The 230,686-nt window shown below is 44.0% G+C and carries 163 protein-coding genes, 1 pseudogene, 3 riboswitches and 1 other annotated feature (2 of these 168 running past the window's edge); of the genes and pseudogenes, 102 read left to right on the plus strand and 62 right to left on the minus strand.

Annotated elements, in window-relative coordinates:
* The 5 genes from ACSYTE_RS01950 to ACSYTE_RS01970 all read left to right on the plus strand — a co-directional run.
* Positions 1-134, plus strand: partial view of a DUF5776 domain-containing protein gene (locus tag ACSYTE_RS01950; protein WP_491717041.1) — the 3' end only. It extends 26,836 nt beyond the left edge of the window; 134 of the gene's 26,970 nt are visible here — the last part of the coding sequence; its start codon lies off the left edge, out of view; it ends in the stop codon at positions 132-134.
* Positions 135-339: 205 nt separating this feature from the next.
* Positions 340-27,153 carry a DUF5776 domain-containing protein gene (locus ACSYTE_RS01955; RefSeq protein WP_491717042.1) on the plus strand — a complete coding sequence of 8,938 codons (26,814 nt, stop codon included), beginning with the start codon at positions 340-342 and terminating at the stop codon, positions 27,151-27,153.
* A 163-nt stretch (positions 27,154-27,316) separates the two neighbouring features.
* Positions 27,317-43,846 carry a DUF5776 domain-containing protein gene (locus tag ACSYTE_RS01960; protein ID WP_491717043.1) on the plus strand — a complete coding sequence of 5,510 codons (16,530 nt, stop codon included), beginning with the start codon at positions 27,317-27,319 and terminating at the stop codon, positions 43,844-43,846.
* A gap of 125 nt (positions 43,847-43,971) precedes the next feature.
* Entirely contained in the window at positions 43,972-45,207 is a 1,236-nt protein-coding gene (locus tag ACSYTE_RS01965; RefSeq protein ID WP_491717044.1) for an MFS transporter, read from the plus strand.
* Positions 45,207-45,626, plus strand: coding sequence for a hypothetical protein (locus ACSYTE_RS01970; RefSeq protein ID WP_491717045.1), 420 nt, complete (start codon positions 45,207-45,209; stop codon positions 45,624-45,626). The genes ACSYTE_RS01965 and ACSYTE_RS01970 overlap by 1 nt, the downstream gene beginning before the upstream one ends.
* A gap of 45 nt (positions 45,627-45,671) precedes the next feature.
* Here the strand turns inward: ACSYTE_RS01970 and ACSYTE_RS01975 are convergent, their stop codons facing one another.
* From ACSYTE_RS01975 to ACSYTE_RS02000, 6 genes are all read right to left on the minus strand, one after another.
* Positions 45,672-47,030, minus strand: coding sequence for an amino acid permease (locus ACSYTE_RS01975; protein ID WP_491717274.1), 1,359 nt, complete (start codon positions 47,028-47,030; stop codon positions 45,672-45,674).
* 162 nt (positions 47,031-47,192) lie between these two features.
* The gene (locus ACSYTE_RS01980) at positions 47,193-48,560 is read right to left on the minus strand and encodes an amino acid permease (RefSeq protein WP_491717275.1); all 1,368 of its coding nucleotides are present in this window, start codon (positions 48,558-48,560) and stop codon (positions 47,193-47,195) included.
* Between the two features lie 258 nt (positions 48,561-48,818).
* Positions 48,819-49,265, minus strand: coding sequence for a MarR family winged helix-turn-helix transcriptional regulator (locus ACSYTE_RS01985; RefSeq protein ID WP_491717046.1), 447 nt, complete (start codon positions 49,263-49,265; stop codon positions 48,819-48,821).
* A gap of 68 nt (positions 49,266-49,333) precedes the next feature.
* Positions 49,334-50,089 carry a hypothetical protein gene (locus ACSYTE_RS01990; RefSeq protein WP_491717047.1) on the minus strand — a complete coding sequence of 252 codons (756 nt, stop codon included), beginning with the start codon at positions 50,087-50,089 and terminating at the stop codon, positions 49,334-49,336.
* Positions 50,090-50,231: 142 nt separating this feature from the next.
* Positions 50,232-50,981 carry a DUF2705 family protein gene (locus ACSYTE_RS01995; RefSeq protein ID WP_491717048.1) on the minus strand — a complete coding sequence of 250 codons (750 nt, stop codon included), beginning with the start codon at positions 50,979-50,981 and terminating at the stop codon, positions 50,232-50,234.
* Positions 50,981-51,889, minus strand: coding sequence for an ABC transporter ATP-binding protein (locus ACSYTE_RS02000; RefSeq protein WP_491717049.1), 909 nt, complete (start codon positions 51,887-51,889; stop codon positions 50,981-50,983). The genes ACSYTE_RS01995 and ACSYTE_RS02000 overlap by 1 nt, the downstream gene beginning before the upstream one ends.
* A gap of 210 nt (positions 51,890-52,099) precedes the next feature.
* Here ACSYTE_RS02000 and ACSYTE_RS02005 point away from each other — a divergent pair, with 210 nt between their 5' ends.
* Positions 52,100-52,444: an aggregation-promoting factor C-terminal-like domain-containing protein gene (locus tag ACSYTE_RS02005; protein ID WP_491717050.1), complete on the plus strand. Its 345-nt coding sequence runs from the start codon at positions 52,100-52,102 to the stop codon at positions 52,442-52,444.
* A 115-nt stretch (positions 52,445-52,559) separates the two neighbouring features.
* Positions 52,560-53,204, plus strand: a complete 645-nt coding sequence (gene trhA / locus ACSYTE_RS02010; protein ID WP_491717276.1) for a PAQR family membrane homeostasis protein TrhA — start codon at positions 52,560-52,562, stop codon at positions 53,202-53,204.
* A gap of 47 nt (positions 53,205-53,251) precedes the next feature.
* Here trhA and ACSYTE_RS02015 read toward each other — a convergent pair whose 3' ends face one another.
* The gene (locus ACSYTE_RS02015; RefSeq protein ID WP_491717051.1) at positions 53,252-53,575 is read right to left on the minus strand and encodes a DMT family transporter; all 324 of its coding nucleotides are present in this window, start codon (positions 53,573-53,575) and stop codon (positions 53,252-53,254) included.
* 162 nt (positions 53,576-53,737) lie between these two features.
* Here ACSYTE_RS02015 and ACSYTE_RS02020 point away from each other — a divergent pair, with 162 nt between their 5' ends.
* The 3 genes from ACSYTE_RS02020 (at position 53,738) to ACSYTE_RS02030 (ending at position 56,679) form a co-directional block, all read left to right on the plus strand.
* Positions 53,738-54,343: a nitroreductase family protein gene (locus ACSYTE_RS02020; protein ID WP_491717052.1), complete on the plus strand. Its 606-nt coding sequence runs from the start codon at positions 53,738-53,740 to the stop codon at positions 54,341-54,343.
* 154 nt (positions 54,344-54,497) lie between these two features.
* On the plus strand, positions 54,498-55,688 hold the full coding sequence (locus tag ACSYTE_RS02025; RefSeq protein ID WP_491717053.1) for an aminotransferase-like domain-containing protein: 1,191 nt from the start codon (positions 54,498-54,500) through the stop codon (positions 55,686-55,688).
* A 118-nt stretch (positions 55,689-55,806) separates the two neighbouring features.
* Positions 55,807-56,679, plus strand: a complete 873-nt coding sequence (locus tag ACSYTE_RS02030) for a tyrosine-protein phosphatase (protein WP_491717054.1) — start codon at positions 55,807-55,809, stop codon at positions 56,677-56,679.
* Positions 56,680-56,722: 43 nt separating this feature from the next.
* On the opposite strand, the gene ACSYTE_RS02035 is transcribed toward ACSYTE_RS02030, so the two are convergent.
* Positions 56,723-57,874: a DUF3290 family protein gene (locus ACSYTE_RS02035; RefSeq protein WP_491717055.1), complete on the minus strand. Its 1,152-nt coding sequence runs from the start codon at positions 57,872-57,874 to the stop codon at positions 56,723-56,725.
* 233 nt (positions 57,875-58,107) lie between these two features.
* On the opposite strand from ACSYTE_RS02035, the gene ACSYTE_RS02040 reads away from it, so the two are divergent.
* The 9 genes and pseudogenes from ACSYTE_RS02040 to ACSYTE_RS02080 all read left to right on the plus strand — a co-directional run bounded on the left by ACSYTE_RS02040 (position 58,108) and on the right by ACSYTE_RS02080 (position 65,345).
* Positions 58,108-58,578, plus strand: a complete 471-nt coding sequence (locus ACSYTE_RS02040) for a C40 family peptidase (protein ID WP_491717056.1) — start codon at positions 58,108-58,110, stop codon at positions 58,576-58,578.
* Positions 58,579-58,716: 138 nt separating this feature from the next.
* Positions 58,717-59,232 carry a methylated-DNA--[protein]-cysteine S-methyltransferase gene (locus tag ACSYTE_RS02045; RefSeq protein ID WP_491717057.1) on the plus strand — a complete coding sequence of 172 codons (516 nt, stop codon included), beginning with the start codon at positions 58,717-58,719 and terminating at the stop codon, positions 59,230-59,232.
* A 13-nt stretch (positions 59,233-59,245) separates the two neighbouring features.
* Positions 59,246-60,001, plus strand: a pseudogene (locus ACSYTE_RS02050) (DNA/RNA non-specific endonuclease); the annotation flags it as partial.
* Between the two features lie 271 nt (positions 60,002-60,272).
* On the plus strand, positions 60,273-60,626 hold the full coding sequence (locus tag ACSYTE_RS02055; protein ID WP_491717058.1) for an iron-sulfur cluster biosynthesis family protein: 354 nt from the start codon (positions 60,273-60,275) through the stop codon (positions 60,624-60,626).
* A 123-nt stretch (positions 60,627-60,749) separates the two neighbouring features.
* Positions 60,750-61,409, plus strand: coding sequence for an SDR family oxidoreductase (locus tag ACSYTE_RS02060; protein ID WP_491717059.1), 660 nt, complete (start codon positions 60,750-60,752; stop codon positions 61,407-61,409).
* A gap of 118 nt (positions 61,410-61,527) precedes the next feature.
* Entirely contained in the window at positions 61,528-63,150 is a 1,623-nt protein-coding gene (locus ACSYTE_RS02065; protein ID WP_491717060.1) for an ABC-F family ATP-binding cassette domain-containing protein, read from the plus strand.
* Positions 63,151-63,220: 70 nt separating this feature from the next.
* Positions 63,221-63,922 (plus strand): class A sortase, encoded by a 702-nt coding sequence (locus ACSYTE_RS02070; RefSeq protein WP_491717061.1) that lies wholly within the window; start codon positions 63,221-63,223, stop codon positions 63,920-63,922.
* Positions 63,923-64,000: 78 nt separating this feature from the next.
* On the plus strand, positions 64,001-64,723 hold the full coding sequence (locus ACSYTE_RS02075) for a hypothetical protein (protein ID WP_491717062.1): 723 nt from the start codon (positions 64,001-64,003) through the stop codon (positions 64,721-64,723).
* 94 nt (positions 64,724-64,817) lie between these two features.
* The gene (locus ACSYTE_RS02080; protein WP_491717063.1) at positions 64,818-65,345 is read left to right on the plus strand and encodes a DUF5776 domain-containing protein; all 528 of its coding nucleotides are present in this window, start codon (positions 64,818-64,820) and stop codon (positions 65,343-65,345) included.
* A gap of 101 nt (positions 65,346-65,446) precedes the next feature.
* On the opposite strand, the gene ACSYTE_RS02085 is transcribed toward ACSYTE_RS02080, so the two are convergent.
* A complete protein-coding gene (locus ACSYTE_RS02085) occupies positions 65,447-66,688 on the minus strand; it encodes a DUF5776 domain-containing protein (RefSeq protein WP_491717064.1) in 1,242 nt (413 codons plus the stop codon).
* A gap of 217 nt (positions 66,689-66,905) precedes the next feature.
* On the opposite strand from ACSYTE_RS02085, the gene ACSYTE_RS02090 reads away from it, so the two are divergent.
* Both ACSYTE_RS02090 and ACSYTE_RS02095 read left to right on the plus strand, forming a co-directional pair.
* Positions 66,906-67,454 carry a TetR/AcrR family transcriptional regulator gene (locus ACSYTE_RS02090; RefSeq protein WP_491717065.1) on the plus strand — a complete coding sequence of 183 codons (549 nt, stop codon included), beginning with the start codon at positions 66,906-66,908 and terminating at the stop codon, positions 67,452-67,454.
* A gap of 17 nt (positions 67,455-67,471) precedes the next feature.
* The gene (locus ACSYTE_RS02095; protein ID WP_491717066.1) at positions 67,472-68,017 is read left to right on the plus strand and encodes a TetR/AcrR family transcriptional regulator; all 546 of its coding nucleotides are present in this window, start codon (positions 67,472-67,474) and stop codon (positions 68,015-68,017) included.
* Positions 68,018-68,051: 34 nt separating this feature from the next.
* Here the strand turns inward: ACSYTE_RS02095 and ACSYTE_RS02100 are convergent, their stop codons facing one another.
* Both ACSYTE_RS02100 and ACSYTE_RS02105 read right to left on the minus strand, forming a co-directional pair.
* A complete protein-coding gene (locus tag ACSYTE_RS02100; protein WP_491717067.1) occupies positions 68,052-68,276 on the minus strand; it encodes a hypothetical protein in 225 nt (74 codons plus the stop codon).
* 2 nt (positions 68,277-68,278) lie between these two features.
* A complete protein-coding gene (locus ACSYTE_RS02105) occupies positions 68,279-69,499 on the minus strand; it encodes a DUF2075 domain-containing protein (RefSeq protein ID WP_491717068.1) in 1,221 nt (406 codons plus the stop codon).
* Between the two features lie 98 nt (positions 69,500-69,597).
* On the opposite strand from ACSYTE_RS02105, the gene ACSYTE_RS02110 reads away from it, so the two are divergent.
* From ACSYTE_RS02110 to ACSYTE_RS02130, 5 genes are all read left to right on the plus strand, one after another.
* Positions 69,598-71,679: a KxYKxGKxW signal peptide domain-containing protein gene (locus ACSYTE_RS02110; protein WP_491717069.1), complete on the plus strand. Its 2,082-nt coding sequence runs from the start codon at positions 69,598-69,600 to the stop codon at positions 71,677-71,679.
* A 147-nt stretch (positions 71,680-71,826) separates the two neighbouring features.
* Positions 71,827-73,812 (plus strand): KxYKxGKxW signal peptide domain-containing protein, encoded by a 1,986-nt coding sequence (locus ACSYTE_RS02115; RefSeq protein ID WP_491717070.1) that lies wholly within the window; start codon positions 71,827-71,829, stop codon positions 73,810-73,812.
* A gap of 227 nt (positions 73,813-74,039) precedes the next feature.
* Positions 74,040-75,266, plus strand: coding sequence for a KxYKxGKxW signal peptide domain-containing protein (locus tag ACSYTE_RS02120; RefSeq protein WP_491717071.1), 1,227 nt, complete (start codon positions 74,040-74,042; stop codon positions 75,264-75,266).
* 206 nt (positions 75,267-75,472) lie between these two features.
* A complete protein-coding gene (locus ACSYTE_RS02125; protein ID WP_491717072.1) occupies positions 75,473-76,288 on the plus strand; it encodes a KxYKxGKxW signal peptide domain-containing protein in 816 nt (271 codons plus the stop codon).
* Between the two features lie 117 nt (positions 76,289-76,405).
* Positions 76,406-77,245 carry a CAP domain-containing protein gene (locus ACSYTE_RS02130; RefSeq protein ID WP_491717073.1) on the plus strand — a complete coding sequence of 280 codons (840 nt, stop codon included), beginning with the start codon at positions 76,406-76,408 and terminating at the stop codon, positions 77,243-77,245.
* A 41-nt stretch (positions 77,246-77,286) separates the two neighbouring features.
* On the opposite strand, the gene ACSYTE_RS02135 is transcribed toward ACSYTE_RS02130, so the two are convergent.
* On the minus strand, positions 77,287-78,003 hold the full coding sequence (locus tag ACSYTE_RS02135) for a hypothetical protein (protein ID WP_491717074.1): 717 nt from the start codon (positions 78,001-78,003) through the stop codon (positions 77,287-77,289).
* 106 nt (positions 78,004-78,109) lie between these two features.
* On the minus strand, positions 78,110-79,852 hold the full coding sequence (locus tag ACSYTE_RS02140; RefSeq protein WP_491717075.1) for a phospho-sugar mutase: 1,743 nt from the start codon (positions 79,850-79,852) through the stop codon (positions 78,110-78,112).
* Positions 79,853-80,223: 371 nt separating this feature from the next.
* Between ACSYTE_RS02140 and ACSYTE_RS02145 the strand changes: the two genes are divergently transcribed.
* From ACSYTE_RS02145 to ACSYTE_RS02215, 15 genes are all read left to right on the plus strand, one after another.
* Positions 80,224-81,207, plus strand: coding sequence for a beta-ketoacyl-ACP synthase III (locus ACSYTE_RS02145; RefSeq protein WP_491717076.1), 984 nt, complete (start codon positions 80,224-80,226; stop codon positions 81,205-81,207).
* Between the two features lie 30 nt (positions 81,208-81,237).
* On the plus strand, positions 81,238-81,486 hold the full coding sequence (locus tag ACSYTE_RS02150; RefSeq protein ID WP_219054050.1) for an acyl carrier protein: 249 nt from the start codon (positions 81,238-81,240) through the stop codon (positions 81,484-81,486).
* A 30-nt stretch (positions 81,487-81,516) separates the two neighbouring features.
* Positions 81,517-82,419 carry an ACP S-malonyltransferase gene (locus ACSYTE_RS02155; protein WP_491717077.1) on the plus strand — a complete coding sequence of 301 codons (903 nt, stop codon included), beginning with the start codon at positions 81,517-81,519 and terminating at the stop codon, positions 82,417-82,419.
* Position 82,420: 1 nt separating this feature from the next.
* On the plus strand, positions 82,421-83,155 hold the full coding sequence (fabG, locus tag ACSYTE_RS02160; RefSeq protein ID WP_491717078.1) for a 3-oxoacyl-ACP reductase FabG: 735 nt from the start codon (positions 82,421-82,423) through the stop codon (positions 83,153-83,155).
* A 23-nt stretch (positions 83,156-83,178) separates the two neighbouring features.
* Complete coding sequence (locus ACSYTE_RS02165; protein ID WP_491717079.1) at positions 83,179-83,604, plus strand: acetyl-CoA carboxylase biotin carboxyl carrier protein; 426 nt, start codon at positions 83,179-83,181, stop codon at positions 83,602-83,604.
* Positions 83,605-83,607: 3 nt separating this feature from the next.
* Positions 83,608-84,018, plus strand: a complete 411-nt coding sequence (locus ACSYTE_RS02170) for a 3-hydroxyacyl-ACP dehydratase FabZ family protein (protein ID WP_491717080.1) — start codon at positions 83,608-83,610, stop codon at positions 84,016-84,018.
* Positions 84,019-84,033: 15 nt separating this feature from the next.
* Positions 84,034-85,413 (plus strand): acetyl-CoA carboxylase biotin carboxylase subunit, encoded by a 1,380-nt coding sequence (locus ACSYTE_RS02175; protein WP_491717081.1) that lies wholly within the window; start codon positions 84,034-84,036, stop codon positions 85,411-85,413.
* Positions 85,397-86,221 carry an acetyl-CoA carboxylase, carboxyltransferase subunit beta gene (accD, locus tag ACSYTE_RS02180; protein ID WP_491717082.1) on the plus strand — a complete coding sequence of 275 codons (825 nt, stop codon included), beginning with the start codon at positions 85,397-85,399 and terminating at the stop codon, positions 86,219-86,221. The genes ACSYTE_RS02175 and accD overlap by 17 nt, the downstream gene beginning before the upstream one ends.
* A gap of 16 nt (positions 86,222-86,237) precedes the next feature.
* Positions 86,238-87,011 (plus strand): carboxyltransferase subunit alpha, encoded by a 774-nt coding sequence (gene accA, locus ACSYTE_RS02185; protein WP_491717083.1) that lies wholly within the window; start codon positions 86,238-86,240, stop codon positions 87,009-87,011.
* Between the two features lie 20 nt (positions 87,012-87,031).
* Positions 87,032-87,799 (plus strand): enoyl-ACP reductase FabI, encoded by a 768-nt coding sequence (fabI, locus tag ACSYTE_RS02190; protein WP_491717084.1) that lies wholly within the window; start codon positions 87,032-87,034, stop codon positions 87,797-87,799.
* Between the two features lies 1 nt (position 87,800).
* Positions 87,801-88,379, plus strand: a complete 579-nt coding sequence (locus ACSYTE_RS02195; protein ID WP_491717085.1) for a 4'-phosphopantetheinyl transferase family protein — start codon at positions 87,801-87,803, stop codon at positions 88,377-88,379.
* A 20-nt stretch (positions 88,380-88,399) separates the two neighbouring features.
* The gene (gene fabZ, locus ACSYTE_RS02200) at positions 88,400-88,852 is read left to right on the plus strand and encodes a 3-hydroxyacyl-ACP dehydratase FabZ (protein WP_491717086.1); all 453 of its coding nucleotides are present in this window, start codon (positions 88,400-88,402) and stop codon (positions 88,850-88,852) included.
* An 11-nt stretch (positions 88,853-88,863) separates the two neighbouring features.
* Positions 88,864-90,099 carry a beta-ketoacyl-ACP synthase II gene (gene fabF / locus ACSYTE_RS02205; RefSeq protein WP_491717087.1) on the plus strand — a complete coding sequence of 412 codons (1,236 nt, stop codon included), beginning with the start codon at positions 88,864-88,866 and terminating at the stop codon, positions 90,097-90,099.
* A gap of 377 nt (positions 90,100-90,476) precedes the next feature.
* Positions 90,477-93,773: a beta strand repeat-containing protein gene (locus ACSYTE_RS02210; RefSeq protein WP_491717088.1), complete on the plus strand. Its 3,297-nt coding sequence runs from the start codon at positions 90,477-90,479 to the stop codon at positions 93,771-93,773.
* Positions 93,774-93,932: 159 nt separating this feature from the next.
* Positions 93,933-97,190 carry a KxYKxGKxW signal peptide domain-containing protein gene (locus ACSYTE_RS02215; RefSeq protein ID WP_491717089.1) on the plus strand — a complete coding sequence of 1,086 codons (3,258 nt, stop codon included), beginning with the start codon at positions 93,933-93,935 and terminating at the stop codon, positions 97,188-97,190.
* Between the two features lie 43 nt (positions 97,191-97,233).
* On the opposite strand, the gene ACSYTE_RS02220 is transcribed toward ACSYTE_RS02215, so the two are convergent.
* Positions 97,234-97,815: a TetR/AcrR family transcriptional regulator gene (locus tag ACSYTE_RS02220; RefSeq protein ID WP_491717090.1), complete on the minus strand. Its 582-nt coding sequence runs from the start codon at positions 97,813-97,815 to the stop codon at positions 97,234-97,236.
* Positions 97,816-98,492: 677 nt separating this feature from the next.
* On the opposite strand from ACSYTE_RS02220, the gene ACSYTE_RS02225 reads away from it, so the two are divergent.
* A complete protein-coding gene (locus ACSYTE_RS02225) occupies positions 98,493-100,331 on the plus strand; it encodes a hypothetical protein (protein WP_491717091.1) in 1,839 nt (612 codons plus the stop codon).
* Positions 100,332-100,369: 38 nt separating this feature from the next.
* Here the strand turns inward: ACSYTE_RS02225 and ACSYTE_RS02230 are convergent, their stop codons facing one another.
* The 3 genes from ACSYTE_RS02230 to ACSYTE_RS02240 all read right to left on the minus strand — a co-directional run bounded on the left by ACSYTE_RS02230 (position 100,370) and on the right by ACSYTE_RS02240 (position 102,431).
* Entirely contained in the window at positions 100,370-100,882 is a 513-nt protein-coding gene (locus ACSYTE_RS02230; protein ID WP_491717092.1) for a hypothetical protein, read from the minus strand.
* Positions 100,883-100,962: 80 nt separating this feature from the next.
* Positions 100,963-101,358 (minus strand): hypothetical protein, encoded by a 396-nt coding sequence (locus tag ACSYTE_RS02235; RefSeq protein WP_491717093.1) that lies wholly within the window; start codon positions 101,356-101,358, stop codon positions 100,963-100,965.
* An 80-nt stretch (positions 101,359-101,438) separates the two neighbouring features.
* The gene (locus ACSYTE_RS02240; RefSeq protein ID WP_491717277.1) at positions 101,439-102,431 is read right to left on the minus strand and encodes a D-2-hydroxyacid dehydrogenase; all 993 of its coding nucleotides are present in this window, start codon (positions 102,429-102,431) and stop codon (positions 101,439-101,441) included.
* Between the two features lie 376 nt (positions 102,432-102,807).
* On the opposite strand from ACSYTE_RS02240, the gene galE reads away from it, so the two are divergent.
* The 10 genes from galE (at position 102,808) to ACSYTE_RS02290 (ending at position 130,755) form a co-directional block, all read left to right on the plus strand.
* Positions 102,808-103,800 carry a UDP-glucose 4-epimerase GalE gene (gene galE / locus ACSYTE_RS02245; RefSeq protein WP_491717278.1) on the plus strand — a complete coding sequence of 331 codons (993 nt, stop codon included), beginning with the start codon at positions 102,808-102,810 and terminating at the stop codon, positions 103,798-103,800.
* Positions 103,801-103,874: 74 nt separating this feature from the next.
* Complete coding sequence (locus ACSYTE_RS02250; protein WP_491717094.1) at positions 103,875-104,774, plus strand: aldo/keto reductase; 900 nt, start codon at positions 103,875-103,877, stop codon at positions 104,772-104,774.
* A gap of 81 nt (positions 104,775-104,855) precedes the next feature.
* A complete protein-coding gene (locus tag ACSYTE_RS02255; RefSeq protein ID WP_491717095.1) occupies positions 104,856-105,002 on the plus strand; it encodes a hypothetical protein in 147 nt (48 codons plus the stop codon).
* Positions 105,003-105,183: 181 nt separating this feature from the next.
* Positions 105,184-105,447 (plus strand): hypothetical protein, encoded by a 264-nt coding sequence (locus ACSYTE_RS02260; RefSeq protein ID WP_491717096.1) that lies wholly within the window; start codon positions 105,184-105,186, stop codon positions 105,445-105,447.
* Positions 105,448-105,508: 61 nt separating this feature from the next.
* Positions 105,509-124,702 carry a hypothetical protein gene (locus ACSYTE_RS02265; protein ID WP_491717097.1) on the plus strand — a complete coding sequence of 6,398 codons (19,194 nt, stop codon included), beginning with the start codon at positions 105,509-105,511 and terminating at the stop codon, positions 124,700-124,702.
* A 101-nt stretch (positions 124,703-124,803) separates the two neighbouring features.
* Positions 124,804-125,706: a DMT family transporter gene (locus ACSYTE_RS02270; protein ID WP_491717279.1), complete on the plus strand. Its 903-nt coding sequence runs from the start codon at positions 124,804-124,806 to the stop codon at positions 125,704-125,706.
* 278 nt (positions 125,707-125,984) lie between these two features.
* Positions 125,985-127,373 (plus strand): APC family permease, encoded by a 1,389-nt coding sequence (locus ACSYTE_RS02275; RefSeq protein WP_491717098.1) that lies wholly within the window; start codon positions 125,985-125,987, stop codon positions 127,371-127,373.
* A 79-nt stretch (positions 127,374-127,452) separates the two neighbouring features.
* Entirely contained in the window at positions 127,453-128,448 is a 996-nt protein-coding gene (locus ACSYTE_RS02280; RefSeq protein ID WP_491717099.1) for a DMT family transporter, read from the plus strand.
* A gap of 187 nt (positions 128,449-128,635) precedes the next feature.
* Positions 128,636-130,354, plus strand: coding sequence for a hypothetical protein (locus ACSYTE_RS02285; protein ID WP_491717100.1), 1,719 nt, complete (start codon positions 128,636-128,638; stop codon positions 130,352-130,354).
* A gap of 86 nt (positions 130,355-130,440) precedes the next feature.
* Complete coding sequence (locus ACSYTE_RS02290; RefSeq protein WP_491717101.1) at positions 130,441-130,755, plus strand: DUF7671 family protein; 315 nt, start codon at positions 130,441-130,443, stop codon at positions 130,753-130,755.
* Between the two features lie 47 nt (positions 130,756-130,802).
* On the opposite strand, the gene ACSYTE_RS02295 is transcribed toward ACSYTE_RS02290, so the two are convergent.
* Positions 130,803-131,015, minus strand: coding sequence for a P8 family protein (locus ACSYTE_RS02295; protein ID WP_491717102.1), 213 nt, complete (start codon positions 131,013-131,015; stop codon positions 130,803-130,805).
* 154 nt (positions 131,016-131,169) lie between these two features.
* Between ACSYTE_RS02295 and ACSYTE_RS02300 the strand changes: the two genes are divergently transcribed.
* Entirely contained in the window at positions 131,170-131,691 is a 522-nt protein-coding gene (locus ACSYTE_RS02300) for a TetR/AcrR family transcriptional regulator (RefSeq protein WP_491717103.1), read from the plus strand.
* A 58-nt stretch (positions 131,692-131,749) separates the two neighbouring features.
* On the opposite strand, the gene ACSYTE_RS02305 is transcribed toward ACSYTE_RS02300, so the two are convergent.
* A complete protein-coding gene (locus ACSYTE_RS02305) occupies positions 131,750-131,953 on the minus strand; it encodes a cold-shock protein (protein WP_219054080.1) in 204 nt (67 codons plus the stop codon).
* A 211-nt stretch (positions 131,954-132,164) separates the two neighbouring features.
* On the opposite strand from ACSYTE_RS02305, the gene ACSYTE_RS02310 reads away from it, so the two are divergent.
* The 3 genes from ACSYTE_RS02310 (at position 132,165) to ACSYTE_RS02320 (ending at position 133,293) form a co-directional block, all read left to right on the plus strand.
* Positions 132,165-132,872: an NAD(P)H-dependent oxidoreductase gene (locus ACSYTE_RS02310; protein WP_491717104.1), complete on the plus strand. Its 708-nt coding sequence runs from the start codon at positions 132,165-132,167 to the stop codon at positions 132,870-132,872.
* Positions 132,872-133,048 (plus strand): hypothetical protein, encoded by a 177-nt coding sequence (locus ACSYTE_RS02315; protein ID WP_491717105.1) that lies wholly within the window; start codon positions 132,872-132,874, stop codon positions 133,046-133,048. The genes ACSYTE_RS02310 and ACSYTE_RS02315 overlap by 1 nt, the downstream gene beginning before the upstream one ends.
* Positions 133,049-133,170: 122 nt before the next feature.
* Positions 133,171-133,293: a hypothetical protein gene (locus ACSYTE_RS02320; RefSeq protein WP_255552537.1), complete on the plus strand. Its 123-nt coding sequence runs from the start codon at positions 133,171-133,173 to the stop codon at positions 133,291-133,293.
* Positions 133,294-133,334: 41 nt separating this feature from the next.
* On the opposite strand, the gene ACSYTE_RS02325 is transcribed toward ACSYTE_RS02320, so the two are convergent.
* On the minus strand, positions 133,335-133,769 hold the full coding sequence (locus ACSYTE_RS02325; RefSeq protein WP_491717106.1) for a hypothetical protein: 435 nt from the start codon (positions 133,767-133,769) through the stop codon (positions 133,335-133,337).
* A 78-nt stretch (positions 133,770-133,847) separates the two neighbouring features.
* On the opposite strand from ACSYTE_RS02325, the gene ACSYTE_RS02330 reads away from it, so the two are divergent.
* From ACSYTE_RS02330 to ACSYTE_RS02340, 3 genes are all read left to right on the plus strand, one after another.
* The gene (locus ACSYTE_RS02330; RefSeq protein ID WP_491717107.1) at positions 133,848-134,768 is read left to right on the plus strand and encodes a ribonuclease H family protein; all 921 of its coding nucleotides are present in this window, start codon (positions 133,848-133,850) and stop codon (positions 134,766-134,768) included.
* 36 nt (positions 134,769-134,804) lie between these two features.
* On the plus strand, positions 134,805-135,356 hold the full coding sequence (locus ACSYTE_RS02335; protein WP_491717108.1) for a sugar O-acetyltransferase: 552 nt from the start codon (positions 134,805-134,807) through the stop codon (positions 135,354-135,356).
* Positions 135,357-135,502: 146 nt separating this feature from the next.
* On the plus strand, positions 135,503-136,870 hold the full coding sequence (locus ACSYTE_RS02340) for an MFS transporter (protein WP_491717109.1): 1,368 nt from the start codon (positions 135,503-135,505) through the stop codon (positions 136,868-136,870).
* A 110-nt stretch (positions 136,871-136,980) separates the two neighbouring features.
* Here ACSYTE_RS02340 and ACSYTE_RS02345 read toward each other — a convergent pair whose 3' ends face one another.
* The 3 genes from ACSYTE_RS02345 to ACSYTE_RS02355 all read right to left on the minus strand — a co-directional run bounded on the left by ACSYTE_RS02345 (position 136,981) and on the right by ACSYTE_RS02355 (position 138,754).
* Complete coding sequence (locus ACSYTE_RS02345; protein ID WP_491717110.1) at positions 136,981-137,403, minus strand: hypothetical protein; 423 nt, start codon at positions 137,401-137,403, stop codon at positions 136,981-136,983.
* 254 nt (positions 137,404-137,657) lie between these two features.
* A complete protein-coding gene (locus ACSYTE_RS02350; RefSeq protein WP_491717111.1) occupies positions 137,658-138,083 on the minus strand; it encodes a hypothetical protein in 426 nt (141 codons plus the stop codon).
* Between the two features lie 143 nt (positions 138,084-138,226).
* Positions 138,227-138,754, minus strand: coding sequence for a hypothetical protein (locus tag ACSYTE_RS02355; RefSeq protein ID WP_491717112.1), 528 nt, complete (start codon positions 138,752-138,754; stop codon positions 138,227-138,229).
* A gap of 166 nt (positions 138,755-138,920) precedes the next feature.
* Here ACSYTE_RS02355 and ACSYTE_RS02360 point away from each other — a divergent pair, with 166 nt between their 5' ends.
* Positions 138,921-140,153, plus strand: coding sequence for an MFS transporter (locus tag ACSYTE_RS02360; RefSeq protein ID WP_491717113.1), 1,233 nt, complete (start codon positions 138,921-138,923; stop codon positions 140,151-140,153).
* 42 nt (positions 140,154-140,195) lie between these two features.
* On the opposite strand, the gene ACSYTE_RS02365 is transcribed toward ACSYTE_RS02360, so the two are convergent.
* Positions 140,196-140,516, minus strand: coding sequence for an HXXEE domain-containing protein (locus ACSYTE_RS02365; protein ID WP_491717280.1), 321 nt, complete (start codon positions 140,514-140,516; stop codon positions 140,196-140,198).
* Positions 140,517-140,919: 403 nt separating this feature from the next.
* Between ACSYTE_RS02365 and ACSYTE_RS02370 the strand changes: the two genes are divergently transcribed.
* From ACSYTE_RS02370 to ACSYTE_RS02380, 3 genes are all read left to right on the plus strand, one after another.
* Positions 140,920-142,533 (plus strand): BCCT family transporter, encoded by a 1,614-nt coding sequence (locus ACSYTE_RS02370; protein WP_491717281.1) that lies wholly within the window; start codon positions 140,920-140,922, stop codon positions 142,531-142,533.
* 119 nt (positions 142,534-142,652) lie between these two features.
* Complete coding sequence (locus ACSYTE_RS02375; protein WP_491717114.1) at positions 142,653-143,840, plus strand: glycoside hydrolase family 3 protein; 1,188 nt, start codon at positions 142,653-142,655, stop codon at positions 143,838-143,840.
* Positions 143,841-143,896: 56 nt separating this feature from the next.
* Positions 143,897-145,246 (plus strand): MFS transporter, encoded by a 1,350-nt coding sequence (locus ACSYTE_RS02380; RefSeq protein WP_491717115.1) that lies wholly within the window; start codon positions 143,897-143,899, stop codon positions 145,244-145,246.
* A gap of 34 nt (positions 145,247-145,280) precedes the next feature.
* On the opposite strand, the gene map is transcribed toward ACSYTE_RS02380, so the two are convergent.
* Entirely contained in the window at positions 145,281-146,075 is a 795-nt protein-coding gene (gene map / locus ACSYTE_RS02385) for a type I methionyl aminopeptidase (protein WP_491717116.1), read from the minus strand.
* A gap of 158 nt (positions 146,076-146,233) precedes the next feature.
* Here map and ACSYTE_RS02390 point away from each other — a divergent pair, with 158 nt between their 5' ends.
* The 3 genes from ACSYTE_RS02390 to ACSYTE_RS02400 all read left to right on the plus strand — a co-directional run bounded on the left by ACSYTE_RS02390 (position 146,234) and on the right by ACSYTE_RS02400 (position 148,803).
* A complete protein-coding gene (locus tag ACSYTE_RS02390; protein ID WP_491717117.1) occupies positions 146,234-147,097 on the plus strand; it encodes an alpha/beta hydrolase in 864 nt (287 codons plus the stop codon).
* 79 nt (positions 147,098-147,176) lie between these two features.
* A complete protein-coding gene (locus ACSYTE_RS02395) occupies positions 147,177-148,607 on the plus strand; it encodes an MFS transporter (RefSeq protein WP_491717118.1) in 1,431 nt (476 codons plus the stop codon).
* A gap of 13 nt (positions 148,608-148,620) precedes the next feature.
* On the plus strand, positions 148,621-148,803 hold the full coding sequence (locus ACSYTE_RS02400; RefSeq protein ID WP_491717119.1) for a hypothetical protein: 183 nt from the start codon (positions 148,621-148,623) through the stop codon (positions 148,801-148,803).
* Positions 148,804-148,846: 43 nt separating this feature from the next.
* Here the strand turns inward: ACSYTE_RS02400 and ACSYTE_RS02405 are convergent, their stop codons facing one another.
* The 5 genes from ACSYTE_RS02405 to ACSYTE_RS02425 all read right to left on the minus strand — a co-directional run bounded on the left by ACSYTE_RS02405 (position 148,847) and on the right by ACSYTE_RS02425 (position 155,892).
* Positions 148,847-150,838: a S9 family peptidase gene (locus ACSYTE_RS02405; RefSeq protein ID WP_491717120.1), complete on the minus strand. Its 1,992-nt coding sequence runs from the start codon at positions 150,836-150,838 to the stop codon at positions 148,847-148,849.
* Positions 150,839-150,906: 68 nt separating this feature from the next.
* The gene (locus ACSYTE_RS02410; protein WP_491717121.1) at positions 150,907-152,826 is read right to left on the minus strand and encodes a M13 family metallopeptidase; all 1,920 of its coding nucleotides are present in this window, start codon (positions 152,824-152,826) and stop codon (positions 150,907-150,909) included.
* A 99-nt stretch (positions 152,827-152,925) separates the two neighbouring features.
* A complete protein-coding gene (locus ACSYTE_RS02415) occupies positions 152,926-153,825 on the minus strand; it encodes a glycine betaine ABC transporter substrate-binding protein (protein ID WP_491717122.1) in 900 nt (299 codons plus the stop codon).
* Positions 153,826-153,835: 10 nt separating this feature from the next.
* Positions 153,836-154,699 (minus strand): ABC transporter permease, encoded by an 864-nt coding sequence (locus tag ACSYTE_RS02420; RefSeq protein ID WP_491717123.1) that lies wholly within the window; start codon positions 154,697-154,699, stop codon positions 153,836-153,838.
* A complete protein-coding gene (locus tag ACSYTE_RS02425; protein ID WP_491717124.1) occupies positions 154,699-155,892 on the minus strand; it encodes a quaternary amine ABC transporter ATP-binding protein in 1,194 nt (397 codons plus the stop codon). Before ACSYTE_RS02425 ends, ACSYTE_RS02420 begins: the two co-directional genes overlap by 1 nt.
* 255 nt (positions 155,893-156,147) lie before the next feature.
* On the opposite strand from ACSYTE_RS02425, the gene ACSYTE_RS02430 reads away from it, so the two are divergent.
* The 4 genes from ACSYTE_RS02430 (at position 156,148) to ACSYTE_RS02445 (ending at position 161,296) form a co-directional block, all read left to right on the plus strand.
* Entirely contained in the window at positions 156,148-157,263 is a 1,116-nt protein-coding gene (locus ACSYTE_RS02430) for a YibE/F family protein (protein WP_491717125.1), read from the plus strand.
* Entirely contained in the window at positions 157,260-158,042 is a 783-nt protein-coding gene (locus ACSYTE_RS02435) for a YibE/F family protein (RefSeq protein ID WP_491717126.1), read from the plus strand. The genes ACSYTE_RS02430 and ACSYTE_RS02435 overlap by 4 nt, the downstream gene beginning before the upstream one ends.
* Entirely contained in the window at positions 158,035-160,026 is a 1,992-nt protein-coding gene (locus tag ACSYTE_RS02440; protein WP_491717127.1) for a S9 family peptidase, read from the plus strand. The genes ACSYTE_RS02435 and ACSYTE_RS02440 overlap by 8 nt, the downstream gene beginning before the upstream one ends.
* A 157-nt stretch (positions 160,027-160,183) precedes the next feature.
* Positions 160,184-161,296 carry a PTS sugar transporter subunit IIC gene (locus ACSYTE_RS02445; protein ID WP_491717128.1) on the plus strand — a complete coding sequence of 371 codons (1,113 nt, stop codon included), beginning with the start codon at positions 160,184-160,186 and terminating at the stop codon, positions 161,294-161,296.
* 164 nt (positions 161,297-161,460) lie between these two features.
* On the opposite strand, the gene ACSYTE_RS02450 is transcribed toward ACSYTE_RS02445, so the two are convergent.
* The 5 genes from ACSYTE_RS02450 to ACSYTE_RS02470 form a co-directional block, all read right to left on the minus strand.
* On the minus strand, positions 161,461-162,729 hold the full coding sequence (locus ACSYTE_RS02450) for a M20/M25/M40 family metallo-hydrolase (RefSeq protein ID WP_491717129.1): 1,269 nt from the start codon (positions 162,727-162,729) through the stop codon (positions 161,461-161,463).
* 124 nt (positions 162,730-162,853) lie between these two features.
* The gene (locus tag ACSYTE_RS02455; protein WP_491717130.1) at positions 162,854-163,552 is read right to left on the minus strand and encodes a VIT1/CCC1 transporter family protein; all 699 of its coding nucleotides are present in this window, start codon (positions 163,550-163,552) and stop codon (positions 162,854-162,856) included.
* An 18-nt stretch (positions 163,553-163,570) separates the two neighbouring features.
* Positions 163,571-164,251 (minus strand): VIT1/CCC1 transporter family protein, encoded by a 681-nt coding sequence (locus ACSYTE_RS02460; RefSeq protein ID WP_491717131.1) that lies wholly within the window; start codon positions 164,249-164,251, stop codon positions 163,571-163,573.
* 206 nt (positions 164,252-164,457) lie between these two features.
* Positions 164,458-165,444, minus strand: a complete 987-nt coding sequence (dapF, locus tag ACSYTE_RS02465) for a diaminopimelate epimerase (RefSeq protein WP_491717132.1) — start codon at positions 165,442-165,444, stop codon at positions 164,458-164,460.
* A 5-nt stretch (positions 165,445-165,449) separates the two neighbouring features.
* Positions 165,450-166,817 (minus strand): aspartate kinase, encoded by a 1,368-nt coding sequence (locus tag ACSYTE_RS02470; protein ID WP_491717133.1) that lies wholly within the window; start codon positions 166,815-166,817, stop codon positions 165,450-165,452.
* A gap of 179 nt (positions 166,818-166,996) precedes the next feature.
* A riboswitch (Lysine riboswitch) is annotated at positions 166,997-167,179 on the plus strand.
* Between the two features lie 130 nt (positions 167,180-167,309).
* Here ACSYTE_RS02470 and lysA point away from each other — a divergent pair.
* From lysA to ppcA, 8 genes are all read left to right on the plus strand, one after another.
* Positions 167,310-168,623 (plus strand): diaminopimelate decarboxylase, encoded by a 1,314-nt coding sequence (lysA, locus tag ACSYTE_RS02475; protein ID WP_491717134.1) that lies wholly within the window; start codon positions 167,310-167,312, stop codon positions 168,621-168,623.
* Between the two features lie 46 nt (positions 168,624-168,669).
* The gene (gene dapD / locus ACSYTE_RS02480) at positions 168,670-169,374 is read left to right on the plus strand and encodes a 2,3,4,5-tetrahydropyridine-2,6-dicarboxylate N-acetyltransferase (protein ID WP_491717135.1); all 705 of its coding nucleotides are present in this window, start codon (positions 168,670-168,672) and stop codon (positions 169,372-169,374) included.
* A 4-nt stretch (positions 169,375-169,378) separates the two neighbouring features.
* Entirely contained in the window at positions 169,379-170,533 is a 1,155-nt protein-coding gene (locus ACSYTE_RS02485; protein WP_491717136.1) for an N-acetyldiaminopimelate deacetylase, read from the plus strand.
* A gap of 12 nt (positions 170,534-170,545) precedes the next feature.
* Complete coding sequence (gene dapA / locus ACSYTE_RS02490; RefSeq protein WP_491717137.1) at positions 170,546-171,454, plus strand: 4-hydroxy-tetrahydrodipicolinate synthase; 909 nt, start codon at positions 170,546-170,548, stop codon at positions 171,452-171,454.
* Positions 171,454-172,224 carry a 4-hydroxy-tetrahydrodipicolinate reductase gene (gene dapB / locus ACSYTE_RS02495; protein ID WP_491717138.1) on the plus strand — a complete coding sequence of 257 codons (771 nt, stop codon included), beginning with the start codon at positions 171,454-171,456 and terminating at the stop codon, positions 172,222-172,224. The genes dapA and dapB overlap by 1 nt, the downstream gene beginning before the upstream one ends.
* A gap of 75 nt (positions 172,225-172,299) precedes the next feature.
* Positions 172,300-173,484: an aminotransferase class I/II-fold pyridoxal phosphate-dependent enzyme gene (locus ACSYTE_RS02500; protein WP_491717139.1), complete on the plus strand. Its 1,185-nt coding sequence runs from the start codon at positions 172,300-172,302 to the stop codon at positions 173,482-173,484.
* Between the two features lie 18 nt (positions 173,485-173,502).
* Positions 173,503-174,582 (plus strand): aspartate-semialdehyde dehydrogenase, encoded by a 1,080-nt coding sequence (locus ACSYTE_RS02505; RefSeq protein WP_491717140.1) that lies wholly within the window; start codon positions 173,503-173,505, stop codon positions 174,580-174,582.
* A 58-nt stretch (positions 174,583-174,640) separates the two neighbouring features.
* On the plus strand, positions 174,641-176,122 hold the full coding sequence (ppcA, locus tag ACSYTE_RS02510) for a phosphoenolpyruvate carboxylase (protein WP_491717282.1): 1,482 nt from the start codon (positions 174,641-174,643) through the stop codon (positions 176,120-176,122).
* A gap of 49 nt (positions 176,123-176,171) precedes the next feature.
* On the opposite strand, the gene ACSYTE_RS02515 is transcribed toward ppcA, so the two are convergent.
* From ACSYTE_RS02515 to ACSYTE_RS02530, 4 genes are all read right to left on the minus strand, one after another.
* The gene (locus tag ACSYTE_RS02515) at positions 176,172-176,627 is read right to left on the minus strand and encodes a Fur family transcriptional regulator (protein ID WP_491717141.1); all 456 of its coding nucleotides are present in this window, start codon (positions 176,625-176,627) and stop codon (positions 176,172-176,174) included.
* A 184-nt stretch (positions 176,628-176,811) separates the two neighbouring features.
* The gene (locus tag ACSYTE_RS02520) at positions 176,812-177,099 is read right to left on the minus strand and encodes a hypothetical protein (RefSeq protein ID WP_491717142.1); all 288 of its coding nucleotides are present in this window, start codon (positions 177,097-177,099) and stop codon (positions 176,812-176,814) included.
* Positions 177,100-177,219: 120 nt separating this feature from the next.
* Positions 177,220-178,158, minus strand: coding sequence for a homocysteine S-methyltransferase (gene mmuM / locus ACSYTE_RS02525; RefSeq protein ID WP_491717143.1), 939 nt, complete (start codon positions 178,156-178,158; stop codon positions 177,220-177,222).
* Positions 178,145-179,545 (minus strand): amino acid permease, encoded by a 1,401-nt coding sequence (locus ACSYTE_RS02530; protein ID WP_491717144.1) that lies wholly within the window; start codon positions 179,543-179,545, stop codon positions 178,145-178,147. The genes mmuM and ACSYTE_RS02530 overlap by 14 nt, the downstream gene beginning before the upstream one ends.
* A gap of 40 nt (positions 179,546-179,585) precedes the next feature.
* Positions 179,586-179,816, minus strand: a binding site (T-box leader).
* A 141-nt stretch (positions 179,817-179,957) separates the two neighbouring features.
* Between ACSYTE_RS02530 and ACSYTE_RS02535 the strand changes: the two genes are divergently transcribed.
* Positions 179,958-181,013, plus strand: a complete 1,056-nt coding sequence (locus ACSYTE_RS02535; protein WP_491717145.1) for a lactonase family protein — start codon at positions 179,958-179,960, stop codon at positions 181,011-181,013.
* 47 nt (positions 181,014-181,060) lie between these two features.
* Here the strand turns inward: ACSYTE_RS02535 and ACSYTE_RS02540 are convergent, their stop codons facing one another.
* Positions 181,061-183,430 (minus strand): ATP-dependent DNA helicase, encoded by a 2,370-nt coding sequence (locus ACSYTE_RS02540; RefSeq protein WP_491717146.1) that lies wholly within the window; start codon positions 183,428-183,430, stop codon positions 181,061-181,063.
* A gap of 130 nt (positions 183,431-183,560) precedes the next feature.
* Between ACSYTE_RS02540 and ACSYTE_RS02545 the strand changes: the two genes are divergently transcribed.
* Complete coding sequence (locus ACSYTE_RS02545; protein ID WP_491717147.1) at positions 183,561-184,406, plus strand: DegV family protein; 846 nt, start codon at positions 183,561-183,563, stop codon at positions 184,404-184,406.
* Here the strand turns inward: ACSYTE_RS02545 and ACSYTE_RS02550 are convergent.
* On the minus strand, positions 184,403-185,101 hold the full coding sequence (locus tag ACSYTE_RS02550; protein ID WP_491717148.1) for an aquaporin: 699 nt from the start codon (positions 185,099-185,101) through the stop codon (positions 184,403-184,405). The genes ACSYTE_RS02545 and ACSYTE_RS02550 overlap by 4 nt on opposite strands.
* Before the next feature lie 267 nt (positions 185,102-185,368).
* Between ACSYTE_RS02550 and ACSYTE_RS02555 the strand changes: the two genes are divergently transcribed.
* Positions 185,369-186,655 carry an argininosuccinate synthase gene (locus ACSYTE_RS02555; protein ID WP_491717149.1) on the plus strand — a complete coding sequence of 429 codons (1,287 nt, stop codon included), beginning with the start codon at positions 185,369-185,371 and terminating at the stop codon, positions 186,653-186,655.
* Complete coding sequence (argH, locus tag ACSYTE_RS02560) at positions 186,645-188,027, plus strand: argininosuccinate lyase (protein ID WP_491717150.1); 1,383 nt, start codon at positions 186,645-186,647, stop codon at positions 188,025-188,027. Before ACSYTE_RS02555 ends, argH begins: the two co-directional genes overlap by 11 nt.
* Before the next feature lie 30 nt (positions 188,028-188,057).
* Here argH and ACSYTE_RS02565 read toward each other — a convergent pair whose 3' ends face one another.
* Positions 188,058-188,399, minus strand: a complete 342-nt coding sequence (locus ACSYTE_RS02565; RefSeq protein ID WP_491717151.1) for a hypothetical protein — start codon at positions 188,397-188,399, stop codon at positions 188,058-188,060.
* 54 nt (positions 188,400-188,453) lie between these two features.
* A complete protein-coding gene (locus ACSYTE_RS02570) occupies positions 188,454-188,816 on the minus strand; it encodes a hypothetical protein (protein WP_491717152.1) in 363 nt (120 codons plus the stop codon).
* 172 nt (positions 188,817-188,988) lie between these two features.
* Between ACSYTE_RS02570 and ACSYTE_RS02575 the strand changes: the two genes are divergently transcribed.
* Positions 188,989-190,479: an ABC transporter substrate-binding protein/permease gene (locus ACSYTE_RS02575; RefSeq protein WP_491717153.1), complete on the plus strand. Its 1,491-nt coding sequence runs from the start codon at positions 188,989-188,991 to the stop codon at positions 190,477-190,479.
* Entirely contained in the window at positions 190,472-191,209 is a 738-nt protein-coding gene (locus tag ACSYTE_RS02580) for an amino acid ABC transporter ATP-binding protein (protein WP_491717154.1), read from the plus strand. Before ACSYTE_RS02575 ends, ACSYTE_RS02580 begins: the two co-directional genes overlap by 8 nt.
* Before the next feature lie 53 nt (positions 191,210-191,262).
* Here the strand turns inward: ACSYTE_RS02580 and ACSYTE_RS02585 are convergent, their stop codons facing one another.
* The gene (locus ACSYTE_RS02585) at positions 191,263-191,688 is read right to left on the minus strand and encodes a MerR family transcriptional regulator (RefSeq protein WP_491717155.1); all 426 of its coding nucleotides are present in this window, start codon (positions 191,686-191,688) and stop codon (positions 191,263-191,265) included.
* A 90-nt stretch (positions 191,689-191,778) separates the two neighbouring features.
* Between ACSYTE_RS02585 and ACSYTE_RS02590 the strand changes: the two genes are divergently transcribed.
* Positions 191,779-192,519: an SDR family oxidoreductase gene (locus ACSYTE_RS02590; protein ID WP_491717283.1), complete on the plus strand. Its 741-nt coding sequence runs from the start codon at positions 191,779-191,781 to the stop codon at positions 192,517-192,519.
* Positions 192,520-192,578: 59 nt separating this feature from the next.
* On the opposite strand, the gene ACSYTE_RS02595 is transcribed toward ACSYTE_RS02590, so the two are convergent.
* A complete protein-coding gene (locus ACSYTE_RS02595; RefSeq protein WP_491717156.1) occupies positions 192,579-193,874 on the minus strand; it encodes a nucleobase:cation symporter-2 family protein in 1,296 nt (431 codons plus the stop codon).
* Between the two features lie 64 nt (positions 193,875-193,938).
* Positions 193,939-194,037: riboswitch (purine riboswitch) on the minus strand.
* A gap of 105 nt (positions 194,038-194,142) precedes the next feature.
* Here ACSYTE_RS02595 and ACSYTE_RS02600 point away from each other — a divergent pair.
* Both ACSYTE_RS02600 and ACSYTE_RS02605 read left to right on the plus strand, forming a co-directional pair.
* Positions 194,143-195,117 (plus strand): asparaginase, encoded by a 975-nt coding sequence (locus tag ACSYTE_RS02600; RefSeq protein WP_491717157.1) that lies wholly within the window; start codon positions 194,143-194,145, stop codon positions 195,115-195,117.
* 17 nt (positions 195,118-195,134) lie between these two features.
* Complete coding sequence (locus ACSYTE_RS02605) at positions 195,135-196,325, plus strand: hypothetical protein (protein ID WP_491717158.1); 1,191 nt, start codon at positions 195,135-195,137, stop codon at positions 196,323-196,325.
* Positions 196,326-196,355: 30 nt separating this feature from the next.
* Here the strand turns inward: ACSYTE_RS02605 and ACSYTE_RS02610 are convergent, their stop codons facing one another.
* The 4 genes from ACSYTE_RS02610 to ACSYTE_RS02625 all read right to left on the minus strand — a co-directional run bounded on the left by ACSYTE_RS02610 (position 196,356) and on the right by ACSYTE_RS02625 (position 199,371).
* Complete coding sequence (locus ACSYTE_RS02610) at positions 196,356-196,562, minus strand: LBP_cg2779 family protein (RefSeq protein WP_491717159.1); 207 nt, start codon at positions 196,560-196,562, stop codon at positions 196,356-196,358.
* Between the two features lie 76 nt (positions 196,563-196,638).
* Positions 196,639-197,286, minus strand: a complete 648-nt coding sequence (locus ACSYTE_RS02615) for an energy-coupling factor transporter transmembrane component T family protein (RefSeq protein WP_491717160.1) — start codon at positions 197,284-197,286, stop codon at positions 196,639-196,641.
* Positions 197,283-198,713, minus strand: coding sequence for an ABC transporter ATP-binding protein (locus ACSYTE_RS02620; RefSeq protein ID WP_491717161.1), 1,431 nt, complete (start codon positions 198,711-198,713; stop codon positions 197,283-197,285). Before ACSYTE_RS02620 ends, ACSYTE_RS02615 begins: the two co-directional genes overlap by 4 nt.
* Before the next feature lie 103 nt (positions 198,714-198,816).
* Complete coding sequence (locus ACSYTE_RS02625) at positions 198,817-199,371, minus strand: ECF transporter S component (protein ID WP_491717162.1); 555 nt, start codon at positions 199,369-199,371, stop codon at positions 198,817-198,819.
* 92 nt (positions 199,372-199,463) lie between these two features.
* A riboswitch (TPP riboswitch) is annotated at positions 199,464-199,555 on the minus strand.
* A gap of 174 nt (positions 199,556-199,729) precedes the next feature.
* Here ACSYTE_RS02625 and ACSYTE_RS02630 point away from each other — a divergent pair.
* The 3 genes from ACSYTE_RS02630 (at position 199,730) to ACSYTE_RS02640 (ending at position 202,271) form a co-directional block, all read left to right on the plus strand.
* Entirely contained in the window at positions 199,730-200,746 is a 1,017-nt protein-coding gene (locus tag ACSYTE_RS02630) for a D-alanyl-D-alanine carboxypeptidase family protein (RefSeq protein ID WP_491717163.1), read from the plus strand.
* 92 nt (positions 200,747-200,838) lie between these two features.
* Positions 200,839-201,573, plus strand: a complete 735-nt coding sequence (locus ACSYTE_RS02635; RefSeq protein WP_491717164.1) for an HAD family hydrolase — start codon at positions 200,839-200,841, stop codon at positions 201,571-201,573.
* A gap of 83 nt (positions 201,574-201,656) precedes the next feature.
* Entirely contained in the window at positions 201,657-202,271 is a 615-nt protein-coding gene (locus ACSYTE_RS02640; RefSeq protein ID WP_491717165.1) for an LVIS_2131 family protein, read from the plus strand.
* A 54-nt stretch (positions 202,272-202,325) separates the two neighbouring features.
* Here ACSYTE_RS02640 and ACSYTE_RS02645 read toward each other — a convergent pair whose 3' ends face one another.
* Positions 202,326-204,164, minus strand: coding sequence for an FAD/NAD(P)-binding protein (locus ACSYTE_RS02645; RefSeq protein WP_491717166.1), 1,839 nt, complete (start codon positions 204,162-204,164; stop codon positions 202,326-202,328).
* Positions 204,165-204,175: 11 nt separating this feature from the next.
* Entirely contained in the window at positions 204,176-204,814 is a 639-nt protein-coding gene (locus ACSYTE_RS02650; protein ID WP_491717167.1) for an NAD(P)H-hydrate epimerase, read from the minus strand.
* Between the two features lie 116 nt (positions 204,815-204,930).
* On the opposite strand from ACSYTE_RS02650, the gene ACSYTE_RS02655 reads away from it, so the two are divergent.
* On the plus strand, positions 204,931-205,257 hold the full coding sequence (locus ACSYTE_RS02655; RefSeq protein ID WP_491717168.1) for a hypothetical protein: 327 nt from the start codon (positions 204,931-204,933) through the stop codon (positions 205,255-205,257).
* Between the two features lie 40 nt (positions 205,258-205,297).
* Here ACSYTE_RS02655 and ACSYTE_RS02660 read toward each other — a convergent pair whose 3' ends face one another.
* A complete protein-coding gene (locus tag ACSYTE_RS02660; RefSeq protein WP_491717169.1) occupies positions 205,298-205,807 on the minus strand; it encodes a YbhB/YbcL family Raf kinase inhibitor-like protein in 510 nt (169 codons plus the stop codon).
* A gap of 190 nt (positions 205,808-205,997) precedes the next feature.
* Between ACSYTE_RS02660 and ACSYTE_RS02665 the strand changes: the two genes are divergently transcribed.
* Positions 205,998-207,617 (plus strand): glycosyltransferase, encoded by a 1,620-nt coding sequence (locus tag ACSYTE_RS02665; protein ID WP_491717170.1) that lies wholly within the window; start codon positions 205,998-206,000, stop codon positions 207,615-207,617.
* 17 nt (positions 207,618-207,634) lie between these two features.
* Complete coding sequence (locus ACSYTE_RS02670) at positions 207,635-209,161, plus strand: glycosyltransferase (protein WP_491717171.1); 1,527 nt, start codon at positions 207,635-207,637, stop codon at positions 209,159-209,161.
* Between the two features lie 51 nt (positions 209,162-209,212).
* Here the strand turns inward: ACSYTE_RS02670 and ACSYTE_RS02675 are convergent, their stop codons facing one another.
* The 7 genes from ACSYTE_RS02675 to ACSYTE_RS02705 form a co-directional block, all read right to left on the minus strand.
* Positions 209,213-209,737 carry a hypothetical protein gene (locus tag ACSYTE_RS02675; protein ID WP_491717172.1) on the minus strand — a complete coding sequence of 175 codons (525 nt, stop codon included), beginning with the start codon at positions 209,735-209,737 and terminating at the stop codon, positions 209,213-209,215.
* Positions 209,738-209,838: 101 nt separating this feature from the next.
* On the minus strand, positions 209,839-210,609 hold the full coding sequence (locus ACSYTE_RS02680) for an ABC transporter ATP-binding protein (protein ID WP_491717173.1): 771 nt from the start codon (positions 210,607-210,609) through the stop codon (positions 209,839-209,841).
* Positions 210,602-211,501, minus strand: a complete 900-nt coding sequence (locus tag ACSYTE_RS02685) for an ABC transporter permease (protein ID WP_491717174.1) — start codon at positions 211,499-211,501, stop codon at positions 210,602-210,604. The genes ACSYTE_RS02680 and ACSYTE_RS02685 overlap by 8 nt, the downstream gene beginning before the upstream one ends.
* The gene (gene trpX, locus ACSYTE_RS02690; protein ID WP_491717175.1) at positions 211,498-212,493 is read right to left on the minus strand and encodes a tryptophan ABC transporter substrate-binding protein; all 996 of its coding nucleotides are present in this window, start codon (positions 212,491-212,493) and stop codon (positions 211,498-211,500) included. Before trpX ends, ACSYTE_RS02685 begins: the two co-directional genes overlap by 4 nt.
* Positions 212,494-212,880: 387 nt before the next feature.
* Positions 212,881-214,497 (minus strand): APC family permease, encoded by a 1,617-nt coding sequence (locus tag ACSYTE_RS02695; protein ID WP_491717176.1) that lies wholly within the window; start codon positions 214,495-214,497, stop codon positions 212,881-212,883.
* A 122-nt stretch (positions 214,498-214,619) separates the two neighbouring features.
* On the minus strand, positions 214,620-215,291 hold the full coding sequence (locus ACSYTE_RS02700) for a CPBP family intramembrane glutamic endopeptidase (protein WP_491717177.1): 672 nt from the start codon (positions 215,289-215,291) through the stop codon (positions 214,620-214,622).
* A 20-nt stretch (positions 215,292-215,311) separates the two neighbouring features.
* Positions 215,312-215,692, minus strand: a complete 381-nt coding sequence (locus ACSYTE_RS02705) for a VOC family protein (RefSeq protein ID WP_491717178.1) — start codon at positions 215,690-215,692, stop codon at positions 215,312-215,314.
* Positions 215,693-215,836: 144 nt separating this feature from the next.
* Between ACSYTE_RS02705 and ACSYTE_RS02710 the strand changes: the two genes are divergently transcribed.
* Both ACSYTE_RS02710 and ACSYTE_RS02715 read left to right on the plus strand, forming a co-directional pair.
* On the plus strand, positions 215,837-217,390 hold the full coding sequence (locus tag ACSYTE_RS02710; protein ID WP_491717179.1) for an ABC-F family ATP-binding cassette domain-containing protein: 1,554 nt from the start codon (positions 215,837-215,839) through the stop codon (positions 217,388-217,390).
* Positions 217,391-217,429: 39 nt separating this feature from the next.
* Positions 217,430-219,733 carry a glycoside hydrolase family protein gene (locus ACSYTE_RS02715; RefSeq protein WP_491717180.1) on the plus strand — a complete coding sequence of 768 codons (2,304 nt, stop codon included), beginning with the start codon at positions 217,430-217,432 and terminating at the stop codon, positions 219,731-219,733.
* Between the two features lie 30 nt (positions 219,734-219,763).
* On the opposite strand, the gene ACSYTE_RS02720 is transcribed toward ACSYTE_RS02715, so the two are convergent.
* Both ACSYTE_RS02720 and ACSYTE_RS02725 read right to left on the minus strand, forming a co-directional pair.
* Positions 219,764-220,675 carry a proline iminopeptidase-family hydrolase gene (locus tag ACSYTE_RS02720; RefSeq protein ID WP_491717181.1) on the minus strand — a complete coding sequence of 304 codons (912 nt, stop codon included), beginning with the start codon at positions 220,673-220,675 and terminating at the stop codon, positions 219,764-219,766.
* A gap of 45 nt (positions 220,676-220,720) precedes the next feature.
* Complete coding sequence (locus ACSYTE_RS02725; protein WP_491717182.1) at positions 220,721-223,165, minus strand: Xaa-Pro dipeptidyl-peptidase; 2,445 nt, start codon at positions 223,163-223,165, stop codon at positions 220,721-220,723.
* Between the two features lie 95 nt (positions 223,166-223,260).
* Here ACSYTE_RS02725 and ACSYTE_RS02730 point away from each other — a divergent pair, with 95 nt between their 5' ends.
* The 4 genes from ACSYTE_RS02730 (at position 223,261) to ACSYTE_RS02745 (ending at position 225,647) form a co-directional block, all read left to right on the plus strand.
* Positions 223,261-223,671, plus strand: coding sequence for a bis(5'-nucleosyl)-tetraphosphatase (locus ACSYTE_RS02730; protein ID WP_491717183.1), 411 nt, complete (start codon positions 223,261-223,263; stop codon positions 223,669-223,671).
* Positions 223,672-223,684: 13 nt separating this feature from the next.
* Positions 223,685-224,269, plus strand: coding sequence for a guanylate kinase (locus ACSYTE_RS02735; protein WP_491717184.1), 585 nt, complete (start codon positions 223,685-223,687; stop codon positions 224,267-224,269).
* An 85-nt stretch (positions 224,270-224,354) separates the two neighbouring features.
* Positions 224,355-224,813, plus strand: coding sequence for a hypothetical protein (locus ACSYTE_RS02740; RefSeq protein WP_491717185.1), 459 nt, complete (start codon positions 224,355-224,357; stop codon positions 224,811-224,813).
* Between the two features lie 12 nt (positions 224,814-224,825).
* Entirely contained in the window at positions 224,826-225,647 is an 822-nt protein-coding gene (locus tag ACSYTE_RS02745) for a DUF6681 family protein (protein WP_491717186.1), read from the plus strand.
* Between the two features lie 41 nt (positions 225,648-225,688).
* Here ACSYTE_RS02745 and hflX read toward each other — a convergent pair whose 3' ends face one another.
* Positions 225,689-226,960: a GTPase HflX gene (gene hflX / locus ACSYTE_RS02750; RefSeq protein WP_491717187.1), complete on the minus strand. Its 1,272-nt coding sequence runs from the start codon at positions 226,958-226,960 to the stop codon at positions 225,689-225,691.
* Between the two features lie 162 nt (positions 226,961-227,122).
* Between hflX and ACSYTE_RS02755 the strand changes: the two genes are divergently transcribed.
* The 3 genes from ACSYTE_RS02755 to ACSYTE_RS02765 all read left to right on the plus strand — a co-directional run.
* A complete protein-coding gene (locus ACSYTE_RS02755) occupies positions 227,123-228,193 on the plus strand; it encodes a M24 family metallopeptidase (RefSeq protein ID WP_491717188.1) in 1,071 nt (356 codons plus the stop codon).
* 212 nt (positions 228,194-228,405) lie between these two features.
* Positions 228,406-230,046 carry a peptide ABC transporter substrate-binding protein gene (locus tag ACSYTE_RS02760; protein ID WP_491717189.1) on the plus strand — a complete coding sequence of 547 codons (1,641 nt, stop codon included), beginning with the start codon at positions 228,406-228,408 and terminating at the stop codon, positions 230,044-230,046.
* A gap of 235 nt (positions 230,047-230,281) precedes the next feature.
* Positions 230,282-230,686, plus strand: partial view of a peptide ABC transporter substrate-binding protein gene (locus tag ACSYTE_RS02765; protein WP_491717190.1) — the 5' portion only. It continues 1,236 nt past the right edge of the window; 405 of the gene's 1,641 nt are visible here — the first part of the coding sequence; its start codon is at positions 230,282-230,284; its stop codon lies off the right edge, out of view.

Consider the following 230,686-nt stretch of genomic DNA (forward strand, 5'->3'; position numbering starts at 1 on the left):
AAAGTGGTAAGTACTACAAGCGTGGCAAAGAACTTCATGTTAATCGGGTTGTAAACTACAGAGGTTTGACTCGTTTCTACATCGGTCACGGTAAGTACATTACTAGTAACAAGAAATTTGTTAAGTTCGTTTAATACAAATTTTTAAGTAATTGAAAATAGGTTTCCAAAATCGTTTTAACCGATTTTGGGAACCTATTTTTTTTTGAATAAATTTAACGAAACTAAATAGAATTAAATGAATTATTTGTCTATTAGTGATAGAATGACTGTATGTAGTTGTGTACTAAATTATTCTTTCTAACGTTCGTAATCTTTAAGCAAATGAGGGGGATACTTTATGCTTTATAATAAGTTCAAATTCAATAAAGTGAATGATAAAAAAGTTCTCCGTAAAGTAAAAAAGCAGTGGGTAGTTGTTTCATTATCCATGCTTGCTTTACTTGGTGGAGGATCAGTATTTGAACATTCCGTGTCTGCTCATGCAGATACAACCAGCGCTAACGCTAATGTCAGTGCGACTACTAGTGGTACATATGGTAGTGATGATAGTTCAAACGTAGCCACGTCTAGTGCTACAAATTCTTCTGCAGATAATAGTTCTACTGCTAGCCAAACTAGTGCAAGTAGTACAGCTGATAGCACTAGTGCTAGTTCAGATGCTAAATCGACGACTAGTTCCAGTGCGGATGCTAGTCAGACAAGTAGCTCTAGCAGTACTAATTCAAGTTCATCTTCAAACAGTGAAGATGCTAGCTCAGCAGTTAGTGCTGGTTTTTCTGCTGCATCTTCAGCTGCAAAAGCTCATACTTCAGTGCCAAGTAGCGCTGATTCTAATTTTAACAAGGGTGTTTCTGAATACAATTCTTCAGTAGCTGCTGCATCATCATCATCTGATGCCAAGAGCAGTGCTGCTAAGTCTGGTAGTTCTGCTAATCAATCCAGTAGCGATGACGGTTTAAGTGATCGGAATGGAACTGATGGCGATAGTAATGGCGATTCTGATGATTCTAGCGCAGCTAGCTCAGCATTTAGTGCTGGCTTTTCAGCTGCATCTGTAGCTGCGAAGGAAGGCAAGAGTGCTTCTGATACTTCAGACGCTAATTACAATAGCGGAATTGCTAGCTTTGCATCTTCAGCTTCTAGTGCCTTTAGTGCTGGGGTTGCCGCTGCCGAATCAGCTGCAAAGGCTGGGAAAACGGTTTCCAGTTCTGACGATACTTACTTTAATAGTGGGGTTGCTAGCTACGCCTCATCTGCATCCGCAGCTAGTTCATCCGCATTTAGTGCTGGGTACTCAGCTGCTGCTTCCGCAGCTGCTAATGGTAGTACCGCTGATAGCAGTTCAGACGATGCATACAATAGTGGAATTGCTAGTTACCAATCCTCCGCATTTAGCGCTGGATTTGCTGCTGGTTCATCCGCCCAAGCTGCTGGAACGTACGTTTCCAACAGTAGCGACCCTTACTTTGAAAGTGGGGTTGATAGCTTTAATAACTCCTATTCATCTTCAGCATCCAGTGCATTTAGTGCTGGGGTCTCTGCAGCTGCTTCAGCACAATCCGCTGGGACGTCTGTTGCTAGCTCTAGTGATTCCTACTTTGAAAGTGGGGTTCAAAGCTATACGGCCTCTGCATCCAGCGCATTTAGTGCTGGGGTCTCCGCAGCCGCATCAGCACAATCCGCTGGGACTTCCGTTGCCAGCAGCTCTGATGCTAACTTCAATAGTGGGGTTACCAGTTACGTTAATTCATATAATTCAGTTGCTTACAGTATTGGTTACTCCGATGCTTATTCAGCAGCTTCTAATGGATCATCGTTTGCCACTTCTAACACGAACTCCAACTACAAGAGTGGGGTTAGTTCCGCCCAAAGCGCATACTCTGCTTATAGCTCTGCCTTTACCAGTGGACTATCAGCAGCATCTTCCGCTGCGTTCGCTGGGACCAGTGTCAGCGCCCAAAGCGTCAGTGGCTTCTCAGATGGGGTCCAAGCTTATTACGCCGCTAATGCTGGGGCAGTAGCCGCTTGGAACTCATTGCATCCAGATGATCTGAAGTCCGCTGATTCAGCTGGCACGTTCAATTCAAGCAATGCATTCTACGTCCAAGGTTACAATGCGACCATCGATGCTTACAATACTTATAGTAGCTTAAACTCCGGTGTCGGGACCCAGTCTGGCTCCGCAATTTATGGTTCTGGTGGAGTTGGTCAACAAACCAGCGTTACTAGTGGATCTGTAAACAAGTCCAAGGCTGCCCAAGTGGTTAATTCACCTAGTGATAGTGCTGAAGCTACTTCTGGTAACAACGTAACTTCCGGAACTGCTGGTAATATTGTGGGAACCGGAATTAATACCGCAGCTCCTACCCAAGCATTAGCCTACAACTATGCGATCGACTACTTCTTAAGTCGGCAGGGGACTTATGATGCCGCTAATGGTCGTTGGAACGGAGCAACTGCAAGTACCGGGGCCTACACGGTCTTGGATACGACTAAGAACACTAATAATCCATATATCCAAGCCTACAACGGGGCTCAAGCTGCCATTAACAACGAACAAACTGGTAGTTTTACTGCGGTTACTAATTTAACGACCGCCCAAAAGCAATCCCTAAGTCAAAATTACCAATACGGTTACAACTACGTCGCTAACTTGGTAAATAGCCAAAGCGTCTTCTTTGTCACCTATAACACGTCTAACGCAAACATCACTAACTTCTTCTCTGGGACCTTTGGTTCTGGGACCCATGAACTGCGGTTTACGTCAGACTATAATGCTAATTCTGCTGATACCACTGCTACGCTAAATGGGACCAGTGCCGATGTTATCGTTAATGGTGCTAACCATACCGTTGATATGCAAAAGTGGCACTACAATCCATATAACTTGAAGAGTTTGACGATTGAAAACATGTACAAGATGTACGGTTATAACATTTATGGGCCAATTAACCTATGGAACTCAACTTCTGGTAGTTTGACCTACCGTAACGTTAACTACGAAGGATCACAATTATTCTACGGGACTAGCTTACCAAACCTCTATATTGATGGTGGTGTTAGTGCAATTAGTGAAGGTAGTTATACTAGTGCCTTTAACGTTGGCTTTGCCACTCAAAACAATAATCAACAAAACATTCAAGTTACCAACATGGAATTACTCCCTAATTCCTATTACTATGGTCAAACTGAAAAGGGGAACAACATTGAATTAGGTGGAAACCTGGTCTTAGACCAAGGTTCTAACATGTACCTGGTTCCTCGTGGTTCTGGTGGTGAAAATGCCGGATCCGGTGGGGACCGTGGATTGGTCGTTAATGGTAACGTTACCATTAACCAAAACGCTAATTTAACTTCCGTTCCTGGCGATAACCAAGCTGACGCCCTAGTTGTTAACCGTGGTGGGACTGTTAACATCAATGGTGGGTCCATGAACTCCATTTATAACTACAACCCAACCGATTCGAACCCAACCTGGATTCAAGGTAGTGTGAACGTGCAAAATGGTGGTCAAATCACTGCCCACGCTACTAATGGGATGACTAACTTCGGTGGGGACCTCTTTACCATTTCCAATGGTGGTACCTTAACCGTTCAAAACCGTGGGAGTTTCCAAATTTATTCTGACGGTACCAACACTAACGGTAACCTAACTTTACTTAACAACTCCGGGACCGTTACCATCAATAACCCTGGTAAAGATACGATCTTAAGTAAGCGGGGGTTAAATAACGATACCTCATCTACCAGTGCCGGGAAGTTCTTTAACACCGCCCCAATCAATGCTTATTCCGTCTTGGGTCAAGTTGATAGCCAAAAGGATTCCACTCCTCAATACCTGGTTCAAATTAACGGGAATAGTGGGAACGTTATTAAGGTCTACAACCAAAATGGGCAAACTGTTCAAGATCCAACCATTAGTAGCTTTGATAACAACAATTCCGGCTTCTTGGCCTTTAGAGCCATCCCAACCGTTTACATCAACGGGAACGCCGCTCTATCACAGAACTCAAGTGCAACCTCTAAGTACAACATTAATGCGAACCTTCAATTGACGAACATTAACAGTACCGATGGGTATGTTTACGTGCGGGTTCAAACCAACGGGACCGATGAAAAGCCAGCAACTGGTGATAATGCATCTAACGCCACGACCAATAGTAGTGGGATGCTGACTGATCCTGACCAAGCCGTTGGGAACGGGCAAGATTCCGACTATCGGAACGCCTACACCACCGCCATCCCAGTAACTGCATTCACTAAGACCGGTGATGGGACTTACACTTACAATTATGCCCACCCAATCAACGCAGTTTCCGCTGCGCCAACCGACGTGATCGTAACTGCGCAATACCAAGTTACTAACAATAGTGTTGAAATTAAGAATAATGGTAGCAATACCGTTATTACCAACGTTACGCATAACCCGGCTGCTGCGCCAGTCCAAAATAATTCTAATACCGTCAGTGGGAAGATTACCGATAACGTGATCGTTCCTGATAGTACCGGAACTTACAATAGCTCTGCGCAATCAGCTAATTCGTCCGCCGCTTCATACGCAAGTAACGCTGCGAACGTTTCTAACGTGGCCACTTCTTACTCAAGTGTGGCTTCATCCGCTTCGTCTGTAGTGAATGATTACAATAGTTCAGCCCGTTCATTAGCAAACGACAGAAATACCATGAGCCGTGACAATAGCTACGCCTCTGCCGTTATTTCCGCATCGAGTGCCATTAGTTCATACAGTGCTGACGCTAAGAGTCAATCATCAATTGCTAGTTCCGCTAGTTCCGCAGTTAGCGTTGCGATTTCGAACGCCCTTGCTCAATCCAAGGCCGCTTCTTCCTACGCTGCTGCTGCATCGAATGCCATTACGCAATTTAGTAGTGCCGCTAGCCTAACGCCACAATCATCAGTAGCCAGTGCACAAACTTCGATCAACAACGCTGCCTCGACTGCCGCATCGAATGCGCAATCTGCTGCTTCCGCTGCGTTATCATACTCAGCTGCAGTAACTTCGATCAATGCTGATGGGGTGAAGGCCGCTTCCCAAGCGGTTGCCGATGAACAATCCGCTGCCATCCAAGGCTTCGTATTGAACTCATTCTCCGCTAGTTTAGCAGCTTCTAACACCGGTTCGATCGCAAAAAATGCTGATTCATTAGCTGCCAAGGCTAGTTCAGAAAATGATCAAATCACTACTAACAGTAAACAAACTGCTTCCGATGTTTCTAGCGTAAACAGTATTGCTAGCGTTTACCCATCCAATGCTGATATTCAAAGCGCCCAATCAGCCGCTAGTTCTGCAGCTTCACTAATGAGCTCCGCTTCTTCAGTTGGTTCATCAGCAAACAGTGTTGCTCAATTCGCTAAGAGTACAGTAGATAATGCGATTACGAGTGCTAAGAACGCATTTACTAATGCTAGTTCGTATGCTTCAGATGCCCAAAGCTACGCTACTTTAGCCCAAAGCTACGCTAGTTCTGGCGACTTAACTGACGCCCAAACTGCATTGTCTAATGCTGTTATCGCAAGTTCTAATGCCACAACTGCTCGGGCTAGTTTACAATCATATAATTCAGTTGCTTCTGGAGCCGCTAATACCGTTTCATCAGCCGAATCGGTTGTTTATGCTAACTTGAAGTCCGCTAGTGTTTACGCAAGTAGTGCTGCTGACGCCGCATCGAGTGCTAATTCGATTGCCACTAGCATTGCTAACAGTACTGGAAACAGTGCTTCTTCCAACGCTGCCAATGCATCGAAGGCCGCTTCGACTGCTGCGAGCGGGGCTTCTAACGGCTCTTCTGACGCATCGAACGCTGCTTCGCGTGCTAACTCAACTAGTGCTGATGCATCGGGTGCTGCAACTAACAACCAAGCTGCTAATAGTGCTGCCCAAGCCGCTAATGGCGCTAATAGCCAAGCCCAATCCATGGCTGCTAAGAATTCTGGCAATAGTTCCGTGACCAGCGCCGCTGCAGTGGTGAGCTCTGCTGCCAAAGTGGCTAGTGATGCCGCTAGTGATGCTAACAGTGCCAATACCTCTGCCCAAGCTGCTAAGAGTAGCGCTGACGCTGCATCCACAGCTGCATCTACTGCTAATTCTATCGCTAGTTCTGCTAACCAGGCGGCCTCTTCCGCTTCTGCTGCCGCTAGTTCTGCTGCTGCAAAGGGTGATCAAGCTGGTGCGGCCAGTGCTGCTGCCTCCGCTGCCTCCGCTGCCCAAGTGGCTAGTGATGCGGCAAATAGTGCTAATAATGCCAACTCATCAGCCGAAGCTGCATCGACCGCTGCTTCCAATGCTAGTTCAGCCGCAGCCAGTGCTAACAGTGCTGCCCAATCTGCCAACAACGCTGCCCAATCTGCCAACAGCATTATTAACAGCATTGCCGGTGGGGCCCAAAGTGCTGCCAACCAAGCTGCTAGTTATGCTAGTCAGGCCTCTAACGATGCTAGTGCAGCTGGTCAATCTGCTACTAACAGTAATAATGGTGCCGATAGTGCTTCATCTGTTGCTTCTAAGGCTTCTTCTGAAGCCAGTGCCACTTCAAGTGCTGCTAAGGATTCAATGGGTTCAGTTACTTCTGCCCAAAATGCAATCAATAGCTTAAATAGTGATGCCTCTGGCAACCCAACCGTAAATAGTGCTGCCGGTACGATCTCCAGTGCTGCTTCGACTGCTAACTCTGCATCTGGTGATGCCACTGACGCATCGAGTGCTGCTAACTCAGCAAGTGCTGCTGCTAGTTCACACGCATCTGACGCTAATTCGTTCGCGAGTGCCGCAAGTGCTCAAGCATCAGCTGCTTCAGCCGCTGCATCCGCAGCCGCTAGTGCTGCTAGTGCTGGGAACACTGATGCTGCTAAGTCGGCCGACTCAGATGCTGCTTCAGCCGCAGCCGAAGCCGCTACCCTTAATTCTTCCGCTGAATCTGCTCGTTCTGCTGCTGAAAATGAAGCTTCACAAGCCGTTTCGGCTAATTCTAAGGCCTCAAGTGCCTCTGCAGTAATTGAAAGTGCTGCTAAAGATGCCGCTAGCGCTGCTTCCGCTGCTAGTGCTGCGGTCGTTACCTCTAACGATAATAGCGCTGCTAATAGTGCTGCTAAGGCTGCTTCAATTGCTGCATCAAAGGCAGACGATGCTGCATCAAATGCCTCCAGTGGTGCCGATAGCGTTGCCTCTGCAACCAGCAAGTACTCTAGTGAAGCCAGTGCAGCATCGAGTGCTGCTAAGGACTCTATGGGTTCAGTTACTTCTGCCCAAAGTGCAATCAACAGCTTGAACAGTAGTTACTCCAGTAACCCAACCGTAAGTAGTGCTGCTGGGACCATTTCCAGTGCTGCATCCACTGCTGCCCAAGCATCCAGTGATGCCACTGATGCTTCCAGTGCCGCTAATTCAGCTAGTTCTGCCGCTAGTTCGTACGCATCCACTGCCAATTCCGCTGCCAGTGCTGCTAACCAGGAATCTTCAATTGCCTCCTCAGCTTCGGTAGCTGCTAGTTCCGCTGCCGCTAATGGTGACACCAGTGCTGCTAGTTCTGCTGCCTCTGTAGCTAAGGATGCACAATCCAGTGCTGAGTCTTACCAAAGCGCTGCTGAAGATGCAAGTAAGGCTGCTGATGCTCAAGCCACCGCCGGTTCAAATGCCGCATCTAAGGCTGCTAGTGCATCTAGTGCTATTTCAAATGCCGCCGATGCCGCATCTAAGGCTGCCGCTAGTGCTGAATCCGCTGCCAGTGCTGCTGATGCTAACAGTAAGACCAACGGTGATGCTAGCACGGCTGCTGCTAATGCAGATAAGGCCGCAAGTATTGCTTCGAGTGCCGCTAGTGGTTCGGCTGAGGGATCTTCCGATGCCTCCAACGCCGCTTCACACGCTAACTCAGTGAGCGTCGTGGCATCTAGTGCTGCCAACAACAATTCACAAACCGCTCAAAGTGCTACATCCGCAAATTCATATTCAAGTGCTGTTAAGTCATTAGCATCTAATGATCCAAGTAATGCGGTAATTTCCAGTGCTAACAGCGTGGTTAGTTCTGCTGCATCCACGGCAAATTCAGCATCGAACGATGCATGGAATGCTAACTCTGCTGCTCAATCAGCCAAGAGTCGGGCGGATAAGGATAGCTCCGCCGCTTCGGTCGCTAATTCAGTTGCAAGTTCTGCCGCATCCGTTGCGCGTTCAGCATCGACCGCTGCTAGTGAAGCCGCTAACTCCGGAGACTCATCAGCTGCTTCTGCCGCCGTTAAATCTGCTCAAGATGCCGCTTCCACGGCCTCATCTGCTGCTTCAGATGCATCAAACGCCAACGCTGATGCCTCATCTGCTGCCTCAGACGCTAATTCCGCTTCCGCTAAGGCTGCAACCGCTTCTTCAGTGGCATCGAGTGCTAACGATGCTGCTGCTGCCGCTGCTAGTGATGCATTCTCAGCTGCCAATGCCGGTTATGCTTCCGCAGCCCAAAGTGCTGCTGACAAGGCTAAGGCCGATAGTTCTGCTGCCGATGGTGCCAACGGTTCCGCTGCTAATAATGGGACTGATGCTTCACTCAAGTCCAGCCAAGCTAGCGTTTCGTCTAACCAAGCCAGTGATGCTGCGCAAACTGCTAGTTCAGCTACCAGCTTCGTTAACAGCTTGAACAGTAATAACAGTGCCAACCCAGTTGTTTCTAGCGCTTCCGTAGTCGTATCCAGTGCGAACTCCGTTGCGCAATCTGCATCTGTTGACGCCACAAGTGCATCTAGTGATGCTTCCAGTGCTAAGTCCGCAGCTGATAGTGCCACTGCTTCGGCTGCTAAGGCTTCGACCGCTGCTTCCAACGCTGCTTCGGCTGCCCAATCGTACGCTAATGCTGCTAAGAGTGCCGATCCAGCTTCCGCATCCAGCATTGCTAGCCAGGCTGCTTCCGCTGCTTCTGATGCTGATTCAGCATTATCCAGTGCCAATGCCGCTTCTAACGCTGCCAACTCCGCTGCTCAAAAAGCCACCAGTGCCGCTCAACGGGCTGCTTCTGATCAAGCCGTAGCCTCCAGTGCTGCCCAAGTTGCTTCTAACGCTGCTGCCCAAGCATCCAGTGCGATTGCATCCGGAATTTCCAGTGCCAACAGCACCGTTAGTTCCGCCGGTTCGGTAGTCCCATCTGCATCCAGCACCGCTGCGAGTGCCGCTAAGGACGCTAACGACGATAGTTCTGCAACTAATGCAGACTCATCACAAGCCAGTGCCCTGAGCTCCGCTACTAGCTCTGCCGCTAATAGTGCTGACATCGATGGTCAAGATGCTGCTTCAATCGCATCTGCCAACCCAAGCAACGCTTCGATTGCATCCGCTGCGAGCCAAGCCCAAAGTGCTGCTAGCGTTGCCAAGTCTGCTGCCAGTGACGCGAACTCAGCTTCACAGGACGCATCAAGTGCATCCGTGACCGCATCGAGTGCTAACTCCGTGGCATCCAGTGCTAACGCTGACGTTAGTTCCGCTAACAACGACTACTCATCAGCCTCCGCCGCTGAATCATCAGCTGCTAAGGCTAACGATAGTTCCGCTGCTTCCAGTGCCGCCAGTGCTGCTTCATCCGCCGCTGCGCGGGCTAAGTCCGGTGCCGACACCGCCAGTTCAGCTGCTTCCCAAGCCGACGCTGCTAAGTCAGCAGGGGATTCCGCCGTTGCCAAGGCTTCCAGTGCCAACAGCGTTGCTAATTCAGCTGCTGGGGTTGCTAGTTCTGCAGATAACACTGCTAACTCCCTCAACAGTTCCAACTCCGCTGACGCATCTAGCGCCGCCAGTGCCGGAAACAGCACTGCCGCTAGTGCCGTTAGCTTCACCAGCTCAGCATCCAGCACCACTGCGCCATTAGCTAGTTCCGCTAGTGTCAATGCCGCTAGTGTTGATAGCTATGCTAAGGTGGCCAGTGACGCTAATAGTGGGGCCGCAAGTTCCACCAGCCTCGCTAATAGTGGCACTGCTCAAATTAATAGTTATGCTTCTCAATACCCAGCCAACTCTGCGATCTCCAGTGACGCAAGTGTAGCTAGCTCCGCTAACTCAGTTGCTAACTCGGCCAACAGTGTGGCTTCCAGTGCCAACAGCGTTGCTCAAGCCGCTAAGTCTGCTGCTGACAATGCATCCAGTGATGCTAGTCAACAGAACTCAGTTGCTAAGTCCGCTGCTTCAACTGCTCTTTCTGCATCCAGTGCTGCTTCCTCAGCTTACGCTGCCGGCAACACTAAGGACGGGGACAAGTACGCTCGGCAAGCTAGCCAAGCTGCTACTGACGCTAGTTCCGCTACCGTCCAAGCATTATCAAACGCTTCCGTAGCTAGCTCCGCCGTTGCGACTGCTTCTGATGCTGCTTCAACCGCTACTTCCGCATCTAGCGTTGCCTCCAGTGCTGCTGGTGACGTTGCCAAGGCATTATCAAATGCCAATAGCGTTGCCGGGGGTGCCAACAGCGCCGCTAACGGGGCTGCCAGTGATGCCGCTAAGGCTTCCAGTGCTGCTTCCGTAGCTAGTTCCCAATCAGCCGTTACTAGTGGTCAAGCTAGTGCAACTAGTAGTGACTCCGTTGTTACCAGCTCTGCTGCAAGCGTGGCTTCGAACGCCAAGGCTGGTGTCGACAGTGCTTCGGCTGCTGTTTCACAAGCTAGTTCCATCGCTTCACAAGCTGGTCAACCAGACTCATCGATTGCTTCCGATGCAGCCGTAGTTAGTTCCGCATCTGACGTTGCTTCCAGTGCCAACTCAGTGGCTAGTTCCGAAAACGATGTGGCTTCATCCGCTAAGGCTTCTGCTGACGATGACAACAGTAAGGCCAATGCTGCCGACTCCGTAGCATCCGCTGCTAAGGATGCCGCTTCATCCGCTGCCTCCGTTGCATCCGACGCTGCTGCCAAGGGTGATCCATCGACCGCTGCTTCAGCTAGTGCGGTTGCTTCACAACAAGCCAGCACCGCTGTTTCAGCTGCTAGCGATGCTAGTTCCGCACGCTCCAACGCTGATAGTGCATCGAGTGCTGCATCCAGTGCCGCTAGTGCTGCTAAGTCCGCCGCTTCGGTTGCTCAATCAGCCAGCCAGGCTGCTAGTCAAGCTGCTTCCGATGCTCAATCCAGAGCTGCGAACGTGGACTCCGCTAACACTTCGTTGAACCCAGACCGGGCTTCCAACGCCGCTGCTAACGCCGCCGTTCACTCCAACAATGCCGGTAGTTACGCATCCGTTGCATCATCCGCTAACAATGGAGCCCAAACACAAAGCAGTCAGGCCAGCGATTCCACTAGTCAAACTAGTTCCGCTGCCTCCGCTGTTGCATCAATTGCGAGTGCTCATTCTGACAATTCAGCGCTTTCCAACGTGAACACCGCTGCGACCCAGGCGAGCCAAGCTGCATCATCTGCTAACAACGATGCTTCAGTTGCTGCTAACCAAGCCAGTGCTGCTAAGGATTCTGCTCTTGCTGCATCGACTGCTGCAAGCAAGGCCGTAGATTCCGCTAACGCTGCTAACTCTGCTGCTCAATCAGCTAAGAGTGCGCAACCTTACGACTCCAGTGCTGCTAGTTCGGCTGCCGATGCTGCTGCATCCGCTAACGCCGTGGCTTCCAGTGCCGAAGCTAATGCATCACAAGCTGCTGATTCAGCAACTTCTGCTTCCAACCGGGCTGCTACCGATTCATCGATTGCTAGTTCCGCTGCCATCGCTGCTAAGTCAGCACAAGACGCAGCGACTGCCATCAGTGATGCGATCGTAAACGCAAACTCAGTTGCTAGTTCTGCTAGTGTCGCTGCTTCTAGCGCCGCTTCAGACGTTAAACCACTTCCTAGCACCGCTTCGTCACGGGCAACTTCAATTAGTGCTTTGGCATCCAGTGTTTCCAGTGCCTACACTTCCGCTAGTGCAACCGCTAGCGCTGCTGCTTCCAATGCTGCAAATGCCCAATCATTAGCGAGTGCAAACCCAGCTAACTCAGGCATCAACTCTGCGGCTTCGATTGCCAACAGTGAAGCTGCCAACGCTTCTGCTGCCAGTGCTGCTGCCTCCGTGGCTAACGCTACGATTCAATCAGCTAAGAGCACCGCTGCTTCAGCATCATCAACGATTTCGAGTGCCAACTCTGCTGCTGATTCGGCTGCTTCTGCCGCTTCACTAGCTAGTGTGGCTGCTTCATCCGCTGCTGCTGGTGGTGATCCATCCGCTGCCTTTAGCCAAGCTAGCGTGGCTAGTTCTGAAGCCGAAGTGGCTAAGAAGGCTGATGCTGCTGCTAAGGCTGCTGACTCTGATGGTTCAGCCGCAGAATCTGCTGCTACTTCCGCTTCTGCAGCCTTTAACTCTGCTTCTTCAGCATTAGATTCGGCAGCAACTAAGATTTCAAGTGCTAATAGTGATGCCAACTCAATTGCTGGGAACCAATACGCATCTGCTGCACAAAGCGCTGCTGATAAGGCCAAGGCTGATAGTGTGGCTGCCGATGGTGCCAACGCCTCCGCTGCAAACAACGGGACCGATGCTTCATTGAAGTCCAGTCAAGCTAGCGTTTCATCCAGTCAAGCCAGTGACTCGACTTCCTTAGTTAACTCAGCTGCTTCCGCTGTTAACAGCTTGAATAGCTTGAACAGCAACAACCCAGTTGTCGCTTCCGCTAGTTCAGTTGTCGCTTCCGCAAGCTCAGTTGCTAACTCCGCATCCTCCGATGCGACCCAGGCTTCTTCTGATGCTAATAGTGCTAAGGCCGCTGCCGATAGTGCGACCGCCAGTGCTTCGCAAGCATCTACCGCCGCATCTGAAGCTGCTTCGAAGGCGACTTCATATGCTTCAGCTGCGAAAAGTGCTACTGGCCCATCCGCTTCCGCTCTGGCCAGTCAAGCTGCCAGCGCTGCCTCCGATGCTGACACTGCATTATCCAGTGCCAACGTTGCTTCTAACGCTGCCAACTCCGCTGCCCAAAAGGCTACCAGTGCCGCATTGCGGGCTGCCAGTGATGCTGCCTTAGCATCCAACGCTGCCAACGATGCTACTAACGCCGCCAACCAAGCCTCCAGTGCGATTGCTTCCGGAATTTCCAGTGCTAACAGTGTGGTTAGTTCCGCTGGATCGACCGTTTCATCCGCTGTTGCTACTGGTTCCAGTGCCGCTAGCGTTGCTAACTCCGCAAGTAATGCCACTAACCAAGATTCAGCCACCGCTAACTCGGCTAACTCACTTGCTAGTTCGGCTGCTAACAATGCCAACTTGGACGCCCAAGATGCTGCTTCAATCGCTTCAGCCAACCCAGGCAATTCATCAATCGCTTCGGCTGCTAGCCAAGCCGCTTCTGCTGCCAAGGTCGCTAGTTCTGCTGCCAACACCACCAGTGCTGCTTCCCAAGTTGCATCCAGCGCATCCAGTGTTGCCAGCTCCGCTGCTAACCTGGTATCCAGTGCTAACAACGACATCAGTTCTGCTAACAGTGACTACGCTTCCGCATCCGCCGTTGAAGCTTCCGCTGCCAAGGACAGTAACAGCGCCTTAGCATCCAGTGCTGCCAGTGCTGCTGCTTCCGCCGCTGCTCGGGCTAAGGCTGGTGCTGATACCGCTAGTTCTGCTGCTGCCGTTGCTTCCTCCGCTGCCGTTGATGGAAGTAGTGCTGCTGATAAGGCATCCAGTGCCGCTGCCGTAGCTAGTGCTGCTAACTCGACTGCCAACGCCGCCGACAGTGCTGCCAACTCAATGAACAGTGCTGCCCCAACTGATAATTCAGATGCTGCTAACTCCGGAAACAGCATCGCATCATCTGCTGCCTCCGCTGCTAGTTCGAACGCCAGTGCTATCTCACCATTTACGAGTCAAACCAGTGCTGATGCATCCAACGCTGATAGCTATGCTAAGGTCGCAAGTGATGCTAATACCGGGGCCGGTAGTTCAACCAGCATTGCCAATAGTGCCGCCAGTGCCGTTAGCAGCTATGCTTCACAATTCCCAAGTAACGCCGTGATCAGTAGTGCTAACAGCGTGGCTAGTTCCGCTAACTCAGTTGTGAACTCCGCTGACTCTGATGCTTCCAGTGCCAACAGCGTGGCTGCCAATGCGAAGTCGGTTGCCGATGCTGCATCTAATGATGCCAGCCTCCAAAACTCCGTTGCTTCATCCGCTGCCGCTGCTGCTAGCCTCGCCAAGAGCCAAGCTTCATCCGCTTACGCTGCCGGAAGTACCACCGCTGGTGATCGTTACGCACGGCAAGCTAGCCAAGCCGCAACCGACGCTAGTTCGGCTGCTGCCAAGGCCCAATCCGATGCTGCTAACGCTAACTCAGCCGTTTCGAACGCATCGAACGCTGCAAACACCGCATCTTCTGCTTCCGTGGTTGCATCCAACGCTGCTAAGCAAGTAACCAGCGCTTACAGTGATGCTTCCAACGCTGCTGGTTCTGCCGCTGGCTTCGTCAACGGGGCCGACAGTGATGCTAAGAAGGCATCCAGTGCCGCATCCGTTGCTAGTTCGAACGCTTCGGCTGCCAACGTTGCGCCTGGCGTTTCCAGCGCTTCTTCAGTAATCAACTCAGCATCCAGTGCCGCTGGTTCATTCAGCGCTGCTACTAGTGCCAACCAGGCTGCCATCTCCGCAGCTAGTTCCGCTGCTGCTGCTGTCGGTCAACCAAGCAACGCCCAAATCGCGAGCGATGCTGCCGTTGTTTCATCTGCTGCCGTGGTTGCTAGTTCCGCTAGTGGGACTGTTTCAAGTGCTAGTTCAGCATTCAAATCCGCTAGTGACGACGCTAGTTCCGCAATGAGTGCTGCTCAAGCCGCAACCAACGCCGGAAGTGCTGCTGCATCCGCTGCACGTTCAGCTGCTAACGATGCATCCAGTGCTGCTGCCAAGGGTGACAACTCCGCTGCTGCTTCTGCAAGCGTGGTTGCTTCTCAACAAGCTTCCTCCGCTGTGGACGCATCCAACGCCGCTGTTGATGCTCGTTCCAAGGCCGCTAGTGCTTCTGCAGTTGCTTCCAAGGCCGCTGCTGATGCTGCATCCGCTGCCGCTGATGGGGCTTCCGCTACCGCGAAGGGGAGTGCTGCCGCTGCCGATGCTCAATCACAAGCTGCGAACTTGAACCCATCTGATCCAACACCAAATGCAAACCGAGCTTCCGCCGCTGCTAGTGCTGCCGTTTCAAATGCGGCTGTCGTTTCCAGCTACGCTCCAATCGCATCTGCTGCTGACGATGGCGTTAAGACGACGCAACCACAAGCCAGTGTTTCTGGGAGTGTTGCTAGTTCCGCAACTGGGGTTGTGAACTCAATTGCTTCACAATACCCAACCAATCCAACGATTTCGGCTGCATCAGTGACTGCAAGCAACGCAAACGCTGCTGCTAGTTCCGCTGCTAACGATGCCGTGATTGCTTCTCAACAAGCCAGCGACGCAAATAGCCAAGCTGCTTCTGCCGATGTCGTTGCCAAGGGGCAAGCTTCTACTGCCAGCGCCTTGAGTGCTCAAGCGAAATCACTTGCTAGTGCGCAACCATTTGATTCATCCGCATCCAGCGCCTTAGCTAGCGTTGCCAGTGCCGCTGAATCAGCTAACTCAGCTGCCAGTGCTGCACAAAGCAATGCTTCGGTTGCCGCTAGTTCCGCTCAATCAGCATCCGAACGGGCTGCCATTGATTCATCATTGGCTAGTTCCGCTGCTCAAGTTGCACAAAACGCCGAAAGTGCTGCTAACAGTGCCAGTGCTGCATTATCCAGTGCTAGCGCCACCGCTAGTTCCGCTGCACCGGCTGCTTCATCCGCTGCTTCCGAAGCAACTAGTTATGCTAGTGGCGAACCAAACGGTCCAAGCGACGCTAATAACGCCGCTTCTCACGCCACTTCTGTGAGCGTCATCGCTTCTAGCGTGGCCAGTGCTTACAGTAACGCTAGTTCGGTTGCTACTTCCGCTAGTGAGGCTGCATCTAGTGCCCAAGCGGTTGCCAGTGACAATCCAAATGATTCTGAATTACAATCAGCCGTTTCAATTGCCAACCAATACGCATCGAACGCCTCCGCTGCTAGCTCTGCTGCTTCGCTCGCCAACTCCGCTGTTCAATCAGCTAAGAGTCGTGCCGACGTAGCATCCAGCACCGCATCCAGTGCCAACGCTGCTGCTAACTCCGCTGCCTCTGCCGCTAAGTTAGCCAGTGAAGCTACTTCTAACGCCGTTGCTAATGGTGATCAATCGACCGCCACTAGCCAAGCCGTCGTTGCTAGTCAACAGGCTTCGATCGCCGCTAGTGAAGCTGCCGTTGCTAAGTCAGCAAATGATGATGGTTCGGTTGCTGCCGGCCAAGCTTCAACTGCTGCTTCTAACTACGACTCAGCTAGTGCTGCATTGAGTTCCGCTGCAACCTCATTGTCCAGTGCAATGAACAGCGTTGCTTCACTCGCCAACAACGGGTACGCATCCGCTGCTTCTGATGCCGCTGCTCGTGCTAAGGCTGATAGTGTAGCTGCCGAAGGGGCCAACGCATCCGCTGCTAACAACGGGACCGACGCTTCATTGAAGTCTAGCCAAGCTAGCGTTTCATCCAGTCAAGCCAGTGATGAAACCAGCGCCGTTAATTCCGCTGCTTCATATGTAAACAGTTTGAACAGTCTTAATAGTAATGACCCAGTTGTTACTTCTGCTAGTTCTGTGGTTGCATCCGCAAGCTCCGTTGCTAACTCAGCATCCGCTGATGCAACGATTGCTTCCTCAGCTGCCAACAGTGCCAAGGCCGCTGCCGATGCTGCGACCGCCAGTGCGACCCAAGCATCATCTGCCGCATCTGTTGCAGCTTCCAAGGCCACTTCATATGCCTCAGCTGCCCAAAGTGCGACTGGCCCAGCTGCTTCAACGCTTGCTAGTCAAGCTAAGTCAGCTGCTTCCGATGCCGATGCCGCATTGACCAGTGCCAACGTGGCTTCCGATGCTGCTAACTCGGCTGCGCAAAACGCAACCAGTGCCGCATTGCGGGCTGCTTCTGATCAATCATTAGCATCTAATGCTGCGCGGGATGCCACTAACGCCGCTAACCAAGCTTCAAGTGCAATCTCCGCTGGAATCTCCAGTGCCGATAGTGTGGTTAGCTCCGCTGGTTCAACTGTTTCATCAGCCGTTGCCACTGGTTCCAGTGCTGCTGGAGTTACGAACTCCGCCAGTGCTGCCACTAGTCAAGACTCAGTTCAAACTAGTTCTGCTAGCTCAACCGCTAGTTCCGCAGCTAACAATGCTGCCTTAGATGCTCAAGATGCCGCTGCAATTGCGTCTGCTAACCCAACCAATTCATCGATCGCATCTGCTGCTACTCAGGCATCATCAGCTGCTAGCGTTGCTAACTCCGCATCCAGCGTAGCTAGTTCCGCTTCTCAAACCGCATCTAGTGCATCGAGTGTTGCCAGCTCTGCTGCCACCGTTGTATCTAGTGCTAATAACGATATTAGTTCCGCTAATAGTGACTACAACTCCGCATCAGTTGTTGAAGCATCCGCTGCAAAGGCAAGCAATAGTGCATTAGCATCTAGTGCTGCCAGCGCCGCTGCTTCCGCTGCTGCTAGAGCTAAGTCAGGTGCAGCCCTTGCTAGTCAAGCCGCTGCTGCCGCTTCATCCGCTGCTGTTGATGGTTCCAACGCCGTCGTTGCTGGTAACAGTGCTGCTATTGCTGCGCAATCCGCTGCCGTAGTTGCATCCAACGCCGATAGCGCTGCCAATGCCATGAACAGTGCTAAGCCATCAGATACTTCATCGGCCGCTAGTGCTGGTAACAGTATCGCATCCAGTGCCGCTAGTGCTGCTAATTCTGCAACTAGTGTGACTGACCCAACCGTCAGTGCCACGAGTGCAGACGCATCCAATGCTGATAGTTACGCTAAGGTTGCTAGTGATGCTAACACAGGGGCAGGAAGTTCCACGAGCTTCGCTAACAGTGCTACTAGTGCCGTTAACAGTCTCGCTTCCCAATACCCAACCAACACCGTGATCAGCAGTGCCAACAGTGTTGCTAACTCTGCAAATTCCGTTGTAAACTCCGCTGATTCCGATGCCGCTAGTGCCAACAGTTCTGCTGCCAACGCTAAGTCGGTTGCTGATTCTGCTGCCAACGACGCAAGCAAGCAAAACTCAATTGCTAACTCGGCTGCTTCGACTGCTAACGCTGCCAAGAGTGCTGCTTCCTCCGCATATGCTGCTGGAAGTACCACTGCTGGTGACCGTTACGCACGGCAAGCAAGTCAAGCTGCAACTGACGCTAGTTCCGCTGCGACCCAGGCTCAATCAGATGTTACCAACGCTAGTTCCGCCGTGGTTGCCGCATCCAATGCCGCATCCGTTGCTGCTTCTGCTTCGGTAGTTGCATCTAGTGCTGCTAAACAAGTTGCCAGTGCTTACGATGATGCTTCCAACGCTGCTCAATCAGCAGGGGGCTTCATCAACGGTGCTGATAGTGATGCTAAGAAGGCTTCGAGTGCCGCTTCAGTTGCTAGTTCCAATGCTTCTGCTGCTAACGTTACACCTGGCATCTCTAGTGCTTCATCAGTCGTAAGTTCAGCATCCAGTGCTGCTAACTCGTTCAGTGCTGCTACCGATGCGAACTCGGCTGCCATTTCATTGGCTAGTTCCGCTGCTTCTGCTGCGGGTCAACCAAATGATCCTAAGATCTCAAGTGCTGCCAGCGTTGCTTCATCCGCTGCCGTAGTTGCTAGTTCCGCTAGTGCTACTGTTTCCAGTGCTAACTCAACGTTTAACTCTGCTAGTTCAGATGCAAGCGCTGCAATGAGTGCTGCTAACACCGCTAGTGATGCTGCCAACGCCGCTGCTTCGGCTGCTCGTTCCGCTGCCAACGCCGCATCGAGTGCTGCTGCCACTGGAAATAACTCCGCTGCCGAATCTGCCAGCGTGGTTGCTTCACAACAAGCATCCAGTGCCGTTGACGCATCCAACGCTGCCGTTTCTGCTCGTTCGAAGGCAACTAGTGCTTCGGTCGTTGCTTCTCAAGCCGCTGCTGATGCTGCTTCTGCTGCATCAGCTGGAACTTCAGCTACTGCTGCTGGTAGTTCCGCTGCTAACGATGCCCAATCCGAAGCTGCGAACTTGAACCCAGCTGACCCAACACCAAACTCCAACCGTGCTAAATCAGCTGCAAGCAATGCTGCATCGAATGCTGCCGCAACTAGCGACTACGCATCGATCGCATCATCAGCACAAAGTGGGGCGGTTCCAACCACTTCACAAGCTAGCGTCTCTGGAAGCGTAGCTAGTTCTGCTACTAGCGTCGTTAACTCGATCGCTTCGAAGTACCCAAGCAATGCTGCCATCTCAGCTGCTTCTAACGCTGCTAGCGTTGCCAACAACGCCGCTAGTTCAGCTGCTAAGGATGCTTCAATCGCATCTGATCAAGCCGATGCTGCTAAGGCATCTGCTGAATCAGCATCAAGCGTTGCTGCTTCCGCTGCTGCTAAGGCTACCGAAGCTTCTAAGGCCGCTGCGAGTGCTGCTAGTGCTAACCCATTTGATTCTTCCGCTTCTTCAGCATTATCCAGTGCTGCTGATGCTGCTCAATCAGCTAATTCGGTTGCATCTGCTGCCCAAAGCAACGCTTCAGTTGCTGCCAGTTCAGCTCAATCAGCATCGACTCGGGCTGCTATCGATTCATCATTAGCTAGTTCCGCTGCTGCTGCTGCCAAGGCTGCTCAAGACAATGCCGTTGCTGCTAGTCAAGCCCTAGATGTAGCTTCTAGTGCTGCTTTGATCGCACCAGACGCTGGCAAGTACGTAAGTGCCGCCAGTGTTGCCAATAGTGATGCCGCTCCAGCTGCTACTTCTGCTAGTGACAATGCATCAAATGCCGTTGCTAGTGCATCTGCAACTGCTCCTGACACCGCTGCATTGAGTTCTATGAACTCAACTGTTTCTAGCATCGCTTCTGTCAACCCAACTGATTCTGGGGTTGCCAGTGCTGCGAGCGTGGTTGCTTCTTATGCTAATGATGGTTCCGCTGCTTCTGCTGCTGGTTCCCAAGCCGCATCTAATGCAATCGTAGCTAACTCAAATGCGAGTGTTAATGCTAGCTCTGCTGCTGCTCAATACTCCGCAGCCGTTGTTGCGTCTGCTGCTGCTAAGTCCTACGCTGCTGCTGCAAATAGCTTCGCCCAAAGTGGTGATAGTTCCAATGCAGCCCTTAATTCGAGCTTAGCTAGTTCCGCTGTTAACGCCGCTTCTCAAGCTGCCGTTGACGGATCATCATATGCCAACGCTGCCGTTAGTTATGCTCAACAAGCAACGACACAATCACAAAGTGCTGCTAGTGCTAAGACAGCAACCCAATCAGCTGCCAATGCTGCTAATAAGGTTCAAGTGAGCCTAGTTGATTCAATTGCTGCTGCTAATAGTGCTGCTTCTAGTGAGGCCAGTTCAGCTCAACCAGTTGCAGCTAGTGCTTCCGTTGTTGCTAGTCAAGCCGCTTCAGGTGCAAATGTAAGTAGCAAGAATGCCGATGGTAGTTCATCCGTTGCTAGTTCTGCTAACGATGCCGCTTCAACTGCTGCATCGAATGCTTCAGATGCTAACAGTCGGGCTGCCAGTGCTGCATCTGCTAACCCTAAGGATTCATCAATTGCTAGCGATGCTGCAAAGGCTTCTGCTGCAAACTCCGTTGCCCAAAGTGCTGCCTCTGCTGCTACTCAAGCATCTAGTGATGCATGGGCTGCATCAAGCGCTGCTTCTAGTGCCAACGATACTGCTTCATCAGCAAACTCTGCTACTGATAGCTTCTCAGCCGTAGCTTCTAATGAAGCAAGCGCTGCTTACCAAGCATCTTCTGCTGGTAACGTTTCGGCTGCTAAGTCACATGCTGACGCCGCATCTAAGGCTGCTGCTGATGCTGCTGCTCAAGCTGCAATTGCAAGTGCTGCTTCCGATGCTGCATCTAAGGCCGCTGCTGATGGATCTGCTGCTGCCAGTCGAGCTACTAGTGCTCAATCGGCTGCTGAAAGTGCTGCTAAGGATGCTTCTGATGCAGGTAGTTTTGCCTCATCAGCAGTTTCATCCAATGCCACTGATTCATCCAACGGTAACAGCGTTGCTTCAAGTGCTAATAGCATCGCTCCAACATTTGCTAGTGGTGCTTCTGCAAGTGCTTCGAATGCCAATGCTGATGCTCAACAAGCATCTAAGTACGCTAGTGAAGCTAGTTCTGCAACCAGTGGGGTTAATAACACTTCCGCTGCTGTAAGTAACCTAGCATCATCTGCTAGCTCAGTTGCTGCCGCTAACCCAAGTAACACGGCAATTGCTTCTGCTGCTGCGAAGGTTAGTTCCGCAAACGTAGTGGTATCAAGCGCTGCATCCGATGCCGCTATCGCTAATTCACAAGCTCAATCAGCAAAGGCTGCTGCTAACGATGCTAACAACACCGCTAGTGTGCAAAATTCATTAGCTCAAAAGGCTGCTGCTCAAGCTAATGCTGCTAGTTCTGCTGCTTCATCTGCTTACGCTGCTAATGATTACGCTGCTGGAAACTCATTGGCAAGTACCGCTGTTCAAGCTGCTTCCAACGCTGCTACGGCCAGTGTTAACGCTTCATCTGCTGCTGATGCTGTGAAGTCTGCTACCGATCTTGCTTCTAGTGCTGATTCACGGGCATTGTCCGATTCAGCCGTTGCTTCAAAGGCTGCTGACGATGCTAACAGTGCTGCTAGTGATTTGAACAGTGCCGTTGACAAGCAAAGTGCACAAACTAGTGAAGCTTCATCAATTGCTAGTTCAGCTACTAACGCTAACAGTGCTGCTTCAGATGCAAATGCCAACGCCAGCGATCACAGTGCTGCTACTTCTAGTGTCAATAGTGCTACTACTTCAGTTGCTAATAAGGCATCTAATGCTGCTTCAGAAGCTAGTTCTTATGCTAATGATGCCAGTGCTGCATCCAGCATTGCATCCTCAGTAGCTGCTGCCGAAAACGATACTGATCCAGCTACGAGCTCTGCGTTGACTAGCGATTCATCGATCGCTTCATCAGCTGCGAGTGTAGCCAGCTCTGCTAACAACGCCGCTAGTGCTGCTAAGGATTCAGCTGCTAAGGCAAATGAAATTGCTAGTGCTGCTGCTAACACCGCATCTGCTGCTCGGTCAAACGCTGATTCAGCTGCTAGTGTTGCCGTTAGCTACGCAAGTCAAGCTTCATCTGCTGCTGTGCATGGTGATAGCTCCGCTGCCGATAGTTACAATAGTCAAGCTAAGGCTGCTGCTGATAGTGCTAGTGCCCAAAACTCAAGTGCGCAAGCTGCTGATAGTACTGCTGCTAGTGCAAACTCAGCTGTTTCCAATGCAGCTCAAAGTGCTGATGCTGCCTCATCTGCTGCTAGCGTAGCTAATTCGACTGCATCATCTGCTGCATCTGATGCAGAATCAAGAGCTGCTAGTTATGATGCTAACCAAAGTAAGAAGCGGGCTTCCAATGCTGACTCTACTACCGATAGTTACGCCGGTACGATTGCTAGTGATGGTTCAGTAGTATCAAGTGCATCATCTGTTACGAGCCAAGCTTCAGTTGCTACCAGCCAAGCTTCCTCAAATGCTAGTGATGCTGCTAGTGCAACGAGTTCATATGCTAGTGCAAACCCTAACAACTCATTGATCGTGAGTGCTAACTCCACTGCCCAATCCGCTTCTGCTGTTGCTTCCGCAGCTTCTTCAGATGCTTCCGTTGCAAACAGCATTGCGGTAAGTGCTTCTGGAACCGTTAGTTCTGCTTCTTCAGTTACTGCAGCTGCTCAAACAGCCGCTTCTGCTGCTTACGATAAGGCTTCATCCGCAGCTTCCGTTGCTGCCGATTCAAACGTAAGTCCTGAATCACGTGCGGCTGCTCGTTCAACAGCAGCTGATGCCGCTAACAGTGCTGCTGCCCAAGCTAAGATTGCATCTAGTGCTGCTGCTGACGCTGATAACGCTGCCAATGCAGCTGCGAATGCTGCTAGTCGGGCTAGTCGTGATCAATCGATTGCCAACACTGCTGCTAGTCAAGCTGCTGATGCTAAGAATGCTGCCGCTAGTGCAGTTGCTGCTGGTACTCAGAACAAGACCAATGCTGACTCAGCTGCCAATGCCGCTTCTACAGCCAGCGAGACCGCCAGTTCCGCAGCTAGTGGGGCAACTGCTGATGCAACGTTAGCTTCTAAGTATGCTAGTCAAGCTAGTGACTCAACTAGCGAAGCTACTAAGGATAACGCTACGATTTCTGATGCTGCTGCTGAGGCAAACAGTTATGCTGTTACCCACCCATCAAATGCGATCGTTTCATCCGCAGCTTCCGTTGCTACTTCGGCTTCAGTCGTTGCTAGTTCCGCTACTTCTGATGCTGTAGTTGCTAATTCACAAGCTCAATCAGCTAAGAGTGCTGCTAGCGCTGCTGCTTCCTCTGCTAACTCAGTTGCATTTGTTGCAAGCAATGCTAATACTGCTGCTCAATCTGCTGCTGTTGCTGCTAAGAGTTATGCTAACGATGGTAATAATTCCGCTGCTGCTAGTGCCAATATCATTGCTTCGATGCAAGCTTCAATTGCAACTTCTGCCGCATCTGCTGCTGTTGTTGCTAGTCAAACCGCATCGACAGCTGTTCAATCAGCTGCTAGTGCATCCGTAAGAGCATCCAACGATGCTGCTGCTGTTAAGGCTGCTCAAGTCACTGTTGATGCTGCCAAGGCTGCTGCTAAGTCAGCTGCCGATGCAGGTGATCAAGGTTCAACGAGCGCTAATGCTTCATCATCAGCTGCTTCAAACGCTAATTCGGCTGCTGCTAAAGCAACCAGTGGTGCCAATAATGATGCTGCTTTGGCTTCTAAGTATGCAAGTCAAGCTAGTGATTCCAACAGTGAAGCTGCTAGTGCTAACTCTGTCGTTTCAAATGCTGCTGCTGATGCTACTAGTTATGCTTCGACCCACCCATCAAATGCGGTTGTTTCATCAGCTGCTTCAGTCGTTGTTTCTGCTTCGGTAGTTGTTAGTTCAGCTGCATCTGATGCTGCGATTGCAAATGATCAAGCTCAATCGGCTAAATCAGCTGCTTCAACTGCAGCCTCAGTTGCAAACGATGCTAGTTCAGTTGCTAGTGAAGCTAACACCGCAGCTTCTACTGCAGCTTCAACTGCCAAGAGCTATGCTGATGCTGGAAATGCTGAATCAGCTGCGAGTGCCAATGTAGTTGCATCTAATGCTGCTGCTAAGGCATCTACTGCTGCATCAAATGCCGTAGTTGCTAGTCAAACTGCATCCACTGCTGTTCAATCAGCTGAAAGTGCCTCAGTAAGAGCAGCTTCCGATGCTGCCGTTGCCAAGGCTGCTGAAACTGTAGCTAAGTCTGCTAGTGAAGTTGCTAAGTCAGCTGCTGATGCTGGTGATCAAGGTTCAACGAGTGCTAACACAGCTTCTAACGCTGCTGCTAATGACAGTTCGACTGCATCAAGCGCTGCTAGCGGTGCTAATAATGATGCTGCTTTAGCTTCTAAGTACGCTAGTCAAGCTAGTGATTCTACCAGTCAAGCTGCTTCAAACAATGCCGTCGTTTCGTCAACGGCTACTAACATCAGTAGTCTTGCTTCTACGCACCCAACGAACCCATTGATCAGCTCTGCTGCAGTTGCTGTTAAATCAGCTGCCGTAGTTGCTAGCTCAGCTGCCTCCGATGCCGTAATTGCTAACTCAGATGCTCAATCTGCTAAGTCAGTTGCATCTGCTGCTGCAGAAGCTGCTAACAATGCTAGTTCAAACGCTAGCGTAGCATCATTTGCTGCTTCGACTGCTGCTGCAATTGCTAGAAGTTACGCAAATACTGGTAACCCTGTCTCCGCTGCTAGTGCTAACGTAGTTGCTTCAGAAGCTGCTGCTAAGGCATCTGTAGCTGCTTCAAATGCTGTCGTTGCTAGTCAAACTGCATCCACTGCTGTTCAATCAGCTGCTAGTGCATCTGTAAGAGCAGCTTCCGATGCTGCTGCTGTTCAATCAGCTGCTACGATTGCAAATGCTGCTAGCGCAGCTGCTGCATCAGCTGCTGCTGCCCAAAGTGCTGCTGTTCAAGCTGCATCAGCTGCAATCAACAGTGCCTCTGCGCAAAGTGCTGCTGCCTCTGCACAAGCTAATAGTGCAAACAGTGCCAATGCGTTTGTTAGTGCGAATGCAAACTCAGTGAATGCTACGACTTCACTAGTTCAATCAGCAAGCAGTGTTGCTCAATCAGCTGCCCAAGCTTCAACGAGCATGGCTGCCTTAGCACCACAAAACAACAGCGCTCAAACGTATGCAAGCATTGCGGTTTCCGCTAATACGGTTGCTGCATCTGCTGCTGTAGTTGCTAATAACGCAAGCGTTGCTGTACAAAGTGCTAATAGTATTGCTGCTTCAGCTAATGCACAAGCTTCTGCTGCCAACGTTAATGCTATCTCTGCTGCTGCAACGGCTGCCTCATATGCAGTTGCTGCTGCTAGTGCAGCTGCTATTGGTGATAACAGTGCAGTTAGCTCACTTAACACATTAGTTAACTCCGCTAATGCTGCGGCTGTTAGTTATAACAACCAGGCATCTGCTGCCAATGCTAGTGCCCAAGCTGCTGCTTCTGTCGTGGCTAGTGCCCAAATCGTGAATGCATCTGCTGCTTCCGTTGTATACTCTGCTGCATCTGCTGCACAAGCTGCTGAATCAGTTGTTTACGCTGTAACGCATCTATCTAATAATGCGAGTCAATATGCATCCAATGCATCCTTCGCCGTTAATAGTGTTGCGCAAAACTACGGTTACGTTAGTGCCGCCGTTAACTTAGCAAATAGCTACTCAGTGGCTGCTAGTTCAAGTACGTCAATGACATCACTACCAACTAGCTCTGCTCAACAAGCCGCAAACGAAGCCCTCAGCTTAGCTTCTCAATACTCTGGGAATGTCAGCGTGGCTAGTTACGCTGCCGTTGCAAGTTCAGCTGCGACGACGATCACCTCAGCATCAGCCGATGCCGTGATTGCTAATAGTCAGGCTAGTTCCGCTACGGTAGTTGCTAATTCCGCTGCTTCAGTTGCTGCATCTGCTGCTAACGCTGCTAATGCTGCTGCTGCAACTGCTAACTCAGCAAACGCTGCTGCATCATTAGCATATGCTCGTGGTGATGCTGCTGCTGGTAGCAGTTACGCTGCTGTTGCATCTGCTGCTGCTGATAGTGCTAACAATGCCGTTGCACAAGTTGCTACTGCGAACTCCTTGGTTGCTTCCGCTACTTCTGCTGCTAGTTCTGCTGCATCCCGTGCTGCAAGTGATTATCAAACCATCATTCTTGCTGCTAAGGTCATCTTTGGTGCTCATGACTCTGCTGTTTCTGCAGCTGCAGTTGACTACTACGATGAAGGAATTACCGATGCGAAGAGCGAATACAAGAAGGATCCAGAGTATGCAAGTCAACCAACTTATCAAGGTGCTTATGACGGTTACCGTGATGGTTACAATAATAAGACTGCCAAGTCAGACTTCACGGGTATGGATGCCGCATACCAAGCTGATTATGCTAAGGCATATCAAGAAGGGCATGATGCATACCTTAAGGAAGTTGCTGCTGGTAAGGCTGCTGCTAAGAAGGCATCGTTCTACGCTGAAGAATCCTTAGCTGGTGAATCTACTGGATACAAGTATGGATACGTTCAAGCATTCAATGCGAAGTTGAAGAAGCATCCACTATATATTTACAACAGTAAGGGGCTTTACGTTCACACTAAGGCAACCTTTGGTGAGGGTGAAAACGTCAAGGGTTACTCTAAGAAGCCACAAAACAAGATCAGTGAATTCAAGATTACTAGAATTGCACTTTCTAAGAGTGGTCTCGTTCGTTACTATGTAAAGAGTCACCTAACTAATACCGGCGTTAAGGGTTACTTGACTGCTAACCGCAACTTCATTGTCAACGCTTACTACCGTAAGGGTGAAATGACTGCTGCTGGTTCTAAGACGGTTAAGGTAATCAATAGCAAGGGTATCCGTGTTCACAGTAACAAGACCTTTAGCTCTAATAGTGGTAAGTATTACAAGCAAGGTAAGAAATTGCATGTTGACCGGGTCGTTAAATACAAGGGCTTGACTCGTTTCTACATTGGAAACGGCAAGTACATCACAAGTAATAAGAAATTTGTGAAATTTGTTTAATCCTGCGTCATAATTAAAAACTCCATGAATTCAGATTTAATTCTGAGTTCATGGAGTTTTTTTGTTTACAGTTAATTAAAAAGTGAGAAAATAGATTAGATAAATGCTAAAATGTTTTAAAGGTACATATTAAAATGATTATTTTTAGATGGTGGGGATCAGGATGCTTTATAATAAATTCAAATTCAATAAGGTTAATGATAAAAAGGTGCTCCGCAAGGTAAATAAGCAGTGGATCGTGGTATCGATTTCAATGTTCGTGTTGCTGGGTGGGAACGCGATGCTTAGTCATGCGCAAACTGCGTATGCTGATAGTAATAATAGTAGCAGTGAGGATCGTTCTACTGCAACTAGTGTTGTTACGAGCAGCGCCAATGTCAATCAATCAATAAGCGTTAGTGGGACCTTTGCAACGAGCAGTGCAGCCAGCGCCGCTAATTCTTCTTCAACTAGCGCTGCTTCCAGTAGTGCATCATCTAAAAAGAGTGCGGATAGTTCTGCCAGCAGTGATGTTACCCCCAGAACATCAACTGCGCTTAGTGCTTCTTCATCCACTAGTGCCACTAGTGAAGCAACCTCATCTTCTACGACAACTAGCCAGTCCTCAGCAGCTTCAACCAGTGCTAGCCAATCAGCTAGTAGTTCTGTAAGTAGTACCAGTAATAGCGATAGTGATCAAGTGAGCGTCCGCATTGAATTAGCAGACACCGATAGCTCACTTACCGCTAGTCAAGCCTACAGTAGTGGGTATGCAGCGGCTTCACTTGCGGCCCAGAATAAGACCAGCGTTACAAGTGGCGATGCTAATTTTAACAGTGGGGTGCAGGCCTTTCAGTCTTCCCAAACCGACTTTAAGAGTGGGTTTGTCGCAGCTTCTTTAGCCACGCAAAGCAGCCAATCAGCTAGCTTTGGAACTAGTGCGTTCAACAATGGGGTGCAAGCCTACTATGCTACGAACGCTGGGGCGGTAAATGCCTGGAACTCGATTCATCCTGACGATCCGAAAAGCGCTGATTCCGCTGGCACCTTTAACTCGAGTAATGCTTATTATGTCGACGGTTATAACGCCTTGATCGATGCTTATACCACCTATTCCTCGTTAAATTCATCTGCGGGGACTCAATCTGGAAGTCCGATTTATGGTTCTGGTGGGCTGGGCCAACAAACCAGCGTTACGAGTGGTTCCGTTAACCGCAGTAATTCTGCAGTCGTGTTAAATTCACCTAGTGATAGCGCTGAAGCGAATTCGAGCAATAACGTTCAACCGGCCAGCAGTGGGGAGGTCAGTGCCACTACTTACGTTCCTAGTGCGGCTGATCAACTAGTGGCATATAATTACGCCGTTGATTACTTTTTATCACGCCAGGGAGCTTATGATGCTGAAACGGGGCGCTGGAACGGCGCGGATGGCAATGGTGCTTATAGCGTCTTGAACACCACTACCAACGTAAATAATCCATACATCCAAGCTTACAAGGGTGCGAACGATGCAATTAATAATGAACAATCGGGAAATTATTTTGCGGTTAGCAGCGTTCCCAGTGGCCAAACAACGACCTATAATTACGGCTGGAATGACGTTGCCAATAAGGTGAACAACCAAAACATTGCCTTTGTGACCTATAATACGTCCACTTCTAATATTGATAGCTATTTTGCCCGTAGCTACATTAACGGCAATAGTGAGTTACGCTTTACCAATGATTATAACTACACTTCTTCTGGGAGTAACACCGCCTATGGTAGCAACATGAACATGATCGTCAATGGGCAAAATCATATCGTGGATTGGCAGCAAATGCACCATAATCCCTATAACGTTGGCAGTTTAACGATTGAAAACTTTGCTAAAATGTATGGCTACAACGTTTACGGGCCGATCAACCTCTGGAACTCAACGTCCGGGAGTTTGACGTACCGCAATATTAATTATGAGGGCTCGCAGTTATTCTTTGGTAATAAGCTACCGAACCTCTACATCGACGGTGGAGTCAGTGTCATCAGTGAGGGGAGTTACACCAGTCCGTTCAATAAGAACTTTACGACCCAAAATAATAACCAACAAAACCTCCAGGTTACCAATATGGAACTGTTGCCGAATTCATACTACTATGGTGTGACCCAAATGGGGAACAACATCGAATTAGGTGGCAACCTAGTGATGGACCAGGGTTCTAATATGTATCTAGTGCCCCATGGCCGTGGTGGTGAAGATGCAGGTAATGGTGGGGACCGTGGTTTGCTCGTAAACGGAAATTTGACGATCAACAAAGACGCCAACTTAACGGTCGTGCCTGGTGATAGCGGTGCCGATTCGATCGCCGTTAATCAAGGGGGCAGCCTCGTGATCGACGGGGGCAGTTTTAACTCGATCTATAATTACAATCCGGTTGATAATAATCCAACTTGGATTCAAGGAAACGTCAGCATCCAAAACGGGGGGACTTTGACTGCCCATGCGACCAATAGTGCCAACAGCTTTAACGCCGATTTGGTCACGATTGCCAACGGGGGTTTATTAAACGTGCAAAACCGTGGGAATTTAATCATCTACGCCGATGGGGCCAATACCAATTCGGGATTGACGTTGCTGAATAACTCAGGGACCGTGTTGATCAATAACCCAGGGCAAAACGTGATCTTAAGTAAGGTCGGGCTAAATAACGACCAAAGTGCGATTGGCGCTGGGCGTTTCTTTAATACGACGCCGATCAACGCCTATTCCGTAATCGGCCAGGTCGATAACCAACGGGATGCCAATGCCCAATACCTGGTTGCGATTGGTTATCCAGGGACTGGAACGAATACGATCAGTATTTGGGATCAATCCGGGAAGGCGATTTATGATCCGAACATTTCTGATTTTAATAACTATACTTCCAAGTATCTAGCGTTTAACGCCGTGCCCACCGTTTTCTTGAACAGTACTCCAGCGTTGTACCAAGATGCGACCGCTAAGACCAAGTACGGGGTCACCGCAAATTTAATTTTGAACAACGTTAGTGATTCCGATATTAAGAATAACTACGTCTACGTGCGGGTCAGCACGAACGGCATCGATGAAAAACCAACGAATTCGGCTGGCTTTATTACCGATGCGAACGGGATGATCGAATCGAACCAAGCAGTCGGGAACGGCCAGGATACTGACTACCGCAATGCCTACACCGTTGCCATTCCCGCTGGGGCCTTCACTAAGGTCGGCGATGGTTCGTATACCTACCAATTCTATACTTCATTGAACGCCACGACTGCGATTCCCACTGACGTAATCGTTACGGCACAGTTTGAAGTGACTAATAACAGTATCGAAATTAAAAACAGTGGTAATTCAATGATCACGCAAAACGTGACGCATAATCCTGCCACTGCAGCGGTCGTGAATGGGAATTCCACCAACAGTGGGACGATCACTGATAACATCGTGGTTCCGAACAATACCGCTATTCCAGCTAGTGATGCTGCGGTCTTCAGTAATGCGGCCTCTTTAGCCGCTAGTTCCGTTGCTTTAACAACTGGTTCTGGTCAGGATTATTCTGCCATGGCATCTTCTGCCTCAGTGGTAGTCGCTAATAATTCAGCCGCAGTGCAGAGCCTTGCCGCTGATAGTAGTGCCATTTTGAACCCTAGTTATTCTGCAGCGGTATCATCAACGGCATCCGCCATCAATACTTACAGTCTCGATGCTAAAAATCAATCATCGATCGCTAGTTCGGCGTCTAGTGCCGTGCAGGCCTTATTAGCATCTGCGAACGTGCAGGCTGCCAATGCTAGTTATTACGCGGTGATCGCTGCGAATGCTTCGCTTGCGTTCGGTAGTGCTTCGACCAAAAGTGATCAATCAGCAATTAATGCGACCGCGTCCGTAGCCGCCCAAAATGCTTCGATGGCGGCTTCTTTAGCAACTCAATATTCAACTAGTGTCAATCAAATCAATTCAGATGGAATGCTAGCCGCTCAACGGGCAATCGTTGACGAAAGTGCCGCTTCAATTGCGGCTTCGACGTTGAATAATTCTTATAATTACATAATTATTTCAAGCGTTTCATCAATGGCTAATGGCACTGATGCCAACGCGTCAACGGCGAATAATGAAAATAACGGAATTATTGCTGCAAATAACAGTAATAATTCATTTTCGGCTACGGTTACCAGCATTGCCAATCTCTATCCAGCTAATTCTGCCATTCAAAGTGAACGGTCGAAGGCCGAGGCTGCCGCTGTTTTAGTCTCGTCCGCCGTTGCTGCTGGTTCTAGTGCTAATTCAATGGCCCAGGTTGCCAAATCAACTGCGGATGCCCAGATCAGTAGTGCCAGGGCGGTTTCGCAGGTCGCTGATTCAGCAGCATCGCAAGCAAGCGTTCAAGCCAGTCTCGCCCAAAGCTATGCCCAAGCTGGCGACTCAGCGAATGCGGCTGCAGCGATTGCTTCCGTTGCGACTGAGAATGCAATCGTTAAGTCAGCCACTAGTCAGATTCAGCAGTTTAACTCTGCTGCCGTTATTGCTTATCAATCTGCTAGTGCTGCAGAGTCAGTGGTTGCCGCTAATAGTAATGCTGCTAGCAATGCTGCTAATGCGACAGCTAGTGCTGCTGTGGTTGTTAATTCGATTGCCAGTAGTTTAGCTAGCAGTACTGCAGCGATCGCTAGTGATACGATGGCATCGGCCTCCAGTGCTGCCACGAATGCTGCCAGCACAGCTAATGATCGGTTGAGTTCTGCCAACGCTGCTGTTGATGGGACAGCCAATGCTAGTGCAGCTGCTTCTCAGGTTGCAAATAGTGCAAGTCAAAATGATAGTATGGTTCAATCGATCGCCGCCCTAAATAGTGGCAACTCCTCAATCGCTAGTGCTGCCCAAGCTGCTAGTTCTGAGGCGGCAGTGGCTAGTACGGCGGCCCAAAGTGCTTCCGTTGCCAATAGTACAGCCCAATCGGCACGCGTGGATCTATCATCGGCTAATTCGACCGCTTCGCTTGCTAACTCAATCGCTAGTTCAGCAATGCTGATTGTTACATCTGCGTCAGCTGCTGCCAAGAGTGCCGCTGATCAAGGAAATCAAAGTCTGGCATCTAGTGCCGCTAGTTTAGCGAGTGCTACTGCCGACATCGCCAGTAGTGCTGCTCAGGATGCGATTAGCGCTAATTCTGCAGCTGACTCTGCTGCCAGTGCAGAAAGTGCCGCTCTTTCTAATGCAACGAGTGCACAAGCCGCTGCTGATTCCGCCAGTGCAGCGATTGTAATTTCTAGCGGATCCGTGGTTAAAATCGTCAACGGGGGGAGTAGCGCAGCTGATGATGCTGGTCAAATCGCCAGTCAGGCCGCTCGTGATGCTTCTGCTGCCATGAATGCGGTATCAAATGCTAATAGCGGTGCGGATCAAGCTTCAACCAATGCGGGGGGCTTTTCTAAGGCCGCTAGCTTAGCCTCGAGTCAAGCAAGCGATTCATTGCCAATCATTAACACCGCTAGTGCCGTTGTTAACGATTTAAGATCCAGTAATTCAAGTAATAGTATTGTTGCATCAGCATTAGGAGTCATTAATTCCGCATCCGTGGTTGCTGCTCAAGCCAGTGCCGATGCGACTGCGGCATCAACGACCGCTAGTACTGCCAGTGTCGCTGCGGGCTCGTATGCACAAGCTGCAGCGGTTTATGCTAATGCTGCTAGTAGTCAAGCCGCAATCGCCAGTAGTGCTGCACAGGTAGCTGGAAGTGCTGCAGCGGCTGGGATGGTCGATGTAGCTAAGAGTGCCGATGCAATCGCCAAAGCTGCTGGGAGTCAAGCCGCCATTGATAATCAAAATGCGCAAACTAACAGTCAATCCGCAGATGACGCAGTAGCTAAAGCTTCAAGCGCTGCAGTTCAAGCGCAAAGTGCGTCAAATGCAATTTCCGCTGCTGCGGTGAATGCTAGTAATGCTGCTAAGGTTGCTACTACGAACGTCCAGATCGGTAGTAATGCCAATTCGACTGCTAGCTCGGCCGTAATTGCCACCAATAGTGATGCCAGTGTTGCTTCAAGCGCTGCGTCTGGGCAGTCCAACGGGGCTTCCGATGCTGCTAACACCGCATCACGTGCTAATTCGATTAGTGCGATCGCTTCTTCGGTTGCGTCCAACACCACCACGACCATTAGTGATGCGAACACTGCTTCAACATATGCTAACGATACATCTAATTACGTTAGCGCCAATCCAAGTAATGCGGCTGTGATTTCCGCTAATCAAGTCGCTCAAAGTGCGGCTACTTCTGCTGCATCCGCTGCTAGCGCTGCCGTTGTTGCTAATAGCGTTGCTCAATCGGCTAAGAACCAGGCTGATAGTGCCAGGGTCATTGCTAGTAGCGCAGCCGTCGTTGCAAGTACTGCGGCAAGCATTGCCAGTTCGGCCTCCGTGGTTGCAGCTAGTGATGCAGCGTTAGGGGATTCGAATGCGGCGAGTGAAGAAGCCGTTGTTGCCAGTCAACAGGTCGTTATTGCCAGTGCCGCTGCCGATAGCGCAACCAGTGCCAATACAATCGCCAGTCAAGCAGCAATAGCAGCGAATAGTGCGGCAGCTGCACAACAAACGGCCTCGTTGATTGCGCAGAATGCCGCTGTGATCGCCTCTTCTGCCGCTGCGGTTGCTTCTGCGAACTTGAACGCTGGTTCTGGCTTTAACAGTGCTGCTAGTACAGCGACTTCAATTGCGAACAATGCCTCTGCACAAGCTTCGATTGCATACACGGGGTCAGTGAATGGTGATTCGAACGCTATTAACACATCTTCCTATGCCAACGATGTCGATTCGATTGCCGCTAGCGTTTCAGCCAGCCAAGTTGCTGTCCAGAATGGTTCGCAGTTTGCCTCTAACGTTAACAGTTTGACCCAGTCGATTGCCAAAAACAACCTTAATTTATCGGTCCTTGCTAGTTATGCATCGACCGCCAGTGCTGCGAATGCTGCGGCCAGCGTTGCCAATTCGTTAGTCTCAGTTGCTAACAGTGCTGCGCAATCGGCTAAGGTGCGCGCGGCTACTGATAATGCGACGGCTGCTAGTGCTGATCACACTGCGAGCGTGGCTGCCCAATCCGCTCGTGATGCTTCTGTGGCCGCTAGTCAAGCCGTTGCAATCGGGGATCGAAATGCCGCTAGCATTGCTGCTGCTTCTGCCAGTCAACAGGCGGTGATCGCTAGTCAAGCCGCAATCGTGGCTGCCCAGGTGAATGGGGATGCGAATTTAGCTTATCAAGCCGCACAACAGGCGTCTACGCAAGCTCAAACCGCCTCTGATAGTGTCGCTAGTGCAAATGCAACCGTTGGCGCTGCGTTTGCAACGGTCAACTCGATCGTTGCTAATCAAGCCGCCAGTTCAGCTGCTAATAACGCCAGTGATGCATCGTTGAAGGCCAGTCAGGCGACACTTTCATCGCTGCAAGCAGGCAGCGCTAGCGCTCAGGTCAGTTCCGCAATGAATCAAGTCAACTCGCTGGCTACCAATAACCCTAGCGATTCATCCGTTGCGAGCGCAGGTTTCGTTGTGTCATCAGCTAATTCGGCCGCAATTTCGCTATCGGCTGATGCTACCAACGCTAGTTCTGCTGCGGTCGTTGCACAAAATGCGGCTGCTCAAGCTGCTAAGGGGGCGCTGAATGCAGCTAGCATCGCAGCCAGCGCCGTGGCACAAGCTAACTCAGCAGCTAGTTTAGCGGCTGGTGCTAGTGGGACCGATGCCATTCAATTATTATCATCAGCTAATGTAGCGGCGGCTGCTGCTGCCGATGCAGTCAATAACGCCGTGGCTGCTTCTAACGCTGCGAACAATGCGGCGCAACAGGCTACGAGTGCAGCACTACAAGCAGCCTCTGATCAAGCAATTGCTTCTAACGCTGCTGTAGAAGCAATCGCTGCGGCCAATCAAGCCCTAGCTGCCGTTGCCAATACCATTGCAAGTGCGAATGCGACCACCGCTTCTGCTGGGAACGTAATTGCTGGTGGATCCAGTGTCGCCACTAGTGCCCAATCACAGGTGAATGGCGATTTGCAAACGGCGAGTGCTGCCACTAACGCTGCTAGTGCGACCAATTCGCTTGCGAGTTCTGCAGCTAACAATGCCTATCTGGCAGCCCAAGATGCAGCTAGTCTTGCGGTTTTAAATTCCAATGATTCTGCCATTAGTTCTGCTGCCAGTCGGGCTAACTCGGCTGCAATGATTGCGAGTTCTGCGGCCGTTGTAGCGACCGCCACGTTTGCGGTTGCAGCGAGTGCCACGTTTACGACTAATTCTGCTGTGAATGCTGTAAATAGCATTACTGCTGATATGTCGAACGCCCAATCCGATTATGCATCTGCTAAACAGGTGGAAAGTGGTGCTGCCAGCATTGATAATGGCGCACTGGCTACCAGTGCCGCGAGTGTTGCCGCTAGCATTGCTGCACGGGTCGCTTCATTTGGGGTTGCGTTAGTGAGCGTTGCGAGTGTTGCTGACAGCGCCAATGCCGTTGCCAATTCTGCCAATCAGATCGCCACTAGTGCGAACCAAGTGGCTGCCGATTACAATTCGATTGCGGTGGCTGCTGATCAGTTAGCCAACCGTTTGAACCAGATCAACATCGGAAATGCCGCTACCGCTAGTGCTGGGAATAGTCAGGCAACTAGTGCCGCTGCTCAAGCACATCAAGATGCAGCCTCGATTGAAACGATTAATCAACAGGGCCGCATTAGCGATAACACTGCTGATCGGGATGCTCAAATTGCTAATTCTGCAAGCGGTGGGGCTGACGGGAGTGCATCACTAGCGAACAGTGCCAATAACCAATTAGCACAGCTGGCTAGTCAATACCCAGTTAATCCGCTGGTCTCATCCGCTGTTAACGTTGCCACATCAGCAACTGCGGTCGCCACTTCTGCTTCGGTTGTTGCTAATGCCGCTAATCAAGCCGCGGTTAGTGCTGCTTCCATGGCTGACGCTGCTATGACCAATGCTAATCAACAAAGCTCAGTCGCCGCTTCGGCCGTTGCTGCTGCGGAAACCGCAAAGCAGTTAGCTTCGTCTGCATATGCCAACAGTCAATACGGGGCTGGTGATCAAGCGGTTCGACAAGCAGTTAAGGCCGCTCAAGATGCTGATGCAGCCGTTATGAATGCCCAGTCAGCTGCGGTGAGTGCTGCGGCTGCAGTATCGAGTGCGTCCAGCGCCGCTTCCGTTGCTGAATCCGCCTCAGTTGTTGCTTCGACCGCTGCTTTGAACGCCACCACGGCACTTAGTAGCGCTAGTACGGCGGTTAGCATTGCCAATCACTATGCGGATCAAGCTGATCTGGATGCTAAGCGGGCTTCGGTAGCTAGTTCGATTACGGATTCCAACGCCAGCCAAACGGCCGTTGAACAATCGACTGCCATTAGTGCAGCGCCGACAATGGCTAGTGCGATTGCATCAATTGCGGTGGTGAACAGTGCTAATGATTCCGCGATTGCTGCCATTTCGATTGCAGCTTCATTAGCAGCCTTAGATAACCATGGTAATGATTCTGAAATTAATAGTGATGCCCAAGTGGCAGCATCTGCACGCGCTGCAGCTAATAGTGCGAATGCCGTAGTGAGCGCTGCGAATTCGACATTTAACGCTGCTAGTGTGGTTGCAGCTAGCGCCACTAGTGTAGCAAAACAGGCGCATGCGACAGCTAGTACTGCTGATTCACTGGCGGGGGATGCTGCTTCAGTGGCTAGGAATGCCGCCAACGATGGTGATACGCAGGCTGCTGCTTCCGCTGAAGTAGTGGCTGCTAGTCAAGCCGCCGTTGCCAATAGTGCTGCTAATGTTGCTGCCGACGCACTTAGTCAGGCTGATCAAGCTAGTGTTACCATGAGTCAAGCGGTCGTTTCTGCCACCAGTGCAAGCGTTAATGCTTCGAATGCGGTTATCATTAGCAGTTCGGCTGCCAACGATGCTCAATCTAGAGCGGCCACGTTCAATGGCTTATTGAACTCGATTCGGGCCAGCAACGCTGCTGTTGCGACTTCAAATACGGCTGATGGTGTCGCTGCGATTGTAAAGGCGATTTCTCAAGCGGCTGCTAACGCTGATCAAATCAATCAAAATACGCAAACCACTAACCAACAAGCAATTAGTGCCACTAATGTTATCAATTCGTTCGCTAATAAGAATGCTACTAATTCAGCACTTGCGTTTATTAGCGGCATTGCGAGTCAGGCCGCATTTGCTGCTCAATCAGCGACGACCGATGCTTCGATAGCCACCTTGCAGGCCAATGCTGAACTAGATGCAGCCCAAAGCGCCAACGTTAGTGCTCAAGCGGCCCTCAGTGCGGCTGATTCAGCGAATGCAGTTGCTAGAAGTGCCTCCAGTGTAGTGCCATTCGATGCAACAGCCTCACAGGCGACTTCTGCTGCAGCTGCGAATGCGATTGCTGCTGATCAGGCGGCTTCTGTGGCCCAGTCAAATGCGGTCGTTGCTAATAGCCTCGCTAATTCAGCTGTTCAACGGGCGCAGGTGGATTCATCGCTTGCGATTTCAGCTGCCGCTGCTGTTGCTGTCGCCCAATCGAATGCGTTGATCGCAAGTCAGGCAATTGCAATCGCTGATAGCGCCCAGGTGAATGCTGATAATGCTAGTCAATACGTGCAAATGACCAGCGCGGCAGTTGAGAGTGTTGGACCAATTCGCACTTCCGCTGCTGTTAACGCCGCTAGTGCCGCTGCTAGTTCTGCGGCAATTGTTAATCCCCTTGCTAGTTTGATCAGTAACTCTGCCGTGATCGATAGTATTTTTAACAATAATCGGACGGACGAAAGCGCAGTGGCCGTTGTGAATAGTGCGAACTCAGCTGCAAGCGTGGCTGCTCAGGCCTCAGCAGCTGGTTCGACTGCCGCCCAAGCTGCCAGTGCTGCTAGCGTTAGAGCCAGCGTTATTGCTAGTCAAGTGGCGAGCCAATTACAAGCTGCCAGTCTAGCTTCTGTTGCCGCGCAAAGTTATGCCGCTACCGCCAGCAGTTATGCTCAACAGGGAGATAAATCAAATGCATTGATCAGTGCCAGCCTCGCTAGTTCTGCGGTCAACGATGCTTCTAACGCCGCAGCATCTGGGTCATCTGATGTCTTTGCTGCGGTCAGTGCTGCTCAACAAGCAACGATTGCGGCCCAAACGGCGTTAACAGCGAAGACGACCGTTGAAAATGCTAATTCACTAGTGGCAACGTTGATGATTAGCCTGGCAAACTCAGTTGCACAGGCCGATTCACGGGCGGTGAGTTCCGCTGCTGCTGCTCAACCAATAGCTGCCAGTGCGGTTAGTGCGATTAACGCCGCTAGTGGTGCGATTGCCAGTGGGAGTGCTGAAATTAGTGCTCAATCCGATAGTGCTAGTGTTGCAAATGATGCGGGGAGTAGCTTTGCCAATACCGCTGCACTGGACGCCAGCCTAGTTGCTAGCATTGCGACTAGCCAGCCCAATGATTCAGCAGTGGCTGCTGCTGAACGGCAGGTGAATTCCGCTGCCCAACAGGCTGCCAGTGCCGCTAGTGATGCGTTGGTTGCTTCCCAGGCTGCTTATAGTGCTGCTAGTATCGCTACCGTTGCTAAATCCGCTGCCGATTCCGCTAGTCAAGCTGCCAATAGTTATTCCGCACTAGCGATTTCTGCTTCTGATCAAGCGACGATTGCTAGTCAGACCGGCAACGTTTCAGAGGCAACTTCATTTGCAGTTTTAGCATCATTGAATGCTTCTAAAGCTGCTGCTCAAGTAATCGTGGCTTCCCAGGCAGCCAGTGCTGTTTCTGAGGCCCAAACCCGCGCTGTATCCGCTACCGTTCGGGCGGTTAGCAACGAAGCGGTGGCCAGTCAGGCCGTTGCCGATGCTACATCCGCAATGCAGGTAGTCACTAAGGTGGCTGCATCGAATGCGACTGCGGTTGCGAACGGGAATGCAGCGGCAAGCAGTGCCAATCAAGTGGCTCCAAGTATCGCTGCTGCTACCGATACGATTGTTCGTTCGATTAACGCTGACGTGGCGCAAGTCAGCCGTGCTGCAAGTGAGACGAATGCTGCTACTAGCGTTGCCAGTGATTCTAATACGGCCATTAATGAAATGGTCAGCGCTGCAGGCAAGGTAGTGGATGCTAACTCCAGCAATGCCGTTATTCAGTCGGCTGCAGCACAGCTCGATTCAGCTAGTCAAACGGCTAGCAGCGCAGCTTTTGATGCCTTAGTTGCTAATCAACAGGCCCAAGCGGCCAAGCAGGTTGCTAACGATGGCAGTAATGCCGCTAGTTATCAAAATTCTCTGGCTCATCAAGCAGCATCGAATGCACACTTCAATAGTTCGGCGGCTGCGGCTGCGTACTTAGCAAATGATTATCCAGACGGGAATCGTTATGCTAGTGCTGCTGTGCAGGATGCTGTGAATGCCAGTTCCGCCATGCAAGCTGCCATCTCTGTTGCAGCGGTGGTATCGACTGCGACGGTTGCTGCTAATTCTGCTGATCAACGGGCGCAAATTGCAGCTTCGATTGCAGCGCAGGCCTTTAACACCGCTAGTGATGCTGCTAACGCCCTAAGTCAGGCTTACAATCTACAAACGATTCAAACTAGTGAAGCCAGTTCGATCGCCAGCTCCGCAGCTGCGACCGATAGCGATGCCAATGCCGCACATTCATCAGCGGGCAATAACACTGATACTACTTCTAATGATGCTGCGTTTGCGGGTTCGCTCGCTGAAGTTATCATTTCAAAAGCCTCACTAGTTGATTCACAGGCTGCTGATACGGTCTTAGCATCTAGTGTTGCCGCTAGTATCACTGCCTCTGAGGGGATTAACGATCCAGCCACCGCTGCAAATCTAAAAAGCAACGTTGCGATTGCTGCGCAAGCGACCAGTGTTGCTCAAAAGGCGCGCAGTAATGCAATTGCGGCGAAAACGAATGCCTTGGCTGCACTATCTAATGCGACGGCTGCGTCTGCTAATGCGACGGCTGCACGTTCAGCAACCGCAAGCGCCGTGGCGGTGGCTAGCAGTTATGCTAGTCAGGCTTCGTCTGCAGCTGTTTTGGGGGCCAGCGCAATGGCCGATCACTACATTAATCTGGCCCGTTCCGCAGCGTTGGCAGCAGCCGACTTTGATATGCAAACGCAATCTGCTGATTCACTAACGGCGAGTGCGATGGCGGCTGCAATGGCGGCAGCTAATCAAGTGAACGACAACCAGTTGATCGTTAGCAACGCGGCCTCCGTGGCGTACTCAAATGCGCAAAACGCCCAGTCACAAGCTGCTAAGTATGACGCAGATCAAAGTCGCAAGCGTGCATCAGCTGCTTCATCGGCAGTCGTCGATCATTTTGCTAGCGTTAGTGCTGATTCAAATCAGGTCACTAGCGATGCCAATGCAGTTAGCCAAGCGCAAGCCACCGTTAACGATGGTCTATCGCAAGTAAGCGGGGCGGTAATCTCAATCCAATCGCTCGTTAGTGCCCATCCTAAAAACTCAATTATTAGCAACGCCAACTCAATTGCCCAGACTGCATTCCAGACCGCTTCAGCGGCACGTTCTGATGTTGCCGTTGCTAGTGGAGTCGTATCTAGTGCGACCCAAGTGGTGAACGCTGCCGCTACGGTAATTACGAGTGCTAATGCTGCTGCATCTTCAGCCTATCTTGCTGCTTCTAGTGCAGCGTTTGCTGCCGCCGATTCCCAACTGACGGTTTCACAACGTTCGGCTGCTAAGGATGCCGCTGCTAGTTTCGCTGATGGTGCAACGAGTGCAGAATCATTTGCTGCCAGTGCATCCGTGGTTGCCAGCATTGCGACTAGTGATGCGAACGAAGCTTTCAGTCGAGCCCAATCGGATACTACGATTGCCAATACGGCTGCTAGTCAGGCCCTAAGTGCTAACGCTGCGGCCCAAGCTGCAGCCCAGAACAATGATCAGCAAAATAGTGCCGCAATTGCAACGATGAGTGCTGCTGTTAGCAGTGCCGCAATTGCGTTGCAACCAAATAGCAGTGTTAATGCCAATGCTAGCCTAGTTGATGCTTACGCAAGTCAGACCAGTGTTTCCGATCAGACTGCAGGTGTGCTTAACAACGCTGTCATCAGTGCGGCCAACACGACGAGTGCAATTGCCCAAAGTGCGGCTAATAACCGCTTGCTGAACCAAGAGTTGCACAGTGCAAATTCGATTGCCGCAGCTGCTAGTTATGCAAGTGCTGATGCTGACCTAGCGAACGCCCAGGCGCAAGCTTTAAAACAGTCTGCTGATGCGGCAGTAATTGCTGCTAGTGTTGCTGGACAGGGGGCTCAGAGCCTTGCGAGCCTAGCGAATAGTTATGCAATGGCGGCGCAACAATTTGCGAACGCTGGGGATGAATCAGCGGCATTCAATGCCAACGCCCAGGCTGCAGACCAGGTCGCAAACATTGCAACGATGATTGCATCTGCGAACGCTGCTTCACAAACTGCTGCTGGGTTGATCAGTGCGGCTGCGAGTGCTTCGGTGCGGGCGGCAAATGATGTCCTTGCTACGCAATCATTAGTAACGGCTGCTAATTCAGTCGTTGCAGCTGCCCAATCGATTGCCGCTGTTCAGGCTGCAATCAATAGCGTTGCTAACTCGAATGCAGCGCTTGCTAATCAGCAACTCAGCCTGGCTGCTCAATACGCCAGCAGCGCTGCTTCATTCAGTCTAACTGCTGATTCGGACGTAAATGTCACGAGCGGTCAAATTAGTGAAGCGCAGGCCAACAATACGATCGCATCGAGTGCGACCGTGTTAACTAGTAGTGTCGCTGCTGCCCATCGCTTGAATAGCAATGCCCAACTGTACGCTAGCATTGCTGCCTCGGCTGCTAAGGATGCAATCGAGCCGACCTCTGAAATCGTTAGCGCCAATAGTACTGCTGTGCAGGCGAGTGCGGCCGCGCTTGCTGCGAACTCCTTGGCTGATTCTAACTACAGCGTTGCAAGTAACTACGTGCAATCGGCACTGAGCTATGCAACACTGGCCTTCCAAGCTGCGAATGCTGGGCAATACGACCAGGCGAATGCTTATAACAGTAGTGCAGCTGCGATCAGTCGGCTGACGCAAAGTTACGTTGACAATGGGAATCAGGCCCAATTATCGGCTAGTTCAGCCACCAGCGTTGCTAATTCTGCATCGGCGGCTGCGGCAGCTGCTTCTTACACCGTCAGTTTAGATGCCAGTGTTGCAAAAAGTGCGGCTTCCATGGCGATCTGGGTAACGACGCTTTCGAACGAGGCGCAACCATATGCAAATAGAGCAACTGATGATCGTTATGATGCTACCAATGGGATTACAACTGCGAGTGCCAACTTTAACTTGGCCAGCAGTTATGCACTCGCCACTAGTTCCAGCACCGCTTTAACTTATCTGCCCGCTAGTTCTGCTCAACAATTGGTTGGCCAAGTCTTGAGCATTGCCAGTCAGTACAATAACGTTCCAGCGTTTAGTAGTTACGCAACGGCAGCCAGCTCAGCAGCTGCGATGATTGCCAGTGCTTATTCCGATGCGGGGCTGGCTAATCAAATCGCCAGTTCTGCTGCGGTGGCGGCTAGCAACGCAGTGTTAGTGGCCAACGGGGCTTACGTTACCGTCACGGATGCTAATTCGACTGCGAATAGTGCTAACTTAGCGGCATCAGTTGCGTTTGCCAGTGGTGACTATGTGAACGGACGGATGTATACCTCGGTTGCTAGTAGTGCGGCTGCTAAGGCGGCGTCTGCTAACAACAGGTTAGAGCATGCGAACCAGACCATCTATGATCAAAATCAGATTGCCGCTTCTGCAGCTGCACGGGCGGCTAGTGATTATCAAACGATCGTTTTAGCTGCCAAGATCGTGTTCGACCAGACGAATGCTGCTAAGGCGGCGGCTGCAAAAGATTATTACTTTGAAGGCTTGGCAGATGCCCAGGCCAAACTCAAGATCGATACTGATTATTTACAACAACCTACCTACATGGGTGGTTATCAGGGATATCAAGATGCCTTTAATGGTAAGACTGCCAGAACTGACTTTACTGGGCTTTCGATGGTTTACCAATCTGATTATCAAAGATCATACCAGGTTGGAAAACAAGCCTATGAGCAAGCGGTTAAATCAGGCAAACGGGCTGCCGTTAAGCGGGGGCCGATTGCAAAGAAGACTCTGCAGAAACAATCCGCGGGGTATATTTACGGTTACTTACTGGCGTTTAACGCTAATTTGAAAAAGCATCCGCTTTATATCTATAATCGTAAAATGGTTTACGTTCATAGTTCGGCCAACTTTGCAAAGGCTAATCGGGTAAAGCGATACGCTAAGCATCCCCAAAACCAAGTGCATGAATTCAAGGTCGTTCGGATCGCAATGTCTAAGAGCGGCTTGATTCGCTACTTTGTCAAAACCCACCTTGGCGGGACTTTAACGTTCGGCTATTTGACGACTGATCAACGCTACGTTGTAAATTCATATTACACCAGCGCTGAAATGGCAAAGGCGCATAGTAAGACCGTTCAAGTGATTGCTAAAACGGGGGCGCGGCTACATCGGACCCCTGGTTTTAAGAACGATCAACAACGCTACTACCATTCGGGTGCTAAGGTCCATGTGCAACGGGTGGTTAAATACAAGGGCATGACGCGGCTATACGTCGGTCATGGCCAATATCTAACCAGTAACAAGAAATTTGTGAAATTTATTTAATCCATATTAAAAAGCGGGGTTGTTTGAAAACAACGCCGCTTTTTAACTGATTCAGAATTTGAATATGCTATAATAAAAATTATGATAATTAATAAATAATTTAGAAAAGAGTTGTTATTATTCAGATGTCTCAGTCTGAGTCTTGGAAAAAGAATTTGTGGGTACTGTGGTTCGGTACCTTCATTGATGGGATGGGATTTAGTGAGGTCATTCCATTTCTGTCGTTGTACGTTAGTGACCTTGGCAACTATTCAAAGGGGCAGCTATCTTTACTAAGTGGACTCGTGTATGCGGCCTCCTTTGTGGTGGTCATGATCACCGCACCGATCTGGGGCCGCTTTGCTGATCGCCACGGCCGCAAGCACATGGTGTTACAGACTGCCTTGGGATCGGCGGTGACGCTCGGGTTAATGGGGCTAGTCACCAGCGTTTGGCAATTAGTCTTACTGCGTGTCTTACAGGGGTTCTTTGCAGGGGTGATTCCGAATTCGACCGCACTAGTTGCGACCGAAACGCCCAAGGAACACGCTGGCTATGCGATGGGAATCATCACGACGGGTTATGTCGGTGGTAATCTGATCGGTCCGATCTTAGGTGGAATCTTGGCCCGTATTTTTAACATTCGGATTACCTTCTTTATTACGGCGGGATTGCTATTGATTTCGTTTTTTATTACCTGGTTCATGGTCAAGGAAACTTTCAAACCCGATCCAGAAAGAGCTAAAACCGCGTTGTTCGATATTCACCTATTGAAGGGCTTTCCTAAACCCCGTTTTGTGATTTGGATGTTATTAGCAACGGTAATTATTCAAGCGGGACTGTTTTCGATTTATCCGATCATTAGTTTATTGGTCAAACAATTGATGCATAATCAAGGCCCAGTAACAATCGTGGCTGGATTGATTGCCTCTCTACCCGGAATTTCGATGTTCATGACTTCCTCAATCTGGGGCCGCTTGGGTGATAACCACGGCACGCACCGCGTCTTGATACTGGGAATCGTATTCTCTGGTCTGTTATATTTCCCCCAGGCGTTCACGACGAGCGTGGTCATTTTAGGAATCTTACGGTTCTTAGTGGGGGCTGCCAATGCCGCTGTTTACCCAACGATCCAAACGATGTTAGCCAAGGAAACGCCTAGTTCCTTGACGGGAATGGTCTTTAGTTTGAATCAAGCGGCCCAAGCGCTCGGTGCCGTTATTGGTTCAATGATTGGTGGGATTATCTCAAACGTCTTTGACTATGGTGGCGTGTTCATTTTTAACGCTGCGATGTTATTAACCGTGTTAGTATTAATTATGTGGCGGGTGCCAGAATTGCGTTGGAACTCCACGAATCCGCACCCCAGGGAGGAAAAATAATGGCGAAGAACTTAAGAATCGTAGAAGTAGCTGATAGTGGGATTGCTGAAAATGTTTTGGCCCAACGTGCGATCGACGTTTCGCAAAAGCAACTCCGTGACTTACTCTATCAAAGTCAATATAAATCCGAAAATCAGGGGATTTACGTTGCTAAGTATCGTTCCTATCATCCAGATTCGGATACTTACGATGCGGAAGAACCTTATGATCAATATTTGGAACACTTGATCGATGATTACCTGGCTGATTTTGCAACCGAACGGGCTGCTGCTAAGGATCATTTTCATCAGGAAATGTCAGTCGGGTATTACATCGAACTCTTTGTTGCCAAGCTTCACCGTAAGTTTGAAAACCACCAGGATCAAGATTCATTAGTGATGGTCGATGGTTACGAAAAGGAACTCAAAGAATTAAAATAACTAAAAAAGCTGATGCTACTCAAATGAGTAACATCAGCTTTTTATTTAGTATAGATCATCACTGCTCTTTTTGGCTTTTTCAATATCACTTTGGTTGTATTTCGCAAAGTAGATAATCGTCATGATGGCTAAGAATATGATCCCGATGATCAATGGGACCCGCGTTGCATCGTTAAAGAACATGAAAATCAGTGTTAAGACCAAGAAGAAAATCGTGATGTAATTCGTATATGGAGAAAGGGGCATCTTAAATGGATGGCCCTTCATTTCTTCGGGGTGCAACCTTCTGAACCGAATTTGGCTGATCAAGATGACGAACCAAGGCACCATTCCAGGGAGCACACTCGAACTATAGACCATTACGAAGATTTCACCAGCACTCTTGAAGAAAATTGGGAGGATGAAGTTTAAGATGACCCCAACAAAGATTCCTAGCGAAATCGCACCGACCGCATAGAATGGCACTCCATGGCGGTTAATCTTCAAGAAGCGCTTTGGCAACTTGTGGTCTTCGGCGAGTAGCAATGTCATCCGACTAGCACTGTAGATTCCAGAATTAGAACCAGAAAGCGCAGCGGTCAAGACCACAAAGTTAATGATTCCAGCCGCAGCCGTGATTCCGAGCTTAGCGAAGGTTTCCACGAATGGTGAACCAATTTCACCGATCTTATCCCAAGGGTAGATACTAAGGATCACAAAAATGGCTCCGATGTAGAAGATCAAGATCCGACCGATCGTGGATTGAATCGCTTCGATCAATGATTTCTTAGGGTTGGCGGCTTCCCCAGCAGTGACCCCGATCAACTCAATTCCTTGATACGAACCCAATACAATCGCGAGGGCAAAGAAGAAGCCCTTGATGCCACCGGTAAAGAAACCGTACTTCCAAATGTTACTGATGCCGACTGGATGACCACCGTGGCCGAACCCGAAGATGATGACCCCCAGTCCAGCAATGATCATTAAGACGATCGTAACGACCTTGATCATGGCGAACCAGTATTCGAGTTCCCCAAAGGCCTTAACGGAAATTAGGTTCGCAACCGCTAGTGAAATAATGGCGATCAATCCTGGAATCCAACCAGGTAATCCTGGCCACCAGAATTTACAATATGTCCCAATTGCAATCACTTCACTCATTCCAACGACAATGTATTGGAAAATATTGCTCCAAGCGGTTAGGTATCCGAAAACGGGGTGCATGTACTGGTTCGCAAATTGGGCGAATGATCCAGTTACGGGGTGAACATAGAGCATTTCACCGAGCGAACGCATGATTAAGTATAGAAAAATCCCTGCAATCGCGTAGTCGATCAATACGGATGGTCCTGTCCAACCAATCGTAGATGATGAACCCATGAACAGGCCGACCCCGATCGTTCCTCCTAACGCAATCATTTGCATATGGCGGGGTGCGAGGCCCCGCTTTAAATTTGAATCTTTTTCTGACACAACTAAACACTTCCTCAAATAAAGTCAACAGTACAATATTAATGAACAACTGTTCATTTGTCAAGGATAAATAAAAAAACGCCCCTGGCTAAGCAGGGACGCTGTTTGAATTATTTATTTATCAAAAATTTCTTTTCCTTGATTCTTACGCCGTTGTTCTAAATCGCTTTGGTTGTACTTAGCAAAGTAGATGATTGTCATTACGGCTAAGAAGATCGCACCGATAATTACTGGTACTCGCGTATCGCTGTTGATCACCATGAAGATCAAAGTGACGAACAACACGAAGAGGGTGATGTAATTAGTGTATGGAGACCAAGGCATCTGGAATGGATGGCCTTCTAGTTCTTCTGGATGCAACTTTCTGAACCGCATTTCACTCACTAGGATCACGAACCATGGGACCATCCCAGGAAGGATACTAGAACTGTATACCAACACGAAAATGTCTGATGCGTTCTTAACGAATAGTGGTAAGACGACGTTCAAGATGACCCCAACGAAGATTCCGGCTGAAACGGCCAAGACGGTGTACAATGGCACCCCGCTCTTAGTGAGTTCCAAGAACTTCTTAGGTAACTTGCCTTCCTTTGAAAGCAGGTAGGTCATCCGACTGGAACTGTAGATCGCGGAGTTAGAACCAGAAAGCGCAGCGGTCAAGACCACGAAGTTAATGATTCCAGCAGCAGCGGTGATTCCAAGCTTGGAGAAGGTCAACACGAATGGTGAACCTAACGTCCCGATCTTGTCCCATGGGTAGATGGAAACGATCACGAAGATTGCTCCGATATAGAAGATCAAGATCCGACCGATTGTGGATTGAATCGCTTCAACGATTGACTTCTTAGGGTTGTCGGCTTCACCAGCTGTGACCCCGATCAATTCGACCCCTTGATAAGAACCTAATACGATGGCGAGGGCGAACAAGAAGCCCTTGATTCCACCAGCAAAGAAACCGTTCTTCCAAAGGTTGCTAATTCCAACGGGATGGCCGTTGTGGCCGAACCCGAAGATGATGACCCCTAGTCCAGCTACGATCATTAAGACGATCGTAACGACCTTGATCAATGCGAACCAGTATTCAAGTTCTCCAAATGACTTCACGGAGAAGAGGTTCGCTAAACATAAACTGACGATGGCGATCACTCCAGGGACCCACCCAGGGAGGTTTGGCCACCAGAAGTGACAATAGGTACCAATCGCGATCACTTCACTCATTCCGACTAATACCCACTGGAAGATATTACTCCAAGCGGTTAAGTATCCGAATACGGGATGCATATAGAGGGTCGCGAATTGAGAAAATGCCCCAGTAACTGGGTGCACATAAAGCATTTCACCCAGTGCACGCATGATGAGGTATAAGAAGACCCCCGCCAATGCGTAATCTAACAATACTGAAGGACCGGTCCAATTGATGGTGGAGGAAGCCCCCATAAATAGTCCGACCCCGATCGTTCCACCAAGGGCAATCATTTGCATATGACGAGGAGCTAACTTACGTTCTAGTTCTTCGTTCTTTTCTGACACATTTACACCTTCTTTAAAGATTTTTAAAAATTGTAATAGTATCTTACAAGAAGACCCATTATTTAGTCAAGTCGATAAAAACTAAAAAATAAAACTTAACACTTTCTATTCTACCCTAAAAACGAATGAATTTGTATTAAATTCTGAAATAGTACGGAAAAAGGTTAAAAAGGGGACAAAAAAAGCTCCCTCAGTGGGGAACTTTTTTATTTATTCTTGATTATCAATTGCGGTTTGTAGGCGGTTTTGAATGTCTTGGACGTTCTTGAGCGCTTTTTTGAATTCTTCGTTAGTGTAGCCCATCTCATTTAGGCACATTTCTGTACAATTGGTAATTTTACCCTGTAGCTCTTGGCCGTGTGGAGTAAGCGATACGATCAGACGTCTTTCATCTTGTCGATCGCGTTTTCTAGTGATCCAACCTGCTTTTTCTAAGCGTTTTAACAGTGGGGTTAAAGTCCCGTTAGTTAAATCAAGCTCCTTGCTTAACGTATTAACGGTTACGCCATCTTTTTTCCAAAGGGTCAATAAAGTAATGTATTGAACGTAAGTTAAATTAAATTGCTTTAATGGTTTTTGGTATAACTTATTATATAACTGGTGGGTTCTAGATACTTGGAAACAGAGTTGTTTATCTAAATCGATACTAAAGTCCACAATATCTCCTCCTGGCTTAATTAAAAATTTTGAACGTACTATTAATTATACCAGAAAAATAGTGAATTTTAACGCTTTATCGGCTTCATATATAAAAAGAGACATAAAGCTAAAAGTGTAAATATAATCCCATAGATAAGGCTTCCTGAGATTGCTTCTGGACGGTATAGCTTAGTCAAAGTATGGTTAATTGGTTTGATCAACTGGTTTTCAACCATTAAGAAGTTGAAGGGTTCCCATTTTAATAGGCGGTAGCGGTAAACGAATAAAAATCCGATCCAAGCGACCCCTAGACCACCATAGTTAATCCCGATTCCAGTCGCAACGGCCCCTAGTTGACTCTTGATGCCTCTAAACAACACCATAAAGAAGATGATCATCGCACTCATGATAAACATGTGAATCGCATTCCCGTAGATAACGGTATTGAACTGGGCGAATGATTGCATCCCTTGCCCCTTAAATAGCGATACTTGAAGTCCGATCACTAGGGCAATGCTGATTAGCAAGAAGAAGCCATATGATACGGCCAAGAAAATAATTTGTGCTAAAAACACGATTGCTTTGTGATGGCCTTCGTCAATTAACTTAGCGAGAAATTCACGGGTATGTGAACTTCCGAACGAGAGGCTAGCAAGAATCATCATTAACATCCCAATAACCACGTTAGCGGTCCCGAGTGATTGAAAGAAGTTATCGGCGTTGATTAAATCACCGAACGCTCCCCAAAAAGCGACGATGATAATGTACAGTGCTAAAATCGCACCAAAGATAAGCGTGAGCTTGCCCCGCTTGGCAAACGTTTCTTTAATAGCAGTAAACAAAACGCGGACCTCCTGATCCTAGTAAAATCTAATATTAATATAATATTTAGAGTTTATCACTTTTTGATATCCAGTCAATAGAGATTAGATTGCAAACAAAAAGCTTAAATCATTATTATGAAATGATTTAAGCTCGGGTGGATTAGATATTGCGTTTGTTAAAGATCAGGTAGCCCAGGCCGATGAAGATAATTCCATAAACGAATGCGCCTGCTGTGATCATGTTCAAGGATAGGTGGGTTAATTCTTTGAATGCACTTGTATCGTATTGGTTCTCGACCATGAAGAAGTTAAACGGATTATATTTGACCCATTCATACTTGTTGATCAAGATTGCGAGGAGCTGACTGATGATCTGGGTGGCGAAAATGGATGCGACCCCAGCTCCGATCGAAGCCCCAGAGCTTTTGGCAATGTTGCTGATCAACAATACGAAGCTAGCGATTAAGAATACATAGATCGCTTGACCAACTCCTGCGTTGACCATTTCTTTAATCATGTGGTCGCTAACTGACGTATTGTTAAAGAAGATCAATTTCAAAACGAACGTGAAGCAATTGTTAACGATGACAATGATCGCATAGATCCAAACGAGGGTGATGATCTTGCTTAAGTACACCTGGAGTCTAGAGTATTGTCTAGCCAATAGGTTTTTGATGGTTTTATTAACGAATTCATTGGTAATGATCGTACTAGCGATCACGACCATGATGATTTCAACGATCGATCTCGATTGCCCATTGGTGGTTAAAAATTCAGTGGGGCTAATGATCTTGAACTGTTTGATCGCGATTGTAATCAATAATTGATAGGCCAACAATAAGATCAGTGAAATCCAGATCGATTTACCCTTGATGGCCTTGTAGCCTTCCTGTCTTAGTAGCGTGAACATTATTTTACCTCCTTTTGATTATCAGCCGTTAATAATTTGAGTAGTGATTCTTCCAAGTCAGCGCTAGCCATTTGGACATTCGTAATTTTAATTTGCGCGTTCACCAAGACGACTAGGACATCATTCAACGTGTCTTGCTTAGCGGGCACTTCAACTTTTTTATCGTTAATGCGGGCATCGAAGCCAGCGCTTTTCAATACGTTAGCTGCTGCATTAACATCGGTGGTTTCAATCTTAACTAACTGATTGTCACTTGAAAGGAAATCAGCAGCACTGGCTTGTTTAACCACGCGACCGTGATTGATGACAACGTATGAATCAGCGATCCGAGCGAGTTCATCTAAGAGGTGACTGGAAATCAAAATGCTGATTCCACGGCTCGCAAGCCGTAACAAGAGGTCACGGAGGTCATGGGTCGATTGCGGATCCAAACCATTCATCGGTTCATCTAAAATCAGCAATTTAGGATGGTTCAATAACGTAATTGCGATCCCTAATCTTTGGCGCATCCCTAGTGAGTACTTCTTTGCCTTTTGATTGGCGAACCGTTCGATTTGGGTTTCCTTCATGATTTGATGGATCTCTTTCTTCGTGGTCTTGCCCTCATTATAGAGGTGTAAATGTTCGACCCCGGTTAAATTATCATAAAGGGCGGGGGTTTCGATCATCGTCCCAACGCTTGCTAGTGCCTTGCGATTATGCTTAGTCAGGGTTTGATCATCAATTGTAATCTTGCCTAGGCTATAGCTCGTCAATCCCACGATCGTTTTCATAATCGTCGATTTACCAGCCCCGTTCGGTCCGATCAAACCAAGAATCTGCCCGGCTGGAATCTCAAAGCTAACGTTATGGAGCACTTGCTTGCGGCCATATTTTTTATTCAAGTTAATTACTTCTAAAATTGCCATTTCACTTCTCCTTTAGTTAATTACTTATGTAACTAACTATATCATATTAGTTTTAAATAGCAACCTTTTTATTTCATAATCGTAATAACATGTAATTAACCTGTAATATTTTGATAACGATTGCGTAAGATTTTTACTGTAAAGTATAAAACATTGAAACGAACGAATAAAATCATGGATACGAATCTCAAGGAGGAAAATCTTTCTTATATGTTAATCAAAAAAATTGTTTTTACTATTCTAGCTACCGCCTCAATGTTTGGCTCATTTATCGCTACTTCACACGAAACTGAAACCACTGCCAGTGCAGATGCTACGACGACTTTATCAAAGAGTGACGCAGCTGCTAAGAAATGGATCGCATGGCATGAATCAAAGAACTCATACACCGCCAGAAATGGTAAGTACTATGGTAAATACCAATTGGGAATTGGTTTATTACATGGTAACTACTCAGCTGCAAACCAAGAAAAGGCTGCTGATAAATACGTTTTAAGTCGTTATGGCAGTTGGTCAAACGCTAAAAAGCACTGGTTATCACATAACTGGTATTAAAATTTAAATAAACCTTTAAAGGACCATGTTTATTAATAAAACATGGTCTTTTTTTTGATTTATTGAGTATAATATAACTAATAATTATTAGAGAGGATTTTTTGTCATGGATAAGATGCCTGCTTTTTTAAACAACAAAAAATACCTACTGATCAATGAAATTTTGAGTGCGATTACCCATGGTATCGGGGTCGGATTAAGCATTGCAGCTGCGATCGTCTTGATCGTTCACGGCGTCCATGAGGGTGGGGCGATGCGGATTACGACCTTTTCGATCTATGGGGCGTTGTTGATCATTTTTTATTTAGCATCAACGCTCTTCCATAGCCTATACTTCACTAAGGCTGAACACGTTTTTCAAATTTTTGACCATTCGGCAATTTACCTGTTGATCGCTGGGACCTACTTACCATATTCGTTGGTAACGATTGGTGGGAAGCTAGGCTGGGTGATCTTCGGGGTGATTTGGTTCATGGCGATCTCAGGAATCATCTATAAGTCGATCTGGATGGGCAGGTTCAAAGTGGCTTCGACCGTAATCTATGTGGTCATGGGATGGTTTTGTGTGCTAGGCATCCATCGTTTGCTTCAGGGATTGGGTTGGCATGGGTTTATCCTATTGCTGCTCGGCGGAATCGCATTTACGGTCGGCTCCGTCATCTATAGCTTTCGGGCCATTCCGTTTGGTCATGTCATCTGGCATATTTTTGTAATGATAGGCACGATTTTAATGTATTTTTCAATTTATTTTTATGTATAAATATAAAAAGAACTTTGATCACTTAACTGAAGTAATCAAAGCTCTTTTTATTTTGGTTCGAAGACGTTTAAGATAACCACGCCCGCGATAATCAATGTGAGTCCTAGCACCGTGATGATTGTAATTTGATCCTTCCAGATCAGAACGGATACGACGGTCGCTAAAATCAGACCAACACCGCTCCAAGTGGCATATGCAATGTTCAATGGGATCTTAATCATTGCGATTGAAAGGAAATAGAAGCATAATGTAAATGAAAAGATTGAACCTAATGCGGGCAACCAGTGGGTGAACCCCATTGAGGCCTTCAATAGGTTGGTCCCGATCATTTCACCAATTATTGCTAAAAACAAGAACAGGTAGTAATACATTTGCATGGCTCCTTAATTAGCATTACAAGTTCATTATAGTACAGAATATGGGGCTTGGGCATCTTTTTTGCTTTTTTAACGCTTTTAACTTACAAAAAGTAAGTTGTTGTGTTATGATAGTAACATCAAATCAAATTAGTAATATTCAGGGAGGAATTTACCATGAAAAAAGAATTTTTAGACTTAGAAAAGAAGCGTCGCACGATTTACGCATTAGGTAAAAACGTTAGCCAATCACCAGAAGAATTAGTACCATTCTTAGAATCAGTAATTAAGGAAACTCCTTCAGCTTTCAATAGCCAATCCACTCGGGTCGTATTTGCATTTGGCAAGTACCAAGACAAGGTTTGGGATATCGTTGCTGATAACTTGAAGAAGGCCATGGGAAGCGACGAAGCATTCGAAAAGAACTCCAAGGCTAAGATTGATGGCTTTAAGAATGCTTTTGGAACGATTCTTTGGTTCACTGACACTGACGTTGTGCACGGCTTAGAAGAACAATTCCCAGCTTACAAGGATAACTTCTACGACTGGTCCGAACAAGCTCAAGGAAACGCTCAATACGCAGTTTGGACTGCTCTTGCTGAAAACGGAATCGGTGCTAACCTTCAACACTACAACCCACTAATCGATGCTGATATCGCTAAGGAATTCGATATTCCTAAGAGTTGGAGACTTCGTGGTGAAATGGACTTTGGTTCAATCGAAGCCCCAGCTGGTGACAAGGAATTCATGGAAGACAGCGAACGTTTCCGCGTCTTTAAGTAATCGCCTCAATAAATCATTAGTGATCCTATAAATAATGCTTAAAAACCAAAACTAAAATAGTTTTGGTTTTTTTGTGGAAAAAATTGACATTAGATGAAATTATGTAATATAATTCTATTTAACATGAAATTGATTCAATTTAGGGGGATTAAATATGACAAAGTATAACTTTTCAAGCAGAGTGCCGTTGACCAACGATAACCCATTTGGTGAAGTATTGACCGTTGCTAGTAAGCCTAGCATTGTTTCATTTGCAGGTGGACTACCTGCACCAGAACTATTTCCAGTAAAAGAGATCAAGGATGCCGCGGATTACGTACTCGACGAATACGGGCAAACCGTTCTTCAATACAGCGTTGCGCAAGGAAACTTACACCTTCGTCAATTGATCGCTAAGTATATGCGGACGCGTGGCTTAGACGAAGATCCTGCTAATATGTTGATCACGACCGGTTCTCAACAAGGATTGGACGTCATTGCTGAAATGATGATCAATCCAGGCGACGTAGTCATTAGCGAACGGCCGACTTATTTAAGCGCACTAGATGTTTTTAAGACCTATGGTGCTGAAACGGTCGGCGTTGACGTTGATGAAGATGGGATGAAGATGGATGAATTAGAAGCCACTTTAAAGCAACACCCCACTACTAAGATCATCTACGTGGTCCCTAATTTCCAAAATCCGACTGGTAATTCAATGTCGCTAGCTAGAAGACAACGCTTAGTCGAACTAGCTGACCAATATGATGTCATTGTAGTTGAAGATGATCCATACGGTGCGATTAGATACGCAGGGAAGCAAATTGCACCGATTCGCTCCCTTGATAAGAACGGGCGGGTCATTTACACCGGCACGTTCTCTAAGATCTTAGCACCAGGTTTGCGTATGGGGTGGGCTAGTGCTGCTCCTGAATTGATTGCCAAGATGACGCTTTTGAAGCAATTTGAAGATGTGCACACCGATAACTTTACCCAATACGTGATCGCCCGCTACATGGAACACAATGATATGCAGGCCCATATCGATCAAATTACCGAAGCATACCATGCACGCGGTGAAGCAATGTATGCAGCAATTCAAGAACACTTCCCAGCAGGGACTGAATTGACCCATCCAGAAGGGGGCATGTTCCTCTGGGTGAAATTACCAGGCAATCCAGATATCGACAGTTTGTTCGATGAATGTATTAAAAACAACGTTGCCTTTGTACCAGGCGCACCATTCTTCCCTGATAATCCAGAAACGAATACGATGCGGATGAACTTTTCGAACCGCTCGGTTGACGAAATCAAAGCTGGAATCAAGGTGATGGGTGCGGTCATCAATAAAATGCTAGTTAAATAATCGAATTTTTAAACGACGGTTCTAATGGGCCGTCGTTTTTACGTTCTTTACACCGATAATTTACAAGTCCTTTACCTTCGGCTGATACAATTAATCCGAAACGGAAAGGGATGGAATTATGAAAATAGATCGAAGTCGGGTAAAAATTTTGGCAATCGTCATCACGATGGTAGCGGCGATTACGTTCGTTAACTACCAAGCATTGGCTAAGGTGACTAAGAGCGCCCAAAGTAAGGAACAAGAATGGACTGCGCGCGTCGATAAGTTCGCTAAGCAACGGGCTAGTCATCACTATGAAACGATTAGCTGGAACACTCGTGATCTGGGTGGTTATGTAGGAGCGAATGGCAAACACATTAAGGACGACGCGATTTTTAGAAGTAACGCCTTGAATGACATCAATCAAGCGGGATCGGACATGGTGGCGAAGTTCAACATCAATAAGATCATCGATCTACGTTCATTGACAGAAAAGGATGGGGTCAAAGCCCTCCCTGATCCAAATGAGGATGGCAATCAATCATCATTGTTGGCCAATGTGCAATACTTTGATTATCCAACCAATACGGCGGCGGAAAAGCAAAGCTATAAGGCAGAAAAGAAAAAAGAGGGACAAATCTATACCTACGGCAAACCGTTCACCACGTATCGCTCGGCACGGACTTCTTATCGGGAAATCATCGAGTTATTGTTGAACAATCAAAACGGCGCGGTAATGTATCACTGCTTGAACGGCCATGACCGAACTGGATTAGTGACGGTCGTATTACTATCAGCGCTCGGCGTTGATAAGGATACGATTTACAACGACTATCTATTGACTAATTACTACCACCATAAGAATACGTACGTCGAACAAGTTGGCCAATTGGACCGCTTCTACGCAACGGTCGCTAAGTACTATGGCAACATGCAAAATTATATTCATAAGGGAATCGGCATTTCAGCCGCCCAGGAAAAACAACTTCAGGCTAAGTATTTAACGAAATAATAAAAAAGCACTTCATCAGGTTTACTGATGAAGTGCTTTTTTATTAATGAGCCTTCTTATTTAAATTGAATAATCTATCACCAAAACGGTGGCTGTGTTGTGGATATGGGACCAAGACCAACTTGCTGTTGATCAACTGGCCGAGATACACTTGTTCGATCGTCAGGTTTTGTTTATTGACCTGATCTTCGACCCACTTTTCATCCCGATTAATTCGTTCGAGTACGGATTCGTCGACCTTACCATCAGTAATCAATGGGTAGCGAATCGATTCGTCGCCGTAACTAGTGATCGTCATCTGGCCGTTTTGTTCGAGCACGGCGCTTTTAACGTCTTGGAAGCTTCCGATGTTTTCTAACCGCAGCTTAAACGCTAAGTCCGAACCAGACATCCCGTTCTTCAAGGCATTATCAACGATGATATTACCATTGGCAATGATCTTTTGGGGATTCCCAGTCAACATTCGCTTGAAGAAGTCCGACTGCCGAACGAGCAGTTTACTACCAAAGATGATCAATGACCAGATCAATAAGACGATGAAGAACTGCAAGATCGTAATCGCATCATTATAGATCATCCCACCGATAATCCCACCAAGAACATAGTTTTGTAATTGGTCGATGGCATTGGACGGCATCAAGTTCCCCTTCCCGGAGAGGTTGATTTGAATTACTAACATAATGAACCCGATCAATAGTTTCAACGCCAGTTCAACGTAGACGTTGTTCAAGAAATTAAAGCTAAAGTGATTGGCAGTTATGTAATTAGGCTTGTTATAGACCAGATTAGTGGGCGTCAAGCTATAACCGCTTTGGTCGTTGTTAAAAGTCACTTGGTAATATTGCTTACCGGCTTTGATCGTCATCCCATTTTGCAACGTCGTCGAATTGGCGTACATTTCGGAAACGGGGACGTGCTTTTGGGCACTGATGTTTTTCAACACGGTCGCCGTTTGGCCAGATTGGCTAGAACTCGACTGCATGCTCACGAAATTGCTGACCTGCAGACTGGCGAATAAAATAGCTGAAAAACTCAAGACAACGAAGAAGTCACGATACTTCAGGTTAGTCCGGTTCCGTAAGTATAAAATACCTAAAATGATGAACGCGATCACAAACGCTGCTGCGACGATTGATAGCCAAAACCCTAAATTGCTGAAGTTTTGGGTTAAATAATGGTACGAGTATAAATTCATTAAAATTCACTTCTTACCTAAAGATTTGATTTACATATTTATTATAATCGAAACGAGACGATTTTTCTATCAAAGTCGAATAATCATTATTACAAAAATGGACGCATTTTGTAATTTTTCTTAATCAAATTGCAACTTAGTTGAATTCTTCCCGTAGTATTGATTCTTTATAATGAACTTATTCAATTAAAGCAAAAATAAAAAAACGAAAATGGAAAGGGAATTATTCAACTATGATTAACGCTTTAACTAAACGCCTCTTGGTAATTTTAACCGTTGCAACATTGACCATCGTTGCCGCTACTTTTGCAGGGAGCAAAGCAGTCCATGCTGATTCAGCTGGCCAAAGCCAAAACTTTGACCAGATGTATCGTTTGGCTAAATCAAAGCTAGGGACTCCTTATTCTTACGGTTCAACGGGGCCTAGTCGCTTCGATTGTTCAGGATTCACCCAATACGTTTATAAGGCTGGTCACAAGAGCCTAGCTAGAACTGCCCAAGCTCAATACAACACGACGAAAAAGATTGCGGCAGCAAATCGGCAAAAGGGTGATTTAGTATACTTTGGTTATAGCAAGCATAGTATTTCCCACGTTGGTATCTACATCGGTAATGGTAAGATGATCAACGCCCAAAACCGCGGGGTCGTCATCGAAAACGTTTCCTCACCATGGTGGCACTCAGTGGGCTACTCACGTCCATAATAAAATTCAAATCCAAAACGTCAATGGAGCTATCCATTGGCGTTTTTATTTTTAACAAATTAAGGGTGGAATGGATTGTTTTTATTTTCTGAACGAGGTTTGCTATAATTCATTTAAAGAGATGGGGTAACTACTGAAATGGAAAAATTATATTGGGATATAATTAAGTTTAACGACAAAAAATTATATTTTACCGTAAATAACAATGGGCTGAATTTTATTTCAGACTCAGATCAACACATATCGCAAATCTATGACTTCTATCCAAATGGCCAGTTCGAATTTCGCAATCAACGGGATGTGACGACTGGATATGTAGAACGCTTTGAAGACTACATCCTAGGTGAAGAAAAGCAGCTGGACATACCCATCGACATTAGCGGGGCGGGCGATCCTGCCTTACAAAAGATTTGGCAGCTGATTCGAACGATTCCGTATGGTTCGTTCATGACTGCTGAGGACGTTGCTGAAAAGGCGGGCGTCTCTGAAACAGTCGTGATGCAAGCGGTTACTGACTCGCCGTTAACGATGGTCATCCCAGTCCACCGGGTCATCTGCCCGAATAACATGGACAACAGTATCCGTGGGGGTTCAGCAATGCGTTCGCAATTATTAGAGATGGAAGCAATGAATGGATTAGACGATCTGGAATAGGGGTTTCATTATAATGAAAAAATTAGTAGCATTATTATCAACGGCGCTCGTTGCAGTCACACTAGTCGGGTGTGGCACTAATCACTCGCAAAGCACGGGGACTAACGCCACTAGCGAAACTAAGATTACCGCCAGTCAATTACCGAATTTAGATTATTCATCTGGCAAGCAGGCCGTCGTCGAGGTCAACGGGGGTAAGAGTACCTTAGATCCGACGATCTGGCGGACCAATAAGATCGAATATGCAAATTTAGATTCGCATAATCGGACCTCAGCCGCGAATACTGCATACTTAGAAAAGCGTAACGTCGCTGATGGGGCGTTGCGGACACGGCAGACGGTATATCCGACGGGCTGGCACCAAAAATTCGTCAACAAAGATGCGATCATTAACCGTGGGCACTTGATCGCCTATAGCCTATCAAAGGGAATCGATACCGATGGGAATTACCAGGCGAGCCTGCAGTCTGGTGATCAAAATAATTTGAAGAACCTCTTTACCCAATCGGCATTCAGCAATCAAAAACTACAGACGATCTATGAGACCCTGGTCAGAAACGCACTGAAGGATAACCAAAAGGTCGTCTATCAAGTCCAACCGATCTTTAGGGGCAGCGAATTAATGGCCCGCGGGGTTCATTTGCAGGCCATCTCGACGAATCGGAAGCTCGATTTTAACGTTTACTTGTTCAACGTCCAACCAGGGATTAAATTCGATTACGCCACGGGCCGTTCGCAAATCGATAATACGATGAACGTTCCCGCACCAGATAAGGTCGGCTACTATCAAAATGGCCAACGCCATTATTCGACCGTTAGCAAGCTCTTGGCTGGCTATGCGGCCTACAAGACTTATCAACACTACCAAAAACGCAGGACGGAACGTCAATATCAAACCCATTATAGTGATAACCGCAGCACCTATAAGTCCCATCGGATCTTTAAACACCGTTAGCAGCTTTGCGTGTATCAAATGATTGACATATTTTCAATAATCGTTAAGATAGTAATTGTAGTTTAAATGAAGGGGGATTACTTGAATGAAAATTGTAATTACTGATGAAGCAAAGGCCAAGATTACAAAAGTTGCTGATCAAAATTCCAAGCTCCTGTTGAGCTTAGATGATGGGGTCGGACCATTCTCAGATGTTGGTTCCTGCGCCGTTGACACCTCTTTTGATTTGGTGGTCGTGGATGCTGATTTCGCTACCCCAGACTTTGATAAGGCACTCGACAGTGACTTGGGTCCCATTTACTACAAGGGCTATTCAGGACAATATATCGATGCTCCGGGTCTAACGTTGACGGTTCAATACAACCAGTTAGCGTTGAAAAACGACAGTGGATTAATCGATTCCGCCATTGCAATTCTCGATAAAAAAAGTGTTAAATAACATGCCTTAAAAACTGATTTCGTTTGAGATCAGTTTTTTTGTTGCCCTGAGTCGCATTAGTATAATTAATCGCTGATACTTGATACAATATGCTTACTAATTAATAATAAGGAGGCTGTTTAAATGGCAAATATTCTTGTGATCGGTGCCCATGGACACGTAGGTAAACTGGTGGTTTCGAAGCTATCGCGAGCTGGTGATCACGTGTTCGCAGGCTTTCGTGATGAAAGTCAATTCACGACCGTTGCTAACCTAGCGCACGTAACGCCAGTAAAGTTCGACTTGCTGGGCGGCCCTGAGGAAATGGCCAAAATCATGACGGCCCATTCGATCGATACGCTCGTCTTTAGTGCGGGCTCTGGTGGCAACACCGGTGATGATATGACGCTTTTGATCGATCTAGACGGGGCGGTCAAGACGATGGATGCCGCTAAGCTCGCGGGGATCAAGCGCTACGTGATGGTCAGTGCCGTTGCCGCCGATGACCGTAGCTATTGGGCTAAGACGGGGGCTTTACAACCATACTACGTGGCTAAGCACTACGCCGATCGCTTCTTAAAGGCAAGTGGGCTCGACTACACGATCTTACGGCCAACGATGCTCACTAATGATGCGGGGACTGGCAAGATTGCGGTCGATGGGGATCGCATCGGTGGATCGATTCCACGCGATGACGTGGCCTCAGCAATAGTCGCAATCTTGGCGAACCCGAATACGAAGCAGCACATTTACGAAATTACGAGTGGGGATGCGCCAGTCAACTCGGTTTTTCAAGTTGAGTAGTCTCCTTAGTTATGGTAAAGTAATAACAAATAGCTAGTTACAACGAAAAAACGTCCTAGTCCAGCGATGGTGACCAGGGCGCTTTGTTATGTAAACACCATTGTATGGAGGGAAAAATATGATTACAGTTAGCGACATGGGACTTCAGTTTTCTGGTAAGAAGCTTTACGAAAATGTTAATTTAAAATTCACGCCCGGTAATTGTTACGGGGTGATTGGTGCCAACGGTGCTGGTAAATCAACATTTTTAAAGTTGCTTGAAGGCAAGATTGAACCCACTAGTGGTAATATCTCGATTGGCGAACACGAACGGATGTCTAGTTTGAACCAAGATCACTACGCATTCGAAGAGTTCACCGTCTTGGATACGGTGATTCAAGGTTACAAAAAGCTCTACGAGATTATGAAGGAAAAAGACGCCCTCTACGCTAAGCCCGATTTCTCCGATGAAGACGGGGTCCGCGCTGCCGAACTCGAGAGCGAATTTGCCGAAATGGACGGCTGGAATGCCGAATCAGAGGCTTCCCAACTCCTGCAAAGCATGGGGATCCCAGAATCGATGCACGACTTAAAGATGAGTGAATTGACCGAGGGGGAAAAGGTGAAGGTCTTACTCGCCCAAGCCCTCTTTGGTAAGCCCGACATCTTATTATTAGATGAACCGACCAACGGGTTGGACAACCACACCGTTGAATGGTTGCAAAACTTCCTGGCTGATTATCCCAACATCGTGATCGTCGTCTCCCATGACCGTTACTTCTTGAATCAGGTATGTACGATGATGTGTGATGTTGATTTCCAAAAGATCCAAATGTACGTTGGGAACTACGACTTCTGGTTGAAATCCAGCGAGCTCGCCAACAAGATGCGTGCTGATTCCAACGCCAAAAAAGAAGATCAAATCAAGGAACTAAAGGAATTTATCGCCCGCTTTAGTGCCAATGCTTCCAAGTCCAAGCAGGCGACTTCACGGAAGAAACAGCTTGATAAGATCACCCTGGACGATATCAAGCCTTCTTCACGGAAGTATCCATTCATTAATTTTGAAAAGGAACGCGACCTGGGTAACGACCTGTTGCGCGTGGACAAGGTTTCCAAGACGATCGATGGGGTCAAGATCTTAGATAACGTGACCTTTACGCTGCGGCCAGGTGAAAAGACCGCCATTATCAGTCGCAATGACTTGGCGACCACGACGTTAATGCAGATCATCGCAGGTGAGATGCAACCAGACACGGGCTCCGTTACCTGGGGGCAAACGACGAAACGGTCATATCTACCTAAGAACTTCAACGCTGAATTCGACGGCAGCGACCTTTCGATCATGGACTGGTTGCGCCAATACGCCCAAAAGGATGAAAGCGACAATACCTTTATCCGTGGCTTCTTAGGACGGATGCTCTTTTCTGGTGAAGCCGTTGATAAGAAGGTCAACGTCTTATCCGGGGGTGAAAAGGTGCGTTGTATGCTCTCCAAGATGATGTTGCAAAAGGCCAACGTCCTCTTGTTCGATGATCCGACTAACCATTTGGACATGGAATCGATCACCGCATTGAACGACAGCTTGATCTCATACCCAAGCTCGATCATCTTTACTTCCCATGACCACCAATTCATCCAAACGATTGCTGATCACATCATCGAAGTTTCTGATAAGGGGATCGTGGAACGGGCTGAGACCAAATACGACGATTTCTTGGACAACGCAGATATTCAAAAACAAGTTGCAAAACTTTACTAATCAATCGGGAGTTGGCATTTGGTGTCTACTCCCTTTTGTTTTATAATGATTTCAATGGAGTTGATGAATAATGAAGCAAAAGTGGCAACTATGGGCCGCGATCCTCTTGTTGGTCGCGGGGCTTGCAATGTTAAGCATTGAACCCATCAAGACCGCATTGGTCGCTGGGTATCGGCCGACGATCGATCGCAAAGAGGTCCAAGCTAATCAACAACGGACTCAGCAGGCCAACTATAATATGAATCAAGTCAAGGCGGTCACGATGAATCAAGTCATCAACGCCCGCTTGCATGCTAAAAACGTTAAACTCGTTGGGCAAATCATCGCGCCTTCGATCAATTTGCACTTACCGATCGGCCTCGGGGTCGATAATGAAACGCTGATGCTCGCTGCGGGAACGATGCGAGCGGACCAAAAGATGGGTGAGGGTAATTATGCGCTAGCTGGTCACCATATGATCAACAAGCAGGCGTTGTTCTCGCCATTTTACAATCAGGGCAAAGTGGGGATGAAGGTCTACTTAACTGATATGCATAAGGTCTATGAATACCAGATCACTCAGCGTAAGATCATCAGTCCCTACGCAGTCAGCGTGGTCGATAACACCAAGCAAAAGCTGCTCACGTTGATCACTTGTAACGATAGCGGAAGCAAGCGGCTATTGCTGCGCGGGCGGTTACTACAAACGATGAGTCTGAAAAGGGCACCCGCATCCGTTGTCAAGATGATGCATCAAAAGACTAATAACTATAACGTTTTAGCTGGATATTAATTAGTATCAAAAACATTTTGAATTCTCCTTAAGAAAATGCTATATTAATTATGATAATTCTTAAGGAGATGTACATATATGAAAATGAAAAAGACGCTTTTAATGACCGCCTTATCACTAATGCTAGTGGCACCGACCGTTTTAGAAGCCTTCAATACTGAGGCCCAAGTAACTGTTAATGCTGCTAAGAAGCATAAGGCTAAGAAACATACCAAGGTCAAGCACCATAAGAAGGTTAAGAAGACCAAGAAGGCTAAAAAGGCTAAAAAGAACAATTCAACAACGCCTGTAAACACCACCCCTTCTAGCACCCAGAACCAAAATACGACTCCATCAACGACGACGACTGCGAATAACAATACCCAACCAGCAACGACGCCCGTTAATAATGACCAAACCGCATTCAATAATGCCGTTAGCTCACTAGGAATTTACGCTAACCCAGGTGCGCAGAATAGTTACACTGTCGGGGCAGGGACACGCTTTAACAACGGTAACTACACTGACTACCGTGACTCATTGAATGCGATCACTTCTGACATGGGTTCGACCGATGCTTACGATAATACTAACTTCGGGAATAAGGCCGTAATGGTTTTCCAACAACAAGCTTCAGAATTAGCCCAAGCATTCAAGGGCCGCTTCTCCACTTATGATAACCAAGTCATTTCAGACGCTGCTTCAAAGGTTCAACAAAACTGGGCGAACGGTAGCACGACTGCTAGCGCACGGGACCAACAATGGAATAACATTGTGAACCTATTGAACGGCTTAAGTGGTGGTTTTAGTAAATTAAGTTAATTCAATTACGCAAAAAGCTCGATTACTTTCGGAATCGAGCTTTTTTACGTTCAATTTGCTATAATGGGGGCAATAAGGAATTTAGGTGAGATGAATGAAAAATATTGGAAAAAATAAGTTGCTAATCGCGCTGTTAGCGTCAACGGGCTTGGCATTCGGACTGATTAATGGTAATCACGGTCCGATCGCCCATGCCAAAACGGAAACCGTTGCGCAAGCCAAGGCTAACCTTAACCAAGCCACTGCGACCTTAAAAGCTGATTCAAAGCATCAGGGGTTATCGGCGACTTATCAATCAAGCAGAAATCAGGCGGCATCAAAGAAGCGCCATGATCTGAACAAGTATTATTCTGCCGAAAAGACCTACTTAAAGCTGGCCAAGTTATACAATGCGCGTTACTACTATGATTTTGACCGCGTTGGTGACTACGTAAAAGTGGCGCAAACGGTCAACGTTTATAACAACAAACGCTTTACTAGTCAGCACTACATCGGGCAACTAAAGCGTGGGACCAAGGTGAAAGTGAATCGGATTATTCACTACGGTAAGACGACACGGATCGAGTTTGCTAACCACCACTTTATTACTGGCCTCAAAACATCAATTAATAAGATTCGATAATAAAAACGCCTCTAAATTGAAAAAATTTAGGGGCGCTTTCATTTCTGTGGTATAATTTAACAATTGTCAAAAACGGCTTTGCAAAAATAAGTGATTTACGGTTATTTAATAAAACTCTTTTTACCAGTAATGTATTGGTTACCAGTAACTTCGAAGACGGATGAATTATCAGAGGTAATGATCTTTTTAACCGTAATGGTCGTGCCTTTTTTAATTTTCTTGAGCCGATACTTCTTAACGAGGTGTTGGTTACTGTAAGTGTAAAGATTCTTTTTGGTGGTAATCGTCTTGAAGGTCCCATCAAATGAGTAGTAGTAATCTTCATTATAGTTATTTTCAGCGATGAGCACGCCTCGTTCAGCAGAGCTCAAACGTTTGTTAGCACTACTGATGGCCTTTTTGGTCTTAGCCTTCTTGAGGGCCTTCTTAGCACTTTTGACCCGACTCTTTGCTCTGGCAACTTCGGCCGATTGGGTATCGTCAGCATCGCTGCTGGTACTATTCGCACTGCTGCTTTGGCTAGTGGTAGTCGATGCACTGCTGGAAGCTGAGCTGGCACTTGATTGAACGCTAGTAGCGCTACTACTAGTGGCACTGCTGCTTTGGGCCGAACTCGTACTTGCTGAACTAGCAGATGAAGAGCTAGCTGATGATGCACTGGAAGTCGTCGAGCTAGCGACTGAACTCGTCGCACTACTGCTTGCTTCTGAGATCGACTTGTTAGCAAGTCCTAACACCAAATTAGTGGCACTGCTCATGCTTGGGACTAAGCCGTACGCACTGTTTAGGTACGCCATTACTTGGGTGAAGGCAGATGATGCAAGGCTAGCGGATCTAGATCCATCAGCAATGTTACCACCCGTGGTCGTAGCAGTACTAGCGATCGTAACGGCAACGCTAATCTGGGCGTTCAATGCTTGTCCAGCAGATGCTAAATTATTGGCAGTGGTATTGATGAGTGCTGCCGTGGAGTAGGCGCTCGCAGCGTTAGAAGCATCATAACTAGCACTGATATTAGTGTTAGCGCCGCGTTGGGCTTGGCTAACGGCAGTCGAAGCAGCACTCGCAAGGCTATTTACGATCGATACTTGGTCAGCTAGGCTATTGTTAGCACCAGAAACGGTATTACTGAACACCGTTGTGTTGGCTAAATAACCAGCTGCGGTATTATCGCTGGCAGTTGATTGGGTCGTGGCGGCCGAACTGGTCGTGCTATCAGCATTGGCGTTGACGCTAACGCCAGCTGCCATTCCTAATAGTACGACGGATGATAACACGAGCCATTGTTTTTTAACTTTGTGGAGAACTTTACGTTCCTGTGGGTTTGATTTTTGATTATTCATAATTAAGGACTCCTTATTATAATTAATACTTAAATCATTTATAACACAATCATTATTTAAATACTATCAATATTTCTTTACAAAACGGTTTTTTAAAAGTAAAAATTCCGTAATAATCATTAATTTTTACAAGATATGTTGTTATAATAAGTCGTAAGTATTTTTTGCATAATTGTAATAAATATGCAGGGATTCCTAAAAAAAGCGGGGTGAGTTGATGCTCAAAACTAAACATATGATTGCAGATGCATATTTAAAATTGGTGCGCGATAATTCGTTATTGAACGTTAATAACGATGACATCATTAATACATCTGGCATTTCACGAGGCACATATTATAACAATTTTGAAAGCCAACAGGATATATTAGATTATATTCAAGTGCAGATTGAACATGAGTTAGTGGCACCGATTCGGGATGGACTCGCTGAATTAAATGCTGCTAATTTGAACATGGAACAGGCGATCTCAGACATTGCCAAGGTGAGCGTTCCGTTCTTATATGCCCATTCAGACCGAATTATGGTTCTGAGTGAATGTACTTTAAATCACATTTGGGAAAATCCATTGATTGAAGTCTTTAAATCCTTTGTTGCTGCTAAAGCCAAGCACAATGGCATATCGACTAAGAATGTGAATATTATTTTGAACTACATTGTGATCATTATTGAATCCTGGATTACAGAACCCAATCCTGAGGATCCAGAGAAGTTCATTGCGGATTTTGATCAACTGTATAAACAAACAATTACGGGTTTAATTTAAGGAAAAGGATTGATTACATGGCAAATTCAAAACAAAAAATTGTTAATGCATTCTTATCCTTGATTAATCAAAAATCAATTTTGAATATTACTAATATTGATATTATTAATGAAGCCGATGTGGCCAAGGGGACTTTTTACCATCATTTTCATAGTAAGGATGACATTATTAAATATTCCGAATGTCAAATCGATCGTGAATTAATTCATGGTTTCGTGGACAAATATCGGCATGAGAAGAATAAGGAACTGACACCAGAGCTATTCGTGGAAATCTTTAGCAAGACTGCGATTCCGATCATCTATAAGAACCGTGATCAGATTCGGGTCCTCAATGGTACTGATGTAAACGAAATTTGGCAGCATTACCTAGAAATTCATTACCTGCGCATTATGAAAAAGCTATTCCCAGAGGATGATCTTTTTCACGTGCGACTATTCATTAAATATGTTAATTTAATTATTTCACTATGGATTTCTAGCTTAATTCCAATGGATGAGAAAGAATTCCAAAAACGCTTCAAAGAGTTACTAGAATCAAAGTTACTGGATGCTAAAAAATAAGATTGCTACATATTATGTAGCAATCTTATTTTTGTCATCGCTTATTTCTTAGCACCTTTACATAGGCATAAATCAAGATGATTTCGACGGCTGAAAGAATGATTTCTAAGATCGTATTGAAGCTGTCAGAAAAATAATGCGTCAAGAAGACGTAGTGGATTAACAAGATCACGGCCACCACGACCAACGCGATTCGTAAAAAGTTGAGCTTACCCAATGCATTCACCTGCCTAGTTAATATCTTGTCTTTATTATACATGATTAATCAACTTGGTGGGCGTGCCAAATCTGTGCTAAGCGCTGCCTTAATTGCTGGTCATGGGCGAAGACATACAGCCCCTTGACCCCGCGTTTCATCAATACGTTCACCGAATTGAGCACTAACGTCTGCTTGACCTTAGCAAATACCTTCGGATCGGTGATGTCACTACGCTTCTTCAGTGATTCGACGTCAGTAAACTTACTGAGGTCAACATAGAGGTGGTCTTTTTCATCGATCTTGATCGGCGGCCCCAGGATAACGCCCACGTAGTTAAGGTCAAATCCCTGACAAGTAAACATCGAACCGACTTCATTAATGGTCGCGGGAATTTCTGCCCACGGGGTCTGGGTATAATTATATTGGTCCCAGGGCATTTTAAAATTGCCCTCAACGACGTAGTGTTTACCACCGTCAAGCGTCGATGGATAACCAGACGTCGAAACGATCCGCGATAGGCCGACGCGCTCGTTTTGTTTGACCACGAGTTTGCGCATTGCTTCGGCATCGTCAAAGATCCGAAAGTCATAGTCAGCACCTAAGTCGCGTGGCAACTCGGTCAAAGTCCCATCAGTGAACGTATTGATCCATTTTACCAACCCATCGCTAGCGTTCATTCTAAACTGGTGGGTCAGGTGGTATTCGCCCACGGTGTAGGGAGCAATCAGCTTCTTCAACCGCGCATCGGTCCAAAAACTCTTGGTCCGCAATACCTGGCGGTGGTCAAAGACTAAGATCGTAACCTGAGAACGCTTGATAATTTCGCTTAACTGGTTATCTTGGTAGAAGTTATTGTATGCGTCGCGCCTGGAAAGCAGTAGGTGCGCCTCATCAATGATCGTGATGTCAGCATGCCCATCTCGCTTAGCCATCTGGTTAATAAACGATGTCGGGCGATTGAAGTGCTTTTTTAAAACGTGGGCTTCCTTGCCAGCGATTTGTTTGTAGACCTTTAGGATCTCGGGATGGTTCACCAAAAAGTAATTGTGGGTATTGGCGAGCGGCCCCTGTTTAGCAGCTGATAATTGTTGAAAATCATAGAATAATTGACTTAAGATGACGCTTTTGCCGGTCCCAGCATCGCCATAAATGACGTAAACAGCGTGGTTTTGATCATTGATGTGGTCGATTGTAAATTGCTTGATGCCATTGATCATTGCCTGCTGTTCGGCAGTGAGGTGATGGTGATCAGCAAGGAGCTTATCAACGGTTGAATTAGTCATAAATAATCCCTCCTGTATAAAAGATTTGGCTACAATATATTTAAAATTATACTAAATATGTCATATAATAGTATAAGATATTAAGGAGGTCCTTATCTATGAAAAAGAATTCAAATAAGGAACATTACAAATTATACAAATCCGGGAAAAAATGGATTGCAGCGATGATTATGACGACTGCCGTTGTGTCTGTCGACTATGTCGCAGGACACGATCACGTTTCAGATACTTTTGGAACGACAGTTGCCAGGGCTGATTCGACTCAAAGCCAAAGCAGTGCTGACGATCAATCCGCAAGTAGTGCTGCCACCACTAGCCAATCAACGAATGCTAGTCAGTCTACTGGCAGCGATGCCGTTACTACGCAAAGCAGTAGTTCCGATACGACGGCCAACGTAGCCGCTGATAATGATTTATTATCATATCGGATCGCGGAAGTTTCTGACACCCCAGCCACTGATTCCGCCAATAGTGTCGCTAGCTACGCTTCTTCGGCTAGCGCTACGGTTTCTGCTAACGCAAAGGTTGCCAGCAGTGCCAGTTCATACGTTGCTAGTGTTAGAGCAGCAACTTCCGTAGAGGGGAAAGCATATGAAAACGACAACGTTAACAGTGCGTTTGCCCTGCTAGCGAGCGTTGATAGCGTCAATAACGAATCCAATTCACTAGTCTCAAACATTTATAATTCATATTCAGCGGCATTCTCATACGCTAGTGCGAATGCATCGGGTGCCGATCAATCTACGGCCGAAAGCATTTTAGGGTCGCTCTTCAGTAATCAATATTCCCCAGCTGCTTCTGCTCGCGATAGCGCGATTGGCGATCGGAATGGTTTCAACAATAGCCTGGGCGCATTTAATACGGCCCCAGCATATCCTGCCACGAGCTCTGCCAATAGTGCATCCGCATTGGCCAGCAATGCAGTCGTGAACGCCCCTAGCAATGCACTAAGCAGTGTCAGCAGCGCTGCCAGCCTGGTCGATAGCGTCGCTACCCTTGTGAACAACAGTGGGAAGCGTTCGAACAGTGCAGCAGTCGATGCGGCCGCTAGTGCTGCTAGTTCAGCGAACAGCGTTACGAGTGCCTACCAATCAGCAGTTAGTTCATTAGCTTCAGCCGAGAGTGCATATTCTGCAGCCAGTGCATTTGCTGCTTCACAAACGGCTGGCAACCCCGACAAGAGTTCCGCTGAGGGAATCCTAGCATCAGCATCATCGGCAGTGGCATCCGCTTCCAGTACGGCCGCTCAACTATCGAGTGTGAATGATTCACTGCAATCGACTTGGAATTCGATTCAAAATACTGAAGACACGTCATCGGCAACTAGTTCTGCCACGAGTGCTTCTAACGTGGTGAGTTCAGCGAGTGCAGCCGTTCCAGGCTCATCTTCAGCAGTAAGCAGTGCCAGTTCAGTGATCGCTAGTGTCGGTTCATTGGTTGATAAGAACGGCAAGAGTGCGGAAAGCTCTAACGTTGCGGTCGCCGTAGCTGCCGGCAGCGATGCTGCTAATGCCGCTGCTTCTGCTAGTGCTGCCTTCAGTGCTGCCAATAGTGCATATTCCGCTGCCAGTGATTTTGCTGCTAAGACTAGCGCAAAGTCAGATCAAGCCAGCGCTAAATCGATCCTCGCATCGGCTGCGACTGCATTATCTTCAGCAGCTAGCGTTGCTTCATCACTATCGACTGCCAACAGTGCGGCCCAAAGCGAATTAAGCTCGATCCTAGCTCATTCTGATGCAGTGGCTTCTTCATCAACGACCTCAACGGCTTCTTCATCCGCTGATAGTGGCTATGTCAATTACGTTCACTCTAATGGTTACCAATTGTCAGGTGGGTTAAGCGTTGCCTCATCAACTGGGAATGACTCGGCTAGCTCAGCAACGCAATCATCCACGAGCGCATCTTCATCAGCTGCTAGCGTTGTCCCATCAACAACGTTCCCACAATATGAAGAAACGGTTAAGCCTGATAAAGTTTCAGATTCGCCAGTCTTTAAAAAGTCCAATAAGCATGCCAAGGTGACTAAAACAGCGGTTAAGAAGGCCAAGGATGCTGTTACAAAGGCTAAGCAAAAGTTAGCTAAGGCTAAAACCACTAAGGCTAAAAAGACGGCTGAGCAAAGAGTGAAGATCGCAGAAAAGAAATATAAAGCCCTTAACAAGGCATATAAGGATCAATAATCGATCCATTTAAAAACCAGTCTTTTAGAGACTGGTTTTTTTATTATCTAAATTACATATTTTTTACAAAATAATGATATGAATTAATTTTGTTTTAATAATACTAGTGATATTATTAAATTATAAAATGTTAAGGAGGGTGTTAATATGAATCAAAATTCCAATAAAGAACACTATCGTTTATATAAGGCTGGTAAGAAATGGGTTGCCGCAATGATCATGACTGCTGCGGTCGTGTCCGTCGGCTATGTAGCTAACGATAATACCTCAGCTAAGCCATTTGCTACTGCGGTTGCTAAAGCAGCCTCTGTAACTGTAACAGTTTCAGACGTTACATCCACTGCTGACAAAGCTTCCGGTGCCGCTTCCGATGCTGCTGGTTTAAGCAGTGCCGCTTCCGATGCGGTAAGTTCATTTAGTAGCTATGTTGCAAATGCCTCGACTGCTGTTAATAACAGTGGTCGCTACTCTGCCAGTGCTCAATTGTCTGATGCCGAAAGTTATCAACCGAGTGCTCAATCAGTAGTATCTAACTATTACAGTGCAGCTAACTCAGCAAAGTATTCATACAATAGCGCTTCCAGTGTCGAAGGTACATATGCTTCATCAGCTACTTCTGATGAAAAGGGTGCTTCAAGTTACACCAGTGCTTCAAGTACAAATGTTAATACTGCCAGTGCGGTTGCTACTTTAACAAGTGATGCAAGTGCTAAATCAGATGAATTTGCTTCTTTGGAAGCGGTGTTAGCAAGTCTCCAAAGCCTGCCATATTCAGCAACTAGTACTGCCAATAGTGCTGCCTCAGTAGTTGACTCTGCTAGTAGCACCATTAGTAGCGCTGCCACAGCGGTCAGCACTGCCCAGTCCGTTGTGACGAGTGCCAAGAATTCATTGGACGATCTTTCTAGTGGTGACGTTTCAAATGCATATAGTTTAACTAGCACGGCAGCTAGTGCAGCCAATGCAGCTAGTGCAGCGTTAAGTTCCGCTGCTCAGGCTGAAAGCGATGCCAGTGTAGCAGTTTCCAATGCCGATTCAAGTGAAAAGTCTTCTGCGCAAGCAACCTTTAATACACTATCAAGTGTATTTAATACTTTAAGTAAACCTGTGCAATCCGTTGTTAGTTCAAACAGTGCCGTTCAAAGCGAATTTACATCGTTATTCTCAGCCACCGCACAGGCTTCCTCAGTAGCTAACTTGATCAATTCAGTCGAAAAAGATCAAATATCAACATTCAGTGTTATTAGTAGTGCCAATTCAGTTGTGGCAAGTGCCACTAAACTAGGTAACAATGCGACCGCAACGGATAAATCGACAGCTTCTGCAGCGAAGTCACAAGCGACTAGTGTGTATAACTCGTTAAAAGCAGAAGAGAGTATTGCTACTAGTACGATTGCAAGTGCAAGTGCTGCTGCTTCTGCCGCCATTGCAAATGCGCCTTCAGGGGCCGATAAAGCAAATGCAAGTTCTTTATTATCATCGTTATCATCAAATGATATTAGTAGCAATGATAGCAGTTTATCGATGCTATATAATGTAATGGTTTCTAGCTATAATTCAGCATTTCCAGCACCGACGGCTAGTCCAGCGACTACCACCACTACGACCACTGATAATAACTCATCAGGTTACGTAGAATATGTCAAATCAACTGGGTACTTGCTATCGGGTGCTGCGACACCTAGTTCAGCATCAGCAACGCCTTCATCAACTAGTGCATCTCCATCATCGACGCCTGCTTCATCTGCAACTAGTTACGTGCCATCGACTGATTTTCCAGATTCGGAAGCACCGCTCAAACCCGATTCACTTTCAGAAAAGCCAGTTATCAGTGATACTTCCACCCAGAAGCCTCATGATGATCAAAAGCAAACTCAAACGACTACTGATACTGATAAAACCAAACCTAAGTCAGTTAAAACAACAAAGGGGACCAACGGGAATGTAAAGCACCTGCGGAATGTTAAAACAACGAGTGTTGCTAATCACCAACAGGTTAATCGGACGCAGTCAAATGCTAAGCAATTACCACAAACTGGTGAAAGCAATGTTGCTAAACGAACCGCATTGATTGGTTTATCAATGCTCGTGGTTTCAGCGGCCTTGTTTGGATTATACAAGCGGCAAAAATAGTTCGATCAGATACATTATTTTCGTACAGAAAATCCGTTTCCAATTTTATTTTTGGGAACGGATTTTTTATTGGATAATGTGCTACACAGCGGTTTTTTAACAATAATTTTACAAATACAATTATATACATTTTTTTCAGATAGTGATATCATATAGACATGATATAGTTTGGTTACATAAACCTAGATTATATAATTCTATATAGAAATTTTAGGAGGTTTTTTCTTATGAAAAACACTAACAAAGAACACTACCGTCTTTACAAGTCCGGTAAAAAGTGGGTTGCAGCAATGGTCACTACTGCAGCTTTAGTATCATTCGGTTACGTGGCAACTAATGCTAACGTTAACGCACCATTTGCGGTGACTGCACATGCGGCAGATACTCCAGATTCTGCTGTAGCTTCTGCAAATTCAGCAGCTTCAAGTGCAGCTGTAGTAGCTTCAAGTGCATCTGCATTTGCTTCATCTGTTGCTTCTAACAGCAGTGCAACAAGTGCTGATGTATCATCTGCAGCATCATCTGTAGCAGCAGCATCAGCAGCTGTATCAACTGCATCATCATTTGTATCATCAGCAGCATCAGTATCTGGAGTAACTTCATCATCTTTGACAGCAGCAACATCATCTTTGACAGCAGCAACATCATCTTTATCAGCAGCAACATCAGCTTATCAAACAGCATCATCAGCATCATATGCTAAATCATCAGCATTAAGTGCTGCACCAGTTGATGCAGCATCTGCTTCAACAGCTGTTACTTCTGCATCATCTGCAGTAGTTGCTGCTAGTTCCGTTGTTTCATCATTCGCAAGTGTGGAAAGCTATGCTACTCCTTCAGATTATGCATCAGCATCATCAGCTGTTTCTTCTGCATCAGCAGCTGTTTCTGTTGCTGCATCATTAGTTGCAGTTGCAAATTCAGCTTATAATTTAGCTTCTTCATATTCAGCTAGTGATAATGGCGTTGTTAGTGCAAAAACAACTTTATCCACAGCAACAACTAGTTTAGCATCTGCTACTTCTGCTGCAAGTTCAGCAAGTTCAGCATTTAGCTCAGCTGCATCTGTTTACGCTAAGACTGCTGGATACGTTAACCAAGCTAACTCAAACAACAACAAGTTATCTGGTGAAACTTCTTCAGCAAGTTCTGCAACTAGCAGTGCTGCATCAAGTGCTACTTCATCATCAGCTACTTCATTTGTGCCATCAACTGATTTCCCACAATATGAAGCACCAATCAAGCCAGACAAGGTTTCAGACAAGCCAGTATTCAAGGCTGAATCTGAAAAGAAGGCTACTAAGGCTGAAGTAAACAAGGCTAAGAAGGCTGTTAACGCTGCCAAGAAGGCTGTTAAGGCTGCTAAGACTTCAAAGGCTAAGAAGACTGCAGAAAAGAAGTTAGCTTCTGCTGAAAAGGCTTACAACAAGGCTTACAAGTCATACAAGGGTTAATCTTTTATTTAATCTAAGTAAATTAAAATAATCTAATTTTTGATTGAGCTGATCATGTTTTCATGATTAGCTCTTTTTTTTATCCTGATTATCAATATATTTGTAAACTTTAAACTATACATTGTAAATTCTTAGTGTTAGTATATAGGTACAAAATATAGTTTAGTTACATAATTTAGATGCGTAAATATCGAGGAGGTAATTCTATGAAGAATACTAACAAAGAACATTATCGTCTTTATAAATCTGGTAAAAAGTGGGTTGCTGCATTGGTAATGACTGCTGCATTCGCTACTGCATTTGTGGCAACTCCATTTACTGCATCGGCTAATAATAGTACTAATCCTAATGCTACTCAAACTGCTAATAGTGATAATGGGGGTTCAAATTCTGGTGGAGCAGATTCAACTACATCATCCAGTACTTCACCTGCATCATCAGGGACTTCCAATCCATCATCTAGCACTTCCAATCCATCATCAGCTACTAGTAATCCTTCAAGTGCAGCAAATGGTAGTTCTGCTAGTTCATCTGAAACAGGATCAACCCCTACTTCTGGTAACACTGTAGTATCAACATCATCCGCTTCTACTAGTGGTTACGTAAGTTATGCTGATAGTGTTAGCAAGCTATCTGGTGATGGTTCAACCGCTTCTTCTGCAAGTTCAACTACAGCATCTAGTGCATCATCAACCGCCACAAGCTCATCAGCTACTACTAGCCACAAGGCCAAGAAAGCTAAAAAGGCTAAGACGACCACAGACACTACTGAAAAGAAGACCAAAAAGACTACTAAGGCAGAAGTCGATGCAGCTAAGAAAGCTGTAGATAAGGCTAAGAAGGAAGTCGCTAAGGCTAAGACTAAGAAGGCTAAGGCTGCTGCTGAAAAGAAATTCAAGGCTGCCGAAAAGAAGTACAACAAGGTCGAAAAGGTTTACGCTAAGGATCACAAAAAGACCACTAAGAAAGCTAAGAAGACTAATAAAAAGGCTAAGAAAACTTCTACAAAAAAAGCTAAATAATTCCTACTAAACTATATTTTGTTTCTAGAAGCGACTGGGTTGCCAGCCGCTTCTTTTTTGTCCAATTTGCCAAGCTATTGTAAAATAAACTTAAATCATAAATTAAGGATGCTATTCATGAAAAAATTTACTTCAATGCTGCTATCAATCGTCATTATTACTTCATTATTTGAGATTGCAAGCTACCAAAATACTGCACAGGCTAAAACGACCACTGTTTTTTATCCCTCAATGGCTAGTCAGTATCTACCGAACCTAAGAAACGGGAAAATCTATCAATACAATAGTGATAATAATCGCTACGTCCTAACTAATTTCCCCCAAAACGAAACCGATACCACGAATGCACTTGATAACAATGTGATTGCGAACTTATCGGATTTCAAGGTTAAATTACTGCGCCAAAAATTAGCGTCGTGGGGGGTGAAGTACTACTACGTTCAATTTGCTAATCGCGAGCGGGGCTGGGTCCAAAATCAAGATTTACACCCAGTCGGTTTTTTAAAGCATCTTGTGAATAGGAAACCACAATCATACTCTCAAGTCGCTAAGGCAGCGTTTAACTACATTAACTACGTCCGCTTAAGTCATGGGATTAGTAAATTGAAGTGGGATTACGCCTTGAATCGAATCGCTAACGTGCGTGCAAATCAGTTATTTACGACCGCTAATCATAATAATGAGCAGGGGTATCCGTACCGTTATCAAGTGGCCAGTCAACTGGGTTATCCGAACTTAGTGAATCACCTCGGCGAGAACGTGGCCAAAACGCCAGATTACGTCGGTAGATCCGTTCAACAGGGGGTAATCCAAAACCTGAATGCAATGCTGTATGAAGATAGTGGGCCATCACAGTGGGGCCATCGGAATAATATTTTAACTTCGCACTACACTAAGATTGGGGTTGGAATTGATTCTAGCAGGGGGATGCTATTAATCGCATATGTTTTTGAATAAAAAAAGCTGGCGGCTGCCAGCTTTTTGTGTTCATGATTCAATTAATTTTGCAGGGTACCAATTGCATTAGCCATTTCAGAGAAGAAGACCTTTAAGTTATCCCATTGGGCGGTGCTTTGTGAATCGCTGCTGCCTACGTCGATCGCACTATTCGTTAATGCATCACGCATGTTCGATAACTTGGTGTTTTCATCAGCTGAAAAGCGATTTCTAAAGGCAACGTATAATGATTGGGCTGCCATTTGCGCGTTAACGGTATCAAGGGTTGAATATTGATTATTATTATTCATATCACTAACAATGTCATTGAGTGAAGCCGAAATATCACTGTATTTGTCATGATTATAATTAGGGTTATCAGTCGTTTCCGTAGCGTATGGGTCAGGGTTACTAGTTCTATAGTTACCAAAGGCCTCTGGATGGTCTTCAGTAATCTCATTGTAATTATTGTAATCATTAGCAAACTGATCTGCTGAATTAGTAGTATTCGAATTATTACTACTGGTGTTATTAGCAGTATTCGAATTATCATTGTTGGTGTCATTTGAGTTAGTGTTAACAGCAGGGGTAGCCTTATGCTTCTTCTTATTGACCTTCTTTTTATTGACCTTCTTTGCTTTCTTATGGTGCTTTTTAACTACCTTTTTATGCTTCTTAGCAGCATTGACAGTGGTAGTGGGTTCGATTGCACTTAATACGGTGGGAGCGATTAAACTAACTGACAAGATCCCCGCTAATAACATTTTTTTAATTTTCATATATGTACATCTCCTAATTTTTATTCATTAATTAATATATCATTCATAATTGTGATTGACAAATTAAAAGGCCACCCGTGTCGCTGCACTGGTGGCCTGAAAATGATTATTTAGTTAACTGGGCGATTAATTCATGGATCGCTTTGACGTACTTATCGAGCCGCGCCATTGCTTGGTCCTTTGATTCATCTTCGACTCCTACGTAGAACTTCACCTTTGGTTCGGTCCCAGAAGGGCGAATCGTGATCCAAGAACCATCAGCAAGCCAGTATTTTAAAACATTTGAGGAAGGCATGTCGATTTCTTCTTGCTTGCCATTATCAAAGGTTCTCGTGGCGGTCGCAAAGTCTTCGATCGCAGCCACATGTTCACCAGCAAATGCAGTCATTGGGTCATCACGGAGTTGCTCCATGATCGCAGCCATCTGCTTTTGCCCGTCCAGGCCTTCGAATAATTTAGAAATCGTTTTTTCTTCGAAGTAACCATATTTTTGATACATTTCTTGGAGCCCATCGTATAGCGTCATGTCACGGTCCTTGTAGTAGGCGGCGACTTCGGCGAGCATCATCGTGGATTGAATCGCATCCTTATCACGAACGAATGGGCGGATGAGGTAGCCGTAGCTTTCTTCGAACCCAAACAAGAAGCTGTGTTGTTGGTTTTCCTCGAACAACTTGATCTGTTCTGCGATGTACTTGAAGCCGGTCAACACGTTTTTAGTATCAACATTGTAATGTTCAGCAATCTTAGTTGCTAGTTCAGTCGAAACAATCGACTTCACGATGATCCCGTTCTCAGGCAGCGTGCCAAGCTGTTGCTTAGCTTGCAAGATGTAGTTCAACATCACACTCGCGATTTGGTTTCCGGTCATTAACTTGTATTCGCCATCTGGTTGACGGACCGCTGCGCCTAATCGATCGGCATCGGGGTCGGTTTCGATCAAAATGTCAGCGCCGACTTGCTTCCCCTGCTTGATGGCAAGGTCGAATGCTTCGCGGTATTCTGGATTGGGGTGGGGAGTCGTTGGAAATTCAGGATCGGCAATCGTTTGTTCGGTCACCATTTCGAAGTTCTTGAACCCAGCAGTCGAAAGCGCCCGCCGTCCGATGTTCTTGCCCGCGCCGTGCAGTGGCGAGTATACGAACTTCAAATCTTTGCCGACGTTTTGAATTAATTCTTCATTAATATTAACCTTTTTGGCTTCATTTAAATATGCTAAGTCGATATCTTCCCCAACGACGCTTAGGAGGTCTCGTTCACGCAGGTCATGAATGTCAGCAGTTTGAATTGCGAAGAGGTCGCTAGCCTTGTGGGCGGATTCAGTAATGATGGCCGATTCCTTGGGTGGCATCTGGCCGCCGTCTTCACCATAGATCTTAAAGCCGTTGTATTGCTTAGGGTTGTGCGAAGCGGTGATCATGATTCCAGCGTAGGTGTGTAAGTGGCGAACCGCAAATGATAGTTCGGGGACGGGGCGGATATCGTCAACGATAAATGACTTGATGCCGTGTGCTCCTAATACTTGGGCCGAAGTGTACGCAAAGTCGCGCGACCCATAACGGGGGTCAAAACTAATTGCGACCCCGCGCGCCTTGTCAGCAGGATCTAATTGATCCATCAGCATTGCCAATCCTTCGGCTGCTTGGCGGACGGTATAGATGTTCATTCGGTTCAACCCGGCCCCGATGATTCCACGCATTCCGGCGGTCCCGAATGATAGGGTCGCACCGAACGCATCTTCAATTTTTGCTTCGTCATTTTGCATTGCATCTAATTCACGTTTTAAATTCACCGGCATGTCTGCTTCAGCGTGCCATTGATCGTAAATTGATTTAATCTTCTCATCCATGTGTTTGATTCCTCTCTTTAGTAGGCTTTAGCGGTATGTAACTGTTTGCTGATTTAACACTTAAAATTATAATTCAAATCCAGAATTTAAGTCAATTCTAGCGGTGGCGAATTAAGAAAATATACGGGAACTTAAGTGATTTATAATCTAGATGTTACATAATTTATTATGTATCACATTATTAAGATTAATGGATTCATCGGAAAGATTGTATAAAATAGGTATTTTCATGTTATAATGTATCGTTGTCAATTAAATTAGCAAATTTTAGTTGGCTCAATTTTTCTGATTGAGATATCATAGATATTGAAACATCAGACATCCATGGTGACGATTGGGTCACTATGACAAATGGATATTAAGGAGATATTATGAGTACTTTTTCAATTATGGCTACCGCTAAGGCTGTTCCAGATAAAGTGGTAACTAATGATGATCTGGCTCAAATAATGGATACTTCCGATGAATGGATCAGTCGACGGACTGGCATCAAAAGACGCCATGTGGTGACAGATGAGACCAACACCTCGCTTGCGACAAACGTAGCTAAGCAATTATTAGCGAAGACCCACGTTAGCCCAGAGGACGTTGACTTTATCGTGGTCGCCACCATGTCTGGTGATCGATTAATGCCATCGACTGCAGCAGCCGTGCAGGGCCAAATTCAGGCTAACAATGCCTTAGCCTTTGACATTAGCGCTGCTTGTTCTGGTTTCTCATACGGGTTAGATGTGATGAATGCGCTGCTTGCGACCCATCCTGATTCCACTGGGATCTTGATTGGGAGTGAAGCATTAAGCAAGCTCATCGACTGGCACGACCGCACGACCGCCGTATTGTTCGGTGATGGAGCGGGTGGCTTGTTAGTTACTAACCGTGCGACCGAGACGCCTGGCCAATTCCTCAGCAGTCAGCTCAATACCTATGGCGCTGATGGGGATGCCTTGACAATGGGGCAGATTGCGAACCATTCGCCATTTGCGAGTGGAGCCGTTCAATCTGACCTGCCATTGCGCATGGATGGCCATCGCGTATTTGACTTCGCGATTCGGCGGGTCCCAGAATCCATTCGTGAGGCGGTAGCTAAGGCACACCTTAAGTTATCCGATGTGGACTTTTTTATTTTACACCAAGCGAACCAACGCATTGTTAAAAGCGTTGCCCGTAAGCTGAAATTACCATTTAACGACCGCTTCCCGATCAATATCGATGAATACGGAAATACTTCCGCTGCCAGCGAGGCAATTTTACTCGCTGAATTGGTGGAAGATGGTAAAATTAACCGTGGGGACATCCTAGTGATGACCGGCTTTGGTGGCGGTTTAACGACCGGAACTGTTGTAATTAAATATTAGAATTTAAATTTTATGGAGAGTGAATTAAAAATGGCAGACAAGAACGCAATTTTCGACAAGATCAAATCAATCGTAGAAGACCAAACTGATGATGTAAAGGCTGATGACATCAAGTTAGACACTAACTTCAAGGAAGACCTTGACTTAGATAGTTTAGATATTTTTGAAATCATCGACGAATTAGAAGATGAATACGATATCGAAATCGATAGTGACAACGACATGTCAACTGTTCAACAATTAGTTGATTACGTTGCTAGCCAAGTTGACGCTAACTAATTAGTTTTCTTCAATTAGGAGGGTTTGATTTTGAATCTCTGTTATTTATTTAGTGGCCAGGGAAGTCAGTTTGCAAACATGGGTCAAGACTTGTACCAGGCCGAACCGTTATATAAACAAACGGTGGATGAAGCATCAGATGTATTGAATTTAGACCTAGCCGATCCTAAAAATTTTGATGATCCAGCAAATGTTCAAATCGCATTGTTGACAATGAGTACTGGGATTGCTCGTATTTTAGACACCCAGTTACCAATGCCAAAGGCAATGTTTGGACTCAGTCTGGGAGAGTATAGTGCTTTGGTATCTGCTAAAGCACTTTCTTTTCAATCTGGACTAAAATTAGTTCGCGATCGGGCTAGATACATGGATGAAGCTGGCCAAGCAAACCCCGGAGCAATGGCTGCGGTCCTTAATTTGGATCCGCAGGTCGTTACAGAAGTCTGTGACGGCATCGACGGGGTCTATCCAGCAAACTTCAATACTGTGAAGCAAACCGTTATCGGCGGGACGGCCGATGCGGTCGCAAAGGCAAGTGTAATTATGAAGGAAAAGGGTGCCAAGCGTGTCGTTCCGATCAAGGTCGCAGTCGCCTCGCACACCCCATTAATGCAACCAGCTAGTGAACAATTAGCCGTTCGCCTTGAATCGGTTGACTTTGCCGAACCTGCCACCACCGTGATGAGTAATACTTTGGTTGCCCCATTTACTAAGGATAATTTAAAGTCCACCCTAGTAGATCAGTTGGTCAACCCTACTCATTTCATGGGTGACGTCGAAGCAGTCGACCAAATGGGCATCGATGCCTTTGTAGAAATTGGACCAGGTAATACCCTGAGCAAGCTAGCTAAGAAGACTGCTAATCAAGCGATTTATAATATCGAAAGTGTTGATACATTGAATGATTTTAGAGCCAAATTGGAGGATTTCTAATATGACAGACAAGCGCGTGATTTTAGTGACCGGTGGGACCAAGGGAATTGGATTAGCAACAGCTCAGCTACTAGCTACCGACCCCGCTAACTTTGTTGTCGTAAATGCACACCGTGCGTTGGGCGCTGACAAGACCGCTGAATTAAAAAAGCAATTTGCAAATGACATCGATGTCGTAATCGGTGACGTTGCGAGTGAAGAAGACGCGAAACGCATGGTCGATCAAGTCGTTGAAAAGCATGGTACCATCGATGGTTTGATCAACAATGCGGGAATTACTCAAGATAAGCTATTGACTAGAATGGGGACCGACTCCTTTGAAGCAGTGTTACGTACTAATTTAGTCGGGGCCTTTAACATGACTAAGTTTGCCATGAAGATCATGCAAAAGAAGCGGACGGGTTCGATCGTGAACCTTTCCAGTATTGCGGGCCTGCATGGTAACATCGGCCAAGCTAACTACTCTGCAAGTAAGGCCGGCCTAGTTGGTTTGACCAAGACGACTGCTCAAGAAGGGGCACTCCGCGGGATTCGTTGTAATGCCGTTGCTCCTGGGATGATCAAGTCCGACATGACTGACAAGCTGAGCGACCGTAATATCGAAAAGTGGGAAAAACAAATCCCACTCGGCCGCTTCGGAAGCACCGCAGACATTGCCGATGCAATCAAATTCTTGATGAACAATAGTTATATTACCGGTCAAGTAATCACCCTTGATGGTGGATTGACAATTTAAGGATAGTAGGAGTTTTTATTAAAATGGATGAACAAGATGTCGAGAAGTTAATCGATAAATTTGACCAATCCAATCTGACTGAATTACGGATTGAAGGTCAATTATACTTTAGTAAGTTAGACCACCCCCAACAAGTAGTTGCAGGACCAGTGGCTGCTAGTTCTTCTGAACCAGCCGCTGTAAAACAACCAGCTGCTGTTAATAACGACGGGGCTAAGATCAAGGCTCCGCTAGTGGGGATCGTCTACTTTGCACCCAGTCCAGAAAAGCCAGTCTTCAAAGAAGTTGGCGACCACGTTAAGAAGGGCGAAACCGTTTGTGTGATCGAAGCAATGAAGGTCATCAATGACGTTAAGAGCCCCGTTTCTGGAACCATTACTAAGCAATTAGTATCCGATGGGGACATGGTTGAATACGACCAACCCATCTTTGCAATCGAGGAGGACTAAGTCGTGAGTTTCGAAGTTGATAAATTTATCCCCCAACGCTACCCATTTCAAATGATCGATCAAATCGATGAAGTGCGGCCCGGCGAGGGTTCAAAAGCAACTAAGTACTTAACGATCAATGAATGGTTTTTCCAAGGTCAAAATAATCCCGTCATGCCACGGCCAATTGTGCTAGAATGCCTAGCGCAAACGGGCGTGGTATCGCTGTTATCTATGCCTGAATACAAGGGACGCAACGTCTTTTTCGGTGGCATCAAACAAGCCGAGTATCAAGACGACTTTAGACCTGGCGACAAGCTATCATTATCCGTTGAGATGACAAAGTTAAAACACCAAATCGGTGTTGGTCACGGCACGGTGGTTCGCGATGGCGAAGTCATCTGTACCGCTGATCTAGTCTTTGCGATTGAATAAGTAAAGGATGGTTGGATGTTTAAGAAAGTGTTGATCGCAAACCGTGGTGAAATCGCGGTCCAAATCATTCGGGCGTTACGGGAAATGGGGATTCAATCAGTGGCGGTATATTCGACTGCTGATCGTGATAGCCTGTTTACCAAGCTCGCTGATGAAGCCGTTTGTATCGGTGGACCCCAACCAGGCGAATCCTACCTTAATATGGAAGCAATCATTGATACTGCGATCCTAACGGGTAGTGATGCGATTCACCCCGGTTACGGTTTTCTATCTGAAAACGCTGAATTTGCGGAAATTTGTGAACAGTGTCATATTAAGTTCATTGGCCCGAGTTCAGAAGTAATTGATTTAATGGGGAACAAGGCGCATGCCAAGGCGACGATGAAAAAAGCCGGCGTGCCCACGATTCCAGGGAGTGACGGTGCCGTTAAGACCGTTGAACAAGCCATCACAGCTGCCCATCAGATCGGCTACCCAGTCATGCTGAAGGCTGCTGCTGGTGGGGGTGGTAAGGGGATTCGTAAGATCGTCGATGACGATGCAATGCGCGAGATTTACCCGACCACCCAAAGGGAAATCAAACTATCATTTGATGACGATACCCTCTACTTGGAAAAGGACCTAAGCGATGCTAAGCACATTGAAATGCAAGCGATTGCAGATCAAGCGGGCCACATCGTATACTTCCCCGAACGGGACTGTTCTCTCCAACGGGGGCATCAAAAGATCATCGAAGAAAGTCCCTGTATGCTGGTGAGCCAAGAACAACGTGATTACTTAGGTTCACTAGTGGTAAAGGCGATGCAAGAAATCGGCTATGAAAATACCGGTACGATCGAATTCTTGCTCGATGAACACAACATGCAATTCTACTTCATGGAAATGAATACCAGGTTGCAGGTTGAACACACCGTGACCGAAGAAGTCGCGGGAGTCGAACTCATCAAGTCCCAGGTCATGGTCGCAGCGGGGGCGGACCTGCCCTACAAGCAAGCTGACTGTGCACCGAAGGGCTTTGCGATCGAATGTCGGATCAACGCCGAAAATCCAGCAACTGGTTTTACCCCTTCACCGGGTAAGATCAAAGCGCTGCGCTTCCCGTTCGGAACGAAGGGCGTGCGGATCGATGCTGGGGTCGAAGCGGGTGATACGATTTCGCCATTTTACGATTCGATGATCGCCAAGATCATTGTGCACATGCCAACGAAGGCGCAGGCTGTCAATAAGATGCGGCGCGTCATCAAGGAATTCAAAATCGAAGGCGTGGTTACCAACCAAGCCTTTCTTTATGACCTCTTAGATGACGAGCACTTCAAGGCAAGTGACTTTAATAATATGTACATTGAGAATTCATTCTTGAAAGCGTGGTTGAATAAAAATGACACAACCAAATAACGAACCCGCCAATCATTACCAAGCGTTAATGGATCAAATCCCAGACCACCTCTTTGTGAAGTGTCCGATCTGTGGTGAAAGTTTCTATTCCAAGAAGCTCGGTCAGTTCAAGGACTGTCCTAATTGTCACTACGGTTTTCGGATCGGGGCGCAACAACGGATCAAAATGATCTGTGATGAGGGCTCATTCAAAGAAATTGATGCTCACGTCAAGGCCCCCGAACGCTTCAAAGATGACGCCAAATACATGGGCAAGCTAGCAAAGTCACGCAAGGTTACCAACATGGATGAAAGCGTAATGACTGGGATCGGTAAAATCGATGATCAACCAGTCGGCATCGGGGTCATGGACTCGCGCTTCATCATGGGTAGCCTCGGGACTGCCACTGGTGAAAAAATTACGCGCCTCTTTGAAAAATGTACCCAAGAGGACTTACCAGTGATCCTCTTCACCGCCTCGGGTGGGGCGCGGATGCAAGAAGGAATCAATTCATTGATGCAAATGGCAAAGGTTTCAGCCGCAGTAGTTGATCACAGTGCTAAGGGCTTATTATACATAAGCGTTTTGACTGATCCGACTACCGGTGGGGTAACTGCCAGTTTCGCAATGGAAGGTGACATTATCGTCAGTGAACCGCACACGTTGATCGGCTTCGCTGGACGACGGGTCATTGAAAAAACGATTCAACAAGTCCCACCAAAGGACTTTCAAAGAGCCGAAACGCTGCTTAAAAATGGTTTCTTGGATCAAATCGTGCCAAGGCCAGCTTTAAAGGCGTTCTTAGCTAAGTTGTTAGCTTGGCACTAATCAAGGAGGACTGATGATGACAGAAAAACGCGCTTACGATCGGGTCTTGGCGGCTCGGAGTAGTGATAAAATTAGTATCCAAAAATTAGTCGCTGGGATTACAGAAGACTTTGTAGAGCTGCATGGCGACCGTGCTTACGGTGACGATCCTGCGGTTTACGCCGGAATTGGGATTTTGAACGGCAAACCAGTAACGATCGTGGGCATCCAAAAGGGGAGTAATAATGAAGAAAACCTCGCCCGTCATTTTGGTTCTGCCGAACCAGATGGCTACCGCAAGGCCCTGCGGCTGATGAAGGCGGCTGAAAAATTCAACCGTCCCGTCATTACCCTGATCAACACGCCCGGCGCATATCCAGGGGTGGAAGCCGAATACCATGGCCAGGGGTACATGATCGCCCAATCGATCATGCAGGGCTTGAACCTAACCGTCCCATACATCAGCGTGATCGTTGGTGAAGGGGGAAGCGGCGGTGCGCTCGCCTTAGCGGTCGGCGATGAAGTCTGGGCCTTTGAAGACAGTGCTTATTCAGTGCTATCACCAGAGGGCTTTGCGACGATCCTTTGGAAGGATTCAAGTCGCGCCAAGGAAGCTGCCGATCAAATGGGCTTGACCGCAGAGGAACTACTCGCTAATCACATTATCGATCGGGTAGTTCCAGAGGTGAAAAGTGCTGCTGATCTAGCCGCCTTTAAAACCGCATTAGATGCAAAAATCAAAGAATTAGAAATTAAACCGGTCGATCAGCTCCTGGCTGATCGCCACGCTCGCTATCGGAAGTTTAACTAATGAATGGAGGAAATAAACTCATGGCTGGAATTTTAGATGGTAAAAAGATTGTCATAATGGGTGTTGCAAATAAAAAGAGTATCGCGTGGGGTTGTGCCCAAGCATTGTTGGATCAAGGGGCCGAAGTCATCTTGACCTACCAAAACGATCGGATGAAGCGTTCATTGGACAAGCTCTTAGCTGACGTCGACGTTAAGATGTTCGAATGTGACGTTGCAGAAGACGCAAACGTGGAAAAGACCTTTAATGCGATCCACGAAGAAGTCGGTAATATCGACGGGGTCATCCATGCGATTGCCTTTGCGGATAAGGAAACCCTTGAAGGCGGCGTTAAGAACGTCAAAAAGGATGGCTTTAACCTCGCCCAAGACGTTAGTGCCTACTCATTTATTTCAGTTTCTCGTTATGCCAGTGCCATCATGAACGAAGGCGGTAGCATTGCTACGCTTACTTACATCGGGGCTGTTCGGGCAATTCCGAACTACAACATGATGGGGGTCGCTAAGGCTGCTTTGGAAGCTGAAATGCGCTACTTAGCTGCCGAATTAGGAAAAGAAAAGAACGTGCGGGTCAACGCCATTTCAGCAGGGGCAATCAAGACGCTTGCCGTGACTGGCATCAAGCACCACGGTGACCTCTTGAAGATGTCAGAAGGCTTTACCGTCAACGGTAAGAGCGTGACCCCAATGGACGTTGGTAAATCAGCTGCATTCTTGATGAGCGACCTGGCTTCTGGAGTGACTGGTGACGTTATCTACGTTGATAACGGGGTCCACTTGATCGTCTAAGATGCTGCAATTAAGAATCGATTCGATTCAAAACCCACGCTACCAAGCACGGTTTAAAAGTGACAATCTTGGCAAAATGTATAATCCCCGTCAATCAATTGTCGGGAAATATTTGCTAGCCGACTGGCTCCAAGTCAGCCCGCAGGTAGTTGCCAGCGGGACGCTTTTTGACCACGGCCCGCATGGGAAACCAAGGCTAAAGAGTGGGGCGTTTGAGTACAATATTGCAAACTCTTATGATAAAGTGGTCTTAGCAGTTTCAGACCAGCCGATTGGCGTCGATCTAGAAAAGCTCAGGCCCTATGATTATCACCGCATCCACCGTGCATTTCGGCAGGATGAATTAGATTACCTTGCGCAATTGACTGGTGATGACCTGTTGTGGGCCACCTTTAAAATCTGGACGATCAAAGAGGCGGTCTTGAAGCTAGTCGGGATGGGAATTCCCGGCGGCATCAAGAGTATGCAAATTGACCTAACGACCTTTGCCCATGCCGATCGCTATGGCCAGTCCATTCGGCTAACACCCTTGTACGTGGGCTTTGATTACGTCGGTACCATCGCACAATTTGAAGAATAAAGCTTTTTAGGAGGATAATAATGGCTGTTTTAGATATTACTGAAATTATGGATTTAATTCCGAATCGTTACCCCATCTTATACATCGATCGGGTGGACGAATTAGTTCCAGATGAAAAAATCGTGGCAACAAAAAACGTTACGATCAACGAAAACTACTTCCAAGGACACTTCCCTGGGAACCCCGTAATGCCTGGGGTCTTGATCATCGAATCAATGGCTCAAGCTGCATCGATCTTGATCTTAAAGAGTGAAAAATACAAGGACAAGACCGCTTACATGGGTTCAATCAAGAACGCGAAGTTCAGAAAGATGGTCCGTCCAGGAGACGTGATCAGATTCGAAATCACGATGAAGAAGCAACACAGTAACATGGGAACCGTTGATTGTATCGCATTCGTTGGTGATAAGAAGGCTTGTCAAGCCGAATTATCATTCATCGTGCCTGATAAGAAGCGCCCAGAAGCAGAATAGGAGGGACCATTATGGAACATCGTGTCGCTGTAGTCGGGATTGGTGCTGTTACGCCACTAGGTAACGACTCCAAGACCTTCTTAGACAATATCTTTGCAAACAAGACTGGGGTCGCACCCATCACGCATTTCGATGCTAGTGATACTGGGATTACGGTCGCAGCCGAAGTAAAGGACTTCGATCCATTAAAGCGGATCCCAAAGAAGATCTCCAAGCGGATGGACGACTTTTCGCGCTACGCCGTTTATTCAGCCTTTGAAGCCATGGAAATGGCCGGCCTAGAAAAGGGCAGCTACGACCCAGATGACATCGGGGTGATTTATGGTTCTGGAATCGGGGGATTGACGACGATCCAAGAACAAGCCATCAAGATGCACGATAAGGGACCCAAGCGGGTCTCACCATTCTTCGTGCCAAACTCGATCATTAACATGGCCGCTGGAAACATCTCAATCAACTTGGATACTAGAAACATTAATGAAGCTGTCGTTACCGCCTGTGCTTCTGGTACGAATGCGATCGGGGATGCCTTTGAACGGATTAAATCTGGGAAAGCTACCTATATGATTACTGGGGGTTCTGAAGCTTCGATCAATGAACTCGGGATTTCAGGATTCGCCGCATTGACAGCCCTCTCAGATTCGACCGACCCACTGCGCGCTTCAATGCCATTCGATAAGAACCGTTCTGGTTTCGTAATGGGTGAAGGAGCCGGAACATTGGTCCTTGAAGATTATGACCATGCGGTAGCCCGGGGTGCCAACATCCTAGCTGAGATCACTGGTTATGGTTCAACGGGGGATGCCTACCACTTGACGGCCCCTCGTCCTGACGGGAGCGGCGCTATCAAGGCAATGCAAGAAGCCATCAAGGAAAGTGACATGACCGCATCCGATGTTGATTACATCAATGCGCATGGGACGGCAACGCCTGCGAACGACTCTGCTGAATCAGAAGGAATCGCCAAACTCTTTGACGGGGTCAACGATCACGTGATGGTAAGTAGTACCAAGGGTCAAACTGGCCACGCACTCGGGGCAGCCGGCGCATTGGAAGCGGTCATCATGATCGGAGCAATGCAACGGGGTGTCTTACCAGTGAACGTGGGGATGTTTGACTTAGATCCAGAAGTCAAGACGACCATTGTGACTGATGAAAACAAAAACGCACCGCTTAACTTTGCATTAAGTAACTCGTTAGGCTTTGGTGGTCATAACGCAGTGCTTGCATTTAAGCGCGCTAATTAGTAAAATAATTAAAAAGCTAAGTTGTGCTGACCAGCCAATTTGGCTTTTTAATTTCAAAAACATGTGATTTTTTTAACTTTTCACTCTAAATTGAAGAATGATTGTGTTATAATACAATCACAATGTTTAAGGATAAACATTGCAGTAACCGTTATTATATTTTATTTTCTTACACGCTGGTTACGAAAATTACAGCAATATTAAAGTATGTTCGATATTGTACAAATCACGTATTTTTATGCTATAATACCAGTTGTTATGTAATTGTTGCATGGCGGTTACATAATGCCATTTCGGCATTTTGTTTTGTCCTGTATTAGCATATTAGAAAGTAAGGCAATCCTGCCTTGCAAAAATTATTTATGAGGTGATCTTTTATGAAGTTCAATAAGAACCAATATCGTGTTGCAAACGATAAAAAGGTTATGCATAAGAGACACAAACAATGGGTTGTATTATCCACTGTTGCGTTCTCCTTATTAACTTTTTCAGCTGTAGAAGCTACTTCAGCACACGCTGATAACGTTTCTGCAACTACTACAAATTCTACTGATAGTAGTGCTAATAGCTCAGCTACTTCCAGTGCTACTAGTTCAGCTACTAGCGCTGATTCAAGTGCTACTAGTTCAGCAAGCTCAAGCTCAGCTACTTCAAGTAGTTCAGCTACTTCAAGCTCAGCTAGCTCAGACGCAAGTGCTACTAGCTCAGCAAGTTCCAGTGCATCCAGTTCATCAGCTGCTAGTTCAGTTGCATCTGACTCTCCTGCACAAAAGAAGGCATACGACGACGCTAAGTTAAGCGCATTCCGTGCTAACTACGATTCCGCTAAGAGTGTTTACACTACTAGCGCTACTAAGGCAAACAAGGCTGCTTACTTAAAGGCTCGTGCTGCCGTTGATAACGTTAAGTACCTTTACGCACAAAAGTACGATGGTGCTAACGTTTTAACTTATAACTACAATCGGATCTTAGCTGCTGGTAACTACAAGGTTGCCCAAGCTGACGTTAAGCTTTCAGACGCTAAGACTGCTGCTGCTAAGAAGTCAGCTAAGAAGGCTTTAGCTGCTGCTAAGGCTAACTTAAAGACTTTCAAGGCTAACTACGCTAAGGTTGATAAGTTACGGAAGGCATTTAACAAGGCTGGTTCATACGACTTGAACGTTACTTTTGACGTGCCAGTTGTACCTACTAGCTCATCAAGTGCTGTTGTTTCATCAGCTGCTTCAGCTAACTCATCAGCTTCATCCACTGCATTAACTGATACTCAAGCATTATCAAATGCTTTTGTTAACGCATACAAGTTAGCACAAAGTGGTTACAGCTTCAGTGCTGCTGCTAATTCATTAGCTTCAGAAGTTAACAAGAACCTTTACGGTAACACTTTCAATGCTCAAAACAGTCAAGTAACTAGTGACTCAGCTGTTTACTACAACACTCCAGCTGCTATTAAGTACGCTCGTCTTCTTGATGCATTAGCTAACACTGATTCAGCAACTAGTTCAAACGCTGATTCAGTTGTTGCTTCAACATTTGCTTCACAAGCTGCTGAAATTGCTAATGCTGCTAGTGCTGGTTTAGTAAGCTCATCAGATGCTGCTACTAAGTCATCTGTTGCTAACGCAATCAGTAACTACGCTTCAGCTACTGGTTCATCTGCTGCTGTTACTGTTAACGGTACTTCAGAAGTTGTTTACCTTGGTGCTAGTTCAGGTAACGATGCTCAATACCTACCAAACTTATTGAGCAATGCTGCTAACTTATACTCTACTGCTGCTGTTAACCTTTCAGCTGCCGTTAGTGCTGCTAGTTGGTCAAGTGCTTCTGCATACGCTCAACAAATCTTTGCTTACCAACTTGGTAACTTCTCAGCTACTCCTAGTGATGCTACTTCAACTACTAACTCATCAGCTGTAAACTTCGGTGACGGTGTATACAACTTAGGTTCAGCCGTTGCTAGTGTATTCGTTAAGGCTGGTAGTTCATTAGCTTCTACAGTTGGTGTTTCAAACACTGCTAGTGCTGCTGTTGTTTACTCAGCAACTTCAAACGTTTACAACCGTTTCGCTACTTTAACTTACGATCGGAATGTATACAGTGGTGTTGCTAATGATTCATTATTTGTTGCTAACTCAAGTGCAGCTGTTTCTTCTGCTTACTCATTAGCAGAATCATTAACTGGATCTGCATTTGTTGCTTACAACAATTCTCACGTTACTACTGTTAATGGTGGAGCTGTTCTTCAGTATAACATTCAGTACAATGCAGATGGTACTGAAAATCAAAGTGCTCCTAAATATTATGCATCATTAGCTTCTAATGGTACTTTAGTTTCTGTTACTCCATATGGTAACAGTTTAGTTGCTGGTAGTACATTAGACTCTCTAGCTCAAACAAATAATAAGATTGATAATGCTCAATATGTTGCATTAGTGGCTTATACTAATGCTTCAAACATCGCTGCTTCAGCTGGTGTTGCTTACTCAGGTGCAGCTAATTCTACTCTTTCAAGTGCACAATCTGCTTCAACTGCTTTTGCAAAATTATCTAGCCTATACACTGCAGGTAATGGTAATGTTACTACTGATAACCTTAAGGCTAACTTCTATGAAGCTGATGGTAGTACCCTTAACTCATTTGGTAACTATGTAAGCTCATTAGCATCAACTACTGGATTTAACTTCCTTACTGCTCCTAACACTAACTACACACTTTACTCAAGTGCTGCTAGTTCAGCTGCTAGTTTAGCTGCCTATGTTGCTTCTGTTGCTAGCTTTGGTGGTGCATCAACTGCATACTCTAATGCTGAATACGCATCAGCAGTTGCTAGTGGCGTTGATTCTATTGTAAATAGTGTTGCTGCTAACAATGGTAGCTTTGCATCCCTAGCTAGTTATGTTAATACCTTTAGAAATACTGATTTAACTTACACTAATGCAAGTGGTCAAACTCGCACTATTACCAAGGATTCAGTTGCATCTGTTTACAATAGTGTATTTACTGTATCCGGATTATTAGCTGCTTCATCTGCAAATAATGTTGCTCAAGTTCCTGCTGGTTTAGCCAATGTTTCTTCTGCAGTTTCATATGCTACATCAATTGCTGATTCAGCTAGTGTTTCTGCTAAGAATGGTTACTCTGCTGCTTCAGTAGCTGCAAGTAGTGCTTATTCTGTATATGCATCAGCTTCTAATGTATTCTCAGCTGTTTCAACACCTTCAAGTTCAGTTGCTCTTGTATTGAATAATGCTTCTAATGCTACTAGTTTCGGTTACCTTCCAACACTTTCATCTGCAATTAATTCAGCTCAATACGCTGCTAAGGTAGCATTTAGTGTTGCTGATGGTGCTTATAACTCAGCATTTGATAACTACAACTTATACAGTTCTCAAGCAGCTCAATTTGCTTCCAACGCTGCATCTTCAGCTGCATACTCAAATGCCGCTTCAAATGCTAAGGTTGCTATGAGCTCTGCTTCAGCTGCTATGGTTAAGGCTGCTACTGACTTCTATGCTGCTCCTACTTCAGTTGCTAACTCAGCTGCTTCATCAGCTGTTTCACAATTGAATGCACAAATTTCTAGTGTAACTTCAGCTGAATCAGTTGCTACCGATGTATTTAACCCATACGGTGTAAGCTTCTATTCTAAAGATCTTAACAACTCAAACAACAAATAATAAGAATTAATCTTATTATGAAGTTGAAATTAGTTTAATAAAACTTTTTTGTAAGGCTCTGACTTCGGTCGGGGCCTTTTTTTTATCTAAAATTTTATTTTGGGATAAAAAATTGTATAATAAATTAATATAAATATGTTTTGCAAAAGAGGGATTGGAATGGCCAAAAAATCAAATGCAAATAAAGTTAGATATAAAATGTATAAATCAGGAAAGTTATGGTTAATTAGTGGCATTACTTTTGCAACGCTTGGGGCTACGGCTTTGTTTACCGCTCCAGTTGCTAGGGCGGATTCAAATGCTGATCAAGTCACCCAAACTAGTTCTGCTAGCGATTCTGCTGCCGTGGTAGTGGCTAGCTCAGCATCCGTTAGTTCGATTGCGGCTGTTAGTGCCAGCAGTGCTGTGTCGAGTGCGGTGAGCGTTGCTGCTTATGACAGTACTAAGTTGAACGCTGCCTCTGGGGCAGTCTTGAGTAATAGCACTTCCGTTTCTGCTAAGATTAATAATTCAGAAGCCTTGATGACGAATACGATTTTGAATCAAAATTTCCATTATAATACGCCGCGCGGGTATTCAAATGACCTCCAGACGATCCTCCCCCACACCGATGGGAGCGGGAACGTTGATTACTACGACGTTTACTACCTCTATAATCCATACCCGAGTCAGATTCAGTTTGCTGATGAATGGTACCATGCGACGACGACCGACTTTAAAACGTTTCAGGCCTACGACAGTGCTGATCCAACGGGGTTAAATAACGTTGCCATTCCTGATCCTGACTATCAAGATGCGAACGGCAAGGCGGGGGGCCAAATCGCTGCGAACAATACGACCGATGGAATCCCGTGGGAATATGCTGCGACCGGTTCGGTCCTTTACAATGACGGCCTATTGAAGACTGACCAGTGGAACAATCCAATCAATGCAAATGCCAAGCTCGCTTATTTTACCTCGTTTACCAGTACGGGTGATCAGCAGACCTTCCTCGCCTACAGTAACGATGACCAGCAATTTCATCCCTACCGCTCGACGCCCGTAATGACTCGGCAGCAGTTTGGCATCACGGTCCAGGATTTTCGCGATCCCTACGTTGAACGGGTCAATAATAAGTTGGTCGCCTACGTTTCTGGTGGTTGGTCCAAAAAAATGTATACGTTTACCAGTACCGACGGCGTCAATTGGGACTATAACCCCGCCAATGACATTAATTTAGACCAGGGGACTGCGATGGAGGTCGAAACGCCGATCGTTAAGACGGTGAACGAACAGGCGTTCATGTTTTATAGCTGGTCCAATGGTGATGCTGCTAGTGACAAGGCGATCGCCTACATTAATGGTTATATCGACAGCGACGGCCTCTTTAAGACCAACAGCAGCAGTAAAATCACGACTTTAGATCAATCTGCATATAAGGGCGATACATACGCTGGGAACTTTACCAATGTTGATCCTGACACGCTCGTCAATATTAACTGGTCGGGGAGTTGGCAATACTCATTGCTTTCTAGTCTTTATACCTACACTTATTCTAAACACAGTGGAAGCTTTACGTTACCGCGCCTGTTGCAAAATGTGAACGGCACGCTGTGGTCGACGCCAATCGAACCGAATAATCAATTGGTATCGACCATTAAGGTCGCTAAGAACGCCTCGAAGAAGAGTTTTATCATTGGGACCAATAATAAGCTCGACTTTACCTTTGATAATCCGAACAGCAGTCACACGATCAATTTAAAGCGTGGTGAGTCTGATATCTCGATTAAAGTCGGGAAGGGACGCTTGGTATTGAGCAGAAAGAACGCGATTAATAGCCTGTTGGCCAAGCAGGTTCAAATCCCACTAACGAATGCCACGACGGCTAAAATGAGCCTGTATTTGGATAATTCGACGTTGGAAATTTACCTACCTGAATCGAACATGCTATATAACGTTGTTAATTTCACCAGTAACCAAAATGACCCGTATAAGCTGACTAGCAACACTGGCGCGACGATTGATAATTACGAATTTAATGCTAATTATCCTGCCTTGACGGTCGGTGAGCTCAATGCGACGGTTCAGCATTTGAATGGCTACATTGCTACCGACAATGACTCCTTGCAGCACCTGCAAAGTGTGATGAAGCGTTATTATCAAACCAACATCAAGGGGAATGACTATTACTTTGTGAATTCCCAGGCGACGACGGCGACTAATCAGCTCAGCGCCGCTCAGTCATCAATATCAGTGGCCAATAGTTATGTTGCACGTGCTAATGCATTAGCTAATGATGCGCGGGGCAGCCTATACCTGACGCTTGCCAGTGCGGCGTATAATAGCGCCTCGACTGCCGAAACCTATGCGACGCAGGCGATCATGGCGGCCAATAATACAATGGCTGCCGATGCCCCCGCTGATTTTAAGAATCAGACGACCATTAAGGGCAATCGGGTTCAGTTCGTTGATCAAAAACAAGTCAGTGGTAAGATGGTGACTGATCAAGCGGGGAATACGCACTATTACGATTCGCTGACGGGCTATCAGTTGACGAACACGTTCTACTTTAAGAATGGCAAGTACTACTACTTCGATCAAGCGGGTAACCTCGTCAAGAATCGGTTCGTTCAAGCCGCTGCGAACACCAATTACTACTACTACTTCAATCAAAAGGGCCAAGCGCTGACTGGCCACCAGGTCATTGGTCACAAGCACTACTTGTTTGACGGCAATGGAATCCAGGTCCGTAATCAATTCGTGAAGAGCAAGTCTGGTAAGTTCTATTACTACGATGCCAAGGGCGTTTTGGTGACCAAGTCGAGAACTGTTAACGGGCACAAGTTGACGATCAATCGCAATGGCCAGATCTTAAACCGCAACCAATTGTTAACGGTGCGCGACCCGATTACGCATCAATTGAGCACTTATTACTTGGATCACAACGGGTCTGCTTACCATGGCATCAAGCGGGTCGGCCACTTCCTGTATGATTTCGGGAAGAATGGCAAGTCGATCAATGGGGTCTTTGTGTTGAATGCCCATAATCAAGTGGCGGGCTTTTATGACCAGTATGGTTCCGTCATCAAGTTGGAATACGCAAAGGCGTTCGACAAGGATGAATACTACTTCTTTGATAAGAACGGCAAGGCGGTCAGCGGCAGCTACACCGTCAATGGGATCGATCAATACTTTAATCCCAAAGGGGTCTTGGTAATGAACTCGTTTCTGTACTTTAAGGATGGTCGGATCAAGTTCGCAGAAGCCCACGGGAATATCTATAAGAACTTCTTGTTCGAAGAGGGCGGCAAGCAATATTACGCCCAAGCCGATGGGTACCTATTACAGGATGCGACCAAGGTGATTAACGGCGTTGAATACAGCGCTGATCATAGTGGGGTCCTAACGCCAGTTCAGACTGGTTCACAATCGGTTTAATAAAATAAGCACACCAGTTTTGCGCTGGTGTGCTTATTTGTGTTTATAACAATGTATTCAATTTGACGTTAAACAATTGGTAGTATTCATCCTTAAACTCCTCTGGCGGGATCGGAATCGGGCTGGTGATCCAAAGTTCAATTATGTCGAGGGTAAATTTGACGAGCAGGTGGAGGTAAAAGTCGTTGGCCTTCACGTCGTCTGAAAAGCGGCTGACCGTCCGTAAGTATTTGTATTCTAAATATTTTTGCCATGCGCCGTTGAGGTCCGAGCGATACAGGATCCGAATCTTTTCACGTTGCGCATAGATTGCAGGGATCGTCGTGTCCGCCACGCACCGCAGCAACGTATCGAGTGAATTCGCATGGCGTAAGTATTCACCATGGTCAGTGATGGAATGGATGATCCGACTATCGATATCATGAAAAATGAATTTGGCGATGGCCTTTTGACCGCAGAAATTGTTATAGAAAGTCCCCTTGGAGATCCCCGCCTGCGCAATAATGTCGTTATTGGTGATCTCCTCGCTATCGTCGTTTTGATCAAGGAGAATTAAGAAAGCGTTGGCAATTTTAAGCTTCGTTTTGTTCACTATCATCCCATCCTTATTACAGTTGTTTAACATTAATATTACAAAATTATAACATTAATTTGACCTCGGGTGCAAAATATAAGACGTTTCAATCTTTGGCAGTGAAACACTAACGGCGATGGTGTTCATTTAAATCGGGTTGATCAAGTTGATTTGATGCTAGAATCGCTCAAAGCGGCATTCTAGTTACATTGAAATTGCAGTTATGTTACAAAAACGTTACAAAATTTTGACCGTGGGTATAATGGGCAGGGCAGTTAACGGCTTTTGATTTTACTGTTTGCCAACATTTAGAACGTAAGTCTAATATTTAAAAACTTGTTAAGAAATAAATAATTGGTTAAGATAAATGTACATATTAAGCAGCAGAGCCTAGCCATGGGCCCCTGATAATTGCTTTTAAATCGATATCATAAACAATTAATTGCTAACTGACCATTAGTAAGACCTTTAAATCAGCACATGGTGATCGACACTCGTTCTGTTGTAACATAGAAAGACGCACAATTACATTTTTCTATCATTCACATATTTCAAACATATCTCTCATTCTAATAACCCCGTTGATCATTGATCGGTAGGGTTATTTTTTTGTTTGTACGAATGGTTCATCATTTTATTGTGAGTAGTCGCCGATGGTGGCATTTAAAGTGGTTAAAGCATATAATACAATGAGTAAAATACATCGGTAATTACGTTGCCGATTAGAAATGATGGTGAATCAAATGAAGCAATGGCTGCGCTTTATGACACTTTCAACAGCCACGCTCGGCTGGTTATTATTGAGTGCCCATCAGATGCGGGCACAAGCGGCCGAATCCTACTATGCGAATTTGAACCAAAATGCGCTTAGTAATCCGCAACAGCTCCAGTCGGGCAACGGTTTAGCTAATTATGATAAGAAATCGTTGACCACCGTTGGCAGTATTCCACCGACGGTTATTTATAATGGGAAGTTTACTCACACCCAGTATCAAATGGACCAGCAAAACCCAAGTCACAGCTATACTGATCAGCAGGGGACGACCACCTTTAATACTGATTATTATCTGCCAAAGGGCTTTCACGCCGATTCGCGGGAGTATGGGAACTATCAGAGTACGGTCAAGGTTGGCGATAATTTCTACTTTGTTGAATCCCTGGGCGATTCGGTCAAGCAGGGTGTGATCGCTAAGTACAATACGAACGATTTGACCAATTTAGGGGTGCTCGGTGGCAATGGCGACGGGCGCGACTTGATCTGGAAGGCCTATACCTATACTTCGCCCTACACCAATTATGGGAAGCAGAACCTAAAGGATGAAGCGAATTACGAATCGCGACTCCAAGATGCTAAGTACAGCGACCAAGACTCCCAAAATGCGGTGACCAATGCGAACGCCCAGTTGCTAAGCGACCAGCAAGAAGTCGATCAATACAACCAGATGTTGGCGAAGACGACGAAGGAAGCCAACCAGTTTGCGGCCAAGCAACAAGCAGCGCTGGTCAAGCAACGCCAGTTCAATGATAAGGTCGTCAAACAGTTGACCGCCAGTAACTACGTGACCTACTTCAAGCAGGTGGTTGCGACGGGCAGCAAGGCGGCTAATCAGATCGATGTGCAACGCAAGCGCTTGGCCCAGCAGGTCAAGAAGGCTGGCAAGGCCGAACGTGGGCGACTAAATGCGCAGTTGCAACGCTTGGTCAAAAAGCAGCGCGGCGTGACTGCACAGTTGAAGGAAAACCAAAAGGCCCTTCAGCGCTTTAATACGGGGGTCGGCAAACGCTACACCACCGCCGTGCAAAACGTCAGCGATGCAAACGACTTGGTGAATCAAGACCAACAAGATGTTACCACGGCCAAGCAGAACGTGACCAATAATACGCAGATCGTCAACGATGAACACGCGTTGTATCAAAAGTACGAATCGATCGTATCGGCTGCTCAGGTCAGTCCCTTGTTGAACATTGGCCACGGGCAGACGTTGTCGTATAATCCCGTAACGCAGAACCTGTACCTCGTTCAAGACGATACGTTGCAGAACCTGCCCGCTGGCGGTGAGAACACGATCACGGAATTAAGTCCGACGACGCTGCAGCCAATAAAGCAGTTCAATTTTCCACTCCAGCACGGCAACGATAATTACAGTATCAACACGTTGACCTTTGATACGGCTGGTAACGCCTACTTCGGGCGTAAGGAATCGTTCGTTGAGGACAACCAGAAGAGTTATTCGACCTACCAGATTTACAAGGGGACGTTGGATGAAAATAGCGGGGCGGCTAATTTTGCCCCCGTTCCGCAAAATATTAACTGGGGGGGTTATAGTAACCAGAACCTCTCCTACGATGCGTTCAATAACCGCTTATACATCGTTTCTGACAATATCATTACCTCCGTGCCCGCTGATAAGCTCGCGGCTGGCACCGTGCAACCGAGTGACGTTAATTACATGTCGTTTAACATCAATCGCGAGTTCGAAGATTTGACGTTCGATGCTCAGGGGTACGGGTACTTGTTGACCCTCTGGGACCCAGAAATTATGAAATCACAAGCTCCAATGAATTAAAAAAGTCTGATGCGTTCGTGCGCGTCAGACTTTTTACGTTATTTCAGTGGATCATGTTTTGGTGCATTGGTACTCTTTTTAGCGGTCAACTTGCCAAGGTTTTGGCCCTTCTTTTGACGGGAGACTAAGTTGTCCTTGATCGTTACCTTGATCTTTTTGCCTTCCTTGGTGACCCGATAGGAAATGTGTTCGCCGAGCACGACCTTCTTCGGGGTGATCAAGTAGGTGTTCTTAGCGACCTTTTTATACTGTGGTGTTAGGATGATGCCCTTCGTATCACTCGTCGAAAAAGCTTTCCCGCTTTTATGAAAGCCCATTGAAACGTAATGGATGCTCTTTTCGGGGGTGTAGATGAAGTATCTGCGGTAGGCACTCTTTTCGCTGTAGCCACCGTGTTCTTTCTTATCGGTCACCCACATGCTGGCCCGCGTCACGATCTTAGGGAGTCCAGTGTGCCACTTGGTCTTAGCGGCGTTTACATTCGTGACCCCAGTGAACGTCAAGAGTGCTAATGAAGCAACGGTCGCACTCAATAGTGGTTTGAATTTCATTTTAATAGCCTCCTAAATGGTGCAAAAAGCCCGTTAATTGTTGATTCTCAAACAATTAACGGGTCTTTAATTGCAATTAATTATTTAAGCACTTTGTCGACGACCCCTTCAACGGAATCCTTCGCCAATGGCTTGTATTCATTTTTCTTAGCATCTAATTCGTATGCTTCGACATCGTTTAAGCCATCCACGTCAATGTCCTTGTAGTCCTTGCTGTCGTTGACCGCTTTTTTAACTTCCTTACCAGTTCCGTATAATAAGAACCCGCGGCTATCCTTTTTGAATAGTAAGTCAGCTAATGTCTTACGGTAATCTTCAGCTTTGGAATCGCTGTGGTCGATCGTGTCAACAAGGTTCAAAAGGGTGTTCCAACCATCAGTAGGGGTGATGGTATCTTCCTTTGCGCTCTTCTTAACGTCGTTTAAACGGTGTTCAACTTCTTTGGTCCCTGCATGTTTGTTTTGTTTATCACTCATATTAAGTACCCCTTTAAGATAAATTTGAAACAATATACCACTAATGTAGCACTATCTACTTAAGAGTCAAGCAATAAGGCTTAGTTAACGGGACTGAATGGTTGGTCGCCATCGAGGATCTGCTTGGTGTTGTTGAGTGAGATTTGGACCATGTTCTTAACGGCCGCATCGGTGTAAAAGGCGATGTGGGGTGTTAAAATGACGTTCTTCATTTGCAATAGTTCGTCGATGAACGGGTTGCCAGTCTTATCACCAGGGAGCTTGTGGGAGAAGTAGGCGTCTTCGTTTTCGACCGTATCGAGACCTGCGGATTGGATTTCACCATTCTTTAGGGCGTTGATCAGATCGGGGGTGTTGACGACCTTCCCCCGTGAGGCGTTGATGAAAATGGCGCTGTCCTTCATTTGTGCAAAACGCTTGGCATCCATGAAGTGGAACATGTCATCGGTCAATGGGGTGTGCATGGTCACGATGTCTGCGGTTTCTAACAGCGTGTCGTAATCAACGTAGTCGAGCGTATCAGCGAGTTCGGGACGGTGGATCGGATCGGTCGCGATCACCGTGGCACCGAGCGCCTTGAAGATGCGGGCAACGGTGCTACCGATCTTTCCTGCTCCGATGATTCCAACGGTCAGGTTGTGGATTTCAGGAGCTTCGACACCACCCCAGCTGAAGTCGTTATGGTGTTCGTTGACTTGGATCATATGGATATGTCTGAGCATCGCCATCGTAAGCGTTAACGTATGTTCTGCAACGGAGCGGGGCGAGTAGGCTGGCACGTTGGTCACCGTGATGCCGTTTTCGCGCGCTGCCTTAAGGTTGTAGCTTTCAAATCCCGTACTGCGGACCGCTAAGTTCTTAATGCCGTGTTCGGCCAGTGCAGCGTAGACCTTTGGATCTTCGAGTGGTTCTAATTGGAGGACCGAGATGCCGTCGTATCCATCGACGATGTCGACGTTATCCAACGAGAGTTCCTTTGGCGTCGTGTCGACCGTGACGTCGTTTGCCTGAGCCCATTCCTTTGCTGCTGGTTGTTCATCTGGTCTAGTACCTAACATTAAAATCTTCATTATGAATTCCTCCTAAAAATAAAAAGCCACCCATACTATTAATGGGTGGCTTTAACTATTATGCCGCCCCACGCTCGCTACGGAAAAGTAACTGCGTGGGTGGTTTAAAATCACTTGAAAAAGGATTTTGACAACACACAGTTACTAAATAAAGCGTGCGAATTGCCAAAATCGATAACTAATATTTAACTGAATTTCGGTTGTTGTCTGCATTATTAAAAACTCCTTAATATATTAGTCATTAATATCATACAATTTTAATCTAAAAAGTCAAGATTTTCTTTATTTTGTTTAGGATTGCTTAAGCCTAATTGCAAGCACGAACCGAATATAAGATAATTGATTCATTCACTAAACAGAAGAAAGCGAGATGGAGATTATGGCAATTTTGGTTACAGGTGGTGCGGGATACATTGGTTCACACACCGTTGATAACTTGGTGCATGACGGCTATGAAGTAGTCGTTATTGACAATTTATCAAATGGGCATCGCGAGGCTGTTAACCCCGACGTAGAATTTTACGAGGGGGATGTTCGTGATCGTGAATTTTTGGACTATGTTTTCGCCCACGAATCAATCGACGCGGTGATTCATTTTGCTTCTGACTCGATCGTGGCGGATTCGATGAAGGATCCCTTAAAATACTTTGATAATAATGATGGCGGGACGATTTCGTTGCTCGAAGCAATGCGGGACCATGAAGTTAAGCGGCTGGTCTTTTCGTCGACTGCAGCGGTGTATGGGCAGCCAGAAAAGATGCCGATCACAGAATCAACGCCTAAGCACCCCACGAATGCTTACGGACAAAGCAAGTGGATCATGGAACAAATGGCGCAGTGGGCTGACCGTGCTTATGGCATCAAATTCATTGCGTTGCGCTACTTTAATGTCGGTGGTGCTAGCAAGGACGGCTCGATCGGTGAAGATCATAACCCAGAGACGCACTTGATCCCGATCATCCTTCAAGTTGCCAGTGGCAAGCGCGACGTCTTTAAGATGTTTGGGACCGATTACAACACCCCTGATGGGACTAATATTCGTGACTACGTGCACGTTGTCGATTTAGCCAATGCCCACGTGCTTGCCATGAAGCGTTTGATGGCAGGTGGGGATTCGACCGCTTATAATATCGGTTCTTCGCACGGCTTTTCGAACCTGCAGATTCTAGAAGCAGCGCGCAAGGTAACGGGTGATCCGATCGAAACTGAAAAGGCGCCCCGTCGGCCAGGTGACCCTGATGAACTAGTTGCCGATTCAACACGGGCGCGGACCGAATTAGGTTGGCACCCCCAATTTGACGACATCGAAGTGATCATTGAAGACGCATGGCGGTTTGCCCAAAAGCACCCGCATGGATTTGCAAAACGGTAAACAAGATAATTGCAGTTTGGCCCGGATTATTTTACGATAGTGGCGTAGATAAATAATTACAGGGAGGTACCATCATGGAAGGATTAACGACCACCACCAAGTTGAACAACGGGGTTGAAATGCCTCGGCTCGGCATGGGGGTTTGGAAGAGTGATAACGAAACTGCTAAAAATTCAGTGATCGCAGCCCTAAAGCACGGTTATCGGATGATCGACGTTGCCAAGCAATATGGTAACGAAGCCGGAACTGGTGAAGGAATCAAAGAAGGCTTAAAGGAACTCGGCATGAACCGTAAGGACCTATTCGTAACGACGAAGGTCTTTAATGGCGATCAAGGCTATGACTCCGTTTTACACGCCTTTAAGGGGCAATTAAAGCGGCTCCAATTGAGCTATGTGGATCTCTTATTGATTCACTGGCCAGTTGACGGCAAGTACATCGATACTTGGAAGGCGATGGAAAAGCTTTACCATGATGGTAAGGTTCGTGCGATCGGGGTTTCTAATTTCAATAACGAACGCATGGATGATCTATTAGCCCACGCCAACGTGACGCCCGCCGTTAACCAAATGGAATTCAATCCCGTCTGCCAAGATAAGGACATTATCGAACACGATAACCACCTCGGCATTCAAGTCGAAGCATGGTCACCACTTGGCGGGGGTGAATCATTGAGCAACCCTGAAATTAACAAACTCGCTGAAAAGTATGGCAAGTCCACAGCCCAAGTCATTTTACGTTGGGACTGGCAACGCGGGATCATTACGATTCCAAAGTCATCGCATGAAGAACGAATCGTTCAAAACAGCGACATTTTTGATTTTGAACTTTCCGATGAAGACGTTGCTACGATCAATAAGTTGGACCAAGACAAGCGTTCATTGACTTACAACATGTTCAAGTGGCACAACCCAGCTGGGGCGCCCGATGATGTTGACAAGTGGCCTGACTCACCTGCTGATTACAAAGCTTAATTTATTAAAATAAACGAAAAGTGGTTCTCCAAAACGGAGGCCACTTTTTTTGCGTATTTAAGGGGTAAGGGGGGTGCTTCGATGGATAATTCAAATGATGGAAAAAATGCTGATGTTTTAAACTCGTTGGAGTTGATCAAGGCCGATATTGAAAGGATTAATCATCTTTATCAAGACGACCCAGATAAAGCGGCTGCTGAGATTCAGAAATTATTTGAAATCGATTAAATTATACAAAAGGACTCCTCAATTCGGGGAGTCCTTTTATTAGTGTTTTCTTAATTTTGGTCTAAATATAATCTTTCAAACACCCTTTCATTAGTGTTATGATATAAGGGAGTATTTATTAAAATGTTTAATGGGATTTCTACCTAAAAAATAATCTATATCATTAAGGGAAGTGGTAATTATGACTGAAAAATCTACTGAAAATGATTCTTCACAACCAATGACTTTGGCTGATAAGCAAGCAGAACTTCGCAAGTTCGTGTCGCTTTCTGATATTCAGTTACAAGCGCTCATCGACCGAATTTCTCCAGATGCTAGAAGTCGTAAAGTGATGCAAGCAGATTTAGCCAAGCAGAGTAACCTCATGAAATCGCAAATTGAAAAAGTTAAGTCCATTCAAGAAGCCGATCAACTTTACGAAAAGTTTGAAAAACAATTCAAGTAGAAGTCATATTTATTACTATCGAACTCATTATTAATAACGTTAACAGGAAGGTGCAATACTGATGGGATCAGAAGCTAATCAAATAAATTCATCAGCTAGCGACACACTATCATACGCTTCTAGCGCAGCGGTGGCAGCATTTAGTTGTGTTGATAGTAAGTACGGAGCGGCTGCTAAAGAATCAATTGACGCCATTGTGCAATCAATGGCTTCAGACATCCAAGCTACCGATGTGGCCCAAACCGACATTATCCAATCACTTACATCTAAATCGGTATCATTAATTAATTCAGCAGCTAAAAAAGTGGTCTTTGAATATGCGAACCAAGCAATTTCAAATGCCTTTGCTGATGCCAATGCTCGCGCACAAGGCTTAGAAGATACTGCCAAAAGTAGTGCCAATGTCGCCATTTCATATTTTGCGGGTTCTGCCTATGGAGAAGCATCTAATTATGCAACGCCATCAGAAGCCGTTTCCGGAGTGAATGAATTCACTGCGGCTCTTAATAGTGCAATCAATAATGCTAATTTTTCATCAGCGAACGTGGTCTTGACCAGCGCTGCTGATTCCTTAGTGACCAAGACGGAAATCCTCGGCACGCCTTCTGCCGATGCTGCGCATTCCGCCATTGCGAGCGCTGTGGATCAGATTATTAATACCATCAAGACCCAAGCTGCCGACATTGCTGGTGCTGAATCACTGGCCCAAAGTGGGGTTGGAGATTTGGAATCAATCGCAAGTTCTGCGGTCATTTCATCGGCGAACGAAGCGATCGAAGCGACTTACCACCGCTTTAAGAGCGACTTAGTAAAGGTTTCCGATGCCGTGGCCCAAGATGCTCTGGCTGCAATGGAAGACGTGGTCGCCCCCACTTATGACCTCGTTGAATCTAACGTAGCAGAACCAGAAAGTGTCAGCAGCAATGTTGATGAAGCAATTGCTTCAATGGGCTCCATTTTTAATAGTTATGGCAACGACCTAGTTGCTGCTGGGACTTCCGAATACGCCAGTGCTGCTGCTAGTGCAGTTGCTTATTTAAGTGGCGATGATTTATCGAATGCCAATAGTATGATCGCCAGTGCTTCTGCAGTTGTCTTAGCCAGTGCTAAGGCCATTAATTCCAATGCCGCCGATGCGGTCGATCGCTTCTACGGCTTGATTCCTGCTGCTTCCGATGCGATTAAGAAGATCGGCGAATCCGTCAACGATCGCTACGTTACTCGCCAATTGAGTGCTGCGGACGCTTCTGCCGCTGCAGTCATTGACCACCTATCAGCTGATCTAAAGGCTGCTGCTACCAATACGATCAATAATTATATAGCTCAAGTCCACCAACAAGTAGCCGGACTATTAAGTCAACCAGACGCTTTACAAACGACCATCCGTTCTGCTGGCCATGAGATTGCCTCGATGGCTTCTTCAGCAGTGGCTGGTGATCCATATGCTGCGACGCTTCATTCGATCGCCAGTGCAGTCGCATTAGCTAACGACCAGTTGAGCCAAATGCATGGTGATGCGGCATTGAATGCTTCTAGTGCTGTCAACGTGGCTGCTCAACAAGCCTATGGCGATGCATTAGCCCATCGGGATGCCGCCATCGACTTGACACAGATCGGCGAAAAGATCGATAGTACGATTACCCAAGTTATCAGAAGTTATGCGACCTCAGCTGCATTCGAGCGCCTGGATGCTGCTTCAAATGCTGCTCATTCAATGATCGAACAACTCAGTAACGTTGCTGATCAAACGGCTGCCGCCAGTCAGGTCAGCCAGTTGCATACGGACGCAAAACGGGCAGTGACTGAATCACAGAACGTTTATTTAGCAACGAACTCAGGCGTTGATACGATCAATTCAGTGGCCTCAGCGCTAGTGGATAACGATCCGACTGTTTCTGCTTATTACGCAGTGCAAGACGTACTTAGCTCCACTGCTTCAAAGGGAGTTTACTTAGACTCGCTTAGTCGTGATAATGCAGATAGTGAAATTGCAGGGGTAACGAGTGCGGCTAGTTCGGCAATGAACGAAGATATCGGAAATGCCAATGCCCTGGGCAAAGACGTTGAACGCGCATCCTTAGCTGCCGATGAAATCGTCAACCGCTATAACGTCAATTCCGCCCAATCAGAAATGGGGAGCCTAGCAAGTAGTGCTAACCATTACATGGAACACATTGGGGATGCTGAAATTGCGGTTCAGGCTTCCAGTGCGGTCACTTCGATCCAAGATTCATTGACTGCGACCTTGAATCGGGCAGCGGACCGCCTTTCCACGATCTCGCTTGCCATGAGTTCTGCTTATTCCTCCATCGATAGCATCACCGCACGTTATGTCGGAGCTGACATCGTTGCCGCTGCTTATTCCAACGTCAACGCACTCGCTAGTTCGGCTGCGCAGGCGACCGCTCAATTCGATGACTATAATCACGCCAATGCTGACAGTGAAGTCGACAAGCAAATTTCACGGGCGTTGAGCAATCTCGCTTCGACCCATGACCATAATGAAGTCGCTTCACAAGCTAGCCAGACCGTTAATTCGATCTTAAATCGTTATACTTTGTCATACACTAACGTAGCGCTAAGTAGTGCGGCTGATTCTGCCAGTCGCTACTTGGACTCGTTTGGTCTCTTAGGGACAGAAGCTTCGATGCATATCAACCACTACGTTGATATTGCGCATTCTAACGTAAATAAGGATGCCAAGTACTCTGAAATGGTGCTGCTCGACTTAAGAAATGGTTTTGCTACGATCGATTCGTTCGTGGATGCCACCGTTACTGGTGATTTACAGGCTTCTGCGATCAGAAAGGTCCAAAGCAATGCTTCGGCGGTCCTTTCCGCGCGCTCCGCTGCTGATTTTGACTTTGCTAACTTTAGCAGCGCGGTTGCCAAGGCTGCTGATACTAATTGTGAAACGATCAGCCAGATCAAAGATGGCACGACCGTTAACCAATTGATCAGCGTTGCCCATGATGAAAACGAACGGAATTTTAAACACAACGTCATTGGTTCAGCTACCAATGAATTAAAACTAGTTGCCGATGATGTGCGGAAGCGCTTAGTGGCCGCTAATTTGACCGCTGGTGCGACCGTTGACCAAATCGTTGCTAGATACACGCAATTGATCGAAAAGGACGCTTTAACGCCTCAATTCGCTGAATTAGATAGCCAAAATGGGATCAAGGCGTTGAAGGAATTCTTCTTTGATACGCTCAGCGACCAACCAAAAGTTGCCCAAAACTACGCGATCGATTCACAGGTGGCCTCCGCTAGCTCGATGGCTGGGCAATACCTAGCTGATTCAGTCGCCTTAGACCGTGATCTATACCGTGCGGCTAGTTCGGCTACCAGTCGGGTCAATAGTGCTGACAACGAATTTGAAGTTTCCAATGCCGCTGCAGACCTCAGCGCAACGGTTGATTCGATTGCTAATTCACACATCGCATCCAGTGCGCTTGAAACTGTGCAATCCGCCACTAGTAGTGCGAATGCACGGGTATCCAACATCAAAGACACTGGGAAATTACTCGATGCCAAAAACGAAATTCATTCGATGGCCCAAGACGGGGTCGCTTTAATCAAGGCGGACTCCTACCTACCAAGGGTTGTTAATACCGATGTAAGAAACACCTTGAGCAAGTTAGACTCAATGACCAGTGCTGCGGTTAGCGATGATTTGGCTGCCGATACGGTGGCTAAGATCAACTCCTTGACCGCGAGTGCCAGTGCAGGGGGGCGCTTTGAAAACAGCAGTGCGGCTTTAAACTTTGATAGCCAAGTTGCTAAGCTGGTTTCTGCGACCCACTCAGCCGTTGCCGATGCTGATAATGAAGTCGTCGTTGAACCACGGCTGGCATCGCTTGCGACTAATTTAGACCAATTAGCCGACCAATTTAAGTTATCCTCCGTGCATGCACAAGTGAGTGCAGCGGCCGTTGATGCTAAACACCAATTGGCACACCTACGGGGTCAAGACCAATCGGCATTGGCAGGCCAAGTCGATTCGATCGCCGATCAGATCAATGCGCATCTCAAGGCTGATTTGAACCACTCCCAGGCCTTGAACACCGATATTAACAATGTCTTGCTCGCATTGGATAACCTAGTGACTAGCCAAGTCGCTGCTAATTCCTATGCGGTGGCGGATCAAGCCCTCCGCTCGGTAGTAACGCAGGCTAACAGTACGGCTGCTACGATCTCGGGGAGCATTGCTGCTAACCTCAGTAGTGAAATTGCCAGTGCAGATAGTCAATACGCCCACCAGCTCGCCGAAGTCGCCGATGATGCAGTATCAAGCGTTGCTGATCAAGCGGTGGCTGCCATTCAGACGACCACTAATAACTATGTCACTGCCTATGCAGCTGACATGATCGCAAATACACGCGAACAGCTCTTGGCTGCTGCGCGGGCTTATTCAGGCGTGCCGATCGATAACTTAGAAGGGCAGTTTAATGCGATCATTGAAAACGGGCTGGAAAATGTCCAAAACGATAGCCATGACATTGATTTGGCGCTTTTGGATGCCAATAACATTATCGCTGCCTTAAACCAAAAATTTAATCAAATCGTGAACGCAAGTGGCGAAGCCAAGTACCAACACACGCTGGATCATTTGAAGCAATCCGCTTTTGACTATGCTGGCAGCATGGATAGCTTTGCGATTGCCAACATGCACAGTGCCCTCAATAGTGCTGCGAGTGCCGCTAGTGGCCAATCAGCAGTGGCGAGCGAAGCAATGGCGGGGATCGTAAATTCCTATCACGCTTCCAATGCCAAGGCCGAAGTGAGCGTTGCTGCTAGTACTGCACATAAAGCGGTGTTGCAATTAAGCAACGTTACGAAAATTAGTACGTCTGCTGCCATCAATAAGGCAGTCGATTCTGCTAATACTGAGATCATGGCTGACGTTGTTGACGCTAGATACACCAGTCTAGACGCTAAGGACGGGATTGCAGCCATTAACTCACTATTGGATTCTGCAATCGCTAACGACTCGGTGGCTGCGACTAGAAGTCTCGCCGCGAGTGCAACTAGCGTGGCATTTGAACGCATGGGTTCGATGACGACCCACGATTCCTTGGTGGCTGCAAATGAAATTCAACAAATCGTAGACAGATTCGTTGGCAATCATCGTGCCAAGGAACGCATGTTTGAAGAAATCGGGACGGTTACTAATCACTACCTAGAACGTTCCGCAAGTCAAAGAATCAATGCCAAGGCCGATGCTGTTCGGACCCAATTGCAGGACAGCTCTAATTTGGCCGCTGGAAAAGCAGCAATCAAGGAGACCATCGTTGATGCGATGGGCAAAATCGAATCGGATATCACAAACCCTGCCTACTTGGCTTTAGATATCGACAACGCAATGATTGCCCTTGATCGGATCTTGGATAAGTACCAAGATAACCAAATTGCGATAATCAATGCCAATATTAATTCGGCCGCTCAACAGCTGACTGGAATTGCGCATGGGGATGGAATCGAACAAAGCAACGTTAGTAGTGCAGCCGCCAGTGTGGCACGGATCGCAATTCAAAATATCGCGACCGTTTCAGCGGATTCGAACGCCGTATCTGCGTTTACCGCCTCCGCTAATGCTCAATTTACCGAGTTGCGTAAATCTTACTTTGCGAATTCCGCTAACTCGGTCATCCAAAGTGCGATCAGTAGTGCGCAGGTCAATACCGAAGCGATTGCCGATTCATCAAATGCAGCGCGGATCAATGACCAGTTCAGTGGCGTTGCCGAAAGTTTCAAGCAGGTGGTTGCAAACGATGCAATCAATGCGAGTTTAGCAGCTCTGGATGCCGATAACGCGGTTCTTGAAATCGAGCAAATTAACGCCCAAGCAATTTTGAACAATCCATTAGCTTCTGCTAATTACGTCATTAACAGTGCGGTTAGTGATGCTTTTAGTAATGCATATTTAATGACGCAAAGCCAAAGCGATAACTACGAAAGTGCGATGGCAAAGGTGGTTGAACCACTTAGTAAGCTCAGGGATCCAGACAGTCAAGATCTGACCCTGACCGTAAGTTCGATTCAAAATAATATCGCCTCGGTTGCCAATAGCTATTACGGGGCGTGGGCTACCAGTGCCGTTAGTAAGGCGGCTTTTGATCTATTTAGTGCTGCTAATCAATACAATGGCGCGGTTGCTAACAGTGCCGTAACGCTTACTAGCAGCTATCAAGCACAGTTCACTAGCCAGGTTGCAAAGGACGGCAGTGCGGCTGATTTAATCGTATTGGACGCTCAAAATGCAGTCAGTGCGATTAATTCGACTGCTTCTGAAGCCGCTGCCAATGATTCAATCGCGTTTGCCAATTCAGCGATCAGCGAACAGATCAGTAGTGCCAATTCCGTGTTGACCGAATTAACTGGCCACACCGATAGTACCGCTGATATGCAAATGGATAGTGTGGCGAACCAGGCGAATGAAAAGCTGGGTTCTGTTTACAGTAACTTGAATGCCGTAATGATGGTGATCAGCTCTGCCTCTGGTGCAATGCGTGAGATCGCCAATTTAGTAGTGGCCAGTTCTGCCCATACGGCCGTTGCTAGTGCCGCTGATTCATTGATGGTCAAGGCAGGTCAATTGGCAGAGGGGAATACCCAATCCGATCTGATCAGTATGGTTAAGCAAAGCGTTGAACACCTTGATAACAATATCGATGCTAATACCAATTACCCAGTCTCAGTCTCAATGGCTGCTGTTAATGGGATTCAATCAATGGTGGCAGGTCTAGTAGAAAGCTTTAAGGAAAATCGGGCGGCCAGTGCTGAAATTGCATTACAGTCATTGGCCTCATCCGCTGCTCAACAAGTTGGGGATTTAGATTCATTTGCCAGTGCTAACTTCAGTAGTGCCGTTGGTAGTATCAATAGTCGGACCAACGCATACCTAGCCGACCAATTGAACAGTCCCAAGCGTATCGATTCAGAAATCAAATACGCTGGCGAAACGATCCAAAGCTTGATCAGCGAAGCAATCGCTAAGTCTGCTAATGGATACGTTCACAGTCAGGCCAAAAACGTTACTGATCAGTTAGCAACGATTGCGGATGCTGATTTGCGTAGCCAAGTTGATAGCCAGATTGCATACCAGTTGAAGAAGGCCGACTTGATGATCAAGAGCGATGCCTTTGATTACCAACTGGCGCGCTTGGATGCCTACAATAACGTAAAATCCGTTAGTGCGATCGCAGCCTCTGCATTTGCGACCGACTCAGGAGCAATGCAATCAATTGCTAATAGTGAGGCGCTATCTTCTGCCCACGTGAAGGTCGGCAGCTTGAATGCGACTCAGGTGGTAACATTTGATAGTCAGATCGCAGCACTAAGTCCAAATGATATCGCTGAATACCGCCTCGGGTTAGATTCGATTGCCAACCGATTCATTGAAAATTCCGCCAATGCGGTCTTGGATAGGACGTTAGCGAGTGCTAACCACAGTGCCAATGTGATCAGCGATACGAATAATCAAAACAGTTTGTTGCACGCGATTAACCAACACCGTCAACAGGCTAGTTTAGCAGTGTCGATTGATGCCCATAATGCTAAGTTTGCTTCGTTAGATGCGAACAATGCGGCTAGTGCCATTGCTTCAATGGTGAACGATGCGATTGAAAAAGACCCCGTTGCCTCAGCCAGCGTAATGATTCAAAAGGCGGTTAGTTCAGTAACCGACGGGATGAGTTCACTCGCTGCTGATCAACAAATTCGGTTTAATAAGCAGGTCGCTAGTTTGACCAGCAATGCGAACATGTCATTGATCGGGCCGTTCGCTGATAAGAATAACGTGATTAGCCAGGCCAGCAGCCAAATTGCGAGCCTCGCCAATGCGTACATGATTAGTTCCGCCTATAGTGCAGTCGGTGAACTAGCTTCTTCGGCGAGCGCTCAGACAGCTGATTTAGCTGCGAACGATTCGTTGAGCGTAAAGACCTACATCGATAGTGCATTGAGTTCTGCTGACTCACAAATCAGCCTGCACAGTGATTTTGCTTCGTTAGTGGCCGATGCAGTTTATGATGCTGCTAACACCGTTGAACACCTTGCAAGCGATGCGGTCAATAATTCACCAATGGCTGCCGCAAAGCATAGTTTGGCATCCGTACGCAGTAGTGCGACCGTGATCGCATCGTCGCTTAGTGGGCGGAATGCAGCTAACTTTAGCAGTGCGATCGCAAGCGTGGCACAACAGGCGGTGGATAGCTTTACCCCTGATGATGCGACAACCAACCAACAAGCATTACAAAATGCAGCTCAATTAATGCGTAACATCTCTAACTTCCATGCTGCCCAAGGGGCAATCAATCAAGTGATCGATGCTGCCAACGAAGCTGAAAAACAAATTGACCGATTGGCTGATAACTACAAGCGCAGCAAGGCCTTTACCGAAGTTGCCAATACGATCGATGAATACCGCTTAAGAATTCAAAATGATACCGATAACCTAGCGTTGATCAATTTAGACGTGATCAACGGTCAAAATGAAATGGCTAGACTAGCAAGTGCAGCCATTCAAGACGATGACGTGGCCAGTGCCGTTGCGGTCTTAGACAGTTACGCTAGTTCCGTGACCGACCAGGCCCAAAATCTGAACTCCCTAGCGAGTGCAAACTTAAGTAGTGCCGTTTCGGACATCACTAGTAAGGCCGTTAACAACATGCAGACGGTTTGGAACCAACCCGAAACGCTCAAGACGGTGCGCCAAGCAGCTGCGGTGCAAATGGATTCACTCTTGGACAGCTACGTTACTAATTCTGCGATGGACCACCTGGCTTCAATTCGTAGCGCCATTGATGAACGAATCGCAAGTGTCCAAACGACCTCCGTTGCCGCTCCGATTAAAAATGCGTTGGACGGCATTCAAGGTAGTATTGCAAATCTAGTAACGCAGGATGCCCATTCACAACCATTTGTTCAATTAGACTTAAATAACGCCCGTCAATTGATGAACAGCGCTGCGAATAGTGCGGTCACTGCTAACGTTTCGGCTAGTGCTGCCTATCAAATTAATGATTTTGTAACGGTTGCCAATAGTCGGGCTCAACACCTAGTCGGGAGTGCTGCCGATAACTTCAGTAGTGCGATCAAGAGTGTGGCACGGCAAGCCAGCCAAGCTGCGCATGGGGTAACTGATTATCGGACATTAGATACGATCATTACCGCAACCGATAAGGAAGTTAACTCAACGGTTAGCAACTATCTGGTAACCTCTGCCCATTCTGCATTAGCGAATGCGACTAGCTCTGCGAATGCAGCACTGAGAGAAATCAAGGGACAGGTCAGAGCAGATGCCAATAAGTTGCTTAACTCTGGTGCGAACTCAGCAGCCCAATTAATTAGTAACGACGCCTTTGACGATCAATTGATCAGCCTCGACGTAAAGGAAGGGACTAGCGCGATTGCTTCAGTAACTAGTTCGGTAGTTGCTAGCCAACCATTTGCGAGTGCTTATTCAGTGATCGCTTCGACTGCGGAAGCTGCAATGCAACGCGTTGGCAGTCTCGATTCATTTGCATTTGCGAACCTAAGTAGTGCGATGAACCGCTTTAATAACGAAGCGCGGGCTAGCTTAGCAGCATTGGGTGCTGATGATCAATCGATCAAGACGATCGAATCCAATACGGTGACTTCGATCAACGACGTGGCGAATAGTTATGTTGCCAGTTCGGCTTCTGAATTGGTAACTGCGGCTACTAATTCGGCCTACAGTGTCATCAATCAATTTAATAATGAAGAGGCATCCGCAACTGCCAATGAGACGATTAACGATACGTTGACCAACGTTGCGAATGAATTTGCCAAGGATCGCAATAACGCTTCTTTGATGGCCTTAGATGCTGCAAATGCGATTGATTCGATTCATTCTGCAGCCCAATTCATCACCACGACCGATGAAGTCGCTTCTGGTAACATCTACCTCAGCAATACTGCTGATTCAGCATATTCAGCAACTGCTGGTTTAGGGAAGACGACCCAGTTGGACAAACAGATCAAAGACATCATTGCCGATACCAACAGTCGTTTTGCTAACGACGAAGATGTCGATAACGTATTAAATGATGCGACCGATAAAATTGAAAAAGTTGTTAATAACTTCGTTACGATCGTAGCGGAAGCCAAGCTAGCTAGTTTCTTGAGCACCACCGATGCACGATTGAAACGCTTCTTGAACAGTGATGGGTACTTGAACGCCCAGACCGAATTAGCTAACTACGAAGAAAGCGCTAAAAACGTTCTGCACAAGGATGCCCACAGCGGGGAATTAATTCAACTCGACTTGCTCAATATTGAAAACCACTTGACCAGCCTTGCCGATTCACTAGTGGCCGACCAAAGCGATGCCGTGGCATTGAGCGCGGTGGCTGATAAGGCGAGTGCAGCGGTGCAAAATGGTTATCAACAAGTCGCTGATGATTACTACTTGAACTTCAGTAGTGCCGTTAATGCGGTGGTCCGTTCATTTGATGCCAACAACGTTTTGGCCAATAGCGAACAAGCCTTCAGCCAAATCGATAGTTTGGCACAATCATACGTGGCAAGCCAGGCAATTTCATCGGTTGAAAAAGCAACCGTGAAGTTAGACGCCCAGGTCAAAGAATTGAGTAACTTCGTAACCCAATCTTCGGCCTACAGTGCGGTCCACGCCATTGCTAGCCAAGCCGTGATCAATATTCAAAGTGATAACGCTGACTTTGGGGCGGTCTCATTGGACACTGACAATGCGATCAGTTCTGCGAACGCCATCTTAGATAATGCGATCACTAATGATTCGGTTGCCGCTGGTAAGCGTAGCGTTGAATCGATCTACTCCTCTGCAGCTAGTTTTGCGACTGGCTTGAACTGGAGCGATTCAGTTGAATTCAGCATGACGCTGGCAGCGCAATCCGCTCAGGCTTCATTTGGGGCGGACGCTAATAATGCGTCGATTGCTGCTTCAACGGCTAGTTTCATTAACGCTGCTGCTAATCGTTACGTTGCTAGTTATGCTAACTCTGCGATCGAATCGACCGCCAGCGTTGCGATTATTAACTTGAGCAAGATTGGTGACGCCAAGCTGCGGAGTAACTTTACTGGAGTAATTGACAACGTTGTTAGCGATATCAAGCAAAACGTTGCGAGCGATAACGCTGATCAATCATTAGTTGACATTGATGTGCAAAATGGGATCAACACCATTAATAGCATCGCTGATTCAATGGTTCGTGAAGGCCCAGCTGCTGCGGGGCAATACCTGATTGCCAGTGCTGCTAGTTCCGCAATGAATAGCATGGCAGCGGGGAGTCCAATAGATGAGGCCAACTTTACTAGTGCCATCGATAGTGTGGCTAATCAAGCCAGCCTATCCGTGAGCTTAGTAAGCAAGAACTTAGTCCTAGTTAACAAGGCTGCCCATTCGTCTTCCAACAAGATGAACAAGTTAGCCACTAACTACCGCAATTCACTGGCCCAATCGAAATTGAGTAGTAAATTCGATTCCGCTAATGCGACGGTAAGTTACTTTAGTGATGCGCAGTTACAATCTAGCATTGCCAGTGGGATGGATTCTGTACGGGAACACTTTAGTTCCTTGATCAGCGCCGATGCCTCTAGTGCCGACTACGTTGATTTAGACCTGGAAAATGGAATCAGTGAGTTGAACCGCATGCTCACCAGTGCTGCTGCTAAGGATCCAGCTGTTAAGACACGCTTCTTATTGGATTCAGTGGCTAGTGCTGCTGCAAATCGTTTAGCAACGCTGAGTGATAGCGTTCAAGCTAACTTCAGTAGCGCCGCTGCTAAGATCAATTCACAGACCAACGGGATGGTCTCATATGCTGCTAGTGATACGAACCTAGTATCAGCAGCAACGAGTTCGACCGTGGCTACTTTTGAAAGCATTGCGGATAGCTATATGGCGACCTCTGCCGAATCCGCGGTTAGTCAAATCGTTGCGGATGCAGAAAAGACCTTGCAGTTATTTGCGAACGTTGATGTCCGTCAACAAGTGCGGACCCAGATCGAACAATTCCGCATCGCTGCCAACCAAACGATTCGTGAGGATGCCTTCAATGATGACCTCTTAGCATTGGATGTGCGGAATATGCAACGCAGCGTCTCGAATGCATTGAACAAGACGATTGCTAGTGATATCTATGCTTCTGCCAACCACCATGTTCAATCGGTCGCTGCCTCATTGACTGCGACTAACGGATTGCAAAATGCCGTTGAATCAACACGGATGCAATTACAAATGTCCAGTGCGGCGAGTCGGGCCAGTGCTGATATCACTGGTGCGGGGATGAATAACGACTTAATTAACGTGACCGTTGATTCGACAGCTTCTTTAATGAACAGCATTGCACAGCAATTCACTGTTCATGATGCCCAAAGTCAAGTGGCTAGCTTTGCCAATAGTGCGAAGGCTGCCTTGAGTTGGTTTGCAACGCATAACGACGCTTCATTTGCTAGCGGCGTATCCAAACTCACTTCGTTGATGAACAATCAGATCGACTACTACGCAGCCGACCACAATGCTCGTCAATTGATGTTACAACGTGGCAAGAAGCAATTGACGACTTACGTTGCCAGCCTCGTTGCAGCTGATCCACAAGCCGCCACGAGTGCTGCCGTAGCTAGTTTTGCTACTTCAGCCACGAGTGCAGTAGCCTCGATTAGCGGTTCGGTGCGGGCTAACTTCGATAGTGAAGTTGCAACGATGACCAACAATGCGAATGCAATGAACCAAAAGATCGTTTTGGATAACGCAACCGCAGATCAATTGACTGATTCAGTTGCCGATGCCTTCACGCAGGTGACCAGAAAGTACATCGCAAACGATGGTTACGATTCATTAGACACGCTTGCTAATTCTGCGACCGAACGTTTCCAACAATACGGGGTGGGTGCAGAACAAGTTGCTGAACCGCTTCAAGAGTTCATTCGTGAATATAATAGTATGGTCGATAGCGATGCAGGGGTTCAACCAACGGTTAGCCTAGATTGCCGCAACGCTAAGGATGAAATGAATGACTTTATCGCTGACGTAGTTTCCGATGACTTAGTTTCCTATGCTAAGTGGGCGGTGCAACAAACCGTTGACTCAGTTACTGATAGCATCGGTGCAATTCAAAATGCAAGTGCTGCTGCTAACTTTAGTAGTGCGGTTGCCTCTGCAGTAGACGTTGCGAACGATGAGATTGATCGGACGCCATACGATGAAAACCTAGTTAATCAAAAAATAGCTGCTGCATCTGATCAGTTAGGGAGTTTGGCACACCGTTACGTGGTTGATTCTGCCAATGCGGAATTGCAAAGTGCCCATTCCAGTGCTAGCCAGTTGATCAGTCAATTTAGCCTAGCCGATTCACTCGCTACGATCGCTAGTTCTTATTCCGAAATGGTAAAACGCGATGGCGATAATAGTGCGTTTGCTTCGCTGGATGCTGATAATGGTTCGATTGCAATGGATCAGTTTGCAAAGAGTGCGGTTAATGCCGCTCCACAAGCAGCGCTCAGCTATCAAGTTCATTCCGTTGCGGCTAAGATCAATCAGGCCGCTACGAGCTTTGCCAGTGCGGATCAAATTTGGTTCAGCAGTGCAGTTGCCAGTGTCGTTAGTGCCGCTACTGGGATCTCAGTCGTTGATGATCGGCACCAAAAACAAATTGTTGCCAGTGCTGATCAACAGATGCATTCTGTTGCCAACCGCTTCATTGCTAAGACTGCGTTGGCTGATTTAGACGTTGCGGTAAGCAGCGCTGCCCATCGGGTCGCTATTTTGCATAATGATGCTGCCGAAGCCGTGATCAGCAATGCTGCCGTGAGCGCAAGCAGTGCGGTAATTGCTAATTCTGCTAACCCACTTGCGACTTCGCTCTATGCCCATGATGGGAAGGTCGCTGCGCATTCATTGGCGAACAGCTTGATTGCAGACCAACCATTAGCGACTGAAATCGATCGGGTCAATCAACTAGTTGACTCAGCTACCCACGGGGTATTGATGAGCGACAGCTTGGCTGACATGAACTTCTTAAGTGCCGTTGCAAAGCAAAGTAAGCAGGCTACCGATGCATTCCGTAAGGCTGCTTCTAATCCACAGTCACTTTCAGAATTGGCGAGTCAAGCCCAAAGTGCGATTGCCTCAGTTGCTGATCGCTACGTAGCTGAATCTGCACAAGTGGTATTAGATTCGGCAACGAGTTCTGCAATGACTCTGGTCAATGCGGTTGCTAATAATGTTGAACGCTCGCAGGCCACTAATTGGATCAATAATCAAGTCAGTGATGCGAATGCTGTGATTGCAAAGGATGCAGGGAATGATTCACTGGTTGCATTAGATATTGATAACGCCATCTTGGCCATTAATTCAGTTACTAACAATGCAGCCGAAAGCGATGCGAACCTTACGTTCGATCAGTTTATCGGTGAAGCCTTTAGTAGCGCGACTGATCAAGCCACGATGCTATCTGGGAGCCTAGCTGCTAACTTTAGTAGTGCGATCAACAGTGCTAATACTTCAATTCGGGCTACGAACCAGTCGTTAAGTTCCGTTAACGATGGGGTATTGGACTCTGCTTCAGAAATATTTGCAAACATTGCTTCCACCTACGTTGCACAATCTGCAATTGGGATGGTGGCAGCGAAGGTTGCTGACGTTAAACAACAGTTTAATTTTGATGAAGGCTTTGTACAACAACTGGATTACTTGCAGATGATTGCTAAACAAACGATTCAATCTGACGCTTACGACTTCCAGTTGGCAACTTTAGATGCCGTTAATGCGATCAATTCATTGGATGGTCAATTCAGCGCCGCGGTGGCTACGAACCAACGCCTCGCATTTGATCAAAAATTAGCGAGTCAGGCTAGTTCTGCTAGTGCTAAGGTCGGGGTTATGGATTCCCATAGTACGGCCAACTTTAGTAGTGCCGTTAGTCGGATTGCAAACAATGCAAAGAACCAGGCCAATACGTTCGGTAATTCGGCAGCCGCAATTGACATTGCCGCTAGTGCGATGAATAGCTTGGTCAATGGGTACGTTCTAGCATCGGCCCGCAGTTCAATGAATTCGATCGTTGATTCTGCTAACTTTAAGATCGCAACGGTCGATAACTACACGTTAGTTGAAAATGCCATCAATAGTGTGGCCGCAAATACGAGTGCTGCATTGGTTGCTGATAATAACGATTCAGCAGTCGTGTCATTACGGGTAACCGACCTTCAATCACAGGCTGATTCACTAGTGGATGCTGCAATTGCTGCTGATCACAATGCTTCTGCAATGAACACGATCTACAAGTTGGCTGATTCATTGATGAGCGATGCAGAATTTAGTGGGCACGCAAAGGCGTCATTTGCATCGATAACCGCTAGTACCGCTAGTTCTGCTAGCTACAACCTAGTTGGCCAAAGTGATCCAAGAGCGACGATCAATGAAGCTAAGAAGCTCTTAAAGGCTGCTGCAAAGCACTTTATCATTGAGACCGCGACTGAAATCGTCAACAAGGCGTTGGACGTTGCCAATAACCGTGCGGTTGAAATTGACGACATTCATAAGCGGAACCAAACCATTTCTGCGATTGGGACGCAGGTCAGTGATGCACGGAAGTTGATTCAGCAAAATGCGAATAATCCGTTCTTTGCCTACTTGGATGCCCAAAATGCTGCCGTGCGAATTGCTGAGATTACTAAGCAAGCGGTCGAATCTGACCCAGTTGCCAACGCAATCTTAGAAATCGCTCGGGCAGCGGATCAAGTTGTTAATAAGCTAAGACCATTGATCGATTCCAATGAAGAGTTTAGATTGAACAACCGCTTGTTGAACATCGTTGATACAACTAACCGTGCGATTAATTCCGCTGCGGGCAACTGGAGCAACGTTCGTTCACAAGCTAGCACCGCTGAACACGCCTTTAATTCGATCGCAAGTAGTTACGTTGCTGAATCCGCAAACGCAATCGTAGTGAGTGCGGGGGATTCTGCTGCGATTCAGATCGAAGGGTTGGATAACACCGCGACTAGAAACGAAGTTAGCCAATTGATCAACATGTTAGTTGACTCCGCTAGCTCCGCAATCGCTAGTGATGCTAACGAGATTGCATATGCTTCCTTGGATGCTGACAACGCAGCTTCTACGATCAACAGCGTGACCGCTAGTGCGATTGCAGCCGATCCAAGTACGTCTGCGAACGCCACGATTTCCGATCAAATTGCATCCACTGCTGATACTTTAGCGGGGATGGATCGCGAAGACCAAGCAGCGTTCAGTTCTGCAGTCCTCTCGGTTGTTGCTGATGCTAACGTTCAGTTCGCCAGTGCCGCTGAAGATGCGAATGTAATCGCTTCAATTACTGATCAGACGATGACGCAATTGGGGAGTGTGGCCCGTGAATTCGTAGTTACCTCTGCCAAGGCGGTCGTAAATGGTGCTGCGAGTGCTGCGACCCACTTGTTAGACTCAATGTTTGATGACTCATCCGCCACGATTTACAGTTCAGTTGCGAGCGTGGTCAATGAAGCCATTACTGCGGTCAATAGTGACAGTAGTAACTTTGCGACGGTATCGTTGGATGCTTATAATGCTTCTAGTGCCATCGATCAATTAGTGAAGAATAACGAAAACAGTTATGCCCACTCATCGATCGATTCACAAGCTAGCTTTGCGACTTCGCTTGCGAACGTCTTGAACGATACGTTAAGACCAGTCGCAGTTAACGGAATCAGCTTGCATGCCAGTGCTGCCCACAGTGCAGTGAACTTGCACTTTGGTCAAGCTGAGGCGACCCTATCGGACGTTAACTCTGCAGCAAGTGCAATGGATAGCTTGATTAATGAATACGTTGTTAAAGATCCAGTTGCATCTGCCCACTCAGTAGTTGCCAGTGCTGCTTCATCCGCTAATAATAAGGCTGCGAACTTGAATTCCAGTTACATTGCTGAACTAGGTACTTCGATTTCCAGTGCAGCGACCCAGGCAAATACCTTGATCGCAATGAATCCGGCCAACTCGTTGCTGGATTCACAATTAGCCAGCGATGCTGCTAGTTCAATGAACAGCTTCGTTAACATGTTCGAAGCCGCAGCTGCCAATGAAGCAACGACTAGCTACGCTGCTTCTGCATACGCACAAATTGATGTGATGGATGATGAGTTCAAGCAATTGGCTAACAAGGCAGTGGCCTTCGAAGTTGATAATGCGAAGAAGGCGTTTGCTGTGAACGAGGATAACCCACGGGCAATCTTCGATAACGTGCACAGTGCTGCTGATAACATGAAGTTCTTAGTTGCTAATTACACCGCTAAGAATAGTAGTGCCGTAGTTGATGCTAAACAATCATTTGCTGCTGATATGGAAAGCTTGACCGGCGATGTTTACAGTCAAGCACGGGTCTTGAGTATCAATAATCGTGGTCAAATCAATAGTTTGACGGGATCAGTTGCTAATTCTGCAAGTGCCAACGTTAGCGATGCAATCACGATTAGTAATGTTGCTTCAACCTTCCACAGTGCGAATGCGTTGATCGGTAGTGTTGCAACGGTTGCGATTGATTTTGCGCGTGAAACTGCACGGGCTGAATTAGCGAACGCCGCTAATAATGCCGATCAAGCGTTGAACTCGATGGAACCAAATGCTAAGCAGGCCGTAATTGCCTCCATTGATACCTTAATGTCAGGGATTCGTGGTCGCATTACGATCGCTACGAACACGGTTGATATTATCAACGATACTAAGCATTCAATTGAACGGATCCAAAAGATGGTCACTTCAGCATTGTCTGCTAACTTGCTCAACATTAAGGATAGCTACAAGACTCAGATCATGAATGCCGCTACGGCAGCATATCAAGATGTGAATGGGCTTAGCTCGAATGCACAATCGTTGACCAATGCTGCCATTAGTATGGCTGCCAGTGATGCGAATGCAAATATCGATCAAACGAACCAATTAGCTGAAATTCAAATGTTGACCAGCGCTGGAATTGCTTCCATTAATGAAGCTTCGAGTGTGGCCGTAAGCAACGTGAAGGCAAGTGGAAACTCGTTGATCGTAAGTGCTGCTAATTCTGCCACTGGGCGGACGGCAACGTTGGCCCCTGGTGATAAGTCAGCTGCTAATAGCGTGATCAATTCATTGGCCAACTCTGCTAATACTGAATTGAACATTGCTGGAAACGTAGAAGAAGCTTCCGCTGCGATTACGACTGGGACGAGCGCGATTAGTTCAGCCATTGATTCTACGATTACGAGTGTAATTAGTAGTGCAATGGCAATGGCAAATAATTTGGCTGCCCAAAATGAACGCGATTCATTCAAGCTCCAAATTAAGAGTGCCGCCGATGCTGCATATGCATCCACCGCTAGTCTGGACAGTAGTGCAGCTAGTGCTGTGAATGAATACGTCAGTCGGACCGCTAGTATCGCCGATCGGCAGATTGCTGCTGCAGAAGATGAAGATGAAGTAAACGAAATTGCCCGTTCTGGAGTGGCAGCACTACAAAGTGCGACGAACTCCGCGGCTGGAATTTACGTTTCTTCACTCCGTAGCAGTGCCGAATCAATGGTTGATTCAGCCGCTAATTCAGCATTTATGCTGACCGATGCGTTTAATGAAGCAACGCGTTATTCGATGAACAAGTCGATTGCACAAATTGCTGACGGAACTAAGTTCGAGTTGAAGGGGACTAACGATGAGCATCGGGCCAATGAGTTGATCGACTTAACGATTAGCAATTTGAACCGCTTGATCAGCGAGAACAACTATAGTCAACTGGATACCAATCGGGCTGATGCGAAGTCACAAATTAGTGCCAACGCCGAGGCGGTAATTAACACCTTGGGTTCAGTTAGTGCAATTTCGCGGCAAACGATCACTAAGGCAATTCAAAATGAAGTTGACCTGTTGAACAATAAGGTCAATAAAGCCTACTCAGCCGTTGAAATTCAACGGGTCGTAGATTCTTCCAGGGCTAAATTCGAATCACAGATTAAGACGGTCAGCTCACGTGAATTGCAACTTTCACAAAGTGCTTCTAAGCAAGTGCTGAGTGGAAATTCACAAAACGCGTTAGCTAAATTAACCGGCATTAATGATGTGATTATCGATACGGCGAAGGAAACGATTGATGAATTATTAGCAAAGGCCTATAAGAATATTGATGATGCCAGAACCGTTGAACGGATCACCGATATTACGAATGAAACCAGTGCTGATATTAATCGAATCGTGAAAGAGTCAATTTTAATGAACGATAGAATGAGTTAGGGTGAACCTAACTAAACCAAAAAAACGGGAATTTATTTCCCGTTTTTTTGTGGGATGTTCGAATAAAGATTATTAACATTTAAGGAGCGATTTTGTTGCAAGTGAAACGCGAGGGGATTGGTGCCATCCTAGCAATTATCGGGGCCGTTTGCTGGGGGATTCAAGGACCAGTTTCACAATTTTTATTTCAAGATGCTAGCTATTCACCAGAGTGGTTAATGGGCATTAAAATGTCAATTGCTGGAATCTTAATTTTGCTATTTGGACGGGTGATTAAAAAACAACCGCTTTTACAGGTGTGGAAAAGGCCACATGATGCTGCTTTGCTAGTCGTATATGCATTGTTCGGGCTGGCAGCCGTGCAATATTTTTACTTGGTAACGGTGGGGGCGAGTAATGCAGGAACTGCGACGATCTTGCAGAGTTTAGGGACCATCATTATTGTGATCTTAACGGCCGTGATCTACCATCACTTGCCATCTAAAAACGAATCGATTGCGGTGGCCCTAGCATTGTTAGGAACCTGGTTATTGGTGACAAAAGGTGAATTGTTGCACCTGGCGATTAGCGGGCATGCCCTAGCATTAGGACTATTATTAGCGTTAGCTGGCGCACTGCAGACGATGCTACCAGTGAATTTATTAAAACGCTATGACGTAATGATTATCGTTGGCTGGGCAATGGTGATCGGTGGCGTCGTATTTACGATCGTGCATCCGTTTTGGGTGCATCCCCCTCAATTTACAGTGGGGGGCTTAATCGGAGTAGCCTTTATTGTCATTTTTGGTACAATGGTATCATTCATCTGCTTTACGACTAGTTTGAAGTACGTTTCGCCAACGGTGGCGGGGATGTTAGATACCTTCGAACCGCTATCGGCTACGATTGGTTCGGTCGCATTTTTAAACACTAACTTTAACTTTTTAGAAATGGTTGGTGGGGTGTTGATTTTAAGCACCGTCTTTGTGTTAGCGATGCCGAATAGTATAATTCCTAAAAAGTAATTGTAATTAAATGAGAAATAGGTTAAAATAATACTAATAAATATTCGGATTGGGGTTTCGTAAAATGTGTTTATTAGGGTTAAAAGTCAGTTTAGTTAATCGAAAGTTCTTCCTAGACTAATGCTATTTGCTGGTCAAGGAGAGCTATTATTCACGTGCGAACCTTATCACTAGTAAATAGCGTTATTATTTGCTAGTGGGGCATGGGAGCCATACTAGAAATGTATGGCTCCTTTTTTGTTATTCGGAATGATTATGTTTTAGAAAGAGGGAAAACCATGAGTTTATTATCTAATATGTTTAGAAAAGAAACGCTGGATAATTATATCGATCAAGATAGTAATTTAAAGCGGACACTCGGTTCCTGGGATTTAATCGGAATGGGCGTCGGGACCGTTATCGGTGCGGGGATCTTTATCCTGCCCGGAACGGTGGCCGCTACTACTGCAGGACCTGGAATTATCTTTTCGTTTATTATTGCTACGATCGTCTGTTCACTCAGTGCGATGTGTTACGCTGAATTTTCATCATCACTACCAGTTGCGGGGAGTGCCTATTCTTACGGGAACGTGGTCTTCGGTGAAGTGATTGGCTGGGTGTTAGGTTGGGCGTTAGTATTGGAATACACGCTGTCGGTGGCCGCAGTTGCGACTGGTTGGTCAGCGTACTTCCAGACATTTCTGGCTGGATTTGGGATTCACATTCCAAAGGCGTTAAGCAGCTTTTACGACCCTAGCAAGGGGACGTACGTCAATCTTTTTGCGATCTTGATCGTCTTATTGATCGCCTTTATTTTAACGAAGGGGACCCAGTCTTCTTCACGGATCAATAACATCATCGTGATCGTTAAGGTGTTGATCATCGTATTGTTCTTAGTTGTCGGAGCCTTCTTCGTGAAGCCAAGCAACTGGAACCCATTGTTACCATTCGGGGCTGGTGGAATCTTCCACGGGGCCGCAGCGGTCTTCTTTGCTTACCTTGGGTTCGATTGTGTGTCATCAGCTGCTTCTGAAGTGAAGAATCCTAAGCGCAACATGCCAATTGGGATTTTAGGGACGCTCGTTATTTGTACGATCCTATATGTATTGGTTTCATTAGTATTAACTGGAATGGTGCACTACAAGGACCTAAACGTAGCTGATCCCGTATCATTTGCATTACAAATGGTGCACCAAAACTTCGTGGCTGGAATCATTGCGATCGGGGCGTTAGCAGGGATGTTCACCATGATGTTGACCATGATTTACGGTGGTTCCAGACTGCTTTATTCAATGGGTCGCGATGGGTTATTACCAAAGCATCTGCACAAGGTTAATAATAATAACGTTCCGCACCACAGTGTGTTGATCGTAACGATCGTGATTGCCTTTATGAGTGGTTTTATCTCCCTTGATAAGTTGGCTAGTTTGGTAAACATCGGGACGTTGATCGCCTTTATCGTGATCTCACTAGGGATCTTACCATTACGGAAACGGCAAGACATTCCTAACAATGGCTTTAAGGTCCCATTGTACCCATGGATTCCACTGCTTTCCGCAGTCTTGAGTATCGGGATTGCGACCCAGTTACCTAAGGATACCTTCTACACGGCGTTGATCTGGTTCGTGATCGGGTTAGTAATCTACTTCTCATACGGGATTCGCCACAGTTTACTAAATAAAAATTAGTAATTATCACATTTAAATTTAATCATCATCGTGTAAAATATCCCTTGAGATTAATATAATTACTATTTGAGGTGTAATAATGCAAGACAAGAAACAATTGAAAGAAAATGTCGCACGGGGAATCTTCTGGTCAGCAATGGCTTCGACACTCTGGGCATTTTCTGGAATTTTAATGCAGATGGTTGCTAAGAACGGTGCAATCCCAGTTGATTGGTTCATTTCTGCTAGAACATCAGTTGCGGGGATTTTGTTACTAGTGATTGGGGCCTTCCACGTTAAGAAAGACATCTTCAAGGTATTTAAGGACAAACGTTCGATCATGTTGTTATTGATCTATAGTTTATTCGGCCTTGCTGTTAATATGTCCACCTTCTACATGGCAATTCAAACTGGAAACGCACCGACAGCGACGTTGTTACAATACTTAGCACCAATCTTTATTGTATTGTACAAGTTCATTTTTAGAGGGCATCGGCCTTTGAAGTCTGACGTGTTAGTATTTTTGATTGCATTGGTTGGAATTATCCTCTCAGTTACTAAGGGTGACTTGGGAGAACTTTCCATTCCGTTGGTTTCAATTCTTTGGGGCTTGGGATCAGCTGTTTCGGCTGCGATTTACTACTCAGTTCCACAACCACTTTCGAAGGAAAACTCACCATTTGTGGTTCTGGGATGGGGAACTTTAATTGCAAGTATTCCATTTAATATCTTCTACATTGCAGTCCACCACGCACCATTCTTTATCGCCGCTCCAAAGCAAGTAACTGCCAGTCCATTAGTATTAGTGGGATTAGGTGGCGTAATCTTAGTAGGGACGATTTGTGCATTTTCATCAATGATCTACAGTTTGAAGTTCGCTTCATCAGAAGTGCTTAGTATTGTGGATGCCGTTGAACCTGCGATGACGTTTATCCTCAGTTTAATCTGTACGATAATTCCAATCGCATTCATTCAATCATTAGGGGTACCTTTTGACCTCGTTGAATGTATTGGGGCGGTATTGGTAATTTATTCAATTTACCTGTTGCAACGGATTCACAAAAACCATGTGGATGACTTACCACCAATGGAATAATTAAAAAACTCTGGGTCTGTTCGATTCAGAGTTTTTTATTTGTCACAATAAATATTACATTCATCAAAAAATCAAATGTAAAGTTTGCGATAATATTAATTTATAAAACTAATTTTAAGTTATAATAATGGTATCCGTTTCGTTACGGATACTTTTTTATATAATTATAAAATAAAGGGGTATCATCATGGCTAACCAAAAATGGCGGCGGCTTTGGCCGTATTTAATCATCGCGATCGTTGCGTTGATCGAAATTTTGCCACAGATTTTTACTAAGTCGTTCATTGTGGGAATCGATTCGATTTTTCATATGAACCGCTTTTATGATGCTGCAATGCAGATCAAAACTGGGGATTATAATTATTTCCAATCCTTTTTTGGGTATCAACAAACGGGGCGGGTGATCAATGCCCTCTACGGCCCAATTTTTGCTTATTTTAATGGTCTATTACTACTAATTGTTGGGACTTGGTTCAAATTCCAGTTGCTAACCAGTTGGCTGTACCTATCGATTGCTGGATGGTTGATGTATCACCTATCGATTGCTAACCGCGTTAAACAATGGCCAGCAGTGGTAGTGAGTGCGATGTACTTATTATCCTCACCAATGCTGTCATGGGTCTCAGGTTCGCAATTTACAGGACTGGGCGCAATGTTCACGCCGTTGGTCTTACTAGCTGGGACGCAAATGATGCGCAAAGATAAGATCGCCATCATTCCGTTATCACTTTCGATGACGCTCGTGATCCAAATGCATTTGATGACCAGTATCATTTGTGCATTGGCTTTGATTCCATTCTTCATTGTGGCGTTCATTTATAGCAAAAACCGTACTCACTTGGTATTAGACCTGTGCAAAGCAATCGGGTTGACGTTGTTATTGACTGCCAATGTGTGGGGCGGGATGTTAGAACTCTTTAAATCCAACACCTTATTGCCAGTCGCACCACAATTAGTGATGAGTGAAAATGCATTCAACGTGATCAATACCCATTCGTATGTCTTGTTGCCTGTCTATACCGCACTATACTTGTTGGTCACGATCTATGTGATCGTCAAATGGAAGCAATTGAGCCTCTATACGAAGGTCATTTTTGGCAATGCAATCTTATTTCTGTGGTTATCATCTTACTTCTTCCCGTGGAATCTGATTCAAAAATGGGTGCCAGGGGTCTCTTATTACATTCAGATGCCCGCTCGTTTTTACGTCGTCTCATTTGCGTTATTGTTCCTATTAGTCGGAATCTTTTTAACGAACGAGGTCAGTCGCGGGATGCAGGTCGTTAGATGGACGTTAGCGACCCTGGCGTTCCTTGGAATTTTTGGGATTGCAGAGGGGACCGTCATTTTAGGGACGATTTCGTACCATGCAGACCGAGTAATCGATAATAACACTAATTTAAAGGTTCACACTAAGAGTGTTAAAAAGCTGCGAAATTCGTTGAAATCCGATGATCTAAAGTTGGCGCTGAAGTACATGACGAAATCAACGCCTGATTACTTACCGATCAAGCATTCGATTGCACCAGACGACTACTTCCCATTCCATCCATATCACGCCTATACCGTAACGGCGGTCAAAAAGAATCGTTACCACGTTAAAAAGACGGTCACTAAGCATGGCATGAAGGTCAGCTGGAAGAACCCGACGCACCATACTAAAAAGATCTTGTTGCCAGTCTTTAAGTACGGGCACACAACGGTATCGCGCAACGGTAAACCGTTCAAGCACTTTAAGACCTCAAAGGTCGGTGCTTTGATCGTCAGTTCCCATCCTGGAAAGAACCACTTGGTGATTGGTTATCACATCAGTCGCTGGTTCAAGGCCTTAGTCTTAGTTCAAGTCCTTACCTACATTGGGTTGATTGGGACGATGATTTACCGCAAGTTCAAACCAAAAGCATAATTCAAAATAAACGTTGGTCGCCGATTCGGTGCCAACGTTTTTTAAAATAATGTTATGATAGACAAATAAATAAACGGGGTGAAAAAATGAAGGGGAAATATAAAGTAAATCGCTATATCGGGGTGCCAGTGGAAACTGATAACTCCGGCAACTATCAGATCAAAAAAGACGCTGACGGCAGCTTTAAGTTGCACGATTGGCGGACTGGTAAGCATACCAACGGCAAGTTCAAGCAGGTCGGCCAGATTTTCTTGACTGAAAATAATATGAAGGTCGCAGTGGTGGCTTATGAACCGGTTGCTTTTAACCATCGGCACGAATATACACCGTTGCAACGGTTCACCTCTGAATCGGTCAGCGCGGATTTAATTGCGGACGCAAAAAAAGCACTTGATTCCTAAGAATCAAGCGCTCGATGAGTTAAAATATTGGGTTGTTGGAGGAATGACTATTTCTTCAATACCTTTTCGGCATTAGCCTTAACTTCGTCGTCTGACATGTTTTCATACTTATCCATCTCATCGGAAGTCTTGATAGTGTCATGGTTATTGTTTTCCATAAAATGGTCCCACAATGCATCTCTAACTGGGGTATCTGAATCGCTCCAGTCGTATACTTCACTCATCTTTCTATCTAATGTAGTATCTTCTTCAAATGCCATAATAAAATCTCCTTTACAATATATAGAACTCAATTATTATTATAAAGCAATGTTTCAAAAAAGGGTTATAAAAAGCTCAAAAAATTTAAAGATTTGAAATTTTTACAATAGTAATATAAGATTGCAAGAGAAGGAAAAGTGGTGGATTAAGGATATGAGAGATAAGTTAGCGACAAAACGAAAAATTGTTGCTGGAATGATTAAGTTAATGGATACGATGGATTATAAAGACATTACCGTGAAGGAAATCTGTCAAGAAACCAAGATCTCACGAATGACTTATTACCGTAATTTTCATGATAAAAAGGAATTATTAATCTACCACTTTGATGGTTTATTTACGCAGTTTATTCAAGAGGTATCCGCTAGCCATTCACGGACTTTTTTTGATATCGCAACGATTTTTTTTAATTTAATCAAAGCTGATCAACACGTGATGGAGCTTTTGATCAAGAATGATTTGACCATTATCATTCGGGAACGGTTACGTTATTATATTGGCGGATTGATCGATCAAAGGGTGTTATCATTTCGGGAAAATTCTTCTAAATTACTGATATCATTAATCTCTGGCGGACTAACTGAAATTTTAATTACCTGGACTCAAGATGGGATGCAAGAACCAGTCGAATCACTAGTCATTTTTGCTTCTAAATACATGCACTTTAAAAATTGATACAAAAAAACGGTGTGGATAAAATCCACACCGTTTTTCATTAAGTTAGTTAAAAGGATTAACCTTCAACAGGGGTAACGTTAGCAGCTTGTGGGCCACGGTCGCCTTGTTCAACATCAAGAGTAACTTTTTCGCCTTCGTCTAAAGTCTTGAAGCCATCTTTGTTGATTGCTGAGTAGTGAACAAAAACGTCACCATTGTCAGTAGTAATAAATCCGTATCCCTTGTCAGCGTTAAACCATTTTACAGTACCTTGTTCCATAATTAAGAACCTCCATAATTGAAAAATATTGCATGTATCATTAAGCTTGAATCTAAATAAGGAAGTTTTATGCAAAACAAGAACCTTAAAAACTCGAAACTACGTAACACATTGGTATTATAATAGCATTAAATCTTAAGAAAGTCAATCAGTGAACTCGAATCTTTTTTAAGTTAGAATGATATTAATATTAATGTATGGGGATGAGCATTTGAAAACGTTAGTAATTATATCGCATCCAGAGATTGATGATTCGACGACCCAATCGTTTTTACGGGGTGCGACCCGCAATTTAGAGCAGGTCGTATGGCACCCCCTAGATCATGCATATCCAGACTATCAAATCGATGTGCCCAAGGAACAAGCGCTATTGACCAGTGCACAACGGATCATCTTTCAATTCCCACTTTATTGGTATAGCTCACCGGCGTTATTAAAGAAATGGGAAGATGAAGTGTTGACCAGAAACTTTACCTATCAGAATCAAGATGGCAGACTCGCCGATAAGCAATTAGGGATCGTAGTGACGCTGGGGACGGCTGCTAAGAACTACGTTGCTGGTGGTAGTGAAGGATTTTCGATTTCAGAACTCATGAAGCCGTTTCAAGCCGTTGCGAAACAAGCGGGGATGCAGTTCTTACCGCCATTCGTGGTCGATCAGTTCAACTACATGACGGCCGACCAGAAGGCGCGGTTGCTATTTGATTATCAAAACTACATCAATAATCCCAAACCAAACTCATTTGAGGGTCAACAAAGTTGGGTGATTGACCGCTTGCGTGCTAAGGCAGAACGGGAAGGCGATCCACAAAAGCAGTCGTTATTAGAACTGACGATTGACCAACTGGAGAACCAGCAATCTGAACTAGCGAGTTTAAAGGATCAAATCGCGATGATCAAACGGGGGGATGATGAATAATGGATGATCAACAATGGTTATTAGACCAACTCCAAAAATTTGCTGATGAAGAGACCGACTTTACCGATCGCTGCCTATTTGAAGGAGCTAAAAAAATCGCAGCTGAACAAGCAAAGCGGATCCAGCAGGCCAACGATGAATTAGATGGCCGAGTCTGGAGTCCTAATAAGTGGTAATAGCCCATTGCACAAGGCTGAACAAAGCTTATTTTTAGATTTGATTTTAGGGTGGACTTTGTATTATAATTAACAGGTATATTTCAAGAATAAGACAGACAAAGAAAAGGAGCGATAAAGTTATGCGTATTTGTCATCCAAACGGTGTTCAAGGCCGTCGTCCAGTTAACCAAAAGAAGGACAAGAAGAAGAACAAAGAAATTTCAGCATTACAAAAATTCTTAAAGCAAAGTCCTGCTAAGTAAAAATAAAACCCAGTATTTAGATACTGGGCTTTTTTTGTCTTTTATTGTTCCAAGTCGTTGGCATTCTTGGGGATGTGATTATGCTTTGATTTTTTCCGTAATTGATCCTTAAATTCATTAATGTCATCAAGGTGGCTACTTTTCCATTGTTGATATGAAGAATGACTATCCATATCATTGGTCTTTAGTCCCGTGTCTAACCAAAATAATGCTGCGGAGAGACTAGGAAAATTGTGTAGCCACAACGTTTGCCCATTATCTGAATCAAAGGCAACGTACGAACGCGCATGGCGTTTCAAAAACGTTCTTTTACGAATTTTGAAGGCTTCTCGCTTGCGCGTTAGTTTATAGTCTGGCAGAATAAACTTGCCGTTTTTCTCAAATTGGGGAAAACGTTCATTTTGTTGGCTTTTTTTATCCTTAAGCATTGCCCAGGCATCTTGGACGGTGATTAATGTTGTATTTAACTTAGTCATCAAAAAATCTCCTTTTACTTTTATTTTCTCACAAAAAGGCTTAAAATCAAAGTCGGAAAGCTTACCGGAGGCGATATTATGGCTCATAAGTACTATGCAGTTAGAAGAGGAAGAACACCAGGAATTTACAATAGTTGGCCACAGTGTCAAGCAGAAATTACTAATTTTCCGCATGCTAGATATAAGAGTTTCTTGACGAAAGAAGAAGCTGAAGAATTTTTACATCAAAGCGATTATTCAGACAATTATACATCGGATTCTGATCTGGTTGCTCCGATTAGAAATGGTGCCATTGTTGTTTATACCGATGGTGGTTCTAGAAATCACGGCAATGTACGTGGCGGACATGTTCAAGATAACGATAAAGCTGCTTGGGCCTATTTAATTATCATGCCTAATGGGACTAATCATAGCGATGCTGGCTGCGAATTAGGTTCCACTAATAATCGAATGGAAATCATGGCAGCATTAAATGCCTTGCAAGTTTTAGTGCAAAATAAATTGAATAATAATCAGATCGATATTGTTGCTGATTCTAAGTACGTTTTAGATTCGATCACGAAGAATTGGCTTTATGGCTGGGTCAACAATGGTTGGAAGACTAAAAGTGGTAACCCAGTTAAAAATATGGAACTTTGGAAAAAGATGTATGAGTTGTTAAAAGAATTCCCTGATTTGAAATGGCACTGGACTAAGGGGCACGCTGAAGATTCTGGCAACGTGTTCGTTGATAAAAAATTAAATGATGCGATGGATAGGATGGGCGAGTCTGGGACGATCAATGTTGCACGGCCTCGACCAGAGAATCCAGCCCCACATGCCGATCAAGATGTGAGGGACAATGCATTAAATCGAATCGATGACTTCTTAAAGAATGGTTCATCGGGAGCAGAAATCGATAAAAATGCTCCTGACCACCCATTATCAAAAGATGAATCAGTTGATAATATTAAAGATATGTTCAATAAGCTGAAGGGCTTTGATGATAACGATAAGTAGTCGTGTTATCATTGAATTGAACAGGATGGTGGAATCATGACAACAGAACGTGAGAAGATGACGGCTGGTGAAAATTATGACCAGTTCGATCCAGAATTACAGGCCCAACGAACTAAAATGCGGAAAGCATTAGGGGCGTTGAACCAAATTTATGATAATCAAGAATTTAATCGGCAATTAAAGTCACTGTTAGCTGATAGTGGTAAGAACCTATTCGTGGAGAATGGAATTGAATTCGATTACGGATTCAACATCCACGTTGGCGATGATTTTTATGCTAACTACCACTTGACGCTTTTAGACACCTGTCCGATTACGATCGGGAATAACTGTTACTTCGGACCAGACTGTGGATTGTATACCCCAGTCCATCCGATCGATCCAGTTCAACGTAAAAATGATGTTGAAATGGGCGCCCCGATTACGATTGGTAATAACGTCTGGCTGGGTGGCCACGTGACGATTCTCCCAGGAGTGACGCTGGGGAATAACGTGGTGGTCGGCGCAGGTTCCGTTGTGACTAAGTCATTTGGTGATAACGTAGTGATCGTTGGGAATCCAGCCCACGTAATTAAGACCGTTAATTAATTTAAAAAATGGGAAATGATTTTAGCCGTTAGTGGTTAAAATCATTTTTTTGTTGACAATTTGGAAATTTTTTTTATATAATAACCGATAGTGCTTACTTTTAGTTAGGCAAAATATATAAGGAGACGAAATACAATGATTATTTAATGGAAAAGAAAATATCATCAAGTGTTTTATTAGCAATTATTGCATCAGGAGTTATGACGTTTAGTGGGGTGACGGTGGAAACATCGATGAACATCACTTTCCCCACGTTGATCAAGGAGTTTGGCATCGGCTTAAGTGTCGTCCAGTGGATGACTACGATCTACCTATTGGTATTATCGAGCATCATTCCACTATCGCGGTTCTTAAAGGCCCGTTTTAAAATCAGTTCGCTATTTATAACTGCCAACTTATTGTTCCTAATTGGCCTATTGGTGGATGCGTTCGCACCATCATTTATCTTCTTGCTGTTAGGACGGGTGATTCAAGGTTTTGGGACCGGAATCGCGTTGCCGTTAATGTTCAACATCATCCTAGAAAACGTGCCACAAGAGCGATTGGGGGTGATGATGGGCGTAGGCTCTTTGATTACTGCCGCAGCTTCTGCCGTTGGACCAACCTTTGGTGGAATCATTGTTAATACGCTTGGTTGGCGATTTATCTTTATTATCTTAATGCCAATCTTGTTAATTTCATTAGTGATGGGGATGTTTTCAATTCCCCACCTGCGTAAAGAACCACTCGTTGCAGAACGCTTTGATATCAAGAGCTTCTTGTTGATCGTGGTAACATTCGCAGGATTAATCATTGGGATTGATACCATTAGTACCAGTAGCTTCTGGAATCCAATGGTGATCGTTCCGATTGTAATCGGTTTAATTGCATTGTGGCTATTTGTTAGGATGCAAAACCGTTCTGCACAACCACTACTGCGCGTTCACATCTTAAAGAACGCGGCGTATGCTAAGTACGTTTTAGCATTTTTCATCAATCAGCTCATTATCTTGGGCTTAGCCTTTGTGATTCCTAATTATGTTCAGTTGATTAATCACAGTGCCTCTAGTACGGCTGGGTTGATCCTATTGCCTGGAGCCGTGTTGGGAGCAGTGGTTTCACCATTTTCTGGCGCATTATTAGATCGCTTTGGGGCTAAGAAACCAATTTTAAGTGGGATTGGTTTGATGGTGATTGCGCTATTGATCTTGAGCATCTTTTCAAGTCAGCTCAGCAATGCCGTTGTGCTAATCTTCTATACTTTGATCATGATTGGTGTTGGCCTAGCATACGGAAACATCATGACCAAGGGGTTAAGTTACTTAACTGGGAACTTACAAGCCGATGGAAATGCCATCATTACGACCGTCCAGCAATTTGCAGGGGCGATTGGAACGGTGGTCGTTGCAACGATCATTACTAAAACGACTGCACTAGTTGCTGGCAATGGCATTCTAGGCTACACGTTCGCATTGCTCTTCTTGCTTGTGATCAGTGTGATTCAGTTCTTAGTGGTAGCATCGACTAAGGAATAATATGTAATGTGGGGGCTGTGAAGTCAGTCCTAAAATAAATGGTCCTTAGCATAGGAAACTTTTCTTATGCTAAGGACCATTTTTAAATTCATTTGGAAATTAAGAATTCCCTAATTTCTCTTCATGATGGTGCTCCAAGAACCAGGTAAAGTAGAGGTGGAATGGAAGCTAAGCCGCATTCTATTCTTTGATAATAGGTGAACATCCATGGATTCATTAATGCTAACTTGGCCTTGACTAATTTTTTTACCAGTTATTTTGTAACGGTTTTTACCAGTATATTTATAGTGAACCTTAGTCATTGCGGATGGATCAGCTTCGGCAGGATAGTCGAATTGAAGGTAATCCGATGAGGTAAAGTTAATGCGGTACTTTTCGTTCACTCTAGGCCCGTTTGTGTATCCCTTGGTAGAAACCCAACTACCGTGAATACTACTTGGGGTCCCCTTATGTAATGTGGCTGCACTGGCGCTGGCACCTGTAAATAACAGAATGCTAGTTGCTGCTAGCGTTGATAAAATTTTTCTTTTCATTTATTTTCAACTCCAATTATTAATATTTAACAAGTTAATTATACTATAATTTAATCTTTTGTTTCAAACATTACGATAAATTAAAATGGGAATTGCATTCGATAATTATGAGAAGCATTTTGGGATTACTTTCAACAAAAAAGGCAGCATGTTCACCATCACTGAACATGCTGCCGCCTTACCATTGAATTCCTACTTAATAGGCTACTTAGCGTATGGCTTAAAACTTTTTACTTTTTTAAATGTTTCTCCTGCTATAATGACGTGTTTTTGCTTATTTTTTTGATATGTATCTTGGAACGCTTATTGACGGCATACAAGTATTCACTGTAAATATATTTATTCTTACCGACCTTCTTGTATCGACCATTTGCTGCTGCACCATTTATAGCACCTGTGCTGGAGTATTTTTTATTTTGATCGTACCAAAATGGATTGTAATTAATTGGATCGGTCTTAATATCGTTGATAACAAATGCATCCCGATAGTAACTAGTTTCCCGATCAAATTTCGTTTTTCCAGTATTATTTTGGGTTTTGTGCATTTTAGAAATCCAACGGCCCTTCATAAAATGAGGGGTTCCTTTATGCCACTTTGCTGCACTGGCATTGAATGATCCAGTTAGCGTGAAAAAAGATGTGATGGTGATTGCACTAATCCATAGATGTTTTATTTTCATATTAGTCACTCCTTTATAATTAATTTAATTATCCATCTTTTTTATCAATAAATCTATTTATTTTAATGCATTAATGTAGATTTAATTCAATTAACAAAAAGGGATAAAAAATCCATTAATGATGAACGTTTTATCCCATTGTTTTAATATTTAAACTTATATTTCGTCGTAAAATTAACGATCTTACTTGATTGTTTGTAGTACTTACCATTATATTCCCACTTGGTAGGATGCTTTTTCGAATAACTATTGCCGAGGTACACCTTGATTTGCTTGTTGCTTAAACGTTTGACCTTGTAATAATAACGAATCTTACCTTCACGGGTGCTCAAATAATATGTTTTATGCTTCTTAGTATAGGTAAGTCCGCTATTAATGGAACCACCAGCACTGTTGAATGGATTAGCAGGCTTGGTTTTAGTCTTATAAAATAGTCCTGATTCATCAATTGATTTATTTGTAACGAATAGGATGCTCTTTTGGTAACGGGCATCTTCAACTTCTGGTTCGGCGCGAGCGACCTTAGTCACCCAAGTCCCCTTTAACACCTTTGGAGCGCCCTTAATAGTTGTTTTAGCAGCATTAGCGGTGGAGGAACTATTTACCATCCCCACGCCACCCAATACTGTAACAGTTAATGCGATGCTAATTAATTGAGAAAATGGTTTCAATTTCAACGCCCCCTGTAATATGTTTTGTATACTATCAGTATACACTAAAATTAAACATAAGTACTGTAGTTGTTTCATTAAATGGTTTAAAATTTGTTATTGTTTTACAAATTGGGAGTATAATAAGAACATACATTGGTTTAAATTATTAAGAGGGTGTTCACATATGAGTAAGGATTCAAATAGTTGGAACTCCAAAACGCTGTTCCATCGATTTTCCATATTAGCTGTTTCATTGGTCATTACAATTGGGACTGCTGTTTCACCAGCACTACCCGCAATGGCGAAAACATTTTCAAACTATCCGACTTCATTAGTTAACACGGTGGCCACGATCCAACAGATTCCGGCCTTTATCGTGCTATTATTTTCAGCTTCGATTTCTAGAAAATTAGGAATGAAGAACTGTATTGGCTTAGGACTATTGATCATGGGGATAACTGGGATCATTCCAGCATTCATACCGAACCTATGGGTGATCTTAGTTTCGCGGGCCATCTTTGGAATCGGGATTGGTTTATTGAATTCGCTTGCCATTACGATGGTGAACCTATTCTACACTGGCGAAGATCGTTCGCAAATGCTTGGGAACCGGAGTTCATTTGAACAGGTCGGACTTTGTATCATGAACATATCGATTGGGCTATTGCTCAACATCAGTTGGCAATTTTCATTTCTTGCATACATCGTTATCTTTGCCGTCCTCGCATTATTCTGGTTCGTCGTCCCACCATTTACCGACGATACGACCACCCAAGTTAATCAAGCCAACCCCCAAGATAGTGCTAAGCAACGGGTCAACTTCAAGGTCATCGCTGCTGGAGTGATTTGTTGCTTGCTAACCATGGGGATGGCTGCCGTTAGTATCTTGACACCTTCGATCGTTGTCAACGCCAAGATGGGGACTGCGACCGATGCTAGTTTTGTCATTACCATTTTCACGTTGACTAGTATGGTAATGGGCTTCTTGTTCGGAAAGATCTACCAAGTTATCAAGCGGTTCGTCTTCTCAGCAGGGATGTTATTCCTCTCAGTTGGGATGTTACTTATGAACTACGCCCACAGCTTTCCAATGTTGATCATCTCCGTGATGGTCATCGGGTGTGCCTTCCCATTAGCCGGTAACTACCTCTTTAACCTAATGGAAGTCGCTGCTCCGAAGGGTTCGAACGCACTTGCTAATTCCGTGTTATTAGTTGGTTGTAACATCGGGACCGCAATTTCGCCAACCGTGATTTCTGCACTGGGCAGTGTGTCACCATTCAAGGGGACGATGCCTGGGATTGGGATGTTTGGGGCAACGATAATTGCGTTAATGGTCATCTTAATCATTTTCCAAATTATTAGTCATACACCAAACGTTGCGAATAAACGGAACAAATACACGATTCATCAATAGATTAAAAAATCAGGTTGCTAGCCAGCGACCTGATTTTTTTGATTATTTAATTCGACAAAACTTAATGACTTCATGGTAGCGCTTTACTTGCCAAGTGCTGATTACGTACTTAGTGTCCTTATCCTTCAGCAATTGCACTGGTAAGATGATGCTCGTGAAGATACATCCCAATAGGGTTATTAATGCGAACAACAATGTTGACCAGTTCATTGCGTTTATTTGCACTAACTTATTAATGAATACGAGGCCAAGCGGTAAGAACAATATGATTGTGGTTACCATGCTCGGATTGTACCAGGTCTTTAGTTTGATGTTCATTTGAAAAACGTGGCCAACGATTTGAAAGAGGCTAAATAAGATGATCCCTAAGCCGAGTCAATGCCAATTGGGGAAAATGATTGCAATTGTGTAGATCACCCAGGCACTTACTTTGACGACCATGATCGAAAGGCTATTGCCGGGGGAGTGATTCGCCGTTTATGAGCAATTATCTTATGGGCTATAATTTAGGCGTCCCTAAACACATCAATAATATATTTTATATTCGGTTACAATTGTTCTATAATAAACGTTAGAAAATGAAAACATAAAATTTGATAGTCATTTTCAACCCACCACCAACGGTTGTGGACGATATACATATCGCTCGTGGCGAGCTGTTTAGTTTCAAATTTTACTATGTTACTTATTTTAATTCGGTAACATTTTTAATTTTTGAGGAGGATTTTTTATTTTTAGAAATAAAAAGATCAATAAGGTGATTTTTATTCCAACGGTCATTTTATTTATCTGTGTTTCAGCAATATTAATGATTGGCGGATCTTCGATTCGCGGCGTTTTAAATTCGATCTTAGCATGGGTGTCAGGTGAAATGGGCTGGGGCTACATGTGGATCTATGTAATTAACTTCGTTTTCTTTATTTTTATTATTCTTAGCAAGTATGGTGGCATCAAGCTTGGTGATAAGGAAGAAAAGCCAGCCTATGGTAATTTTCAATGGGGTGCAATGGTCTTTGCGACCGCCATTGATGCTAGTATCCTAATGCTTAGTATGGTCGATCCATTGCGTTACTTACAGGATCCACCATTTGGTGCGAAGCCGTATTCGCAAGAGGCGTATGGCCTCGCTCATATGTTAGGGCAGTATAATTGGGGTCCGATGGCCTGGATGATGTTTGCCGCCCCAACGATTGCGATTGGCTACATCCTGTACGTTAAAAAATTGAAGGTCCAATCGTTAAGTGATTCGATCGTAATGCTCAATGGTGATAAGTCATGGCAAAGGGTGTTACGAACGGTCGTTAACATTCTCGTGGTCCTTGGAATCATGGGTGGGGTTGGCGCCTCGGTCGGCCTAGAAATTCCGATTATTTCAAAGGTGTTGAGTTCTTTAACTGGGATTCCAGACACATTGCTACTTAAATTAGTGCTATTTGCAATCTTATTTGTCATCTTTACCTTCACGGTCTTCAAGGGCCTAAAGGGTGGAATCGATAAGCTTAGTAACATGCACATCTGGACGGCATTGATCTTTCTAGCGATTGTGTTAGCGATCGGGCCAACGGTGTACATTTTAAATTCTGAAACCAATAGTATTGGATTGCTAATTCAGAAGTTCATCCCGTTAAGCACCAATACGATCCCCAACGGACGGGCTGATACCACTCAACAAGAAACGATTTTCTACTGGGGTTGGTGGCTATCTTACATGCCATTTATGGGTCTGTTCATTGCCAGGATTTCACGGGGACGGACGATTCGCCAAATCGTAGTCGGGATGTTGACCTACGGGGCGCTTGGTTGTATGAGTTTTTATGCCATCCTCGGTGGTTATTCACTCTGGTTGCAAAAGACTGGGACGCTTGATCTAATCCATATTTTAAGCACCCAGGGACAATCGGCAGTAATTGCAGCGGTCCTTTCGACATTACCATTAAAATTCGTTATGTTCGCACTTTACTGTATCTCGTGTTTTATCTTTTTAGCCACCACGATTTCATCATCGGCCTACGTTTTGTCTTCGTTCACCAGTTTACCATTAGCACGGGGCGAACAACCAAGTCGGGCCAACCGAATGACCTGGGTGGTCATCTTTATCATTTTCTCATTTAGTTTAGTAATGGTCGGGGGATTTGAAACTATTCAGACCTTCTGTACACTAGCTGGATTTCCATTGATGTTCGTGGTGCCATTCATTCTATACTCAATTTGGAAGATGTTGCGCAACGATGAATCGATTAAAACGATTAAGGTCAAACGTTCTGAATGGCGTGAAGTTCGGCGTCAAAACCGTATTCGGCGGAAAAAGATTACTGTTGAGCGGCGCAATGCCGTTGATGGTGATTTGATTTTATCGCCAGATGATCACCATGATGATTAAATAATAATGCTTTAAATTAAAAACATCGGATAAATTTCCGATGTTTTTTTGTATTTAATAAAAAATTAATATATACTAAAAGTGCTACATAATAAAAATCGCCTTTGGAGGTTTGTTTGATGAAGAAATTTTTGATTGGTTTACTTACTGGTGGGATAGTGATTGCTGGAGTGGGTCTATTAGCTACCCAGGCTGGCAATTCCAATTCTGTGATGGCTGCAATTACGTTGATTAATTCTAAGCAGTCAAAAAAGGAGACTAAGCCTTCAGTTAAGAATACGAAGGATTCAGAAGATCAGATTCAAAAGACAATCAATAAGATGTCACTATCTGAAAAATTAGGGCAGCTCTACGTTGCCGATGTTTCTAGAAATGACGCTGCAGCTAAGGCCGCTGTTAAGAACTACCACCTTGGTGGAGTCATCTTAGGCAGTGCCGACTTTACAGGGAATCGGAGTTCATTTAAGAATCACATTAAGGGAATGCAAAATAGCGCTAAAATTCCGTTAATGATCGGGACCGACCAAGAAGGTGGGACGGTTTCACGACTAAGCATTAATCGGGCCATCTCAGGGTCAACTTACTACCCATCACCACAAGCGGCTTACCACAGTGGTGGAATGAAGAACGTATTGGCCCAAGCTAAACGCTCCGCCCGTGATTTAAAGGCGCTTGGAATTAACTGGAACTACGCACCAGATGCCGACGTTTCATCCAATCGGAACAGCTTTATCTATGCGCGGACATTTGGTCAAAGTGCTGCTAAGACTGCGAGTTACATCAAAGCAGTCGTTCCAGCCATTCAAAGCCAGGGAGTTGCGACTTCACTAAAGCACTTCCCAGGTTATGGTTCGGCTGCTGACACCCACGTTGGTGGTGCCACTACCAACCGTTCACTTTCCGACTTGAAACGGGTTGACTTCCTACCGTTCAAAGCTGGAATTGCTGCTGGCGCTGATTCGATCATGGTAACCCACATCGTGTTGAACCGTGTCGATAGATATCGGCCAGCTTCACTATCGCCTAAGGTGGTTAAATTATTACGCTCTGATCTCGGGTACAACGGGGTTATCGTTACCGATAGTCTTCAGATGGGGGCGGTTACTCAATACGCCAGTGCCCATCGGGTGAATGCCGATGTTCTTGCATTTGAGGCTGGTAACGACATGTTGATGTCTAGTAACTACCGAAGCGGAATTCCAGCATTAAAACGAGCAATTAAGGATAAGCGAATCTCAATTAAACAGGTCGACGCATCAGTGCGGCGAATCTTAGAAATGAAACAAAAAGTTGGGATTTACAAGTAGTTTGTAATTGGAAGCCAAGTTAACGCTTGGCTTTTTATTTTGGAAGGGGGATTGAAATGGATTCAAATCATGTTTCGTTAAAGACGATCTTAGCAATTATTTCAGTAGCATTACTATCATTTTCCGGAATCATGGCCGAAACTTCCATGAACGTAACGTTTACCACCCTGGCTAAAACTTTTGGTAGTGATCTGAATACGATTCAGTGGGTCACGGCCGCCTATCTATTAGCAGTTACGGCAGCCATTACCACCAGTGCCTACACGAACAAGCGGTTTAGCATTCGGGCGGTCTGGTTATTTAGTATCATCCTCTTTATCGTTGGTTCGCTAGTCGGGGCGTTTGCACCGAACCTACCGATTTTAATTTTAGGACGGGTATTAGAAGGAATCTCATCTGGAGTTGCGATGCCATTGTCATTTAACATTGTAATCTACACCGTGCCACGCGCTAAGATTGGGACGTGGCTGGGGGTCTCCTCACTAGTAGTGAGCCTCGCACCCTCGTTTGGCCCAACTTATGGTGGGTTAGTCTTAGACCTAATGAACTGGCGGGCGATTTTTATAATTTTATTGATCGCTCCTGCACTATCCGTGTTGTTGGGCTGGAAGACGATTACCCATGTTGACAATCGTTCACACACGAATGGCTTTGATTTCATTGCATTTACTTTGTTGACGGTGATTTTAACGCTGAGCTTAATGCTTGTGAACCAAATAGAAACGAATGGATTTAATTGGCCGTTCTTCTTAGTGATTGTGGTGACATTAGTGGTCTTTGTCTGGCACATCCGCCGTTCAAAACGATCATTTTTGAACCTCGAGCTATTTAAGAAGGGGCAGTTCTTAGCCCTCTTTACGCCGGTTGCACTGTACATGTTCTCGATGCTGGGATTAGACTTGATCATCCCGAACGTTGCCGAAAACGGCCTGCACACCTCTAGTTTTATTGCAGGATTTTCATTGCTACCAGGGGCGTTGACCGGGGCGATATTGAATCCTTATTTCGGTAGGATGTACGACAACCACGGCGGTAAGCTCCCGATGTATCTAGGGAATGCGATCTTCATGACTGCTGTAGTCGTGATGGCTGTTTTTACCAACCAGTTGGGGTTAATTGCCATCATCGTTGCCTACATTGTCTACATCATCGGGCGGAACATGGCCTACTTTGGGGCCCAAACCGCTGCGATTGATGACCAGGTGCGCTCTGATCAAGCCGATGCCACCGCGATCATTCAAACCTTTCAGATGTTCATGGGTTCGATGGGAACGACGGTGGGGGCGTTAATGCAATCCCATTTTGGGGTGTTTAATGGTTTCAAGATCTTCAGTATCTTTTCGATTTTGCTTTCAATTATTAATGGACTATTGATGTGGGGATACTATGTAAGTAAAAAAAGATAATTCTAACCGAGGGGTTGGAATTATCTTTTTCATTTTAAAGCATGTATTTTTGATCCGCTTCGGGGTCTTGAGAAGTTAAGATCTTAGGACCATCCTTAGTGATTGCTAAGGTATGTTCGTATTGAGCAGATGGAGTGCCGTCTGCTGAAACGTAGTAGGTCCAGTCGTCTTTTTTATCGTAACGATCGGTAATTTGCCAAGTACCAGTGTTGACCATTGGTTCGATCGTAATCGTCATTCCTTCACGCAACCGCATCCCTTGGCCAGCATGTCCATAGCCAGGCACATTTGGTGCTTCGTGAATGGATGGTTGAATTCCGTGACCGATTAATTCACGCACGTCACCAAAACCATTTTGTTGTTCAACGTATTCTTGGATTGCCGCACCGATATCACCGATCCGATTGCCGATCACTGCTTGATCGATTCCAAGGTATAAGGCATCGTGGGTCACTTGCATTAACTTTTTGATTTCATCAGAAACGTTGCCAACAGCGTAACTCCAGCAAGAATCACTTTCAAAGCCATCCTTATTCACACACATATCGACCTTAACGATGTCGCCATCCTTTAACTTAAGGCCCTTGCGAGGAATTCCATGTGCTACTTCATCATTAATGGAGATACAAGTAGCGAACTTGTAGCCGTCAAAACCCTTTTCTGAGGCTTTGGCACCATGGTCTGTAATATACTTATCAGCAAATTCTTCAATTTCCCATGTATCTAAACCAGGCTTGATTAATTTTTGTAATCCTTTATGAACCCCAGCTAAAATCGCACCAGATTCGGCCATTTTTTCGATTTCACGAGGTGATTTTAATGTAATCATCTAATCATTCGCTCCCTTATTTTATTATCTCACCATCTAATTTACTACTTTTGGCCGAATCATGCTAATGAAATTGTTTAAATCGACACTTTTTAATGAAATTAGTTGAATTTTCTAGTATTCTTATATCTAGACAATATATAAGGAGACTGATTTTCGTGACTAAGCATGCAAAACAAACCATCATGTTAGTGGTAGCGCTAGTGATCGTATTAGCAGCTGCAATATTCGTTAGCATTAACAATGATAATGATTTAAATAAAACCAGCAAAAAAGTTAATCGTCCCGTTCCTACTCTGTACATAAACGGTGCGAATTCATCTACTAAAGCTGCGAACCATTTAATGACGATTGGTGAACGGGACGGGGGCAATAAGAGTCTCAGCATTACCTTTAAAAATGGTAATCCCGTTTACAAGGGCAAGTTAACGCAAAAAACTGCTCAGCCACTGATTAAGGTAACCTTTGGCAATAAAACCACTGTATATGATCAAATGCATGGCCTATATAAAGTCTTGGTCCATCTAAAGAGTAAGTATGATTACAATAACTATAATGCAGTTGGTTTTAGTGGGGGTGCGGTTGCTGCTTTAATGACCGCTAGTGACAAGGATACTAGCATCCCAGAATTAAGCCAGTTGATTTCAATTTGTGCTGGTTATAATGGGGTTATGAAGACTAATGATAAGGCTAATTCTAATCATTTGAACAACGATGATAAGCCATTGATCATGAGAAAAGCAACGAAGGAATATCCTTCATATGATGATATTCTAGCCAGTACTAAGACGATGCCTAAGAACGTGAAGGTATTAAATATCTACGGTAATAGTGCGGGCAAGGGCAATAACGATGGCGTCATTACCAACGTCTCTTCCGAATCCTTAAAGTATCTGGTCAAAAAACGGACTGATAACTACCAAGCAATTAAGCTAACTGGTAGTGATGCCAATCATTTCGGATTGTTCAACCATCCCGTTGTCGATCGTTTAGTAGAAAAGGCATTATTTGATAAGCGCTAATCTATTTACTTTTGTTTGTAATCGTTATAAAATATAGTAGTTATCAATTTATAATGATTATAATTTGAGGTGATTAATAATGAACCAAAATGCTGAACAAAAGGTAAGCTATGACTTACATGGCAAACCATTTAACCGTTCTTGGTTTATCTTTGTTCTTCTATTAGGAAGCTTTACGATGTCGATCAGTCAATCATCTTTATCGACTGTTTACCCTACGTTCATGCGCTACTTTAATATTTCGGCGACTACCGTGCAGTGGTTAACGACCGCTTTTATGCTGGTAATGTGCATTATGATGCCGGTCAGTCCATGGTTATTGAACAACATCGGGTTTCGGACTTTATTTATATCTGTAATTATTTTGTTTGATGTTGGATCGATTATTATCTTATTTGCGCCTACCTTTCCGATTATGATGGTGGGGCGGATCTTAAAGGCCGTTGCGGTGGGGATTTTATTCCCATCGTATCAATCGGTCTTACTATACATCACTCCTAAGGATCAACGGGGGAGCACGATGGGACTGGCAGGATTAGTAATGGGTTCTGCCTTAGCAGTGGGACCAATTATTTCTGGGGTCGTACTGAAGTTTACCGATTGGCATGGGTTGTTCGTGTTCTTCATTACAACGGCAACGATTATTTTATTCCTAAGTTTTCATGCCATTAAGGATGTAATGCCCCATAAGAAGAGTAGCTTAGACTACGTTTCCACCTTCTTATTGGTTGGATTTGCAGGGATTTTGTACGTAGTGAATATGATTGGTAAGCCAAACGTCAACTTGGGGCAAGCAATTATTATTTTAGCGGTAAGTATTTTATTCGTTGCCATCTTCGTATATCGGCAATGGACAATGAAGCACCCGCTCTTGCAATTAAAGGTCTTAAAGACTTTTAACTACGATTTATCGGTGCTTTTAACTGGAATTTCTTACATTGCATTGATCGTAACGACGATTGTCTTTCCACTTTACTACCAAGATATTTTAGGGGTGTCACCATTTATCTCTGGGATGGCATTGGTTCCGGGTGCGGCATTCCTTAGCTTCTTGAACCCCTTGACTGGTAAATTAGCCGATCGGATCGGTTTTAAGAAAACCATGTTATCAGGGATGACGATGATTGTATTAGGTTGGTTATTACTGGCCGTGATTCCTGGTCAACCTAACATCTGGGTCATGATTTTATTGGCAATGCTGATCGAAGGTGGGAACGCCTTTGTAATGATGCCTGCTGTTACGTTAGGGGCTAATTCATTGCCACGAGATGTCGTTGCTGATGGGACTGCTGTTACCACGACCGCTCGGCAAATCTTAGGTTCGCTAGGGGTTGCTGTAGCAACTTTAATTTTAACCAATGTTGCAAGAAATCAAAAAGCGAGTGGCATTGCTGAAACCGTTGCTAATCATAATGCTTATCACATTGTGTTCGTGACCATGCTAGTATTAGAACTAGTCGGGTTATTATTTGCATTTATGATTCGTTCACAGACGAACCAAACTAAATAGGAGCCGACTAATGATGTGTAATTCTAAAATAGTTTCTGTGATGTTCTTAATTTTCTATGGTGTGTTGATATACTTTTCATTTAATAACGATATGAATGCTCAAATGATCGCAATGCGAATGATGGCAACTGGAATGTTCTTAGAAGCCGTTGTGGGCGTTTATGAAGCCTTTAAGAAACACAACCACAAAAAATAAAAAATCCTGATGACGAATGTCATCAGGATTTTTTTTCGAATGGTTACTTCAGTGGGTCGCTTTTATAACGGTTGAACCATTCAAGGATATCATCAATTCTTTGAATTCTTAGGTTAGGCAATCCGTTTCTAGAGAAACCATGGAATGATTGCGGATAACGAATGTAATCACAATCGGTGCCAGTTTGCTTGACCGCCGTAAAGTAAGATTCACTCTGGTTGGTAGGGCATCGCATGTCGTACTCACCGTGTTGAATTCTAACTGGCGTCTTTACATTGTGAGCATATTTCAGTGGTGATTTATCCCAGTATACCTCATGGGCATTAGCGTCCTTGAATAAATCAACCCCTAGTTCAGTGCGGTTGAACCAAAAACCAACGTCACTGGTGCCATAGAGTGCTTGCCAGTCAGTAACGGGTCTTTGCACGCTGGCTGCTTTAAAGCGGTCGTTATGGCCGATGATCCAACTGGAGAGGAATCCACCATAAGAACCACCAGCAACGAAGAGTTTATCAGCATCTAGGTTCGGGAATTGGTTTAATGCATAGTCTAAACCAGTTAGGACGTCTGAATAGTCATTTTCACCATAATGGCCAATCACATCAGATTCGAATGCTTGACCGTAAGATGTGGAACCCCTTGGGTTGACAAATACGACTGCATAGCCGTGGTTAGCAAGCGTTTGGAATTCATGGAAGAATGTTTCACCATAAGCAGCATGGGGACCACCATGAATGTATAGGATGACTGGACTCTTTTGGCCATCCGCTAAGTTATGAGCGTGAATCGTCCAACCATCTAATTGGACCTTTTGATCTTTGGAGACATAGATAAAATGATCGGACTTAGCATAAGTATGGTCTTTTTCATACTGAGCATTAGGATTGAAAATCGTTGTAACGTCAGCGTTTTGACCATCGATGTTTAGCACTTGGAGTTCACTAGGCTTTTCTTGTTTGGAAACGCTTAAGACGATTTGGTGATCGTTCAAAGCACTGAAGTCATATACATCTTCAATTCCATCATGAAGGAGTTGATAGTCATTACCAGACCCTGATAATAGGATGCTGCGGCCATGATGATAGGCATGGAAGACATAATGATCATTATCTAGCCATTGGATCGCCTTACCCAATTTATGTTGAGCAAAGTCAGCAGCTAAACCATTTTCATACCCACAGTCATATTTATCATCACTATTGGTAACGTTGGTTAATTGTTCATCATCAAATTGGTATAGCCAAAAGTTATTGACTGTACAATTAGGGTGTTCATTGGTGTTACCAATTAATGCCAATTGTTTGCCATCAGGGGAGAACTGGGCATCTGAGAAGATCCCACCATCAACACTTTTAGTGATGTAAGTTTCCTCTTTGGTATCAACGTTGTACATGTATACCCCCTGAGTGGGATCATAATCTGTCTTTAGATCAGGGTGATTGGATTTGGTATAGACAATTTTCATATTATCGGCACTAATTGTTTTTAGATCAAAGTCATGTTTAACATCTAATAGGGTGATCGTTTGGTGCGTATGAACATCAAAGTAAACTAATTCATAACTTAAATCGTTTGGGAGCCACCCAATTCCATCTAACCGATTGAAAATTTTATTAACGTGGCGGGGCACTGGAAAGTCAGATGTTTCATACTTCGTTTTGACCCGTGATTTAGTAATTTTTAAAACGAGCGTTTGCTCATCGCTTGATTTTTTGATTTGTTCAATGTTATTGCCACTGGTAATTTGTTTAGCGGTTCCACCAGTAAGTGGCATTTCCATAATTTGGAAGTGTTTTTGGGCATCTCTGTGTAAATAAAAGAGTTTGCCATCACAGACAATGGGATTGACATTAATCCCACCATCAGCCCAAATTGTGTAGTTCTGATCTTCATCGACACTAGCAATTTTACTGTAGTATTGGTTACTTTCCTCATCAATTCCATTTTCAACAAAGAAATAACGATCCCCGATTGCAGTTGGTTGCGTAATGGATTTTAATTTAAATAAATCATGATTTGAAACGCCTTGAGCCATTATCATTCCTCCTTATAAAATAACAGAATCCACTGATATTATAGCACTCAATCGAATGGATTGATAAATTACCAGATGTTGACCCGTTGATCTGGTTCCATGTACATTCCATCGCCTGGTTTAACATCAAATGTGGTGTAGAAGTCAGCGAGGTTCTTTACTTGGACGGTCGCTCTTAGTTCGGAAGGGGCGTGAACATCAATCGAAAGCAGTAGCTGTTCTCTTTGTTCAGTCGACTTATTTCTCCAGATGCGGGCCCAGTTAATGAAGAATTCAGCTAAATTACAGTCTGATTCGGCTTTGGCAGCTTCTTCGGCACAGCTAAGGCCACCAGCATCGGCAATGTTTTCAGAAACGGTTAATTTACCGTTGACCTTGCCACCAGCAAATGGGATGCCATCGAATTGCTTGATCATACTTTGGGCGAGTTGGTCGAAATGTTCGTGGTCTTCCTTAGTCCACCAGTTGTTCATGTTCCCGAATTCATCAAATTGCGAACCATTGTTATCGAAGGCGTGAGAAATTTCATGGGCGATCACGGCACCAATTCCCCCGAAGTTTTGGCTCGATGATTGATCTAAGCTGTAGAATGGGGCTTGTAAAATCGCAGCTGGGAAAACAATGATATTTTTGAAAGGATGGTAGTAGGCATTGACCGTATCAGCACTCATTTCCCACTTAGTTCTTTCTACTGGTTGGTTCCACTTGCTAAAGGAATCTTTGGTTGTGATTTTACCAAATTTTTCAACGTTGCTGATCAACGTACCACCGTCTTCTTCAGTATCGACCTTGTATTGCTTGAAGATGGGGTCAATGGCATCTGGATAACCCACTTGAATGACGAGGGAGTTAAGTTTGGTGATGGCCTTTTGGCGGGTAGCTTCACCTAGCCAATCGTTATCAGTTAACCGTTGCTTGTAGACGTTGATCATCTTTACGACCATGTCATGCACGTCTTGTTTAGCGCGTTCACCAAAGTATTTCTTACCATAGTAATCACCAGTAACTTGATCAAAGACGCCTGTCGCAAGGTAGTAGGCTGCTTTGTCCTTACTAGCAGGTTCTTTTTGTCCTGAAACGGCCCGATTGTATGTCCCACCGAGCACGCGTAAGTCTTCCGATAAAAGATTACTGTATGAAATAGCGGTCTTAACGATCATCCAACTCTTCATTAAATTGAAGTTATTATCATCAAGGAGGTCCTTTAAGAATGCAAAGTATTCTGGTTCGGTGTCAATAATCTGATCGGGGATTTGGCCGATTAATTCGGTAACCGCCTTGTTAAGGTCTAACTTATCAGTAGCCTTGACGAATTCACTAAACTTCTTAGGGTTGTAAATCTTAGTGATATCAGCATTTTCTTCCGCTGATTTAACGTTTGGAGCAATTTGGGCATCGTAATGCTTAGCTTCTTCAACCATCGCTTCGGCTTCATCAGCAGAGTAGCCGATCTTTACTAATAATTGCCGTGCCATTTGCGTGTATACAGGCATTAATTGCTTAGCAGCTTCATTGCCAGCGGCATAGTAGGTCTTATCGGGCAGAATTAAGCTAGGTACCCCAGAGAAGAGGGCGTTGATCTTAGCGTTCTTCATGTCGGCTTCGATTTCAAAATTAAATGGCAGTGGTAAGCCTGATAGGATCCAGTCTGATAATTGATCATCTAGGTCTTTGTATGAATCAAGATCTTCGATGCGTTTCAAGATGGGTTTCAGTGGTTCAGCACCGATTTGATCACGTTTTTTAAAATCAAATACTAGTTGGTAGAACTTTTTAAATTCAGCCATTTCGGGATTACTTGGTTCCCATTTCCCTTCGCTAAGGGCTTTAAAATCACTGCGTAATGTTTTTTCGATGTCATCAACTAAATCCATGAATCCACCAGTAGAAGCATGGTCAGCTGGAATCTTGGCATCCTTTAACCATTCACCGTTAACTGCTTGGTAAATATCGGTTTTGATTAGGGCCTGATTTACTGTGTCACTCATAAAAAAATTCCTCCATATCCAAATTTTGATTAATTATAGTATACAAAAAAGCGGCTCACAAGTAACGTAAACCGCCTTTAAACAAATAGGATCTTAATGTTATTTATTAATTAAATCTTCAATCGTATTAATGTTTTTCATGTATTTTGGAACGGCCAATCCGACCTTGGCACCGTTTAAGTTAACGCCTGCGTCATCAACTTTGCTTTGATACTGTTTGTAGTACAATCCAGCGGTGTTAGGCAGCCATGCGGACACGGTTGCATCAGCAGAACCATTAGCAACTGAGACCCACATTGGTTGCATTTCCATTGCTTGGATCGTGGTCTTATAACCCATTGAATCAAGCACTTGGGCAATTACATTGGTCGATGCAATTTCTGAATCCCATGCAACATAGGTCATCTTGACTGGTTGATTACCCTTTTTCACACCCTTAGTCCATTCGGCAACTTTTTGGGGATTCTTTTTGATCCAATCCTTAGCCGCTTTGGCAGGGTCAACTCCCGCGTTTGTTTGGAGCATGACTTGAGACATCTCAGCAGGCGTCCAGTGGAATTGTTTGAGAATCTGATAAGCGCCTGGATTACTGGTTTTGAGATTCTTTTTAGTGATCGTGTGAATCTGTTCTGTCTTCCCATAAACATTTTTGGGATCCTTTAAGAACTTGAGCGGATACTTGGTGAACATCCAATGTGGTTGCCAACCAGTGATTACGATCGGCTGTTTGTATTTGATCGCCTTATCTAAAGTACTGGTCATCGCAGCCGTAGAACTGGTTTGAAGCTGCCATTTATTTTGGGCTAATGGATATTCTGTCAGGGCCTTTTGAGTCGAGGCCATAATTCCTGCTCCAGCATCAATTCCAGTGATCGTATAGTTGATTTGCGGACCGAGCTTTTCCTTTGGATTATAAGGAGCGGTCACACTCTGGCAAGCCGTTAAAATGAAGGTGATCAAAATGACTGGGACGATCATTAATAGGTGTTTACGTTTCATATGGCCCTCCTTACTTCGTTGGTTGCTTAGAACGGTTAAAGGCCTGCGTAATACGGTCCAAGATGATGGCTAGAATTACGATTGCCAGCCCAGCGGTGAATCCAGCCCCCGCATTGTTACGGCCAACTGCGAAGTAGACCTGAGAACCAAGTCCCATGGCCCCGATCATCGAGGCGATAACTACCATTGAAAGGGTCAGCATCATTCCTTGGTTCACACCAGACATTAACGTTGACTTGGCAAGTGGTAGCTCCACTTTTACTAATTTTTGCCAACTCGTCGAACCGAATGAATCAGCAGCTTCGATTAAATCACCTGGCACCTGCAATAAACCTAAGTTGGTCATGCGAACGACTGGTGGTAAGGCAAAGATAAACGATGCGATGACCCCAGGAACCATTCCGATTCCAAAGAGGGCGACAGCTGGAATCAAGTACACGAATGCGGGCATGGTTTGCATAAAATCTAAGATCGGTTTCAAGATGGCGGCAACCGTTTTGGACTTAGCCATCCAGATTCCAAGCGGCACCCCGATGATTACGATCAACAGGCTAGACGTCAGCACTAATGATAGCGTTTGGGTCATGTCACGCCAGAACCCTTGGTTCCAGATGAAGAGTAAGCCGATCAATTCGAAAGCCATTAATCCAATGAATTTAGCCTTGCGTAATGCATAAAAGGTGATTGCAAGCACTAGGATGATGAACAACCAAATTGGTAAAAGGTCGAACACCCATTGGAACGCGTTGATAATTGCACCAATGAAGTTAGTGATGCCGTTGAAAAAGCCCACGAATTGAGTTAGCCAGTTTACGAAATGATTGATCCAGTCTGCTACTGGAATTGGTTGTGATTGTGCAAAGAATAAGTTCATTATTTACCCCCCTGACTTCCTGAAAGTGATTCAAGAATTGAACTTCTGATAATAATTCCACGGAGCCGCTTTTGATCATCGACGACGGCAATTGGAACCGCTGTCTTAGAAATTGTTTTGAACAATTCTTTGATCGGGGTGTTCAATTCGGTGGTAGGGATCTCAGTTTGAATTGCCTTTTGAATGTCACGATCATCTTGTTGAATTAATTCGTCGACCGATTGAGCATCTGCTAGCCCGACTAAGTGGCGTTCGCTGTCAACCGCATAGATACTAGAGATTTCGTCATCGCGCATTCTGCGGAGTGCAATTCTAGGGCCATCTTTTTCAACGTTAATCGTAGCTGGTCTGATCATGACGTTTTCTGCAGTCAAGATCTTTGTCCGATCAACACCTTGGATAAATGCCTCTACGTATTCATCCTTGGGGTGTTGTAAGATGTCTTCTGGCGTTCCAATCTGGACGATTTCACCATCCTTCATGATCATGATTCGATCCCCGATGCGCAGGGCCTCGTTCAAATCATGGCTGATGAAGATGATCGTTTTCTTTACGGATTCTTGTAAGTCGATTAATTCATCCTGCATTTCCTTACGGTTCAACGGATCCAAAGCGGAGAACGCTTCATCCATTAATAAAATTTCAGGATCATTAGCAAGGGCTCTTGCAAGGCCCACTCTTTGTTGCATTCCACCGGATAGTTGGCTAGGAAATTCATCATCATAACCATGAAGGCCAACTAATTCAAGGGCATCATGCGCTTTACTTAGTCGTTCATCCTTAGTGATGCCTTGAATTTCTAATCCATAGGCGGTATTTTCGATGATGGTGCGATTGGGGAATAGCGCAAAATTTTGAAAGACCATATCCATTTTGGTCCTTCTGATTTGGCGTAATTCCTCCTTAGAAGCACTAGTAACACTACTGCCATCGAGTGTGATTGTCCCTTCGGTTGGTTCAATCAACCGATTGAGCATTCGAATCAAGGTCGACTTGCCACTTCCAGATAGGCCCATGATAACGAATATTTCATTATCGTTCACTGCAAATGAGGCGTTATCCACCCCAACGGTACTACCAGTTTCTTTTAAAATAGCTGCTTTGGAATTGCCGTTTTTCATCATTTCCTTAGCTTTGCCAATGTGTTTACCAAAAATCTTGGTTAATCCTTTGACTTCGATTTTGGTGGTCATAAAATTCCTCCCGAGTTAAAAATAAAGATAGGACGGCAGCCCTATCTAAGCAATAAAATAAAAAAAGGGCCAGGTGGGCTCTTTTATTTTGACAGGACATAACGTCCTAATTAGACAAACTATATATAATACCTTAAAGAAAATAAAAGTTTGTGTCAAATCAATTAGGAAATTGAACTAACTAAATGTCAGTGGTAAACGTGATTAGATTAGTGTGTTAGAATGAATTATAAATTTTTTTAGATTGAGATGAAAATGATGCAAAAATTGATTGATAAAATTCCTTGGAAATTAATTTTAGGGTTAGTTTTAGCAAGTGTTTTAGTTATGTTCGCAGTGATGCATGATGATGGATTCTATAAACAACCGATCATGTTAGTGCAAAGTGTGACGCAGGGGGAGACCACTACGACCACGGATGAATTTCATAACTCGGATTCACAGACGAATCAAACGTTGAGCGGAATTTTGTTGAATGGTAAGCAAAAGGGACGCCACATCACGGTGCAAAATACCTATTCGACTTCTGAGACAATGGATCATAAGTATGCGGTCGGGCAAAAAGCGTTCGTAGTGGTTCACCCGAGTGAAAACTATCGCACAACGATTAAGGACTACAAGCGCGATGTGCCAATTACATTTTTAGTGTTATTAGCCACTTGTTTATTACTGATCTTTTTGAAGCTAAGTGGGTTAACAGCATTGTTGAGTATTGTGGTCAATACGATTTTATTTGTCGTTGCGGTAATGTTAAATGGCCATAGTCAAGGAACCCAGGTGTTAATGGTGTTTTCTGTTTTAGCGGTCGTGTTCTCAATAATTACGTTGATCTTAATTTTAGGCTTTACCCGCCAGATGCTAGTAACGTTGCTTTCAACTGTCTTAGGCACAGCAGCTTCGATCTTAATTGCACTAGTAGTCTTTGTCTTTACCCATGAACGGGGGGTTTACTACGAATCGATGCAGTATGTGACCCAATTACCGCGCCCGTTGTTTTTAGCTGCCACTATGATTGGTTCACTAGGAGCGGTCATGGATGAGTCTACCGATATCGTTTCTTCGCTCTTCGCACTAAAAAAGGAGCGTCCCGATATTTCAAGTCGACAGATCTTTTTATCCGGGCAACAAATCGGTAAATCAATCATGGGGCCGTTATTAAACGTGTTATTCTTTATTTTTATGGGGGAAACGATTCCAATGGCGCTGCTATTTTTAAAAAATGGCAATACTTGGGGTTACTCGTTTTCAATGAATATGTCGTTAGGAGTCGTGCAAAGCCTCATTAGTGGGATTGGAATCGTGATCTCGATTCCACTGGCAAGTGGGCTTGCGAGCTTGATGATTGAAAAACGGGGGGCAAAAGTCAAATGAGTACAATTACCGCATTGGGTTTGATATTATTAGTATTGATGGTGGTTGTGGGCGGTAAACAGGGCCTTCAGTCATTCATTAGTTTACTGTTGAACTTTGGCTTTTTATTCTTTGCCATTGTTTTGATTGCGTTTCATTTCTCATCTTTGATAGTCACCCTTGTGACCGGAGTAATCATTTTGTCAATCACGATCTTTCTTAGTGGGACGAGTGATGAAACGAGTCAAATTGCCTTTATAGCTTCCTTAGTGGTACTGGGGTTATTGGTCTTGTTGATCATCCCAGTTGAGCATTGGGCGCAAGTACAAGGGTTTGGGCTTGAAGATAGTGATGACCTTGAGGGGATGTCAATTCTAGTTGGCATTGATTACGTTCAAGTGGCAATCGCAACTGCAATTTTAAGTACCCTAGGCGCAATTGCCGAGGCCACAATGGCAATCGCTTCGGGGTTAGATGAAATTATCGAGCAACACCCAAAGATTGAACCGAAACAACTATTTGCCGATGGGATTTTAGTGGGAAAGCAAATCATTGGAACCACTTTGAACACGCTATTCTTTGGTTTGTTCGGTGGTTCGTTATCACTGTTTATTTGGTTTGCGGGCCTAAAATATTCACTTGGCAGTATTATTAATGACAAGGTCTTTGCTGGGCAGTTCATCATCATTTTATTTTCGTTGCTCGGCGTTATTATCACGATTCCAGTTACAGCATTGGTAATGGCACAACAATATCAAATTAGAAAAAGAAAAAAGGGGAAGGTCGATAAACATGACTAATACTAAATTAGGCGTCAGTGCACAGGATCTATATCAGCTAAAGTCCTTAACCCAACCCAATCCAATTGGGAAACGGGCCTTTTTTGTGGAAAACGGGATTGATAAAGCAGCAAATAAGTATACTTCGCAGATTGCAAGTGTTGATACGGATGGACATTACCAAATCTGGGCAACTGGTGGGATTAACGTTCAACCAGTTGGGACCCATACTGATCTGTATTATCGCCACTTAGATTCTAAGGGGCGCTACCAGTTGATGAAGATGCCCCTTTCTGGCGGGGATGCAGTACAGGTTACTGATGCCGATTCGATCGTTCAAATGCGCATGACTCCTGATGAAAACGTCTTGGTTTTAAAAAGGGTGCATACGAACGTTTCTAGTAAGTTCAACACCAGTGACCGTCCGCAAATTCGGCATATTACCAAGCTAGATAATCGTCTTGATGGAATCGGTTGGCTTTCTAACGATAAGCGTTACTCGTTGACGATGTTTGATTTGCAGACCCAACAAGAAGTGCCGTTGTTCGAAAGTAACTATGACTTAGATTTTCAGGGGATTAGTCCTGATTTGACAAGGTTAGTCTTTATTCAATCCACAATGCATAATTTGACCGACTCGGTTGATGATACGGCGGCATTATACCTTTATGACATTGCTAATAAGAAAAAAACGTGGGTAACCAGTGAAATGCCTAGTGGGATCTTTACCGATGCTCGTTTTTCACCAGATGGTAAAAATATTATCGTGATTGGTAACGATAATCACTATGTTCATGCGACCGTTAACCACCTCTACTTATACCCAATTGATGATGGGAATCTTTACCAACTAAACTTAAATGATGACATCGATGCTGGATTTGCTGGGGGGTTGAGTACTGATTTTGCTCAACAACGCAGTAATCTAAGTATTTTTTGGCTGGATAGTTCGCATTACATTTTCCATTCTTATCACCATGGCTATAGTCAGTTATATACCGGAAACTTAGATGGTGACATTCAATTAGTGCGTGATAACCATAGTGAGATCTATGACTTTGTCCCCATTGATGTGAACCATGTTTTGATCAGTGCATCGTCTCAAAAGTCGCCCAGCGAGTTGAGAATTGTCGACTTAAAGCAGTTCGACGAACGGGGGATTTACAATCCTAATCAGGCCTATGAAGCTACCCATGAGTACGCCGAAGTGGGCGGGTTTACCTATGACACTAGTGATGGTAAGGATAAGATTTACGGTTGGGTAATGCACGCCCATAATTTCGATCCGAATCAAAAATCGCCAGTTGTTTTATATGTTCACGGTGGCCCCCACGATGCATACGGGGAATCATTCATGCATGAATTCCAATACTTAGCCAGTAGTGGATTTGCGGTCGTGTTCTTAAACCCCAGGGGGTCTACTACCTATGGGCAAAAGTTTGAAAAGGCATTAATGGGCCACTATGGTGAAATGGATTACGATGATATCATGACTGGACTACAGGCTGCATTGGATCATTACAGTGATTTGGATGCCGATAAGGTCTTTTTAGCTGGTGGTTCTTACGGGGGCTTCTTTGCGGCCTGGGCGGTTGGCCATACGAATCGCTTTAGGGCTGCAAGTGTTCAACGGCCAATTATTGATTGGCAAGCATTATATGGCACTGGAGATATTGGGATTCGTTACGCAAGTGCTGAATTGGGCAAGGATCTTTATGCCGATGATGCCAATGATTACTACTGGGATCGTTCACCACTAAAGTATGCTGATCAGGTGAAAACTCCCGTTAGAATTCAACACGGTGAATACGATATGCGAGTCCCAACGAACCAAAGTGAGGCGTTCTTTACCGCCCTTAAGCAGACTGGCACCGATGTTGATTACATCCGTTATCCACAGTCTTACCACGGGCTTTCTAGGCATGGGTTGCCGAACTTACGGGTTCAGCGACTAGAAGATGTTACAGAATGGTTCCGCAGATATTTAAATAATGAATCAATTTAAAAGTAAAGCCATCGTTCATTCGATGGCTTTATTTAATTTTGTAATTATGTTATACTAAGTGTATAAAAAATTTGATATGAAAAACAATAAAAGGAGAGTGTTGTGAATTAGTACTAATTCGAAATCTGAGCCGATTGGCCGTAGACATAAAAAGTTAGTGAAAAAATTATTTACCAGGGTGCTAACGGGTTCCGCACAGGGAATCTTGATTGGGGTCCTCCCAGCAGCCATTTTAAAGTATGTATTAGCTCCGTTGATCAACCAAGAGGTCCAATGGGCGATGCACTTGAATGCGATTTTAGTATTATTTAATGTCTTCATCCCAATCTTGATTGGAATGGCAGTGGCAGGCCAATTTAAAATGAAGGCATTAGACACAGGAGCAGTAATGCTTGCCACTGGGGCGGCTTCTGGATCGATCCAATGGGTCTCAACGCGTCCAGGATTTACCGATCCGATCACTAATATTGATAATCCCGTTTCCAGTACCTTTTACGTTGCCAATGGTTCGGGAGATGTCATCAACGCAATTATTGTGGCAACCCTAGCGGTAGTAGCCATTAAATTGTTAGAAAAGTATGCAAATGGCTTTGGATCGATTTCAGTCATCCTAACGCCATTGATCGTGGGTGGCCTAGTGGGCTTGATTGGCTACCTAATGTCGCCATACGTTGGTGCGATCACAACCACTTTAGGCGAACTGGTTAATTCTCTGACCGCCTTCCAACCACTCCTAATGAGCATTTTGATCGCGATGGTCTTTGCATTCTTGACCATTACGCCGATTTCGACGGTTGGAATTGCCCTGGCCATCTCGCTTTCTGAGGTCAGTGCTGCAGCCGCGGGGATAGGGGTAGTCTGTACGACTGTGATCCTATTGATTAATTCATTGCTCGTAAATAAAATGGGGACTTCGATTGCCATTTTCATGGGGGCGATGATGGGGATGATGACGACGGTATTTAAAAAACCGATTACCATCCTTGCCTTCATTACGACCGCTGGATTGGCAGCGATTCCCGTCGTATTATTCGATGTTCAAGGGACCCCGACCTCTGCTGGACTGGGCTGGATCGGATTTGGATCACCGATTCAATCCATGATTGCGGATAAGGGGGAGCGGGAATTCATTACCCACTTGATTGGGATCGGCCCCGCGTTAATTACTTGGATTATTGTTCCACTTGTTGTTGGAGGATTAGTTAATTGGGCCTTTATTAAATGGTTCAACGCCTACCAACCGGAAGATTTTAAGCATGAAATTAGATAAATTAAAAAGATCAAGGTTAGTCATTATAACTATCCTTGATCTTTTTTTATTTTAAAGGGACATGATAATCCAGATAATGCCCCCGATTGTGACTCCTGATGCAACGACAACTGCGTAAATGATGGTAGCATGCTCTTTAATAAACTGAAACAAAATCCAGCCTCCTATTCTTGATTGTTAGCCAAGAAATCAACGATGGTCGCCCTGTAAAGCTTGATCATATCAAGGTAAGTGGAAATTTCAACGTATTCATTGGGGCTGTGAGAAGTTGTGTTCCCAGGGCCTAACACCACAACGTCCATCTTTTCATTGTGCCGTCTAAATTCAGATGCGTCGGTTCCAAGCGATACCCCGATGGCGGGGAGCTGATCTGGTTCGTGCATGGTATGCTCAGCGTGTTTTTGGAACAGTTCGATTAGATGGGTATGGTTATCACTTTTGACTGGTAGTTCACTGTGTTCAACCGTTAACTCTAATTCGATCCCTGGTTGAGCATTTAATTTTGTGATCAATTGGTTCAATCGCTCAATTAATTCATGGTTAGAAACTTGGGGGATTGTCCGTACCTTTACGATTTCATAAGCTAGATCGGGCACGGAATTAATTTGTTCACCACCCTTAAAAATATCTGGAGAATAAACTGTCCGCCCGAGTTCAGGGTCTGATTCGGTGAGATTAGCGTAAAATTCTTTTTCAGCAAGGTAGTATTGTATCAATGTATCAATGGCATTGATCCCCATTTGTGGCATTGAGCTATGGGCTGCTTTGCCCTTAGCGGTAACTCGGTATGCCATCCAGCCCTTATGAGCCTTGATGATGAAATGTTGTTCTAATGCATCCGATAGAAAGGCCTTCTTTAAAAGGTTCTTAAGGACTGTTGGTTCGATGGTGATGCCATCACTATTAACGTATGAGCGAAGCCCATGTAGTGAAACCCCACTTGGTTCAGCAATGACCATTGCATCGAGATCGTCAACGTAGCCCTTATCAGTTAAAAACTTAGAACCAGCCGCAGTGAGTTCTTCACCAATCGTCCCAATGAATCGAATCGTACCATTGATTGGGGTTGCCGATTCCGTTAGTTCGATCATTGCGATTGCAAGGTCAGCCAGCCCAGCCTTCATATCAGCAGCGCCACGCCCATACATGCGGCCCTTTTTAAGGGTCCCTTTAAACGGATCGGTTTTCCATGTCCGCTCGTCACCTTGATGAACGGTATCCAAGTGGCCTGAAAGAGCTAACTTAGGGTGGTTTCCATTACCGATTTCAGCTACGATGTTACTGCGATTATGAAATTCAGCAACTAGTTTGGCTTTAATACCATATTCTTGGAAGAGGCGAAGTAGGTACTCTGCAACCGCGGTCTCATTATCGTTGACGGATTTAATATCAATTAAATCCTTTAAAATTTTAATCTTGGTTTCTTTTTCCATATTGTCCTCCGTAAATAGCTATTAAATAAAAGCGCATTATTAAATCATTATATTTTATAACTTAACTAATATCAAATTAAAAAGGCCCCCTCGAACGAGAAGCCCCTCTTAGATTGCGCGATATTTAGAATTGATTCATTAACTTCCCAACTGAGTAGTGAATGATCATGGTTAAGATGCCAATAATGATGTTTCTGATAACTGCGGTTTTGACCAGTCCGTTGCCGAGCTTTGCACTTAAAAAGCCGGTGATGGCCACTGAGATAATCACTGCGATGATGGTCCCAGGCCATTGCACGCTAGCGGGTAGCAATGACATTGCTGCCAGTGGTAAAATCCCACCCAGTGCAGCTGAGAACAGTGATGAAAATGCGGCGTTCCAAGGATTCATATAATGCCCCAATTGGAGGTTGTTCTTGACATTGACCATCGTTTCCAATGGCTTTTTATCAATGAGTTCCTTTGCAATTTGAGCAGCGGTTTCTGGGGTAATACCACGTTCAACGTAATACTGCTTAACCGTGTTAATTTCTCCTTCAAGATCAGTCTTTAGTAGCTTTTGTTCTGCTTTGACAGCGGCAGCTTCGGCATCACGTTGCGAACTAACGGATGCGTATTCACCAGAAGCCATTGAAAAGGCACAGGCTAATAGATCAGATAGACCAGCAATGAAAATGGTGAACGGGTTGGTAGTGGCGATGGCGACTGAAAATAAGACCCCGACGACCGTTAGGATACCATCATTGGAACCTAATACCCCAGCACGGAGCGTGTTTAATTTTTCGGCCATGGTTTGCCGTTGATTTTGTTTAGTTTGTTGCATATGATGAGCCCCCTTAGATTATAAATTCCCGATGACTTTACCGATCAAGTAGGTAACGATCATCGTTAGCATTCCAGAGATAATGTTTCTAAGCACCGATTTAGAACGATTAGCCTGACTTAATACGGCGGCTGAATAACCAGTGATTGCAAGGGCAATGACGACCGCGATGAATGTCATTGCGACCCTTAAATGACTGGGAAACAGACCGATGGCTGCTAATGGTAAAATAGAACCAGTTGGAAAAGAGACCATTGAGGCAATTGCCGCTGCGTATGGACTGGTAAATTCATTAACGTTAAATCCATACTTTTCCCGCACCGTTGTGACCAGGGCATCGTTATTCATCATTTCTTGAGTTGCCTTTGTTGCTAGGGCAGTATCAATGCCAGCATGCACGTATTTTTGTTTAACGAAATCAAACTCTCCTTGGTAGTCAGCTGCTAGGGCCGCTTTTTGATCGTTGATCGCGTTTCTTTGGGAGTCCTTTTCGGTACTAACCGAGACCCATTCGCCCATTGCCATTGAAACCGTTCCGGCGATCATTCCAGCGATTCCTGAAATAAAGATCGCAAATGAGTTCGCAGTTGCTCCAGCGACCCCGATGACGATTCCTGCGACCGATAAAATGCCATCGTTGGCCCCCATCACGCTGGCTCTAATTACATTGATTTTTTGTGCTAAAGTTGCTTTTGCCATTCTAATCCCGTCCCTTCTTAAAATAATTATTTTTATTACTTTATAATAATTATTAACTAACAACGTTTATTATAAAACAGTTAAATCTAGTTGTAAAGGGTTTATAAATACGAATTTAAAAGTTAGGGGAGCAGTACATATTTTTATGGTAACGCATTTTGAAGCAATAAAAAAAGCGATTGCAATCCAATCGCTTCAAATTTAAATTAATTTAACTGTAATGATTTGATGAATTCCTGGTAGGAAACTTCTTCGCCAGTATCAGTGACTTGACCAGAATCAGCCGTAACGTTGGCGTGATGCAAATCGGCTTCGTCAATTTCGATTTGGTAGGTGAAGGTTGCGTTTCCAATTAATTGGATCCATTGATTTTCATCATTGGGATGCACGATCGTTTTGACCATCCCACCTGGGTTAGTCACTTCGATCGGTTGTTCGATGTCGACCATATCAGGATAGTTCAATGCAAACGCAAGTGAGGTAGCTGACATCCCAGTCCCACAGGCGTTCGTGAAACCAACCCCGCGTTCATAGGTCCGCACAAAGATTTGGTTAGGCCCTAAGATCTTAGCAAAGTTGACGTTCACACCATCGGGAAAGTAGGGGTTCTTAGCGTTCAACTGCTTACCAAGGTCACCTAGCGTGTCGTTTAGGTCTTGGTCAGTTTCGACAAAGCTGATTAAGTGGGGGTTAGGAACCGCGATCGTTGTGAATTTCAAATGGTCGTTCAATTCAGGGAGTGGTTGGTTAATGATCTTATCCATTCCCAGGTTATCAAATGGAAAGGCTTGTTTTTGATAACGAACGGGCGAGATTTCGACTGCAAAGGCGGTAACGTTATCCGCAAGCTCTGGTTGTCGTTCAACGAATAGGTCGGCCGCTGGGGTTTCGACCTTGAACTCATCCTGGCCGAATTTATCCGAGATGTATCTGGAAACACACCGCAGTCCGTTCCCACACATCGAAGCGCGACTCCCATCAGCATTAACGACTTCCATGCGGCCGAGTACATTGGGGTGATCAGACTTATCGACGACTAAGACACCATCAGCGCCGCCTAATAAGTTATTGGGTTGACAGATGGTCTGGGCCAAGTGGGTCAATTCATCCGCTGAAAGGGGCGTATCTAAAGTAGTTTGATCAAGAATAAAGAATTGGTTCTCAGAACCGTGAACTTTTAATAAATGGGCCATAATGATTAAACCTCCTGGTAACTAAAAAATTGTTTGTAAATATCCTTAACGGCACGGTTGGCATCTGCCTTGCGGGTCCCAATCATGATGGAAATTTGGGATGCTCCCTGATTGATCATGTTGACTTTGATACCATCGGCTGCGAGTGGGTCGATCGACTTACTGAGCGCGTTGGTCTGGTTGATCATGCCTTCGCCGACGACCATGATGATTGAGTAATCACGAATCCAGTTCAACTTATCGGGGTGGAGGGTCTCGCTGATTTCACGACCGACCGCGCGCATCTTTTCATCGGTGAGTTGGCTATCTTCAAAGATGATCGTTAAATCATCGATTCCAGATGGCATGTGTTCATATGAGATGTCGTGCTTATAAAGGATTTGTAGTAGTTTGAGCGTAAAGCCAACTTCCTTGTTCAACAAGTAGCGATGGAGGTAGAGGGCCGAAAAGTGATTGGAGCTAGCCACCCCAGTAATTTCATGTTCGGATTGGAACGATCCCTCTGGCACGATCAAGGTACCAGGGGCGTCTGGGTCGTTAGTATTACGGACGTTAATGGTGACCTTACCTTCAATTGCTGGAATGATGGCTTCATCGTTGAAAACGGAGAATCCAGCGTATGATAGTTCCCGCATTTCGCGGTAGGTCATTTTCTTGATCGGCATTGGATTGTTAATGATTTTGGGGTTGGCAGCGTAAATGGCACTGACGTCGGTAAAGTTTTCATACATCGGGATGTTCAACCCGCGTGCGACGATCGAACCGGTAATGTCGGAACCACCACGCGCAAAGGTTGCAATATTACCATCCTTAGTAACCCCAAAGAAGCCAGGAAAGACGAGCTTTTCATCACCATAGCCGAATTTACCCAGGTTTTGGTAGGTTTCTGGAAGAACGGTCGCACTATTTGATTCATCGCTCACCACGATTCCAGCTTCTGCAGGATCAACGAAGCGGGTCTTGATACCGAGTTGATTTAAGACGAGCGCCATTAATTCAGCATTTAACTTTTCACCGTGGGCCTTAAAAGCTGCCATTAGGTACTCATCATTTGGATATTGATGGGTAGGTAATGCGGATAGGGTGTCTTTGATGACCTTGAATTGGTCATCAGAAACTTGAAAATCATTTGCGATTGCTTGATAACGGTCAATGATCGTTTTTAACACCTCACTGGTGTCTTGTTTTTTGATGGTTTGATCTGCGTATTTGATTAATAGGTCGGTTACTTTGATATCATCATCAAAGCGTTTGCCAGGTGCGGAAACAACGATGATCTGGCGGCTAGCATCAGCCTTGATAATGTCGATTACTTTTTGGTATTGGGAACCATTCGCTAATGAACTGCCCCCAAACTTAATGATTTTGGTCACGGTGTGTCACTCCTCTAATAATATTCACAATGAATTCTAACATGATTAAAAATTTAATCAACTGCTGAAAGAATTGACATTATGCGATGAATTGCATCACTATATAGAAATAAAAAAATATAAAAAAAGTTTTTTCGTCAAAACGGTTGACGAAGGGCTAAAAATGCTTTAGTATTTTAAGCAATCGAAGAGGTCGCGACCAAGACTATTAAACCGATCGAGTCACTGTAATGACGAAGACGTTGATTGAAAAGTGCGGTTGCCGAAGCTAGAAGTTCATTACAGTGGATTTCTTGCTGGGACGTAGTTCAATAGGCTGCGGACTGTCACGAGAATAATCTTGTGGAGCGCTTTCGACAATTGAAACCAGAAATTAAGATGGATAAAAACCATTGGGATTCTTTTGTATGGATGTGGACCACACCCATGCGAGAGAATCCCTTTTTTGTTTTCAAGAATAGGGACCCCGTAAAAAAACTTGGAGGTAATTTTATGAACGAACAGATTAGCCAATCTGATATTAACGCTGCAGGCCATCTAACCATCGGTGGTTGTGATGCAGTCGAGCTTGCTGGCCAGTACGGCACACCGTTAGTGGTGTACGATGTAAATCAAATCAAGAGTCAAATTCAACACTTTCAAGAGGTATTTAAGAACAACGATGTTGAATATGCAGTCTGCTACGCTAGTAAAGCATTCGCCAACACCGCAATGTATCAACTAGTGAATTCAATGGATTGTCACGTTGACGTTGTTTCAGCAGGTGAAATGAGCATGGCATTACACGCTGGCTTCCCCGCTGAACACATGACTTTTCACGGGAACAATAAATCACGTGCAGAATTGCAAATGGCTGTCGATAACCACGTTGGTGTGATCGCATTAGATAACTTTCATGAAATCGACCTATTAAATGAAGTATTAGAATCATCAGATGCCCACATTAAGGTAATGATGCGAATCACCCCCGGCATTTCAGCCCATACCCATGAATTCATCCAAACTGGTCAAGTTGATAGTAAGTTTGGTTTTGATCTTGAATCAGGCGAAGCCGAACGGGCATTACAGATTATCTTGACTCATTCTAGAATGGAATTGATTGGGATTCATTCGCATATCGGTTCACAAATCTTTGAACTAAACGGCTTCGAGTTAGCGGCTGAAAAGTTAGTGCAATTAGCTGCTGATTGGAAACAACGCTTCAATTATGAAGCTCGTGTCATTGATGTCGGCGGTGGGTTTGGAATTCGTTATACCGAAGAGGACAAACCCCTTCAACCAGAACAATTCGTCGATGCGATCATTAAAACGATCAAGCAATCTAGCAAGGACCACGGCTTGACCACCCCAGCTGTTTGGATCGAACCAGGCCGTTCGATCGTAGGACCTGCCGGCTATAACCTCTACACGATCGGTTCACGCAAGGACGTTGCCGGAATTCGCTCGTACGTCGCAGTCGATGGTGGGATGGGTGATAACATTAGACCAGCCCTTTACGAAGCTAAGTACGAAGCAGTCGTTGCTAACCGTCCCGCAGCTGAGATCGTAGAACACGTTCACCTCGCTGGAAAGTATTGTGAATCAGGTGATATCTTGATCGATGACCTTCCACTGCCAGAAACCAAACCAGGGGATGTGGTTGTCATGTTCGATACGGGAGCTTATGGGTATGCAATGGCTTCTAACTACAACCTTAACCCGAAACCAGCCATTGTCTTTGTTGATAATGGGAAATCAACGTTAGTTACTAGAAGGGAAACCCCCGCTGATCTAGAACGCCTTGATTTTGGATTAGATGGCAAATAAAAATCATAAATATAATAGTAGAAAAATTTAAAGGAGTAATTTAAAAATGGCACAATTAGACGCACGCGAAATTATTAACTACATTGGAACTGCACCAAAGAAAACCCCAGTTAAGGTTTACTTAAATGGTAAGATCGATCAAATCGATTTTCCAGCAGACGTAAAGGTCTTCAAGGGTGTTGATTCAGCAACCGTATTTGGGGACTGGAAACAAGTTGCTCCCATCCTTAAGGATTCAGCCGTTAGCGACTATGAAATTGAAAACTGGACCCGTAACTCAGCCGTTCCATTGCTAGATTTAAAGAATATCAACGCCAGAATCGAACCAGGTGCAATCATTCGCGACCAAGTATTGATTGGTGATAACGCCGTAGTAATGATGGGTGCCATCATTAACATCGGTTGTGAAATCGGTGCTAATTCAATGATCGATATGGGAGTAGTCATGGGTGGCCGTGCCATCGTTGGTAACCATTCCCACATCGGTGCTGGAGCCGTTCTTGCTGGGGTGATCGAACCAGCTTCTGCCGAACCAGTGCGGATCGACGATAACGTATTGATCGGAGCAAACGCCGTTGTGATCGAAGGAGTTCATGTTGGTGAAGGGGCCGTAGTTGCCGCTGGAGCCATCGTTACTCATGATGTTGAACCATACACGATGGTAGCAGGAACCCCCGCTAGAAAGATCAAAGACGTTGATGCCAAAACGCAATCCAAGACGACGCTCGAAGACGATTTAAGAAAGTTGTGATCAAATGCCAGCATTAAAGGAAGCAGATTTAATTCAGATTCGCAGACACCTCCACCAGATTCCAGAATTAGCGTTGCATGAAACCAAAACGCACGCTTATCTGAAATCGATCATCGCACAGTTCGACCAAACGAACCTTTCGATTAGGGAAATCAAATCGCTGCCAACCGCCTTATTAGTAAGGGTGCAAGGCAGCAACCCGACGAAAACGATTGGCTACCGCGCAGATATTGATGCATTACCAGTTACTGAGGAGACTGGATTGGATTATGCCTCTCAAAATGCTGACGTAATGCACGCTTGTGGGCATGATATTCACATGACGGTGGCCCTTGGGGTGTTGAGCTACTTTGCGAGCCACCAACCAAAGGATAATTTGATCTTCTTCTTCCAACCAGCCGAAGAAAGTGAAAATGGTGGTAAGTTAGCTTATGAAGCCGGAGTCTTTGAAGGTCAATGGCGACCCGATGAATTTTACGGGCTCCACGATACACCTGATTTACCAACTGGTGCGATTGGGTGTCGAATGGGAACGCTATTTGCGGGTACGACTGAGGTCAATGTTGATTTGATTGGGAAGAGTGGCCATGCTGCCTATCCGCAAAATGCGAATGACATGGTGGTCGTAGCAGCCCAATTTATTAACCAGATTCAAACCATCATTTCCAGAAGCATCGATCCAATCCAAAGTGGCGTGATCACGTTCGGGAAGCTCCAAGCTGGGACGATCAGAAACGTCATTGCAGGTAAGGCACGCATCGAAGGAACGATTCGCGGGCTTACGCAAACGATGATCGAAACGATCGACGAACGGATTCGCGATGTGGCAGCTGGAATTGCCCGCAGTTATAACTGTGAGGTCAACGTGGAGTTGAATCAAGGCGGCTACCTGCCAGTTGAAAACGATCCCAAGTTGACCGCGAACTTTATCAAGTACATGCAACAAGCTGACCAAGTAAACTTTATTGAAACCGAACCAGCAATGACCGGAGAAGACTTTGGGTACTTATTATCCAAAATTCACGGCACGATGTTTTGGCTCGGGGTGGATGATGATTCACAATTACACGCATCCACGTTTACACCACATGAAGAAGCAATTGTACCAGGCATTCACGCCATCACAGGCTTTTTAGAATATCGAATGCAACAGGATTAAGGGGGACTTACTATGTTTGAAAATGCAGATTTAATGACCGCAATTATTACACCATTTGATGAGAACGGCAAGATTGATTTTGATACGTTAGCTGAACTTACGAACCGCTATATTAAGGAAGGCAATCGGGGCTTCGTGATTGGCGGAACCACTGGTGAAACACCAACTTTGACCCATGACGAAAAGATTGAATTATACACTAAATTTGGTCAGATCGTGGATGGCAGAGTTCCAGTAATTGCTGGTGTTGGTAGTAATAATACTGCAGAAACCGTTGAATTCACTAAGGAAGTTAGTCACATCAAAGGAATCGATGCGGCATTAGTTGTGGTTCCATACTACAACAAGCCTGATCAACGACGCATGAAGGCCCACTTTACAACTGTTGCGAACGAAGGAAACATGCCAGTGGTAATGTACAACATTCCTGGCCGAACTGGTGTGACGATGGCAAACGAAACGGTGTTGGAATTAGCACAGAACCCAAACATTGTGGCGGTTAAGCAATGTACTTCAATGGAAGACATGGAATTTCTAGTCCAAAATGCGCCTGCTGATTTTGCCGTTTACAGTGGTGAAGATGCCCAAGCGTTATTCGCAAAGGTCATTGGAGCGCGCGGTGTGATCTCTGTTGCTTCACACATCTACGGTCCTGAAATGCGGGCGATGTACGATGCATTAGAAGCCGGTAACTATCAAAAGGCGGGGGCAATGCAACGGCATTTGACCCCACTAATGGGAGCATTGTTCATGTACCCATCACCAGCCCCCGTAAAGGCCGTTTTAAATGCGCAAGGGTATCAAGTCGGCGCATGTCGGCTCCCAATCTTGCCATTGGATAATGAAGAAAAGCAAGCCCTAGCCGTTCGGTTAGGCTTGAACAAGGATGCATTAAATCATAAGTTAGAGGAGTTAGTATAATGGTAAAAATTTTGTTAGCTGGTTTCACTGGTTCAATGGGGCAAAAGGCCATTACAATGATCAACGAAACCCCCGAATTCGAACTAGTAGCGGTATACGCCCCTAGTGCTGATAAGGAAGCAGCTGATTATGGCTTGGACGGTTCAGTAAAGGTCTTCAATGATTTGAACCAAGTCGATTCAGATGCAGAAGTGTGGGTTGACTTTACGATTCCAGATTCAGTGTACGAAGACACTAAGTTCGCCCTTGAACATGGTTACCACCCAGTGATCGGAACGACCGGCTTAACTGATGACCAGGAAGCTGAATTGATTGCACTTTCAAAACAAAAACAAATTGGTGGATTGATTGCGCCGAACTTCGGGTTATCAGCAGTCCTATTGATGAAGTTTGCAAAGGAAGCTGCCCAATACTTCCCAGACGTTGAAGTGATTGAAATGCATCATGAAGACAAAAAGGATGCGCCTTCTGGAACGGCATTGAGCACTGCTAAGATGATCGATGAAGTTCGTCCAGAACATGAACAGGGGGATTCAAAGGAAACCCTGCCTGGTTCACGGGGTGGCGATTATCATGGAATTCGAATCCATGCAGTGAGATTACCAGGCTACATCGCTCATGAACAGGTATTATTTGGCGGTTCTGGAGAGGCACTTACGATTCGGCAAGACTCCTTTGATCGTTCGTCTTTTATGCAAGGAGTTAAAGTTGCAGTAAAAAATGTTAAAAAGTTGCCTGAATTAGTTGTCGGATTAGAAAATGTTTTGTAAAATTAAGATAATTCTAATATTAATGAATTAAAAATTTTTATCAGAGAATAAACAATTCAGGAGGAATCAGCGATTATGCCAAACTTATCACCAAAGCTTAGCCGTGTTTACAACCAACGGCTAGACTTAGTAAAACCATCAGGAATTAGAAGTTTTGATAAACAAATTTCAGATGTTGATGGCATCGTAAAACTTACGATTGGGGAACCAGATCTAAATACCCCAGAACACATTAAAGAAGCTGCAATCAAGGCGATCCAAGATAATGATACTCATTATTCTGCTCAACCAGGGACAATTGAATTAAGAAATGCGATTCACCACTACTTATCAGTTACACGCGGATTAGAATATGATCCAAAAACAGAAATCATCGCTACGATTGGTGCGACTGAAGCAATTTATGCGACTTTCGAAACCATCTTAAACCCTGGTGATAAGGTTATCTTGCCTACGCCAACTTTTGCGCTTTACGAACCAATCGTGACGCTATTGGGTGGCGAAGTCATCAATGTTGATACTTCAAAGGATGATTTTTACCTTACTCCTGAACGCTTATCAGAAGTGCTTGCTAAGGAAGGCGACTCTGTTAAGGCAATCCTATTGAACTACCCAAGTAATCCAATTGGGGTTGAATACTCAGAATCATTGATCAAGGAACTAGCAGATGTGATTAAGCAACACAATCTATTTGTTCTTTCTGATGAAATTTACAGTGAATTAACTTATGGTGTTGAACACCACTCAATCGCTGAATTTATTCCAGAACAAACAATTCACATTAATGGGGTTTCTAAGTCCCACGCAATGACTGGATGGCGGATTGGTTTCGTTGCTGGACCTGCTGAAATCGTACAAAAAATTACCAAGACCCATGCATTTATGGTTACTTGTCCTTCAGACATCGACCAAGCTGCTGCGGCAGAAGCATTACAAAATGGACTTGATGATCCGATTTCAATGCGTGCAATTTACGAAAAACGGCGTGATTACATTAGCAACCGTCTTGAAAAGATGAACTTTAAGACTGCCTTACCACAAGGGGCCTTCTACATCTTTGCTAAGATTCCTGCTAATTTGGAACAAGACGATGTTAAATTTGGATTGGCTCTAGCTCGTGAAGCTAGGGTCGGTGTGATCCCAGGAAGTGCATTTGGTCCTGGTGGTGAAGGCTACATTCGGATGTCTTACGCTGCTTCAGATGAAGATATCAAGACAGCCATGGACAGAATTGAAAAGTTCCTAGCTCAACAAATCTAAAACAAAGGATGATTTAATATGAAAGAATATAATGTCGCAATTCTAGGTGCTACTGGTGCCGTTGGAATGCGGATGATCGATCAATTAGCTAATTCTACGGTTCCCGTTAAGAACATCAAGCTCTTAGCTTCGAAGCGCTCTGCTGGTAAAAAAATGAAATTTAAGGGCCAAGAAGTGACCGTTGAAGAAGCAACTCCAGAATCCTTTGATGGCGTTGACCTAGTGCTTGCATCTGCTGGTGGGGCGGCTTCAAAGAAATTCTTACCAGAAGCTGTTAAGCGTGGCGCCGTGTGTGTTGATAACACCAGTGCTTATAGAATGGATCCAGAAGTGCCATTGGTGGTTCCAGAAGTCAACGTTGAACAATTAAAGAACCACAAGGGGATTATTTCAAACCCTAACTGTTCAACGATCCAAATGGTAGTGGCACTCCAACCAGTCTTTAAGAAATTTGGTTTGAAGCAGATCGTGGTATCTACTTATCAAGCAGCATCTGGTGCTGGTCAATCAGCTTTAAATGAATTTTATCAACAAGCCCAAGACTACCTTGATGGCAAGAAGATGGAATCCAATATCTTACCAACTGCTAGCGATAAGAAACACTACCCATTAGCATTTAACCTCTTACCACAAATCGATGTTTTCGAAGAAGATGGTTACACCCATGAAGAATGGAAGATGATCCATGAAACTAAGAAAATTATGTTAAACGACATGGATGCTAGTGATATTAAGGTGACTGCTACCTGTGTACGGGTCCCAGTGCCAATTTCACATGGTGAATCGGTTTACTTTGAAGTTGAAGACAAGAATGCGACCGTTGATGATATCAAGGCTGCAATTCGGGATGCAGATGGGGTAACGCTCCAAGACGATCCTGACCACCAAGTATACCCACAACCACTAACTGCTGAAGGTCATCGTGAAACATTCGTTGGTCGGGTGCGTCCAGATCAAGAAAATAAGGGTGCTTTTCATTTATGGGTCGTTGCTGATAACCTCTTAAAGGGAGCAGCTTGGAACACAGTTGAAAACGCAGAACGATTGGTAGAACAAGACCTCGTTCACGTTCCAGAAGACCATTACCAGGCTAAGTAAAATCAATTTTCGTAACTAATAGGGGGTTTTTATTTTGAGTCGCAAGATTCCAAACATTATGGGTACTCAGCACCCAGATAACGCAAACATTCCATTCTTTAAGCATACTCGTCCATTCGTTTCAGCATCACGTGAAATTGATGAAGCATACGAAAATTTCTCGCGATTGAATGCTGACGAATACATGTGGGACTGGGAAGGTAAGCATGCCGATGCTTCAGTAATTAGTCGGCTTTACACGGAACACTATGAATATTTCAAGCAACACCCACTTGGCAAGGATAAGTTCTTAACTTTCCGTTTACCTAACATTTGGGAAGAAAAAGGTTATAGCTTAATGCAAGCAATGACGACCATGTTATTAGCTGAAGATTTTGCTCGTGACCTTGGATTTGAAAACCGTCCATTGTTCGAAGCGATTTTACCAATGACTCAATCCGCTGATCAACTCTTTGAAATGGAAGAAAAATTCTCTCGATTAGCACACTTTAAGGACAAGGAATTTAGTCAAGGCTTTAAGAATGCTGATACACTTCAAATGATCCCATTATTTGAAAGTTTTGAAGCCCAATTAAATGCTCCTAAGGTCCTAAGTAAGTTCGTTGAACTTTACAAGGAACACTTTAACCGTGAAGTGCCTTACGTGCGTGTATTCTTGGCTGGGTCAGATTCTGCTCTTTCCAACGGATTCATTAATAGTATTATCGGAAACAAGTTAGCTTTAACTAAGTTAGCTGAATTTTCTGAAAAATCAAACCTCCCAGTTTACCCAATCGCAGGAACTGGTAGTACCATCTTTAGAGGGGGGCTTTCACCATTAATGATCGATCGCTACCTCCAAGAATTCCCTGGTCTAAAGACCGCAACGATTCAATCTGCATTTAGATACGACTATCCATTAGACGTAGTTAAACCAGCAATTGAAAAGTTACGGACTGGTTTACAAAAGAACGAATTCCATCCAATTAAGGATGAAGACCAAAAAGTATTGTTGAGCATTGCTGGTAAGACTGCTAAGCAATACCACGAAACACTAGATCCATTGATCAATGATCTCCAACCAGTGTTCGACGCCTTTCCAAAGCGGCGTGACCGGCACCAACACGTTGGAATCATTGGTTACTCACGGGATGTCGATGGTTACAAGATGCCACGGGCAATCACATTTACTGGAGCCCTCTATTCAGTAGGGGTGCCACCAGAATTGATCGGAACTGGTCGCGTATTACAACAATTGAGCAAGAAAGAATTCGAAACGCTTGTTAAGTACTATCCAAACATTCGTCACGATTTCGCTCACGTTGCTAAGTACTACAGTCCAGCTGCAATGAAGGCCTTAAAGAAGCAAAACCCAGCCTGGGAAGCAGTCGAAAAGGACGTATTAGCATTGGATGAATTATTTGATATCCAAGCTGGTCCAACTGATGCTGACCAAGCAAAACATGCTGAATTAGCAGCCGACTTAGATCGGATCAATGATAAAGAAACTAGAACCATGTTAATCGAACGCCAAGCTAAGTTGAGAAAATTCTTGGGTTAATCAATAATAAAAAATCAGATTGAAAATTTAATTTTCAATCTGATTTTTTTTATGGCTTTAATTTAGCTTGGCATTCCTTACAAAGTCCGTAGACTTCAATTTTAGACTTAGTAGGGGTGAAATCTGGTTCTTGGTTTTTGGTAATATCTTGAAGCTCGGTGTCGAGTTCTTGATAACGGGGATATGTAATATCCATGATTTTACCACAGTTTTCACAAATGGCGTGAAAGTGTGGAGTGCCAAAGAAATCAAATCGGACCCCACCATCTTTATTGGGAAGCTGAATAATGATGTTTAAGTCTTCAAAGAGTCGCAGCGTATTATAAACGGTTGCCATACTAAGGTTAGAGAAATCTTTTTCAAGGGCCTTGTAAATGGTCTCAACCGATGGATGATTATGGTGATTGATCAGATATTTCAAGATAATCTGACGCTGTGGGGTAATTCTAACATGGTTTTCTTTTAAGATGGCAATGGACTTGTCGTAAACAGATTCATTTTTCATATTGCTAACCTCCTGCCACTTTATAATAATTATTAATTAATTACACTTATTTTATAATATAAATGAATTTAGCTAAATAATCAATCAATTGCCTTGAACGTAATAAATCTTTAAAATTCCAATCAAAAAAGACCCCATCCTAATTGAGAATTAGAATAGGATCTTGAAAGGGTTTGACTCGTTTTTAAGACTTCCATGAACCGATTTTTCGATTGATACCATTTAAGAGGCTAGTAATGCTTTTTTGCACTTCCTCTTCAATCAACGCATTTTTAAATTCAGGGATCACTTGGGTGGTAACGTCAACGGCATTCTGATTTAGATTAGTAATGTTGATAATGCCGATTAGATCGCCTTGTTTAGTGCCAATGCCCCAAGTTAATTGTTTGCCAGCCATTACGTTACGCATCGTTTCATTAATGAATGTACTAGTGGCGACAACGTCAGCTGGTTTCATCAATGATTTTTGCATTGTGGCAACGGATGTCAGCTTGAATTTGGTTAACCAGTCCAAGTTATAATGAGCCGTTATAATCGGGTGTAGACCCTCAAAATGATTCAAAATTAACATCTCCACTAATAGGATATAAACCTATTTTACATTGCTGGTTTGGGGAAATAAAGCATCTTTCATGTCAATTTCATCTTGAACGGAGACTTCACAACAACCGCCAATCCATTTAGCATTGGCTGCTTTCCATTCCTTAGCGGCAGCTCCAAAGCTAAATCCAGTGCTTTCGGACCACTCTTTTGTTGATGGATCATAATGTGCACCTGAGTTTGGAAAGACGATGAATGATTGGTCATCGTTAGTTTGATGTTTCGTTAGGTATTTTAACCCAGGGACCGTAAATTCAGGGTGGTTACAATTGAAGCCGTATGCAATTACGTTCGGAATGGTTTCCAAAAGGGCTTGCACTTTTAATAGGTCGGTGCCATCACTGATGTGGTGGGCATCCTTGATCGAGCATGAAACAAATGCATCGACGTTTGGATATTGACTTAATAACTGCTTGATCGCCTTTAATTCTGTAATGTCTGGAATCGTTTCGAAGGCAAGCAGATCAACGCCCGCCTCAACGAGTGCAGCAAGTCGTTTTTGATGGAAATCAATCAGTTTTTCTTCGCTAACACCGTAGTTACCAACGTATTCAGAACCGTCAGCTAAGAATGCTCCGTAAGGCCCGATTGCCCCAGCGACCCAGGTTTGTTGTTCAACGTTGACTTCAGCTTGGGCGCTTCTAGCTAATTGAACTGATTTTTTGATCAGCGCCACGGCTTGTTCTTCAGTATAGCCAGCGCCTACGAACCCAGGCACACTACCTTGGTAAGTGTCAGTAACGGTCAAGTTCGAACCAGCATTTAAGTAGTCCTTGTGGATCTGTTTCACTACGTCTGGGTGGCTATCCAAGGCGCTAGCTGTCCAGAGCTTGTTGTTTAACTCAATGTTACGTTGTTCTAGTCCATATGACATTGCACAGTCGATAAGGATGTTATTTTGTTTTGTTGCCCATTCTTTAATTTTGCTCATTTTGAATTCCTCCATTAGTTTGGTTTAATTTTTTACGGTAGATTAGTTGATAGTACCCATAACAGATGATCGAGAATGGAACCCCGACCTCTAGGGCAATGCGTTGGTTCGGATCAGAGGCAATCCCGACTAGCGAAATTGCACAGATGATGATGACTAGCCATGGCACCAGGGGATATGCAGGCGCCCTGTAGCTGAGTTCATCGAGCTTGTGGCCAGCGGCTAAGAATTGCTTTCTGAAGTTCAATTGGGCCCAGCCGATGATTAGCCAGACCATTACGACCGCAAATGATGAAATTGCGGACAGCGCTAGGTAGACTAACTTGGGTGAATAAATACTAGAGAAGAGTGCTAACAGCCCCCCTAGGATGGTCAATAGCAGTCCATATACTGGAATCCCGTGTTTACTTAGCTTAGCTAATCGACTGGGGAGCGTCTTTTGATCAGCAAGTGACCAAATCATTCGAGAAGCCGCATAGACCCCTGAATTAGCAGCTGATAAAACGGTAATGAATAAAATGAAGTTCATAATATCACTAGCGTATGGAATTCCACAATTCTCAAGGACGGCAATGAAGGGACTGTCGGTTAGGGCTGCTGATTTTTGCGGTAAGAGCGCCCCCATGATTACGATGGTCCCAATAAATAATACGATTAAAATGACTAACGTTTGAAAAATTGCCTTTGGAATCGCCTTCTTAGGGTTATCAGTTTCACCAGCAGCGACACTGATCATTTCGGTTCCTGAAAATGCAAAGTTAGCGGCTAAAATAACTGAAAAAATCGGTGCAAAACCGTTCGGAAATAATCCAGGCTTTATGATTTCCTTGAAGAACGGGGCAAAGTTTGCGTGGTGGACGGGAACGATTTTAAAAATCATGCCTAATCCAATGATGATAAACGCCACTAACGCTAATACCTTGATGATTGACATCCAAAATTCCGCGCGGTTGAAGAATGTGATGTTAAAAGAATTAATGGCGAAGATGATGGCGGTAAAGATAATTGTCAATAACCAAGTCGGCAGTGTCGGGAACCATTTTTGCACCAAAATTGCGAGGGTGACGAACTCAGATCCCAATGCAATCGTCCAGGTCAACCAATATAACCAAGCGGTTACGAAGCCAACTCCTGGACTGATATACTTACTGGCGTAGCGGTGAAATGCACCTGTGTTGGGATCATGGACGGTTAATTCACCGAGGCAAAGCATTACCAAACATACCAATAATGCACCGATGCCATATGCGATGATCGTTCCAACTGCTCCCGCAGATTGAATTAAATATCCTGAACTCATAAAAATCCCAGTTCCAATTACCCCTCCTAAACTAAGGGTAATTAGATGTCGACTTTCCATCGACTTAGTGAATGATTGCTTCTCCATTTTAAATCCTTCCTTCCAAATAAAAAAAGCACCCGCCCTCAAAAAGGACGAATGCTCGTGGTACCACCTTAGTTTGTTGATAAAAAATCAACCTCAGTCCGAAACGGATTCATTTCGGTCCACGGTATCGAGTGGCAGTCGTCACTAGCTAATTATTCACTAGTGAAAAGCTCAAAGACCATTGTTCATTAGTAAATGCCAATCTATTTACACCAACCATAGACTCTCTGAATGTGCATTACTAATTACTTTTTCTCATCGACGCTTAATTTATATTTAAGATTATTATATTTAGATTTAAATATTTTGTCAAATTCTAATTTGTGATGGTGGTATCATTTCGTTTTTAAATTAAAATATGTGATAATATAAACATGAAATAATAAAATAAAAAAGAAAAGGACGAATGATGATGATTGAAAAATTTTTAATCGGAACATACACTAAACGTGCCAGTAAAGGGCTTTATGAAGTTGAATTAGACACTGATAAAAAGAAATTGCAAAACTTACAATTAGTTGCGGAGGCGACTAACCCAACCTATGTGACGTTATCAAAGAAAAACGTTATTTACTCCGTTGCCAAAACGGTCAACGGCGACGATGTTCATGGTGGAGTTTTAGTTTTAGATGGTAAGGAACGCCCATCAGGAACGATCGAAACTGACTACGATAAGGGTACCAATCCCGCTTATATCTCAGTCGATGAAGGACGTCAATTAGTCTACACTGCTAATTATCATACTGGTGTGATCAACGTTTACAAGATCGCTTCAGACGGTACCCTTGCAAAGGTAGACGAAGTAAAGCACGAAGGCGAAATGGGTCCCCGTCCAGAACAAGCTGATGGTCCTCATCCACACTTTGCTGACCTAACTCCAGATGGTCGCTTAGTAGTCGTTGATTTAGGCCAAGATCGCGTTTATTTATACGATGTAAGTGACAATGGTAAATTAAGCGAAGTGAGTTACTTAGAAATGGAAGATGGCTTTGGCCCTCGTCATATTCGTTTCGATGCTAAGAAGGGGGTTGCTTACTTAGTTGGAGAATTAAGTAGTAACGTCGCTGTCTTAGACTATGATGAACAAGCTGGTCAATTCTCCGTTCGCGAAGTGCACTCCACGATCCCAGAAGATTGGACTGCTCATAATGGTTGTGCTGCCATCCGTGTTTCAAGTGATGGTCGCTTTGTATACGTATCGAACCGTGGTAACAATACGATTGCAGTTTTTGAATCAGACGCTAAGGGCAGTCTTAAGTTTGTTGAACGCGCTTCTGTTGAAGGTGACTTTCCCCGTGATTTTAATTTCAATGCTGATGAAAGTCTCGTAGTGGTTGTGAACCAAGAATCCGATAATGGAACGGTTTACGAACGCAATGCTGATAATGGTAAATTAACGGTGGTTCAAAAGGACTTTGTTGTTCCCGCTGCCGTTTGTATCGCCCGTGAAGCTGAATTTTTAAACTAGTCTATCTAATCTAAAAATAACCCTCGTTAGGTTTTGCCTAATGGGGGTTATTTTTGATGGTGATAATCCCAAAATGAATTGATCTGATATGTTAATTCTTGAGGGGTGGTAACGTTATCACTAAATCGCCAACTACTAGGGAATAACTTCCGATATCGTGATTGATTAAAACGTTGGTCCATTAATACGATCGTTCCTAAGTCGCTTGCGGTCCGAATTAATCGCCCGGCGGCTTGAACAACGTGGTTCCAACCAGGAAGTTGATATGCATAGGTGAAACCATTCCCGTTTTCGGCATCAAAATAATCGCGAATTAAGTTATTTTCCTCGTTCAAGCCAGGGAGGCCGACACTAATGATTCCAACGCCAATTAATTGATTACCAATAAGGTCGATGCCTTCTGCGAAAATACCACCAAGAATCGCAAACCCACACGTTGGGCTTTCATCGTGATTAGCAAAGTAATTTAAAAACTGCTCCCGTTGTTTTAGATCCATGTTCCGTGATTGGACCACTAGTTTTTCTTTGATGGGGTGATTTCTAAAAAATTCATACACCGTTTCTAGGTATTTGAACGAAGGAAAGAAGAAGAGGTAGTGCCCAGGTTTAGAATGCACCATTGCTTTGATCATGTTATAGATCTGGGGGATGCTATCTTTTCTTTTATGATAAGTGGTTTGAATCGAACTAGTTGTTAAAACGTATTGGTTCTCGGGTGGAAATGGGGATGGTAATCGATAGCTAATACTATCCTCTTCATTGCCTAAAACCCGTTGATAGTAATTCATTGGGGAGAGGGTGGCTGAAAAGAAAATGGTACTACCACCTAAATTAAGGGTCTCTGCAATGAACTTACTTGGATCCATACAAAACTGGCGAAATGTAATGATGAGCCCCTCACGGATCAATCTGGTTCGATAGATCTTTGAATCGTATAAATCATTAATTTTGAGATAGTTCAAGCAATTAATGTAAAAATCTGTCACGGCATCGGTCGTAACATTATCGGGTTGGTTAGGAAGCCATTTATGAATTTCGATCGCAGCTTCGTTTAATGATTTGATGATGTTATTGAGTGATTCTTCAAAGACCATTGTCTCAGCCTTTTCCTTTCCCAATAATCGATAGTAATGATCAAAATCTGTTTTGATGGCTTGAATCTTCTGAACTACTTTTTTATTTTTGGCTGGGGATTGATTCAGCCTTTCGATTAAATCGGCTAAACCAGCGTTATTGATCTCAGTCGAATACATCTCACGAGAGCGGTCAACTAGGTTATGTGCTTCGTCGACTAAAAAGCAATTTTGCTTATTAGGAACGCTAAAAAAGCGTGCCAAGTGAACTTGTGGATCAAAAAGATAGTTATAATCAGCAATGATTACATCACAAAATTCGCTTAAATCGAGTGAAAATTCGAATGGATCGATTTTATACTTTTCAGCATACTTTTCCACGCATTTTTTACTAATGTGCTGATTGTGGTTTAAAACATCCTTTAAAGCTGGCTTGAGCCGATCATAATAACCGATCATATACGGGTTATCTGCAGGCTTTAAGTCCTTTTCAGCAGCGAACGTGATTTGTTCCTTAGCGGTTAACGTGATGCTTTTGGTGTTCAAGCCCTTATTGAGCATCAACGTCATTGCATCCTCTGCCACGCGTCTGGTGCTTTGCTTAGCGGTAAGGTAAAAACACCTATCAACTACTTGTTCGCCCATTGCTTTGATCGTTGGGAACAGTGTCGAAATCGTTTTACCGGTTCCAGTCGGGGCCTCTGCAAAAAGGTGTTTTTCTAACACGATGCTTTTATAAACGACCGCCGCCAAATCCCGTTGGCCATTTCTGAACTTTGCGAACGGAAATTGTAACTGTTTAGCACTTTCAATTCTTTGGTGGGTCAATTTTTCACTTAATTCAAGCCATTCTTGGTATTCATTGATAACCGAGTCAAAGAAACGTTGGGCTTGCTTAGCAGTGATCGATTCGGTCTTAGTGGTCGGGAGCTGTTTAGGAGTCTGAATATAAGTTAGCTTCAATGTCACCTTTTTAACATCTGGCTCATTAGCCATTAGGAGATGGGCGTAAATTTTAACTTGGCCCCAGTATAGATTTAAAACGCTGTTAGGGAGTTCTTTAAAATCAATATCCGAGGTTTTAATCTCTTCAATAATTGGCGTTTTGTTCATGATGACACCATCTGCACGACCATTAACTAAGTATTCATGGTTGTTGATGGTAACCGATTGTTCCAGGTATTTTTCAGATTCATAATTAGCTTCACTATGTTGATTTTGAATTATCCGGTGAATGTAAGCTCCCTGTTTACTAGTGTTTTGACTATTCAAACGGGTGTTCAAGTCACCACTTCTGAGGGTGAACTTGATTAAATCACGAACCCCGATTTTAATGGCTGGCATATTTTTACTCCTTAACGATTTATATTTGCTATAAGTAGATTTGTTAATAATAAATTCATCTAATGTTATCATTTTAATTCAATATCCATTAAAATAGGAATATAGATTAAAACTGAAGGAGATTATTTAGATGATTAAAATTGTTACGGATTCAACCTCATTGATCACTGAAGAACAGGCAAAGCAATATGGGATTACCGTGGTTCCATTAAATGTATTGATTGGAGACGAGGTTTATAAAGACGGCTCCACAATCACTGGTGAACAATTGGTTAATTACATTGAAGATAATCCCGATAAAGATTTTCCAACCACTAGCCAACCTGCGATTGGTGATTTTATTCAAGCATATGAAGACCTTACCAAAGATGGTAGTTACGTCATTTCTATCCATATGACCGAAGTATTGAGTGGTACCATTAATGCCGCCCAGCAAGCCGCACGGATGGTCGGTGAAGATAAGGTGACTGTTATCAATTCACATACGACCGATCAAAACTTGGGGTATGAGGTGATTACAGCCGCAAAAATGGCTCATTCAGGAAATGCTAGCGTTTCCGATATTGTAACAGCAGTAAATCAAATTATTGATAATAGTCAATTGTACATTGCAGTCAGTACCCTTAAAAATCTTGAACGTGGTGGCCGTATCAGTCGGGTCAAGGGCCTCCTTTCTAAGCTATTCAACCTGCATGTGGTTTTGCGTTTGACTAACGAAGACTTGGATGTTGAAGCTAAGGGGCGTGGAAATAAGACCCTTAAAAAGTGGGTTCGTGAATATGTGCAATCGATTAGCGATAAGCAATTAAAGCGCGTCGGGCTTAGTTATACTGGCAGCATTGATTTTGCGAAGTTCGTTGAAGAACAGATCAAAGCGGTTTTTCCAGATGTAGAAGTCCATATTATGTACACCAGCGCAATTGTTTCGATTCACGCTGGAATCAATGCCTGTGGGATGGAATTTATTTTTGATTAGAAGGCAACGATTATTTTCTTAATAATGATAATTACGGCGGCCCCAGTAATTGGACCTAACGTGGGAATCCATGCGTAGTGCCATTGTGACAAGGCTTGGTTAAATTTATGTGAAAAAAATGCTCGTGGAACCAAGTCTCGGGTAGGGTTAAATGCAGCACCCGTAATTGGACAAATAACGGTAATGCAGCAGGCTACCACTAATGATGAAATCGTAATGTTAATAAACGAATTGAATTTAAAGAGGCCAATTACTTGTGAATTAATCGCAATCACCGCGGTCCCGCCAGCTTCCCAGAGAAAGTTGCGTAAGTGGTGTTTTACATTACTAGGAACGGTTGCATAAAAGTTCAAGTTAATTGGCAGGGTGTATAACCAGCGTTCCCAAATCGTCCAAGTGGTTTGGGCGGCAAGCCAGGCAGCAATGATTTGGGCAATGATTTCACCTAGCATGACCAAAAATGAAATTTGGCCATTCACCGCCTGAACAATTGAAAAGACAGGGTTAAAATTCGATGTTCCAAAGATTAGTCCGGTGAGCAGTGATGAAAAATAAATGCCTAATCCCCAGTAAAGACCAGTAATGTACCTAGTTTGTAATTTCGGGTATAAAAAGTAGTTAATTAATTCACTGATTCCAAATCCAAGTGTGAGCATTGAATATGTTCCAATTAATTCACCAATGATTAGTTTCATTTGGAGATTGCCTCCTATTTATTTATAAATTTAAAGATCACCGTTGGTGGTCTTTTTTTATGATTGAAGTTGAATAACTTTATTATAGCCAATTTAACTTGAACATTAAAGCAATCATTTGAAACTATTTAATTGGCTAAATATGCACATATTTTATTAATTAATACATATTTAATCAATTTATTTTGATTTTAGGTTGTATTTATTCATTTGAAGTGATATTATAATGAATAATAAATCAAATTGAACGAAAGACGGTGCATATTTATGAAAAAGAAAGTTGTTTTAGCATATTCCGGTGGATTAGATACCTCAGTTTCAGTTGCTTGGTTGATTAACAAGGGTTACGACGTAATTGCTTGTTGTATCAACGTTGGGGAAGGAAAAGACCTTAAGAAGGTGAAGGAAAAGGCCCTTAAGGTTGGTGCTTCCGAAGTTTACGTGATTGATGGACTCGAAGAATTTGCTAATGATTACTTATCTTACGCATTGAAGGGGAACTTAATGTATGAAAATGCATATCCCGTTGTTTCAGCACTATCCAGACCATTAATTAGTAAGAAGTTAGTTGAAATCGCCCATAAGGAAGGTGCTTCCGCAGTTGCCCATGGTTGTACTGGGAAGGGAAACGATCAAGTTAGATTTGAAACTGCTGTTAATAACTTGGATCCAAACTTGGATGTTTTAACCCCAGTTAGAGATTGGCACTGGTCTAGAGAAGAAGAAATTAACTACGCAAAGGAACACAATATTCCAATTCCAATTGACTTAGACTCACCATACTCAATCGACGCTAATATTTGGGGACGGGCCAACGAATGTGGGGTTCTTGAAAATCCATGGAACCCAGCACCAGAAGATGCCTTTGGAATCACTAACCCAATTGAAAAGACACCAGACACTCCCGCAATTGTTGATATCGACTTCAAACAAGGAATTCCAGTTGCCCTTGATGGCAAGCCAATGTCATTTGAAAAAATCATCGAAGCCTTGAACAAGGTTGCCGGTGAACATGGAATCGGTAGAATCGACCACGTTGAAAATCGGTTGGTCGGCATCAAGTCCAGAGAAGTTTATGAAACACCAGCTGCCTTTGTCCTACTAAAGGCCCACAAGGAATTAGAAGATTTAACGCTTGAAAAAGACGTTGCTCACTTCAAGCCTACGATCGAAGAAAAGATGGCCAACATGGTCTACGATGCCCTTTGGTTCTCACCATTGATGGATGCTTTAAAGAGCTTTATTGACAGTACTCAAAAAGACGTTAGTGGGACCATCAAATTGAAGTTGTTCAAGGGTAACATCATTATCCTTGGTCGGAAGTCAACCAACTCCCTTTACGATGATAACTTAGCTACTTACACTTCATCAGATTCATTTGATCAATTAGCTTCTGCTGGTTTCATCAAGTTATGGAGCTTGCCAACTAAGGTTTACTCCCAAGTGAAAATCAAGAACAAGCAACACGCATTGATGGATAGCATTAACAAGCAAAACGCTAAGCAGCCAGAATACGTAACCGTTAAGAAAGAGGAAGATGAAGATGGCAAATAAAAAGTTATGGGGCGGACGGTTCCAGACCCCAACAAGTAAGGAAGTTGACCAATTTGGCGCTTCGATTTACTTCGATCAACTCATGGCTGACGAAGATATTACTTGTTCACTTGCCCATTTGCACATGTTGGCTAAGACTAAGATCATCGACCAAGCGGATGCAGATAAGATCGAAGCGGGGCTGAATGATATCAAGGCGGACCTTGCGAAGGGCAACCTGCATTTCAGCTATGAAAACGAAGATATTCATATGAATATTGAATCGATCTTGACTGATCGCATTGGTCCAGTCGCTGGAAAGTTACACACGGCACGGTCTAGAAACGATCAAGTTGCGGTTGATTTTCACCTCTACGTGAAACGGCGCTTACCAAAAGTGATCGAGTTGTTAAAGGGGCTTCAAGAAACATTGGTAACGATGGCAGAACAAAATGTTGAGACCATTATGCCAGGCTATACCCATTTACAACACGCTCAACCAATCTCATATGGACACTATTTGATGGCTTATTATCAAATGTTCAAGCGGGATTGTGAACGGTTCGAATTTAACGAACACCATACTGATATGTCACCACTAGGGGCGGCAGCATTAGCTGGGACCACGTTCCCAATCGATCGGGAAATGACGGCCAAGGAAATTGGCTTTAGTCAGGTTTATGCTAATTCACTCGATGCTGTTTCTGACCGTGACTTCGCACTAGAATTTTTAAGCAATGCTTCAATTTTAATGATGCACTTATCTAGATTCTGTGAAGAAATCAGTATGTGGGCTAGCTACGAATTCAATTACATTGAAATCAGCGATGCCTACACCACTGGAAGTTCAATCATGCCGCAAAAGAAGAATCCAGACATGGCTGAATTGATCAGAGGAAAAATTGGTCGGGTCTACGGTGATTTGATTGGCTTATTATCAACAATGAAGTCATTACCATTAGCATATAATAAGGATTTACAAGAAGATAAAGAGGGCGTTTTCGATGCATTCAACACAATTATCCCATCTATTAAAATATTTATGCACATGCTTCAGGGTATTTCGGTAAAGAAGCAAAATATGTATGATGCAACTACCAATGATTTTTCGAACGCAACGGAATTGGCTGATTATTTAGCAACCAAGGGGATGCCATTTAGACAGGCCCATGGAATCGTAGGTAAAATCGTTTATGATTGCATCGTAAAACACATCAATCTTCAAGACGTTCCGCTATCAGACTTTAAAAAGTATTCAGAATTGATTGATTCTGATATTTATGAAGAATTAAAGCCAGAAACCGCTGTTAAAAGAAGAAATTCACTCGGTGGAACCGGATTTGAACAGGTTAAAAAACAAATTCAACAGGCGAAGGCCGATTTACAAGCATAAAAAAAATCATCCATTTGGATGATTTTTTTGTTATTCACTTAGCCAGTGGTTAAATGAATCGATATTATTACCAAGATAAGCAACTGCTTCTTCGGTAATCTTCTTACCTTCTGCATCAGCTTGTGCTGGTTCTAAATCGTATAAGTTTCGCGCACAACCAGCAGCGATATCAGTGAACTTAAGGGTTCTACCGATTCCACCATCGTTGAATAGCGCATCTAAACCAGTTAAATCGCTTTTAAGAGCATTATATACGGTCCCTGCGATGTCTTTGTTTCCGCTTGGTAAAATGTTAACAGCATATGTTAATAAAAAGCTATTCATATCAACGATTGCTTTTTTACGTTCTTCGCGTTCGATCTTACTCTTCATTTAATTATCACCTCATGATGTTAATACTAAATGATTATTAACCAATCTGCAAGACTAATGACGACTTGATCGTAAATTAGAATTACCATTTAGTTTTACGTGATGCCGTTTGAATTTATTTCGGCTTCCATTAGCTTCAAATTTAAAATGGTGCATTCGACCATTGAAGGGTTGGCCCATTAATTTAGCACGAATCCACTGTTGCATTACCTTTTCCATTTCATGGGCTGAATCAACCCGTTTTTGATTTTGTTCCTGTTGAGCGACTGGAACCACGTTAGTAGCAATTTGTTGAATTAATTTTTGGTGGTATTTCAATAATTCCTGGGTAAGTGGTTCATCTTTATAACTATTGAACAGTTTTTCGATGTAACGCATGGCATCTTTAGAGTCCTTTGGTTGGTAGTATCTATTCACATGATCAACTCCTTACTAACTATTTTACAGTATTGGCCCTTCTTTACTCAAATGCGATTTATTAGATATGCAAATTATGTATATTTATCACTTGATTTAAGAAATATATTGCATATTATTACATGCAGTGTTATTATAATAGTATAAATAAACAAGAGGGGTTTTGATTTTTATGAAGGGTAAAGTTGTTAAACTATTAATGGTTTTTATTATGACGTTCAGTATGTTTGCTGGATTCATGAATAAAAATACATATACACAAGCACATGCCAGTGCAAGTGATAGTTATTTAGCAAACATTAAGAAGAAGGGGACCATCGTAATGGGGACGGCCCCAGATTATCCACCTTATGAATTTACTAAAAATGAAGGTGGTCAAGCTAAGGTTTTAGGAGCTGATATTGAATTAGCAAAGCAAATTGCTAAAAATATGGGTGTAAAGCTTAAGATTAAATCCATGAGCTTTGATTCATTATTGGTTGCGCTTCAGACTGGAAAGGTCGACATGGTCATCGCTGGATTGACCAAAACACCAGAAAGAGCGAAGAGTGTTGATTTCACGATTCCTTATTACAATGGTGGCCAAAGCTTGTTGATTAATTCAAATGATAATTCAATCAAGTCATACAAGGACTTGAAGGGCCAACCAGTTGGGGTGCAAACTGGAAGTACTCAATATAATTTGGTAAAGCAACAAGTTAAGGATCCAAGCCTAAAGGGAATGGAAAGTGTTAACGATTTAGTATTAGCGCTAAAGACCAATAAGGTCAAGGCGGTGGCTGTTGAAAGTGCAACTGGGGAAGCATATGCTGCTAATACCCCTGGTATCAAGGCCATTGATGCTAAGTTCAATACTGCTAAGGCCCAAAACGTAGTGGCTTTCCATAAGGGTGCAACATCGTTGGTGAACGCCGCTAACAAGACGATTGAAGCATCGAACAAGAGTGATGAATTTGAAAAGAAGTTCATTCCTGCCGCTTCCAAGGAAATGGGTAAGGGTGCAAAAAGCCAAAAGATTTCCGTTTGGCAACAAATGTACAACTATAAGGATTACTTCATTAAGGGGACTGAATACACGATTTTGATCTCCATTATTGGGACGATCTTGGGGTTGATCTTAGGAATCATCTTGGCATTGATGAGACTATCCAAGAACAAATTGTTCCACGGGATTGCAGTTGCCTACATTGAATTTATTAGAGGAACGCCTTTAATGGTTCAAATTATGTTTGTCTACTTCGGATTAGGAACGATCGTTAACGTTCCTGCACTAGCATCTGGGATTATCGCTGTCTTTATTAATTCCGGGGCATACGTTGCTGAAATCATCAGAAGTGGGATTGAATCGATTGATGATGGCCAAAGTGAAGCTGCTAGATCACTTGGGTTCTCAAGTAATCAAACCATGCAAATTGTTGTGCTACCCCAAGCAATTAAGAACATCCTACCAGCGTTAGGAAATGAATTCGTTTCGTTGATTAAGGAAAGTTCGATCGTTTCGATTATCGGGGTTACCGATTTAATTTACCAATTAAGAATTGTGCAAGCCGATACCTATCAAGGGGTCGTACCAATCTTTATCGTAATGGTAATTTACTTCATCCTAACGTTTGGAATTTCCAGATTGCTCAGTTTACTTGAGGGGAGATTAAAACATGAATAATGATATTTTAAAAGTTGAAAACGTTAAAAAAGAATTTAAAAATAACCTAGTGTTAAAGGGAATCGATGCTGAAGTTAAACCAGGGCAAGTGATTGCTTTGATCGGACCCTCTGGAGCTGGAAAAAGTACCTTCTTAAGATGTCTGAACATGCTAGGTAAGCCCACTTCTGGTGCGGTCTACTTTGATGGACAGGACTTAATGAAGCTTAAGGATAAGCAATTAGATAGCCTCAGAACTAAGATGGGGATGGTGTTCCAAAGCTTTAACCTATTTGACAACATGACCGTGCTCGACAATGTTAAGGTCGCACCGATTAAAGTTAAAAAAATGGCTGATCAAAAGGCAACTGAGATTGCCCATCAACTATTGAAACAAGTGGGATTAGACAACAAAGCTGATGTTTACCCAAGCAGTTTATCTGGTGGGCAAGCTCAACGGGTCGCAATTGCCAGAGCCCTTGCGATGCATCCAGAAGTAATGTTGTTCGATGAACCAACTAGTGCCTTAGATCCTGAAAAGGTGGGTGAAGTGCTCTCAGTAATGCAAGACCTTGCTCAAAAGGGAATGACAATGCTTGTGGTTACCCATGAAATGGACTTTGCCAAGAACGTGGCCAACCAAATTTGGTTCATGGACGATGGTCAAATCGTTGAAAAAAATGATCCAGAAACGTTCTTTAAGGAACCTAAGACCGATCGGGCTAAGGATTTCTTATCCAAAGTGATTTAAGATCAAAATAAAAATGGTAAGTAGCGAGTGATTGCTGCTTACCATTTTTTGGTTTAACATTCGTGCTTGGTGTTATCAGTTGGCTGCCATGTATCGGGGTTCATCGGATCATTTTGTTCCCCTAGCATTTCTTCACGGTAAATTTTTTCCTTAGCATTTAGGAAATCCAGCCTTTTGCGGGCGGTGGCCAATTGTTGTTCAGCAATTGCCTGCTGTTTTGTAATTAATTGATACCGTTCTTGAATTGATTGATGTCCCTGTAGGCACAGGGCAACATAGTGTTTAACGGCCTTGATTGGCATGCCCGTTTGCCTAAGGTAGTGACAAGCACTCAGCCAGTCCAATGCATTTTGACTAAAGCGACGGTGGTTATGCGCATCCCGTTGTAGACTTGGGACCAGGCCCTGATCGGTATAATAGCGAACCGTATGTTGTGACATGCCCAGCTTTTCAGCCGCTTCTTTTACTGAATAGTTCATAAATTTGCTCCTTTCGAGATAAAAGGCTTGCCTTCGAGTTACTCGAATCCATTATCATTCATTATAACCTAAAAAAAGAAAAGGGGAATTATAATGGATTTATCAAATAAAGTAGTTGTAATCATGGGTGCATCATCTGGAATCGGGGCGGCAACCAGTCGCCTATTGGCAAAGGACAACGCAACGTTGATCATTGCAGCGCGGCGGATCGACCGTTTAACAGAAATTAAGAATGAATTTCCGAACCAAAACATTCATCCATTCGAAGCGGATGTAACTAACTTTGCTGAAGTTAAGAAGGTCATCGATTTTGCAATCAGTGAATACGGTAGAATTGACGTCCTTTATAACAACGCCGGCATTATGCCAACCGCTCCGCTAGTCGAAGGACGTCGTGATGAGTGGAAGAACATGCTAGACATCAACGTGATGGGGGTCTTGAACGGGATTGCCGCTGCGCTTCCTGAAATGGTCAAGGCTAAGCGTGGTCACATTATCACCACCGATTCCGTTGCTGGTCACGTGGTGGGACCAAGTAGTGCGGTCTATTCTGGAACTAAGTACGCAGTTCGCGCAATTATGGACGGGCTTAGAATGGAACAGGCTGAAAACAACATTAAGACGACTATCATCTCACCCGGAAGTACTGGGACCGAATTATTCAATTCGATTAACGATGCTGATCAAAAGAAGTTTGCAGAAGATTTCTTTGAACAAATTGATGGTTTGCATCCTGAACAAGTGGCTTCAGCAGTTGAATTCGCAATTGGCACGCAAGCAAACATGTCAGTTAGTGAAGTAATTGTTCGTCCAACCCGACAATCACTATAATCAGAATCTAAACAAAACGAGGGGCTCAATCAATTAAGATTGAGCCCCTCGTTTTAATTTTATTGTTGTTGTTCAACTGGTTTTTTGAAGTTAAAGATGACGTTTAAGATGACGGCGGATAAACTGGTAATGACCACTCCGTTATCCAAGATGATTTTGATTGAATCAGGAAGGGCGTTTAGGATTTGGGGGTAGAACGTGATTCCTAATCCTAAACCGACTGAGACAGCGACAATCAATAGGTTATCGTTATCATCAAAGTTAACCTTTTGAAGCACCCGAATTCCTTGGACCCCAACGAGACCAAACATTGCAATCATCGCACCACCTAGCACGTAGTCAGGCATGATCAATACGATCGCTGCGACCTTTGGCAATAACCCGAGTAGTAACAAGAAGAATGCTGAGTAATAAATTGGCTTACGACTCTTGATTCCAGAGATTTGAACGACCCCAACGTTTTCTGAGAAGGTCGAATATGGGAAGGTGTTAAAAATCCCACCTAGAATCGCAGCTAATCCTTCAGCACGGTACCCACGCTTTAGGTCGTCACTATTGATCTTTCTTTCAACGATATCACCAAGGGCGAAGAAGACCCCAGTTGATTCGACCATGGTGGTCAAGGCAACCAAACTAACGGTTACGATCGATGACCATTCAAAGTGGGGCACCCCGAAGTAAAAGGGAATTGGCAATCTGAACCAGCTAGCTTGGCCAATCGCACTCAATGATACTAAGCCCATTGCACCAGCAATCGCGGTTCCTGCTAACATCCCGATCAACACGGAAATCGCCTTGAAGAATCCCTTTGCGAACGCATTTAATAAAATAATGATCAATAACGTTGCTAACCCTACTAGTAGGTGGGTCCCATTTCCAAAACTGGCAGCGGTCGGATCACCACCACCGATGTCTTGAACGGCAACGGGAATCAATGAGAACCCAATTACTGTGATCAAAGACCCCGTTACAACTGGTGGGAAGAAGCGGCGTAGCTTTGCGAACCAGCCTGCAATCAAGAAGATAAAGATCCCAGCCCCGATAACGGAACCATACATAGCACCGATCCCGAATTGACTACCGATCGCCTTTAATGGTGCGATATATTGAACCGCACACCCTAAAACAACTGGGAGCGCGATCCCAGTTAGTGGGGTCCGTTTTAATTGCAGTAACGTCGCGATCCCACACATAAAGATATCCGTGGAGATCAAATACGTCATGTCAGCGGCACTGAAGTGTAATGCGGTCCCGATTAAAAGCGGTACGATCACGTCTCCAGAGTACATCGTTAAAAGGTGTTGGAACCCCAATAACGCATTTTTAAATTTAGATTCAGAACGAATCTCTTGCAAATTAATCATCCTTCCAAGTGTCTGGAATAATGGCCAAACGGTGGTGATTAAAAAAGTAAACAAAGCGACAATCATCTTTGCTTATAGTCCACACTTTACGGGTGTGGGTAGAAACTAACCAACCTTATTTTGGTATTATATAGGCACATCTATTAATATAAATTACTCTAGCATTTTTTTTGTTAAAAAACAATGAAGATTTGTGAAATAGAGTTTATAATTGTTAATATTAGTGTTATAAACCAAATGGTAATTAGGAGGAATTGAATTGAAGACGATTTTAGCAATTCATACCGGTGGAACGATTTCAATGTCCGCTGATGAAAATGGGGAGGTCATCCCTAATCAAGAAAACCCGATTGCTAGTCATGATGTTACTTTGGATGGCCAGGTTGAACTAATCAACGATCCAATGTTTAACTTACCATCCCCACATGTTACCCCAAGCGTAATGTTGCAATTAAGGGACCGTATCTTAAAGGCTGAAAAAGATGGGATCGATGGAGTCGTGATTACCCATGGAACCGATACTTTGGAAGAGACGGCTTATTTCTTGGATCTAACCTTACCAAACCATTTGCCAGTGGTCTTAACTGGAGCAATGCGTTCATCAAATGAGATTGGCTCAGATGGTTTATACAATCTCCAAAGCTCAGTGGCGGTCGCAGCTTCTGAAGATGCGATCGGCAAGGGTGTGTTAGTGGTGATGAACGACGAAATTCACACTGCACGCTATGTTACTAAGACGCATACGACCAATCTAGCCACTTTTAAGACCCCGACTTTTGGACCATTGGGTATCATTAGTAAACACAAACCATACTTTTTTCAAGAATTGATCAAAAGTGAAGCGTTCAATATTGACCACGTTGAATCAGGCATCTTTTTGCTAAAGGCGTTTGCTGGAATGGATGAGACCTTATTTGACGCTTTGAACAATGATCTTACTAAGGGGCTCGTGGTAGAAGGATTAGGATCTGGTAATTTACCTCCAGCCACGTTACCTGGGTTACAAAGAATTTTAGACCGTGGAATTCCAGTGATTTTAGTATCACGTTGTTACAATGGAATGGCCCAAGATATCTATGATTATCAAGGTGGCGGAATCGAATTAGAACAAATGGGAGTCAGCCTTTGTCGGGGATTGAATGGACCGAAGGCGCGAATTAAGTTAATCGTTGGGATTAGCAATGGACTTAAGGGGCAACGCCTCGCTCAGTACATGAGTACTGCAATCTCTTAAAATAACGGGGGGATTGAATGGGAATTGTTTTAAATAATTTAAAAGCAGCGTACCAACGCAATGCAATTGTAAATGTTTATCGCCTAGATGAAATTTTCTTTACTGGGTATGTATACATTTTGGATGAGGATAGCGAAGAGCTTGTCATGCGAACCTATGATGAATGGGGGATGCCTGATGGGATGGTCTATTTAAGCCTCGAGATGGTTTATGATGTGGAAGTTGAAGATAGTCCTGACCTACGGCACATGAAACGCCGCATTGAGCTTGCAAAACGGTATCATTTTAAAGAAATTGCTGAAACTAAGTTGATGCGACTGGATAAGCTAGCAAGTATTCGATTAGAAATATTAGGCCGCTCCTACGTTAATGGCCAAGTGGTAATGATTACCATTAGTAATTTAGAACGGGTTAACGATACTTATAATTGCGTTATTGATAAGATCGATTCTGAAGCGGTCTTGGTTACGGTAATCAATAAAACCGATTTTAGTGATCACGCTAAGCATACCTTCAAATTGAGCGACATTACAACGATTGAATTTCTGGGGAAAGAATTAACGATGTTGACCAAAAATAAAGCATTGTTGTTCGGCCCCTCGGTCAATACTGCAATGATCAACGGTAGTGATCCGCAAATCAATAGTGTCTATGCTGAATCTAAAGCAACTAACCATTTATATGAAATTGAATCGGTGGCTGACAATGGTTATTATTACATTGGCTACGTTGTGAATTACAATTCAGATTACGTCATTTTTAACTTAGTGACCATGAGTGGTCAATTTGGTGGATACGTCTTATTAAGAACTACCATGATTGCAAACATTTACTTAGATTCTGATTATTTACGATTGATCCAACACTTTAGTTTAGAAAACCATAACGCCAATACTTTTTTAGAGCCCGTTTTAAATGATGAACGTGAGTTTGATATGGGCAGCGATGTTTTAGAGTCACTGCTTGAACAGGCAATCAATTTAAATCAATTAGTACGGATCGCATCTGCTGGCGGGATGGGTAAATTAGGTTATCCACTTGATATTACACCGATCACGAAGCAAGTTCATTTTCAAGAAGTCGATGATAGTCGGGATGGATTGGAAGAACGAGAATCAATTCCGCTGAATCAAATTGGTGAATTAGCGTTCGATTATCTAGAAGCGTTTTTAACTGATGATGGATTGAAAAATAATCATCCAGAATAATAAAAAACCAGCCAACTGGCTGGTTTTTTATTATTCTTCTGAATCTTTTTGGTTGTTTTCAATGAAGTTTTCAATTAATTCTTTTTCTTCGTTGGTGGGTTGCTTTTCCATTGACTTGATATCGTGTAATCTTTCAACGCTGATATGTAGGTTGAAAGCTAATTGGGTATCTGGCCATGCGTTGCCCTTTTGAAAATCAATGATTTCCTTTGAAATGTTACTAATTCCGTTAGTCATAGTAAGCCTCCTGAAGTTATTTATTAATTATCATTATATTATAACAAACAATTGATTGAAAGGTTCACCGCTTAGTTTAAAAAATGAAAATTGGTAATTGCACCATGATGAGCCAAAAGGCCATGTAAGCAAAGTCGGTCCAGCGAACGTAGGTTTTTTCAACGTGGGTCCGTGGCGCATCTTCAACAAAACCATGTGAGATCATTGCTTGTGAAAGATCGCTAGACCAGTTAATGGCTGCTAAGATGGCTTTGAAATATAATTTCGGCGACCAGAGTTGCATCGTAACCCCGCGCATTAGACTGGCGTGGCGGATTGTTTGGACTTCGATGATGATTCTTGGTACCAAGTTGAATGCGGTCAATACTCCGTAGGCGAACTTGGATGGAAGTTTGAAGTTTTGTTCCAATGTGAATGCGAGGTCCTTAATGTTGCTAGTCATCGTAAAGGTAGCCCCGAGCCAGACGTAGGTGAATAACCGTGTAAACAGCACCCATCCGATAATGGCGCCATGGGTCCCGTAGATAACTTGTGACATTAAGAGTCCAAAGGCTGGAATGATCGGGTACAGGGTCAAATATGCGATCGACTTTAATTTAACCCGTTTGACCAGGAGGTAAATTAAACTGACTGCTAAGATACAAAGGTTCAATGGGACGCTTTGGATAAATGAAATTTCAACTCCGATGATGATGATCATGAATAATTTAATGGCTGTGTTCATAATAACGACTCCTTATAAGTAAGTTGTTGGTCTTTGAACTGAATGTGATAATCAAATAGCGTTTCCAAACCACTGAGTTGATGGCTAATGATGATGATGGTTTGGTTAAATTTTTGACTCGCATTTTTTAGCATTTCGACTACCGTTTCTAGAGACTTGATATCTAACCCCTTAAATGGTTCGTCCATTAATAAAATGTCAGTTCCCATGATCAACATCTCGACGATTTGCAACTTCTTTTTTTGCCCCTCGCTAAGTGTGTAAACGACTTGTTTTTCCCTGCCGTCGATCTGCAACGCCTTAAGCATGGCATCAATATCTTCTTTGGAGTAATTATGATGGACCGCGTTTTTAATCGAAAGCGATAGTTCTTCTTCAACCGTGATGTCGACGAATTGCATTTCAGCATCTTGAAAGACCAGCGCAACGTGGGAAAGGTATTTCTTCTTATGGATCTTTTGGATGTCTTTATCCTGATATGAAATCAAACCCTCATACTTAAAGAGCCGTGTTAAAGCTTTGAACAAGGTCGATTTACCGATTCCATTTTCACCTGTGATCAATGTGATTTGCTTTGCTGGAAATTTGAATTGGTCAGCCTTTAGCAATACGCCTTGGTTTTGCTTTAGTTCACAACTGTTTAAGATCAGATCGGCTGGTTCGTTATTATCGGGAATCGGGAAGTGGACGGCCGCTAACTCTTGATTATCAAATGGTACTAATAGTTTTTGGACCTCTGCATTACTTAACTGTTGAATTTGAAATTGGTTGGGTTTCAGGTAGAAGAACGTATCGACAATGTCGTCGTAACCAGAAAGGTCATGGTCCACTAAGATGATCGTTTTATTCTTTTGATCACGTAAGCGGGTCAATTGATATAGCAGATCACTTCGCGATTGACGATCTAGACTCGCAAATGGTTCGTCCAATAAAATAACGTCGGAATCCATTGCGATGATGATGGCTAAGGCGACCTTTTGTTTTTCACCACCGGATAGGGCGTTCAAGTCACGGTGCTTTAACTTAGTGATGTTCACGAATTCTAGTGCATCATCGATTCGTTGGGGGATGATTTTAGGATCTAACTGTCTATTCTCAAGTGCAAATTGGAGTTCATCATATACGTTCGTCATCGTAAACTGTTGATTGGGGTTTTGAAACATCATTGATACATATCCGCTGAAGTCAGTAGGGGCAATGTCTTTGATCTCCTTGTCACCAATTTTAATTTCACCAGTGTAATCACCATTGGCAAACTCAGGATATAAACCGGCAATTGACTTTAAAAGCGTCGATTTACCAGTTCCAGATGGTCCAGCGATCAAGCTAATTTTTTCGTTCGGAAAGGTTAGGTTCACGTCTTCTAATACTGGTTGTGAGCGATGCTGGTAGGTAAATGTAAAATGACTAACTGAAACGGTGGTCATGGTTAATTCCTCCTGGTAATTTAAAAATAAAGCACTTACAAGCTTGGCTTTATAAGTGCTTTAAATTCATTTAAATTTATGAAGCATTGAATCGTTAAAATGATTATGCAATGGCGTGGCTTCTGTTTAGGAGCTTCTTGATGGCCAATGGAATTGGGTCACTAAATACCCAGATTGAAATAAATCTAACGATGAATAAGAAGATCAACATTCCAAAACCGTATGCGTTGTATCCATTCTTGAACCAATCCCAAGTAAAAGTAATGATGGTAGTGAAGATACTACCTAACAATAATTGGAAGTGGCCGTACTTCTTGTAACCAGTAACTGCAAAACCTAATTCTGCTCCGGCACCTTGAATTAAACCTGAGACAACGTTCATAACTCCCCATTGGTCACCCAAGAACATTTCAACAACGGCTCCAGCAACTTCTGAGAAAATGGAAACACCAGGCATTCTGAAAATAGCCCCTGCTAATGGACCAGCAACGATCCAAAGACCAAGTGAAATATCGTTTGCTGCGGGAGCAAGACCAATTGGTGTTAAAACTAGTGTTAATGCGTTATAGATAAAACTAGTCAACCAGAAAATAACCCCACAGACAATTGCGATCAATGCAATTAAAATAATGTTTCTAAGACTCCATTTTTTAGACATGGAAAATCCTTCCCTTCAATAAATTAAACAATTATTTTAGATAGACAGAAAAAAGGGACCTCAAATACTGAGGTCCCTTTCGGAATATGTACACCATTGATAAAACGTTTCCCTCCACCAGTACGGACTGGATCAGGTTCAATGGGTATCATCTCAGCCAAAAAAGGCACCCCAAACATCTATCTATTTAATTAACTAGAACAGTATAACTTAATTTTTTCTTAAATGCAAGTTTGAATATTACAGGCATAAATCTTAAATAACACTTCGTTTACATTTATCAATAATCAATTGTTAATAAAGTGCTAAGGTGTTAACTTATTATTTAGGATATCGAAATCAGAGAAGGGTTGGTTAAATGGATCTTAAAAAGAATTTTAAAAAGATGGCAATTGTATTAACTGCTGTTGTCGGATTAGCATCAGCATCAGAAATTACTCCATTTTTAGATGTTGTTTCGACAAAAACAGTTAATGTCAGTGCTGATTATAATTATGATTATAACTATGACGATGGTGCATCAGGAATCACTACTAATAATATTGTTCCTGGAAACTATAAGATGAAGAATGCAGCGGCTGCAATTGCGATCGATGCTACGAACGGACAGGTCATCTATGCTAAAAACATTAATCAAAAAATGAAGGTGGCATCCACAGCCAAGTTAATGTCATTGTACCTGGTGGTCAGAAAAGCACAGGAGACGAATGGCTGGAATCAAGTCGTTGATACTTCTAATGCTGGCTTACGGAGCATGAGTTACAATAATAACGTTGGTGGTGGCTTTAAGCTGGTTGCTGGTCGTAAATATACCGTAAAGCAGCTCTATCAAGCAGCACTGATCCAATCATCAAATGCAGCTACGATTGCATTGGGACAATGGGTCGCTGGCTCAAACGGTCAGTTCGTGAATATGATGAATAAACAAGCAAGGGCATGGGGAATTTCTGCGACCTTTAATTCACCATCTGGACTTGAAAATAATGATTTAGTTCATTATGGTTATAAGTATTCTGGTGGAGCCACTGCTGGGAACATGGTAAGTGCAAAGGCGTTGGCAGTAATTGCGCAACACGTTTTAACTTATTATCCAAAGGTATTAAATGATGCTAGTAGGGGCACGGCCAAGGTTGCAGGGCAAAACCTATATAACTACAACAACCTACTTAAGGGGCGGACCTTCTATGATGCAAGTCTGCGCGTTGATGGTTTAAAGACCGGCTATACTCCAGCTGCAGGACTATGTTTTGTTGGAACTGGCCAACTACCAGGGAAGCACCGCTTGATTACGATTACTTTGAATGATCCTTATGAATTTAGTGATCAACGTGATTTGATGAAGTACATTTATAAAAATTCATCCATTTACAATTAATCGTCAAAAATCTGCAAAAATGATATAATAATCACAATTAAAATTAAACTCACGGTTAAGACGTGAGTTTTTTATTTTCGGGAGGTTGCAAAATGACTAAATTGATCTTGGCTGATCTTGATCGTGATTTTTTATCCGCAGATGGTGAAATTAACGCATCTCGATTGTCCAAACAGTTAATGAATTTGGCAAAGCAAAATCTACACCTGGGCTTTATGACGGAAGCTCCGTATGCCAAAATGATTCAGATTTTTCATGGGATAAAGGCTCCCTTAGCGTTTATCTGCGAAGGGGGTGCTGAGACCGTTTTGAATCGCGTGGTTCGTGATGAAACGGTGATCGATTATGAAATTTGGAAATCAGCCCTAAAGTGGTTTCAAGCGCAACGCGATTTTAATACCGCATACATTGTCCTTTCGGGGAAGATGAATGCCTACACCGATGCAAGCAAGGATAGTTCAGCCTACCAACGCTTTAATAAGACGTACCCATCTTTATACCAAATGAATGATCTAGAATTAGTGAGTGATTTAGTCTATCAAATTAGATTGGGGTTTGAGAACGGCGATATGCAAAGTTTAGCCCAAACCTTTAATAGTAATTTTAATGGTAAGTTAGTGGCTCATGCTAAGGGAAACGACCTTTGGATCACTTCATTCGATGCTTCATACCAAAACGCAATTGAGACGTTGAGTGATGAATTAGATATTGACCCGCGGGACGTGGCTTTGATCGATCAAAAACAATCGCATGCCCCCGTTGATGAGCTTTTTGAAACTGCAACTACTGAAAATGGTTATGATGCCATCGATCAATTTCTGAAATAATAATTGAATTTGTTATCTTCTTACTAAGCAGGTACAATAATGTAATGGTCAGTAATATTACTTTTATTTAAAGGAGCTTGTTTATGATATCAGCCTGGAATCTAATCGGGTTTGCCATCTGGATTATCATTGCAATTAGTTTAATTTCAATGGTTATTTCTATCCGTAGGCAAAAGCGACAGGCCTTATTGCATCAAGATGAAAAGCTAGTAAGCAGAAATAGAATCGTTTTATTTTTTCAAGGGCTTTTAATACTGGGGGCTGCCTTAGCGATGGTGATAATTACGCTAAGAGCTGATATTTCTAGTCATAATGTTTCTGTTTCTAGAAGTTACAAACCAATTGTATTAGATACGAATGGTCGTAAATCATACTATGTTAATGTTTATAATTCTAAAAATAAATCGGGTGGTCAATATTACACCTATTTAACGAAGGGTGAACATTATCAAGTTAGTAGCAATGATTCAACCATCATTAGTGGTGCTAACACCGTTTCATTGCCAACCGAAACCTATCGTTCCAGTGGAAGTCGGTTGAATGACTTAGATCGGAAATACCAGCGGGCTTGGATTGAAACCACTACCGCCAAATATAAGCCGAATTTATTAAATGGATTGGGATTACGGGCGGGCCAGCGTGCTAGTCGTTATGTCATTATCAGAGTCCCAAACCAATCATTTATTTATTATCATTAATAATCTAATGAAATTTGAAAAGCGGAATCGATCGTGAAATCGGTTCCGCTTTTTTTACATTGTATCTCGATATTTAGTATTAATTTTTAAGATTTGATGGCTTATCTGTTCGGCACTACGGTGGTTTTCATCATTGCCAACCATTGGAAAGACAGTGGTTAACCAGTGAATGCCCTCCGTTAAGGTACTGAAAATGAAAAAGCCGGCATCAATTTCACCACTAGCATTGATGGCTTGATCAGAATCAGCATCGATGTTGATGGCATTAATTTTTACTGCTCGTTCATTAGCATCCTTGAAAGCAGCTGGGGTGATGATTTTATGTTTTACCATTCCGTTAATTAATTCACTTTTGGTAGTTGCGAAGTTCAGCCGAGGAATCCGTGCTTCGATTAAAGCATCGGCGATTACGGGATCTTTTGGATAGTACTTTGAAAGGGCTACGAAATGTTGGTTAGCACCAATTACGTTCATTTGTGGTCCTAAAATAGTAACCACGCCAGCGTGCATTAGGGCAATTAATTGTTTAAAACGAATTGCAGGGGCACCATTGGAGAGAAACTGGCTGTTAGCTTTAAAGGTAGTTAGAAATTCACTAAGGTAATCAGCTTCTGTAAAGTCGTTTTCTACAATCGTGTCCCGCATCGTTTGACGAACCTCTTTATATACCGTTAGGGCGGATGATAATGGTCCTACGCCAAGGCCCAATTCAGCATCGCTAGCGACCGCGTTTAGCCAGTTGAGCAACGTTTGTTGATAATCGGCGGTGGTTGTGATTGGAGTCCCAGCAACTGGGTTGAGCAATAACTCCCATCTGAGGATTTCATTAGGTTCAAATGGTCCCGATTGGATGGCAGCATCGGGATCTTTTACGAACTGGGCGGTGAATTGATCTATATCAACTTGCGGATGGTCACGCTTAAGGATCATTTGATAGTAAACGATTTCAATTTCACGACGCATTAATTGACGGAATTGCTTAACCGAAAGCTTACCATTGATCTTATGCTTTGCGATGTTTTCTTTAGTCATAAAGTGAGCCTTGAAGTGATATTCGTTTGTCTCCTTAACGACGGCCTTAGGATAATACGTGACCCCTCGTCTGGAGCCTGCAAATATGTGAGGCTCATGTCCAGATGGCTTGTAAATAAAGGTGCCATCTTCATTTTGGATAAATTGTCCCCCACGATCTACGGTCAATTTAATCATTTCATCAAAGAAGCTCATTCCTAATCCCCTGATAATTACGTTTTGGGCATCATCGATTGGATAACTCTTTACATCACCAGGGTAGGTGGGGGCTTGGTAGTAAAGGTTATTTTGTTCAGCATAATCCCTTAATGATTCCTCCGTGGGCGTTAGCTGATTGACATTGGTATTGATCGTTAGGATTACATTATCAAACTGAAAAGTCTGCTCATCAGCATTGATGGACCAACCATTAGCGGCTTTATTAACATTTGTTACCGCCGTTTGATGGTATGTTACTGTAACCCCAGTGGGGAGGGATTTGACCAATGATTGGTAGAACCATTGGGCATAGACTCCCAGTAATACCCGAGGTGAGTATCCGTTGGGGGTCAACGATTGTGCTAATGGTAGTAGCTTTTTATCGTACCCATTTTCATTAATGAAGGCACTGGCTTTAGTTTGTGACCATTGGTATAGGTTTAGCGCATTATCGTCATCTTTAGCTGGCAGTGAGATATCTTCTGCGATTGTGTTCATGATTAGATTAGTCGATTGATCAACTCGCCAGACTTGGCCGCCAGGTAAAAACGGGTCAAATAGGTGGATCGATAATGAATCGATCTGACTATTATTAAAATTATGGATTAAATGTGATAGTGTGATTAACCCGCGCGGGCCACTACCAATAATTCCAATGTTCATTCTTATTCCTCCTATTGATTGATTTCTTTAGGATCATAAACGCCGATATCATCAACGAATAATTGTCCGCAGTAAGCTTGCCCATTAGTGGAATTCATCCCGTTTTTGGCATAGGCAAACGTTGCGGTAGCATTTGCATGCACTGCGATTCCCATTTCATCACCCAGATCCACGTTGAACCCAGATGGAACATCGATTGCGAGTGTTTTGGCATCACTATTATTGATGTTTTCGATGATTTGTTGATAGTTGCCACTAACTGGTCTTGAAAGGCCAATGCCAAATAGGGCGTCAATGATCACGGAGTAGGTATCCCAATTGATATCTTGACTAATAAATTCAACACCATATTTTTTGGCAAAGTCTAATTGTTGGATTCTTTCAATGGTGGCGTGTTTTTCGTTGCCAGCCAATAAGACCTCGACTCTTTTACCATGGTTTTTTAATAGGCGTGCGATTGCCAGACCGTCACCGCCGTTGTTACCAGATCCGGCAACGATTAAGACTTTATCTAGGGGCCATCTTAAACTATTGAGGTTTTCAACGCTTTTGAGTGCAGCCCGTTCCATTAGAACCAGGGATGGCACCCCGATATCACGCATTGTATATTGATCGAATGCTTTAGCATCACCAGCGGAAATTGTTTTCAAAGCGACACATCCTTTATTAATTATTATGTTATTAACATTATTAAACAAATTAAAAATTAAATAAAGAGACTCGTGTTATAATTTTACCAATAATAAAGTTTGAGAGGTTGGTTAAAATGAGTGAATATATTCCTGAAAACATGCGTGAAGTAAAGCATGCCCTAATCGATTTAGAAGATGCTGGTAAACAGGTCGACCCAGATGAATTTATTGCTAAAACGGTTGAAAATTTGTTTCAAATTTATTTAGACGAAGCAGAAGAGGGGCACTATGATACTGCTAGGCTCACGGCTCCTGATCGATTTCAAATTTTTGATTTAGCTAATCACGTTATTCACGAAGAAAAATCAGCTAGTGATAGCTTTGTAAATGATTTTAAAAACGATGCTGATAAGTTATTGATGCATTTAGGCGATGTTGCATACGATGTGGCAGCCCAATAAAAAACAGGCCAGCGAATTTTCGTTGGCCTGTTTTTTTGGATTATTGTAAAACTTTTAACTGAACGCTGGATTGATCAAGAATGTGTCCATTCATTGCGGATTGCATTTCATTGAGCCAAAATCCCTCGTTTAAGTTTAACTTAGTATCTAGCGCATACATAGTTAAGGTATATTCATGATCACAGTTGGGAGGGGTGGGGCCTAAATAGCGCTCGCTGATGATTGGATCCAGTGGCCCTGCTAATGGACCAGCAGTACTATTTTTACCGTGAGTGAGCGGAATTAGGTCCTCGTGGCTAGCGTTTTCGGGAATCGTCGTGGTATTAGGATCGATATTAGCAGCGACCCAGTGAATATAGGCAAACCCACAAACTGGAATCGAATCCCAATCGAGCATCACCAGTGATAAAGATTTAGTTCCATCGGGAACCCCACTGATTTCAATTGGAAAAGAAATAAATGGAACGTTTCCGATTTTTTGACTATTTTCTGCATGCTTTGTATACTTATTACCTAGATGGTTATTTTCTAGTGGAACGTTAATATTCATAAGTAAAGACTCCCTTCATTAATATTATTATACGATATTACTGATAAGTTAAATATTAAAGTCTTTCTTAACTATGGTGATAATTTATCATTTATCACTGTTTTAATTCGGCGTTTTATTATATAATAACCTCTAGACAGTACTTGATGTTACTGAAAATAAGCGTTACATAAGGTAGGTAATTAATTTTATGAACTTTTTTATGAACTCAAGCTTTAACGCTAAAAATTCAGGAATCGAACATGCTCAATTAAAAAGAGCGTTTCTTTTCCGTAAGAATAAAGAAGCTTACAAGCTAGTCTTTCGCGAATGGAACCCACTTCTTCATTTCCACTTGAACAACGTTGGGATTCATGATGATGAAATCTTAAACCTTTTTGATTTCTTCCAAGAAGCAGAAGATGTTAAGGAAAAGGCAGTTAGACCAGAAGACCTTGATTTTGGGGTTTCTGATTTAACTTACCAAAATGACGATGAACACAACCGAGTAATTGTTTTCAAAGACAAGTTAATCATTGCTCGTGTTAACTGCTTTGGTAAGGATATTACCGATGACAAGCGTGTTCAATCAGTAGAACTTTTTGATGGTTTTGCTAACTTGTACCGTGTTGATTTCTACGATTACCGTGGATTCAAGTCAATGGTTCAATGGTATACTCCAGATAACAAGATCGCTACTGAAACTTGGTACAGCGTTGATGGTCGTCCAGTTGTTGAAGACTACTACCGCTTAAATGCTCAAGGTAAGATGGACAAGTCTGGTTGGAAGACTATTGATCGCAAGGGAACTGTTCGTCAATACGACACGATTGATGGTGTTCTTCTTGAATTCTTAAACGCTAATAACCACAAATATCTTCGTAAAACTAAGCCAAATATCTTCATCATGGACCGTTCTGATCTATATGAAGAATTATTACCAGAATTACGTGAACCTGCATACACTGTATTGCACCTTCATAACTCACACGCTGGTGATGCTCAAAAGCCAAATACTTCTATCATGAACAACAACTACGAATACAGTTTAACTGATGCTAACAGATATGATGCCATCATTTCTGCTACCCATAAGCAAACTGAAGATGTTGAATACCGTTTTGCTCCTAAGGCTGCGATGTTCACGATTCCAGTTGGGGTTATTCCTGATAAGCACTTTGACGAACCACGGATTCCAATGAAGGATCGGAAGTTCGGTAGCGTTATTGCTACTGCTCGTATCGCTCCTGAAAAGCAATTGGATAAGGTGATTCGGGCTGCTGGGATCGCTCGTAAGACCGTTCCAGAAGTGACTGTTGACCTTTATGGATACATTGATCACTCCAATGATGATATTGCAATGAAGCGGATTAATGCTGCTATCAAGGATTACCACATGGAAGATGCTGTGCACATTCACAGTTACGTTAACAACGTTTCCATCGTTCAAAAGAACGCTCAAATCTACGGTTTAGCATCTGTCATGGAAGGTTTTAACTTGGCCATGATGGAAGCTCAATCCGAAGGTGATGTTGGTATTACTTACGATGTTAACTATGGTCCTAACGAATTAGTAGTGGACAAAGAAAATGGTTACATCGTTGATTATGGTGACTACAAGAAGATGGGGCAACACATGACCGACTTATTCACCAATCCTGATCAATTACAAAAGATGTCTGACAAGGCCTACGAACTTTCAAAGCGTTACTCAGAAACTAACGTTTGGAAGGCTTGGAAGGAATTATTAGATGACGCTGCTAAGAAGTGGAAGCACAAGATGGCAGTATGGAACCCTGATATTGAAAAGGGTCTCGAAAAACTAGATTAAGGAGCGGCTGAATAGATATGACTAAAACGTTTTTATTTGTAAACGAAAACATTTTTACATTCAATTCCGGAACTGAATTTTCCGCAATGAATCGTCAAAAATTATTTAAAAAGAACAAAAGAGACTCAAAGATTGTTACTCGTAATTACAATCAAGGTCTTCATCAAGAAATTGAAAAGTATGGTTTGGGTAATGACGACATTTTAAACATGTACGATTACTTCCAAAAAGTTACTGATGTTCCTCACAAGCATGCTTTCTTACGTTATTCAGACATGGTTGATAAAAATGAATACAAGATCGATGGTGTTGATAACAACAAATCATACGTTGAACAAAAGGGTAAGGTTGTTGCACAAGTAAACATCTTCCCACTTACTGTTGGTGAAATTGGAACGGTTGATTTCTACGACCGTTTCGGTAACACTAGTAGTCGTGATGTCTGGGATGGACGTGGTTTCCGTTCTAAGACTCAATACCTTCATCCAGATGGTCAAGTAGGTCATGAAATCCTATTTGATTACGAAGGTAATCCAGTAATGGAAATTACTCACATGAACATCAATGGTCAAGTTCACCCAACCATGTTCAAGTTATTGAACTACAAGGGTAAGAACCACCGTTTCAATACTGAAGATGACCTATTCGAATTCTTCTTAAATGAAATTGCTGACCCAGAAAAGACGGTTCTAATTAACGACCGTCCTACTTTAACTGAAGTTGTTGCACGGATTAAGAATGTTGCTGGTAAGTACCAATTCTTACACAACGAACAAACAACTGATGCTAACTTAGCTGGTAGCGCAAAGGGTAAGTTATACCCAATCCTTGAAACGTTATTCCACAATCACTTAGGTGACTACAATGGTTTAATTGTTTCTACTCCACAACAACGTGATGACTTAAGTCGTCTTTTCCCAGAAATTAAGACTTACGCAATCTTCGATACTGCATTATTTGCTGAAAAAGAAGCTGAAATTCGGAAGTCACTCGAAGATGACCGTGATAACAACGTTGTTTATGTTGGTCGGATCTTCCATGACAAGCATATCGATCAATTAATTCAAATTGTTAGTTTTGCTAAGAACCGTGTTCCAAACATCCACTTAGATGTTGTCGGTTACTTTGAATCAGAAGAATATCGTCAAGAATTATTGAACTTAGTTAAGAAGTTAGGTCTTGAAACTAACGTTGACTTCAAGGGTTACCTTGTTGGCGAAGATAAAGAAAAGGTACTAAGTGCCGCCAAAGTAATTATCCAAACTTCATTCGGTGAAGGTTTGAGTATGTCATTGGTAAACGGACTTGAATACGGATTAGCTGAAGTTGCTTACGATGTTAACTACGGTCCTAGAAATATCATTGACAACGACGTTAATGGTTACCTAATTCCTGCAGGAAACGTTCGTGAAGCTGCTGGTAAGATCGATGAAATTTTACTAGACAGTAAACTATTCAAGAAGTTAAGCAACGGTTCATTAGTTAAGGCTAAGGAATTCAGTTCTGAAAACGTTAATAAGCAATGGGATCAAGTTACTAAATAATTTGACCTAAGCAAATAAAAAAACTGTGAATTTTTCAATTCACAGTTTTTTTTATTTAGTAAAGTTTAAAACGTAATATCCTTGCCCATCAGATGTAATTGTATAGTTATTATAACCAGCTTGAATCCAACTAGATTGGGTTGCTTTCGCCCAATTGGTGGCATCGGAAACTGAGCTGAATTGACGTGGTGCACTAAAACCTCCATTATTCTGCGGAGCAGGGTTATTTTGGCTTTTTCTATCATTAGCTGGGTGGTTATTAGCGTTAGTTCCCTTATTAGAACTCTTATTAGTACTATTACTATGCGTAGTTTTACTGCTGGAGCTAGCGCTATTTTTACTGGATGAACTAGCACTGGTACTGCTAGCACTAACCATTGATGACGATGATTGTCCAGCTTGGTTATTATCGTTAGCGGTCAAAAACTTAATCCCAACTACTAGCATTCCAATTACGATTACTAATCCTAAAATCCAGGGCCAGACCTTGAAATTTTTAGGATCTTGATTGGGTTGTTTTTGACTCCCATTAAAGTCGTAGCGTTTGACTCGCGATTGCGGTTCTTGCTTACTCAAATATATCCCTCCATAAGTTAATGCTAATCTAGCATTAACTTATATTATAACAAAAAACCGCGACAATGCCTATTTTTGACATTGCTGCGGTTTTTTAATATTTAATTAGTAGGGTCAAAGAATTGATATAAATCTTGTTTGGTGATGGATTGTTTTTCCGTCCCTCGAATATCATATTCAATCTGGCCTTGATTTAAAACGATTAGTCGATTGCCATACTTAATTGCATCATCTAAATGGTGGGTGATCATTAAGCAGGTAAGTTTTTGTTCTTGAACGGTGCGATTAGTCAATTCCATTAATTCTTGGGAAGTGTTAGGGTCCAATGCAGCCGTATGTTCATCTAATAGCAAGATTTCAGGTTTTTTAATGGTGGCCATTAAAAAGCTGAGCGTTTGTCTTTGACCTCCTGAAAGATTACCAGTAGGGGTGTTTAAGCGGTCGCTAAGGTGATTATGCAACTGACTTGTTATTTGTTGATATTTGCCCATTTGACGCCGTAAATGGCGGGGGGTTAATAAACGTTTTTGTCCACGCTTTTCAGCAAGTAACAGGTTTTCAGCCACCGTCATTCGTGGGGCGGTCCCTAGCTTTGGATCCTGGAAAACACGGCTTAGAAATTGGGTCCGTTTAGCAACTGACGTTTTAGTGATATTCTTGCCATTCAATAATAGTTGTCCAGAAGTAATCGGTAAATTACCACCAATGGCATTGAAGAATGTTGATTTTCCAGCCCCGTTCGATCCTAGGATAGTAATAAAATCACCTGGATAGATATCTAAACTAACGTGGTCTAAAATGTTTAATGGTTTCCCACCGTTTGGGTGGACGGTTTTAACAACGTCTTTTAATTGAAAAATTGGTTTATTCATTGCGTTCGAACCCCCGTTTCAAAGTGTGCATTAAATTGAACTTGTCCTTGAATGCTGGCAAACTCATGCATAGTGCTAAGATAATTGATGAAATTAAGTTCAAGTCGTTGGCATTGAAACCAAGTTGTAGAACGATTAGTAAAACGAATCGGTAGAGGATACTACCAAGCGTAACGGCAACGAGTCGTTGATTCATAGTTAGGTTGCCAAAGACGACTTCGCCAATGATTATGGATGCTAATGCGACAACGATAATTCCAATTCCCATGTTGACGTCTGAATACCCATTATTTTGTGCAACAAGGGCACCCCCAAGGGCAATGACACCATTAGAAACGCTAACGCCTAAGCACTTCATTGCATCGGTGTTGATTCCTAATGATTGCGCCATGGTTTCGTTATCACCAGTGGCAATAAATGCTTGTCCTAGGTCAGTTTGTAAGAAGTAAATGATGGCAATCGTTACGATTGTAATGACGATCAATCCTAAGAACACACTGTTGAAGTAATTAGGGAGTCCTTGGAAAATTTTAGCATTCAAAAGGTTCCCCTTGCCTAATAGTGATACGTTCGCAGCTCCCATAATCCTTAGGTTAACTGAGTAGGCGGCTGTCATGACTAGGATTCCTGATAGCAACACTGGAATCTTGGCCTTGGTATACAATAGTCCGGTCACTAACCCTGCGATGGCCCCACCGATAAATGCACAAAGGGTCGCAACGATTGGTGAATACCCATGGGCGATCATGGCAGCAGCGATTGCAGCCCCCATTGGGAAGGTCCCTTCGACCGTCATATCAGGAAAATCTAAAATCCGAAATGTCAAAAATAGTCCGATGCCAAGTACACCCCAGAGGAGCCCTTGACCGATAGCAGATACAATTAAACTCATTTGATAACCTCTCCCTTCGTTTCAGCTTCTTTCATAATTGAAGCTGGAATCTGAATGTGTAGTTTCTTGGCTTGCTTAACGTTAACGATCATCTTACCTTGTTGGAATCTCTTAACTGGGGTGGTAGCTGGGTTTTCACCACGGAGAATTTTGGCAGTCATTTTACCGATGGTTACCCCCATTTGAAATTGATCAACTCCGTAAGTAGCGATTCCACCAGATTTAACCATGAAGTCGACTGAAGGAAAAACAGGGACGTTTGATTTATCTGCGTTGGCAACTAAGGTGTCCATTGCTGCAGCAATCGTGTTATCGTTAGGAACGTATACGGCTTGGACTTTGCTAACCATTTGGCTGGAAACTTGATTCAAGTCGTTTGAATTAGCAATTGTGTATGTTTTAAGATCGATGCCTTCCTTTTTGCAAAGAATTGCGAATTGCTTAGCTTGGGAAGTTGATGATGGATCACTAGATGTATAGATAATACCAAGGGTCTTTAATTTGGGCATGAAGGCCTTGATGACGTTCAATTGCTTTTGGAGTGGTGAACCATTGGCGACCCCTGTAATATGACCGCCTGGGTGTTTTAAGTTGGAAACTAGACCAGCGCCAACGGGGTCGGTGATGGCACCTAGGATCACTGGGTTATTATGGATGGTGCTAGCTAATGCCTGAGCGGATGGGGTGGTGATTCCAACCGAGGCAGTGGCGTTTTCGTTGGCAAACTTGGTACTCATGGTCTTTAGATTACTTTGATCATTTTGCGCATTTTGGTAGTCAATTTTAATGTTCTTACCAGGTTGATATCCGCTATCCTTAAGTCCCTGAATGATTCCATGGTGAATGGCATCTAAGGAAGGGTGGGTCATTAACTGTAAGATTCCTAATGTCGGGATCTTTGCGCTAGTAGTGGTGGTAGCGTTCTTTTCTTGGAAGAATGCGAAGCCAAGAAATACGAACAGGATGGTGATGAGTGCATACATTCGTTTCATAATCAATCTCCTTAATATTATTTAAACGTTAAAACCATAATGGAAACAAAAAGGCGAACTACTTAGACAGTCCTAAGCAGTTCGCCTTAATTGGGTTCAGCTTTGACCGGTTTAAGTTTTGTCCGAACAAGCTGAATGATTTCTTTGAAGAAAGAGCCGGTCCAGATACGCCTTTGCATGATAAAAGGAAGCCGTATCTGTTTGAAGATAACGACTTATGACCGGTTTTGCCAACGAATTGATGAGTAAGCTAATTTAATATTATTCATTGGTTCTTTCTCCTTTCTACTTTTAAGATTAGATTTATTTTAATATATTCTTTAAATGTTTGTCAAGCAAAAAAAAGAGATTAGCAATTTTGCTAACCTCTTTCTTGTTGATGTTCAATTATTTTAAATCTCCATCGACCGTATCATTTACTTCTTTTGCTTTATCTAAATCATCATCAGTTTGGAAACTGTAACTAGAAATTCCCCAGTAGTAGAATACCAGTGCAACTACGATAATTACAACGAAGTCGAGTGGGTATGGGAGGAAGTTGATTCCATTAAAGTCCTTACTACCTAGGTATGAGACTGCTGATAAGAAGATCAAGTAGACGATCATCCATAGTGCAGAAATAAATTGTTTTCTAGTTTCCTTCCATTGGTTTTTCCATTCAAAGTAGAAGTAGAATGGAAGCCCCAATAGGATTACTAAGATAACTTGAACCGTTGTTGGCCATTTAGCCCAGTAAGTGGCTAAACTAGCCATCACAAAGGCAAATGGGGCCATGAAGTTTAATAACTTCAATCGAATTGGCCGCGTAAAGTTTGGCGCAATTCTTCTTAAAGTGGCCACCGTTACCGGTCCAGTTAGGTAGGCAATCAATGTGGAAGTAGAGATAACGCTGGCAAGCGTAGCCCAACTTCTAAACGATGCCACTAGCAATACTGAAATAATCAAGTTGGCAACCATCGCAACCCGTGGCACACCCCAACGTTTGTTGATTTTACCTAAGAATTTAGGCATGTGTTCGTTTGTAACCATTGCGGCAAGGGTCCGACTAGTTTGAGCAACGAATGAAACTCCAGTTCCAAATGGTGATACGAACGCATCTGCATATAGCATCACTGTTAACCAATAAAGGTTAAGTCCCATTGCGATATCAGCAAATGGGGAATTGAAGTTAACACCGTGCCAACCATGGGCAAGGTTTGCTGGTTCGATCGAACCAATAAATGTAAATTGAAGTAATACATAAATCACAGTACTAATTCCAAGTGAGATGATAATCCCACGTGAAATATTCTTTTTCGGATTTTCAATTTCACGTCCCATATTAATAACCACTTGGAAGGCATTGTATGAGAAGATGATCCCAGAAGCAGTCGTAGCTGCAAAGATGGAAGCACTTCCGTATGGCATAAAGCCACCTAATGCAGGGTTATTAAAGTCTTGCGGTGTGAAACCAGATACTAACAACATGATGATCGTGATGATTGGAACCCCTAGCTTAAAAATTGAAATAAAGCTAGTAAAGTTCGCTAATAAATTAACTGACCAATAATTCAAGAGGGTAAATACCAAGATGAATAAGAAGACAATTAATAGTCCTTCATTAGTAATTTCTCCATTGCTTAAAAACCCTCTGGTCCAGTTCGCCCATGACCAAGGCCATGAACTCATGTATTGAACCGCGGCAACGGCTTCAATTGGAATTAAAGTAACTAGGGATACCCAGTTTGCCCACGCCGCAATGAACCCTAGCAAGGATCCATGCGAGTATTGAGCATACTTACTCATTCCACCACTTTCAGGAAACATCGTTCCCAATTCAACGTAATTAAATGCGATTGAACCAATCACGATTGCTCCAACGACCCAGGAAATAATTGCAGCTGGTCCGGCGACTTTTGAAGCCTCCCAAGAACCGAACAACCATCCTGAACCAATAATGGAACTTAAACCTAACATTACAATTTGAAACAAACCAATCTTACTTTTACTATTTTGTTTTGACATAGTTCTCCTTTCACGGTCTTTTAGTATTTTATCAAATATAATAATAATTGCAAATGAAAAAATCAGTATTGGCGGGATGTTAAACGCTTTCATTCCGTTAACCAATACTGATTTCACAATCTTTATAAAAAGCTAGATAAATTATTGAGCATGTGAATGGTGATGCTATAGCGAACGTCCTTAAAGTGCAGGTAGGTGAATGCTATGATCCAACCGATTGCTGAATAGAACATCCAATTTACGCTGAAATTAAGGGTATGCATAAAGCCGAACACCATTCCACAGACGATGATTCCGCACCACTTATGCAGGCCACCCTTCTCAATTGCAAAGAAGTAGTTGAAAAAGATTCCGCGGAAAATGAATTCCTCAAATATGGGGCCGATAAAACTAATATCAATAAAATTAGGCCAAAACATTTGTTTTACTGATTGATTGAGGGCATTTTCATTACTGGGTTCACTCAAGAACTTGGCGTTAATTAGTGCTTGCCAAACAAATTGCATGGCCATCAAGAGTGCAAAGATTAAGCAGAGTTGGATGATTGCCCGTTTGTCAATCTTTTTGGTGCCAAAGCCAAATGGATTGCGCTTGTTGAGTTGCTTGTTGTAACGCCAGATAATAAAGGCCAGACAAAACAAGGCCACGACCAAAGCAATGACCAGCCCGAAGAAGATGGTGCTGGTCGATTGATGAGGGGACACAAAGCTCAAAAAGAAATCACCAATTAAATAAACGAGAATGAAACCAATGAATTTGAGAATTTTGAAGCTTTGGGTTTTGATGTATTTCATAATAATGCCTCACTAAGTCCTTACTTGGTTTCACAAAGTTGAATTAGATTACGGTCTGGATCATAGACCGTAACGGCGTTCATTTTACCGTTGCTACCTTGAATTTCGGAAGGGCCGCTGACGATGTCGACACCATAATTCGCCATGTGGTTTATAACATAATCGAGTGAATCCTTTACGATCAATGAAATGCAACTGCTCCCAGGAGTTGGCATTGCAATTGATTCTGCACTAGCAACTTCTTTGGTTACAAAAATGATTTTTTGATGACCAACTTGAATTGCAAGGTGGTCCCCATCCATACTAATAATTGGTAAGTCAAATACTTCATGGTAAAAACGCATGGTGGTTTCTAAGTTAGCAACGGTCACTGTAATGCTGTCAATATCTTTAATCTTCATTTTAAATTTCCTTCCTATCTTGAATTAACAGAAACATTATAACATAGCCGCAAAATCTTAATCTTAAAGTGGTGGTAAAAGCGGGCTGAACAGTTTACAATATAATTAGCAGATTGTACGAACAAAAATAAGGAGTGAAACATTTTGGCATTACTTGATGTTCAGGATTTGAGCATGAGTTTTGCAGACAAAACCCTTTATGAAGATGCTGACTTCCAACTCAATAAGGGAGAGCACATGGGAATTGTTGGGCAAAACGGAGTCGGGAAAAGTACACTGATTAAAATTATTACTGGTGTCGAGCTTCCTTTGACGGGCTCAATCAAGTGGCAAAAAGGGGTCAGCATCGGTTATTTGGACCAATATGCTGATATTCCAGATGGGATGACGTTGATTCAGTTTCTTCATACCGCATATAAAGATCTTTATGATATGAATGACCGTATGGCTAAATTATATGAAGAATACGCTACTAATATGGATGATAAGCTTTTGGAAAAAGCGGGACGCATCCAAGAACAATTAGAAGCAAATGGTTTCTATGATATCCAGACCAAAATCGAACAGGTGATTACGGGATTAGGATTAGATGACGTTGGTCGTGATCAACCCGTTGCCAATATGAGTGGGGGTCAACGTTCCAAAATTATTCTGGCAAAATTAATTTTGGAAAGTCCAGAAGTGATCTTGTTGGACGAACCGACTAACTACTTGGATACGGCTCATATTGACTGGCTGGTAGATTATTTAAATCATTTTGATGGCTCTTTTATCGTTATTTCCCATGACTATGACTTTTTGGAACAGGTCACTAACTGTATCTTAAACGTTGCGTTTGGCCAAATCCATAAGTACCGTGGTAGTTTTAAACAGGCGATGCGCCAAAAGGATGAACGTGAAAAAGCCCAAGAAAAGGCTTATGAAAAGCAACAAGTTGAAATTGAAAAGGCGAAGGCATTTATTCGCAAGAACAAAGCGGGGAGTAAGTCTAAGATGGCTAAGTCACGTGAAAAGCAACTTTCCCATATGGACATCGTTGATCCGCCTTCAGCAAATGAACATGCTAAGTTTGATTTCCCATACTTAGATACTGGTTCGCAGAATGCATTATCCGTTGACCATCTTTCGGTTGGATACACGAAGCCCCTGTTACAACCAGTGACGTTTACCGTTACGACTGATCAAAAGATTGGCTTACAGGGATTCAATGGGGTTGGTAAATCGACCTTGATCAAGAGTATCTTGGGTAAAATCAAACCACTTGGTGGTGAGGCTGAATTTTCGCCTTCTGCAAAGGTAAATTACTTTAGCCAAGACTTAGTATGGAGTAATCCGCAGATGACCCCAATGCAAATTGTTCAAGATCGTTTTCCTAAGCTCGAACAACGTGAAATCAGAACCAAACTGGCTAAGTGTGGAATTGGTCCTGATAACGTTAGCAAGCCAATGAATGACCTCTCTGGTGGGGAACAAACTAAGGTCAAATTAGCAATGATGGAATTTGTCCCTAGTAATTTCTTGATCATGGATGAACCGACAAATCATTTGGATGATGAAACGAAGGATTCTTTGAAGCGGGCAATTAATAAGTTTCCTGGCAACGCCATTATCGTTAGCCACGAATCATCATTTTATGATCATTTGATCGATAAAGTAATTGATGTTGAAAAGCTGAGTTTAAGAGCTCAGCCTAAGTAATATTGAGTGCCGAAATGGGTTGAACCGTTGCGGCACTTCTTGTTTAGTAAGGAGCGAAATCAAATTAAAACGAACGTAAAACCATATTTATACGCTACCACATTGTTATTAACATTGGCAGCGACAGGTGCTTTTAATCAAACCGCAAGTGCAGATAGCAATAACCAAACGCAAGCGACTGCAATGACTACAGCTGCAAAAGATACAGCTACCACGGCCACGGTTCAAGCAACGAAGGCTAAATCATCAGCATCCAGTTCATCGAGTAGTGCGAATAAGGCATCCTCAGCTGCCTCAGTTGCATCGAGTAGTGCAGATGTAATTAATGGCAGGGCAATTTCTTATGCGAGTGCAAGTGTGGACGTAAATGCCCAAACGATTAATACAATGAATAGCTTTGTTGCTAAAAATCCAGACGTAGTTGATTCGACTTGGAACCAAAATTTCCATTTTAATGCCTCCGATGGATATTCAAACGATATTCAATCCATGATTCCCCACTATAATAGTGATGGATCAGTGGAATACTGGGATATTTATTATCTAGCACAGCCACTTGCTAAGGTGCAAGGGGTCCAATACGAATGGAAGCACATGGTAACGACTGATTTTAAGACCTTTAGGGACTTTGATCCATCGAATCGCTTTAGTATTAATAACGTTGCAATTCCTGATAAATACTATACTAATAGTACTAACGGGACTTCATTTCAAGTCGCTGACACTAATCTCAACGGCCTACCTTGGGGGGCAGCGGCTTCTGGAACGGTCTTGAACAATGATGGCCATTTTACAAAGGATGAATACGGCAACACCATTTTAAAAGATGCTAAACTAGCTTACTTTACTAACTTTTCTGGTGGCCAGACCATCTTCTTAGCGTACAGTAACAATGATGGCCAGTTCCATCCATACGGGCCAACCCCAGTTATGGATCCTAAAAAGATCGATGGACTACAGACTAAGGATGATTTTAGAGATCCATACGTTACTAGACTCAAAAACGGTAATTTTGTTGCTTACGTTGCCGGTGGATTAGACGATCGGATGTATGTATTAACTAGTTCTGATGGGTTAAATTGGGATTATCATCCTGAATACACAATTGACCTAACTGGTTATCATGTTTCTGAAATGCCAGTTATTAAGGAAGTTAGTGGGCAACCAATGATGTTCTTTATTGCCGGAAGTAAGGACTATACTGGTAACCAAAGCGGTAGTTATGTATTAACCGGTTCGTATAATTCTGATGGAATTTTTGTTAAGGATTCAGATTCTAAGGTTACGAAGATGGACGATGGGTTTGATAACTTTGCTGCTAACTACACCTCAGTGAACTCCGATAAGTTAATCTCAATGGCTTGGTTAGGCAATTGGACTTATTCACCGAACCTTTTTAACTATAATAACATTAACCACTTTGGTAGTTATACGCTAGCACGGACGATTACCTATAAGAATGGTAACTTCCTAGTCGATCCAATCGAACCCAATTCAAGTAAGATTGGCACTTACGATGTGAAGGCTAAGTCCTCATTTTCAGTGGGAACTAATAATAAGGTGGACTTAAACTTCAGTGGTGATCAAACCATTAAGCTGACAAGGCAGGATGGGACCAACAATAACGTTAATCTGCAATTAAAGGGTAAGCAATTAACGATTAGTAGGACTTGGGATATTAACAAAACGATGGATAAAACCGAAACCATTGACCTCGGGACGACGGTTAAGAATGCGGTCTTGTATGTTGATAATAGTTCGATCGAAATATACCTACCAGAAATTCATAAAATGTACACGTTAATGACGCTTAGTTATAAGCAAAATAGTGGTTATAATATGGTGGTTTCTAACGATGCAACAGTCAATTATTCAGCATTTAAGGTTGATAATCAGACCGTTACTAGTGATAACAAGCAAGCATTGTTCACGGCTGCTAAGCAACAAGCTCAAACACGTGTGAATGCCTATCAAAGTAATCTGATTCGTTCTTTTAAGGCGACCTTAAGTCGGACAGAATATAAATCGGTGGCATCTTCAGTTAAAAGTCAATTACAAACGACCCTTAGCGGATTAAATGATGCGCAAACCAATGGTAGCCTTGTTAAGATTGAAAGTAAATTTACGAAATGGTTAAACAGTCTCTCTGCTAAAGTTGCGAACAGCGTAAAACAAATTACCCTGAAAAAGGGAGCTAAACTTTACACGAATCCGAATGGGAGTAAATTTAGCGTAATAAGTAAAAAATCTAAGGGCGTAGCAGTCCAAAAGATGGTTAATATTAATGGCCAATACTGGTATCAAGTAAAGGTTAATAATAAGGTTGGCTACGTTACTAAATAAAAAAAGACCGCTAAATGCGGTCTTTTTTATTTACTTGTTAAAAGTGTCGTTTTCGACGGAACGAATAAAGTCTGCCAAGTGTTTGTAATAAACGGGGGCATTATCGATCATGTGGTGGTGTCCACCTTCTGGTGTTGAAACGAATTGGGCGTTTGGAATCATTTTGGCCATTCGTTTTCCAGTCTCAATCGGCATGGATTCATGTTCACCAAACGTAACCAGTGTGGGGACGTGATTATCCTTTAAGTGATCAGTATTATGCCATTCACCTAATTTACCAGTGATCACAAATTCATTGTCACCTTGGAAAGCATTGTAAATAGTGGTATTAGCGGTGCTAGTCAAGTGTGAAATGGCAGGCGGTTGTTTTCTATCAATGTAGCCGCGGTTAAGCTTATCAACGTCATTTTGATAACGTTCATTATCATAATCATTGTTAGCTTCACATTCCTTCATGAATGCTAATTCGGTTGGTGAAAATTCCCGTTCACGAATTTGATTTAAATGCTTAGTATAATCATCAATTTCATCGACCATCGAAGAAATGATTGCACCCTTGAGGTGTTCACCGAAGTTTTGGGCGTATAGTTGGACCAACAACCCACCCCATGATTGGCCAATTAAGTAGAACTTATCGATGCCTAGCTTTTGACGGACTTCTTCGACTTCATTTAAAAAGTAGTCGTAGGTCAATACTTTTTTAGCGATTTCTGGGTCATCAAAATCAGGAGAATCAGAGTACCACGATCCTAGTTGATCATACATGTGGACTTGAACTGATAGCCCCTGTTTTCTTAATTGTTCAGCAGTGTCTTCCCAGTATTCATGATTGCCACCAGGCCCACCATGTAAAGCGAGCAGGTGAATTGACCCGGTGCCTGAAGTATGGGTCCAAAGATGGTACCCGTTATCTAAGGTAATGATTTTAGTGCCTGGTTTCATTTAAAGTCCCCATTTCTAATTATTTAATTATTATCTTACCACTTTTTAATCTTTTTTGTGAAGCAGGGGCACTGTAATTGAGGATTGATTAGTGTTTAGGTGGTAGCTTACGCCCATTGTACCGCGTACGGTCATCGATAGATCAGTTGCATATACAACTAGGCCAAGTTTTCGACCTGCGGGGATGGTATAGAAAGTTGGTTGTAGCTCGAAGGATAAATTGTAGTATTGGTTGGCCTTGAGTTCGTTGACGCGGTAACTATTTTGTCGATTTTGCATGTTCAAATGGCCAATTGAAATCATCTTGAACGGGGTCGGATTGTCTTGGAGCGTAAATTCCTTCAAGGAGTCCTTGGTCCATTGGTAACCAGCATTAATTACGTTCAAGCCAAGCGTGGTTGGGTGGACATTCAATCGCTTAGCATCACCATAGTCAATCAGCATGGCACTCACTAACCCGACGTTATGGTCACTGGCCATCGTGAGGTCTAATTTGACCTTACCATCGATGGTGATTGAATTTTGAAGGGGTTTAGATTGAAAAATTAACCGCGTGTTAGCGATTGGCGAATCGCTTGTGGCAACTAGGTCGTTCAACCATTGATCATATTGCCCGTTTTTTTCATTCTTAGTGTATTGAGCCATTTGTTCGGCACTGAGTTTATCCTTAAAGGATGGGGTAACGTGGTCGTAAGGATGGCTAATTTGATTTTGATCGTTCAAATTAATTTGTTTAGTTACTTGGTTACTACTCCAGTCCGTTAGTTGATGCCAAGTAGCTGGTTTGACGTTATCTTGAATCGTAACCGAAGGAATCAAGTCGTTTGCCGAATTGTCGACATCGAGAAGTTTGTTGGATAACCATAGGTTCATCATGTCAGTAAAATCGAGCGATTGAAAGTTATTGATATAGATGTGTTGCCCTTGGTGCAAGAATAGTTTGGTTTCAACGGGGACCTTTTTTAATGCTTGATAGAGATTTTCCACATTGCGCGGTTTAACATTCCAATCGTTCAGCCCATGAACTAATACCATGTCAGCCTTAATGTTTTGCACCTGTTTAAGGTAGTTTCTTGCATCCCAGAATTGATTATAGTTACCAGTGGTTCGATCTTGTTCCCTGGTAATATCAGCAAGCTGGCTTTGCCACTTATTCTTGATGCGGTAATAATCACCTGCTTTTTGTTCCCGACTGAACGTTTCTTCGGCTAATACATCGGCATCTTCACCTTGAAACCCACCAGGGGCTACGACAAGCCCGTTTTCGCGGTAGTAATCATACCAGTTTGAAATGGCTGCTTCTGAGATACAGGTTTTAAGGCCTTCGACTCCGGTTGTAGCCGCAGCCGTCTGCAGGGTCCCAAGGTATGAGCGCCCCGTCATCCCAATGTGGTGATTGGACCACCAAGCTTCGATCTTGACTTCTCCACAACGGTTAGTAAATGCGTTGCGCTTACCATCCAACCATTCAATGATGGCCGTAGTTGAAAGGGTTTCAGCATGATCACCAGTGGTTCGTAATCCATCAGAATCCTTAGTCCCAATCCCAGCAGCATACACCACCGCAAAGCCTCGTGCTAAGAAATAGTTGTTCAATGTGTATCCCCAACCGTTATTAAAGTGTTCTTCGGCATGTTTAGTCGTCTTCCCGTTGCCAGGCCGCTTAGCAGGTAGTGGCTTATTGATTGGCTGACTTTCAATATCTGATAATTCTAATTGGTTCGGCTCTTTCCGTGCAATCGGTTGGTCAACTCGATGGGTCAATTTAGCCCCCGCAATATCATTGGTCCCTTGATCATATGGACTCGCAGTGTAGAGCGTCGGGACCTTTAAACCATGTTCAGTTTCTGATGGTCTAATGACGTGTGCCATTAATAGATCGCGCTTGCCATCGTTGTCGGTATCTAGATCAGATTCAATATAAACGACTTCGCGAATTAAATGATCAGTGTTAAAAACTGGTTGGGTCTTGCCGTTGAAAATTAACGGCTTAGGCAGATCAGGAAACTGTGCTAGATAACCATTTGATGCTAGATCATCGAGGTAGGTCTGCCCGAACTTAGTGTGGGTATTTAACAATTGATACCACGCCGTGATGAGCGTTTTAGAATCAAATGGACTTGTTTGCTGCTCTGGCAGCGGCAGGTTAAATTCTCGCCACTTTACTAGTGGGTTTGCAAGTGAAAAATCTTCGTTGGTTTGAAAATGTAATAATTGCAACGCTAGGTTATAAAAATTAGTTTGGGTAACGGGGCCATTTTGTTTAAAAAAACTGCTGGCGTCTTGTTTTTCATCAACCATTAGGTCGAAAAGTGCAATTTGTTTGCTAGTATTCGTGCGGTAATTAACGAGGACCCGATTTAAAAAACTGTGCAGGAGTTCTTTGACGGGGAGTTGCTCATTTTCAGCATCTAAGAATCTAATCGTATGTAATTCCGTAACGATTTTCGGAAATTCAGTGGGAACTAAAGCAAATTGATGGTTTTTCATCTAAAAACCTCCTATGATTTGTTATAATTAAAATAGATATTAACAAAATTATGAATTAAAAATAATAAAATAACAATAGAAAGGGTGGATAATTTATGAAAACAGAATTAGATGGTGGTGCCATCGTGTATCGGATGGTTGAAAACCATCCTGAATATTTATTGTTGAAGAGTGCCACTAGTAATTTTTGGGGGTTCCCCAAGGGGCATCTAGAAGGCGCTGAAAGTTATGAGGCCGCTGCAATTCGGGAGGCCAAAGAAGAAACTGATTTGGATATTAAATTGGATACTCAATTCAATCATGACCTAGAATATGATATGAATAACGGCAACCATAAAGTCGTTAAATTTTTTATTTCTGAAGTGGCTGCTAATTCAAATATCACTAGGCAAGAAGCAGAAATTAGTAATTATGGTTGGTTCGATTATGAACAGGCACGTCAACAATTAACTTATGACAACTTAAAAATGTTACTAGACGTAGCAAATAAATATCTGACTAAATAGTGGGTGGAGCGATATGAAAAAGATGGTGCTAGTAATTACAGGAGCAGCCGGGAGCGGAAAGACGACGATTTGTAAGTACATCTGTGCCAAATATAAGTTACCTAAGGTGGTGACCCATACCACTAGGACCCCACGCAAGGGTGAGCAGAATGGTGTTGATTATTACTTTGAAAACGACGCCAGTTTTGCTCAAAAACATTTTTTAGAATCAGTTCATTATTCTGGTGCTCAGTATGGTTCTTCAATGGAAGGCATATCAGAAGCTTGGAAATCGGCTCCGCTCGCGTGCATTGTTTTAGATACTAAGGGAGCGATCGAATATCAAAATAAGCTCGGTGACCAGGTAGTAATAATGTATTTAACTGTGAATAACGGGCAAAATAGTTCGGAAGCACTTCGTAAACGCATGGAAGGACGGGGCGATGACCCAGCTAAAATTGCCATTCGGCTGCAAAGCGCTGAGAATCAACGTGATCAACAGCTTCCTCCTGAATTAAAGGATCATGCAGTGGTGATTCAAAATAACGAATTGTCAGCTGCTAAACATAGCGTAGATGCATTTATGATGCGCCTACTGAATAAATTGAAAAGTTATTAATCTTTAATGCTTACTTAACAAATCCTTTATAAATATCTGGTAGGATGATTCTTATTAACTTGAAATGAAATCGGGATGATTTAAAATGGATAAACGAACTCCGCCAATCATTACGCCATTCGCAATCCTATCAATTGCATTGGCAATGAGTGCGGTTAATATCGTAAACAATAAGGTAACCCATACTAACGAAGGCGCACCCGTCCAAAGTTCTTCAATTAGTGGGTTTCATCAAAGTAGTGACAGTAGTAATAAGGATGCCCCTAAGGATAAGAACAAGGACTCAAGTAGTGACTCTAGTAGTAATGATAGTACTGATAGCTCCGCTAGTTCTAGTTCTGATAGCAATAAGGACACCACTAGTAGCAGTGATCAATCCAGTACGAATCGTACGGATTCTAGTTCCAGCAGCAAGGAAGAAAGTGATAGCAGTAGTTCTTCTAGCTCTAGTTCTAGTAATGATAATCAAAAAACAGACACCAACAATGACACTACTGATAACACCCAATCATCTAGTAGTAGTGATCAAACACAAAATAATTAGGGGGTAAAATTGATGTTTACTTTTTTAGATGCAGTGAATCAATATCTGGGGTACATTAATTTTAGTCCCAAATTAAAAAATCAAATTTATACAGTTGTTGGTGGGGTGGCCACTGCCTACATGATATATGCAGGGATTCGGTTCTTGATTAACGGAGTGGTCTTACAGGGGATTTTATTCTTGATCGTGGGACTATTGATGTTGTACTTCTTATTTTTAAATGTTGTGTACTTCTTTACTAAATATAAAGCCCCATTTGATATTTCGCCTAAAATTGAAAAGCTATTTAGGATCAAGCCCCGTCAACCCCAAGCTGGTGTTTCAACGAAGCCAGTGATCGATGACATTCAAAATCCCCTTAATATTCCAATGGATGGCTTTTATGACCCTAAGCATGTCTTACCAGCAAGGGTGGTCAGTAACGCTAGTGATTTAAAAAATATTAACATGATTGCCCATGACATGCTTACGAACTCACTAATGACCGATAATTATGCAGGACTAACGGAACAAGAATTAAGTAATTATTTAAGTCGGAGTCGTAAACCAGCTTATGCGATTTGTGCAGGGGCGTTAGTTCCCCACTTTAGTTTGAAGCGGGTGGGGCAAAAATACGTTGCCTATGCTGGAATAAACCAAGCCCATTTACTGCAGGTTGGAACCGTTGTGCGGGTAGGGCTACAATCTGCTCGTAATTTAAATCCAGATCGGATTCAACTATTTGCCGCATCAGCCATTTTAGTTGGTGGTAATTATAAGACCAGTGGCCGTTCGGGAACGATTGATCAAAAACAGGGGTATCAAATTCAGATGCGGATCGCATTCAATCAATAAAATAAAGCGTCGCTTAGAGGGAATCTAAGCGACGCTTTATTTTATTTTTGAACGTATTGATCAAATCGATTAATTTCTTCGGCCGACATTTCAACGGTTAGCTTAGTGCCATCGTCAACGTATTTGGTATCTAATACGGTAGCGTGGTCGTTTAACTCTGAAACGATTTGGCCATCGCTGAATGGGATCAGTAATTCCTTAGTAACGTAGTTTTTAAAAACATTTTCCTTAATTAGCGCTACTAAAGCGTCGATCGATTGCTCGTCATTAGCGGACATAATTAAGTTATTTCCCTCTCTGAATGGGTATCGGCTATCAGTTAAATCCGCCTTGTTCATGATGGTGATCATTGGGATGTTAGGGACCCCAATTTCTTCGAGGGTCTGTTCGGTCGTGTTCATCATTAATTGGCGATCGTCATCTGAAAAATCAACCACTTGAACTAATAGATCCGCACCAGCAGCTTCTGCCAAGGTTGAGCGGAATGCGCTGACTAACTGGTGGGGCAGCTTACTAACGAATCCAACGGTATCACTGATCAAGAGTTTTTTATGATCTGGGAAAACTAACCGCCGAACGTTGGTATCTAGGGTGGCGAATAGCATATTTTTGACCATGACCTGCTTATTTTCGTCTCCAAAGCGGGTGAGGAGTTTGTTCATAATCGTTGATTTACCGGCATTGGTATACCCAACTAGCGCGATGGTGGGAACTTGATTCGTTTCCCGTTGTTTTCGCTGGGTCTGGTCTGATTTTTGAATCTGCTTTAATTCATGTTTAATGTGGGAAATTTTATCTTGAATGGTCCGCCGATTCAATTCATATTGTGATTCACCAGCTCCCCGACTAGTAAAGCCGCCCCCACCTGCACCTGTTTGTTGATCTAATCGTTGACTAGCACTGGTGTGGAGTCTGGGTAGTTGGTATTGTAATTTGGCCAATTGGACTTGCAGCTTAGCTTCGTGGGTGCGGGCACGGTTGGCGAAAATTTCCAAAATCAAACCGGTGCGATCAATGATTTTAGCCGTGGTTTGTTTTTCTAGGTTACGGATCTGACTGGGGCTGAGCTCATCGTTTACCACAACGGTATTGACGCCGTCGTCAGCTAAAATGGTGGCTAGTTCAGCGACCTTCCCTTTACCAAAGTAGGTAGCAGCGTCCTTATGGTCAGATTTTTGAACTAGTGTTTCAATTACTTGCATGTTATTAGCAGTTGCTAGGTTGTTCAGTTCATCCATGGAGTAATCAAAATGTTTATCTTTGATGTTTAGGCCGATCGTAATAACTGGTGTTAATGCTTGTTCTTCGTTCATTAAATGCCTCCTGAAATTAATAATACTTCTATTTTAGTCTAGATTATATAATTTCCCAACTATTTGTTGTTGATTAATTTTATCTGTGAGTATATCGTTGATTTTCATCAATAATTAATTTAACATTAATGATAAACTAAATTGGAAATGGGGAATTGTAAAATGGATAATCGGATTGAGGAGACCCGCGCAGCAATGCATAAGGCAGGGGTAAATGGTTTAATTATAACGGATGTTTTTAATTTAATTTACCTCGCTGGATTTCATAGCTTACCAGGTGATGGGTGTTTAGTGATTAATGATGACCGTGTGGTGTTGATCACCGATAGTCGTTATGAAACTGAGATGTCAGAACGATTAGCTGATTCGCCCATTGAACTAGAAATTACGCGTGATTACTATGAGACTGCATATAGTGAGTTGGCAGATACCGCTGGGAAAATCGGTTTTGAAAACTCACTTAGTTTTGCTACATACCAAATCTTACAATCAGAATTTGGAACCAGATTGACCGCAGTTGACCAATTAGTAGAAAAATTACGCTACGTTAAGGATCCGAGTGAAATTAATGCGATTAAAAAGAGTTGTCAATTGGCAGATGAAGCCTATTCAGCAATGTTGCACTACGTTCACGCTGGATTGACTGAACGTGATGTGGAGCGCTTCTTGTATGACTGGTTAACTGGGCATGGTGCTAGTAAACCTAGCTTTGATACGATTGTGGTAAGTGGTTATCGCTCTGCATTGCCGCATGGAGTGGCATCTGAAAAGAAGATTCAAGAGGGCGAATTGGTGACCGTTGATTTTGGCTTTTACTATCATGACTATACATTTGACATGACTAGGACGTTTGCGGTTGGCGATCCCGGTGATGAACTGCGGAAAGCATATGCAGTGGTTCAAGAGGCGCAATCACGAATGATCCAAGCGATGCATAGTGGTGTCGATACTCGAATTGTAGATGCAGCGGCCCGTGATTACATTGCAGAACAAGGGTATGGCGATTTCTTTGGTCATGGTAGTGGTCATGGTATTGGGTTAGACATCCATGAAGGACCACTGATGGGGCCTAATCGTAAGAACCAAATTTTTGATGGATATGTGATGACCGCTGAACCAGGTATCTATTTACCAGGTAAGGGTGGAATTCGAATTGAAGACGATGTGTTGATCAAGGGCGATAGTTTCGAATTATTGACCCATAGTAATCGAGATTTAATAGTGATTGATTAATATTAATGGGAACGACCTAATTTGATTTTAATTTTAGGTCGTTTTTTATTTACCTTAAATCACTGTTTAATCAGCGTTTTAATTGCCCATCAATGGATTTAAAAGTGGATTATTTTAAAATAAATTAAAATAAAATGTGTAAATGTGTTGATTTTAATTTGTTTTTAATTTATTATTGAAGGTGCTTTTAATTCACAAGGGGGAATTTACATATGAAAGTAAAAATGTTTACAAAGGTCGGAAGTGTGGCTTTGATTGCTGCCTTTGGACTAGCTGCCTGTAGTAGTGGCAGTTCCAATAGCGGTTCAGGAAATACAAAGACGTTAACGTTTCAAGAATCAGCTAATTTACCTACCCTAGATCCATCATTAGCCACTGATAGTGTCAGTGCACGGACGATTGATAATAGTAACGAAGGGTTATTAATGATTGGGAGCGACAATAAGGTCGAACCAGGGGTTGCTAAATCATATTCCGTATCAAAAGATGGAAAAACATATACGTTTAACTTACGTAAATCAAAGTGGAGTGATGGTTCCGAAGTCACAGCAAAGGATTTCGTTTACGGAATCCAAAGAACTGCTAACCCTAAGACGGCATCTCAATATTCTTATTTGTTAGATCATGTTAAAAATTATGATGCTATTTCTAAGAAACAAATGCCAGTTTCAGACTTAGGTGTAAAGGCAGAAGGCGATTACAAGCTGGTCGTTACGCTATCCAAGCCACAGAGTTACTTTAAATACATCGCAACAATGACACCACTCTTCCCACAATCACAAAAGGTAGTGGAAAAGGATGGCTCAGCTTATGGAACTAAGAGTGCTGATCAAGTTTACAATGGTCCTTATAAAGTAACTGGTTGGACTGGGACCAACGATAGCTGGAAGCTCACTCGTAATAAATACTACTATAATAATAGTAAGACCAAGCTTGATAATATTAAATTTGTGGTTTCAAAGGATGCAGGGACTACGCTAAATCAATATCAAGCTGGTAAGTTTGATATCGCGACCCTTTCTGGAAAACAACAGGTTAATAACTTCAAGAATTCATCTGAATTAAAGAAGTTACCACAAGCAGCTACTTACTATGTTGAAATGAACGAAAAGAAGGATCCAGAATTCAAGAATGCCAACATCAGAAAGGCTCTTTCATTAGCCATTGATAGAAAGTCATTGACTGATGATGTCTTAGGTGACGGTTCCATTCCTGCCAAAGGGTTAGTACCAACTAAATTGGCTACCCATAACGGAACTGACTTTGCTGATGCCGCTGAAGATTCTAACCAAACCACTAATGACGTTTCATACAACCTAGCAGAAGCTAAGAAGTACTGGGCAAAGGGACTAAAGGAAATTGGTAAGAAGAGTTTGAGCTTGACTTTACTTGCTGATGATACTCCTAACGGGACTAAGACGACCGAAGCTTTGCAAAGTAACCTTACTAAGTTGCCAGGACTGAAAATTACTAACCAAAACTTACCTTACAAGACCCGTTTGAACTACTCAGTTAGCGGTAAGTTTGACTTAGTTGTTAGTGCTTGGATTGCTGATTATCCTGATCCAGTAACGTTCTTACAACTCTTTACTTCTGGTAACGCATACAACAATGGAAAGTGGAGCAATTCTAAGTACGATTCATTGATGGATGCAGCAGAAGGAAAAGATGCAAATGATACTAACAAACGTTGGGATGACATGGTGAATGCTGAAAAGACATTGATGGATAACGACGGGATTATTCCACTTTATCAATCAGTAAGACCACAGGTACAAAAGAGTTTTGTTAAGGGAATTCAATACTCACCAACCGGAGCTGGATTTAATTTCAGAGAAACTTATCTTAAATAGTAAAATCCGAACGATCCTAAAATGATTTAATTTTAGGATCGTTTTTTGTTTCTTTTAGACAATCGTTGTTATACCGATTATTATCCTATCTGATGAGCGTTCTTTCTGAAACTTACATTAAAATAAAATGTGAAAAGGTATTGATTTTAACCTAAAATTAATTTATGATTATAAATACTTAAAGTTTTGAAATTACGCCATTCAATCAATGATTGGTGCAAGGGGGATTTTTAAAATGAAGTTAAAGACACTAGCAAAGGTTGGGAGCGTGACACTAGTTACCGCACTGGGTTTAGCAGCCTGTGGAAGCGGTAGTAGTAGCAGCGAATCCGGCAGTACTAAGACGTTAAATTGGCAGGAATCTGCTACGCTACCTACTTTGGATCCATCAAAGGCTACCGATGCCGTAAGTATGCGAACACTGAGTAACAGTAATGAAGGGTTATTAATGGTTGGAAGCGATAATAAAATTCAACCAGGAGTTGCCAAGAGCTACACGGTTTCTAAGGATGGAAAGACTTATACATTTGACCTACGTAAGTCCAAGTGGAGCGATGGTTCAGAAGTAACTGCTAAGGATTTCGTTTATGGAATTCAAAGAACTGCTGATCCTAAAACGGCTTCTCAATATTCCTATTTA

It is taken from the genome of Nicoliella sp. ESL1120 (assembly GCF_058508515.1).

Excerpts from the sequence above, each read along its gene's own strand:
- ACSYTE_RS02400 (WP_491717119.1), top strand. The coding sequence starts at position 148,621 with ATGTGTAATTCTAAAATAGTTTCTGTGATGTTCTTAATTTTCTATGGT.
- fabI (WP_491717084.1), top strand. The coding sequence starts at position 87,032 with ATGGCTGGAATTTTAGATGGTAAAAAGATTGTCATAATGGGTGTTGCA.
- ACSYTE_RS02425 (WP_491717124.1), bottom strand. The coding sequence starts at position 155,892 with ATGACCACCAAAATCGAAGTCAAAGGATTAACCAAGATTTTTGGTAAA.
- ACSYTE_RS02585 (WP_491717155.1), bottom strand. The coding sequence starts at position 191,688 with ATGAACTATTCAGTAAAAGAAGCGGCTGAAAAGCTGGGCATGTCACAA.
- ACSYTE_RS02275 (WP_491717098.1), top strand. The coding sequence starts at position 125,985 with ATGAGTTTATTATCTAATATGTTTAGAAAAGAAACGCTGGATAATTAT.
- ACSYTE_RS02700 (WP_491717177.1), bottom strand. The coding sequence starts at position 215,291 with ATGAAATACATCAAAACCCAAAGCTTCAAAATTCTCAAATTCATTGGT.
- ACSYTE_RS02410 (WP_491717121.1), bottom strand. The coding sequence starts at position 152,826 with ATGAGTGACACAGTAAATCAGGCCCTAATCAAAACCGATATTTACCAA.
- ACSYTE_RS02070 (WP_491717061.1), top strand. The coding sequence starts at position 63,221 with ATGAAGCAAAAGTGGCAACTATGGGCCGCGATCCTCTTGTTGGTCGCG.
- ACSYTE_RS02375 (WP_491717114.1), top strand. The coding sequence starts at position 142,653 with ATGAAGAAATTTTTGATTGGTTTACTTACTGGTGGGATAGTGATTGCT.
- ACSYTE_RS02435 (WP_491717126.1), top strand. The coding sequence starts at position 157,260 with ATGAGTACAATTACCGCATTGGGTTTGATATTATTAGTATTGATGGTG.
- ACSYTE_RS02735 (WP_491717184.1), top strand. The coding sequence starts at position 223,685 with ATGAAAAAGATGGTGCTAGTAATTACAGGAGCAGCCGGGAGCGGAAAG.
- dapA (WP_491717137.1), top strand. The coding sequence starts at position 170,546 with ATGTTTGAAAATGCAGATTTAATGACCGCAATTATTACACCATTTGAT.
- accA (WP_491717083.1), top strand. The coding sequence starts at position 86,238 with ATGACAGAAAAACGCGCTTACGATCGGGTCTTGGCGGCTCGGAGTAGT.
- fabZ (WP_491717086.1), top strand. The coding sequence starts at position 88,400 with ATGGCTGTTTTAGATATTACTGAAATTATGGATTTAATTCCGAATCGT.
- ACSYTE_RS02655 (WP_491717168.1), top strand. The coding sequence starts at position 204,931 with ATGAGTGAATATATTCCTGAAAACATGCGTGAAGTAAAGCATGCCCTA.
- ACSYTE_RS02080 (WP_491717063.1), top strand. The coding sequence starts at position 64,818 with ATGAAAAATATTGGAAAAAATAAGTTGCTAATCGCGCTGTTAGCGTCA.
- ACSYTE_RS02360 (WP_491717113.1), top strand. The coding sequence starts at position 138,921 with ATGAGTAAGGATTCAAATAGTTGGAACTCCAAAACGCTGTTCCATCGA.
- trpX (WP_491717175.1), bottom strand. The coding sequence starts at position 212,493 with ATGAAACGAATGTATGCACTCATCACCATCCTGTTCGTATTTCTTGGC.
- ACSYTE_RS02720 (WP_491717181.1), bottom strand. The coding sequence starts at position 220,675 with ATGAAACCAGGCACTAAAATCATTACCTTAGATAACGGGTACCATCTT.
- dapF (WP_491717132.1), bottom strand. The coding sequence starts at position 165,444 with ATGGCCCATTTATTAAAAGTTCACGGTTCTGAGAACCAATTCTTTATT.
- ACSYTE_RS02250 (WP_491717094.1), top strand. The coding sequence starts at position 103,875 with ATGGAAGGATTAACGACCACCACCAAGTTGAACAACGGGGTTGAAATG.
- ACSYTE_RS02575 (WP_491717153.1), top strand. The coding sequence starts at position 188,989 with ATGAAGGGTAAAGTTGTTAAACTATTAATGGTTTTTATTATGACGTTC.
- ACSYTE_RS02225 (WP_491717091.1), top strand. The coding sequence starts at position 98,493 with ATGATGGTGAATCAAATGAAGCAATGGCTGCGCTTTATGACACTTTCA.
- ACSYTE_RS02730 (WP_491717183.1), top strand. The coding sequence starts at position 223,261 with ATGAAAACAGAATTAGATGGTGGTGCCATCGTGTATCGGATGGTTGAA.
- ACSYTE_RS02395 (WP_491717118.1), top strand. The coding sequence starts at position 147,177 with ATGAACCAAAATGCTGAACAAAAGGTAAGCTATGACTTACATGGCAAA.
- ACSYTE_RS02665 (WP_491717170.1), top strand. The coding sequence starts at position 205,998 with ATGAACTTTTTTATGAACTCAAGCTTTAACGCTAAAAATTCAGGAATC.
- ACSYTE_RS02280 (WP_491717099.1), top strand. The coding sequence starts at position 127,453 with ATGCAAGACAAGAAACAATTGAAAGAAAATGTCGCACGGGGAATCTTC.
- ACSYTE_RS02000 (WP_491717049.1), bottom strand. The coding sequence starts at position 51,889 with ATGGCAATTTTAGAAGTAATTAACTTGAATAAAAAATATGGCCGCAAG.
- ACSYTE_RS02105 (WP_491717068.1), bottom strand. The coding sequence starts at position 69,499 with ATGACTAATTCAACCGTTGATAAGCTCCTTGCTGATCACCATCACCTC.
- trhA (WP_491717276.1), top strand. The coding sequence starts at position 52,560 with ATGCCTGCTTTTTTAAACAACAAAAAATACCTACTGATCAATGAAATT.
- ACSYTE_RS02670 (WP_491717171.1), top strand. The coding sequence starts at position 207,635 with ATGACTAAAACGTTTTTATTTGTAAACGAAAACATTTTTACATTCAAT.
- ACSYTE_RS02455 (WP_491717130.1), bottom strand. The coding sequence starts at position 163,552 with ATGCAACAAACTAAACAAAATCAACGGCAAACCATGGCCGAAAAATTA.
- ACSYTE_RS02340 (WP_491717109.1), top strand. The coding sequence starts at position 135,503 with ATGGAAAAGAAAATATCATCAAGTGTTTTATTAGCAATTATTGCATCA.
- ACSYTE_RS01965 (WP_491717044.1), top strand. The coding sequence starts at position 43,972 with ATGTCTCAGTCTGAGTCTTGGAAAAAGAATTTGTGGGTACTGTGGTTC.
- ACSYTE_RS02430 (WP_491717125.1), top strand. The coding sequence starts at position 156,148 with ATGATGCAAAAATTGATTGATAAAATTCCTTGGAAATTAATTTTAGGG.
- ACSYTE_RS02380 (WP_491717115.1), top strand. The coding sequence starts at position 143,897 with ATGGATTCAAATCATGTTTCGTTAAAGACGATCTTAGCAATTATTTCA.
- ACSYTE_RS02150 (WP_219054050.1), top strand. The coding sequence starts at position 81,238 with ATGGCAGACAAGAACGCAATTTTCGACAAGATCAAATCAATCGTAGAA.
- ACSYTE_RS02505 (WP_491717140.1), top strand. The coding sequence starts at position 173,503 with ATGAAAGAATATAATGTCGCAATTCTAGGTGCTACTGGTGCCGTTGGA.
- ACSYTE_RS02230 (WP_491717092.1), bottom strand. The coding sequence starts at position 100,882 with ATGAAATTCAAACCACTATTGAGTGCGACCGTTGCTTCATTAGCACTC.
- ACSYTE_RS02565 (WP_491717151.1), bottom strand. The coding sequence starts at position 188,399 with ATGAAGAGTAAGATCGAACGCGAAGAACGTAAAAAAGCAATCGTTGAT.
- ACSYTE_RS02345 (WP_491717110.1), bottom strand. The coding sequence starts at position 137,403 with ATGAAAAGAAAAATTTTATCAACGCTAGCAGCAACTAGCATTCTGTTA.
- ACSYTE_RS02640 (WP_491717165.1), top strand. The coding sequence starts at position 201,657 with ATGATATCAGCCTGGAATCTAATCGGGTTTGCCATCTGGATTATCATT.
- lysA (WP_491717134.1), top strand. The coding sequence starts at position 167,310 with ATGAACGAACAGATTAGCCAATCTGATATTAACGCTGCAGGCCATCTA.
- ACSYTE_RS02320 (WP_255552537.1), top strand. The coding sequence starts at position 133,171 with ATGCGTATTTGTCATCCAAACGGTGTTCAAGGCCGTCGTCCAGTTAAC.
- fabG (WP_491717078.1), top strand. The coding sequence starts at position 82,421 with ATGACAGACAAGCGCGTGATTTTAGTGACCGGTGGGACCAAGGGAATT.
- ACSYTE_RS02460 (WP_491717131.1), bottom strand. The coding sequence starts at position 164,251 with ATGGCAAAAGCAACTTTAGCACAAAAAATCAATGTAATTAGAGCCAGC.
- ACSYTE_RS02580 (WP_491717154.1), top strand. The coding sequence starts at position 190,472 with ATGAATAATGATATTTTAAAAGTTGAAAACGTTAAAAAAGAATTTAAA.
- ACSYTE_RS02550 (WP_491717148.1), bottom strand. The coding sequence starts at position 185,101 with ATGAAACTAATCATTGGTGAATTAATTGGAACATATTCAATGCTCACA.
- ACSYTE_RS02660 (WP_491717169.1), bottom strand. The coding sequence starts at position 205,807 with ATGAATATTAACGTTCCACTAGAAAATAACCATCTAGGTAATAAGTAT.
- ACSYTE_RS02630 (WP_491717163.1), top strand. The coding sequence starts at position 199,730 with ATGGATCTTAAAAAGAATTTTAAAAAGATGGCAATTGTATTAACTGCT.
- ACSYTE_RS02485 (WP_491717136.1), top strand. The coding sequence starts at position 169,379 with ATGCCAGCATTAAAGGAAGCAGATTTAATTCAGATTCGCAGACACCTC.
- ACSYTE_RS02055 (WP_491717058.1), top strand. The coding sequence starts at position 60,273 with ATGAAAATTGTAATTACTGATGAAGCAAAGGCCAAGATTACAAAAGTT.
- ACSYTE_RS02685 (WP_491717174.1), bottom strand. The coding sequence starts at position 211,501 with ATGAGTTTAATTGTATCTGCTATCGGTCAAGGGCTCCTCTGGGGTGTA.
- ppcA (WP_491717282.1), top strand. The coding sequence starts at position 174,641 with ATGGGTACTCAGCACCCAGATAACGCAAACATTCCATTCTTTAAGCAT.
- ACSYTE_RS02300 (WP_491717103.1), top strand. The coding sequence starts at position 131,170 with ATGAGAGATAAGTTAGCGACAAAACGAAAAATTGTTGCTGGAATGATT.
- ACSYTE_RS02705 (WP_491717178.1), bottom strand. The coding sequence starts at position 215,692 with ATGAAGATTAAAGATATTGACAGCATTACAGTGACCGTTGCTAACTTA.
- ACSYTE_RS02610 (WP_491717159.1), bottom strand. The coding sequence starts at position 196,562 with ATGACTAACGGAATTAGTAACATTTCAAAGGAAATCATTGATTTTCAA.
- ACSYTE_RS02295 (WP_491717102.1), bottom strand. The coding sequence starts at position 131,015 with ATGGCATTTGAAGAAGATACTACATTAGATAGAAAGATGAGTGAAGTA.
- ACSYTE_RS02680 (WP_491717173.1), bottom strand. The coding sequence starts at position 210,609 with ATGAATAAACCAATTTTTCAATTAAAAGACGTTGTTAAAACCGTCCAC.
- ACSYTE_RS02165 (WP_491717079.1), top strand. The coding sequence starts at position 83,179 with ATGGATGAACAAGATGTCGAGAAGTTAATCGATAAATTTGACCAATCC.
- ACSYTE_RS02440 (WP_491717127.1), top strand. The coding sequence starts at position 158,035 with ATGACTAATACTAAATTAGGCGTCAGTGCACAGGATCTATATCAGCTA.
- ACSYTE_RS01960 (WP_491717043.1), top strand. The coding sequence starts at position 27,317 with ATGCTTTATAATAAATTCAAATTCAATAAGGTTAATGATAAAAAGGTG.
- ACSYTE_RS02130 (WP_491717073.1), top strand. The coding sequence starts at position 76,406 with ATGAAAAAATTTACTTCAATGCTGCTATCAATCGTCATTATTACTTCA.
- ACSYTE_RS02520 (WP_491717142.1), bottom strand. The coding sequence starts at position 177,099 with ATGCAAAAATCATTGATGAAACCAGCTGACGTTGTCGCCACTAGTACA.
- ACSYTE_RS02065 (WP_491717060.1), top strand. The coding sequence starts at position 61,528 with ATGATTACAGTTAGCGACATGGGACTTCAGTTTTCTGGTAAGAAGCTT.
- ACSYTE_RS02020 (WP_491717052.1), top strand. The coding sequence starts at position 53,738 with ATGAAAAAAGAATTTTTAGACTTAGAAAAGAAGCGTCGCACGATTTAC.
- ACSYTE_RS02195 (WP_491717085.1), top strand. The coding sequence starts at position 87,801 with ATGCTGCAATTAAGAATCGATTCGATTCAAAACCCACGCTACCAAGCA.
- ACSYTE_RS02210 (WP_491717088.1), top strand. The coding sequence starts at position 90,477 with ATGAAGTTCAATAAGAACCAATATCGTGTTGCAAACGATAAAAAGGTT.
- ACSYTE_RS02535 (WP_491717145.1), top strand. The coding sequence starts at position 179,958 with ATGATTGAAAAATTTTTAATCGGAACATACACTAAACGTGCCAGTAAA.
- ACSYTE_RS02645 (WP_491717166.1), bottom strand. The coding sequence starts at position 204,164 with ATGAACATTGGAATTATTGGTAGTGGCCCGCGCGGGTTAATCACACTA.
- ACSYTE_RS02235 (WP_491717093.1), bottom strand. The coding sequence starts at position 101,358 with ATGAGTGATAAACAAAACAAACATGCAGGGACCAAAGAAGTTGAACAC.
- ACSYTE_RS02760 (WP_491717189.1), top strand. The coding sequence starts at position 228,406 with ATGAAAGTAAAAATGTTTACAAAGGTCGGAAGTGTGGCTTTGATTGCT.
- ACSYTE_RS02415 (WP_491717122.1), bottom strand. The coding sequence starts at position 153,825 with ATGAAACGTAAACACCTATTAATGATCGTCCCAGTCATTTTGATCACC.
- ACSYTE_RS02605 (WP_491717158.1), top strand. The coding sequence starts at position 195,135 with ATGGGAATTGTTTTAAATAATTTAAAAGCAGCGTACCAACGCAATGCA.
- ACSYTE_RS02085 (WP_491717064.1), bottom strand. The coding sequence starts at position 66,688 with ATGAATAATCAAAAATCAAACCCACAGGAACGTAAAGTTCTCCACAAA.
- ACSYTE_RS02260 (WP_491717096.1), top strand. The coding sequence starts at position 105,184 with ATGACTGAAAAATCTACTGAAAATGATTCTTCACAACCAATGACTTTG.
- ACSYTE_RS01955 (WP_491717042.1), top strand. The coding sequence starts at position 340 with ATGCTTTATAATAAGTTCAAATTCAATAAAGTGAATGATAAAAAAGTT.
- ACSYTE_RS02030 (WP_491717054.1), top strand. The coding sequence starts at position 55,807 with ATGAAAATAGATCGAAGTCGGGTAAAAATTTTGGCAATCGTCATCACG.
- ACSYTE_RS02755 (WP_491717188.1), top strand. The coding sequence starts at position 227,123 with ATGGATAATCGGATTGAGGAGACCCGCGCAGCAATGCATAAGGCAGGG.
- ACSYTE_RS02215 (WP_491717089.1), top strand. The coding sequence starts at position 93,933 with ATGGCCAAAAAATCAAATGCAAATAAAGTTAGATATAAAATGTATAAA.
- ACSYTE_RS02025 (WP_491717053.1), top strand. The coding sequence starts at position 54,498 with ATGACAAAGTATAACTTTTCAAGCAGAGTGCCGTTGACCAACGATAAC.
- ACSYTE_RS02330 (WP_491717107.1), top strand. The coding sequence starts at position 133,848 with ATGGCTCATAAGTACTATGCAGTTAGAAGAGGAAGAACACCAGGAATT.
- ACSYTE_RS02145 (WP_491717076.1), top strand. The coding sequence starts at position 80,224 with ATGAGTACTTTTTCAATTATGGCTACCGCTAAGGCTGTTCCAGATAAA.
- ACSYTE_RS02530 (WP_491717144.1), bottom strand. The coding sequence starts at position 179,545 with ATGGAGAAGCAATCATTCACTAAGTCGATGGAAAGTCGACATCTAATT.
- fabF (WP_491717087.1), top strand. The coding sequence starts at position 88,864 with ATGGAACATCGTGTCGCTGTAGTCGGGATTGGTGCTGTTACGCCACTA.
- ACSYTE_RS02500 (WP_491717139.1), top strand. The coding sequence starts at position 172,300 with ATGCCAAACTTATCACCAAAGCTTAGCCGTGTTTACAACCAACGGCTA.
- ACSYTE_RS02035 (WP_491717055.1), bottom strand. The coding sequence starts at position 57,874 with ATGAATTTATACTCGTACCATTATTTAACCCAAAACTTCAGCAATTTA.
- ACSYTE_RS02005 (WP_491717050.1), top strand. The coding sequence starts at position 52,100 with ATGTTAATCAAAAAAATTGTTTTTACTATTCTAGCTACCGCCTCAATG.
- galE (WP_491717278.1), top strand. The coding sequence starts at position 102,808 with ATGGCAATTTTGGTTACAGGTGGTGCGGGATACATTGGTTCACACACC.
- ACSYTE_RS02745 (WP_491717186.1), top strand. The coding sequence starts at position 224,826 with ATGTTTACTTTTTTAGATGCAGTGAATCAATATCTGGGGTACATTAAT.
- hflX (WP_491717187.1), bottom strand. The coding sequence starts at position 226,960 with ATGAACGAAGAACAAGCATTAACACCAGTTATTACGATCGGCCTAAAC.
- ACSYTE_RS01975 (WP_491717274.1), bottom strand. The coding sequence starts at position 47,030 with ATGCAAATGATTGCGTTAGGAGGAACGATCGGGGTCGGCCTGTTCATG.
- ACSYTE_RS02140 (WP_491717075.1), bottom strand. The coding sequence starts at position 79,852 with ATGGATGAGAAGATTAAATCAATTTACGATCAATGGCACGCTGAAGCA.
- ACSYTE_RS02450 (WP_491717129.1), bottom strand. The coding sequence starts at position 162,729 with ATGGAAAAAGAAACCAAGATTAAAATTTTAAAGGATTTAATTGATATT.
- ACSYTE_RS02635 (WP_491717164.1), top strand. The coding sequence starts at position 200,839 with ATGACTAAATTGATCTTGGCTGATCTTGATCGTGATTTTTTATCCGCA.
- ACSYTE_RS02045 (WP_491717057.1), top strand. The coding sequence starts at position 58,717 with ATGGAAAAATTATATTGGGATATAATTAAGTTTAACGACAAAAAATTA.
- ACSYTE_RS02265 (WP_491717097.1), top strand. The coding sequence starts at position 105,509 with ATGGGATCAGAAGCTAATCAAATAAATTCATCAGCTAGCGACACACTA.
- ACSYTE_RS02615 (WP_491717160.1), bottom strand. The coding sequence starts at position 197,286 with ATGAACACAGCCATTAAATTATTCATGATCATCATCATCGGAGTTGAA.
- ACSYTE_RS02620 (WP_491717161.1), bottom strand. The coding sequence starts at position 198,713 with ATGACCACCGTTTCAGTTAGTCATTTTACATTTACCTACCAGCATCGC.
- ACSYTE_RS02515 (WP_491717141.1), bottom strand. The coding sequence starts at position 176,627 with ATGAAAAATGAATCTGTTTACGACAAGTCCATTGCCATCTTAAAAGAA.
- ACSYTE_RS02120 (WP_491717071.1), top strand. The coding sequence starts at position 74,040 with ATGAAAAACACTAACAAAGAACACTACCGTCTTTACAAGTCCGGTAAA.
- ACSYTE_RS02175 (WP_491717081.1), top strand. The coding sequence starts at position 84,034 with ATGTTTAAGAAAGTGTTGATCGCAAACCGTGGTGAAATCGCGGTCCAA.
- ACSYTE_RS02090 (WP_491717065.1), top strand. The coding sequence starts at position 66,906 with ATGCTCAAAACTAAACATATGATTGCAGATGCATATTTAAAATTGGTG.
- ACSYTE_RS02325 (WP_491717106.1), bottom strand. The coding sequence starts at position 133,769 with ATGACTAAGTTAAATACAACATTAATCACCGTCCAAGATGCCTGGGCA.
- ACSYTE_RS02350 (WP_491717111.1), bottom strand. The coding sequence starts at position 138,083 with ATGAAAATAAAACATCTATGGATTAGTGCAATCACCATCACATCTTTT.
- ACSYTE_RS02555 (WP_491717149.1), top strand. The coding sequence starts at position 185,369 with ATGAAAAAGAAAGTTGTTTTAGCATATTCCGGTGGATTAGATACCTCA.
- ACSYTE_RS02040 (WP_491717056.1), top strand. The coding sequence starts at position 58,108 with ATGATTAACGCTTTAACTAAACGCCTCTTGGTAATTTTAACCGTTGCA.
- ACSYTE_RS02545 (WP_491717147.1), top strand. The coding sequence starts at position 183,561 with ATGATTAAAATTGTTACGGATTCAACCTCATTGATCACTGAAGAACAG.
- ACSYTE_RS02305 (WP_219054080.1), bottom strand. The coding sequence starts at position 131,953 with ATGGAACAAGGTACTGTAAAATGGTTTAACGCTGACAAGGGATACGGA.
- ACSYTE_RS02255 (WP_491717095.1), top strand. The coding sequence starts at position 104,856 with ATGGATAATTCAAATGATGGAAAAAATGCTGATGTTTTAAACTCGTTG.
- ACSYTE_RS02060 (WP_491717059.1), top strand. The coding sequence starts at position 60,750 with ATGGCAAATATTCTTGTGATCGGTGCCCATGGACACGTAGGTAAACTG.
- ACSYTE_RS02335 (WP_491717108.1), top strand. The coding sequence starts at position 134,805 with ATGACAACAGAACGTGAGAAGATGACGGCTGGTGAAAATTATGACCAG.
- ACSYTE_RS02420 (WP_491717123.1), bottom strand. The coding sequence starts at position 154,699 with ATGAACTTATTCTTTGCACAATCACAACCAATTCCAGTAGCAGACTGG.
- mmuM (WP_491717143.1), bottom strand. The coding sequence starts at position 178,158 with ATGAGCAAAATTAAAGAATGGGCAACAAAACAAAATAACATCCTTATC.
- ACSYTE_RS02290 (WP_491717101.1), top strand. The coding sequence starts at position 130,441 with ATGAAGGGGAAATATAAAGTAAATCGCTATATCGGGGTGCCAGTGGAA.
- ACSYTE_RS02220 (WP_491717090.1), bottom strand. The coding sequence starts at position 97,815 with ATGTTAAACAACTGTAATAAGGATGGGATGATAGTGAACAAAACGAAG.
- ACSYTE_RS02075 (WP_491717062.1), top strand. The coding sequence starts at position 64,001 with ATGAAAATGAAAAAGACGCTTTTAATGACCGCCTTATCACTAATGCTA.
- map (WP_491717116.1), bottom strand. The coding sequence starts at position 146,075 with ATGATTACATTAAAATCACCTCGTGAAATCGAAAAAATGGCCGAATCT.
- argH (WP_491717150.1), top strand. The coding sequence starts at position 186,645 with ATGGCAAATAAAAAGTTATGGGGCGGACGGTTCCAGACCCCAACAAGT.
- ACSYTE_RS02285 (WP_491717100.1), top strand. The coding sequence starts at position 128,636 with ATGGCTAACCAAAAATGGCGGCGGCTTTGGCCGTATTTAATCATCGCG.
- ACSYTE_RS02540 (WP_491717146.1), bottom strand. The coding sequence starts at position 183,430 with ATGCCAGCCATTAAAATCGGGGTTCGTGATTTAATCAAGTTCACCCTC.
- ACSYTE_RS02405 (WP_491717120.1), bottom strand. The coding sequence starts at position 150,838 with ATGGCTCAAGGCGTTTCAAATCATGATTTATTTAAATTAAAATCCATT.
- ACSYTE_RS01995 (WP_491717048.1), bottom strand. The coding sequence starts at position 50,981 with ATGTTCACGCTACTAAGACAGGAAGGCTACAAGGCCATCAAGGGTAAA.
- ACSYTE_RS02015 (WP_491717051.1), bottom strand. The coding sequence starts at position 53,575 with ATGTATTACTACCTGTTCTTGTTTTTAGCAATAATTGGTGAAATGATC.
- ACSYTE_RS01980 (WP_491717275.1), bottom strand. The coding sequence starts at position 48,560 with ATGCAAATGATTGCCCTTGGTGGAACGATCGGGGTCGGACTATTTATG.
- ACSYTE_RS01970 (WP_491717045.1), top strand. The coding sequence starts at position 45,207 with ATGGCGAAGAACTTAAGAATCGTAGAAGTAGCTGATAGTGGGATTGCT.
- ACSYTE_RS02695 (WP_491717176.1), bottom strand. The coding sequence starts at position 214,497 with ATGTCAAAACAAAATAGTAAAAGTAAGATTGGTTTGTTTCAAATTGTA.
- ACSYTE_RS02740 (WP_491717185.1), top strand. The coding sequence starts at position 224,355 with ATGGATAAACGAACTCCGCCAATCATTACGCCATTCGCAATCCTATCA.
- dapB (WP_491717138.1), top strand. The coding sequence starts at position 171,454 with ATGGTAAAAATTTTGTTAGCTGGTTTCACTGGTTCAATGGGGCAAAAG.
- ACSYTE_RS02725 (WP_491717182.1), bottom strand. The coding sequence starts at position 223,165 with ATGAAAAACCATCAATTTGCTTTAGTTCCCACTGAATTTCCGAAAATC.
- ACSYTE_RS02135 (WP_491717074.1), bottom strand. The coding sequence starts at position 78,003 with ATGAAAATTAAAAAAATGTTATTAGCGGGGATCTTGTCAGTTAGTTTA.
- ACSYTE_RS02625 (WP_491717162.1), bottom strand. The coding sequence starts at position 199,371 with ATGTCTAAAAAATGGAGTCTTAGAAACATTATTTTAATTGCATTGATC.
- ACSYTE_RS02315 (WP_491717105.1), top strand. The coding sequence starts at position 132,872 with ATGGATGATCAACAATGGTTATTAGACCAACTCCAAAAATTTGCTGAT.
- ACSYTE_RS02100 (WP_491717067.1), bottom strand. The coding sequence starts at position 68,276 with ATGTATAATAAAGACAAGATATTAACTAGGCAGGTGAATGCATTGGGT.
- accD (WP_491717082.1), top strand. The coding sequence starts at position 85,397 with ATGACACAACCAAATAACGAACCCGCCAATCATTACCAAGCGTTAATG.
- ACSYTE_RS02115 (WP_491717070.1), top strand. The coding sequence starts at position 71,827 with ATGAATCAAAATTCCAATAAAGAACACTATCGTTTATATAAGGCTGGT.
- dapD (WP_491717135.1), top strand. The coding sequence starts at position 168,670 with ATGGCACAATTAGACGCACGCGAAATTATTAACTACATTGGAACTGCA.
- ACSYTE_RS02125 (WP_491717072.1), top strand. The coding sequence starts at position 75,473 with ATGAAGAATACTAACAAAGAACATTATCGTCTTTATAAATCTGGTAAA.
- ACSYTE_RS02095 (WP_491717066.1), top strand. The coding sequence starts at position 67,472 with ATGGCAAATTCAAAACAAAAAATTGTTAATGCATTCTTATCCTTGATT.
- ACSYTE_RS02110 (WP_491717069.1), top strand. The coding sequence starts at position 69,598 with ATGAAAAAGAATTCAAATAAGGAACATTACAAATTATACAAATCCGGG.